Genomic DNA, 230,686 nt, shown 5'->3' with positions numbered 1-230,686 from the left:
CGAGGACTGTGGACACGTTGCTCAAGCCGCGATCGACGGCAGCAGCGGCCACTACGTCGAGCATCTGCTGAGACAAATCGTAAGCCACCACTTCCTTGGCCAGCGCGGCCACGTGAAAACTCACGTGACCGGCGCCGCAACCGAGGTCGAGCACCCGGGCATCGCCCTGCCCCGCCAGTTCAGCCTGTAGCAACGCGAATTCAGTGCCTTGAGCGTGAACGGCGCTGCTCAGGTAGGCAGAGGCCTGTTCACCGAATTGCTTTTGTACGACTTGGCTGTGCTGGGCGGTGCTGGTCATAGTCATTTCCTTTGATTTTGTGGAGCCAGTTCCGGCCTCATCGCGGGCAAGCCCGGCTCCCACAGGTTTTGTGTACACCGCAGGACCCAGTGGGAGCGGGCTTGCCCGCGAAGAGGCCGGTCCTATCCTTTCAAATCCCGGATCAATCAAGCGTCGCGAAACAACCAAGGCTGGCTCGCACGGTGTTTGGCTTCAAACGCTGCAATCGCTTCATGGTCCTGCAACGTCAGGCCGATATCGTCCAGACCGTTCAACAGGCAATGTTTGCGGAACGCATCGATCTCAAAGTTATGCACCTTGCCATCCGGACGGGTCACGGTCTGCGCGTGCAGGTCAACCTGCAACTGGTAGCCCGGATTCGCTTCAACCTGCTGGAACAGTTCATCCACTTCAGCGTCACTCAAGATGATCGGCAGCAAGCCGTTCTTGAAGCTGTTGTTGAAGAAGATGTCGGCGTAGCTCGGCGCGATGATGCTGCGGAAACCGTATTCTTCCAGCGCCCATGGCGCGTGCTCACGGCTGGAGCCGCAACCGAAGTTTTCACGCGCCAGCAACACGCTGGCGCCTTGATAACGTTCGGCGTTGAGGACGAAGTCCTTGTTCAGCGGACGCTTGGAGTTGTCCTGATACGGCTGCCCCACATCCAGGTACCGCCATTCATCGAACAGATTCGGACCAAAACCGGTGCGCTTGATCGACTTCAAGAACTGCTTCGGGATGATCTGATCGGTGTCGACGTTGGCACGATCCAAAGGCGCGACAAGACCAGTGTGCTGGGTAAAAGCTTTCATGCTGCGCTCCTTTAGATCAATTCACGGACGTCGACGAAACGACCGTTTACAGCAGCGGCGGCAGCCATTGCCGGGCTAACCAGATGAGTACGACCACCGGCGCCTTGACGGCCTTCGAAGTTGCGGTTGGAGGTCGACGCGCAATGCTCGCCCGATTCCAAACGGTCCGGGTTCATCGCCAGGCACATCGAGCAACCCGGTTCGCGCCACTCAAAACCGGCTTCGAGGAAGATCTTGTCCAGACCTTCAGCCTCGGCCTGCGCCTTCACCAGACCCGAGCCCGGCACGACGATGGCTTGCTTGATGGTTGAGGCCACTTTGCGGCCCTTGGCGATCACGGCAGCGGCGCGCAAGTCTTCGATCCGCGAGTTGGTGCAGGAGCCGATGAACACGCGATCCAGCTGAATGTCGGTGATCGCCTGATTGGCGGTCAAACCCATGTACTTCAGGGCTCGCACGATCGAATCGCGCTTGACCAAGTCCATTTCCTTCGCCGGGTCCGGCACGTTCTGATCCACGGCCAGGACCATTTCAGGCGAGGTGCCCCAGCTGACTTGCGGCTTGATCTGGGTTGCATCGAGCTCAACGATGGTGTCGAACCTGGCATCCGCGTCAGACACCAGGTCTTTCCACGCTTCGACGGCCAAGTCCCATTCCGCGCCTTTCGGAGCGAATGGACGGCCCTTCACGTAAGCCACGGTTTTTTCGTCAGCGGCCACCAGACCTACGCGTGCGCCGGCCTCGATGGACATGTTGCAAATGGTCATGCGGCCTTCAACGGACAAGTCACGAATCGCGCTACCGGCGAACTCGATGGCGTGGCCGTTGCCGCCTGCGGTGCCGATTTTGCCGATCACGGCGAGGACGATGTCCTTGGCGGTCACGCCGAACGGCAATGTGCCTTCGACCGATACCAGCATGTTCTTCATCTTTTTGGCGACCAGGCACTGGGTGGCGAGCACGTGCTCCACCTCGGAAGTGCCGATACCGTGAGCCAAGGCGCCGAACGCACCGTGGGTCGAGGTGTGGGAGTCGCCGCAGACCACGGTCATGCCTGGCAAGGTCGCGCCCTGCTCTGGGCCGATGACGTGGACGATGCCTTGGCGAATGTCGTTCATCTTGAATTCGACGATGCCGTATTCATCGCAGTTGTCGTCGAGGGTCTGAACCTGCAAACGCGAGACTTGGTCGACAATCGCTTCGATGCCGCCCTTGCGCTCCGGGGTGGTCGGTACGTTGTGGTCCGGGGTCGCGATGTTGGCGTCGATCCGCCAAGGCTTGCGCCCGGCCAGGCGCAGGCCTTCGAAGGCTTGCGGCGAGGTCACTTCGTGGATGATGTGACGATCGATGTAAATCAGCGCAGAGCCATCGTCGCGCTGTTTGACCAAATGCGAATCCCAGAGCTTGTCGTAGAGCGTTTTGCCGGCCATCAGACGGTTTCCTCATCAGCTTGTTTCTATGCCCCGGGCTGTTTGTATAACCCTTTGGCTTGTGAGGTCGATCCTAGGGGGTTACATTAAATAACTCAAATTCATATTTTTTATGCTTTGGATAACCAACTGGAATACAGCAATGGATTTGGCCAACCTCAATGCTTTCATCGCCATTGCCGAGACCGGGAGTTTCTCCGGCGCGGGAGAACGGTTGCACCTGACGCAACCGGCCATCAGCAAGCGCATCGCCGGGCTGGAGCAGCAATTGAAGGTGCGCCTGTTTGATCGCCTCGGCCGTGAAGTCGGCCTGACCGAGGCTGGCCGCGCCCTGCTGCCACGGGCCTATCAGATTCTCAATGTGCTGGACGACACCCGGCGCGCCTTGACCAACCTGACCGGCGAAGTGTCCGGCCGCCTGACCCTGGCCACCAGTCACCACATCGGCCTGCACCGTTTGCCGCCCTTATTAAGAGAGTTCACCCGGCGTTACCCACAAGTGGCGCTGGATATTCAGTTCCTCGATTCGGAAGTGGCCTACGAAGAAATCCTCCATGGCCGCGCAGAACTGGCGGTCATTACCTTGGCGCCGGAGCCACATTCGCTGGTCAAGGCGACGCCCGTGTGGGACGACCCGCTGGATTTCGTGGTTGCCCCGGAGCATTCATTGATCAGCAACGGTGCGGTCACCCTGGCCGACATCGCCCTGCACCCGGCGGTTTTTCCCGGCGGCAACACCTTTACTCATCACATCGTGCAGCGTCTATTTGAAGCGCAGGGCCTGACGCCGAACATCGCCATGAGCACGAATTATCTGGAAACGATCAAGATGATGGTCTCGATCGGACTGGCGTGGAGCGTGTTGCCGCGTACGATGCTCGACGATCAGGTTGCGCGAATACCTTTGCCGGGCATACAACTGACTCGCCAGCTAGGCTATATCCTGCACACCGAAAGGACGCTATCGAATGCGGCAAGGGCTTTTATGGCTTTGCTGGATGCACAGATCGATTTGCCAGGGATTCAAGGCTAACGTGTGCTACGCCTATAGAACTGCGAACTCCTGCGCCTAACGCCCATTTCTGCCCAAGGCCTGCTGCCAATGCCGAAATCTGTTGACCGTGTACCGCCGATGCCGCGTATCCAGGCGCTTGACCCAAAACGGTCCGAGCTGAGTTGGGAAAGCGCGCCGCAATTACTGGCAGCCCTCAACGGCGCACGGCTGGGGGCCTGGTATTGGGACATCGAACGTGGGCAGATCAGCTGGTCACGGGGAACTCAGGCGCTATTTGGGTTCGATCCACATACGCCGTTGCCCGAGGACCTGGAATACCTTGATCTGCTGCCGCCAGAGGACCGGGCGAAAACCGTCCGCGCATTCAATGCGGTGATTGCTGGCGCGCCGCTTGAGCAAGCGATGCATCATCGCATCCGCTGGCCCGACGGCAGCCTGCACTGGCTGGAAATCAGCGGCAGCCTGCAGCCGGATAAATACGGGCGGCCACGCATGATCGGAGTGATCCGCGAAATTACCCACCAGCGCCAGCGCGAACAAGCCCTGAGCAGCTCGGAAAAGCGCTTCGCCACGTTGTTTCACCTGTGCCCGAACATGGTGTTGCTGACCCGACAGGAAGACGGCCTGATTACCGAAGCCAACCAGTATTTCGAAAGCCTGTTCGGCTGGCCGGTGCAGAACGCGATAGGCCGCACCACCCTGGAACTGGGTCTGTGGGTGCACCCTGAGCAACGGGCCAAACTGGTCGCCGCCACGAAGGCCAAAGGCGAGCTGTTCAGCATGGAGGTGCAATTTCGCGCCAGCAACGGGCAGGTCCTCGATGGCATCCTCAGCGCGCAAAAAGTCGAACTCGAGGGTCAGCCGTATCTGCTGAGCACCTTCCTCGACACCACTGAACGCAAAGTCGCTGAACAAGCCCTCAAGGACAGCCAGGAACGCCTCGATCTCGCCCTCGACTCGGCGCAACTCGGCACCTGGGACTGGCACATCCCCAGCGGCATGCTTTACGGCTCGGCGCGGGCCGCCCAGTTGCACGGGCTCGAAGCCAAGCCCTTTCATGAATCCTTCGATGAGTTTTTCGAAGGCGTACCCGGTGAAGAACGCGACACCATGCGCGACGCTTACCGCAGCCTGCGCGAAGGCCCGGCCGGCAATTATCAGCTGACTTACCGCGTGCAACTGCCGGACGGCAGCTCACGCTACCTGGAAAGCCGCGCCCGCCTCTACCGCGATGAAAACGGTTTCCCCTTGCGCATGGCCGGCACCTTGCTGGACATCACCGATCAGGTGGAGCGCGAACAACGACTGGTGGCATCAGAAGAGAAATTCGCCACGCTGTTTCAGGTCAGCCCGGACCCGATTTGCGTAACCCGCCAAGACACTGGCCGGTTTATCGAGATCAACTCCAGCTTCACTCAGACCTTCGGCTGGAGCGTCGCCGAAGTGATTGGCCGCAGCGCCGACGAGATTGGCCTGTGGGACGCCTCGACCAAAAGCCTGCAACGGATCGAACAGGTCATCCGCGAACAGGGGCTGAACAATGTCGCCATCGTCGCTCAGCACAAGAACGGGCAATCGCTGACCTGTGTGATATCCAGCCGCAAGATCAACGTGGATAACCAACCCTGCATTGTTACCACTTTGCGCGACATCACCCAGCAACAACGCTCCGAAGCGGCGCTCAAGGCCAGCGAAGAGAAGTTCGCCAAGGCATTCCACTCCAGTCCCGACGCCATCACCATTACCGAGCGCGACACCGGACGCTACCTGGAGGTCAACGACGGCTTCTGCCGCCTGACCGGCTATCGTGCGCAGGAAGTGATCGGTCGTACGGTGTATCAAGTGGGCATCTGGGCTGAAGAGAAACAACGTGCGGCGTTGCTGGCCGAGCTACAGCTCAAGGGTCGCGTGCATCACCAGGAAATGCTCGGGCGCAATAAGCGTGGGGAGTTACTGACCGTCGAAGTCTCGGTCGAGCCGATCACCCTCAACGAAACCCCCTGTTTGCTGTTGACCGCCCGTGACGTCAGCCTGCTGAAAAACGCCGAAGCGCAAATCCGTCATCTGGCCTACCACGACCCCTTGACCAACCTGCCCAACCGCGCCTTGCTGATGGATCGTCTGAGCCAGCAGATCGCCCTGCTCAAGCGCCATAACCTGCGCGGTGCGCTGCTGTTCCTCGACCTCGATCACTTCAAGCACATCAACGACTCTCTCGGTCACCCGGTTGGCGATACCGTGCTGAAAATCATCACCGCGCGGCTAGAAGCCAGCGTGCGCATGGAAGACACCGTGGCGCGACTGGGTGGCGACGAATTTGTGGTGTTGCTTAGCGGGCTGGAAGGTTCGCGCAATGAAGTCAGCGCCCAGGTCCGGGAACTGGCTGATACGCTGCGAGAACTCTTGTCAGAACCGATGTTCCTCGACGGCCAGCGCCTGCAAGTGACGCCGAGCATTGGCATCGCGCTGATTCCCGACCACGGCTCGACCCCGACCGACCTGCTCAAACGCGCCGACATCGCGCTGTACCGCGCCAAGGACTCGGGGCGCAACACCACGCAGATGTATCACAACACCATGCAAAAGGCCGCTAGCGAACGCTTGCGCATGGAAACCGACCTGCGCCTGGCGCTTTCTCGCGGTGAATTCAATGTGCACTACCAACCGCAGATCGACGCCCGAGGCAATCGCATTGTCGGTGCCGAAGCGCTGGTGCGCTGGAACCATCCGGAACTCGGCGCACAATCACCGGCCGAGTTCATCAAGGTGCTGGAAGACAGCGGACTGATTCTCGAAGTTGGCACCTGGATTCTTGACGAGGCTTGCGGGGCTTTCAAACAACTGGTCGCCAAAGGTCTGGTAAATCCGCTGAGCTTCAGCCTGTGCGTGAACATCAGCCCGAGGCAATTTCGTCAAACCGACTTCGTCGAACGCATCGAACACAGCCTCACCAGCCATGGCCTGCCCTGCTCGCTGCTGAAACTGGAAATCACCGAAGGCATCGTCATCCAGAACCTGGAAGACACCATCAACAAAATGCGCCGCCTGAAAAAACTCGGCGTGAGCTTCGCGATGGACGACTTCGGCACGGGCTACTCCTCGTTGACCTACCTCAAGCGCTTGCCGGTCGACACCCTGAAAATCGATCAGTCGTTCATCCGTGATGCCACCACTGATCCAAACGATGCCGAGATCATCCGCGCGATTGTCGCCATGGCGCGCAGCCTGGAGTTGAAGGTGATTGCCGAAGGGGTGGAGACGGCTGAACAACTGGAGTTTTTGCAGGGCCTGGGCTGCCATTTTTATCAGGGGTATTTGCACAGCCGGCCGTTGCCGGTGGAAGCGTTTCAAAAACTCCTCAAATAACCCGACCCGTGTAGCAGCCTCGCGGTGCTCGTCAGTTGCTACAGGATATGTGTGATGTCTGGCCACAAAAAAGGGCGCCGCGAGGGCGCCCTTTTCATTGCTCTGGCTTAGTGCTGCAGAGCCGGTTTTTGCGTCCCGTTGATCGGGATGCGTTTGGCTTTCGCCTCTTCTGGAACGATGCGCACCAAGTCGATACTCAATAGACCGTTACGCAGGTCAGCGGCCTTGATCTCGATGTGGTCTGCCAGGCGGAACGACAGCTTGAACGCACGCTGGGCAATGCCTTGGTGCAGGAAGGTCACGCTCTCGTTCGCTTCACGTTTGCCACCACTGATAGTCAGCACACCTTTCTCCACTTGCAGGTCGAGGTCTTCTTCCTGGAAACCGGCCGCGGCGACGACGATGCGGTATTGATCATCACCGTGTTTTTCCACGTTGTAAGGTGGGTAAGTGCTGCCTGGCTCGTTGCGCAGGGCGGTTTCGAACAGGTCGTTGAAACGGTCGAAGCCTACCGAGGAACGGAACAGTGGGGCCAGGGAAAATGCAGTAGTCATGGTTCAAATCTCCTGAAAACAATCAGCAAGTTTTTTTGTCTCCGCGACCCGGATTCGGCATCGCGTAACCCTTAGATAGGGACCGCTGATTGCATTTCAAGAGATTATTTCGAGATTTTTTTCAGGCCGCTTTACTGACTTGCAGACCGAGCAAACGTGAGACGTGATCCAGTTCGGTCTCGCGACGCAGGACGGTGAAAAGTTCGACCGCTTCCGGGTAATTGCGGGTCAGCATCGCCAACCATTGCTTGAGGCGGCCGGGGGATTGGCGGGCCGTCATCTGCGCCTTGGCCTGCAGCCAAAAGTCCTGGATCAGCGGCAGCAGCTCGGCCCAGGTCATCTCGACCACTTCCTCACCGGCTCGCGCTGCCGCGATTTGCCGCGCCAGGTCCGGGCGTGAGACCAGACCGCGGCCGAGCATGATGTCTTCGACGCCGCTGATTTCACGGCAACGACGCCAGTCCTCGACGCTCCAGATGTCGCCGTTGGCAAACACCGGCACCTTGACCACCTCCTGCACGCGAGGGATCCACTCCCAATGCGCCGGGGGTTTGTAGCCATCGGTCTTGGTCCGCGCATGCACCACGATGTGTGCTGCGCCGCCTTCAGCCAAAGCCGTGGCACAGACCAGCGAACCGTCCGGACTGTCGAAGCCGAGGCGCATTTTGGCGGTCACCGGAATGTGCGCAGGCACCGCACGACGCACGTGTTCGACGATTTCGTTGAGCAGTTCGGGCTCTTTGAGCAACACCGCGCCACCGCGAGACTTGTTGACGGTCTTGGCCGGGCAACCGAAGTTCAGGTCGATGACCTCCGAACCCAGTTCACACGCCAACGCGGCGTTTTCCGCCAGGCACACCGGATCGGAGCCGAGCAGTTGCACGCGCAACGGCACGCCGGACGCGGTGCGGGCACCGGTCAGCAGTTCCGGGCCGAATTTGTGGTAGTAGGCAGGCGTAAGCAGCTGGTCGTTGATCCGGATGAACTCGGTCACGCACCAATCGATCCCGCCCACACGGGTCAGCACGTCCCGCAGGATGTTGTCGACCAACCCCTCCATGGGCGCCAAAGCAATTTGCATGAAAAACACACTCGACGAAAAACGTGCGGCAGTTTACTGGATTGCGCAGGGAATCTGCAGAACATCGCAGATTCCCTTGTGAGAGCGAGCCTGCTCGCCCCCACATTAGGTGTTGGTCGTATCCAGCATCTGCAGCGCCGGGCCGTAGCCTTCAATGAACTCGGTCGGCATGCGTTTTGGCTTGCCGGTCGACAATTCGATGCAGACGAACGTGGTTTGCGCGCGCAGCAACGTAGTGTTGTCGCGAAGGCGCTTCAACTGGAAGTGTCGGGTCATTTTCAGGCGCTGATCCCAATCCACAATCCAAGTCGCCAACTGCAATTCATCATCTTCGTAGGCGGCAGCCAGATAATCGATCTCGTGCCGCACCACCGCCATCGCCCGGTCCAGCCGCCGATACTCGACCAGATCAAGACCCAGACGCTGCGAGTGGCGCCAGGCACATCGTTCGAGCCACGTCACGTAGACCGCATTATTGGCGTGACCCAGCCCGTCGATGTCCTCGGCGCCCACTTGCAGATCTATGATAAATGGCGTTGCCCGATCCCAGCCCATGCCCCACTCCCGATCAGATAATGTCGACCGGGGCAGTGTAACGGATGCTTACGCCGATTGGCGCGATTGCAGTCTGCGACCGGCCAGCAGTGATAACACACCATCAATGACCCGGGGATCGGCCAGTACTTTCTGATGGCCGCCTTCCTCGAGACGCAACAAGCGGCTGTCAAACCAGGCTTCGTGAATCAGTTGCGATTCCTTGACCGACACATAGCGATCATCTTCGGCATGGACGATCAGGCCCGGCATGTCGAGCTGATAGTGCGCCACGTCCAGCGCCGCAGCGCGCATGCCAACGTCTTTCTCGACCTGACGGATGAAGGCCGAACGCGCCTTGGGCGGCAGTCGCACGTACCTGGCAAAGCCGCGCAACACGCCGAGAATCCGCGCCGGAGCGGCGATGGTCACCAGGGTTTCGGTGCGCAGGCCCAACTGGACAGCGAGCATGGCACTGGCGCCGCCCATCGAATGACCAATGACCGCTTGAAGCGGCGGCAACTCGGCGGCAGCTTCGAGCAGGGCCCGGGCGAACAGCACGACGTTCGCCTCTTCACCTGGAGAGCGACCATGCGCGGGACCGTCGAGGGCGACCACGCTGTAACCCGCATCGACGAGTGCAGTGATAATACTGGCGAACTGCGTCGGCCGCCCTTCCCACCCGTGCATCAGCAACACGGCAGGGCCTTGGCCCCAGCGCAGCGCGGAGAGCCCAAAGCGCAGCGTGATACGTTCGGACTTCGCCAGCAGCGGCAGCTCCCAATCACGCGGAGGCAGTTCTCGCGGGGTCATGAATGCCAGTCGCATTTTGCTTGCGACCAGTTGTGGTGCGAACCAGCCCAAGGTGCCATTAACGCCACGAACCCACTTCAACGTGCTCATCGCTCTCACTCCTCAGGCCAATGCCTTCAGGTCACAGCACCGCCGATTTGGCGGCGCGCAGCAATCGATCGGACAACTCTCCTGGCCCCAGCGCGCGGGCCAGCGCCAAACCACCCACCATCAAGGCCATGTCAGCCAGGGCTTTGTCGGTGTCTTCCGGACTGGCCGCCAACTGCGCGACCATCATTTCCACATGCTCATTCAGTGCGACACGAAACGCGTCCGGCAGCCGCCCCAACTCGCCGACCGAAGCCGGAATCGGGCACGCCGACTCGGAGGAATCACGGTGTTTACGTGACAGGTAAAACGCCGCCACCAAGGCGCGACGTTCTTCGCCGGTCAACTCGGCATCCATGTCGGCAATCATGCCTCGACGGTGACCGAGCAACTGCTGGAACGCTTCCAGCATCATTGCGTCCTTGCTTTCGAAGTGCGCATAAAAGCCGCCAACCGTCAGGCCGGCTGCGCCCATCACTTCGCCAACGCTCGGCTCTGCCGGACCGCGCTGAATCAGCGCTGCGCTAGCAGCCTTGAGGATGCGTTCGCGGGTTTGAGCTTTTTTATCGTTCATCGTTGCCTCCGAATATTACGACTAGAATATTATTCTCATAATAATTTTTCGCAAGTCGTGAATGCGACCGCTGGTCTGAAGAACAGTTTGAAAGAAATGGGGGATTTGGCCAAACGCCAGACAAACAAAAGGGCCATTCAATAATTGAATGACCCTTATAAAATCCCGCAGAGCGGGTAATCGTGGCGTCCCCTAGGGGACTCGAACCCCTGTTACCGCCGTGAAAGGGCGGTGTCCTAGGCCACTAGACGAAGGGGACGCAAAACCTTCTATACAACTGATCAGTGCTGAGAGCTGATCGATTCAAGGCCGGTGTGGCCAGACCTTGAACTGTAAAATTGGTGGAGCTAAACGGGATCGAACCGTTGACCTCTTGCATGCCATGCAAGCGCTCTCCCAGCTGAGCTATAGCCCCGGATTTTTCGCCTCGCGGCGGAGCGACATCTTGCAACATCGCTTCTGTAAAACTGGCGTCCCCTAGGGGACTCGAACCCCTGTTACCGCCGTGAAAGGGCGGTGTCCTAGGCCACTAGACGAAGGGGACGCAAACCCTTCTATACAACAGATCAACGCTGAGTGTTGATCGCTTCAAGGCCGGTGTGGCCAGACCTTGAAGTGTAAATTGGTGGAGCTAGACGGGATCGAACCGTCGACCTCTTGCATGCCATGCAAGCGCTCTCCCAGCTGAGCTATAGCCCCTCATCGCTGAGGACGGGGCGAATCTTAATGGCGGATCGGAAAGCTGTCAAACTTATTTTTAAAATATTTCAAAGTTTTTTGCCGACATAACAATCACTTACCGCCCTCCCCCCGAAAAATCGGGGGGAGCGCCGAAGATTGCGATCAAATGACCGAAGCCTCCGGGAGTTGCTGCAGGGTCAAACGTCCTCAGGCGATGTTGCCCAAGAGTTTTTCCCATTCCTTGTTTTCTTTCTTCGACACGCCGCCCAGCAGGTCAATCGCCTGACGCAGACGGAAACGAGTCAGGTCCGGACCGAGGATTTCCATTGCATCCAGCACCGATACCGAGCTGGCTTGACCAGTGATCGCAGCAAACATCAGCGGCATGGCGTCTCGCAGCTTCAGCTCCAACGATTCAACCACCGCCTGAATCGTCGCGGTGATGCTGTCCTTTTCCCACTGACGCAGGCTTTCCAGCTTCCACAGGATCAACTGCATCAACTGCCGAACCTGATCGCCCGAAAGCTTCTTGGATTCGAACAATTTGGCATCCGGATTCACGCCACCGGCAAAGAAGAACCCGGCCAGCGGAGCCACCTGGCTGAAGGTTTCAACGCGACCTTGTACGTGCGGCGCGATTTTCATCATGTATTCAGGGTTCAGCGCCCAGGTCTGCAGGCGCGAAGCGAACTCTTCCACCGGCAAATCACGCAGCCACTGGCCGTTGAGCCAGGACAGCTTCTCGATGTCAAAGATCGGACCGCCCAGCGAGACACGACTCAGGTCGAAGTGATCGACCATTTCCTGCAACGAGAATTTCTCGCGCTCGTCCGGCATCGACCAGCCCATCCGCCCCAGGTAGTTGAGCATCGCTTCCGGCATGAAACCCATGCGCTCGTAGAACGTCACCGAGGTCGGGTTCTTGCGCTTGGACAGCTTGCTCTTGTCCGGGTTACGCAGCAGCGGCATGTAGCACAGCTCCGGTTGCTCCCAGCCGAAGTACTCATAAAGCAGGATCAGTTTCGGCGCCGACGGCAGCCATTCTTCACCGCGCAATACATGGGTGATGCCCATCAGATGGTCGTCGACCACGTTGGCCAGGAAGTACGTCGGCAGGCCGTCGGTCTTCATCAGCACTTGCATGTCCATGCGATCCCACGGGATCTCGACATCGCCACGCAGCATGTCTGGCACCACGCACACGCCTTCGCTCGGCACTTTCATGCGGATCACATGCGGTTCGCCAGCGGCCAGGCGGCGCGCGACTTCCTCTTTGGACAGCAACAGCGCACGGCCGTCGTAACGCGGGGTTTCGCCGCGAGCCATTTGCTCGGCGCGCATTTGGTCCAGTTCTTCAGCAGTGCAAAAGCACGGGAAAGCATGGCCCATTTCAACCAATTGCTGGCAATACTTCTGATAGATATCGCCGCGCTCGCTCTGACGGTATGGACCGTGCGGGCCGCCGACGTCCGGGCCTTCGCTCCAGTCGATACCCAACCAGCGCAGGGCGTCGAAAATTTGCTGTTCGGACTCACGGGTCGACCGCAATTGGTCAGTGTCTTCGATCCGCAGAATGAACTCACCGCCATGCTGCTTGGCAAAGCAGTAGTTGAACAAAGCGATGTAAGCGGTACCTACGTGGGGGTCCCCGGTAGGCGATGGCGCGATGCGCGTGCGGACGGTGGTCATGGCAAGTCTCGAAATGAAGATAAAACAAAGGGCGAATGGTAACAGGCGATACCCGCCCGGCTCCAGTGAGCAGGGCATTTAAGCCAAGTTTGCGCCTACAACGCGTGTATGCCTTGGCGAATGGCCGAATATCAGCCGATGGCATTTACCGCTTGTCGGCTGTATGACAGATTCACCTGCTGATAACTTTCCTTACAATTTCTCGACTACAGTCTGCCCCATGCCTGCCCAACTCAAGCGTCGCCTGTTTATTTTCCTGCTGATCGTCCTGCTGATTGCCGGGGGCTTTTTTGCCCAATGGTTCTTCAAGGGACGGTTTTATGAAAGCACCGACAACGCCTATGTCCAGGGCGAGATCACCCGTGTCTCGAGTCAGTTGAGCGCGCGCATCGACCAAGTGCTGGTGCATGACAACGAGCACGTCGAGAAAGGCCAGTTGCTGATCAAGCTCGAAGGCGCCGATTTCGACCTTGCCGTCGACCGCGCCAACGCGACCCTTGCCACCCGCCGGGCCGAACGCCTGCAAGCACAAAGCAAACTGACCCAGCAGTCCAGCCTGATCGCGGCCAGCGAAGCGCAGGTCGCGTCCAGCCAGGCCAGCCTCGGCCGCTCGCTTATCGATTTGACTCGCGCCGAGACCTTGCGCAAACCCGGCTACATCTCGGAAGAGCGGGTAACCACCCTGTCCGCCGACAATCACATCGCCCGCTCGCAAGTGGCCAAGGCCCAGGCCGACGCTCAGGGCCAACGCCAGCAGGTCAACGCCCTGAATGCCGAGATCAAACGCCTCGACGCGCAGATCGCCAACGCCAAGGCCGATCTGGCGCAAGCCGAACTGAACCTGACCCGCAGCGAAATTCACGCGCCGATCAGCGGCCTGATCGGCCAGCGCGCCGCCCGCGAGGGGCAAGTGGTGCAAGCCGGCGCGTATTTGCTGTCGATCGTCCCGGACCAGGACATCTGGATTCAGGCCAACTTCAAGGAAACCCAGATTGGCCACATGCAGCCCGGCCAGAGTGCCGAGCTGACCTTCGACGCCTACAGCGACACACCAATCAAGGCGCGCGTCGACAGCCTGTTCGCCGCCTCGGGCGCGCAATTCAGCCTCTTGCCACCGGACAATGCCACGGGCAACTTCACCAAAGTCGTACAACGGATTCCGGTCAAACTGACTTTCGCGGCGGACAACCCGCTGCAAGGCAAGATCCGCCCGGGCATGTCAGTCACCGCCAAAGTGAACATCAAAGACGCCCCTGACGATGGCCGGTGATCAACTGATCCGCCCGGTCGGCGAACCGACCCGGCGGGACTGGATTGCGGTCATGAGCGTGATGCTCGGCGCCTTCATGGCCGTGCTGGATATCCAGATCACCAACTCGTCGCTCAAGGACATTCAGGGCGCCCTGTCGGCCACCCTGGAAGAAGGCTCGTGGATTTCCACCTCGTACCTGGTGGCGGAAATCATCATGATCCCGCTAACCGCCTGGCTGGTGCAGTTGTTGTCGGCGCGCCGACTGGCCGTGTGGGTTTCACTGGGCTTTCTCTTCGCCTCGCTCCTGTGCTCGATGGCGTGGAGCCTGGAAAGCATGATCGTCTTCCGCGCCCTGCAGGGTTTCACCGGCGGCGCGCTGATCCCGCTGGCGTTCACCCTGACGTTGATCAAACTCCCGGAACACCACCGCGCCAAGGGCATGGCCATGTTCGCCATGACCGCCACCTTCGCGCCCTCCATCGGCCCGACACTGGGTGGATGGCTGACCGAGAATTGGGGCTGGGAATACATCTTCTACATCAACGTGCCACCGGGCCTGATCATGATCGCCGGTCTGATGTACGGCCTGGAGAAGAAAGAAGCCCACTGGGAATTGCTGAAAAGCACCGATTACATGGGCATCCTCACCCTCGGCGTCGGCCTCGGTTGTTTGCAGGTATTTCTGGAAGAAGGCCACCGCAAGGACTGGCTGGAATCGAACCTGATCGTGACCCTGGGCAGCATCGCGCTGATCAGCCTGATCACCTTCGTAATCGTGCAGGTTTCCAAACCCAACCCGCTGATCAACCTGGGCATTCTGCGCAACCGCAACTTCGGTCTGTCGAGCATTTCCAGCCTGGGGATGGGAGTCGGATTATACGGGTCGATTTATCTGCTGCCGCTGTACCTGGCGCAGATTCAGAATTACAACGCCTTGCAGATCGGCGAAGTGATCATGTGGATGGGCGTGCCGCAACTGTTTCTGATTCCGCTGGTGCCCAAGCTGATGAAGTACATTTCGCCGAAGTGGCTGTGTACCCTGGGATTCGGTTTGTTCGGGCTGGCGAGTTTTTCATCGGGGGTACTGAACCCGGACTTCGCGGGACCGCAGTTCAATCAGATCCAGATTATCCGCGCACTTGGCCAGCCATTGATCATGGTCACCATTTCGCTGATCGCCACCGCGTACATCCTGCCGCAGGACGCGGGCTCGGCGTCGAGCCTGTTCAACATCCTGCGCAACCTCGGTGGCGCTATTGGCATCGCCCTCCTCGCCACTCTGCTGGATGCGCGAACCAAGACATACTTTGATTACTTGCGTGAAGCGATCGTACCGAGCAATCCACAGGTGGCGGAGCGGCTGGCGTCGATGGCGGATCGACTGGGTATTGAGACCGCGGCACTGGGGAAAATCAGTGAGATTGCGCATCAGCAGGCGTCGATCATGGCCTACAACGATGCGTTTCACTTTGTCGGGATTGCGTTGGGGGTGAGCATGCTGGCGATCTTGCTGACCAAGAAGTTGCCGGAAGGGATTAAGGCTGGGGAGGCGCACTAGCTGGAAAGTGCAGTGTGCTGTCGACCGAGCAAGCCCGCTCCACGCATTAGCCTGAAGTTCGCCTGAACTACGCGGACACGTGTGGGAGCAGGCTCGCTCGCAAAGGAGCCCTCTCAGACCCAGCCGATCAAACCGTGATCAACCGCTCCCGCAACTTGCCGATCTCATCACGCATCTGCGCCGCCGCTTCAAACTCCAGATCTCGCGCCAGCGCGTACATCTTCTCTTCCAGGGCTTTGATACGCTTGGCGATCTCACCCGGCGAACGCAATTCTGCTTCGTATTTGGCGCTCTCTTCGGCAGCCTTCGCCATGCCTTTGCGCTTCTTGCTGCGCGAACCCGGCACGGTGGCGCCTTCCATGATGTCGGCGACGTCCTTGAAAACGCCCTTCGGCGTGATGCCGTTGGCCAGGTTGAAGGCGATCTGTTTGTCGCGACGGCGCTCGGTTTCGCCGATTGCCCGCTCCATGGAGCCGGTAATGCGATCGGCGTACAGAATCGCCCGACCATTGAGGTTACGCGCCGCCCGACCGATGGTCTGAATCAGCGAGCGCTCGGAACGCAGGAAGCCTTCCTTGTCCGCATCGAGGATCGCCACCAGCGACACCTCCGGCATGTCCAGGCCTTCACGCAGCAGGTTGATCCCCACCAGCACATCGAACGTACCCAGACGCAAATCGCGGATAATTTCGACCCGCTCCACGGTGTCGATGTCGGAGTGCAGATAACGCACGCGAACGCCGTGATCGGCCAAATAATCGGTCAAGTCTTCCGACATGCGCTTGGTCAGTGTCGTGACCAGAACGCGCTCTTCCAGCGCGACACGCTTGCCGATTTCCGAAAGCAGATCGTCGACCTGAGTCAGCGCCGGGCGGATTTCGATTTGCGGATCGACCAGCCCCGTCGGACGCACCAACTGTTCAACGACTCGACCTGCGTGTTCTGCTTCGTAATTGCCGGGTGTCGCCGAGACAAATATCGTCTGCGGGCTAATGCTTTCGAACTCATCAAAACGCATTGGCCGGTTATCCAGCGCCGACGGCAGGCGGAAACCGTATTCCACCAGCGTCTCTTTTCGCGACCGGTCGCCCTTATACATGGCGCCGACCTGCGGCACGCTGACGTGGGATTCGTCGATCACCAGCAAGGCATCGGCCGGCAAGTAGTCAAACAATGTCGGTGGCGCCTGGCCGGATTCGCGACCGGACAGGTAGCGCGAGTAGTTTTCGATCCCGTTGCAATACCCTAGCTCAAGGATCATTTCCAGGTCGAAGCGCGTGCGCTGCTCCAGACGCTGGGCTTCAACAAGCTTGTTGTTGGTGCGCAGGTAATCCAGACGCTCCTGCAACTCGACCTTGATCCCTTCGACGGCACCGAGCAGGGTTTCTCTCGGGGTCACGTAGTGGCTTTTCGGGTAAAAGGTGAAGCGCGGCAGCTTGCGGATCACTTCGCCAGTCAGCGGATCGAAGGCGGACAGGCTTTCGACCTCGTCATCGAACAGCTCGATGCGAATTGCTTCAAAATCGGATTCCGCCGGGTGGATATCGATCACATCGCCACGCACCCGGAAGGTCGCACGGGCGAAATCCATGTCGTTGCGGGTGTATTGCAGGTCCGCCAGGCGACGCAGCAAGGCGCGCTGATCGAGCTTGTCACCGCGATCCACGTGCAACACCATCTTCAAATAGGTTTCCGGGCTGCCCAGACCGTAGATGCACGACACGGTGGTGACGATGATCGCGTCTTTGCGCTCCAGCAACGCCTTGGTCGCGGACAGACGCATCTGCTCGATGTGGTCGTTGATCGACGCGTCCTTTTCGATAAAGGTGTCGGACGACGGGACATAGGCTTCGGGCTGGTAGTAGTCGTAGTAGGAAACGAAGTATTCGACGGCGTTGTTCGGGAAGAACGCCTTGAACTCGCCGTACAACTGCGCGGCCAGGGTCTTGTTCGGCGCCAGCACCAGGGTCGGTCGCTGCACTTGCGCGATCACGTTGGCGATGCTGAAGGTCTTGCCGGACCCGGTCACACCGAGCAACGTCTGGTGCGCCAGCCCGGCTTCGATGCCCTCGACCATCAGGCGGATGGCTTCCGGCTGATCGCCGGCAGGCTCAAAGCGGGTGACTAGCTGAAATTCAGACATTCAATACCCCTGGGGTCGCGCCTGACCGGTCAAACCGGACAGCGACGAGAAAGACCGCAAACGACCGACGTCGCCCGAGGAAAAAACTGGATTGTGCTCAATGTGGAGTCGATTGCCTGCTCTTTCAAGGCAAACGTCCTACATCCCTTGATTCCTTTGACGACGACAATCGACTAACGGTCGAAAAATAATCGGAAAAACTTAGCTGAAAAGCCGAAACGTCTGTCGCCATCCGCCGCTGATGGCCTCTATACTAGCTCCCCGTTTGTGCACCGCTCTAGTGCATTCGGCTGGAGCGCCACACGTCCCTCCACTCTCCATTCAGAGCCGCCGCAAAAATGAGCCTGTTCTCCGCTGTCGAAATGGCACCACGCGATCCAATCCTGGGCCTCAACGAAGCATTCAACGCCGATACCCGTACAAACAAGGTCAACCTGGGAGTCGGTGTTTACTGCAACGAGGAGGGGAAAATTCCACTCCTGCGCGCCGTTGTCGAAGCCGAGACGATTCGCGTCGCTCAACACGCTTCCCGTGGCTACTTGCCAATCGACGGTATCGCCGCCTACGACCAGGCTGTGCAGAAACTGCTGTTCGGCAATGACTCGCCATTGATCGCTGCTGGCCGCGTCATCACCACCCAGGCCGTGGGCGGTACCGGTGCACTGAAAATCGGCGCCGACTTCCTCAAGCAACTGCTGCCGAACGCCGTCGTGGCCATCAGCGACCCGAGCTGGGAGAACCACCGCGCCCTGTTCGAAACTGCTGGTTTCCCGGTGCAGAACTACCGCTACTACGACGCCGCGACCCACGACGTAAACCGTGTCGGCCTGCTGGAAGACCTGAACGCCCTGCCCTCTGGCTCGATCGTTGTGCTGCACGCCTGCTGCCATAACCCGACCGGCGTGGACCTGAGCCCGGCCGACTGGAAGAACGTACTTGAAGTGGTTAAAGCCAAAGGCCACGTACCGTTTCTCGACATGGCTTACCAGGGCTTTGGCGACGGCATCGACGAAGACGCTGCCGCTGTGCGCCTGTTCGCCGAGTCGGACCTGACCTTTTTCGTATCGAGTTCGTTCTCCAAGTCGTTCTCGCTGTACGGCGAGCGCGTTGGCGCTCTGTCGATCGTCAGTGAATCGAAAGAAGAAAGCGCGCGCGTGCTGTCGCAAGTCAAACGCGTGATCCGTACCAACTACTCCAACCCGCCAACCCACGGTGCAAGCATCGTTGCCGCGGTGCTGAACAGTCCGGTCCTGCGCGCCCAGTGGGAAGAGGAACTGGCTGAAATGCGCCTGCGGATTCGCGGCATGCGTATCCAGATGGTCGACACCCTGGCGAAAAACGCCCCGCAACGCGATTTCAGCTTCGTCGGTCGTCAGCGCGGCATGTTCTCCTACTCCGGCCTGACTGTTGAGCAAGTCACCCGCCTGCGCACCGAATTCGGCATCTACGCCCTGGACACCGGCCGCATCTGCGTGGCTGCGCTGAACCAGAGCAATATCGACGCAGTGACCAAGGCCATCGTTGCGGTGATCTGAGTCGTTCGGTGATGTGAAAAACGGGAAGCCGATTGGCTTCCCGTTTTTTATTTGTCACAGATAATTCCCGTTAACGGGAGCGAGCCCTCTAGACTCCCCACTATTCAAACTGTAGGAGTGAGCCTGCTCGCGATACCGGACTGTCAGGCGACAATAGATGTTGAATGTGAAGGCCTCATCGCGAGCAGGCTCACTCCAGCAGGTTTTGTGTACACCCAGGAATTTTACGAGAACCCACATGAAAAATGATGACCTACGCGCCGACCGAGATGAGCTGGACCACTTCGTCCCTCGCACCCCGGCCAAACGCGGGAATAACCTGGTACTTCAAGTCGCTGCGGGCGTATTTCTCGGCGGCCTGGCCCTGTGGCTGGTTCAACTGGGTGCCACGATGCTCTACGCAAAGATGATGCTCGGCACCTTCACGTTTGGCGGTTAAGCCAGTTCGGTAGCGCGCTGGCTGGCGGCGTCGTCATAGGCGACATAGAGCGACTCGGCAATCTGACTCTTGATCGCCTTGGCACTTTCTAGGCCCAGAACAAAACCCTCGGCCTTGCCACCCGCACGGTTCAGATCCTCAACCGTACTGGCCTGCGTGATTGCGTCGAGCAGTTTTTCGGCGTGAGGGCCGACACCTTTGGGCAAGCTGATCTGAGCGATGCTCATGCGAACACCCCGTTGGTGTGAGGTGCAAGGATTGAATGATTCATGGCGCATACCTGTTTCGGCGAATGGCCGGTAGCGCGTGTGACCACTTCCGGGCAGCCATGGTAGACCTCTGGGACGATTCTGGTAACCGCTTGTGGCCGATAAACCACCGTCTGTCCCGACGAAACGCTCAAGTTGCTATCAGGCGCTTGACTTCTCTTTTTGAATCAGTAACATAGGCGCCATTCCGCGATAGCTCAGTTGGTAGAGCAAGTGACTGTTAATCACTGGGTCCCTGGTTCGAGTCCAGGTCGTGGAGCCAGACTGCAATATCGAAAAGCCCCTGAATCGAAAGGTTCAGGGGCTTTTTTGTGGGTGTTGGAAAAGCAGAAGGCCGATCTGTCTTTTCAACAGATCGGCCTGCTTAGCAGGTGCTGCCGTCAGACATGCTCACCGCTTTTCGCATGCGCGGCACGCGGCTCGCCATGTCCATGGTCCGCCTCCACCACCGGGATTTCTTTCCCGTCGCAGTCATGCAGCTTGCCTTCGCTGAAGTAATCCCCTTCGCGCAACGCTGCCAGATCCTGATAACGCAGTACGCGCTCCGTACCGGCCGCGAACACCGACTGCTGATCCGAGTTACCGGCCGTGAGGTGGTTGAAGGTCAGGTTCAGCACGATGGCCATGATCGCCGACGAGCTGATGCCCGAGTGGAAAATGGTCGCGAACCAGCTTGGGAAGTGATCGTAGAAATTCGGTGCAGCAATCGGAATCATGCCGAAACCGATGGAAGTGGCGACGATGATCAGGTTGACGTTGTTACGGTAATCAACCTTGGACAGCGTACGAATACCACTGGCCGCCACGGTGCCGAACAGCACGATACCGGCGCCACCGAGAACCGACGTCGGCACAGCGGCGATGACCCGGCCCATGAAGGGCAGCAAGCCGAGGATCACCAGGAACAAACCGCCCGTGGCGACCACGAAGCGGCTCTTGATCCCGGTCACCGCCACCAGCCCGACGTTCTGGGCGAAGGCGCTTTGGGTGAACGAACCGAAGATCGGCGCGATCATGCTGGAGAGCATGTCGGCGCGCAGGCCGTTACCCAGGCGCTTGGAGTCGACTTTGGTGCCGATGATTTCACCGACGGCGAGGATATCCGCCGAGGTTTCCACCAGCGTCACCATGACTACGATGCACATCGACAGGATGGCGGCGAAGTGGAAGGTCGGCATGCCGAAATGGAACGGCGTCGGGAAGCCAAACATCGGGCCCTGAGTGACAGACGAGAAGTCTGCCATACCGAGGAACACCGCGATGATCGTGCCGATGACCATCGCCAGCAGGATCGACAATCGAGAGATGGTCGCGCTGCCGATCTTGCTCAGCAGCAGGACCAGCACCAGCGTCACCGCCGCCAGACCGATGTTCGCCATGCTGCCGAAGTCCGGCGCGTGGCTGTTGCCGCCCATAGCCCAGCGTGCCGCCACCGGCATCAGCGTCAGGCCGATGGTGGTAATCACAATGCCAGTGACCAGGGGCGGGAAGAACTTGGTGATGCGTGAGAACACCGGCGTGATCAGCAAACCGATCAGCGACGCGGCAATCACCGCCCCGAGAATTGACTGAAACCCGCCCTCCCCGCCACTGCTGACAATCGCCACCATGGTCGCGACGCCCGAAAACGATACGCCCTGTACCAGCGGCAACTGACAACCGAAAAACGGCAAACCAAGGGTCTGGAGTAACGTCGCCAGCCCCCCTGCAAACAATGAAGCAGCAATCAACAAACCGATGTCCGCCGGCGAAAGCCCGGCCGCCTGACCAATGATCAAAGGCACCGCGACGATGCCGCCGTACATGGTCAGAACATGTTGCAGGCCGTAAGCCATATTCGCGCCGATCCCAAGGTTTTCATCCTCGGGCCGTTGGTGTGAAACATGGGGCGTTTTCATGTTAAGGGGGTTCCCTGGTTTTTGTTATGCGCACACTGTATGCAAGACTCAGGACAAATGTCTATAGAGTTGTATACAACTAGCCAGTCAGATTATGGACAGGTATCCATTTCGGCCTTATCGGTGGGGCTTGCTGGCACCTTAAAATTTTTGAAATACCCTTTCGACAGGGTGAATTGAGGCCATGAAGATGAAAGGTGAATACGACTTCAGTAATGCCAAGCGTGGTGCCATAGCCCCCAGCAAAGGCAAAACCCGAATCACCCTCATGCTGGACGATGCCGTCATAGAGGCGGCTCGCTCTCTTGCCGAGAGCGAGGGCTTTGGCTATCAGACGGTGATCAATAACACCTTGCGTCAGGCATTGCTCAATCACCGGGAAACACCGGCTGAGCTCGATCAGCGCACGGCTGTAGCGAATGCCAGGCATTTCAAAGAGGGGATAACCCCTGGCGAGCTGACAAACCTCGAGAAAAAACTAACCGAAGCGCTCAGTGAAATTCATCGGGTAATGGCGCCTTAAATACACCGCGCCGAGGCCAAAAAAGACACTGGCTCAGCTTGGGCGAACCAATTGCTCAAGCCGCCGTTTCAACGGTGCATTTTCCGGCACCCGAATCCCGAACTCGTCCTGCAGCACCCCGATCAACTCGTCCACATCCGCCACCTGGCGCCGTTCACTTTCGCGACCGAGCCGGTGTATCGCAAAGCTGCCGTTGTTCAGCGTACGGCGCCAGCCGTCTCCGGTCCGGGCGACCATCAGTTGCCGCGCAAACGATGACTCGGGATGGGTGGAGACGTACCAATTGCCAACGGTGTAGTCGATGTCTTCCTGACGCTGGAGATCGAAGATGTACATCGGCCGCCATTCGCCGCCGACGTTGGCCCGCAAGGTGTAGCCATCTTCATGGCGTTCAATGCGATAGGGTTCATGGGGAGTGAGTTGTTCAGCGTCGGTATCGAGTATCAGGGGTGCGGTGGGGACCATGCCGCCGAAGCCGACGTCAGTGATGTAGCGCACGCCGTCCAGCGTGACCAGGCTCAAGCGGTGCGTGCGCGCAGTCCATGCGCCTTCGGGTTGGCCCATCACGACACGGCCGGTAATACCGCGAGCATCGAAGCCCAGTTCCTGGAGCAAGGCCAGGAACAGGTTGTTGAGTTCATAGCAGTAACCACCGCGACCGTCGAACAGGACTTTCTGCTCGATGGACGGCAGGTCAATCAACACGGGCTCGCCCGACAACGTGGTGAGGTTTTCAAACGCGAAGGCACCGGTGTGGCGCAGTTGCAGCTGACGCAGGGTTTCCAGGGTAGGTAACGGAGGTGCGTCGAAGCCTAGACGCTGGAGGTACAACGCAAGGTGGGTCAGGCGTGGCTCGCTCATTGCTCAGTCCTTATGCATGGGCCGCGGATCTTTCCGCCGATGGCCGACATGTATAAGGGATAAGCCTGCTCAACTGACAATTGATTTCGCCAATCACGGCGTCCATCAATATCAACGTTGCTTGCGCGAACTCACACGAATCCACGTCGGCGCATGATCACTGGCATGCGGTTCATTGCGCACCCAGGCATCGACACCCGCCTCCTGAAGATAGGGACTCAGCGCCGGGTTCAGCAACAGGTGATCGATGCGCAGCCCGGAATTGCTCTGCCAGTGCTGGCGGAAATAATCCCAGAAGGTGTAAAGCCGTTCATCCGGATACAAATGACGCAAAGAATCAGTCCAGCCCTGATCCAGCAATCGTTGATAACACTCGCGGCTTTGCGGCTGCAGCAGCGCGTCCTTGAGCCAGGAGCGCGTGTTGTAAATATCCAGATCGGTAGGCACCACGTTGTAGTCACCCGCCAGCACCACCGGGTGTTCGCTGTTCTGCAGATCCTTGGCATAGGCGATCAGCCGCTCGAACCACGCCAGTTTGTAATCGAATTTAGGCCCCGGCTGCGGGTTGCCATTGGGCAAGTACAGACACCCCACCAGCACGCCGTGCACTGCCGCTTCCAGATACCGACTGTGGGTGTCCGTGTCGTCACCCGGCAAACCGCGTCGACTTTCCAGCGGTTGCGCATCCCGCGCCAGAATCGCCACCCCGTTCCACGACGCCTGCCCCTGCCAGAGGGCACCATAGCCGGCCGCTTCAAGCTCGGCAACCGGAAACGCCGAGTCGACCGACTTGAGCTCCTGCAGACACGCGATGTCCGGTTTTTCCCGCTCCAGCCACGCCAACAAGTTGGGCAGGCGTGCTCGCAGTCCGTTGACATTGAAGGTGGCGATTTTCAGGTTTTTCATGGTCCAGGGCTCGCGGCGGATTGGCAGTATCCGGTTGTGACCCGATTGAGTGGCGACAGTTGCCATGACCAGCGCAGCAAGCGATTAAAGGTGTCAGTAGCTCACTTGCCAATCGATGACGGCTCTCTTTTACCCGAGGCTGCGCCATGCATTCGAGGTGCTGGACTGTGCGCGTGTGCAATTCGCCTCCGACGAAAACAACCAGGGTACGGCTTCGAGAAGAAACTGGCGGAATACGTCGCTCGAAAACACCTCACTCCCACACTGATTCACTCCCAATCAGAGGGTTAAGCACTGACCACTCGTCATCCAACCGGCACCAACCACCCCGCCCTTCGCACCAACATCAGGTAACGACTCATCTTTTGGAGACGAACCATGATGACCAAAAAATTCACGTCGCTGTTACTCGCGGGCTTATTAGGCGTCGCCTCGGCAGCCACGTTTGCAGCGTCCAACGACGGCACCAGCTCGACCGGCTCCCAGTCCGGAACCAACAGCGGTTCGAACACGTCAACCGACCACACTCCCGGCACGCCGCCGGCCGGAAGTAACACGGACTCGGGCGGCGGCACCGGCACCGGGACTAATGGCGGCGCCAGTGGTTCGGGCTCCGGAGCAGGCGGCGGAACCGGGGCGGCGGGTGGCGGAACCGGAGGTGCCGGGGGTGGAACGGGCAGTTGAATGAATAAAAGCAGGCCATGAAGCGATTCATGGCCCGCTTTCATTACCCGTCCATTACATGCGCTTGACTGCGGGAGGGTTCCACTTGCCGTTCAACGCTTTGGGTTTCGGGCCGTACAAGCGCATGGTCAAGTTGAACGCGCCTTTGGGAGCGGGCAGCCAATTGGATCGAAATGCAGCACGTACTTGTTGGCCCCGTCGAGCGGCTTGCCCTGGTCATCGCCCAGGTTCAGCGGATAAATCGCGTCCCCGGGCAAGTTCGCCCCCAACCCGACCTGTGCCACGATCGCGCGCTTAAGGTAGTAGTTGCCATAGACGCCCATGGTGTCGGTGTTCATCGACCCGCCATTGACCACCCGAGCAAGGGTTGCCACGTTCCACTTCATCAGCGTCTGCGCTTCATCAGGCACCGTCTGCAGCGCGGCTTTCACGGCCGGGTCCAGCACCCAATGGCGTGCGTTTCTTCGGGAGTGACTTTCGGTTGAGCCTGGCTGGCCTAATGGGAAAACGGCAGCAGCCGCGAGGGGTGGCGCAACGGCTGTCAATGCTTGAGTAATCAACATTTGGCCGATTGCCCGTACGCTGGGGGAGCGTTGCCCGGCTCGGCAGGGCTGATGGAAATCTAGACGTTCGATTCAGCCAGAAATTGACAGGCGGACCGCCGGTTGTCGGGGATGTCGCAACACTGAAACAACGAGGCGATCGACTCAACGATCCGAGCGCGCCAGCGCCTCCATCCCCCCTTCCATCGACAACACGCAGGACCGGTTACGCCCCGAATGCTTGGCCTGATACAACGCGGCATCAGCGCGTTCGATGAACACCTCAATGCTGTCGCGCCCGGTCGGTATAAATGCGTAACAGCCCAGACTGACCGTCACATAGCCCGTAGGCGAACCACTGTGGGTGATGTTCTTGTCCATGACGCTGCGGCGGATTTGCTCGGCAATCGCCAACGCGCCATGAATGTCAGTGTTGGGCAGCAACACGGCGAACTCTTCTCCACCATAACGCACCGCCAGATCGGCCTTGCGATGACAGCAACTCTTCAACGCTCGCGCCACCTCGGCCAGGCAATGGTCGCCGGCGACATGGCCGTAGGTGTCGTTGTAGCGTTTGAAGAAATCAATATCGAGCATGACCAGGCCCAATGAACTCAACTGCCGGGCCCCGCGCGCGAATTCGATGTCCAGTGCCCTTTCAAACAACCGACGATTGGCCAGGCCGGTCAGACTATCGTGAGTGGCAATCAGCTCCAGCGCTTCTTGCGCCTTGCGTAAATCAGCCTCGATCCTCTCACCGTCGCGCACCTGATGGATGAACACCCAGCCGAACAGCCCAACCCCCAGGATCACCAGCGCCACGATGACGCTGGATTGAAACGCCGTGTCATACCAGTCCTTGAGCACCGCGTCCCGTGAGGACGCTGCGGAAACCACCAGCGGATAACCTTCAAGCTGACGATAGCCGTACAGACGGACGATGCCGTCCACGACCGAACTGATCATCGCGCTGCCGGCCGGTGCGTTCGGCAGCAGCGTCTGAAAGATGTCGCCCTTGGCCAATGACGTGTTGATCAGCGACTCCACAAACGGCCGTCGCGCCAACAGTGTTCCGTCGGTCAGGGCCAAAAACATCGAACCCTTGTCATCGATGCTGAAGCTTTTGAAGAATTGATCGAAGTACGCCATCTTGATGCCGGCCAGCACTACGCCCTGAAATTTGCCGCTCTTGTCATTGACGCGCTTGGACACTGGAATGATCCACTCGCCATTCTGCCGACTGCGGATGGCCGGTCCGATGTGCACGACCGACGACACGTTTTGCTGGTGAAACTTGAAGTATTCACGATCAGCCACCCCGGCCCCTCGAGGCATATCCTCGAACGAGGTCACTACCCACTGCCCTTGCTTGTCGAACAGGAAAATCCCGTGCAACTGGTCCAGCGTCAGCACCCGGCGGGCAAAGGCTTTCTGCAAGCGCGGCCGTTGTGCAGCGCCATAACCGTCGGCTTGAATCCAGTCCACCAGGCTGGTCAGCACCAAGTCGGCTTTCATGAAGGTGTCTTCAGCCTGCTGCGCCATCGCCCGGGTCAGGTTTGACGAGGCCACTTGCGCTTCGTCCAGATCGTGGCGGCGCGACTGCTCCAGTTGCAGGTACAACAAAACACAGAGGCACAGGCACACCGTCGCAATGAAAAGCACCGATGCTGTCAGCAGCGGCAACCGTTTCAACGCGCCGCCGGGGGGGTGGTGCGGGTCGTGAAGAGGGATAGGCAAAAGCTCGTCCTGAAAGGGTAAGGCGTGGGCGAAGGCCCAAAACCCTTATTTTTTGTGAGCTTAGTCTACGCCGTGGTGAGGGGCAATTGTGCTTTGGACTGACGCCGCATCGAATGTGCGCGAGCACTCTCGGCTGACCCGGTTGCAGCGCGGACTGGTGGATTTTTTTGCGGAGAGTTGACGGTCCTGCCAGTCTGAAAAGAATTGTCACGTTTGTATGGCAGGCATGACCCAAGGCAAGACCCGGATGACGTTGGAGGCGCTACGCTTACCCTTACATCACAACAAGGAGTCGAAATGAGTAAGACAGACGAGCTCGTCGCGAAGTTGAAACACACCGGGTCCACCTGCGCCGATCAGGCGATCGACGGCTGGCCGAGCCAGGTTTACGAACTGTATCGTCAGATCGAGATTTGGTTGCATCCGCTGACCGAAGTGGGTTTGGTTCTGCGGCGTAATCCCACTCATGTCATCGAGAACAGTCAGGACGGGGAAACGTTCGACTATGCCATCGACCAACTGGTGATCGAAGGTAATCGCCACACCCTGACGTTCGACCCGGTCGCCCGCTTCACCACGGATGGCGAGGGGCGCATCGAGATTCATTCCAAAAGTAAAGAACTCGCCCTGTTGCGCACTGTGGATGAGCACGGCGAGACGCATTGGTGGCTGCAGACGATTGAGCAGTCCGGTGAACAAGCCGATGCGGTGGCGTTAACAGAACACATCTTGCTGACGGCAGTGCAAGACGGCCTGGAACTCTAGACCAGCGCGACATAAGGGGTCCAAGCCTAACGTCCCCCTCCTTATTGCACACCCGGCCCCGACGCCACCACCGACCCTGCCGCCGCACGTAAATCCAGCGCCGGCAGGGGCGCCGGACGGTTCAGCGCCTGCAACACCGGCGCGTCATAACCATACACATCAGGTTTGAACGCCACTCGCCCGTCACTCTCCAGGTCCACCGTCCAATACGCCAACAACACTGGCACTTTCACCGGAAGCCGGATGTTCTCGGTCTTGCCATTGGCCAATTGTTTTTGAATGCCGGCGCTGTTCCATTTCACCGGGTCGTTGAACAACAGTTCCACCAGTTGCAGCGGGTTCTCTACCCGAATGCAGCCCGAACTGGTCGCGCGGACAGTCTTGGCAAACAACTCGCGATGCGGCGTGTCGTGGAGATAAATCGCATAGTCGTTGGGGAAGCGGATCACGACCTGGCCCAGCGAGCTCTCAGGCCCGGCATCCTGCCGCAGGGTGAGCCCGCGTGCATTGTTCCAATCGACGGCGGACGGGTCGAGCACGTTGCCTTCTCGATCCAGCACGCGTATCCGGTTGCTGGCCAGGTAGCCTGGGTTGGCCTGGACTTTGGGAATCACGTCTTCCTTGAGGATCGTCGGCGGTACCGTCCAGGTCGGGTTGAAGGTGATGTAGGTAATCTGCGCCTGAAAAATCGGGGTATTGCGCGCCGTTTTGCCCACCTGCACCCGGGAGCGCCAGATCGGTTGACCATCGCGGTACATCGCCACCTTATAGCCAGCGATATCGACGATAACGAACGTGCCTTGCAGTTTATAAAGCAGCCAACGCGCCCGCTCCATGTTCACCCGCACCTGGTCGATGCGCGACTCAACCGGCACATTCAATGCCGCCAGGGTCGTCGCGCCCGCCATACCATCTGCACCAAGGTACTGCTCGGTCTGGTACTTTTTCACCGCTGCAGTGACGGCGCCGTCGTACTTCGTACCGTGGTTCAAGCGCGGATCGAGAAAACCTGCCGCGACCATCCTCGCGCGCAACTGCGCAACAGCGGGCTCGTCCATGCCGGGCTTGAGAGAATGGTCCACCACCACTTTCGGCCAGCCGCCCCTGTCCCGAATGCCTCGAAGTTGCGCCAACGCCTGACGCAAACTGACGTACACCGCTTCTTGCGGCGGCGCCAGGGCAAAGGCGCTTGCCACGTCGTGATTGTCGAGCGCAGCGAAGAAGGCGTTGATGTCGTTACGGGGATCGACGCCACTGGAGTCAAAATTCCAGTGATTGTCGAGCCGCGAAGGGTCGACCTTGCCGCGCCGTAATTGCAGCAACGCGGTAATAAAGGTGTGGGTGGTGGCAATATCAAACGCTGCCCGCTGCTCAGTCGTGGCGGTCAACGCCTGTACCGACGGCTGAGTGCGGACAATTTCATCGATATGGAAATCCGCCGGGTTCAGACCCTCGGCCTGGAGGTTGCTCAAACTTTTGATCAGCTGTGCGACATCGCTGTCGTTGGACCAGGCTGCGCGATAGGCGCGATGGGTATAAAAATCCATGACCAGCCGACTGACATCCACCCGCCGATAGCGCTTTGAAGTGAGCAAGGGCGGGAAGGCGGTTTTCAATGGCGCAAGTGATGCCTGAATCGTTTGAGCGACGTTGTCATCCGCAGCGGCATCCATCGCGGTGCTCGGCGCAGTTACCGGCTCAATCGGCGAAGTTTCGGCGACTGCTGCACCGCTGATCAGAAAGCCCATAAAAAATACGCGGCTTATGACGAATAACCTTGTTAATTGCACCATGGATAATCCTTAATCTCCCGCATTCACTCGCTAGCTTCCCACGCACTGCTAGACTCGAACTTAACATGATGAGACATCTATATGGCGCTACTACGTTTTGGCCTTCCATTGGCGGCCCTGTTACTGACTGCAATGTCCGTACCGTCAGCCTACGCCGATTCGCTGGCCGCCGCCCTCGTCAAAGCAGCGCCGGGAGCCGACGCCAAAGTCATTAACCTGGCCGTCCGCGCTTCACAATGCAGCATCGCTCAAGGCGCAGCCCCTGTCCAAAGGCTTGCGATCATCGACTATTCCCTGCCCTCCACCGAACAACGGTTGTGGGTATTCGACCTTAAAAAGCGCAAGTTGCTGTTCCATGAACTGGTGGCCCACGGTCGAAACAGCGGCGAGAACATGGCCGTCAACTTTTCCAATCAAAACGAAAGCTTCGCCACCAGCCTCGGCTTGTACCGGACACAGTCAAGTTATGTCGGCCAGAACGGCTACTCGCTGCGCATGGAAGGACTGGAACCGGGTTTCAACGACAACGCCTTTGACCGGGCAATCGTGATTCACGGCGCGCCCTATGTGAATCCAATGCTGGCCCGGGTCAATGGCCGGATTGGCCGAAGCCTCGGCTGCCCGGCCGTCAGGCCGGCGATTGCGCATCGGCTGATTGATTCGATGAAAGATGGGCAGCTGTTGTTTTCCTACTATCCGGATCAGCGTTGGTTGAAGACCTCTTCGTATATCAACTGCGGCAGTGGCACGGTTGCATCGGCGTCCAAATCGACCATCCGCAAGTAAACATCACTGCCCCCTCCTCAGTCTTCTGAAAGACAGCCCTCTCAGTCTCGCCGTCAACTCAATGTTGACGGACCGGGAACAGCGACACGCGTCCCCTGGATGGTATTTAGTGTTTATTATCCGTTCGGGGACGGCTCTGCGTTAACGCCGGGCTGATGAAATTCCATCAAAAAAGTCCGAGAACAATGAAGAACATAAAAAGCACAATGATGCTCGGTGGTTTGTTCGCTCTATCGTTTGGCGTTCAGGCAGAACCCTCGCATCTGGACAGCGTCATTCAGCAACGCCAACTTCGCGTGTGCACCACAGGTGACTACAAACCCTATACCTCCAAAGCCGAGGACGGTGAATATTCAGGCATCGACATCGCCATGGCCCGATCACTGGCGGACAGCCTCGGTGCCAAAGTTGAATGGGTGCCAACCACCTGGAAAACCCTGATGCCGGACATGCTGGCGGGCAAGTGCGACATCGGCATGGGCGGAATCTCGGTGACGCTGGAACGGCAGAAAAAAGCCTTCTTCAGCACCATGCTGGACGTCGACGGCAAAGTCCCGTTAGTGCGCTGTGAAGAGCAGGCGCAGTATCAAACCATCGAGCAAATCAACCAGCCATCAGTGCGCCTGGTTGAACCGGCCGGTGGCACGAACGAAGCGTTTGTTCACGCCTTCCTGCCCAAGGCGCAACTAAGCCTTCACGACAACGTGACCATCTTCCACGAACTGCTGGACAAGAAGGCTGACGTGATGATTACCGATGCGTCGGAAGCGCTGTACCAGCAGAAACTAAAACCCGGTTTGTGCGCAGTGAACCCGAGCCAGTTCATGCAGTATGGGGAAAAGGCTTACCTGCTGCCGCGCGACGACATCACCTGGAAGCTGTATGTCGATCAGTGGCTGCACCTGGCCAAGGTGACGGGCACCTACCAGAAGGTTCTTAGCCAGTGGATAGCGACGCCCGAGACTAAATAACCCGCTAGCCCCCACACGCCATCTCAGGCAAATCACAAAACGGCGGAAACACTTCCGCCGTTAGCTAATCGTCGTGCAACAACCCCGAACTGTACTCGCCGAAACTGTTGCCGAGCGCACTACCATGTACATTCAACTTGCCGGGATTGTTGGTCGGCCCCGGGCCAAAACCGGCAGAAGGCAGGCTGGCTTCAGAATACTCGCTATGGGTACTTGCACCCGAACAGGCGCTCAACAGCACTGCACCCCCGATTAGCACGACTTTGAAGAGATTCGAGATCATTTTTCAGTTCCCTGTGGGGTGGAGGGCGCGGTGATACGAGGTTTAGTTGTCATCCTAGGCTGCAATTTCGCGGGGGATTATGAAACTTTGCGGGGCGACAGCGTTGGTTCAGGAATCGCAGTGTTGGGTCGGTTCAATGGTCGCAGAACGTTACAAAGCCAACCGCCTAACGGGTGACCCCATCCAGCCAAATGGCATCAGACGTTGCTAGCGGTGCTTTGCTCGCGAGCAACGAGCAACGTAGATGGGCTGACTGTCGCCCTTACTCTTTTCCGAGACACGATGAATGAAGCAATCGCGAACATGGATACCTGTAGTGTTGTTGCTGATCTTGACGGGCTGCACTACGTCACCGCCAAAAGACCAGAACAATCTCTGCAACATTTATCTTGAATACCCCGATTGGTATGAAGACTCGCTGAAAATGCAGGAGAAGTGGGGCACGCCTCAACATGTAGCGATGGCCATCATGAAGCAAGAAAGCAGTTTTATTGCCGATGCCTTGCCACCTCGCGACTACCTGCTGTGGGTTATCCCTTGGGGTCGAGTCAGTTCCGCCTACGGCTATGCGCAAGCGCAGGATCCGGTGTGGGGTGAGTACAAAAGCGGCACCGGCAATGGCGGTTCGCGTGACAACTTTGATGACGCGATCATGTTCATTGGCTGGTACACAACCGGCACCCAGCGCCAACTCGGGATCTCCAAATGGGATACTTACAACCAATACCTCGCTTACCACGAGGGCCGTGGGGGTTATCGTAATGGCACGTATCTCGCCAAGCCTTGGCTGATGCAAGTAGCGCGCAAAGTAGAACAACAATCACAGAGTTATAATTCGCAGCTCAAGCTTTGCCGCCAGGCATTGGAAAATGATCGGAGTTGGTTTTTTTGAGTTGGGCCCTTGACGAGAGTGCTCGAGAAAAGGGGCAGAGCTGTCTAACGCGTAGCCTCCTTTTCAGTTCAAAAATCAGAAAGCCTCTACAGGCGCCTCAACTTTGAACAGGTCGGCCTGACCTCTTGTAATCTGACCAATACGCTCCTCATACAGCCTTGTAATTTTTAGCCAGATGCCATCGGTCCGTCTGATGACTGTCTCGCTCAATACCGTTCCCTGCGTCCGGAGGCTTATCCCGCAGGACTCGCCTCAACCCAACCAACCCATTCCTGATAAACTCCGGTCTTTCGCCCCACCGATTCCAGATCCCAAATGCCCCCAATCACTGCCGCCCCCGCCCCGCTCTCCCGCCGTTTCTCCGTCGCCCCGATGATGGATTGGACTGATAGACACTGCCGTTTTTTCCTACGCCTATTGTCGAAACACGCCCTCCTCTACACCGAAATGGTCACGACCGGTGCGCTGCTCAATGGCGATCACGATCGCTTCCTCCGTCACAACGAAGCCGAGCACCCGCTCGCCCTGCAACTCGGTGGCAGCGTCCCGCTGGACCTCGCCGCCTGCGCCCGCATGGCTCAGGAACACGGCTACGACGAGGTGAATCTCAACGTCGGCTGCCCGAGTGATCGGGTGCAGAACAACATGATTGGCGCGTGCCTGATGGGGCATCCGCAGTTGGTGGCGGATTGTGTGAAGGCGATGCGCGATGCGGTGTCGATTCCAGTGACGGTGAAGCACCGTATCGGGATCAATGGCCGGGACAGTTACGAGGAGTTGTGTGATTTCGTTGGCACGGTTCGGGATGCCGGGTGCACGAGTTTTACGGTGCATGCGCGGATTGCGATTCTTGAGGGGTTGTCGCCGAAGGAAAACCGCGACATTCCGCCCCTGCGTTATGACGTGGCGGCGCAGTTGAAAACGGATTTTCCGGAGTTGGAGATTATTCTTAACGGCGGGATCAAGACGCTGGAGGCCTGTCACGAGCATTTGCAGACGTTCGACGGCGTGATGTTGGGTCGCGAGGCGTACCACAATCCTTATGTGATGGCTGAAGTGGATCAGCAACTGTTCGGCAGTACAGCACCGGTGATCAGCCGCGCCGAGGCGTTGGCGCAGTTGCGGCCTTACATTGCCGCACACCTCGATGCGGGTGGCTCGATGCACCATATCACCCGGCATGTGCTGGGGCTGGGCACCGGGTTTCCGGGGGCGCGCAAGTTTCGGCAGTTGTTGTCGGTGGATATTCACAAGGCTAAAGAGCCTTTGGCGTTGCTGGATCAGGCGGCAGAGTTACTTGAGGGGCGCTAACGGTTAGCGATTGGCGAGTGAATAAACCAGGCTTGGGTTCCCGCAGCCTGGTGTTTGTCAGAGCGCTGCCGCCTCAGTCCAGTTAGCCCAGCCGAATGCCAAGGTTGCCAGGATCAACAAACCGAATGCGATCCGGTACCAGGCAAATGCGGCGTAACTATGGCTGGCGATGAACTTGAGCAAGCCGCGCACAGCAATCATGGCGAAAAAGAACGCGGTGACAAAACCCAAGACAAACACTGACAGGTCGCCCGCCTGGAACAGGTCCCGATACTTGTAACCTGAGTAAACGGCGGCGCCAACCATGGTTGGCATGGCCAGAAAGAACGAAAACTCGGTGGCAGCCTTGCGCGACAGGCCAAACAGCAAGCCGCCGATAATGGTCGATCCAGAGCGTGAGGTGCCCGGTATCATTGCCAGGCACTGTGCAAAGCCGACCTTCAGGGCGTCGGACCAGCGCATGTCGTCAACATGCTCGACATACACCACATGTTCACGCCGCTCTGCCCATATACTACCGGACAGGCCACACGCCTCACCAAGTTCATTACCGACGTCAAGCAACTGAACATACCGCTAACCTGTCTTTACGAATGAAAAAACAGCGACTCAGGCAGCAACGATCGAGAGCGAAGTGTTGGATTAAAGTCTTCTGATGGCAACTCAGAACCAGCGGAAGCGGCCGTCAAGACGCTATTAAAGGCACAATGAATAAAGGCCTCCATGGTTAATGGAGGCTCTTGTTCTTACAATCGGAATAACTCGTCGCGTCGAGCGCCAGTGAGGCTTCCACCATCACTTCCAACAAGACGACGTGCGCTTCAATGCGCAGGTATTGCTGACGTTGTTGCGCGTCATTCATTTGCTCCATCATTACGCGCGTTACTTGAGAAGGCACGCCGTGTTTCACTCGCTTCAGCCAACCGGAAATATTTTTTGCAGCTTCAACCCTTCCCATTTCAACCACACCCTTCAAATTATCCGGGTGGTTATCTTTTGAAACCGCCATCAACTCTTCAAATACTTCGGTGAGTTTCTTCAGGACATAACCCAGGATAAGGTCATCGAAGGCCTCCACATTTCCAGACACCTGCTTCCCCTGTGAAGTCATTTCCCCGTCCGATAGATCCATTTATCAGCAGCACGTTACACGGCATCCGGGCCTCACTATTTGACATATTATAACGAACGGCCCCGACCCTTTTTAACATCGATATCCCCTCTAGATAAGGCGTCAACGGTCAGTTACTTTGAACCTGCGCCCGGTTTTGGCATCGTATTAACCGATACCGTGCCCCGCCATTCAAACAGCCGTTTTCAGGTTGTTGCCGCTGGGGCCATTGATACGTACATGCGCCCTTGAGTGGCTGTCAGCGCTCGGGTAATGTCATTAGACCCACAGGACAGAGCACGCCCATGACTTCCAAGCTGGAACAACTGAAACAAATGACCACCGTGGTTGCCGATACCGGCGACTTCGAAGCGATCGCTCGCGTTAAACCGGTGGACGCCACCACCAACCCTTCCCTGCTACTCAAAGCCGCGGCGATTCCTGCCTATGCAGAATTGCTGAACGCCTGCGTTCACGATTGCAAAGGCGATGTGGGCCTGGCCAGCGACCGTTTTGGCGTCGCAGTCGGCCAAGAAATTCTGAAAGTTGTCCCGGGCCGCATTTCCACCGAAGTGGATGCGCGCCTCTCGTTCGACACTGACGCGGTATTGAAGCGTGCGCACCGTCTGATCGAGCTGTACGACAAGGCCGGCATTGGCCGTGACCGCGTACTGATCAAGATTGCCTCCACCTGGGAAGGCATTCGCGCAGCGGAGACACTGGAAAAAGAAGGCATTCAGACCAACCTGACGCTGTTGTTCTCGTTTGCTCAGGCGGCGGCTTGTGCCGATGCGGGTGTGTTCCTGATTTCGCCGTTCGTGGGCCGGATTTACGACTGGTACAAGAAAGCCAACGGCAACGATTACACCGGCGCGGATGATCCGGGCGTGCAGTCGGTGACGCGCATCTACAACTACTACAAAGCCAATGATTACAAGACGGTGGTGATGGGCGCGAGCTTCCGTAACCTGAGCCAGATTGAGCAATTGGCCGGTTGCGATCGCCTGACCATCAGCCCGGACCTGCTTGAGAAGCTGGCGGCGGACACGGGCAAGCTTGAGCGCAAGCTGGCACCCGGGCATGCCGGTGAAGCGCGCTTGAGCTTGAATGAAGCGCAGTTCCGTTGGTTATCCAACGAAGATGCGATGGCGACCGAGAAACTGGCCGAGGGCATTCGTCAGTTTGCTCGCGACCAGGAAAAGCTTGAGGCTCTGCTGCAAGCCAAGCTGTGATTTGAGATAGCGCAATGCAAAAAGGGCGAACCTTGGTGGGTTCGCCCTTTTTTGTGCCCGTTATTTCAAGTGATCAGTGACGCTCCAGCGCATTCACCAGATCATGGAACGCTTCGCGGTTGTGGTCATTGAGCCCCATGAGGATTTTGTGGGCTTCAAGCACCTTGATCCTCACCACTTCTTCGGACTGATCCTGGTCTGGCAAGTCGTCCAGGCATTCCGGGCACGGCACAGGCTGGTCAACAATGTTGAACACTTGCTCGAAGCCCATGGACTCCAACAGACGGGTGATGTCTTCGTGGGTGGTGACGACAGTCGGCAGCAGGCCGACCTTCTGCCGCGACAGGATCGACAATTTAGCCAGCAGGCCAAGGGTGGTGCTGTCGATGCTGCGGGTTTCGGTCAGGTCGATCACGATCGCGTTGAAGTTCAACGCGGTGAAGATCCGATCAATAGTCGCATCCAACGCCGAACACAGGGTCAGGCGAACTTCACCGACGAATTTCAGGACGAAGGTGCCATCCTGCTCGGCGAACTGGATTCTACCGGTACTCATTAAAGATTCCTGCTCAACACCAATAGGGCGATATCATCCGGCATCTCCCCAAGCGTGGCCAATCCAAAAACCTGCCGCAGCCCATCCAGGGTGCCGCCCGCAGCCTTGACCCGTTGGGGCAACGCCGCTTCTTTTTCTTTGAGTGTGGGTTCTGGCAAAAGGTCCAGGATGCCATCAGACATCAGCGTCAGGCTGAACGTCGGCGGCAGCTCCAGCACGTGGTCTTCGTAGGTGGCTTCATTAAAGAGGCCCACCGGCAGACCGCGCCCTTCCAGATAACGAACACTGTCTGGCGTGTACAACACAGGCAACGGCAAATGACCACCGATGCTATAGGTCAACAAACCTGTCTCCTCGTCGATGACTCCACCGACCATTGTGACGTGTTTACCCAGCTTACAACTGATCAGGCCTCGGTTGATATGACCAAGGACCTCCGAAGGCTTGAATTCCGGCAATGTGCCGCTGCGCTTGGATTCGAACAACAAGCGCGTCGTCATGAACTTCAGCAGTACGGTGACGAACGCTGAAGAAGCGCCATGCCCGGAAACGTCTGCCAGGTAGAAAGCTACCCTACGCTCATCGACCCGAAAGTAGTCAACGAAATCACCCGACAGGTACAACGACGGGATGATCTGGTGCGCAAACTGGAACTCGTTGATGGTCCAGGGGCTGACCGGCAGCATGTTCATCTGCACCTGGCGACCGGCATTCTGGTCTTCCTGGAGCAGGTTCAGGCTGGCGGCGAGCTCACGGTTGGCCTTTTCCAGCTTCTCGCGGTAGCGCTGGTTTTCCAGCAGCAGACGCGCACGGTCCAGGGCCCGGCGCACAGAGTGCTCGAGCACGGCCAGATCTTCGAGAGGTTTGATCAGGTAGTCCGCCGCGCCAAGGCGCAATGCCTCTACCGCGTCGTTCATCACGCCGGCACCCGAAACCACAATCACCGGCGTTTGCGGGGACCGTTCGGTAACCTGGCGAATGAGTTCGAGTCCGCCCATCTGCGGCATGCGCAGATCGCAGATGACCAGGTCGGGCTTGTCTTGCTCGAATACCTGAAGACCCTGTTGGCCATTGCTGGCCTGCAGGACACTGAAACCACTGTCTTCCAAATAGGCCGCGAGACTCGCGCGCACTACTTCGTCATCATCGATTATCAGCAGCGTGGCACTGGTTTTTGGCATGTGGGCAAACGGCGCCAGAATTAGGTTGGCGTAGCAGGCACGGGGATCAAGCCCGGCTCACACTACTGGATTCGCTTTCTAGCCTCTCTATTGCACCGTTTTCGAGCATTTGCCCTACTCACCTGTACACCAGAGGTGCCCTTCTAAGGCGCAGACGGTACTCCCATCCGAGAGGCGTTTCAAGCTCACGCGGATGCTCGCTTGGCGTCTTTACTTGTCAAATCACCGGGAGTTATAAGAACAGACAAATCCGTAACCCAATGGAAGGATCGAGCCCATGAGTCAAACCGGTCGGGACTATAGCGAAAAGCGCGATTTCATCCGGATGCGAGTCGATGCCGAGGTGTCGTTGATTCATGAAGGTGATGAGATTCCAGCCGTCTGCATCGACCTTTCCAGCGGTGGCATGCAGGTTGAAGCGAAGCGTGAGTTCAAGGTGGGTGACCGGCTCAACGTGCGCATCGATTCCGATCACGTCGCATTAAAAGGCCTTGAGGCTGATACCGAAGTGGTGTGGGTGAAGCCTTTGGACGGCGAAGGTCAGAAACTCGGGCTTACAATCTTGAAGATGAAATAAGCCGGATCCAAACGAAAGAAGGCGGCCCATGGGCCGCCTTCTTCGTTTATCGGTCGAGATTAAAAATCGTCTTCAACCTGGCCGTCTTTCACTTTGAACTCGCGGTTCTGCAAGTAAGCATTACGGATGAAGGTGTACTTGTCGCCGGTGATCAGCTTCTCGCTCGACAGCAAGCTGGCGCGCGTGTCGACGATGTTCAGGCCGAAGACCGAGTTACGCACCGGCACGTCGTTGATGTACGGATACGGACCTGTGTAGCTGTCGACGAACTTGGACGGCGCATCACGCAAGGTGCTTGGACCCAACAGCGGCAGCATCACGTAAGGACCGCTGCCCATTCCCCAGTAGCCGAGGGTTTGACCGAAGTCTTCGTCGTTGCGATTCAGGCCCATCTTGGTGCCCACATCGAAAAATCCCAGCAAGCCGAACGTGGTATTGAAGATGATACGTGCGGTATCGACGCCTGCGGCGGCCGGTTTGGCCTGCAGAATGTTGTTCACCAGGTTGGTGACGTCACCGACGTTGCGGAACATGTTATGGATGCCGTCTTCCAAAAACTGCGGCGTGATGAACTCATAGCCCTGAGCCACAGGCTTGAGCGCATAGGTGTCGATCACATCGTTGAACTTGTAGATCGGACGGTTAACGCTTTCCCAAGGGTCGTCTTCCGACGCAGCCTGAGCCGCAAACGGAACCAGCAAAACGCTGGCACACACAAAAAGCTGAGCGAGATGATTGCTCCAGCGCATAGAAAAACTCCTTGGATTTTTTTACTGGCGCGAGCGCTTGGCCCGGGCGTTAAGCTGATCAGTATAAGACGGAAAAGCCGGTTTAGGCAGTAACGCGCGCATTCACCTAGAGATGAATCGTCCGGATTGAGAGCGCTTCACATAATGTCACTCAACTGTCACTGACGCCGCATAGCCTTGTCACTATTTCAGGGACGCTCCTATGCCGCACGCCGAAGCCTTGCCCATTGCAGCACCCAGTTTGACTGCCGTCCTGTTCGGCCTCAGTGGTTGCCTGGTGGATTTCGGCGCCCGAACGCGCGCGAACGGGGCTTATTCTGCCGAGCACGCCGAAGCCACTCCCGGCGCGCTGGACAGCCTGCTCAGTTTGCAGCGCCAGCAAATTCCCTGCGCATGGCTTGATGAATTACCCCCCGCCCTCAGCCATTCCCTGGCCGTCACCCTGCCCTCCTGGATCTCCTCGTCGAAACATCCCGCAACAATCAATCCATGGCCGGCGCCAAACGCTTGCTGGCAAGCCCTGATGGCGTTGAATGTCGAACGCCTGGATGGCTGCGTGCTGGTCAGTGGCGAGCCACGGTTGCTGCAATCGGGCTTGAATGCCGGGTTGTGGACGATTGGCCTGGCGTCCTGCGGATCGCTCTGCGGCCTCGGACCGGGTGAATGGCACGCATTGACCCTAAAGGAACGCGAGCACTTGCGCGGCAAGGCGACGATGCAGCTATTCGGTTTAGGTGTGCATTCGGTGATCGATCATCTCGGCGATCTCGATACCTGCCTGGCCGATATCAGCTCGCGCCGGCTCAAAGGCGAAAAGCCCTGACCGAGATCATGCAGGTTGCGCGCAAGTGGATTAATCTAAAGGCCAGCCATAGACCTTTGGCGCGAGGCTGCGGTCTATGCCAGTGCCTATCGATAAAAGGAAGAACGCCATGCCTGCCCGCGAACTGCAAGAACAGCTCAATACTCTGCGCGAGCAATTGGAACAGAATCCACCGCTGTCCGAAGCCGAGCGCGACGACCTGCACGCGCTGATGCAACAGATCGAACTGGAACTTGAACTGGAAACCAAAACCAAGGATTCGAGCCTGGCTGACGGCGTCAACCTGGCCGTTGAACGCTTTGAACTCGAACACCCTGTTATTGCTGGCACGTTGCGCAACATCGCGCAAACCCTGGGCAACATCGGGATCTGAACCCGCCGGATACAAAAAAGCCCCGCTAGCGATAGCGGGGCTTTTCAATATCCGGGATTTGCAAAGCACTCGCGCATTAGATCTTCACTGTCGGACCAGCCGGTGGTTCGGCAGTTGAGCGGTTTCAGTGCTGCGATAGGGGTTGATATCCAGCCCGCCACGGCGCACATACCGCGCATACACCGTCAACTTCTCCGGCTTCAGCAACCGCTGCAAGTCGAGGAAAATCCGCTCCACACACTGCTCATGAAAGTCCGAGTGCTGACGGAAGCTCACGATGTATTCCAGCAAACTCGCGTGATCCAGTGCAGCGCCACGGTATTCCACCGCCACGCTGCCCCAATCCGGCTGGCTGGTGACCGGGCAGTTGGATTTGAGCAAATGGCTGTGCACGCTCTCCTCCACGATGCGCGATTCATCGCAACGCAGCAGCTCCGGACGCGGATGCTCGTAGTTGCTGACGCTGATGTCCAGGTCATCAATACACACACCCGGCAACGCAACCACGCCTTCGGACTCAACGTCCTTAAGGCTGCGAATGCGCACGCCAACCGGTTTGCCGGCAGCAGCCGACAGGTCTTTGGCCAGCGTCGCTTCGAGGCTCGCCGTATCGGCGAACGGCGTCTGGTTCAGCGAATTCAGGTACAGCTTGAACGACTTCGATTCGATGATATTCGGCGAATCCGCCGGGATGCTGAACTCACCAATCGCCACGACTGGCTTGCCGGAAGGCAACAGCCACGACAGCTCGAAGCAGTTCCAGAAGTCCACACCCTTGTAAGGCAGGGTTTCAGCCGTCAGGCCCAGCTCGGCCCATTTCGCGGTACGCGGAATCGGGAACAGCAAGGACGGCGTGTAAGTGGCGATGTATTCGCTGGATTTGCCCAGCGGCGAGTGTTCGGCTGCGGGATGCATGGCGGAAACCTGACTGAAGAATCAGCGGATTCTACCAGCCTTTGCGCCCGCCATTGAGTGCTTACTGACTGACAGTCAACTTGCCGACCATGCCCGCCTGATAATGGCCGGGGATGTTGCAGGCAAATTCCAGGCTGGTGGCCTTGGTGAAGGTCCAGGTCAGCTCGGCGGTTTTACCCGGCTCGACGAGGACGCTGTTCGGGTCGTCGTGCTTCATCATTCCATGATCCATGCCCGCCATCGAGCCGTGGTCCATCTCCTTCATGCCGGTAGGCGTCAGCATGCCGCTCTGCTGCATCTGCAACATTTCCTGCTGGTGTTTGGCATGCATCGCCGCGTCCCCCAGGTTGAATTCGTGCAGCAACTGGCCTTTATTCACCAGCACAAAACGAATGGTCTCACCGGCCTTGATATCGATGGCCTTGGGCGTAAACGACATATCGCCCATCACCACTTCAACACTGCGAGTCGCCTCGGCCGCCGCAGCGGGCTGGCCGAAGTTGTAGGACTGCGCCGGGCCAGCCCACACCGGCGAACTCAACGCCAACAGACACGCCACCCGCAGCAAAGATTTGCGCAAAAACATCGTCGTACTCCAACAAAATAAGGTTCAGCCTGTGGAAAACTCTAAACTGCCGTCACTGCCCGCAACCTGACAGCCAGATTACAACTTTGTCAGGTTGACCTGTATTAATGCTGCCCACGGTATAAAGCGTTCGTTCCATTTGCCCAGAGTCGCTCATGAAATTGCTGATCGTCGAAGACCAACCGAAAACCGGCCACTATTTGCGTCAGGGCCTGACCGAGGCCGGTTTCAACGCCGAACTGGTGGCCGACGGAAGCACCGGGCAACAACTGGCGCTGAGCGGCGACTACGCTTTGTTGATTCTCGACGTGATGTTGCCCGGTCGCGATGGCTGGCAGATTCTGCAAGCGGTGCGCAGTGCCGGCCTCGATACGCCCGTGCTTTTTCTGACGGCGCGTGACGCGGTGGAGGACCGGGTCCACGGACTCGAATTGGGCGCCGACGACTATCTGGTCAAACCGTTCGCCTTTTCGGAATTGCTGGCCCGGGTCCGCAGCCTGTTGCGGCGCGGCAGCGCCTCGCCACAGGAAACCAGCCTGCAACTGGCCGATTTGCGCCTGGACCTGATCCGCCGTCGCGTCGAACGCAGCGGCCAGCGCATCGACCTCACGGCCAAAGAGTTCGCCTTGCTGGAAATGCTCCTGCGCCGTCAGGGTGAAGTCCTGCCCAAATCGCTGATTGCCTCTCAGGTCTGGGACATGAATTTCGACAGCGACACCAATGTCATCGAAGTCGCGATCCGTCGTTTGCGCCTGAAGATCGACGACGAATTCCCCAACAAACTGATCCACACGGTGCGCGGCATGGGTTACGTCCTGGAAGAGCGTGTGGCCTGATGCGGAGCCTTTCGTTAAGCAGTCGACTGGCCCTGCTGTTTGCGGCTTGTACGGCAGTGGTTTCGCTGTTCGCCGGGGTGTTATTCAGTCGCGCCAGCGAGGCGCACTTCGTCGAACTTGATCAGCAGTTGCTGGATGGACAACTGATCGGATTGCGCCGGGCGCTTCACGGCATTCAATCCAGCGAGAGCGGAATCAGACTCACGGATGAATTGAGCCGCCAGGCCGATCTGTCGCTGCGTATCACCGGCAGCGATGGCCAACGCTGGTATGAGAGTTCGACGCGGCTGCCGGACAAGCTGCCGCAAACTCCCGGCTTGTCGACGCTGAACGACGGCGGCACCGACTACCGCGTGTTGAATGCTCCGCTGTTTGTCGACAACCCTGACTCCCCACAACTGACGTTGTTGCTGGACATCACCCATCACCAGCACTTTCTGCAACGCATGCAGCATCTGATCTGGCTGACCGTGGGGTTGTCAGCACTGGCCACCGCCCTGCTCGGTGCCTGGGCGGCGCGCAGCGGGTTGCGCCCGTTAAGGCGCATGAGTGCGGTCGCCCGAGGTGTGTCGGCGCAATCACTGAATGCGCGCCTGCCTGAAGAGAACATGCCGCCAGAACTCGCGGAATTGGCCAACAGCTTCAACGCCATGCTCGGACGCCTTGACGACTCTTTTCAACGACTCTCGGCGTTCTCCGCCGACATCGCCCACGAACTGCGCACACCACTGTCGAATCTGCTGACCCATACGCAGGTCACCCTTACCCGCCCCCGGCCCATCGAGGATTACCGCGAGGCGTTGCACAGCAACCTCGAAGAACTGCAATGGATGGCGCAACTGGTCAATGACATGCTGTACCTGGCCAAGGCGGATCACGGATTGCTGACGCCCAAGCGCGAACCGCTAGAACTGGCGCAGGAAGCGGATCTGTTGCTGGAGTTTTTTGCGCCGCTGGCGGAAGACGCCCGGATTACGCTAAGTCGTGAAGGTAGTGCGCGGATTGAAGGTGACCGCAACATGTTGCGGCGGGCACTTTCCAATTTACTGAATAACGCATTGCGATTTACGCCGGCCGAAGGCGAAGTTCGGGTGCGGATTGTCGAGCAGGCCAAAGGGTTGACCCTGACGGTGGAGAACAGTGGCGAAGGCATTGACGGGGCGTTGCTGCCACGATTGTTTGACCGGTTTTATCGGGCAGATCCGGCACGTCAGGAAGGCAGCAACGAACATGCAGGGTTGGGGCTGGCGATTACGCAGTCGATCGTGCGTGCCCATGGCGGGCAAATTCGTTGCGAATCGGGGAATGGATGGACCCGGTTTGTGATTGACTTGCCCCGCACCTGATCATTCCCACCATTACGTGGGAATGATCACGGGCGGCTTACGAATACCGCAACGCGTGAGCCGGCTCGATCTTCGCCGCGCGCCAAGCCGGATAGACCGTCGCCAGGAAGCTCAAGATAAACCCCGCCGAGCAAATCAACAGCACATCCCCGCCCTGCAACTCCGAAGGCAGATTACTGACGAAGTACACATCAGAACTGAAGATGTGCTGACCGCTTACCCGCTCGATCCAGCCCACCAACTCACTGACGTTCAACGCCGCAATCACGCCCAGGACGCCGCCGATCAAGGTCCCTACGATGCCGATCACCGTGCCCTGGACCATGAAGATCGCCATGATCTGCCCCGGCGTGGCGCCAATGGTGCGAAGGATCGCGATGTCCGCGCCCTTGTCGTTCACTACCATGATGAGTGTCGCGATGATGTTGAACGCCGCCACCGCGACGATCATCAGCAACAGCAGGCCAATCATGGTTTTTTCCATCTTCATCGCGCTGAACAGACTGCCCTGAGTGTGGGTCCAGTCATCAGCCTTGAAGGCAGCCCCCAAACCGCTGGCGATGTCACTCGACACTTGCGGTGCCGCGTACAGGTCCTTCACCGCCAAGCGTACGCTCTGCACCTGGTTCGGCTCCCAATGCTGCATCTGCGCTGCATCGGCAACGTGGATCAACGCCATCGAACCGTCCAGTTCAGCCCCGACCTTGAACACACCAACCACGTTCAGGCGCTGCATGCGCGGGGTAATACCGCCAGGGGCAGTACTGACTTCCGGCACGATCAAAGTGATTTTGTCGCCGACGTTCAAACGGAAACGCCGCGCCGTGATCTCGCCAATCACCACGCCAAACTCACCCGGTTTCAAGGCATCCAGACGCCCCTGAACAATGTGCCGGGCAACAATTGACACCTTGCCTTCCAGCGCCGGATCGACGCCGCTGACCTGGATCGGCTGCATCGTGCCCTTGTAGGACAGCATGCCTTCCATCTCGGTGAACGGTACGGCGGCCGTCACTTGCGGGTTCTTCATCGCGGCCGCTGCGACCGGCTGCCAATCGTCAATCGGGTTCACGCCGACGATGGTCGCGTGTGGCACCATGCCGAGGATTCGCGAGCTCATTTCGCGCTGGAAGCCGTTCATCACCGACAACACCACGATCATCGCCAGCACGCCCAGGGCGAGGCCGATCATCGAGGTCATCGAGATAAAGGAAACAAAGCGATTGCGGCGCTTGGCGCGGGTATAGCGCGCGCCGATGAAGATCGATAACGGTCTGAACATTCGCTGGGCACCGTATAAAAATAAAAGACCCGACGTCTTTCAAGACGCCGGGTTTTGGTCTGTCAGATGGGCGTCAGGCGACCTTCCTGCAGATGCAGGACGCGATCCATCTGGCGAGCCAGGTTCATGTCATGGGTAACCACCAGGAACGCAGTGCGCATCGAGGTGCTGAGTTCCAGCATCAAATCCTGAATGCCCTGGGCGGTGTGGGAGTCGAGGTTGCCGGTCGGCTCGTCGAGCATCACCAGGCCTGGCTTGTTCACCAGGGCGCGGGCGATGGCGACGCGCTGACGTTCCCCGCCGGACAACTCGGACGGTTTGTGCTCCAGGCGATGGCCGAGCCCTACCCGCTCCAGCAATGCCGTGGCGCGCTGACGTGCTTGCGGGATCGCCGTCTTGCCGATCAGCAACGGCATGCAGACATTTTCCAGCGCGGTGAACTCCGGCAGCAAGTGGTGGAATTGGTACACGAAACCGAGGGAACGGTTACGCAGCAGGCCGCGATTCTTCTCGCTCAGCGCCGACAGTTCCTCACCGTCGAGCCAGACGCTGCCCTTGGTCGGCGTATCCAGACCGCCCAACAGATTGAGCAAGGTACTTTTGCCCGAACCCGACGTGCCGACAATCGCCACACGCTCGCCCGGGTGCAACTCCAGTTGCAGACCGGCCAGCACTTCCACCGACTCCGGGCCTTCCTCGTAGGACTTGCCCAGGTTACGGCAGCTCAAGATTGCTTTATCACTCATGCCCGACTCACTCATAACGTAGCGCCTCCGCAGGCTGGGTGCGCGCGGCACGCCAGGCTGGATACAGGGTGGCGAGGAAACTCAGGACCAACGCCGCGCCGCAGACCATCAAGACATCTTCGCTCTGCACTTGCGACGGCAGGTAATCGATGAAGTACACGTCGGCGTTGAGGAATTTGTGGCCGATCACGCCTTCGAGCGCCGAGATCGCGGCGCTGACGTTCAGCGCGGCGAAGATCCCGACCACGGCGCCAATCAGCGTACCGACCACACCGATGACGGTGCCCTGCACCATAAAGATCGCCATGATCGTGCGCGGCGTGGCGCCCAGGGTGCGCAGAATCGCGATATCGCCCTTCTTGTCGTTCACCACCATCACCAATGTGGAAATGATATTGAACGCGGCAACGGCGACGATCAGCAGCAACAGCAGGCCGATCATGGCTTTTTCCATGCGGATCGCCTGATACAGGTTGCCGTGGGTGCGAGTCCAGTCGCGGGCGTAATAACGATCTTCGCCCAGTTGTTGAGCGATGCTCCACGCGGTGCGCGGCGCCTGGAACAGGTCGTCGAACTTCAGGCGGATGCCCTGCACCTGATCCGGCTTCCAGCGGTGCAGCCTGGCCAGATCCTGCAAATTGGTGATGCCCAGGTAACCGTCCAGCTCACCGGCGCCGACATGGAAGATGCCGACCACGGTAAAGCGTTTCATGCGCGGAAACATGCCAGCCGGGGTCACAGTGACTTCCGGCGCGACAAACGTCAGCTTGTCGCCGAGGGCCGCGCCGAGCTTGGCCGCGGCCTTGTCGCCGATGACGATGCCGAATTCACCCGGCACGAGATCGTCGAGTCTGCCCTGCTGCATGAAGTTATCAATGATCGAGACGTTGCGCTCCAGCGCAGGATCGATGGCATTGAGCAGGACTTTGGAAACTTTGCCGTTATTGGTCAGCAAACCCTGCATCTGGGTAAACGGCGCCACGGCCGTCACCTGCGGGTTCTGCTTGACCTTGGTGGCCAGGCTCTGCCAGTCACTGATCGGCTCGCCGGACTCGATCGTCGCGTGGGGCACCATGCCCAGCACGCGGGTGCGCATCTCATGATCGAAGCCGTTCATGACCGACAGCACCACAATCATCACCACCACGCCGAGGGCGAGACCGATCATTGAAGTCAGGGAAATGAACGACACAAAATGATTGCGACGCTTTGCACGGGTATAACGCGTGCCAATAAATACGAAGAGAGGTCTGAACATGTCGGGGCTTGTTCGGAGGGAAAAGGAACGTCCTTGTGGCGGGGGTCGATAACCAGCTTTACACTCAGACCACCGCCGCTACCATGGGTTCGCCATGTCGACATTAGATGAAGAAGATCGCCGCGAATACTACCGTATCGAGGACACGATCGCACTGGAAATTCGGACCCTGTCCGCTCCCGAGGCCGCAGGCCTGGAAGTGTTGCAGGATGCTTCCCCACTGTTCAACTTGCTCAGCGAACTGCACCTGAGCGAATTCGAGTCGCAACACCTGCTACGCCAGATCAGTGAACGTGACCGCAACCTGGCGGCGTTCCTGAAATCCCAGAACAAACGCATTGATTTACTCAGCCAAGTGATCGCGATCACGGTGCTCGGGCAGATTGGCGAGCCGCAGCCGGTGATTATTTCCGAAGGCGGCATCGACTTTCAGTCTCCGACGCCAATCGCCGTGGGCGCGCACCTGTCGGTCAAACTGGTGTTGATGCCGCAAGCCCTCGGCCTGTTGCTGCGAGCCCGCGTCACCCACTGCGACCGCAAGGCGGGTGCCTTTGACGTCGGCACCGAATTCGAACGCCCGACCGATGCTCAACGGCAGTTGCTGGCCCGTTACATTTTGCAGAAACAGGCCCAGGAACGACGACTGGCCCGCGAAAACGAATCAGGCATTTAATTTAAGGAAGAACCGTGACCCTCATCTACGGCCATCGCGGCGCCAAGGGCGAAGCACCGGAAAACACCCTGAGCAGCTTTCAGGAATGCCTCAAACACGGCGTGCGCCGTTGCGAACTGGATCTGCACCTGTCCATGGACAACGAGTTGATGGTCATCCACGACCCGACACTCAAGCGCACCACAGACCGTCGCGGCAAAGTCGTCGAACATACGGCGGCCGAGCTGGTGACTTACGACGCGCGCAAGGGTGGCCCGGGCTGGATAAAGCCATGCCCGATTCCGACGCTGGAAGAATTGTTCGAAAAGTGCGACTTCGAGCACTGGCAGCTGGAAGTCAAAAGCGCCTCACGCACCCGCGCCGCGACAACGGTGCTGGCGATTCGTGAAATGGCTCAGCGTTTCGGCCTGCTCGACAAGGTCACGATCACCTCGAGTTCGCGCGAAGTGCTCAAGGCTGCGCTGGACCTGGTGCCGGATGTGTCTCGCGGATTAGTCGCCGAATATGCCTGGCTCGACCCATTGAAGGTCGCACAAAGCTATGGCTGTGACATTCTGGCGTTGAACTGGACGCTGTGTACGCCGGAACGCCTGCAGAAGGCGCAGCGTCAGGGGCTGCATGTGTCGGTGTGGACAGTCAACGAGCCCGCGCTGATGCGCAGACTCGCCGACTTCGGCGTTGACAGCCTGATTACAGACTTTCCCGGTTTGGCCAGCGCCACGCTCGAGAATTGCTGAAATCGGTCTCCCCGGCCGGCTCAGGCCACCGGCCGGAGCCGCTCAAAAAAGCCGGTTGAGGCCATCGTACGCCGCTACCCGATAGGCTTCAGCCATGGTCGGGTAGTTGAACGTCGTGTTGACGAAATACTTCAGCGTGTTCAACTCACCCGGCTGGCTCATGATCGCCTGACCGATGTGAACGATCTCCGACGCCTGATAACCAAAGCAGTGAACGCCCAGCACTTCCAGGGTTTCGCGGTGGAACAGGATCTTCAGCATGCCCTGCGGCTCGCCGGCGATCTGTGCACGCGCCATGCTCTTGAAGAACGCCTTGCCCACTTCGTACGGCACCTTGGCCTGGGTCAGCTCCTGCTCGTTCTTGCCGATCGAGCTGATCTCCGGAATGGTGTAGATGCCGGTCGGCACATCATTCACGAAGCGCCAGCTGTTGTTATCGACGATGCTGCCAGCGGCCGAACGGCCCTGGTCGTGGGCGGCACTGGCCAGGCTCGGCCAGCCGATCACGTCGCCGGCACCGTAAATGTTCGGAACGCAGGTGCGGTAGGCCTCGTCGACTTCTATCTGGCCACGGCTGTTGACCTTCACGCCAATGTTTTCCAGACCCAACTGATCGGTGTTGCCGGTACGGCCGTTGCACCAGAGCAAGGCGTCGGCCTTGATCTTCTTGCCGGACTTGAGGTGCAGGATCACACCGTTGTCCACGCCTTCGACGCGGTCGTAGTCTTCGTTATGGCGAACCGTGATGTTGTTGTTGCTGAAGTGATAGCTCAACGCCTGGGAAATTTCCGAGTCGAGGAAGCTCAACAACTGACCGCGGTTATCCACCAGCTCAACCAGTACACCCAGACCGCTGAAGATCGAGGCGTACTCGCAACCGATCACGCCTGCGCCGTAAACGATGAGTTTGCGCGGGGTGTGGCCGAGGCTGAGGATGGTGTCGCTATCGTAGATGCGCGGGTGATGGAAATCGATGTCCGCCGGGCGATATGGACGCGAGCCGGTGGCGATGATGATGTGCTTGGCCACCAGTTTTTCGACTACACCGTTGGCGCAGACCACTTCGATGGTTTGCTCGTCGGCGAAGCTGCCGGTGCCGAAGAATACGTCGACGCGGTTACGGGCGTAGTAGCCGGTGCGCGAAGCGACTTGTTTGGAAATGACTTTCTCGGCGCTTTTCAGCACGTCCGGAAACGAGAACCAGCGCGGCTCACCAATGGCCCTGAACATCGGGTTGGTGTTGAACTGCATGATCTGCCGCACCGAGTGACGCAGTGCCTTGGACGGGATGGTACCCAGGTGGGTGCAGTTGCCGCCGACCTGGCGACGGCTGTCGACCATCGCGACCTTGCGCCCTGCTTTGGCGGCGTTCATTGCCGCGCCTTCTCCCGCCGGGCCGGAACCCAACACCACCACGTCGTAGTTGTAGACAGCCATGCGTACTCCTCAGAACAGGCCGCGGCGCCATCGGCGCCCTGCGGCTAAATCACGCCGATCTGCGGCGTGAAGGAACAATTTGGGGCCAGTGCAGAACCCGGACACAGTCTATAGAAGCGTCAACGCCGCGCACATTAACCCTTGGTCGCGTCGTAGGCTAGTTTTGCCTGCACTACAACGCCAGTCTTCACTGCTTGAATCATTGCCATCACTCGACTTTGCCGCCACTGAGGCGTTCAAAAGCCTGATTGGTTCGTGTGACGAAAGCTGTATCGGCACGAATCACAAAAAATGCACCAATGTCATGGGCCTGGGCATAGTCCCAACCCCGTTCAGGGCCGAGAATCAGCAACAGCGTCGATAGTCCATCGGCCATCAACGCCGAAGGATGAATCACCGTGACTGACGCCAGGGTGTGCAGGATCGGTGCACCGGTGCGCGCATCGAAGGTGTGGGAATAACGCCGACCGTCCTGCACGAAATAGTTTCGGTAGTCACCCGACGTGGAAACGCCATAACCGTCGACGGCAATGACGCGCTCCGCCACGTGCCGGTCATCACGAGGCTCTTCGAGGGCAATGCGCCAGGGTGAGCCGTCGAGCTTCTTGCCGGCGGCCTTGAGTTCGCCGGTGGCTTCGGCGAGGTAGTTGTGGATGCCCATTGCGTCAAGTTTTTCGGCAATTCTATCGACCGCGTAGCCGGCGGCAATGCTGTTGAAGTCGACCTCGACCGCCGCGTCCTTGCACAGCTGATCATTATCAATACGCAGGTGCTGGTAACCGACTCGCTGCCGCACTTCGGCCAGCGCTTGGGCGCTGGGGATTTTTTCTTCCCGGGCCTGCGGGCCGAAGCCCCAGAGGTTAAGCAACGGTTCCACCGTCAGGTCGAAGGAGCCTTCGCTTTGTTCCGACAGACGCTCACCGACACGCACCAGCTTGAGAATCGGTGCGGGCATTTTCTGACAGCGATTAGCGGGCAGATCGTTGAAACGTTCGATGTCGGAGTCGCTGCGGTAGGTCGACATTTGTTGATCGACTTCAGCGAGGATCTTTTCAACCTGAACACGAACGTCCGTCGGGGCGGGGAGCCCGGGATGGCGAAGGTACTTGATTGAATACGTGCTGCCCATGGTCGGCCCGCCGAAGCTTTCCAGGCTGTCACCGTTGCCACAACCGCACAAAACGCCGGCCAGCACCACAAGTCCACCCAACCGTCCAGTTAACAAATCTTCATCTCCCCTCAAAACCGCGCCCGCCATTATGGGCATCAGAGCGCATGAGAGCGAGGCTACTTGCGTCCGCCAGTCAAACGTAAAACCTGTGGGAGCAAGCCTGTTCGCGATAGCGGTGACCGGACTTACGACCGCCGCACACAGGTGCAGCGTTTTCAAACAAGATCCAGCGTGAGTACCTTGAGATGTCTTCCAATACGAGCAAAGGCAAAGCCATTTTTCGCGTCGTCAGCGGAAACTTCCTGGAGATGTTCGACTTTATGGTCTACGGCTTTTACGCCACGGCCATCGCTAAAACCTTCTTCCCTGCCGACAGCGCCTTCGCTTCCCTGATGTTGTCACTGGCCACGTTCGGGGCAGGCTTTTTGATGCGTCCGCTGGGGGCCATTTTCCTCGGCGCCTACATCGACCGTCATGGTCGTCGCAAAGGCTTGATCATCACACTGGCCATGATGGCCGCTGGCACGGTGCTGATTGCCTGCGTGCCGGGTTATGCAACGCTGGGCGTCGCGGCGCCACTGATCGTTTTGTTCGGTCGACTGCTGCAAGGCTTCTCGGCCGGCGTGGAATTGGGCGGTGTGTCGGTGTATCTCGCCGAGATTTCGACACCGGGTCGCAAGGGGTTTTTCGTCAGCTGGCAATCCGCAAGCCAACAAGCCGCGGTGGTATTCGCCGGCCTGCTGGGCGTCGGTTTGAACCACTGGCTCAGCCCGGAACAAATGGGTGATTGGGGCTGGCGCGTGCCGTTCCTGATCGGCTGCATGATCGTGCCGGTGATCTTCGTGATTCGCCGTTCGCTGGAGGAGACGCCGGAGTTCCAAGCGCGCAAACACCGCCCTACCCTGCGTGAAATCGTCCGCTCGATCGGTCAGAACTTCGGCATCGTCATCGCTGGCATGGCACTGGTAGTGATGACCACGGTATCGTTCTATCTGATTACGGCCTATACCCCGACGTTTGGCAAAGCGGAACTGCATCTGTCGGACATGGATGCGCTGCTGGTGACGGTGTGTATCGGCCTGTCTAACTTCTTCTGGCTGCCAGTGATGGGCTCGTTGTCCGACAAGATCGGACGCAAACCCCTGCTGTTGGCGGCGACGATTCTGGCAATCCTCACCGCTTACCCGGCTCTGTCGTGGCTAGTGGCGAACCCGAGCTTCAGCCATTTGCTGATTGTCGAGTTGTGGCTGTCGTTCCTGTATGGCTCGTACAACGGCGCCATGGTGGTGGCACTGACCGAGATAATGCCGGTTGAGGTTCGTACGACTGGTTTCTCGTTGGCGTACAGTTTGGCGACTGCAACGTTTGGCGGGTTCACCCCGGCGGCGTGCACGTATCTGATTCATGTGCTGGACAACAAGGCTGCGCCGGGGATCTGGCTCAGTGGCGCGGCGGTGCTAGGGCTGATCGCGACGCTGGTGTTGTTCCGGGGGAATAAGCATGAGCTGCGCACGGCGAAAGCGGCAGCCGTCGGCGACGCCTGATCTGCTCTATCCCGCAAGAAAAGCGGACGCGCGCGTCCATTGAGGCATTCCCACGCAGAGCGTCGCACAAACAAAAACGCCCCGACCTGGGTCGGGGCGTTTTCATGTGTAGCTAACGCTTAGCGCGGGAACGCTGGCGGGTTTACACCGGCCATGTCTTCCATCACGCGAACCACCTGGCAGCTGTAACCGAATTCGTTGTCGTACCAAACGTACAGAACAACGCGGTTGTCTTGGGTGATGGTTGCTTCAGCATCCACAACGCCTGCGTGGCGCGAGCCAACGAAGTCGGTGGACACCACTTCCTGCGAGTTGACGTAATCGATTTGCTTATGCAGATCGGAGTGCATGGCCATTTGGCGCAGGTACTCGTTGATCTCTTCGCGGGTGGTGGCTTTCTCAAGGTTCAGGTTGAGGATGGCCATCGACACGTTTGGCGTTGGAACGCGGATCGCGTTACCGGTCAGCTTGCCGGCCAGCTCAGGCAGTGCCTTGGCAGCGGCAGTGGCAGCACCAGTCTCGGTGATGACCATGTTCAGCGCGGCGCTACGGCCACGGCGATCGCCCTTGTGGAAGTTGTCGATCAGGTTCTGGTCGTTGGTGTACGAGTGAACGGTTTCAACGTGACCATTCACGATGCCGAACTTGTCGTTTACAGCTTTCAGCACCGGCACGATGGCGTTGGTGGTGCAGGAGGCGGCGGAAACGATCTTGTCATCAGCGGTGATGTCACCGTGGTTGATGCCGTGAACGATGTTCTTCAGCTTGCCTTTGCCAGGTGCGGTCAGAACGACACGGTCGATACCCGGGCACGCCAGGTGTTGACCCAGGCCCTCGGCGTCACGCCATACACCGGTGTTGTCCACCAGCAGCGCGTCTTTGATGCCGTACTGGGTGTAATCCACTTCAGTCGGGTTCTTCGCGTAGATAACCTGGATCAGGTTGCCGTTGGCGGTGATGGTGTTATTGGCTTCATCGATGGTGATGGTGCCGTCGAACGGACCATGCACCGAGTCGCGACGCAGCAGGCTTGCACGCTTGACCAGATCATTCTCGGCGCCCTTGCGGACAACGATGGCGCGCAGACGCAGACCGTCGCCACCACCGGTTTTCTCGATCAGGATGCGCGCCAGCAGACGGCCGATACGACCGAAGCCGTACAGGACAACGTCGGTGCCTTTGCGCGCGGAAACGTTCTGCTGACCAACCACGTCAGCCAGTTCTTCACGGACGAACTGCTCGGCAGTGCGACCTTTGCCTTCGGCCTTGAACTTGACCGCAAGCTTGCCCAGGTCTACCGAAGCGGCGCCGAGCTTGAGCTCGCTCATCGCTTTGAGCAGCGGGAATGTTTCGTGGACGGACAATTCGCTGTCATCGGACTGACGATGACGGGCAAAGCGGTGAGCTTTGAGAATCGCAATGACTGAACGGTTGATCAGGCTGCGGCCATAGATCGAGCTCACCACGTTGTTATTGCGGTAGAGCTGACCGATAAGCGGAATCATCGCTTCTGCGAGTGCTTCACGGTCGATCCATTCACCAAGACACTGGTCGGGCTTCTGAGTCACGGGAACCTTCCACATGTAGGGGCAGAAAAAAGGGGCTACATTATGCCGCCGACTCCCTCCCGTAGCAATGCGCGCTTGTCGTGCGATCCGTAACATTTCCCTGTTCAAAAAAATCACGCCGCGCTAAAGCCCAATAAAAACGGGGCTTGCAGCGCAGTCAATTTTTTGGAGACAACGCCACCTTGTCCGTAACCCTCCGTAACACTGGTTGGTTTTGCCACTACATAATCAGCAAATATCAGTAAAAAAGCGGCGGATTTTGTCTTTACCACTACATTTCGCCAAACCTGCGTAATAGACACAGTCTGCAACTGACAGGCGGCACCCGGGGCCGCTACAATTACCGACTTTGTCGCAACGCTTGGAGCTCAACCTTCCGTGCCCGTTCTGCGTCTACCGCTTCTCCCTGCCGCGGCAGGTAAACAGCACTGGGGCAACCTGCCCGGTGCCGCCCTCAGCCTGGCCATCGCCGAGGCTGCCAGCGCTGCCAAGCGCTTTACCCTGCTGCTGACCGCCGACAGCCAAAGTGCCGAACGGCTGGAGCAGGAGCTGAGTTTCTTCGCCCCGGATTTGCCCGTACTGCATTTCCCGGACTGGGAAACCCTGCCCTACGATCTGTTTTCGCCGCACCAGGACATTATTTCCCAGCGCATCTCCGCTCTTTATAGACTGCCGGAGCTCAGCCATGGCGTTCTGGTGGTACCGATCACCACCGCCCTGCATCGTCTGGCGCCGACCAAGTTCCTGCTGGGCAGTAGCCTGGTGCTGGACATCGGCCAGAAACTCGACGTTGAGCAAATGCGCACCCGGCTTGAAGCCAGCGGTTATCGCTACGTCGACACGGTGTACGAGCATGGTGAGTTCACGGTGCGCGGCTCGCTGATCGACCTGTTTCCGATGGGCAGCAAACTGCCGTTCCGCATCGACCTGTTCGACGACGAAATCGAGACGCTGCGCACGTTCGATCCGGAAAACCAGCGCTCCATCGATAAAGTCGACACTGTCCGCCTGTTGCCTGCGCGTGAATTTCCGCTGCAAAAAGATGCGGTCACCCGCTTCAAGGCACGCTTCCGTGAGCGCTTCGACGTGGACTTCCGCCGCTGCCCGATCTTTCAGGATCTAAGCAGCGGGATTACACCGGCCGGTATCGAGTACTACTTGCCGTTGTTCTTCGATGAAACCTCCACGCTGTTCGATTACCTGCCGCAGGACACGCAAGTGTTTTCCCTGCCGGGTATCGAGCAGGCGGCGGAGAATTTCTGGAACGACGTGCGCAATCGCTATGAAGAACGCCGCGTCGACCCTTCCCGTCCTTTATTACCGCCGGCCGAGCTGTTCCTGCCGGTGGAGGACTGTTTTGCCCGCCTGAAAAACTGGCCCCGCGTGGTGGCCAGTCAACAGGACGTGGAAACCGGTGTCGGCCGCGAGCGTTTCCCGGCGCGCGAACTGCCGAACCTGGCCATCGAAGCCAAGGCCACTCAGCCATTGGCGGCGCTGGCGGGCTTTCTTGACGAATTCCCCGGGCGCGTGCTGTTCACCGCCGAATCGGCGGGCCGTCGTGAAGTGCTGCTGGAACTGCTTGAGCGCTTGAAGCTACGACCAAAAACCGTCGATAGCTGGCCGGACTTCGTCGCGAGCAAAGAACGTTTGGTAATCACCATCGCCCCGCTCGACGAAGGCCTGGTGCTCGACAATCCGGCCCTGGCGCTGGTGGCCGAAAGTCCACTGTTCGGTCAGCGGGTGATGCAGCGTCGCCGTCGCGAAAAACGCGCCGACGCCAACAACGATGCGGTCATCAAAAACCTCACCGAACTGCGCGAGGGCGCACCGGTGGTGCACATCGATCATGGCGTCGGTCGCTACCTCGGCCTGGCAACGCTGGAAATCGACGATCAGGCCGCGGAATTCCTCACGTTGCAATATGCCGAAGGCGCCAAGTTGTACGTGCCGGTGGCCAACCTGCACCTGATCGCGCGTTACACCGGCAGCGATGATGCCTTGGCTCCGCTGCACCGTCTCGGTTCCGAGACCTGGCAAAAAGCCAAACGCAAAGCCGCCGAACAGGTGCGCGATGTTGCCGCCGAATTGCTCGACATTTATGCCCGTCGCGCCGCTCGTGAAGGTTATGCCTTCGAAGATCCGAAAGCCGACTATGCGACGTTCAGCGCAGGCTTCCCGTTCGAGGAAACTCCCGACCAGCAAACCACCATCGAAGCGGTGCGTGCCGACATGCTCGCGCCGAAACCGATGGACCGGCTGGTCTGCGGCGACGTGGGTTTCGGCAAGACTGAAGTGGCCATGCGCGCAGCCTTCATTGCCGTGCACGGTGGTCGCCAGGTAGCGATTCTGGTGCCAACCACTCTACTCGCCCAACAGCACTACAACAGCTTCCGCGACCGCTTCGCCGATTGGCCGGTAACCGTGGAAGTGATGAGCCGTTTCAAGTCGACCAAGGACGTGAACGCTGCGGTCGCGGACCTCGCCGAAGGCAAGATCGACATCGTGATCGGCACGCACAAGTTGCTGCAGGATGACGTGAAGATCAAAAACCTCGGGCTGGTCATCATCGATGAAGAACACCGCTTTGGCGTGCGTCAGAAGGAGCAGCTCAAGGCTCTGCGCAGCGAAGTCGACATTCTGACCCTGACCGCCACGCCGATTCCGCGCACGCTGAACATGGCGGTGTCGGGCATGCGCGACCTGTCGATCATTGCCACCCCGCCGGCCCGACGCCTGTCGGTACGGACGTTCGTCATGGAGCAGAACAAGAGCACGGTCAAAGAGGCCCTGCTCCGTGAATTGCTGCGCGGCGGTCAGGTCTACTACCTGCACAATGACGTGAAGACCATCGAGAAATGCGCTGCCGATCTCGCCGAACTGGTACCGGAAGCACGGATCGGTATCGGCCACGGGCAGATGCGCGAACGCGAACTCGAACAGGTGATGAGCGACTTCTATCACAAGCGCTTCAATGTATTGATCGCCTCGACCATCATCGAGACCGGCATCGACGTGCCGAGTGCCAACACCATCATCATCGAGCGTGCCGACAAGTTCGGCCTGGCGCAGCTGCACCAATTGCGCGGCCGCGTCGGGCGCAGTCACCACCAGGCTTACGCTTACCTGCTGACGCCGCCGCGCCAACAGATCACCCCGGACGCGGAAAAGCGCCTGGAAGCGATCGCCAATACTCAGGACCTCGGCGCGGGCTTCGTGCTCGCCACCAACGACCTGGAAATCCGTGGCGCTGGCGAGTTGCTGGGGGATGGTCAGAGCGGGCAGATCCAGGCGGTTGGCTTTACGCTGTACATGGAGATGCTCGAACGCGCGGTGAAGTCGATCCGCAAGGGCGAGCAGCCGAACCTCGATCAACCGCTGGGCGGTGGTCCGGAAGTCAATCTGCGCGTACCGGCATTGATCCCCGAAGACTATCTGCCGGACGTTCACGCCCGATTGATTCTCTATAAACGTATCGCTTCGGCCACCGACGAAGAAGGCCTCAAGGACCTGCAAGTTGAAATGATCGACCGTTTTGGCCTGTTGCCGGAACCGACCAAGAACCTGATGCGCATCACCGCGCTGAAGTTGCAGGCCGAATTGTTGGGCATCAAGAAAGTCGACGGCGGCCCGCAAGGTGGCCGAATCGAGTTCGCGGCTCAGACGCCGGTCGACCCGCTGACGCTGATCAAACTGATTCAGGGCCAGCCCAAACGCTACAAATTCGAAGGGGCCACGATGTTTAAATTCATGGTGCCGATGGAGCGCCCGGAAGAACGCTTTAATACTGTAGAGGCGCTGCTTGAGCTCCTTATCCCGAAAACTGCTTGAAGGACGCCGCATGCGCCTGTTTCGCTCACTGACCCTGCTTTTGACGCTGGTCGCACCCACGGCGTTTGCCGATGATCTTTATCAGATTGAAATGATTCTGGTCCGGCAAAACGCTGTACCCGCTATCGTCAGCCGCGCCGCACCGGAAGACTGGGCCGCCGGCGCGCAGATCATCAGCAAGGACAGCCTGCGTACGCCAAGCCTGAATGGCGAAGTGGAAAAACTCACGGCCAGCGCGGACTACACCGTGTTGCTGCACAAAGCCTGGCAACAAACCCTCGGCGAACATGCCAGCAAAGTGGCGATCAGCGATGGCAAGGAACAATATAGTCAGTACCCGATCGAGGGCACGCTGAACCTGAAACTGGGGCGTTTCACCGACGTCGACGCCGACTTCTGGGTCAACCAGATCGACGGCAATGGCATGGTCACCGCCAGCGAACGCCTCAAGCAAGAAAGCCATACCAAGAACGGCCAGCTGAACTTCCTCGACAACGGTCACCTCGGCTTGTTGATCAAGATCACCTCGCTCACAGCCCCTGCGCCTCGGCCAGTCCCCGATGAAATACCGGACTGATTGAAGTCCCTATGCCCTCGACCCTGAGCAAACCTCTCGCACCTTCCTGGGTCAGCCGATTCAAGGAGCAGAGTCTGGAACGTGGCCGTCGCTACGCACTGGAGAATCGCGTCAGGATTGTCGAGGTCGGTGACGCCACGATCACGGCTGCGTGCGAAGGCTCTGGCGGTAATGTGTACCGTCAGACCATTCGCCTGCGCGAGTCAGCCAAAGCCACCTTGCTGATGGTCGATGCCACCTGCACGTGCCCGGTTCACAGCAACTGCAAACATTGCGCGGCTGTGTTGCTCAAAGTCCAGGAAACACTGGCCTACCCCGCCGCCGCACAAGATGCCGACCTGCTGGAAAAACTGCAGGCCGTTCTGGAAAACCGCGGGCCGAAAGCGCCTCCGCAAGTTCTCGTGGATAACGTGCAACCGGTGCCTCGCCTGTGGCTGGCGAGTGTAGAGTTCAGTGCTTTCGAACCACGCAATGGCAAAATGCAGCGTTACATTCAGCATCGCGCCGCACTGTCGTTCAGCTATCTGGATGAATACGTTGCCGGGCAAAAGAACGCCGACATCCTGATCCGCCAGGAAACTCAGACGCTGAGGGTAAAACGTCACCCGGATGTGGAACAAACCTACAGGGAACAGCTGCGGATCCTCGGCTTTAGAATCGCCACCCGGCAAAGCAAGGCCTTGCCGGAGAGCGCCGGCGAACTTTACGAGATGGTCAACGACAGCGCCTGGCTGACGTTCACCCTGAATGAGCTGCCGAAGTTGCGCACCCAAGGCTGGGAGTTGCAGATAGACGAAGATTTCGGTTTCGACCTGACTGCCGTGGATGACTGGTACGCCACCGTCGAGCAAGCACCGGAACGCGATTGGTTTGATCTGGAGTTGGGGATCATTGTTAACGGTGAGCGGCTGAGTTTGCTGCCGATCCTGTTGAACCTGATGCGCTCGCACACTGAAATCCTCAACCCGGAACGCCTTGCACGACGTCGCGACGATGAACTGATTCTGGTGAACATCCCTAATCGGCCGAATTCCGAGCACGGCCCACTGCAAGTCGCCCTGCCCTTCGGCCGCTTGAAGCCGGTACTGGCGACGCTCGGCGAGTTCTATCTGCAAGGACCCGGCGAAACCACCCTGCGTTTAAGCAAGGCTGACGCCACGCGCTTGAATCCGCTGGAAGACCTGCCACTGCTTTGGGAAGGCGGCGAGCAGATCCGAACGTTTGCCCAGCGCTTGCGCGACATCAAGGACTACACGGCGACGGCCCCCGACGCCTTGAACGCGACATTGCGTCCTTATCAGCTGGAAGGCCTGAGCTGGATGCAGTCTTTGCGGCAATTGGAAGTCGGCGGGATTCTCGCGGACGATATGGGGCTGGGCAAAACCCTACAGACTCTGGCGCACATTCTCACTGAGAAAACGGCTGGGCGCCTCGATCGGCCGTGCATGGTGGTGATGCCCACCAGCCTGATCCCGAACTGGCTCGACGAGGCTGCGCACTTCACGCCGCAACTCAAGGTGCTGGCACTGTACGGCGCCAGTCGCAAAAAGCATTTCGATCAGTTGGCCGACTACGACCTGATCCTGACCACGTATGCGCTGCTGCCCAAGGACGTCGAACGCCTGGCCGCGCAGCCATTGCACGTGCTGGTGCTGGATGAAGCGCAGTACATCAAGAATCCCAACAGCAAGGCGGCCCAGGCGGCCCGCGAGCTGAACGCGCGGCAGCGTCTGTGCCTGAGTGGTACGCCGCTGGAAAACCACTTGGGTGAACTGTGGTCGCTGTTCCATTTCCTGCTGCCCGGCTGGCTGGGCGATGTGAAAAGCTTCAACCGCGATTACCGGGTACCGATTGAAAAACGCGCCAGTGAAGTCAGGCTTCAGCACCTCAATGGCCGGATAAAACCGTTCCTGTTGCGCAGGACCAAGGAACAGGTCGCGACGGAATTGCCACCGAAGACAGAGATTATTCACTGGGTTGAGCTTAATGAAGCGCAGCGCGACGTGTATGAAACCATGCGCCTGGCGATGGACAAAAAAGTCCGCGACGAGATCACCCGCAAAGGCGTGGCGCGCAGTCAGATTATCATTCTTGAGGCGCTGCTGAAGCTGCGACAGGTGTGCTGTGATTTGCGCCTGGTCAACGACGCCGTCCTGCCGACGCGCGGCAGCACATCAGGCAAGCTTGATAGCCTGATGGAAATGCTTGAGGAATTGTTTGAAGAAGGTCGACGGATTCTGTTGTTCTCGCAGTTCACGTCAATGCTGGCGCTGATCGAGGTCGAACTGAAGAAGCGTGGCGTCGAATACGCGCTACTGACGGGACAGACCCGCGACCGACGTGCGCCGGTGAAGGACTTCCAGAGCGGCAAGCGTCAGATTTTTCTGATCAGTTTGAAGGCAGGCGGTGTTGGTTTGAACCTGACCGAAGCGGATACGGTGATTCACTACGATCCGTGGTGGAACCCGGCGACGGAAAACCAGGCGACTGACCGGGCGTATCGTATCGGTCAGGAGAAGCCGGTATTCGTCTACAAGATGATTGCCCGGGGTACGGTGGAAGAAAAAATTCAGCATCTTCAGAAAGAAAAATCCGAGCTGGCCGCTGGTGTGCTGGATGGACGCAAGACCGGGGACTGGAAGTTGCAGAGTGATGATATTGAGGCGTTGTTTGCGCCGTTGCCGGATAAGCCCGAAAAGCGCTGAGGGTCGCGTTGCCAGTTACATTGCCTTCGCTAGCAGGCTCGCCCCCACATTTGGATCTGTGTTGACCCACCAGACTGGGGACACCACAAATCTACTGTGGGGGCGAGCCTGCTCGCGAAAGAGTCAACTCGGTGTCAAGGCTGACTTAACCCTTCAACACCCGCGCCAACGTCGACTTCACCTTCCCCATCCCGTCATGCAACGCCTGCTCGATCTCGGCCATGGTGATCACCGCCGTCGACTTGCCCGCCGCAGGGTTTACCACCAGGGCCAGACAGGCGTAATCCAGTTCCAGTTCACGAGCCAGCGCCGCTTCCGGCATTCCGGTCATGCCGACGATATCGCAGCCGTCACGTTCCAGCCTCGCGATTTCAGCGACGGTTTCCAGACGTGGTCCCTGGGTGCAGGCATACACGCCATGACTGCTGTAACCGACGCCTTCAGCCGCCAGCGCCGCGATCAACTGCTGACGCAACGGTTCGCTGTAGGGATAGCTGAAGTCGATGTGGGTAACCTGTTCCAGATCATCGGCGAAATAAGTGTGTTCACGGCCGCTGGTGTAATCGATCAACTGATGCGGCACGCAGAAATGCCCGGTGCCCATCGCCGCATGAATGCCGCCCACGGCATTGACCGCGAGGATCGCTTCGGCGCCCGCCTGCTTCAACGCCCAAAGGTTGGCGCGGTAGTTCACCTGATGCGGCGGCAAACGGTGCGGATGACCGTGACGCGCGAGGAACAGCACTTCCTTGCCGGCGTATTCGCCGATATGAACCTCGGCCGAAGGCGGACCGTAAGGCGTGTCCACCGCCAGTGACTGACGAATACTCAGGCCTTCGAGTTGAGTCAGGCCGGTGCCACCGATAATCGCGTAAACCGTCATAACGTAAAGTCCTTATTCAATCAGTTGAGCGTCTTTGAGCGCACCGACAGCCGCCAGCCAGCGTGGGTTCTGACGGTAGTCGGTATTGGCGTAGGACTGGCCGCGCATCCGCGCAATTCGCTCGGACGGCTTGACCTTCAGGCGCTGAGCAGCGCTTAGCGCCAATTCCGCAGCGGCGCGGTCGTTGCACACCAGCCCCATGTCGCAGCCAGCGGTCAACGCGGCCTCGATACGGCTGGCGGCATCGCCCACCACATGGGCGCCGGCCATCGACAGGTCGTCGCTGAAGATCACGCCGTCGAATTGCAATTCGCCGCGCAGGATGTCCTGCAACCAGCGCCGGGAGAAGCCGGCTGGCTGGGAGTCGACTTGAGGGTAAATGACGTGGGCCGGCATGACCGCAGCCAGTTGTTTGCTCAGTTTGGCGAACGGCACCAGATCGTTGGCGCGGATCTCGTCAAGGCTGCGCTCGTCATTCGGGATGGCAACGTGGGAATCAGCTTCGGCCCAGCCATGGCCAGGAAAATGCTTGCCAGTGGCCGCCATGCCGGCGCTGTTCATGCCGCGGATGAATGCACCGGCCAGCAGCGCGACGCGCTCGGGATCACCTTCAAATGAGCGGGTACCGACGACGGCGCTGCGCTGGTAATCCAGGTCCAGCACCGGGGCAAAACTCAAGTCGAGGCCGACGGCCAGCACTTCGGTGGCCATGATCCAGCCACATTGCTCGGCCAGGTACTCGGCGTTCGAGTTGTCGGCGATGGCGCGCATGGCCGGCAGGCGCACGAAGCCTTGGCGCAAACGCTGAACGCGGCCGCCCTCCTGGTCCACCGCCAGAAGCAGATCGGGACGAATGGCGCGAATCGCGGCGCTCAGCTCGCGCACCTGACGCGGGGTTTCGATGTTGCGGGCAAAAATGATCAGGCCGCCCACTTCGGGCTGGCGCAACAATTGGCGATCTTCGGCCGTCAGCCAGGTACCGGCGACGTCCACCATCAACGAGCCTTGCAGGCCAGCAGTCATAGATATTCCTTGATAACGAGAAACACGGCCCGTACGTATTCGCCGCCTTGGGCGAAGCCCGGCAGGTCGGCGATACACATGGGGGACGGGTTTAGAACGAGAGTCGGCATGGGCGGCTAGCTTAGCGGATGTCAGCTGCCGCGCCCACCCGTGAGCGGTTAAACCTTGGCGGCAGCCGGGGCCGACTTGCTGCGTGGACGCAGCTGTGCGGTGGCCATGGCCGTGTCGGTAACACCTGTTTCGGCGCGCATGCCTGCGGCCAGGAACGGTACCATCAGGCGCATCACTTGCTCGATGGAAGTGTTGACGCCGAAATCAGTCTCGGCAATCGCGCGCAGGGCCTTGATACCCGACATGCTAAATGCCGCGGCGCCGAGCATGAAATGCACGCGCCAGAACAGTTCGATCGGTGGAATGCGCGGTGCGGCTTCATTGACCAGCATCATGTAGCGGCGGAAGACCTTGCCGTACATGTCTTCCAGGTAACGACGCAAGTGGCCCTGGCTCTGACTGAAAGCCAGACCCAACAATCGCATAAAGATAGAGAGGTCGTTGCCGCTGCGTGGCTGCACTACCAAGGCTTGCTCGACGAGGATTTCCAGCAGCTCTTCGAGGGTCGGCTTGTTTTCAGGCTTAGCCTGGCGCCGCTCCAGCTCTTTATCAAGGCTCAGGCAGAACGGTCCGAGGAATCGCGAAAAGACTGCCTGGATCAGGGCTTTCTTGGAGCCAAAGTGATAGTTCACCGCCGCCAGATTGACACCGGCCTTGCTGGTAATCAGACGCAATGAGGTTTCAGCGAAACCTTTTTCCGCGAACAACTGCTCGGCAGCATCAAGAATGCGTTCAACGGTTTCCGACTGGGCCATGGGTACTCCGCCTGACAAACACTTGTTTGAAACATACGTTTCAGCCTGTGTATTGTCAAGCTTGGCTGTTCGTTTTGGGAATGGTCGGTCAGCTATTTAACCATACAACGACGAAGCTTCAATCAGCGGGCCTATCGACCGTCCGGCAGTCGATAAAAAAAGGGGCATTGCCAAGACGCTTCCACTGTATATAATCCCAGTCACTGTATAAAAAGACAGAGCGACCAAAATGCTAAAGCTGACGCCACGCCAAGCAGAGATTCTGGCCTTCATCAAACGCTGCCTCGAAGACAACGGCTACCCGCCGACCCGCGCGGAGATCGCTCAGGAACTGGGTTTCAAGTCACCCAACGCAGCGGAAGAACACCTTAAGGCGCTGGCCCGCAAAGGCGCCATCGAGATGACCCCGGGCGCTTCACGCGGCATTCGCATTCCAGGTTTCGAAGCCAAGACTGACGAGTCCACCCTGCCCATCATTGGTCGAGTGGCTGCCGGCGCTCCCATTCTGGCCCAGCAGCACATCGAAGAGTCCTGCAACATCAACCCTGCTTTCTTCCATCCGCGCGCCGACTATTTGCTGCGCGTTCATGGCATGAGCATGAAGGACGTCGGCATTTTCGACGGCGACCTGCTCGCTGTACACACCACGCGCGAAGCCCGTAACGGCCAGATAGTGGTCGCGCGAATCGGCGACGAAGTGACGGTCAAGCGCTTCAAGCGCGATGGCAGCAAGGTCTGGTTGATTGCCGAAAACCCTGAATTTGCCCCTATCGAAGTGAACCTGAAAGATCAGGAACTGGTGATTGAAGGCTTGAGTGTCGGCGTGATTCGCCGCTAAAGGAGGCTTTATGCAGTTCCCACACACTTCACAGCAAGCCCAACTGCCACTGTTCGAGGCATTCATGGCGCAACCAATGGCGCCAATCCTGAAAGACGTGGTCGAATCGCCCTGGAGCGCCGAGCCCGAAGTTTTCAGTGAGCTGTCGCTACGTGGTGCCGCCGGGAACTGCCTGAACCTTCTGGCGCCGATTCTCAGGGAACTGAGTCAGGACCAGGACGCACGTTGGCTGACACTGATTTCGCCGCCAGCGAGCCTGACCCAGGCCTGGCTGCGGCACGCCGGGCTCAATCGCGAACGCATCCTGTTGCTGCAACCTCGCGGTGCCCAAAGCGCCCAGCAGTTGACCTGCGAAGCCTTGCGCCTGGGCCGCAGCCACACGGTGGTCAGCTGGCTCAACCCGTTGAACACGACTTCACGACAACAGTTGATCAGCGCCGCCCGGACTGGGGATGCACAGAGCTTGAATATTCGATTGGGTTAACAGAGAAACAACGTGCGCTGAGAACTGCGCAGGGCTTCTCCAAGGACAGAGAAGCCGGCCTGTAGCGATACCCGGAAACCGACAGGCGGGATCAATGAAGGACGCGAGATCCCTGATCCTTGTCAAATTCGCCTTCAACCAAGCGTCCCGCCATCTGAACGCCGACGCTCAACATCGCTTTGGCGACCTCCACGTACTGGCCTTGCAGGAACGCTTTGGCATCCTCGGAGAAATCCAAAGTAACCAGAGAACCCTCGTCCTCTGCCCTGCGCAGCTCGATACGACCGTCTGGTAACTCGACAATTTCTAGAAAGGACGTTGGCATAAAGGTCTGTTCTCCACGAAAGGCGGGGATTATATAGGCATCGGCCAGGCTTCGCTCAGCAAGTTGACCAGATGTCATGGCAATGAAATATCTTTTTGCACTCATCCCTGAGCGGACACCCTGTCGGGGCATCCGTCTTTGCACTCAATCCTTCAGCACTCGTTCAATCCTTCGCGAAACCGAATCGCCAGACCTTTCAGGTTCTGACGCCAGCTTTCCAGCTCTTCCCGGCTCAACTCTTCAGGCGCCTCTTCTGCATCGAGGTTAACGGCCATGATCAATGGCTGAGTCACGTCGCCTTTAGGCTTGTGCGGCGCACGTGGCGGTTGAAACAACGCCGAATGGGCCGCCAACAACTTGGCCAACCAGGTTTCAGGATTTTGCGCTAGCTCAACCATCTCCGCCATTTCTGGAATCGCGATAGTTTCGAGGACTTCGCGAGTCAGCAACAACTCAGCCCGAGGCGCATTGGCCTGTGGCAAGCGATAGAAGCCGGCGATTTCATGGCATAGCCCTAACAAGGCTCCGTAAAGGTGAAACAACGCCGATTCGCGCCCCGCCTGGATCAGCGCCAGCGAGTTCATTGCCCGCCCCTCTTCGGCCTTGGCGAGCGCTTCCAGCGACAGGCCGGCGAAATAAATCTTCTGATTGGTACGGGTATAAAGTTCGTGGGCCATGACGGCAGCCTCCACAACGAAATAATTGCTTCACGCAGGTCAGACAGTGTCGTGGATCACCCTCGGCGACCGCAAGCACAAAACAAAAAGGCCGCATGAAAACCCGAGGGTTGTCATACGGCCTTTTGTGTACAGCTCTATTTAAGCCTTGGCTGCCGGACGCTTGTCTTCAACCGTCCACTTGCCGCCATCGTAGTATGCCTTCCAGCCAGTCGGCTTACCGTCGACCTCTGTCTGCACATATTGCTCTTTGGTCTTGCGGCTGTAACGGATCACGGAAGGGAGACCGTCCGGATCTTTCTTCGGCGCTTCGCAAAGGAAGTGATACTTGGGATCGATCTCATCCTTGTGCGGCACAATTTCCATGACCAGCGGAGCACGGGTCTCGCGGTTTTTCGGGAATTGACTGGCCGCCAGGAACAGGCCGGAAGCACCGTCGCGCAGGATATAAGTGTCGTTGACCTTTTCGCATTTCAGCTCAGGCATCTTCACCGGATCCATTTTCGGCGGCGCCGCGTCACCGCTTTTCAGCAGCTTGCGGGTGTTCTTGCACGTCGGGTTGGTGCAACCGAAGAACTTGCCGAAACGGCCGGTCTTGAGCTGCATCTCGCTACCGCACTTGTCACATTCCAGGCTCGGACCTTCATAGCCTTTGATGCGATAGGTGCCCTCTTCGATTTCGTAACCCGAGCAATCCGGGTTGTTACCGCAGATGTGCAGCTTGCGCTTCTCGTCGAGCAGGTAAGCGTCCATCGCCGTGCTGCAGATCGGGCAACGATGCTTGCCACGCAGCACCAGGGATTCCGACTCGCCCTCATCATCCGCGGCGATTTCATCCCCCGGCACCAGGTTGACGGTGGCCTTGCAGCGCTCTTTCGGCGGCAGGCTGTAGCCCGAGCAACCGAGGAACACACCGGTCGAGGCTGTACGAATCTGCATTGGACGGCCACAGGTCAGGCACGGGATGTCGGTCATGACCGGCTGGTTGGCGCGCATGCCGTTTTCGGCGCTTTCGGCTACTTCGAGTTTTTTCTTGAAGTCGCCGTAGAACTCGTCCAGCACGTTTTTCCAGTCGCGCTCGCCTTGGGCCACATCATCGAGGTTCTCTTCCATGCCGGCAGTAAAGCCGTAGTCCATGAGGTTGGAGAAGCTCTCGGACAGACGCTCGGTGACGATGTCACCCATCTTTTCCGAATAGAAACGACGGTTGTGCAGCGCGACGTAGCCGCGGTCCTGAATGGTCGAAATGATCGCCGCGTAGGTCGAAGGACGACCGATGCCGCGTTTTTCCATTTCTTTGACCAGGCTCGCTTCCGAATAACGTGCCGGCGGCTTGGTGAAGTGCTGGCTCGGATCAAGCTTGATCAGCTTCATCGCGTCGCCCTGTGCCATGTCTGGCAGCACATCGTCATCGCCCGGCTTGGCAATTTGCGGCATCACGCGGGTGTAACCGTCGAACTTGAGGATGCGGCCCTTGGCACGCAGCTCGAAGTCACCAGCACTCACGGTGACGGTGGTCGACAGGTATTGCGCCGGCAGCATCTGGCAGGCGAGGAACTGGCGCCAGATCAGCTCGTAGAGCCGCTCTGCATCACGCTCCATGCCCGACAGCTTGCTTGGCTCGGTGTTGGCGTCGGACGGACGAATCGCTTCGTGAGCCTCTTGTGCGCCTTCTTTGCTGCTGTAGACGTTCGGGGTTTCCGGCAGGTACTTCTTGCCGAACTCGCCTTCAATATACGTACGCGCCATCGTCACGGCATCGGCCGAGAGGTTGGTGGAGTCGGTACGCATGTAAGTGATGTAGCCGGCTTCGTACAGACGCTGGGCCATCATCATGGTTTTCTTCACGCCGAAGCCCAGGCGGTTGCTCGCAGCCTGTTGCAATGTGGACGTGATGAACGGTGCCGACGGCTTGCTGCTGGTCGGCTTGTCTTCGCGCTTGGCGATGCTGTAGCTGGAAGCCTTGAGCTTTTCCAGCGCAGCCATGGCCTGGGCCTCATTAAGCGGCTTGAAGGCCTCGCCTTTCTCGCGAGCCACGTCGAAGCGCACAGTCGCGCCCTTGGCGGTGCCGAGATCAGCGTGGACTTCCCAGTATTCTTCCGGGTTGAACGCACGGATTTCGCGTTCGCGCTCAACCACCAGTTTTACGGCAACCGACTGCACGCGACCGGCGGAAAGGCCACGGGCGATCTTGGCCCACAGCAGCGGCGAAACCATGTAACCCACCACACGGTCGAGGAAACGACGCGCCTGCTGGGCATTTACACGGTCGATGTCCAGTTCGCCCGGCTTGGAGAAGGCTTCTTGAATCGCCTTCTTGGTAATTTCGTTGAACACCACGCGCTTGTAGCGGCTGTCGTCACCACCGATGGCTTCGCGCAGGTGCCAGGCAATGGCTTCCCCCTCGCGATCCAAGTCGGTTGCGAGATAGATGGTGTCAGCATCTTTGGCGAGCCGGCGCAGCTCTTCGATGACTTTTTCCTTGCCCGGGAGGATCTCGTACTTGGCTTTCCAGCCATGATCGGGATCGACGCCCATGCGCGAGACCAACTGCTTGCGCGCTTTCTCTTTCGGCGTGAGCACCGGACCTTCGCCCGCGGCAGCCTTGCCGCGCTTGGCGGCCGGCTCTTTGCTGGCGCTAGCCGAACCGCTGGTGGGCAGGTCTCGGATATGGCCGATACTCGACTTCACCACGTATTGGTTACCCAGATACTTGTTGATGGTCTTGGCCTTAGCCGGGGATTCCACAATGACCAGCGATTTGCCCATGGATCAGAAAATTCCTGAATTCTAGAAGTGAAAGGCGGTTGGCGCCTGACGCGGCACCGCTATATATAGTGGCTACAAGGTGAGGTCAAGCGCAGGGTTTTGCACGCGCTCAGCTTATGGCTTCGAAAACAGGCTCGGTTCGGCTTGCACCAAAGCAAAGCGCGGCACCTGTTCGCCGTCAACGTCGACCGACTCCAGGAACATGCTCGAGGGACGCACCCAAAAGCCGTAATCGCCATACAGGGCTTGGTAGAAGACCACTTCCTCTTCGGTTTCCGAATGCCGCGCAACACTGAATACGCGGTACTGCGGACCTTTGTAATGTTGGTAGAGCCCAGGTTGTATCGGCATGGTTTGGCCCTCACTCAAATCTTTTCAAAATAAAAACAAAAATAAAATTCAGAAAAACAAAAACCGGGGCACTTGGCCCCGGCTTCCGTCAACGGATCGCTTAAACGCGTTCGAAGACGGTGGAGATGCCTTGGCCGAGACCAATGCACATGGTAGCCACCCCGAAGGTGCCGCCATTTTGCTTCATCACGTTCAACAGCGTGCCGGAGATACGTGCACCGGAGCAACCGAACGGGTGACCCAAGGCGATTGCGCCGCCGTGCAGGTTAACCTTCTCGTTCATCTTGTCGAGAACTTTCAGATCTTTCAGCACTGGCAGGGCCTGTGCGGCGAAAGCTTCATTGAGCTCGAAGAAGTCGATATCGTTAATGCCAAGGCCCGCGCGCTTCAGTGCTTTTTGTGTAGCCGGTACTGGACCATAGCCCATGATTGCCGGGTCCACACCTGCCACTGCCATCGAACGAATCACGGCCATAGGCTGGATGCCCAGGTCCTGAGCACGCTGCGCCGACATCACGATCATGCACGAAGCACCGTCAGTGATTTGCGACGAAGTACCTGCTGTCACGGTGCCGCCCTTTGGATTAAACGCTGGCTTCAGAGCCGCCAGGCTTTCCAGGGTGGTTTCCGGACGAATGGTTTCGTCGTAATCGAACAGTTTCAGGAAACCGTTCTCGTCGTAGCCTTGCATCGGGATGATTTCGTCTTTGAACTTGCCTTCCAGGGTTGCCTTATGGGCGAGCTGGTGGGAGCGCACGCCGAAAGCGTCCTGTTGTTCGCGAGTGATGCCGTGCATTTTGCCCAGCATTTCAGCGGTCAGGCCCATCATGCCCGAGGCTTTCGCCGCGTACAGGGACATGTGCGGGTTCGGATCGACACCGTGCATCATGCTCACGTGGCCCATATGCTCGACGCCGCCGACGACGAACACGTCACCATTGCCAGTCATGATCGCTTGCGCGGCAGTGTGCAGTGCGCTCATCGACGAGCCACACAGACGGCTGACGGTCTGACCGGCAGCAGTGTGCGGGATCTGAGTCATCAGGGACGCCATGCGCGCGATGTTCCAGCCCTGCTCCAGGGTCTGGTTTACGCAGCCCCAGATCACGTCTTCGACTTCGCTCGGGTCAACCTTGACGTTGCGTTCCAGCAATTTGCTGATCAGGTGCGCCGACATGTCTTCGGCGCGGGTGTTGCGGTGCATGCCGCCCTTGGAGCGGCCCATCGGAGTACGACCGAAGTCGACAATCACGACGTCTCTTGGATTCAAGCTCATAAAATTTCACTCTCGCTCAAGTGTTGGGACGCTTAACCGAAGAACCGTTGGCCGGTTTTGGCCATTTCACGCAGTTTTGCGGTCGGGTGGTACAGCGCGCCCAAATCAGCGTACTGGTCAGCCAGGGCAACGAACTCGGCAACACCGATCGAATCGATGTAGCGCAGTGCACCGCCACGGAATGGAGGGAAACCAATACCGTAGACCAGACCCATGTCGGCTTCGGCAGCGGTTTCGACGATGCCGTCTTCCAGGCAACGCACGGTTTCCAGGCACAGCGGGATCATCATCCAGTTGATGATGTCTTCGTCAGTGACTTCGCGCTGCTCGTAAACGATTGGCTTGAGCACTTCCAGTACCGATGGATCGGCGACTTTCTTCTGCTTGCCGCGTTTGTCGGTCTCGTAGGCGTAGAAGCCCTTGCCGTTCTTCTGGCCCAGGCGCTTGGCTTCGTAAAGCACGTCGATCGCGGTACGGCGATCATCTTTCATGCGGTCCGGGAAGCCTTCAGCCATCACGTCGCGACCGTGGTGACCGGTGTCGATGCCGACCACGTCCATCAGGTAGGCCGGGCCCATTGGCCAGCCGAATTTTTCCATGACCTTGTCGATACGGACGAAGTCCACACCGGCGCTGACCAGTTTGGCGAAACCGCCGAAGTACGGGAACAGCACGCGGTTGACCAGGAAGCCCGGGCAGTCGTTGACGACGATCGGGTTCTTGCCCATTTTCTTGGCGTAGGCAACGGTGGTGGCAACCGCCAGTTCGCTGGACTTCTCGCCACGAATCACTTCAACCAGCGGCATCATGTGCACAGGGTTGAAGAAGTGCATGCCGACGAAGTTTTCCGGACGCTTGAGCGCTTTGGCCAGCAAGGTGATGGAAATGGTCGAGGTGTTGGACGCGAGGATGGTGTCCTCTTTGACCTTGTCTTCGACTTCAGCCAATACGGCTTGCTTGACCTTAGGGTTCTCGACGACCGCTTCGACCACGAGGTCCACGTGACCGAAATCACCGTAGGACAGGGTCGGACGAATGCCGTTGAGCACTTCAGCCATTTTCGCGGCGGTCATGCGACCTTTATCAACGCGACCGACCAGCAGCTTGGCGGCTTCAGCCAGGCCTTGCTCGATGCCGTGCTCGTTGATGTCCTTCATCAGGATCGGCGTACCTTTGGAGGCCGACTGATAAGCGATACCGCCACCCATGATGCCAGCGCCCAATACAGCAGCCTGCTTCACGTCTTTGGCGATTTCGTCGTAGGCCTTGGCCTTCTTCTTCAGTTCCTGATCGTTCAGGAACAGACCGATCAAGCTCTGCGCGGCAGAGGTCTTGGCCAGTTTGACGAAACCGGCGGCTTCGACTTCCAGCGCTTTGTCGCGACCGAAGTTCGCGGCTTTCTGAATGGTCTTGATCGCCTCAACCGGCGCCGGGTAGTTCGGGCCAGCCTGACCAGCGACGAAACCTTTGGCGGTTTCGAAAGCCATCATTTGTTCGATTGCGTTCAGCTTCAGCTTTTCCAGCTTCGGTTGACGCTTGGCCTTGTAGTCAAACTCGCCGGAGATGGCGCGCTTGATCAGCTCAAGGGCCGCTTCCTGCAGTTTCTCAGGCGCAACCACTGCATCCACAGCGCCGACTTTCAGCGCGTCTTCAGGACGGTTTTCCTTACCAGCGGCAATCCACTCGATGGCGTTGTCGGCACCGATCAGGCGCGGCAGACGCACGGTACCGCCGAAGCCCGGGTAGATGCCCAGCTTGACTTCCGGCAGGCCGATCTTGGCCTTGGTGGACATGACGCGGTAGTCCGCCGCCAGGCACATCTCCAGACCGCCACCCAGGGCGATGCCGTTGATCGCGGCGACAGTCGGGACGTTAAGGTCTTCGAAATCGCTGAAAATCTTGTTGGCTTCCAGATTGCCAGCAACGAGCTCGGCATCAGGCAGCTTGAAATTTTCGACAAATTCGGTGATGTCGGCGCCGACGATGAACACGTCCTTGCCACTGCTGACGATCACGCCCTTGATCGAAGCATCTGCCTTGATGGTGTCCACAGCCTGACGCAGTTCGTTCAGGGTTAGACGGTTGAACTTGTTGACGGACTCACCCTTGAGGTCGAATTTCAATTCGACGATGCCACTTTCAAGAGCCTTAACCGTGATGGCTTTACCTTCGTAAATCATCAACTGATCTCCACGATATGGAAGCTGAACAGTACACGTCGGACGCAGGCGAATGGCTCGGCAAGACGTTAAACGTCAATGCTACGCCAATCCACCCGGCACACCCTCCAACGCGATAGTCGGGATTCTGTAGGAGCGATCTGAAATACAAACGCTCAATTCATACGCCCGTTTGATTTGGGTACGCCACCTTCACGGAATTTCCGACAATTGTCAATCGCCCAAAATTCGGGTTGAAACGCGACTTTGCGGTCACTTCCGTACTGCGAAGATCTTCAACACGCAGATGCATGCGAACTCATTCATAGAATCAATAGTTAGAAAAGTCGCCCTAATTCGCTGCAGCCCGCGTTTAACAAGCTAAGCTGGCCTGAACCTGAGGAAAAAAGATGAACGCGCCTAATGAATATCCGGCGCACGATCAGCGCTACAGCGAATTACCGGCCTGCCTGGCCAACCCCAGCCCGATGATGATGTCGGGCTTTTTATTGCTTGTCTGTCGGACCAATCGCGCCATTGCAGCGCGAAATTTCGTCACGTCACGCCAGCGCTTTCAGCACCGCGTCAATGTCCTGCAAAACGGTCGCCTCACCCTTCTCGCCCCAATACAAGGTGATCATCTGCTTGTCCGCCTCGACCTTGTAGACATTGGCCGGCAATTTTTCGAAATGGTTGAGCAGCGCTCGATCCTCGCAAACCTCCTGCCACTGATTCACCCACACGCCCGGCGACTTTTGCCAATAACTCCAGCACACCGGCTGATTGCCACGGCGCGGCCGATGATACTGCGCGCACGGGCTCGGCGGCTCCTGGCTCAACCAGTGCGGCCACTCCTGAGGCGCCAGCTGCATGGCCAGGCCGATACGTCGAGCCTCCATACGCAGGGCCATGCGCCCGCTCTGACCACGCGACGGCCGCAACCATGCTAATGGACTCAGTACCACCAGCAGGATTGACACCACTATCCAGACCGTCATATCTGTACTCCCGATTCTTGATGAGCGCATACAGTCACTTTGGAACCATTGCGCTTGAAACCAGCCATACTTACCAATATTGCAGTCCTCAGGAGGAGCACCTCATGCCCTACAACCATATTCTGGTCGCTGTAGATCTAACCGAAGAGTGCGACCCTGTAATCCACCGCGCCAGCGAGCTGTCTGCGAGCAACGGGGCGAAGCTGTCCCTGGTACACATTGTCGAGCCAATGGCGATGGCCTTTGGCGGCGACGTCCCCATGGACCTGTCACAACTGCAACAACAGCAGTTCGATCAGGCCAAGGAGCGCCTGGAGCGCTTGAAGCTCAAATACGCTGAGCTTGAGGGCGCCAACTGCCACCTGACCTACGGCCAGCCACGCCAGGAAATCCACCACTTTGCCAAGGAACAGACTTGCGACCTGATCGTGGTAGGCAGCCATGGTCGACACGGCCTGGCCTTGCTGTTGGGCTCGACCGCCAATGACGTGCTGCACGGCGCGCCATGCGATGTGCTCGCGGTGCACCTGATTAAACGCTGAAACGCAGAACTTGCAGGAGATCTACAGCGACCAGTAGATCGCACTTCATACGAAAAGCCCGGCGTTCATCGCTGAACGCCGGGCTTTTTTGTTACTGGATCAATCAGGCATCCAGCTCGGCCCAGCGCTCGACCATTACATCCAGCTCAGCCTGCAACTGCTCCAACTGCGAGATCACCGCGGCCGTCTCGGCAGCAGGACGCTGATAGAACCCGGCATCAGCCATTTGCGCTTCAACCGCCGCAATTTGCTGTTCCATGGCTTCGATCTGAGCCGGCAACATTTCCAGCTCACGCTGCAGCTTGTAGCTGAGTTTCTTCTTCGCCACCGGCGCTTCAACCGTAGCAACGACAGGCGCAGCCTCAGCCGTCACAACAGCGGAGGTCAGGTCAGCCTTGCCGGACTTGCTCTCGGTCACGCCCAGCAGGCGCGGCGAGCCGCCCTGACGCAGCCAGTCCTGATAACCACCGACGTACTCACGAACCTTGCCTTCACCTTCAAAAACCAGGGTGCTGGTCACCACGTTATCGAGGAATGCCCGGTCGTGACTGACCATCAGCACCGTGCCGTTGAAAGTCAGCAGCACCTCTTCCAACAGTTCGAGGGTTTCAACGTCGAGGTCGTTGGTCGGTTCGTCGAGGACCAGCAGGTTTGCCGGCTTACTGAACAGTTTGGCAAGCAACAGACGGGCACGCTCACCACCGGACAGCGCCTTGACCGGCGTGCGGGCACGCTGCGGGCTGAACAGGAAGTCACCGAGGTAGCTCAGCACGTGACGGCTCTGACCATCGATATCGATAAAGTCGCGACCTTCGGCGACGTTGTCGATCACAGTCTTTTCCAGGTCCAGTTGATGGCGCAACTGGTCGAAGTAGGCCACGTCAATGCGCGTCCCCTCTTCCACCGTGCCACTGGTTGGCTGCAGACCGCTGAGCATCAGCTTCAACAGCGTGGTCTTGCCGGTACCGTTGGCGCCGAGCAGACCGATACGGTCGCCGCGCGTCAGGACCATCGAGAAGTCCTTGATCAGGAACGGGCCGCCCGGGTGAGCAAAACTCACGTTCTCGAGGACCATCACCTGCTTGCCGGACTTGTCAGCGGTGTCCAGCTGAATGTTGGCCTTGCCGGTGCGCTCGCGACGTTCGCTACGCTCGACGCGCAAGGCTTTCAATGCCCGGACGCGGCCTTCGTTGCGGGTGCGACGGGCCTTGATGCCTTGGCGGATCCAGACTTCTTCCTGGGCCAGCTTTTTGTCGAACAGCGCGTTGGCGGTTTCTTCAGCGGCCAGCGAGGCTTCTTTGTGCACGAGGAAACTGGCGTAGTCGCCGTTCCAGTCGATCAGCCCACCGCGATCCAGTTCGAGAATGCGGGTCGCGAGGTTTTGCAGGAATGAACGGTCGTGCGTGATGAACAGCACGGCGCCCTGGAAATCCTTCAGCGCTTCTTCGAGCCAGGCGATGGCACCGATGTCCAGGTGGTTGGTGGGTTCGTCGAGCAGCAGCAGGTCCGGCTCGGAAACCAGGGCCTGAGCCAGCAGGACGCGACGGCGCCAGCCGCCGGACAATTCGGCGAGGGTCTTGTCGGCCGGCAACTGCAGACGGCTCAAGGTGCTGTCCACCAGTTGCTGCAAACGCCAGCCATCACGGGCTTCGAGGTCGTGCTGGACGTGCATCAGCTTGTCCAGGTCGGCGTCGGTGACGATGTTCTGGCTCAGGTGGTGATACTGCGCAAGCAACTCGCCCACACCGTCCAGGCCTTCGGCAACCACGTCGAACACGGTCCGCTCGTCGGCTACCGGTAATTCTTGCGGCAATTCGCCAATCTTGAGGCCTGGCGCGCGCCAAACAGAACCCTCGTCGGGCTTCTGGTCGCCCTTGACGAGCTTCATCATGCTGGACTTGCCAGTGCCATTGCGGCCGATGATGCACACCCGCTCACCACGGGCGATCTGCCAGGACACCTTGTCCAACAACGGCATAGCGCCGAAAGCAAGGGACACATCGCTGAATTTGAGCAGGGTCATGAGCTTCTCCAAAAACCGGGCGCGCATTCTACCTGACTTGAGGCATCAGAAGGCCGGCAATTTCATTCTCGAAGCACTCTGCCTCACAAATGTTACGAACTTTGGCTGACAGGTCCGCAAAGCTTTCGCCCGTTGCTGGCAAAAGGCTAAGCTACAGATTATCCAGTGCGAGCTGTGCCCGCACTTGTCATGATTTCTCTGCCCGGACGTCTCATGCGCAGTCGCCTTTTCAGTCTTTTATCTTGCCTGCTACTTTCTGCCACTGCCGTCCAATCTGCGCAGGCAGTGGACTTGTCCATCCAGCGCCAATATTACGATGAAGCCAAACGCGCCCTGGCCAAGGGCGATACCGGTCCCTACTTTCGCTACAGCCAGGCCCTGAGTGATTATCCACTGGAGCCCTACCTGGCCTATGACGAGTTGACCGCTCGCCTGAAAACCGCCAGCAATGCCGAAATCGAGAAATTCCTCGCCGACCACGGAGACCTGCCGCAAGCCAACTGGATGAAATTGCGCTGGTTACGCTGGCTGGCCGACCGTGGCGACTGGGCGACCTTCGTCAAGTATTACGATCCCAAGCTCAATTTCACCGAACTGGACTGCCTGAATGCGCAGTATCAGATTGGCCACAATCAGAAAGCCGAAGGCTATGCCAATGCCAACAAACTCTGGCTGACCGGCAAATCCCAACCTGCGGCCTGCGACGCGCTGTTCGGGCAATGGGCTGCAGAAGGCCAACTGACCGAGCAAAAACGTTGGGAGCGCACCAAACTCGCTGCCCAGGCGCGCAACTATCCACTGGCCAACAGCCTGTCGAGTGGCCTGACCACCCTCGCCCCTCGCGGTCGGCTGCTGATCGATGTGGCGCAAAAGCCCGAGCTGCTTAACCAGCCGTCACGCTTCACCCCGGCTGACGAACCGATGTCCGATGTGGTCAGCCTCGGCCTGCGCCGACTGGCCAAGCAGGACCCGGACAAAGCCATGGACCTGCTCGACGGTTATGCCAGCAGCATGCATTTCTCCCGGGATGAAAAAGTGGCGATCGCCCGGGAAATCGGCCTGACGCTAGCGCGACGTTATGACCCGCGCGCGCTCGATGTCATGACCAAGTACGACCCGGAACTGCGCGACAACACCGTGTCCGAATGGCGCCTGCGCCTGCTGCTTCGCCTGGCGCGCTGGGACGATGCCTATCAGTTGTCTCGCCGCCTGCCACAGGATCTGGCGACCACCAACCGCTGGCGCTACTGGCAGGCTCGCTCCCTTGAGCTGGCGCAGCCACAAAATCCGGAAGCGCAGACGCTGTACAAGAATCTAGCCCGCGAACGTGATTTCTATGGCTTCCTTGCCGCCGACCGTTCGCAGCAACCCTATTCGCTGCTCAACAAACCGCTGGTACTCAGCCAGGCCACCATCAACAAGGTGCGCAATACGCCTGGTATACGTCGAGCACTGGAGTTCCACGCCCGCGGGCAAGTCGTCGATGGTCGCCGCGAGTGGTATTACGTCAGTCGACACTTCAACCGCGACGAGATGGTTGCCCAGGCGAAGCTGGCCTATGACCTGAAATGGTATTTCCCGGCGATCCGCACCATCAGCCAGGCGCAGTACTGGGACGATCTGGACATTCGCTTCCCGATGGCCCACCGCGAAACCCTGGTCCGTGAAGCCAAGGTACGTGGCCTGCATTCCAGTTGGGTGTTCGCCATCACGCGCCAGGAAAGTGCTTTCATGGACGACGCCCGCTCTGGCGTCGGCGCCAGCGGCCTGATGCAACTGATGCCCGGCACCGCCAAGGAAACCGCGCGCAAGTTCAGCATTCCGCTGGCCTCGCCGCAGCAAGTGCTCGACCCGGACAAAAACATCCAGCTCGGCGCCGCGTACCTGAGCCAGGTCCATGCCCAGTTCAACGGCAACCGGGTCCTGGCCTCTGCTGCCTACAACGCCGGCCCCGGCCGTGTGCGCCAGTGGCTGCGCGGCGCAGACCACCTGAGCTTCGACGTCTGGGTGGAAAGCATCCCGTTCGACGAAACCCGTCAGTATGTGCAGAACGTACTGTCGTACTCGGTAATCTACGGCCAGAAGCTCAACTCACCGCAGCCGTTGGTGGATTGGCATGAGCGGTATTTTGATGATCAGTGATCCTCCGCCGACGCACTAAAAAAAACGCCCGCATTGAGAAATGCGGGCGTTTTTTTAGGGTGTTTTACTTAGTCGGTTACCGGGTCGGTCACCGTGTTGTGCCCATCACTAAACTGCAACGCTGCCAACCGCGCATACAGCGCATTGCTCGCAATCAACGCCTGATGCGTGCCCACCGCCACTAACTTCCCTTGGTCCATCACCGCGATCCGGTCGGCATTTTTCACCGTGGCCAAACGGTGGGCGATCACCAGCGTGGTGCGGTTTTTCATCAGGCTGGGCAGGGCTTGCTGGATCAGGTGTTCGCTCTGGGCATCGAGGGCGCTGGTGGCTTCGTCGAGCAACAGGATCGGCGCGTCTACCAGCAATGCCCGGGCAATGGCCAGGCGTTGGCGCTGACCACCAGACAAACCGAGACCGCCGTCGCCCAGATGCGTCTGGTAACCGTGGGGCATTTGCTCGATGAAGTCGTGGGCGTACGCGATCTTTGCCGCTTTCTGAACCTGGGCCAGGGTTGCGCCCGGATTCCCGTAGCGGATGTTCTCTTCGATGCTGCCGTAGAACAGCGCCGGATTTTGCGAAACCAGCGCGAAGCAACGACGCAGGTCGAGTGGATCGAGTTGAGTCAACGGCACGCCATCCAGCAAAATCTGTCCTGCAGCCGGATCGTAAAAGCGCAGCAACAAGTCATACACCGTGGATTTACCAGCCCCGGATGGCCCCACCAGCGCGAGGGTTTCGCCCGCGTTAATGGTCAGATTCAAGCCATCGACTGCGTAGCTTTCAGGCCGCGAGGGGTAGGAAAAATGTACGTCTTGCATTACCAGATCGCCCTTCACCCGCTCCGGCAAGGTCACCAGACCGGTCGTCGGCGGCTGAATGATGTTTTCCGAGCGCAACAATTCGGCAATCCGCTCGGCAGCACCTGCTGCTCGCTGCAACTCGCCGATCACTTCGCTCAATGTGCCGAAGGCGCTGCCGACGATCAGGCTGTAGAAAACAAACGCCGCCAGTTCACCGGCCGAGATCCGACCGGCGATCACGTCCATCCCGCCGACCCATAGCATGACGCCGACGGCGCCGAGCACCAGCACGATGACCAGTGTGATCAACCAGGCGCGCTGGAAGATGCGTTTACGCGCGGTGTCGAACGCCTGTTCCACGGTCACGGCGAAGCGCTGCTCGTCCTGGATCTGATGGTTGTACGCCTGCACGGTTTTGATCTGGCCGAGGGTTTCGGAGACATAGCTGCCAATATCGGCAATCCGGTCCTGGCTCAGGCGTGACAGATTGCGCACTCGCCGGCCGAAAACCAGGATTGGGGCAATCACCAGCGGCAATGCAATCACCACGATGCTGGTCAGTTTGGGGTTGGTGACAAACAGCAGCACAATCCCGCCGATGACCATCAGCACATTGCGCAGGAACAGCGACAACGAAGAGCCGATCACCGATTGCAGCAACGTGGTGTCGGCGGTCAGCCGCGACTGGATTTCGGAACTGCGATTGTTTTCGTAGAACCCCGGATGCAGATAAACCAGGTGATTGAAGACCTGCCGGCGGATGTCCGCGACCACACGCTCACCGATCCACGACACCAGGTAAAAACGCGCGAAGGTGCCGATCGCCAGGCCCACCACCAGCATCATGAACAAGCCGATGGATTGATTGAGCAGGTGCGGTGACTGGGTCATGAACCCCTGATCCACCAGCAGGCGAATGCCCTGACCCATCGACAAGGTAATGCCGGCAGTGAGAATCAATGCGAGCAAGGCGCCAAAGGCTTGCCAGCGATAAGGCGCGAGAAAACGAAGGGTAAGGCGGATCGCGCGGCGGTGACGGGCAGAGAGCATCGGGGTAATCCAGTACGCCATTAATATCGACAGCCTACACGGTCAGAGGGTGAACGCTGTAAATCACAATGAGTCAGGTTAATTATGACCGCCACGACTAGCCCCTAGACGCTATTGGTCTAAAGTCCGGGTGGCAACGTTTTTAAATTTCTGGTGGACTGACATTGCCGTTCGGGAAAGATCGCAGGGAGTTGTCATAGCCCGGTCACCTGAAGGTTCTAAAGTAAGCACACACCTGAAGAGGAGACAGGCCATGTCCTTGCAAAACAGCAGCGAAGACAAGATTCAAGTGATCCGCACACAGCCACACCAGTCTCTGGGGTGCTCGATTATCGATGCCGATGGGCGTGAAGTACCGATCACTGAAGAGATGATCCAGAAAGCGTGCAGCGAACTGGAAAAGCGATTGGTCAAGCCTGCCGAACAAAAGTGATATAGCCACTGTCTTCTTGACCCGGTCCTGGTTGGCCGGGTTTTTTATGGGCGCTTTCTGGTGTTTGCGGTGCGGCCCTCGTGAGCAAGCTCGCCCCCACAGGTTTTGAGTCATCCACCCATTTAGCGAACGACCCAAGACGTGTGGGAGCGTGGCTTGCCCGCGATGGGGTCAGCCTGATATTCAGATGAGCGAAGCACCCAAAGCCACCACAATCTTGTGCAACTCAGCCGAATCCCCCTCAATCCGCACCTGCAACCCATCAATCTCCCGACGCGACGGGTAATATTTACGCAGCGCATCAAACGCCGCACGCTGCTCGCTCACACTGCCCACAAGGCTGCGGCGGAAATCCGCATCGTCACGGCGCGGGTCGTATACGCCACGGCACAGCATGGCCAGCGCCCACGCCGGATCAGCCTGCGCATGCAGGGTCACTTGCGACAACCACGGTGCCGGCAGCAGATCACTCAGGCTGACCTGAGCCGACTGTCCGAGAAACTCGCAATACGCCTGATAAATCTGCGCCGTACCGCGCTGTTTGCCATCAAGGCTGTAACCGGCAATGTGCGGCGTCGCCAGCACGCACAACTCCGCCAGCGCGACGTCGACCTCAGGTTCACCTTCCCAAACGTCGAGCACCGCTTGCAGGTCTTCGCGCTCAAGCAGCACCTGACGCAGCGCCGCGTTGTCGACTACCGGGCCACGACTCGCGTTGATCAGCCAGGTGCCGGGCTTGAGCCGGCCCAAGCGTTTTTTATCGAACAAATGCCAGGTCGACTGCGCGCCGTGCTTCTTTAACGGCGTGTGAAGGCTGATGACGTCGCACTGCTCGATGATCTGTTCAAGGCTGACGAAATCACCGCCTTCAGCCGCCTGCCGGGGCGGATCGCACACCAGCACGTTCCAGCCCAGACCTCGCAGGACCTTGACGAGACGACCGCCGACTTCGCCGGCACCGACCACGCCATACGTGCGCCGAGTCAGGTCAGCGCCTTCGATTTCAGCCAGGGTCAGTAGACTGCCGAGCACATAGTCGACCACGCCCCGCGCATTACAGCCGGGAGCGCTGGACCAAGTGATACCGGTTTGCTGAAAGTAGTCCAGATCCAGGTGATCGGTGCCGATGGTGCACGTACCGACAAAACGCACATTGCTGCCTTCAAGCAAGGCGCGATTGACGTTGGTCACCGAGCGGACCAGCAGCACATCGGCTTGCTCGACGGTGGCGCGGTCGATGGAACGTCCCGGTACCCGGCGGATTTCACCGAACCCTGAGAAGAAGGCATCGAGCAGCGGGATATTTTCGTCGGCAACAATCAGCATGGCAGGCTCCTTTGGCGGATCGGCAGTGTAGGCGGAGATGACCTTTGTGAGCCAGCAAGCATTGCGCAGGGAATCTCGCAACGTGGCGAATACGATTACAAATCCCTAACACAGGACTTTTCCTGACCACTGCGTCAGGGCGTAGAATGCATCGCCTTGCGCATCAACACCTTTGGACGTTTCGCCTTTGAATTCCGTGACTGACCGTCTTGCCGCTGCCACCCTCACCCGCCCGGCCCGGGTTCGCCTGGAGCTGAAAAACCTGCTCACCCTGGCGCTGCCGATCATGATCGCGCAACTGGCCACTACCGCCATGGGGTTCGTCGATGCGGTGATGGCGGGTCGGGTCGGGCCTCGGGATCTGGCGGCGGTGGCACTGGGCAACTCCATCTGGGTGCCGGTGTTTCTGCTGATGACCGGCACCTTGCTGGCCACCACGCCAAAAGTCGCCCAGCGCTTTGGCGCCGGCACCCACAGCGAAATCGGGCCGATTGTGCGTCAGGCACTGTGGCTCGCCCTGGTGGTGGGCTTGATGGCGACCGGCATGCTGTTCAGCGCCGAGCCGATCCTGCACATGATGAAGGTCGATCCCGAATTGATCGGTCCGTGCATGCAATACCTGCACGGCATCGCCAGTGGCTTGCCCGCCGTCGCCTTCTACCATGTGTTGCGCTGCTTCAGTGATGGCCTGGGCCGTACGCGTCCGGCGATGGTGCTGGGCCTGTGCGGGCTGGCGTTGAACATTCCACTCAATTACATCTTCATCTATGGTCACTTCGGTATGCCGGCCATGGGCGGGGTCGGCTGCGGTTGGGCCACGGCGATCGTGATGTGGGTGATGGCGCTGGGTATGGCCGGCTGGGAACGCTGGGCGCCGGCGTATCAGTCGAGCCAGTTGTTCGGCCGATTCGACTGGCCGCAATGGTCGGTGATCAAGCGTTTGCTGGGCATTGGCCTGCCGATCGGTATCGCGGTGTTCGCCGAGTCGAGCATCTTTGCAGTGATTGCGCTGCTGATCGGCAGCCTCGGCGCCACTGTGGTCGCCGGGCACCAGATCGCCCTGAACTTCAGCTCGCTCGTGTTCATGATCCCCTACTCCCTCGGCATGGCCGTGACGGTGCGGGTCGGCCAGTCCCTCGGTCGACAGGAACCACGCGAGGCGCGTTTTGCCGCAGGTGTCGGCATGGGCACGGCGCTGGCGTATGCCTGCCTGTCCGCGAGCTTGATGCTGTTGCTGCGCGAGCACATTGCAGCGATCTACACCGCTGACCCGACGGTGATTCGAGTGGCCGCGATGCTCATCGTGTACTCGGCGCTGTTCCAGTTTTCCGATGCGATCCAGGTGACGGCAGCCGGCGCGTTGCGCGGTTATCAGGACACGCGGGTGACGATGATCCTGACCCTGTTCGCCTACTGGGGGATTGGTTTGCCGGTGGGTTACGCGCTGGGCCTGACCGATTGGCTAGGTGCGCCAAGTGGCCCGAGCGGGCTGTGGCAAGGTTTGATCGTGGGCTTGAGCTGCGCGGCGCTGATGCTGTCAATCCGCCTGGCGCGCAGCGCACGCAAGCGGATTCGTATCAGTCATTCGGCGGGTTAAGCGAGTTTCTTGCGGATCCAGTACAGGTAGGTGCCTGCCTCTTCGTGCTGCGCCACCAGTTCATGGTCAAGAAACACGCAGAACTTTGGAATGTCGCGACGGGTCGACGGGTCGGTCGCGATCACCTTGAGCAGGCCGCCGGGCACCAGGTCACGGATGTGCTGGTGCAGCATCATCACGGGCTCCGGGCAGTTGAGCCCGGTGGCGTCGAGGGTGCCGTCTACCGGCGTATCAAGCATTTCACTCATGATTAACTCCTGAAACTGGCCGGCATTGTCGCGCATTGCCGGGTGCTAGGTCATCTGTGTCATTACACCGCACTTGTGAATGCAGGCTTTTGTGGGAGCCGGGCTTGCCCGCGATGCAGGCGACTCGGTCTGACGTCGAACCGGGTTGATGCCATCGCAGGCAAGCCAGCCCCCACAACAGTTCTTTCCCACAGGGTGTTGCGTGGATCAGCGCGACTTGGGTTTCTTCAGGTCGATCCGACGCAGGTGGCACGTCACTTCTTCTCGGTCGTGATACAGCTGCTTGCAGCCAATCTCAACCCGAATGCCCCGCTCCTTGAACCCATCAGCAATACGTTCCAGCAAGCGCTTCACTTCGGCATAACGCTGTTTCATCGGCAGTTTGAGGTTGACCACCGCTTCGCGGCAATGCCCCTCGCCAATCCACTCTTCGAGCATCGCGGCGTTGCGTGCTGGCTTCTCGACGATGTCGCAGACCATCCAGTCCACCGGCTGCCGGGGCTTGAAGGTGAAACCGTCAGCCATCAAGTGTTGCACCAGACCAGTCTCCATCAGGCTTTCGGCCATCGGGCCGTTGTCGATGGCCGTCACCAGCATCCCGCGGTTGACCAATTGCCAGGTCCAGCCGCCAGGTGCGGCGCCGAGGTCAACGCCGGTCATGTCACTGTGCAGACGCTCGTCCCACTGATCGCGCGGAATGAAGTGGTGCCAGGCCTCTTCCAGTTTCAACGTCGAGCGGCTGGGGGCTTCACGCGGGAACTTCAGGCGCGGAATGCCCATTGGCCACATCGCCGAATTGTTCGACTCGGCCAGGCCCATGAACACTTCACGGCCACTCTTGAACGTCAGCAGCAGGCGCGGTTTGTGCGCATCTTCCACCAATTTCCCAGCGGCCATCAGCGCCTTGCGCAGGTGCCCTTCAAACTTCTTGCAGAAGTTCGACAGTTCTTTGCCATCGTTGGTATCGACCATTTCCAGCCACAGGCTGCCGCACAGCGGAAAGTCCGCCATGTGCGCGAGAATCACGCTGATGCGGTCGGTTTCCGGCAGATCAATAAAGATTCCGCGCGCCCATTGGCGCGGGAAGATCAGCTCGGCGAAACGCTGACCACGCATCAGGCGCTCGGCGCCGTCTTCTTCGGTGCAGATGAACTCGGCGCAGGCGCTGGCGGCTTTGGCCTTGGCATAACCGGCCACGTTAAGGCGGGCAGCGTGTTCGGCAATCTCGGAACAGACTTCGCCTTCGAAGCCCGGCCGGCAATGCATAAAGAGGGTGTTCATTGAATCTCCTGGGCAATCGGCAATGAATCGATGCGCAAACTTGCCCTGTAGCAAAGCCTGTCACGAAAACCGGCGCATGATAGCCGAGTTCGGAACCTTGGACTTAACCATAGAGTCCAGTTATTAGCCTTAACGTCCAAACAAGGCTAGGTTAAGAGCTCTGTCCGTCCCGCCAGTCCGTCGCCGTGCGGACCAAAAGGAGTCATTTCAATGCCGTCCCTCGATAGCCTGAAAACCCTTAAAATCTTACAAGTTGACGACAAGACCTATCACTATTTCAGCTTGCCGGATGCCGCCAAGAGCTTGGGCGACCTCGACAAGCTGCCCATGTCGTTGAAAGTGCTGCTGGAAAACCTGCTGCGCTGGGAAGACGAAAAAACCGTCACCGGCGCCGACCTAAAGGCGATTGCCGCGTGGCTCAAAGAGCGTCGCTCCGACCGCGAAATCCAGTACCGCCCTGCCCGTGTATTGATGCAGGACTTTACCGGCGTTCCCGCCGTGGTCGACCTGGCCGCCATGCGCGCCGCCATGGCCAAGGCTGGCGGCGACCCGCAGCGCATCAACCCGCTGTCGCCGGTTGACCTGGTGATCGACCACTCGGTGATGGTCGACAAGTTCGCCAGTGCCAGCGCCTTCGAGCAGAACGTCGACATCGAGATGCAGCGTAATGGTGAGCGATACGCGTTCTTGCGTTGGGGCCAAAGTGCCTTCGACAACTTCAGCGTGGTGCCACCGGGCACCGGGATCTGCCACCAGGTCAACCTCGAATACCTCGGCCGCACCGTCTGGACCAAGGATGAAGACGGTCGTACCTTTGCCTTCCCCGACACGCTGGTCGGCACCGACTCCCACACCACCATGATCAACGGCCTCGGCGTGCTCGGCTGGGGCGTCGGCGGGATAGAAGCGGAAGCGGCGATGCTCGGCCAACCGGTGTCGATGCTGATTCCGGAAGTGATCGGCTTCAAACTCACCGGCAAGCTCAGGGAGGGGATCACCGCCACCGACCTGGTGCTGACCGTCACCCAGATGTTGCGCAAGAAAGGCGTGGTCGGCAAATTCGTCGAGTTTTACGGCGACGGTCTCGCCGACCTGCCATTGGCCGACCGCGCGACCATCGCCAACATGGCCCCTGAATACGGTGCCACTTGCGGCTTCTTCCCGGTGGACGACGTGACACTCGAGTATTTGCGTCTGTCCGGTCGACCGCCCGAAGTGGTCAAACTGGTAGAGGCTTATACCAAAGCCCAAGGCTTGTGGCGCTTGCCGGGCCAGGAACCGGTGTTCACCGACAGCCTGGCGCTGGACATGACCAGCGTCGAAGCCAGCCTCGCCGGCCCGAAACGCCCACAAGACCGTGTTTCCCTGCCCAATGTCGCGCAGGCGTTCACGGACTTCATCGACCTGCAATTCAAACCCACCAGCAAGGAAGTAGGACGTCTGGAAAGTGAGGGCGGCGGCGGTGTCGCGGTGGGCAACGCGGATCTGGCCGGTGAAGCCGATTACGAACACGGCGGTCAGACCTACCGATTGAAAAACGGTGCGGTGGTGATTGCCGCCATCACCTCCTGCACCAACACCTCCAACCCGAGCGTGATGATGGCGGCGGGCCTGGTGGCGAAAAAGGCTGTGGAAAAAGGCCTCAAGCGCAAACCGTGGGTCAAGAGTTCGCTCGCCCCAGGCTCCAAAGTGGTCACCGACTACTACAAGGCTGCCGGCCTGACCCAATACCTCGACGAACTGGGTTTTGCGCTGGTCGGCTACGGTTGCACCACCTGCATCGGCAACTCCGGTCCATTGGCGGAGCCGATTGAAAAAGCCATTCAGGCCGCCGACCTGACCGTTGCCTCGGTGTTGTCGGGCAACCGCAACTTTGAGGGGCGCGTGCATCCACTGGTGAAAACCAACTGGCTGGCCTCCCCGCCACTGGTCGTCGCCTATGCGCTGGCCGGTACCGTGCGCATCGACATCAGCAGTGAGCCGTTGGGCGACGACAAGGACGGCAATCCGGTGTACTTGCGAGACATCTGGCCGAGCAGCAAGGAAATTGCCGACTCCGTAAGTCAGGTCAACACGGCGATGTTCCACAAGGAATACGCCGAAGTGTTTGCCGGCGACGAGCAATGGCAAGCCATCCAGGTGCCGCAAGCGGCGACCTATGTGTGGCAGGACGATTCGACCTACATCCAGCATCCGCCGTTCTTCGACGACATCGGCGGCCCGCCGCCGGTGGTCAAGGACGTCGTCGGGGCCAGGGTGCTGGCGTTGCTGGGCGATTCGGTGACCACCGACCACATCTCCCCCGCCGGCAACATCAAGGCTGACAGCCCGGCCGGTCAGTACTTGCGCGACAAGGGTGTAGAACCGCGCGACTTCAACTCCTACGGTTCCCGTCGCGGCAACCATGAAGTGATGATGCGCGGCACCTTTGCCAACATTCGTATCCGCAACGAAATGCTCGGCGGTGAGGAAGGCGGCAACACCTTCTATATTCCCACGATGGAGAGAATGCCAATCTACGACGCAGCCATGCGTTATCAAACGTCGGGCACGCCGCTGGTGGTGATTGCCGGTCAAGAATACGGCACCGGCTCAAGCCGCGACTGGGCGGCCAAGGGCACCAACTTGCTGGGGGTGAAAGCCGTCATTGCCGAAAGCTTCGAACGGATTCACCGCTCCAACCTGGTCGGCATGGGCGTGTTGCCGTTGCAGTTCAAACTGGATCAAAACCGCAAGAGCCTGAACCTGACCGGCAAGGAAACCCTGGATATCCTTGGGTTGACCGGCGTTGAACTGACGCCGCGGATGAACCTGGCGCTGGTGATCACCCGTGAAGATGGCAGCAAGGAAAAGATCGACGTGCTGTGCCGGATCGATACGCTCAACGAGGTCGAGTACTTCAAGTCCGGAGGGATTTTGCATTACGTGTTACGTCAGTTGATAACATCGTAACCCCGTGCTGACAGAGACACCGCCTTCGGGCGGTGTTTTTGTTTGTGTCGCGAGCGTCCCTATAATCACCGCGCTTTGGCATGCCCAAGACAAAACCTTGTGGGAGCCGGCCGCAGCATTTCGCCCGATAAGGATGTTCAATGATCGCCCTGCCATGGACCTACCTGGCCCTTCTCTCCCTTGGCTTCGGCCTCGCTCTGACCTACGGCCAACTCAGCTGGCTGGCCTTGATCACCATCGTCCTGCTGATAGTGGCCGGCGCAGCCGTTCGCCAACAAAAACTCCCGATCGCCCGCTACCTCGGTCACGGTCTGTTCATCATCCTGGCCATGGCGCTGGCGATGCACTGGCTCCCGGGCTTCTTCAACGGCCGCGCGATCGCCCCCCATCGCCTCACCCATGATGCCGTGACGTTTGCCATGTACCTGAATCAGGACAAACCGCTGATCGGTTTCTGGCTGCTGTTGGTTTGCCCATGGATTGTCGGCCGGCGCTCCTGGCGCCTTGGCGTTTACGCCACTGCCCTCGCCCTGACGCTAAGTGCCGCATTGGCCTTCGGTGGAGCGCTGTGGCTGGGCATGATCAGTTGGGCGCCGAAATGGCCGGATCAGGCCTGGCTATGGATATTGAACAATCTGTTGCTGGTCACGCTGGTCGAGGAAGCGCTATTTCGCGGTTACATCCAGGGGGGTCTGAGTCGTGCCTTCAAGCAACTGTCTTGCGGTGAAAACCTCGCCCTGCTGCTGGCCTCGTTACTGTTTGGGCTGGTGCACGCGGGTGCTGGCTGGGAATGGGTGTTGCTGACGGGCCTCGCCGGTATCGGTTACGGCCTGGCCTATCGTTACGGCGGCTTGGGCGCAGCCATCGCCACCCACTTCAGTCTGAACCTGCTGCACTTCGCGCTGTTCACCTATCCGATGCTCGCGGGCTGAGGCAATGCGCGTTTTGCGACGCAGTGCTGATTATTTAAAAATAATTTCAACTAATTCCTGACACCGCCGACAACCTTTCAAAGCCTTGCGGATTGAAACAGCCATGCGTAACAACCAGCCCACTACCCAACGCGAACGGACCTTCCCGGCACAGCAGCGGTTGATTTCGACCACCGATGCCAAGGGGATGATCACCTACTGCAACGACGCGTTCGTCGAGATCAGCGGGTTTTCTCGTGAGGAACTGATCCGTGCGCCGCACAACCTGGTCCGTCACCCCGACGTACCGGCCGAGGTGTTCGCGCACATGTGGGGCACTCTGAAACAAGGCTTGCCATGGATGGGCATCGTCAAGAATCGCTGCAAGAACGGTGATCACTATTGGGTCAACGCCTACGTGACACCGGTGTTCGAAGGCAACCAGGTGATCGGCTACGAGTCGGTGCGGATCAAACCCACCACCGAACAGATCCAGCGTGCCGAAGCGCTCTACCAACGCATCAACCAAGGCAAGTCCGCCATTCCATCGACTGATAAATGGCTGCCGGTGCTTCAGGACTGGCTGCCGTTCGTTCTGGTCAGCCAATTGAGCTTCGTGATCGGCGCCACGCTGACGTCGCAGTGGGGCTTTGCCTTGGCGGCAGGCCTGTCGGTGCCATTGGGCCTGATGGGTTTGAGCTGGCAACAGCGCGGACTCAAGCGCCTGTTACGCCTGGCCGAACAGACCACGTCCGACCCGCTCATCGCGCAGATGTACACCGACAGCCGCGGCGCTCAGGCGCGCCTGGAAATGTCGATCCTCAGTCAGGAAGCTCGCCTGAAAACTTGCCTGACCCGTCTGCAGGACACCGCTGAGCACCTGACCGAACAAGCAAAACAGTCTGATACCCTGGCGCACAAAAGCTCCAGCGGCCTGGAACGTCAACGCGTCGAAACCGAACAAGTGGCCACTGCCGTCAACCAGATGGCCGCTACCACCCAGGAAGTCGCCAGCCACGTACAGCGCACCGCCGACGCCACCCAGGAAGCCAATCGCCTGACCGGTCGCGGCCGCGACATCGCCGGGGAAACACGCGAAGCCATCCAGCGCCTGTCGGTAGTGGTCGGTGAAACCGGCCTGACCGTGACTCAACTGGCCAAGGACAGCGATGAAATTGGCGGCGTGGTCGATGTGATCAAAGGCATCGCCGACCAGACCAACCTGCTGGCCTTGAACGCCGCCATCGAAGCGGCCCGCGCCGGTGAGATGGGCCGTGGTTTTGCGGTAGTGGCAGACGAAGTTCGCCAACTGGCGCAACGCACCAGCGAATCCACCGGGCAGATTCACGCCCTGATCGCCAAGTTGCAGCAGACCGCCAGCACCGCCGTTCAAACCATGGAAGCCGGGCATCGTCAGGCCGAAGAAGGCGTGGCGCGGGTACTGGAGGCGGATCAGGCACTGGTGGGGATCAGCGAAGCGGTGGCCAACATCACCGACATGACCACCCAGATTGCGGCGGCGACTGAAGAGCAGAGTGCGGTGGCTGAGGAGATCAGCCGCAACATCAGCAATATTTCGCAACTGGCTGACCAGACCTCGGAACAAGCGCAGAACTCGGCGTTGTTGAGTGAAGAGCTGACGAAAACCGCGAATACCCAATATTCGTTGGTGGAGCGGTTTAACCGCTGATTGTTGCTGGAATGAAAAAACCCGGACAGTGGAAGCTTCCGGGTTTTTTGTTGTCTGTCAGATCGCGATGAGGCAATGTGCCGCGCCACAAAAATCACCGAAGGAATGAGGCTACCTTCTGCGCCGCAACCGCCAAATGCTGCTCATGCGTAAACCCGGAAACCTTCAGCGGCTTCAAATCATGATCCCCCGCTCCCAGCCAAAACACCTCAATACTCGGCGATAGGTCGTAAGCCTCGACCGCCTCACGATTACCCAGCGCATCCCGCTCGCCCTGCACAATCAACGTCCGCGTCTTCAGCCCGGCCAGATGCTCAACCCGAGGTTTCTGCGGTTTGCCAACCGCATAAAACGGATAACCCAGACACACCAACGCATCCGCACTCAGCTCATCCGCGAGCAAACTCGCCATCCGCCCGCCCATGGACTTACCGCCAATGGCCAGGCGCCCAGTGACATGGCGTCGCACCAGAGCATGCACCACACGCCAACACTCCAGCAGTTTCGGTGCGGGATTGGGCGGACGCTTGCCCCCATCCACACGCCGCTGCGCCATGTACGGAAACTCGAAGCGCAGCACGTTGACGCCTTGATCGGCGAGGCGTGCGGCCATGTCGTTCATCCAGGCACTGTCCATCGGCGCACCGGCACCGTGAGCGAGGATCAGCGTCGGCGACCCCGCTGTCGAAGCGGCATTCCACAGCCATCCATGTTCCCGCACGCACTGCGCCCATTGATCCCCGTCAATACCGGCCTTGTGCTGATTGTCCATGCTTGCCTCGCTTTTAGTCTGCCTATAACTCCGGCCGAAGGAAGCGTCATTGCCTTGCGCAGATGACTTCACTTCAGCTGAACCGTGGATGGGGAACCATGAACACTTCTATCAGTACCGCCTACAACTACAAGGTGGTCCGCCAATTCGCCATTATGACGGTGGTGTGGGGCATCGTCGGCATGGGCCTCGGGGTTTTTCTCGCGGCCCAGTTGGTCTGGCCCGAACTCAACTTCAATTTGCCGTGGACCAGTTTCGGGCGGTTGCGCCCACTGCACACCAACGCGGTGATCTTCGCGTTCGGCGGTTGCGCGCTGTTCGCCAGTTCGTTCTATTCGGTGCAACGCACCTGCCAGACCCAATTGTTCGCGCCGAAGATTGCCGCGTTCTGCTTCTGGGGCTGGCAACTGGTGATCCTGTTGGCGGCCATCAGCCTGCCGCTGGGCTACACCAGTTCCAAGGAATACGCCGAGCTGGAATGGCCAATCGACATTTTGATCACCATCGTCTGGGTCGCCTACGCCATCGTGTTCTTCGGCACGCTGGCCAAGCGCAAGACCAAACACATCTACGTCGGCAACTGGTTCTTCGGTGCGTTCATCATCACCGTGGCGATTTTGCATATCGTCAATAACCTTGAGTTGCCGGTGAGTTTCACTAAGTCCTACTCGGTGTATTCCGGTGCGACGGACGCCATGGTCCAGTGGTGGTACGGCCATAACGCCGTAGGCTTTTTCCTCACCGCCGGTTTCCTCGGGATGATGTACTACTTCGTGCCGAAACAGGCCGAGCGTCCGGTGTATTCCTATCGCCTGTCGATCGTGCACTTCTGGGCGCTGATCACCCTGTACATCTGGGCCGGCCCGCACCACTTGCACTACACCGCGCTGCCGGACTGGGCACAGTCGCTGGGCATGGTGATGTCCTTGATCCTGCTGGCGCCAAGCTGGGGCGGGATGATCAACGGCATGATGACGCTCTCGGGCGCCTGGCATAAGTTGCGCAGCGACCCGATCCTGCGCTTCCTCGTGGTGTCGCTGGCGTTCTACGGCATGTCGACCTTCGAAGGGCCGATGATGGCGATCAAGACCGTGAACGCCCTCTCCCACTACACCGACTGGACCATCGGCCACGTTCACGCCGGGGCACTCGGCTGGGTGGCGATGATTTCCATCGGCGCGCTGTACCACATGATCCCGAAAATCTTTGGCCGTGAGCAGATGCACAGCATCGGCCTGATCAACGCGCACTTCTGGCTCGCCACCATCGGCACCGTGCTCTATATCGCCTCGATGTGGGTCAACGGCATCGCCCAGGGCTTGATGTGGCGTGCGATCAACGAAGACGGCACGCTGACCTACTCCTTCGTCGAAACCCTGGTGGCCAGCCACCCAGGCTTCATCGTGCGACTGGTGGGCGGGGCGATCTTCCTCAGCGGCATGTTCCTGATGGCTTACAACACTTGGCGCACCGTACGGGCCTCGCAGCCTGCCGACGTCGCCGCTGCCGCGCAGATGGCTTGAGGAGTCCGCCATGAAACACGAAACAATCGAGAAAAACGTCGGCCTGTTGCTGTTGTTGATGGTGCTGGCCGTGAGCATCGGCGGCCTGACCCAGATCGTCCCGTTGTTCTTTCAGGACGTGACCAACAAACCGGTGGAAGGCATGAAGCCCTACACCGCCTTGCAACTGGAAGGTCGCGACATTTACATCCGCGAAGGGTGCGTCGGTTGCCACTCGCAGATGATCCGCCCGTTCCGGGCCGAGACCGAACGCTATGGCCACTATTCGGTCGCCGGGGAAAGCGTCTGGGATCACCCGTTCCTCTGGGGCTCGAAACGCACCGGCCCTGACCTGGCCCGGGTCGGCGGTCGCTACTCGGAAGACTGGCATCGCGCGCACTTGTACAACCCGCGCAACGTGGTGCCGGAATCGAAAATGCCCGCCTACCCATGGCTGGTGGCCAATCAACTCGACAGCAGCCACACCGAAACCAAGATCCGCGCCATGCGCACCTTGGGCGTGCCGTACACCGACGATGACATTGCCGGGGCCACCGCTTCGATCAAGGGCAAGACCGAAATGGACGCTTTGGTCGCTTACCTGCAAGTGCTCGGCACTGCCATCAAGAGCAAGAGGTGAGCGATGGTCATTGAATTGAGCAGTGGAATGATTCGCGGCCTGGGCACGGTCGTGGTGTTTGTGGCCTTCGTCGGCCTGACGCTGTGGGTGTTCAACAGCAAGCGCAACCCGGAATTTGCCGAAGCGCGCCTGCTGCCGTTCGCCGACGAGCCCAAACCTGACGACGCCACCCAAGAACCTGAAACAAGGAGTACCCGGCCATGACCACCTTTTGGAGTACGTGGATCTGCGTGCTGACCCTCGGCAGCCTGATCGGCCTGACCTGGCTGCTGATCGGCACCCGCAAGGGCGAAACCAAGGGCAGCGTCGACCAGACCATGGGCCATAGCTTCGACGGCATCGAGGAGTACGACAACCCGTTGCCGCAGTGGTGGTTCATGCTGTTCGCCGGCACGCTGGTGTTTGCCGTGGGTTATCTGATTCTTTACCCGGGCCTGGGTAATTGGAAAGGCATCCTGCCGGGCTATGAAAATGGCTGGACTGGCGTGCACGAATGGGAAAAGGAGATGGACAAGGCCGACGCGAAGTTCGGGCCGATCTTCGCCAAATTTGCTGCGATGCCCGTGGAAGAGGTGGCCAAGGATCCGCAAGCACTGAAAATGGGCGGGCGCCTGTTTGCGTCCAACTGCTCGGTGTGCCACGGCTCGGACGCCAAGGGTGCATTTGGTTTCCCGAACCTGGCGGACAGCAATTGGCGCTGGGGCGGTACGGCCGACACGATCAAAACCACGATCATGGGCGGGCGCATGGCCGCGATGCCGGCCTGGGGTGAAATTCTCGGCGAGACCGGCGTGAAGAATGTCGCCGCGTATGTGCGACATGACCTGGCCGGCCTGCCGTTGCCTGCCGACAGCGGCGCCGACCTGCAAGCGGGACAGCAACTGTTCAGCACCACCTGCGTAGCCTGTCATGGGGCAAACGGCCAGGGCACTGAAGCCATGGGCGCGCCGAACCTGACGCACCCGGCCGGTTTTATTTACGGTACAAGCCTGGCGCAACTGCAACAGACCATTCGCCATGGCCGCCAGGGCCATATGCCGGCGCAGAACGAATTGCTCGGCAACGATAAGGTGCAATTGCTGGCCGCTTACGTGTACAGCTTGTCGCACGGTGCCGGCACCGAGCGTTTGCAGGCTGAAGGCAAGCAGGAATAATTCTCGACCGCTCTGCTGCCGCATTCTCCCGGATGCGGCAGTTCCCTGCCTCTTTGCGACCCATTGTCGCACCCTCCCCTTGCTCTTTCTTTCGGTTCACCAGATTCGGGTCTAAGCTTGCTCGGTGCGGACTGGCATGAGCCGGTTCCAGGTCCTTTTTAGCCGATGTGTTCGACGATTCTGTTCGATGACAAGCCGCAAAGGCTGGTAGATACCGGCTGTCGCGCCCATTGCCGTCGGTCACTCGATCGTCGCGTTTGAACACACCCAGTTACAACTGACCGGACCCCCTCCTCATTTTCGTCCGCTGCGACATTTTGCCCTTGGGTGATTTTGTCCTTACGCGGCGCATGGAAAGGCCGCAGAATCAGCTTTTGAAAGCATTGACCCAGGTCATGGCGCGTTGCAATGACCCCCTGCTTTCTCCATACTTGCGGCCGATTTTTACTCCTAATAAAACACCCAAACCGTGGAACCTTAGAATGAGCACAGCAATCAGTCCGACTGCTTATAACTATAAGGTAGTCCGCCAGTTCGCCATCATGACGGTGGTCTGGGGGATCCTTGGCATGGGGCTCGGTGTCTTCATCGCCTCACAGCTCGTATGGCCGGAATTGAACTTCGGTCTGCCGTGGACGACTTTTGGACGCTTACGCCCGTTGCACACCAACCTGGTGATTTTTGCCTTCGGTGGTTGTGCACTGTTTGCCACTTCTTATTACGTCGTGCAGCGAACCTGCCAAACGCGACTGATTTCCGACAGCCTCGCGGCCTTCCACTTCTGGGGATGGCAAGCGGTGATCATCGGCGCAATCGTTACCTTGCCGTTGGGTTACACCACCACCAAGGAATACGCGGAACTGGAATGGCCCCTGGCTATTCTGCTGGCCATCGTCTGGGTCGTTTACGGTCTGGTGTTCTTCGGCACCATCGTCAAGCGCAAGACCAAGCACATCTATGTGGGTAACTGGTTCTACGGCGCGTTCATCGTCGTCACCGCGATGCTGCACATCGTCAACCACATGTCGCTGCCGGTCAGCCTGTTCAAGTCCTACTCGGCCTACTCGGGTGCGACTGACGCGATGATCCAGTGGTGGTACGGCCACAACGCCGTAGGTTTCTTCCTGACCACCGGCTTCCTGGGGATGATGTACTACTTCGTTCCGAAGCAGGCCGAGCGTCCGATCTACTCCTATCGCCTGTCGATCGTGCACTTCTGGGCGCTGATTACCCTGTACATCTGGGCCGGTCCGCACCACTTGCACTACACCGCGCTGCCGGACTGGGCTCAATCCCTGGGCATGGCAATGTCGATCATCCTGCTGGCTCCGAGCTGGGGCGGCATGATCAACGGCATGATGACCCTCTCGGGCGCCTGGCATAAGCTGCGCACCGACCCGATCCTGCGCTTCCTGGTCGTGTCGCTGGCGTTCTACGGCATGTCGACCTTCGAAGGCCCGATGATGGCCATCAAGACCGTCAACTCGCTGTCTCACTACACCGACTGGACCATCGGCCACGTACACGCTGGTGCCTTGGGCTGGGTAGCGATGATCTCGATCGGCGCGATCTACCACATGATCCCGAAACTGTTCGGTCGTGCGCAGATGCACAGCGTTGGCCTGATCAATACGCACTTCTGGCTCGCGACCATCGGTACTGTTCTGTACATCGCTTCGATGTGGGTCAACGGCATTACCCAAGGCCTGATGTGGCGTGCAATCAACGATGACGGGACCCTCACCTACTCGTTCGTCGAAGCGCTGCAAGCCAGCCACCCTGGCTACATTGTCCGTGCCCTGGGCGGTGCGTTCTTTGCCAGCGGCATGCTGTTCATGGCCTACAACGTATGGCGTACCGTACGTGCCTCGAACCCGGCTGAAGCCGAAGCCGCCGCTCAGATTGCTGTAGTTGGAGCTCACTGATGAAGCATGAAGCAGTCGAGAAGAATATTGGCCTGCTGGCCTTCTTCATGGTTATCGCCGTCAGCATCGGCGGCCTGACCCAGATCGTTCCGCTGTTTTTCCAGGACGTCACGAACAAGCCGGTCGAAGGCATGAAGCCTCGCCCTGCGCTTGAAGTCGAAGGACGCGACGTCTTCATCGCCAACGGTTGTGTCGGCTGCCACTCGCAGATGATCCGCCCGTTCCGTGCTGAAACCGAACGCTACGGCCACTACTCGGTCGCCGGTGAAAGCGTCTGGGACCACCCGTTCCTGTGGGGTTCCAAGCGTACCGGTCCGGACCTGGCCCGCGTCGGCGGTCGTTACTCCGATGACTGGCAGCGTGCGCATTTGTACAACCCGCGCAACGTAGTGCCTGAGTCGAAAATGCCGGCCTATCCATTCCTCGTGGAAAACAAGCTCGACGGCAAAGACACCGCCAAGAAACTGGAAGTCTTGCGCACGCTCGGCGTCCCTTACACCGACGAAGACATCGCCGGCGCCAAGGATGCTGTGAAGGGCAAAACCGAAATGGACGCGCTGGTGGCCTATCTGCAAGGCCTGGGCACCATCATCAAAAGCAAACGGTGATTTAGATGGATATCGGGATGATTCGTGGCCTGGGCACCGTTGTCGTGATGGTGGCCTTCATCGGTCTGGCGTTGTGGGTGTTCAGCCCCAAGCGCAAGTCGGAGTTTGAAGACGCGACCTTGCTGCCTTTCGCGGATGATCCCGAAGCCATCAAGCACGTCGAGCAAGCTTCTAGGAGTAACAAAGAATGACTACGTTCTGGAGTCTGTACGTCACAGTCCTCAGTCTCGGCACCATCTTCGCCTTGACCTGGCTGCTGCTGTCCACCCGTAAGGGTCAGCGCGCCGAGCAGACGGAAGAAACGGTTGGCCACTCCTTCGACGGGATCGAGGAGTACGACAACCCACTGCCAAAATGGTGGTTCATGCTGTTCGTGGGCACCATCATTTTCGCGCTGGGCTACCTGGTCCTGTACCCGGGCCTGGGCAACTGGAAAGGCCTGCTGCCGGGCTACAACTACCTCGACACAGAGAAGCAGACCGCGTTCGCCAACGGCCAGACCGGCTGGACCGGCGTTCACGAGTGGGAAAAGGAAATGGCCAAGTCCGACGCCAAATTCGGCCCGATCTTCGCCAAATTCGCCTCCATGCCTATCGAAGAAGTCGCCAAAGACCCTCAGGCCCTGAAGATGGGCGGCCGCCTGTTCGCCTCCAACTGCTCGGTCTGCCACGGCTCCGACGCCAAGGGCGCTTATGGCTTCCCGAACCTGACCGACGCCGACTGGCGCTGGGGCGGCGAGCCGGAAACCATCAAGACCACCATCATGGGTGGCCGCCACGCGGTCATGCCGGCGTGGGCTGACGTGATCGGCGAGCAAGGCGTTTCCGATGTCGCTGCCTTTGTCCTGACCAACCTCGATGGCCGCAAACTGCCGGAAGGCACCAAGGCTGACCCGGTTGCCGGCCAGAAGCTGTTCGCTGCCAACTGCGTGGCTTGCCACGGTCCTGAAGGCAAAGGTACGCCAGCGATGGGTGCCCCTAACCTGACCCACCCGGCCGCGTTCATCTACGGTTCGAGCTTCGCTCAACTGCAGCAGACCATCCGTTATGGCCGTCAGGGTCAGATGCCGGCGCAAGAACAGCTGCAAGGCAACGACAAGGTTCACTTGCTGGCCGCTTACGTCTACAGCCTGTCTCACGGTGAGAAGGCTCCGGCGGCAGACGCCCAGTAAGACAAACGCCTGAAGCAACAAAAAACGGCCCCGCCAATGAGAATTGGCGGGGCCGTTTTGCTTGAGCAGCATTATTCATGGGCTTTAACCTGGCGACGTATTAAACATTCTTGGTCATTTCATGAAACAGGATTGACGGCTCGGCCAGGAAAAGTCGTCCATAATTCACAAGTCAATTGATTCAAGTCATTACACCGTCCGTTGATTTTCACCAACGTGACCAAAGGTCGCACCCCTGTGCTAGAGCTTCAGGCGTATCATTGCGCCACTGCAACACCCCTTTTGACCGCGGTTGGCATGCACTGACCGGGGCATTTTTCCACTGCCGTGGGATGCAATGATGAGCAACCAGATTCCGGTACACGACGTCACGCCGCCTGCCAAAGACGCGAAACAAACCGTCGACCTCTACGCCTCTAGAGAAAAGATCTATACCCGCGCCTTCACTGGCCTGTTCCGCAATCTGCGGATGATGGGCGGCGCGTTTTTGTTTCTGCTGTATTTCGGCACGGTGTGGCTGAACTGGGGCGGCCATCAAGCTGTCTGGTGGAACTTGCCGGAGCGTAAGTTCTTTATTTTTGGCGCGACCTTCTGGCCCCAGGATTTCATCCTGCTGTCGGGGATTCTGATCATCAGTGCCTTCGGCCTGTTCTTCATTACCGTCTACGCCGGTCGCGTGTGGTGCGGCTACACCTGCCCGCAGAGTGTCTGGACGTGGATTTTCATGTGGTGTGAAAAGGTCACCGAAGGCGATCGCAACCAGCGCATCAAGCTCGACAAAGCGCCGATGAGCGCCAACAAATTCCTGCGCAAGCTCAGCAAACATTCAATGTGGCTGCTGATCGGTTTTGTCACCGGCCTGACCTTCGTCGGTTACTTCTCACCGATCCGCGAACTGGTGTTCGACTTCTTCACCGGCGAAGCGGATGGCTGGTCGTATTTCTGGGTCGGGTTCTTCACCCTCGCCACCTACGGCAATGCCGGCTGGTTGCGCGAGCAGGTGTGCATTTACATGTGCCCGTACGCGCGTTTCCAGAGTGTGATGTTCGACAAGGACACCCTGATCGTTTCCTACGATCCGCGCCGCGGCGAGTCCCGTGGCCCGCGCAAGAAAGGCATCGACTACAAGGCTCAAGGCCTGGGCGACTGCATCGACTGCACGATGTGCGTCCAGGTTTGCCCGACCGGCATCGACATCCGCGACGGCCTGCAAATCGAGTGCATCGGTTGCGCCGCCTGTATCGACGCCTGCGACGCCATCATGGACAAGATGGACTACCCGCGCGGCCTGATCAGCTACACCACCGAGCACAACCTGTCCGGGCAAAAAACCCATAAACTGCGTCCCCGCCTGATTGGCTATGCCGTGGTGCTGCTGGCGATGATCTCGTTGCTGATCACCGCGTTCTTCATGCGCTCGCTGGTCGGTTTCGACGTCAGCAAAGACCGTGTGCTGTACCGCGAGAACGCCGAGGGCCGGATCGAAAACGTCTACAGCCTGAAGATCATGAACAAGGATCAGCGCGACCACACCTACGTGCTGGAAGCCACCGGCCTGCCGGACCTCAAGCTGCAAGGCAAGCGCGAGATCAAAGTCGCCGCCGGGGAAATTTTCAGCCAGCCGGTGGAACTGTCCAGTGCACCGGAACAATTGCCGTCGAGCACCAACGAGGTGAAATTCATCCTCAAGGATGCCGATGACAACAGCATTCATGTTGAAGCCAAGAGCCGATTCATCGGCCCACAAATTCGTTGAGAGAAGTGATCATGCCCGCAGCAACTGCCGCAAGTCCCTGGTACAAGCACCTTTGGCCGTGGATCATCATCGGGATTCTGGCCTGCTCGGTGACCCTGACCCTGTCCATGGTGACCATCGCGGTGAACAACCCGGACAACCTGGTGAATGACAACTATTACGAGGCGGGAAAAGGCATCAACCGCTCGCTCGACCGCGAATTGCTGGCCCAGACCCTGCTGCTCCGCGCCAGCGTGCATCTGGATGGTGTGACCGGTGAAGTCGACCTGCACTTGAGCGGCAACAGCCAACCGAAAACCCTCGAACTGAATCTGATTTCGCCAACGCAACCGGAGAAGGATCGCAAGATCACCCTCGCCCACAGCGACACGGAACAGGGCCGCTACATTGGTCAACTGAGCGACAAGGTCGAAGGCCGTCGCTTTGTGGAACTGCTGGGCGTCGAGGGCGACAAGACCTGGCGCCTGTTCGAAGAAGAACAGGTCAGCCATGACAAGGATCTGCTGCTGGGCGATGAGCCGCTGCAAGGCGCGGAAGACCTGAAAAAGTAGGCCTACCCTGATCGTTCCCACGCTCTGCGTGGGAAACGCAGCCGGGGACGCTCTGCGTCCCAGCCGAAGCGGACGCGGAGCGTCCGGGGAGGCATTCCCACGCAGAGCGTGGGAACGATCATCGGACAACACCCTGTGAAAACCCCATGACCACTCCAACCCCCTGCTACCACTGCGCCCTGCCCGTCCCGGCCGGCAGCCGCTTCACCGCGGCGGTCCTGGGTGACACCCGCGAGTTCTGCTGCCCGGGTTGTCAGGCCGTGGCCGAGGCGATTGTGGCGGGCGGATTGGAAAGCTATTACCAGCATCGCAGCGAGTCATCGGCCAACCCCGAAGCCTTGCCGGTGCAGTTGGTGGACGAACTGGCGTTATACGACCGCGCCGACGTACAGGCCCCCTTCGTTCGCCACGACGGCGACCTCGCCGAAACCACCCTGTTGATGGAAGGCATCAGTTGCGCCGCGTGCGGCTGGTTGATCGAGAAACACCTGCGCGGTTTGCCGGCGGTGGCCGAAGCACGCCTGAACCTGTCCAACCATCGCTTGCACGTACGCTGGGCCGACGCGCAATTGCCGTTGAGCCAGGTCCTCAGTGAGCTGCGCCAAATCGGTTACGCCGCCCACCCTTATCAAGCCGACCGCGCCAGCGAACAACTGGCCAGCGAAAACCGTCTGGCCCTGCGCCAACTCGGTGTGGCCGGGCTGCTGTGGTTCCAGGCGATGATGGCGACGATGGCCACCTGGCCGGAATTCAACATCGACCTCAGCCCCGAACTGCACACCATTCTGCGTTGGGTTGCGCTGTTCCTGACCACGCCTATCGTGTTCTACAGCTGCGCACCGTTCTTCAAAGGGGCCATGCGCGACGTGCGCACCCGCCATCTGACCATGGACGTGTCAGTGTCGCTGGCGATTGGCAGCGCCTACCTCGCCGGAATCTGGACCTCGATCAGCGGCGTCGGTGAGCTGTATTTCGACGCGGTCGGGATGTTTGCACTGTTCCTGCTCGCCGGTCGCTATCTGGAACGCCGCGCCCGAGAGCGTACTGCCGCCGCAACCGCACAGCTTGTCAATCTATTGCCCGCTTCATGCCTGCGCCTGAGCGCGGATGGCCAGAGCGAACGGATCCTGCTCAGCGAATTGCGCGTCGGCGATCAGGTGCTGGTACACCCTGGCGCGATTCTGCCGGCGGACGGCAAGATCCTCGACGGCCAGTCGAGCATCGATGAATCGCTGCTGACCGGTGAATACCTGCCGCAGCCGAGAATGCCAGGCGACGCAGTGACCGCAGGCACACTGAACGTTGAAGGCGCGTTGACCGTGCAGGTGTTGGCGCTGGGCCAGGACACCCGACTGTCCGCCATCGTCCGCCTGCTGGATCGCGCACAAGCCGAAAAGCCGCGCCTGGCGGAAATCGCCGACCGCGCCGCGCAGTGGTTTTTGCTGCTGTCGCTGATTGCCGCTGCCGCCATTGGCCTGTTGTGGTGGGAACTCGATTCTTCGCGCGCCTTCTGGATCGTCCTGGCGATGCTCGTCGCGACCTGCCCGTGCGCGTTGTCCCTCGCCACACCAACCGCGCTCACCGCCGCCACTGGCACGCTGCACAAGCTTGGCCTGTTGCTGACGCGCGGCCATGTGCTGGAAGGCTTGAACCAGATCGACACGGTGATCTTCGACAAGACCGGCACCCTGACTGAAGGGCGCCTCGCTCTACGTTCAATCCGCCCGCTGGCCGCACTCGACAGTGACCAATGCCTGAGCCTGGCGGCCGCGCTGGAAAACCGCTCCGAACATCCGATCGCCCGCGCCTTTGGCCGCGCGCCACTGGCCGCCGAAGAAGTCCACAGCACACCGGGCCTGGGGCTTGAAGGCCTGGTTGGCGTGCACCGCCTGCGCATTGGCCAGCCGGGGTTTGCCTGCGAACTCAGTGGTGCAGCGGTGCCTTCGATGCCCGATGAAGCGGGCCAATGGCTGCTGCTCGGCGACACTCAGGGGCCTCTGGCGTGGTTTGTCCTCGACGACCGTTTGCGCACCGATGCACCGGCGCTGCTGCAAGCCTGCAAGGCGCGTGGCTGGCGAACCTTGCTGCTGTCCGGCGACAGCTCGCCGATGGTCGCCAGCGTCGCCGCGGAACTGGGTATCGACGAGGCACGTGGCGGTTTACGTCCAGACGATAAATTGCGAGTCCTGCAACAATTGCACAAGGAAGGCCGCAAGGTGTTGATGCTCGGTGACGGGGTCAACGACGTACCGGTATTGGCCGCTGCCGACATCAGTGTGGCGATGGGCTCGGCCACCGACCTGGCGAAAACCAGCGCCGATGCCGTGTTACTGTCCAACCGTCTCGACGCGCTGGTGCAAGCCTTCAGCCTGGCTCGGCGCACCCGCCGGGTAATCATCGAGAACCTGCTGTGGGCCGGGTTGTACAATGGCCTCATGTTGCCGTTCGCCGCCCTCGGCTGGATCACTCCGGTGTGGGCCGCCGTCGGCATGTCGATCAGTTCGTTGACCGTGGTGCTCAATGCCCTGCGCCTGACTCGCTTGCCGAGCATGCCAGCCGCCAGCGCCACGCCAGAAACCCGCCCGCTGCCGGCCTGAGCCGCGCGGGCATGGAGTCCACCCATGCCAGCTCTTTACGTGATGATCCCGGCCGCGCTGCTGATCGTGGCCATCGCTGTCTACATCTTCTTCTGGGCGGTCGACAGCGGTCAGTACGATGACCTCGACGGCCCGGCCCACAGCATTCTGTTCGACGACCAGGACCCGGCCCACAAGGCTGCGGTCGACGAAGCCAGCGGCCATCCGGCCAAACCCGACGACAAGGCGCCACCTCATGCTTGAATTGGCGCCACTGCTGGTGTCTGCGGTGATACTCGGCTTGCTCGGTGGCGGCCATTGCCTGGGCATGTGCGGCGGCTTGATGGGCGCGTTGACCCTGGCGATTCCCAAGGAACAACGCAGCCGACGCTTTCGCTTGCTGCTGGCCTACAACCTGGGACGCATCCTCAGCTATGCCACCGCCGGCCTGCTGATCGGCCTGGCCGGCTGGGCCGTGGCGAATAGCCCGGCAGCGATGTTTATGCGGGTCATCGCCGGTCTGCTGCTGATCGCCATGGGCTTGTACCTCGCCGGCTGGTGGAGCGGCCTGACCCGCATCGAAAGCCTGGGTCGCGGCCTGTGGCGGCATATCCAGCCGATTGCCAACACACTGCTGCCGGTGTCGAGCCTGCCCCGCGCCTTGCTGCTGGGCGCGCTCTGGGGCTGGCTGCCGTGCGGGTTGGTTTACAGCACATTGCTGTGGTCGGCGAGTCAGGGCAATGCACTGGACAGCGCTTTGTTGATGCTCGCATTCGGCCTGGGCACCTGGCCGGTATTGCTCGCCACGGGCCTGGCGGCTGAACGGGTAACGGCGTTGCTGCGCAAACGCAGCGTGCGCATGGCCGGCGGGTTGCTGGTGATCCTGTTCGGCCTCTGGACCTTGCCGGGGCCGCATCAGCATTGGTTGATGGGTCACTGACCTTGTGGCGAGAGGGCAAGCCCCTCGCCACAAAAACCGCCTAAACCACCAAACACTCTTGATACAAATCAAGATGCCCCAACGCCTCCCCCCCTAGACTCGCTAACACTGCAAGCCTATCCGGGGGAACGCCCGCATGATGCTCGACGCCATTCGTTGGGACACTGATCTGATCCGCCGTTATAACGTGGCGGGACCGCGTTACACCTCTTACCCGACCGCGGTGCAATTCCACAGTCAGGTCGGCTCGTTCGACCTGTTCCATGCGCTGCGCGACAGCCGCAAGGCCCTGCGCCCGTTGTCGCTGTACGTGCATGTGCCGTTCTGCGCGAACATTTGCTACTACTGCGCCTGCAACAAAGTCATCACCAAGGATCGCGGCCGCGCCCTGCCCTACTTGCAGCGTCTTGAGCAGGAAATCCAGCTGATCGCCTGTCACCTCGACCCGGCGCAGAAGGTCGAGCAATTACACTTCGGCGGCGGCACCCCGACGTTTCTCAGCCACGATGAACTGCGCCAGTTAATGGCTCATTTACGCAAAAGCTTTAACTTGCTGGACGATGATTCCGGCGACTACGGCATCGAGATCGACCCTCGCGAAGCCGACTGGTCAACCATGGGCCTGCTGCGCGAACTGGGTTTCAATCGTGTCAGCATTGGCCTGCAAGACCTCGACCCGGCCGTGCAACGGGCGGTCAATCGCCTGCAAAGCCTGGAAGAAACCCGCGCGGTGATCGATGCGGCCCGGACCCTGCAATTTCGATCGATCAACATCGACCTGATCTACGGCTTGCCCCGGCAGACGCCCGAAAACTTCGCCCGCACGGTGGACGAAGTGATCAACCTGCAACCGGACCGACTCTCGGTGTTCAACTACGCGCACCTGCCCGAACGCTTCATGCCACAGCGACGCATCAACAGCGACGAACTGCCGACACCGGCGCAGAAGCTGGAAATGCTCCAGCGCACCATCGAGCAACTGACCACGGCCGGTTATCGCTACATCGGCATGGACCACTTCGCCCTGCCGGACGATGAACTGGCGATTGCTCAGGAAGAAGCGACCCTGCAGCGTAACTTTCAGGGTTACACCACTCATGGCCATTGCGATTTGATCGGTCTGGGGGTGTCCGCCATCAGCCAGATCGGTGATCTGTACTGCCAGAACACCAGCGACCTGGCTCAATACCAGAACACCCTGGCTACGGGTCAACTGGCCACCAGTCGCGGCCTGGTGTGCAACGCTGATGATCGCCTGCGGCGGGCGGTGATACAGCAGCTGATCTGCACGTTCAGCCTGGAATTCGTCGATATCGAGCAGGCATTCAACATCGACTTTCGTGGGTACTTCGGCCAATTGTGGCCGCAGTTGCTGACCATGGCCGATGACGGCTTGATCAGCCTGGACAATGAACGAATCAATGTGCTGCCGGCCGGTCGCTTGCTGGTACGTTCGGTATGCATGGTGTTCGATGCTTATTTGCAGCAACTCAACCACCAACGATTTTCCCGGGTGATCTAGTGCTTCATCGCCAGGGAGACGGATGTCAGCATTTACGCGAGACCACCAAACATCACGCTGTATCGTGGCGTGACAATATCTGCACAAACTGGCCCGAACGCCATCCAGTGGGTTACCCTTACGTCTTATGTGTGTTTTCCCACAAGGATTGAAGAAATGTCCGAGCCAGTCAAACTGCGTGCTCATAACCAGGCCCATTGCAAGGATTGCAGCCTCGCGCCCCTGTGTTTACCGCTGTCTCTGAACCTGGAGGACATGGACGCGCTGGACGACATCGTCAAGCGTGGCCGTCCGCTGAAAAAAGGTGAGTTCCTGTTTCGCCAGGGCGACACCTTCGATTGCGTCTATGCAGTGCGCTCCGGTGCCCTCAAGACGTTCAGCCTGAGCGACAGCGGTGAAGAGCAGCTCACCGGTTTCCACCTGCCGAGTGAACTGGTAGGCCTGTCGGGCATGGACACTGAAATGCACCCCGTTTCCGCGCAAGCCCTGGAAACCACCTCAGTGTGCGAAATCCCTTTCGATCGCCTCGACGAACTGTCCGTGCAACTGCCACAACTGCGTCGCCAGTTGATGCGCGTCATGAGTCGCGAGATTCGCGACGATCAACAAATGATGTTGCTGCTGTCGAAAAAAACCGCCGACGAACGCATCGCCACCTTTCTGGTCAACCTCTCGGCACGTTTCCGTGCCCGCGGTTTCTCGGCCAACCAGTTCCGCCTGAGCATGTCGCGCAACGAAATCGGCAATTACCTGGGTCTGGCGGTCGAAACCGTGTCCCGCGTGTTCACCCGCTTCCAGCAGAACGAATTGATTGCCGCCGAAGGCAAGGAAATTCACATCCTCGATCCGATCCAGCTCTGTGCGTTGGCCGGCGGCTCTCTCGAAGGCTGATTTGTAACCAATGGGGCTGAGCGAATCGGTTCAGCCGCCGTTATACTGCGACGTTTGCAGCCTGCCAGGACACCTCGACGATGGTCTTCGACTCCTTCGACATCAAATCCCTGATCCGCCCCGTGATCGACTTCCCCAAGCCGGGCGTGATCTTTCGTGACATCACGCCGTTGTTCCAGTCACCCACGGCGCTGCGCCTGGTGATGGACAGCTTTGCCCATCGCTACGTCGAGGCCGACTTCACCCACATCGGGGCGATGGACGCGCGTGGCTTCCTGATCGGTTCGGTGCTGGCGTATCAGTTGAACAAGCCGCTGGTGCTGTTTCGCAAGCAAGGCAAATTGCCGGCCGACGTGTTGGCCGAGGGTTACGCGACCGAATACGGCGAAGCGTTCCTCGAAGTCCACGCCGACAGCCTGTGCGAAGGCGATTCGGTGGTGATGTTCGATGACCTGATCGCCACGGGCGGCACGCTGATTGCGGCGGCGAACCTGATTCGGCGCATGGGCGCACGTGTTCATGAGGCGGCGGCGATTATTGATCTGCCGGAGCTGGGTGGGTCGCAGCGGTTGGAAGACATGGGCATTCCTACGTTCTGCCTGACGCAGTTTGCGTTGACTGACAAGTAAGCGGCGCACTCACTGACGCCTTCGCGAGCAAGCCCGCTCCTACGTTTGATCTTTGTCATGCACAAAATTTGTGTGCGCCGCAGATCCCCTGTGGGAGCGAGCTTGCTCGCGATAACGTCAGCCGCCACCCCGGCTGATTAAAGCCCCATCTGCTTACTGATAATCTCGTTCATCACTTCCCGCGTCCCGCCACCAATCGACAGAATCCGGTTATCCCGGTATAGCCGCTCGACCAGGCTGTCGCGCATGTAACCCATACCACCCAAAATCTGCACCGCGTCGTTGACGATCCGGTCCGCGGTGTCGGTGGCAAAATTCTTGGCCATCGAAATCTCCTTGATCACACTCTGCCCCGCCGCCATCTTCGCCGCCTGGCGATAGGTAAACTCCCGAGACACTTCCAGCGCTGTCGCCATCTCGGCGAGGCGGTGCTTGAGGACCTGGAACTTGCCGATGGGTTTACCGAAAGCTTCGCGTTGACGCGCCCATTTCAGGCTCTCCTCCAGCGCCAGTTGCGCGGTCATGTTGGCCATCAATGCCAACGCCAGCCGCTCACTCTGGAAGTTACCCATGATGCAGGCGAACCCCATGTTTTCCGCGCCGATCAGATTGCCCACCGGCACCCGGCAATCGTCGAAGAATAACTCGGCCGTATCCGACGCCCACCAGCCCATTTTCTTCAACTGACGGCCAACGGTGAAACCGGGTGTGCCCTTCTCGATCAACAACAGGCTGATGCCGCCAAAACCCGGCTCGCCGGTGCGCACCGCGACGGTGTAGAAATCGGCACGAACGCCGCTGGTGATGAAGGTTTTGCTGCCGCTGACACGATAGAAGTCGCCGTCACGCACGGCGCGGGTTTGCAGGTTGGCAACGTCGGAACCGCCGCTGGGCTCGGTGATCGCCAGGGCGCTGATCTTCTCTCCGGACAGCACTTGCGGCACAACGCGATCACGCACTTCGAGCCGGGCCCACTTGAGGATCGGTGGCAAGCCGATGTCCAGCGAACCCAAACCGGCCACCAGTCCACCCGAGCCACAGCGCATCAGCTCTTCGCTGGCAGCGACCTTGGCGAACAGATCACCTTCATGGCTGCCACCCAGCGCTTCGGGGTAGCCAATGCCCAGAATCCCGGCAGCACCGGCCTTTAGGTAGAGCTCACGGGGAAAGCTTTCCGCTTCCTCCCACTGATCAATGTCCGGAAGAATCTCGCGCTCGACGAAACGTCTGACGCTGTCACGGACCAATTGGTGGCTGGGATCGAAGTATTCCTGGAAGGCAGGCATCGGCGAACTCCACTGAAGGTTCAGCGAAGTTAACCGAGCGCTTGCTTGGTTTTCAACAGGATTGTGTGAATCAGGCGGATCGAGTTGTGCCCTTCGCGAGCAGGCGCGCTCCCACAGGGGTTTTGTGAACACCGCAAACCCAATGTGGGAGCGAGCTTGCTCGCGATGGCGTCAGTCCAGACACTACAAGGCTATCGGCTTACGCCCGGCAAATGAATGCGCCAACGTCCCGCCATCCACCAATTCCAGCTCACCACCCAACGGCACGCCATGGGCAATTCGCGAAGCAATCAACCCTTTATTGCTGAGCAACTGCGCAATGTAATGCGCCGTCGCCTCACCTTCGACCGTCGGGTTGGTCGCGAGAATAACTTCGGTAAAGGTCCCGGCCTCTTCGATCCGCGCGATCAGTTGTGGGATACCAATCGCCTCAGGGCCGAGGCCATCAAGCGGCGACAAATGCCCCTTGAGCACAAAGTAGCGACCACGAAACCCGGTCTGCTCCACCGCATAGACATCCATCGGCCCTTCCACCACACACAACAAGGTGTCATCGCGGCGGGTATCCGCGCACTGCGGGCACAGGTCGTCTTCGGTCAGCGTGCGGCACAACCGGCAATGGCCCACCCCTTCCATGGCCTGGCTCAAGGCCGACGCCAGGCGCGAACCACCGCTGCGATCACGTTCAAGCAGTTGCAGCGCCATGCGCTGGGCGGTTTTCTGACCCACGCCCGGCAAAATTCGCAGGGCATCGATCAGTTGGCGAATCAAAGGGCTGAAGCTCATGGGGAAACGTCCGACAAAACAACGAGACGCGGTTTATACCCGCGCCTCTCTTTAGCGTCAAATACTCAGTCTTGCGCGACCCGCACCACCAGTTTGCCGAAGTTGCGCCCTTCCAGCAGACCGATGAACGCTTCGGGCGCCTGCTCGAGGCCATCGACCACGTCTTCGCGGAATTTCACCTTGCCGTCGCGCACCCACGGCGCCATGGCACTGACGAATTCCGGCTGACGATCACCGTAGTCGTCGAACACGATGAAACCCTGAATTCGCACGCGCTTGGTCAATATTGCCCGCTGCAATTGCGGGAGGCGGTCCGGGCCGGTCGGGGCTTCGTGGGCGTTGTAGGACGCGATCAGGCCGCACAGCGGAATTCGCGCCTTGGCATTGAGCAGCGGCAATACCGCGTCGAACACCTTGCCACCGACGTTCTCGTAATAAATGTCGATACCGTTGGGGCACGCCTTCGCCAGCTCCTCGGCGAAGTTAGGACTCTTGTGATCAACGCAGGCATCGAAGCCCAATTCGTCGACAACATAACGGCATTTTTCTGCGCCACCGGCCACGCCGACCGCGCGCAAGCCCTTGATCTTCGCCACCTGGCCGACCACCGAACCCACCGCACCGGACGCCGCCGCAACCACCAGGGTCTCGCCCGCCTTTGGCTGACCGATGTCCATCAGGCCCATGTAGGCCGTCATGCCCGGCATACCCAACACACCCAAGGCCATCGACGGGCTCGGCAACCCGGACGGTACCGGGATGATGTTGCGACCGTCGCTGATGCTGTGGCTTTGCCAACCTGTGGAGCCGACGACCACATCACCTTCCTGGAATTTTGGATTCAACGAGCGCTCAACCCGACTGACAGCACCGCCGGTCATGACTTCGCCGATTTCGACCGGGGCGGCGTAGGACGGTGCGTCACTCATGCGACCGCGCATGTACGGGTCCAATGACAGGTAAAGGGTCTTGAGCAGGACCTGGCCGTCAACGAGGTCCGGCATTGCTTCCCGCTCCAGACGGAAATTCTCCGGCGTCGGCGCGCCTACCGGGCGGGACGCCAGGACGATACGTTGGTTGAGGGTCAATGCGGGTGGCATGTGAGCGTCTCCTTTGATCGAGAATCGAGTGGTATAGGGGAGCAGACCGTTACGGTGGTGTGGCGTTCGAAGTTTCTGAACCCGATCATTCCCACGCTCTGCGGGGGAACGATCAACGCTACACCCATCCGGCAGAAACAAAAATGCCAGGCGCGATGCCTGGCATTTTTTTGTAGCTCATCCGACGCGCTTCAGCGAATCAGAATGGCAGTTTCATGCCCGGCGGCAGTTGCATGCCAGCGGTCATGCCGGACATCTTGTCCTGGCTGTTCGCTTCGATCTTGCGCACGGCATCGTTGACGGCGGCGGCGACGACGGCTTCCAGCATTTCTTTGTCGTCTTCGCTCAGGCCTTCGACCAGGCTTGGGTCGATGGTCACGCTCTTGACGTCGTGACGACCAGTCATCACCACGGTGACCATATCGCCACCCGCTTTACCGATGACTTCGGCGTTGGCCAGCTCTTCCTGCATCTTGGCCATTTTTTCCTGCATCTGCTGTGCCTGCTTCATCAGGCCGGCCATGCCACCTTTCATCATGGGAATCACCTCAAAAGTACTTGGATTAAATGGCGTCCGGCCCTGTTGACCGAACGCCTTCAGTTATTAGCCCTGACTGACCAGGGCGTCGACAGGTTCAATAGTATCGTTACGGATCACCGCACCGAACTGCTGCATCATTTGCTGGATGAACGGATCGCCGTGAATCGATTCCTCGGCCTCGCGCTGACGGTTGGCACGGCGCCGGGACGCCGCCTGGGCCGGGGTTTCCTGTTCAGGCTTGATCAGCTCCATGCTCAGGGTCAGTGTGCGCCCGTGAAACTGGTTCAGCGCATCGTTGAGACGCCGTTGCTGAGTCGCGTTGAACAAGGCGCTGTGGGCCGGGTCCAGGTGCATCAGCCAATGATCGCCTTCGACGGAAATCAGCGTGCAGTTGGCGGCAATACTGCCTGTCATGCCGGAAATCGGCAGTTTGGGAAACATTTCCAGCCATTGCAACGCCAGACCGGTGGCCGGCATCGCAGCGGGTTCCGGCTCAGGTTCCGGCGCGGGTTCGGCGGTATGTTCGCTGGCCAGCTCATCAAGGTAACTGTAGGCCGAATCCATGTCCGGCTCGATGTAATCCTCGTCCAGCGGCGGTTCGTCGTCCTGGTCCATGCCCGGCGTGGCGGCATCGACGTCGGCAACGGAAGGCTCCGGGATCGGCGCAGCGGCCCATTCCGGCGCGTCCGGCACCACGCTGTCCGGCGTTGGCAACGGCATTGGCGGCAACTCGGGCTGCTCGCTGGCGGTTTCCAGCACCGGTTCGACAGCGGGTTGCTGCACGACTTCGGGCACGACCGGGTCGTTCCACGGCAGGTCGATAACAGCTTCGACCGCTGCCGGCTCGATCACAGGTTCCGGCACGACAACCGGCGCAACCGGCGCAGGTTCCGGCGCGGTCACTGGAACGGCGACAACGGGAGCCGGTGCAACTGCCGCAGCGACTACCGGCGCAACAACCGGCGCGGCAGCCACTGAATTTGCGGAATCAACTGTGGCCTGGCTGATCCCCACTGGCTTTAGCGGTTGCCTCGGGGCGTCCACCGTGTCTGCCGGCCGGAAGGCGAGCATCCGCAGCAGGACCATTTCAAAGCCACCACGCGGGTCCGGTGCCAGCGGCAAATCACGCCGGCCGATCAGGCCCATCTGGTAATAAAACTGTACGTCTTCGGCCGGTAATGCCCGGGCCAGCGCCAATACGCGGTCACGGTCGCCATGACCATTGTCGACGCCTTCGGGTAAGGCCTGGGCGATGGCGACACGGTGCAGCACGTTGAGAATTTCCGAGAGCACGCCGTTCCAGTCCGGACCTTGTTCGGCCAGATGGCGAACGCCTTCGAGCAACGCCTTGGCATCACCTTCGATCAACGCATGCAAAACGTCGTAGACCTGGCCGTGATCCAGCGTACCGAGCATCGCCCGTACGTCGGCAGCCATCACCTTGCCCTCACCGAAGGCGATGGCCTGGTCGGTGAGGCTCATGGCGTCGCGCATCGAGCCATCGGCAGCACGACCCAGCAGCCACAATGCGTCATCTTCGAACGGTACATTCTCGACCCCCAGCACATGGGTCAAATGCTCGACCACACGCTCCGGCGTCATGTTTTTCAGGGAGAACTGCAGGCACCGCGACAGAATGGTTGCAGGCAGTTTCTGCGGATCGGTCGTCGCCAGGATGAACTTGACGTAGGGTGGCGGCTCTTCAAGGGTTTTCAACAGCGCATTGAAGGAATGGCTGGAGAGCATGTGCACTTCGTCGATCAGGTAGACCTTGAAGCGCCCACGGCTTGGGGCGTACTGCACGTTGTCGAGCAGCTCGCGAGTGTCTTCGACCTTGGTCCGGCTCGCGGCGTCGATCTCGATCAGGTCGACAAAGCGCCCTTCATCGATTTCCCGGCACACCGAGCACTCGCCGCACGGCGTTGAAGTGATACCTGTTTCACAGTTCAGGCATTTGGCGATGATCCGCGCAATGGTGGTCTTGCCAACTCCGCGCGTGCCGGTAAACAGGTAGGCGTGGTGCAGCCGCTGGCTGTCCAAGGCATTGATCAGAGCCTTGAGCACATGGGTCTGGCCGACCATTTCGCGGAACGAGCGCGGACGCCATTTACGTGCAAGAACCTGATAACTCATCGAAAACCGTCGCAACGAAGGAACAGAAGCGGCTAATGCTAGCGGAGCAAGGCCGAAATTGCATCCGGTGTGCTCGTCTAATCTGGCTAAGCTGAACTTTGGGGGCTTTTATCGGCTCGGGTTTCAGCTGTGCCGGAGCGTTTATGCGTCGTGCCTTGGGGGCATTGCTGTGGATAAGTATGAGCGCCGCCGCTGCTGAAGCGCCGTTGCGATTTGTCGTGCCCGACAGTTGGGCGATGCCGATGGTGCAACTGGATCACGGCCGCCTGACGCAAGGCATTTTGTATGACGTGATGCTCAGCCTTGCCACTCAGGTTGGCGTGCCGGCGGAATTTCACGTACTGCCCCGGGCGCGGGTGCAAAATGCCATGGAACACGGCGAGGTTGACGTGCGTTGCTATGCCGCGCAGTCATGGCTACCGAATCAGTCCGGCGACTACCTCTGGAGCATTCCGCTGTGGATTCAAGATGACGTTTTGATCGGCCTGCCCGATTCGCCAGACTCGGCCACCCCCGCCCATTTGCCTCGGCAACCCGTCGGCACAGTGCTGGGCTACAGCTACCCGACACTGCAACCGCTGTTCGATGCCGACCAACTGCGGCGCGAAGACGCGCGCAATCAGGAACAAGTATTGGAAAAACTCAGCGCCAGGCGCTATCGCTATGCCGTGAGCAATCAATGGACACTGGATTGGTTCAATCAGCGCCTGCTGCCCGACCGGCAACTGAAAGCGGTGGCGGTGTTGCAGGAACAGAATGTCGGTTGCTACGTGCGCAACGACCCCAAGGTGCCGGTGCAACGCATTCTGCGCACGTTGTTGCGGATGAAAATGTCCGGGGAAATCGACGACATCATCCGGCTCTACATCGGCTCGGAGCCGGGTATCCCCTGAGCAATTCATCTAGTCAACACGGCCCCCGTAGCTGGCTCGCCCCTGCAGAGGATCAAACCTGATCCGGCGTCTGCCATTGCGGTGGCACCAAAAACCCCGCCACCCAGCCAGGCACCTCTTCTGGCGGCATTGGCCGGGCGATGAAATAGCCTTGGGCGACCTCGCATCCCAGTTCCAGCAACAACTCACCGTGCTCGACGCTCTCCAGCCCCTCGGCAATCACCTGCCGACCGAACGCCTGGGCCAGACCGATCACAGCGGTGGTCAGCGCCAGGTCATCGCGATCCTCCAGCATGTCGCGCACGAACGTCTTGTCAATCTTGATGGTCTGCGTGCGCAGACGCTTGAGGTAGCTGAGGGACGAATAACCGGTGCCAAAGTCCCCCAGCGAAAACTGCACTCCCAGCGCCTGACAGGCCTGCAAACAGGCGCTGACGTGATGAATATTCTCGATGGCCACCGACTCGACGATTTCCAGATCAAGCATCTGCGCTGGAACCTCGGTGTGCCGAGCGAGTACCTGCTTGAGCCGGTCAACAAAATCCGCGCGCTGAAAATGACGGGCCGCAATGTTCAGGCTGATCGGCCAGCAGTGCCCCGCCTGCTGCCAGCAGTGCAATTGCGCCAGGACCTGATCCATCACCCACTCACCGATGTCGATGATCAGGTCCGTCTCCTCCACCGCCGGCAGGAAATCCCTGGCCCGTATCAAGCCGTTTTGCGGATGCGCCCAGCGCAACAGCGCCTCGAAACCGACGACGCTACCCAAGCGCATGTTGACCTTGGGCTGAAAATGCAGACGCAATTCACCGGCTGCCAGCGCCTGACGCACGCGCCGGACGGTCTGGTGCGTCGCCTTGACTTCTTGATCCCGGGTCACGTCGAACAGGTGAAAACGGTTGCGTCCGCGCTGCTTGGCCACGTACATGGCTTGATCGGCGTGACGCAACAGGGTTTCGGCATCGTGATTATCGAGGGGAAACAGCGTGACCCCAATGCTGGCGAACACATGCACGTCCTTGCCATGCAGTACGTACGGCGCCGAAATCGCACCCAGCACCCGGTTCAGCGCCGCACGCAATTCGGGCAGATCCCGCACGTGACGCAACACCAGCACAAACTCGTCACCCGCCAGCCGCGCCACCACATCCTCGGCGCGCACAATGCCACGCAAACGCCTGGCCACCTCCACCAGCAACACATCACCGCTGGCATGGCCGTAGCCGTCGTTGACCGCTTTAAACCCGTCGAGATCGAGCATGCACACGGCCAGCGGGATGTCTTCCAGCCGGGAGAACTCCAGCGCCTGATCCAGCAGGTCCGAGAGGTACGCACGATTGGGCAGCCCGGTCAGCACGTCATGCCCGACCCGCCATTGCAAGGTGTGAAGCAATTCGCGTTTTTCACTGATGTCGAACCGGATCGACAGGTATCGATCGACGCGCCCGGTTTCGTCGTCGAGCAACGGCACCATGGTGCTGTCGACCCAGTACAGGCTGCCGTCCTTGGCGCGATTGCAGATCTCGCCTTTCCACACACTGCCCAGCGCAATGGTGCGCCACATCGCCGAAAAGAATTCGGAGGAATGCAGGCCGGAATTGAGCAGACGGTGATTCTGGCCGATCAGCTCTTCCCGGCTATAGCCGGACACGGCGCAGAAATGGTCATTGACGTAGGTGATCCGGCCGCTCAGGTCGGTCTCGGAAAAAATCGCGGCGGCATCCACAGCCCTGCGGTACTTCTCATCCATGAATCAGGCTCGCTGTCGCTAGCGGAAGAATGGCGTGTCATCCCGGACGCGCATTTGATGGCCCATGCAAGACTGCAGATCAATCTGACTTAACACCTCGCGCCAGTCTGACGAGGGTGCGCAATGCTCGCAGCTTGACCAGGCCTTGTCCAAGCCTTCGTGCAGCAGTGAATATCGGCGCATAAGTGAAATGTTCGTTCTGAAAAACCACAGACGACGAAAAACCACCCTGGAGATGATCCATGGCAGAACGATAACAATATTTTCAGATAGATAACGCGATAGAGGAATCGCGGTGCGTTATGGAGGCAACCCCACCAGCCACACCCCGGCACACAATGTTCCCGCTGTGGCTGCTTCCTTCCGGATCTGACCAGGTTCACGGGTAATCGTTGCGGGGGGACCGATGGGGTCACCATAACGACGCTCACCTGACGGCGAGCCGCGCCATTGTACCTATCTGAGACGAAGTTACAACCGTTGAAGCGGATTAAAAAATATGAGCAGCTTCAAGGACATGCAATGCCCTTGATTCCCCGCGCTACAGGCGGACGTCGGTTTGGCGATCATTAGAGGTCCTGCAGCACTTCATCCGCCCTGCCGCCTTCTTGCTGAATCACCAGGTGGATAAAGTGCAGCTTGGCGATCACGGCAGGCGGCAAGACGAACGGGTAGAAATCCGGTTGACCCATGCTGCGTGACAGTTCATTGAGCATGCCCGCCAACTCGATCCACGCATTGACGAACGACAGAAACGCCGCGCCTCCGGGGTGCTCTGGGTCGTAGAGTGTGCTAGACGGAAATGGCTGGTAATCGAAATCCATTTCCCGCGCACTCATGCCGAAACCCAATGCGGTGTCCACGGCATCCATCATGTGCAGGTAATGCGCCCAGGTTTCCGCCCAGTCTTCCCACGGGTGCATGGTCGCGTAGGCGCTGACGCATTGGTGTTGCCAGTCGAGTGGCGCGCCCTGCTGGTAATGCCGCTCCAGCGCCTCGGCGTAACTGGCTCGCTCGTCGCCGAACAGCCCGCGAAACGGTTCCAGCCAATGGCTGCTGGCGACCAACCGGTCCCAGTAATAGTGCCCGACCTCATGCCGAAAATGCCCGAGCAACGTGCGATAGGGCTCGCGCATCTGCACCCGGAGCTGCTCGCGGTGGGCGTCATCGGCTTCCTTGATGTCGAGGGTGATCAGGCCATTGGCATGACCGGTGGTCGGTGATTTGCCCTCCAGGTCGACACCGATGAAGTCAAACGCCAGGCCGGTTTCTTCGTCGACGGTTTTGGGAGTCACCTGCAAACCGAGGCTGACTAACTGCGCGACCAGCCGCCGCTTGGCTGTTTCGACTTTGCGCCAGCGTTCGTGGTTGTCGGGAATCGACAGGTCAGGGATGGTGTGATTCAGGCTACAGGCAATGCAGAGCGCATCGTGGTCATTGGCCGGGAGCAGCCAGTTGCACGCGGCCGGGGAATCGAGATTGGCGCAGCGACGGAACACACCGGCCTGCGGGTCGGCATCGAGCCGCCAGGTATCGGCCTGCTCACCCGGTTGCAGCGAGGACAAGCGACTCTGTTCAGGCTGGTAACCCAGTGCCGCCGAACAGGCCAGGCACTGGCTGTTGCGAAAGAACAGCGACTGCCCGCAGCGACACTGCCAGACCTTGCTGTTGCGCGAACTGTCGCCCATGAAGGGCGCGGCGATGCGCGAGCTGAGCTGTTCGAAGAAGCGGTACATGGCGATCTCTCCCTGGGGCTTGCCAAGACTAGATCATTCTCTGGACAAGATCGTTCCCAGGTTGTGGCGAGGGGGCTTGCCCCCGTTGGGCTGCGCAGCGGCCCTAGATCCAACGAACGAGTTGTCACAGACAGAAGAATTGCGCCGGCTTCGCCGCCGAACGGGGGCAAGCCCCCTCGCCACAAAAAAGCTACCTAGTGACATTTTTCGTGTCAGACAGGGATACCGTATTGCTTCAGGAACTCGACGAACGCCTCTTCATCAAGCACCTTCAGCCCCAGCTCATTGGCCTTGGCCAACTTGGAACCCGCTCCCGGCCCCGCCACCACGCAATGGGTCTTGGCCGACACCGAGCCCGCCACCTTGGCCCCCAGGCTTTCAAGCTTGTCCTTGGCAACGTCGCGACTCATCAACTCCAGTGAACCGGTCAGCACCCAGGTCTGCCCCGACAGCGGCAGCCCTTCGACAACTTTTTTCTCGCTCTGCCAGTGCATGCCGAAGTCACGCAACTGCTTCTCGGCAGCCTCAGCGAGCTGGCGATTTTCCTCGACCGCAAAGAACTCGCGAACTGAATTCGCCTGCTTCTCCGGCAGCGCCTGACGCATGTCCAGCCAGTCGGCGCTCATCACCCCTTCCAGTGATCCAAACCGATCCGCCAGCTTCTGCGCCCCGCCCGGCCCGACCGAAGGAATGTGCAGCTTGTCGAGAAACCCGCCCAGCGTGGTGCTGGCCGCGAACTCGGCCCCCAGCTCGCCCTGATCCTGAATCTGCAGGCCGTGTTTGAGCAGCTCCTCGATCACTTGCTGGTTATGCGCATCTTCAAAGAAGCTGTGAATCTCGTGAGCCACTTCCAGGCCGACGTCCGGCAAGTACGTGAGCACGTGCGGCAATGCCTGCTGAACCCGCTCCAGCGAGCCCAGAGAACGCGCCAGCACCTTGGCCGTCTCTTCGCCGACATCGGGAATCCCCAGGGCGTAGATAAACCGCGCCAGGCTCGGCTTTTTGCTGTCCTCGATGGCGCTCAGCAACTTGTTGCTCGAAACCTCGGCAAACCCTTCCAGATCGACAATGTCGTCGAATTTCAGGGCATACAAATCGGCAGGCGAGCTCACCAGGCCTTCGTCGACCAGTTGCTCGACGCTCTTGTCCCCCAGGCCTTCGATGTCCATCGCACGGCGGGAAACGAAGTGAATGATCGCTTGCTTGAGCTGCGCACCGCAGGCCAGGCGACCAACGCAGCGGTACACCGCGCCCTCGCTGACGGTCTCGCGGCCTTTGCTGCGCTTGACCAGTTGTGTGCGCTCGACCTGCGAGCCGCAGACGGGGCACTGCTCGGGAATGTGTACTGGCCGGGCATCGTCCGGACGACGCTCGAGCACCACTTGCACCACTTGCGGAATCACGTCACCCGCGCGGCGGATGATGACGGTGTCGCCAATCATCAGGCCCAGTCGCGCGACCTCATCCATGTTGTGCAACGTCGCGTTGGCCACGGTGACACCCGCGACCTTGACCGGTTTTAAACGCGCCACCGGCGTGACGGCACCGGTACGACCGACCTGGAACTCGACGTCGAGCAGCTCGGTGAGCTCTTCCATCGCCGGAAATTTGTGCGCAATCGCCCAACGCGGCTCGCGAGCGCGGAAACCCAGCTCGCGTTGAGAGGCGATGCTGTTGACCTTGAACACCACGCCGTCGATTTCATACGCCAGCCCGTTGCGGCGTTCGCCGATGTCGCGGTAGTAATCCAGGCATTCGTCGATGCCGTGCGCCAGCTTCAGCTCATGACTGATCGGCAAGCCCCATGCCTGAAGCTGCTTGAGATTACCAATGTGCGTGTCGGCAATATCGGCCGAAATCTGGCCGATGCCATAGCAGCAGAATTCCAGTGGGCGGTTGGCAGTGATTTTCGAATCCAACTGTCGCAGGCTACCGGCTGCCGCGTTACGCGGGTTGGCGAACGTTTTGCCGCCGACCTCCAGCTGGCTGGCGTTGAGTCGCTCGAAACCGGCCTTGGACATGAACACTTCGCCGCGCACTTCAAGGGTCGCCGGCCAGCCAGTGCCGTGCAGCTTGAGCGGGATGTTGCGCACGGTGCGCACGTTGACGCTGATGTCTTCGCCGGTGGTGCCGTCGCCACGCGTCGCGCCGCGTACCAACACACCGTCCTGGTACAGCAAGCTGACCGCCAGGCCATCAAGCTTGGGTTCGCAGCTGTATTCCACCGCCGCACCGCCGCCGAACAGGTCACCGACCGGCAAGTCCAGGCCTTCCGTCACCCGGCGATCGAACTCGCGCATATCGGTTTCTTCGAAGGCATTGCCGAGGCTGAGCATCGGCACTTCGTGACGCACCTGAGTGAACGCCGACAACGCCGCACTGCCGACGCGCTGGGTCGGCGAATCGCTAGTGATCAGTTCAGGGTTAGCCGCTTCAAGCGCCTTGAGCTCGTGGAACAACCGATCATATTCGGCATCCGGAATACTCGGTTCGTCCAGCACGTGGTAACGATAGTTGTGCTGATCCAGCTCAGCGCGCAGCTCTAGAATGCGGTGTTTGGCGGCGGTCATGGGTGTTCTCTCATAAAGCAAAAGAGCAGCCGAGGCTGCTCAATCTTCTAATCACGATAGCCTAAAGGCTTGCGCTATGTGGCGAGGGGGCTTGCCCCCCTCGCCACAACAGCCCTTTTGAATCAACGCTTCTGGGTCAGCGCGCGGCGTTCGAACTCAACGATGCGCTGACGGTAATGCTCAATCGTCTGGGCGGTCAACACGCTGCGCTGGTCGTCTTTCAGTTCGCCGTTCAGCTCCTGGGACAGTTTGCGCGCCGCAGCCACCATCACGTCAAAAGCCTGCTTCGGATGACGTGGGCCTGGCAGACCCAGGAAGAAGCTTACGGCCGGAGTGCTGAAGTGGTCGATGTCGTCCAGATCAAAGATGCCCGGCTTGACCGCATTGGCCATGGAGAACAGAACTTCGCCATTACCGGCCATGCTTTCGTGACGGTGGAAGATATCCATCTCGCCGAAACGCAATCCGCTTTCCAGAATGTTCTGCAACAGCGCAGGGCCTTTGAAACCGGCAGCGTCGCGGCAGATCACGCTGATCACCAGCACTTCTTCAGCTTGCGGCTGATCTTTTTCAGTGACCGCTGGCGAAACCTTGGTGTCATCCGGGAAATCGTCGTCCCGACTGCTGAAGCTCGGGCCGCCATCCAGATCCAAACTGAGGTTCATGTCACCTTGCGACGGTTCCCCATGGCCACGCTTGCCGCGCTTGGAACCCGAATCACGCGGTTCACGAGCAGGCATGCTCACCGACGGCAGATCGTGTTCATCCAGTTGCGGTTCTTTGTGCGTGTCCAACACACGGGGCGGGCCCAACAGCTCGGCACTGGTGTCCTCGTCCGGCAGATTGGACAAACTTCGGTCAAGACGGAATTTCAGTTTTCCCTTGCCGCCGCGCATACGGCGCCAGCCATCAAAAAGAATACCGGCAATGACAATAATGCCGATGACGATCAGCCACTCGCGCAGACCGATTTCCATGTAATCCCGTGCCTCTATAAAAAATGCTGAAAAATAAGAGGTTTACAACCTGTAAACCGCTTTAAAACGTGGCGCCAACTCTATGTTCTGACAGGCGTTTTGCCCACGTATACGAAAAATTGATATTAAACTAGCACGACCAAAGGCAACTTTACACCGTCTGTCGAAATCGCTGCGCAAATTGTGTCGATTTGCCATCTTGCTGCAACAGGTAAAGCAGTCGTAAGTTTTGCGCAGCTATAGCTGCAAGCCTCAACTCATCCCCCTGCAGTTTACGGCTTGCAGCCTGTGACTACAGCGCTAGGCATCCACCATCGCCATCGCCTCTTCGACATCCACCGCCACCAGACGCGAGCAACCCGGCTCGTGCATCGTCACACCCATCAGTTGATCGGCCATTTCCATGGCGATCTTGTTGTGGGTGATGTAGATGAACTGCACCGTCTGCGACATTTCCTTGACCAGTCGTGCGTAGCGTCCAACGTTAGCGTCATCCAGTGGTGCGTCAACTTCATCGAGCATGCAGAACGGCGCCGGGTTCAATTTGAAGATCGCAAAAACCAGCGCCAATGCGGTGAGGGCTTTTTCGCCACCGGAGAGCAAATGGATGGTGCTGTTCTTCTTCCCTGGCGGCTGCGCCATGATCGTTACCCCTGTATCGAGTAGATCTTCGCCCGTCAGTTCCAAATACGCGCGCCCTCCACCGAAAACTTTTGGGAAAAGCGCCTGTAAACCGCCATTGATCTGATCAAAGGTATCTTTGAAGCGGTTACGGGTTTCCTTGTCGATCTTGCGAATCACGTTCTCAAGCGTGTCCAGCGCTTCCACCAGATCATCGTTCTGCGCATCCAGATAACGTTTACGCTCGGATTGTTGCTGGTATTCGTCGATGGCCGCGAGGTTGATCGCACCGAGACGCTGAATACGCGCGGCAATGCGTTCGAGTTCTTCCTCGGCGTCCTTCTCGTTGGCTTCGGCCGTCAGCGTGGCAAGCACGCCGTGCAGGTCGTAGCCATCTTCCAGCAACTGATCTTCGAGGGTCTTGCGGCGCACGGTCAGGGCTTGCCATTCCATGCGCTGGGTTTCCATCTGGCCACGAATGAGCTGCGACTGCTGTTCGGCCTGGTTACGGCGTTTTTCCGCATCACGCAGTTCACGGTCAGCATCCTCCAAGGCGATCTGCGCGGTTTTGAGCTCTTCGTCGACGGTCATGCGCTTGTCGAGCAGTTCTTCCAGTTTCAGTCGCAGTTCTTCCAGCGGCGCCTCACCCTCTTCCAGATTGAGACTGAGCTGTTCGCGTTTTTCGGTCAGGCGCTCGGACTGCATTTCCAGTCGCTCCAGCGCCTGACGCGTCGAGTCGTGTTGCGCCTTGAGCGAACCGAGACGCACCGCCAATTGATGTGCGTGATCCTTATGCTGCCGAGCTTCCTGACGCACCCGATCCAGCCGCTCGCGCAAGCTGTCGCGCTGGGCCAGCAGCAATTCACGCTGCTCGGTGTCCAGCGCCATGGCGTCGAGGGCTTCCTGCAACTGCAGGCGCGCTTCGCCAATGTTTTCGTGTTCCAGCGCACGCTGTTCGCCCAGTTCCGCGAGTTCTTCGTCGAGGCGCGTACGGCGCAGCGTCAGCTGCTCTGCCTTGGCTTTGCCGGCGGACAGTTGGGCCTTCAACTCCCCTTGCTGACGCGCTTCGTCCTGCAGCAGACGACGCAGATGTTCGCGACCGTTTTCCTGCTGACGCTGTTGCGCCCGAAGATTCTGCAGTTGGGTTTCCAGGGTCTCGACCGTGGCTTCGCGCTCTTCACGCTCCTCGGTCAACCGCTGGATTTCCTGACCGCGCGCCAGCACACCGCTTTCGGCTTCGCTGGCCCGTCGCACCCGTAAAAAGTGCCGACCGACCCAGTAACCATCACGGCTGATCAGACTCTGCCCCGCGGTCAATTGACTGCGCAATGCCAGCGCCTGTTCGAGGCCGTCGACCGGTTTGACCTGCCCCAGCCATGGCGACAGATCGATCTGCGCCTCGACCTTGTCGAGCAAGCTGCCCGGCACGCGCACGCCATCAGTGGCCGGGCTGAGCAAACGCAAATCGCCCTGAGCAAAACCGGCCAGGTCGAAATCGCCGAAGTCGTCCACCAGCACCGCTTGCAGGTCGGCGCCGAGCACGGTTTCCACCGCCAGCTCCCAACCTGCTTCTACCTTCAGGCCTTCGGCCAGACGCGGGCGATCCGCCAGATGCTGCTCACGCAACCATTCGGCAGTGCCGGTGCCCGGATCGAGCGCAGCCTGCTGCAAGGCTTCAAGCGAGGCGAGACGACCGTTCAGGCGCTGCAAATCGCCCTGCGCCTGCTGCTGATTGTGCAATGCGAGCTGCAATTCCTGACGCAGTTGTTCAAGGCGTTCGACCTGGGCTTCTTCGCTGGCCTGTAAATCTTCAAGCGTGGCTTCACTGGCGGCCAACTGCTCGCTGAGTTCCATGATCGCCGCGTCTTCCGGGTCCGCCGAGAGCAACGCACGCTCTTCGCCAAGGCGCTTCTGCCGGTCGGCGATACGCTCAATGCTGGTTTCCAGTTGCTGAATCCGCGACTGCTGCACTTCGGACTGACGACGCGGTTCGGCGGCAGTCAGGTTGAACGTGTCCCACTGCTCCTGCCAGCCGTGCATGGTGGTTTCGGATTCTTCCAGCGCGGCGGCGGCCTCTTCGGCGGCGGCGCTGGTGACTTCCTGCTCCGGCGTAAGCATGTCGAGCTCTTCGCCGAGGGTCAGCAACAGCGTGCGGTCGTGGCCCAAGTGCGATTCGGTTTCCAGGCGTGCACGCTCGGCTTCTTTCAGATCGTCCTGTAACTGACGCAAACGCTGCTGACCGTGCTGGATGCTCTGCTCGACCCGGGCGATGTCGCCGCCGACCGAATAGAAGCGTCCTTGCACCAGATTGAAGCGCTCGGACAGGTCATGGTGCCCGTCGCGGAAGCGCTCAATCGCGGCATCGGCGTTGCGTTGCTCGGCGACCAGCGCTTCGAAAGTGACTTCCTGGTTGCCGATCACCGCCTCGCGCTGACCGACCTGCTCGTTCAATGCCTGCCAGCGCAAGGCTGACAATTGAGCCTTGAGCTGGCGCTCTTCGCCTTTGTATTCCTGATATTTCTTCGCGGCTTCGGCCTGACGGTGCAGACGCTCAAGCTGACGCTCAAGTTCTTCACGCAAGTCGGTCAGACGCGCCAGGTTTTCGTGGGTGCGGCGGATGCGGTTTTCGGTCTCGCGCCGACGCTCCTTGTACTTGGAGATGCCCGCCGCTTCTTCAATGAAGTTGCGCAGGTCTTCGGGTTTGGACTCGATCAGTTTGGAGATCATTCCCTGTTCGATGATCGAGTAGCTGCGCGGGCCGAGGCCGGTGCCGAGGAAAATGTCAGTGATGTCGCGACGCCGGCATTTGGTGCCGTTGAGGTAATAAGTGGTCTGGCTGTCGCGGGTCACTTTGCGGCGAATGGAGATTTCCGCATAGGCAGCGTATTCGCCGAGCAGCGTGCCGTCGGAGTTATCGAACACCAGCTCGATGCTGGCCTGACTCACCGGTTTGCGGCTGGTCGAACCGTTGAAGATGACGTCGGTCATCGACTCGCCGCGCAAATTCTTGGCCGAGCTCTCGCCCATCACCCAGCGCACGGCGTCGATGATGTTCGACTTGCCGCAACCATTGGGCCCGACCACTGCCGCCATGTTGCTGGGGAAGTTCACCGTGGTCGGATCGACGAAGGACTTGAACCCCGCCAGCTTGATGCACTTGAGCCGCACGCTTAAGCGTCCGTCAGGGCAGAAATCACCAGATCGCAACTGCGCTGGGCATACGCCGTCAGCACTTCGCGGATCTGCGCAAAGTCACGGGCCAGCACGGCGGCGAGCAGGCGCTCGAACAGTTCGAGGAATTCGCTCATCGACGCCTTGCGCTGGTCGAGGGCGAGGAAATACGCGCGGCTCATGGCCGGCTGCAGATTCTCGACGGTTTCCTGCAAGTACGGGTTGTTGGCGAACGGGTACGCGGCGCGCATCACGTTGAAGCTGTCGTCGACGAAGGTGCGGATGTCCTGACGCTCGTAGCTGGCGGCCAGGCGTTGCTGGATCTGCACGAACGGCGCCATGTCGGCCTGGACTTTCCAGCCATTGGCCACGGCATTGCCAAGCAGGATGTACAGCTCGCTCATCAGCGTGCAAAGGCTCTGGACCTTGTGCGCCGTGAGTTCGGTGACATGGGCGCCCCGTCGCGGCAGGATCGCGATCAGGTGGCGACGCTCGAGGATCAGCAACGCTTCACGGACCGAGCCGCGGCTGACATTGAGGGCCAGCGTGACCTTCTGTTCCTGAATGCGCTCCCCGGGCTTCATTTCGCCGCGAATGATGCGTTCGGCGAGGTGGTGAGCGATTTGCTCGGCGAGGCTGTCCGGCGCCTTGAACGTCATGGTTGTCCTTCAAACTCTTCGATCTGCACAAGCGGCGCAGTGTAACCCACTTGATAGGTCATGGCGCAGGGCCCACTCGGCGGTTTTGGCACGATTCAAGCAAAAAAGCAGGCGTGCGCGTGAGGGTCAATACTGAAGCAATGAAGTGTTTGCTGACAAAATGCTATTTCCTGACCTTTAAGTCAGAAAATCATTGACCGAAAAGTCAGACCTGCTAAATTCGGTTCAAGTCGGTTAACAACAATAATGAGTCTGCGAGGCCTTCCGTGATCCAGTTTTTACTTAACCAGGAACTCCGTAGCGAGCACGCCCTGGACCCAAACCTGACCGTGCTCAATTATCTGCGCGACCATGTGGGCAAACCCGGCACCAAAGAAGGCTGCGCCAGCGGTGACTGCGGCGCCTGCACCGTGGTGGTTGGCGAGCTGCAAACGGATGACGACGGCCGCGAACACATTCGCTATCGCAGCCTCAACTCGTGCCTGACGTTCGTGTCGTCACTGCACGGCAAACAACTGATCAGTGTTGAAGACCTCAAGCACCAGGGCGAACTGCACAGCGTGCAGAAAGCCATGGTCGAGTGCCACGGTTCGCAATGCGGCTTCTGCACCCCGGGCTTCGTCATGTCGCTGTTCGCCCTGCAAAAGAACAGCGATGCACCGGATTCTCACAAGGCTCACGAAGCGCTGGCCGGCAATCTGTGCCGTTGCACCGGCTACCGGCCAATCCTGCAAGCCGCCGAACAGTCCTGCTGCGGCAAGCAACCGGACCAGTTCGATGCGCGGGAAGCCGACACCATCGCGCGCTTGAAGGCTATTGCCCCGACGTCCATCGGCGAACTCAACAGTGGCGACAAGCGCTGCCTGGTGCCGCTGACCGTCGCTGACCTGGCCGACCTCTACGACGCTTATCCACAGGCGCGCCTGCTGGCCGGCGGCACGGACCTGGCGCTGGAAGTCACGCAATTCCACCGCACCTTGCCGGTGATGATCTACGTCGGCAACGTAGCCGAAATGAAGCGCATCGAAAGCTTCGACGATCGCCTGGAAATCGGCGCCGCCACCGCCCTCTCCGATTGCTACGAAGCGCTGAAAGCCGAGTACCCGGACTTCGGTGAATTGCTGCAACGCTTTGCCTCGCTGCAGATCCGCAACCAGGGCACCCTCGGCGGCAACATCGGCAACGCCTCGCCCATCGGTGACTCGCCGCCCCTGCTGATCGCTCTGGGCGCACAAATCGTCCTGTGCAAAGGCGAAACCCGCCGCACCCTGGCTCTGGAAGATTACTTCATCGATTACCGGGTCACCGCGCGCCAGGAAAGCGAGTTCATCGAGAAGATCATCGTGCCGCGTGCCAGCGCCGAACAATTGTTCCGCGCCTACAAGGTTTCCAAGCGTCTGGACGACGATATTTCTGCTGTGTGCGCGGCGTTCCAGATCCGTCTGGAAAACGGTGTGATCGCCGATGCCCGCGTCGCCTTCGGTGGCATGGCGGCCATCCCGAAACGCGCCAGCGCCTGCGAAAAAACATTGCTCGGTGCGCCGTTCAACAGCGCCACCGTTGAACGCGCCTGCGCCGCACTGGCCGAAGATTTCACCCCGCTGTCGGACTTCCGCGCCAGCAAGGAATACCGCCTGCTCAGTGCGCAAAATCTGCTGCGTAAATACTTCATCGAACTGCAAACACCGCACATCGAGACTCGGGTGACCGCTTATGTCTAATCATCACGCTGTAGAGAAGACCCAAGCCGAACTGGCTGAACTGTTCGCCAAGGACCTGACCACCGGTGTCGGCCGCAGCGTCAAGCACGACAGCGCCGCCAAGCATGTGTCCGGTGAAGCGCAGTACATCGACGACCGCCTGGAATTTCCGAACCAGCTGCACGTTTACGCACGCCTGTCGGACCGCGCCCACGCGAAAATCATCAGCATCGACACCAAGCCCTGCTACGCCTTCGAAGGTGTACGCATCGCCATCACCCATAAAGACGTGCCGGGCCTGAAAGACATCGGCCCACTGTTGCCAGGCGACCCACTACTGGCCATCGACGATGTGCAGTTCGTCGGCCAGCCGGTGCTCGCCGTTGCAGCGAGAGACCTGGAAACCGCACGCAAGGCCGCCATGGCCGCGATCATCGAATACGAAGATCTGGAGCCGGTGCTGGACGTGGTCGAAGCCCTGCGCAAACGCCACTTCGTGCTCGATAGCCACACCCATCAGCGCGGCGATTCGGCCGGCGCGTTGGCCACAGCCGAGCATCGCATCCAGGGCACGCTGCACATCGGCGGGCAGGAACACTTCTACCTCGAAACCCAGATTTCGTCGGTGATGCCGACGGAAGATGGCGGCATGATCGTCTACTGCTCGACGCAGAACCCGACCGAAGTGCAGAAGCTGGTCGCCGAAGTGCTCGACGTATCGATGAACAAAATCGTCGTCGACATGCGCCGCATGGGCGGCGGTTTTGGTGGCAAGGAAACTCAGGCGGCAAGTCCTGCGTGCCTGTGCGCAGTGATTGCGCACCTCACCGGCCAGCCGACCAAAATGCGCCTGCCGCGTGTCGAAGACATGTTGATGACCGGCAAGCGTCACCCGTTCTACGTCGAGTACGACGTCGGCTTCGACAGCACCGGCCGCCTGCACGGCATCGCCCTGGAACTGGCCGGCAACTGCGGTTGCTCGCCGGATTTGTCAGCGTCGATTGTCGACCGTGCGATGTTCCACGCCGACAACTCGTACTACCTGGGTGATGCGACCATCAACGGTCACCGCTGCAAGACCAACACCGCGTCGAACACCGCTTACCGGGGGTTCGGCGGCCCGCAAGGGATGGTCGCCATCGAAGAAGTGATGGACGCGATTGCCCGTCATCTGGCCCTCGATCCGCTAGCGGTGCGCAAGGCGAACTACTACGGCAAGACCGAGCGCAACGTCACGCACTACTACCAGACCGTCGAGCACAACATGCTCGAAGAAATGACCGCCGAACTGGAAGAAAGCAGCCAGTACGCCGAGCGTCGCGAAGCGATTCGTCGCTACAACGCCAACAGCCCGATCCTGAAAAAAGGCCTGGCGCTGACCCCGGTGAAGTTCGGTATTTCCTTCACCGCGAGCTTCCTCAACCAGGCCGGTGCGCTGATCCACGTTTACACCGACGGCAGCATCCACCTGAACCACGGCGGCACCGAAATGGGCCAGGGCTTGAACACCAAAGTTGCGCAGGTCGTAGCCGAAGTGTTCCAGGTGGAAATGGACCGCGTGCAGATCACCGCGACCAACACCGACAAGGTGCCAAACACCTCACCCACGGCCGCTTCCAGCGGTGCTGACCTGAACGGTAAAGCCGCGCAGAACGCCGCAGAAATCATCAAGCAACGTTTGGTTGAATTCGCGGCCCGCCAATACAAGGTCAGTGAAGAAGACGTCGAATTCCATAACGGCCACGTGCGGGTTCGTGATCACATCCTGACGTTTGAAGCGCTGATCCAGCAGGCGTATTTCGCCCAGGTGTCGCTGTCGAGCACCGGCTTCTACAAGACGCCGAAAATCTTCTACGACCGCAGCCAGGCCCGTGGTCGTCCGTTCTACTACTACGCCTTTGGTGCAGCGTGCTGTGAAGTGATCGTCGACACCCTGACTGGCGAGTACAAGATGCTGCGCACCGACATCCTCCACGACGTCGGCGCCTCGCTGAACCCGGCCATCGACATCGGCCAGGTCGAGGGCGGTTTCATCCAGGGCATGGGGTGGCTGACCATGGAAGAACTGGTGTGGAACAACAAAGGTAAATTGATGACCAACGGCCCGGCCAGCTACAAGATCCCGGCCGTGGCGGACATGCCGCTGGACCTGCGGGTGAAGCTGGTGGAAAACCGCAAGAACCCGGAAGACACGGTGTTCCATTCCAAAGCTGTGGGTGAGCCGCCGTTCATGCTGGGCATTGCGTCGTGGTGTGCGATCAAGGACGCCGTGGCGAGCCTCGGTGACTACAAACATCAACCGAACATCGATGCACCGGCGACCCCGGAGCGGGTGTTGTGGGGATGTGAGCAGATGCGGCAGTTGAAGGCGGTGAAAGCCGTGGAAGCTGAAACCGAACTGGCTTCGCTCTAAGACCGCGTCGCGGCCATCGCAGGCAAGCCAGCTCCCACAGGTACGATGCAATCCTTGTGGGAACGGGCTTGCCTGCGAAGAGGCCGGTACAAACAACAACGATGTCGAGGTGGACTATGTACAACTGGATCGACGCCCTCGCCGACCTGCAATCCCGGGGTGAGCCCTGCGTGTTGGTGACCATCATCGAAGAGCTCGGCTCGACGCCGCGCAATGCCGGTTCGAAGATGGTCATCAGCGCCAGCCAGACCTTCGACACCGTTGGTGGCGGGCACCTGGAATACAAGGCCATGCAGATCGCCCGCGACATGCTCGCCAGCGGCAAACAGGACACGCACCTGGAACGCTTCAGCCTCGGCGCCAGCCTCGGCCAATGCTGCGGTGGTGCGACCGTTTTGTTGTTCGAACCGATGGGCCAGGTCCAGGCGCAGATCGCCGTGTTCGGCGCCGGTCATGTCGGCCGGGCATTGGTGCCGCTGCTCGCCAGCCTGCCCTGCCGCGTGCGCTGGATTGATTCGCGGGAAGAAGAATTCCCTGAACAGATCCCCCACGGCGTGCGCAAGATTGTCAGCGAAGAACCGGTGGACGAAATCGCCGACCTGCCCGCCGGCAGCTACTGCATCGTCATGACCCACAATCACCAGCTCGACCTCGAACTCACCGCCTCGATCCTCAAGCGCAACGACTTCGCCTACTTCGGCCTGATCGGCTCGAAGACCAAACGCGTCAAGTTCGAACACCGCCTGCGCGACCGCGGATTCGACAACAGCGTCGTGCAACGCATGCGCTGCCCGATGGGCATCGGCGAAGTCAAAGGCAAGTTGCCTGTGGAAATCGCCATCTCCATCGCTGGCGAAATCATCGCCACCTATAACGCGAATTTCGGCCAGCAGACCGCCAGCGCCGGATCATCGATTGCCAAACTGCTGCCTGCTTCACGCCGCAGCCAAGCCTCTAATTGATAAGCCTTAGAAACCGAGAGCTCCCATGCCTTTGACTCGCAAAGCCTACCGCGCCGCCATTCTGCACAGCATCGCCGACCCCGCCGACGTCGGCATCGAAGCCTCGTACGAGTATTTCGAAGACGGCTTGCTGGTGGTCGACAACGGCCAGATCAGCGCACTCGGCCACGCCAGCGACTTGCTGCCGACCCTGCCAGCCGACTTCGAGATCACCCATTATCAGGACGCGCTGATTACCCCCGGCTTCATCGACACCCACATTCACTTGCCGCAAACCGGCATGGTCGGCGCCTACGGCGAGCAACTACTGGACTGGCTGAACACCTATACCTTCCCGTGCGAAAGCCAGTTCGCCGACAAGGCTCACGCCGACGAAGTCGCCGACATCTTCATCAAGGAACTGCTGCGCAACGGCACCACCACGGCGCTGGTGTTTGGCAGCGTGCACCCGCAATCGGTGAACTCGTTCTTTGAGGCCGCCGAACAGCTCGACCTGCGCATGATCGCCGGCAAGGTAATGATGGACCGCAACGCGCCGGACTACCTGACCGACACGGCCGAATCCAGCTACGTCGAAAGCAAGGCGCTGATCGAGCGCTGGCACGGCAAGGGCCGCTTGCACTACGCGGTCACTCCGCGTTTCGCCCCGACCAGCACTCCGGAACAACTCACCCTCGCCGGCCAGTTGCTCAGCGAATTCCCTGACCTGTACATGCAGACGCACATCAGTGAAAACCTGAAGGAAATCGAATGGGTCAAGGAACTGTTCCCGGAGCGTAAAGGCTACCTGGACGTCTACGATCACTACCAGTTGCTCGGCGAGCGCTCAGTGTTTGCCCACGGCGTGCACCTGTGCGACGACGAGTGCGCGCGACTGGCGGAAACCGGCTCGGCCATCGCCTTTTGCCCGACCTCGAACTTCTTCCTTGGCAGCGGTTTGTTCAACCTGCCGATGGCCGAGAAGCACAAGCTGAATGTCGGTGTGGGCACGGACATTGGTGGTGGCACCAGCTTCTCGATTCTGCAAACGTTGAACGAAGCGTACAAAGTCATGCAGTTGCAAGGTGCTCGGTTGAGCCCGTTCAAGTCGCTGTACCTGGCGACGCTCGGTGGCGCTCGCGCGTTGCGTCTGGAGGACAAGATCGGCACCTTGAAACCGGGCACCGACGCCGACTTCCTGGTGCTGGATTACAACGCCACGCCGTTGCTGAGCTATCGCTTGAAGCAGGCCAATAACATTGCCGAGACGTTGTTTGTGTTGATGACACTGGGGGATGACCGGACTGTTCTGCAGACCTATGCGGCGGGGAATCAGGTGCATCAGCGCTAGTTTTCTGCGGGCATAAAAAAAATCCCCCGCACTGTTCAGTCCGGGGGATTTTTATTGCCGTTGAGGCCGCGAAGGGCGCGCCTCGGTCTGTCAGAGCTTGGCTGCCGACCGCCCAGGCTTCTTGGTCTGCAACAAATGCGAGAACACCGCATGCAAATCATCCGACGCGCTTTCTTCGTCGAGGTTGAGTTTGCTGTCGATGTGATCCATGTGATGCATCATCAAATTCACCGCCAGCTCACCGTTGCGCGCTTCGATGGCGTCGATCAGCTGGGTGTGTTCGTCGTAGGAACAGTGCGAACGGTTGCCACTTTCGTACTGCGCAATAATCAACGACGTCTGCGACACCAGGCTGCGCTGGAAGCTGATCAGCGGCGCATTCTTCGCCGCTTCGGCGAGTTTCAGGTGGAATTCGCCCGACAGACGGATGCCGGCACCGCGATCACCGCGCGAGAAGCTGTCGCGCTCGTCGTTGACCATCTGGCGCAATTCGGCGATTTGCTCGGCAGTCGCGTGTTGAACGGCCAATTCAGTGATCGCTCGTTCCACCAGACGGCGCGCGAGGAACACCTGGCGGGCCTCTTCGACGCTCGGACTGGCAACGACCGCGCCACGGTTCGGACGCAGCAGCACGACGCCTTCGTGGGCCAGGCGTGAGAGCGCGCGGCGGATGATGGTGCGACTGACCCCGAAAATTTCCCCCAGCGCTTCTTCGCTCAACTTGGTGCCGGGCGCCAGGCGCTGTTCGAGGATGGCCTCGAAGATATGCGCATAGACAATATCGTCCTGGGTCCCGCTGCGGCCGGCTTTGCCTGCTCGCGGTTGTTTTTTGAGGGGCTGCAACTGTTCGTTCATGGGCACTCGAGTCGGGGAGAACTGCGGCGAATTGACGGTGACTGTAATACGGCACAGTGGGTCGCTGGCAAGTATCGCGTAAAAAACACCGCGATTGTACACAATGAAGGGTGGCAACACGACTGTACGGCTGTTTGTCGCTTCCGCTGTATTGCAACGATCCCTTACGTTTGAGTTTAGGCTTGAACGCAGAATCCGCAGCTCGAATGCAATCCCTGTGGGAGCCGAGCTTGCTCGCGATGGCGTCTCGCCAGTCAACACATGTGTCGATTAACCCACCGCCATCGCGAGCAAGCTCGGCTCCTACAGGGTTCAGCGGCGTTTCGGACATTTTTCTCAGAAGGAACACCACCGTCATGAACGACGCCACGCACACGCAGCTCCGACCACTGGCTGACACCTCGCCGTCGGCCATCGTCGCCGGCTTCATCGCGATGATGACCGGTTACACCAGTTCCCTGGTCCTGATGTTCCAGGCCGGGCAAGCGGCGGGCCTGACCAGCGGGCAGATTTCGTCGTGGATCTGGGCCATCTCGATTGGCATGGCGGTGTGCTCGATCGGCCTGTCGCTGCGTTATCGCACGCCCATCACCATTGCCTGGTCGACCCCGGGCGCGGCGTTGCTGATCACCAGCCTCGGCGGTGTCAGTTATGGCGAAGCCATCGGCGCCTATATCACCTGCGCAGTGCTGGTGACGATCTGCGGCCTGACCGGTAGTTTCGAACGGCTGGTGAAAAAGATTCCGGCGTCCCTGGCCGCTGCGTTGCTGGCAGGGATTCTGTTCAAGATCGGCAGCGAGATTTTCGTCGCCGCCCAACATCGCACCGGCCTGGTGCTGGGCATGTTTTTCACCTATCTGGTGATCAAGCGCTTGTCGCCGCGTTACGCCGTGCTGGCCGCGTTATTGATCGGCACTGCATTGTCCGGGCTCATGGGGCTGCTGGATTTCAGTGGTTTTCATCTGGAAGTGGCAACGCCGGTCTGGACCACGCCGCACTTCTCGCTAGCCGCAACCATCAGCATCGGCATTCCGTTGTTCGTGGTGGCCATGACCTCGCAGAATATGCCGGGCATCGCCGTCCTGCGTGCCGACGGTTACACCGTGCCGGCCTCCCCACTGATCACCACCACCGGCATCGCCTCGTTGCTGCTGGCACCGTTCGGCTCCCACGGCATCAACCTGGCAGCCATCAGCGCTGCGATCTGCACCGGGCCGCATGCCCATGAAGATCGCAACAAGCGCTACACGGCGGCGGTCTGGTGCGGGATTTTCTACGGGATTGCAGGTGTGTTCGGCGCGACGCTGGCGGCGCTGTTTGCCGCATTGCCCAAAGAGCTGGTGCTGTCGATTGCGGCGCTGGCGTTGTTTGGCTCGATCATCAATGGCTTGAGCATTGCCATGACCGAGGTGAAAGAACGGGAAGCGGCGCTGATCACCTTTATGGTCACGGCATCGGGGCTGACGTTGTTTTCAATCGGTTCGGCGTTCTGGGGGATTGTGGCAGGGGTGTTGACGCTGGTGATTTTGAATTGGCGTAAAAGCTGAAAAAATCCGCGCATAAAAAAACGGCGACCCTTGGGTCGCCGTTTCTTATTACATCAAGCTACCGGATTGATCGGCTTTTCCGGGTACCAGACGTCGATCAGCGGGCTGACGGTCGCTTCGGTCAGTTCGCTGCGGCCTTTGAGCCAGGCTTCAACAGCAGCGCGCTGCTCTTCGGACACCGAGCCACGCTTCTGCAGGCAAACCAGACCGAAGTCGTCGCCGCCAACATAACCCAGACCGTTGGCTTCCATGGCTTCTTTCAGGAACGCGTCGAGGAAAGCATCAATGGCTTCATCAGCCAAATCTTCTTTGAAATCCAGGTTCAGTTCGAAACCCAGCTCTTGAAATTCATCGACGCACAGTTTTTTGCGCAGACGCTGGGAACGGTTAGTCGCCATTGGAACAATCCTCATAAGTAATAACGGGCGGCACTTTAGCAGTTTAAGCCGCTAATTGCCCGACTCTCTGGGGTGCATCGCTGACCGCCGGTAAAAAAATAGCAGATTAGAGGGTGATGGCACGGCACACGCTTTCAAGCCTTGGGGCATAATGCCGACACTTTCATGACCACTGAGGGATTTTATCGCCATGCCCTCGTCTTTTTTCCCCTCGGCTGTAGGGTTTTATTACAGATGATCAAATCTTTGCGTCCATTGTTGCTGGCCAGCTTTATCCTTCCGCTGGCCCTCTCCGTTTCCGCCGCTCCGATCAACACTGCGCTTACACCCAACGTCGAAAAGGCCCTCAAGGCCAGCAAGTTGCAGGACAGCGCCCTGTCGCTGGTGATGATCCCGCTCACCGGCCCGGGCACCCCGACCATTTTCAACGCTGACGTTTCGGTCAATCCGGCCTCGACCATGAAGCTGGTGACCACGTACGCCGCGCTGGAAATGCTCGGCCCGAACCACCAGTGGAAAACCGAGTTCTACACCGACGGCACCCTCAGCGGCGGCATCCTCAATGGCAACCTCTACCTCAAGGGGGGTGGCGATCCCAAGCTGAACATGGAAAAACTCTGGCTGCTGATGCGGGACCTGCGTGCCAACGGCGTGACGCAAATCACCGGCGACCTGGTGCTGGACCGCAGTTTCTTCGTACAACCGCAGTTGCCCGAGTTCAATGACGACGGCAATGACGAGAACAAGCCGTTCCTGGTCAAGCCCGACTCGCTGATGGTCAACCTCAAGGCCCTGCGGTTTGTCGCGCGTAACGACGGCGGCAGGGTCTTGGTATCGGTGGAACCACCGATTGCCAGCATCCGTATCGAAAACCAGGTCAAGGCCGTCAACTCCAAGCAATGCACCGGCGGCGTGCGCTACAACCCCGTGACCCAGCCCGATGGCAGCATGACCGTGACGGTCGGTGGACAGTTGGGCGATGGCTGCAGTTCGCAAACGTACCTGTCGCTGCTCGACCACGCGACCTACACCGCCGGCGCCGTGCGGGCCATCTGGAAAGAGCTGGGCGGCAGCATTCAGGGCAAGGATGTGCTGGCCCCGACCCCAGGCAATGCAAAATTGCTGGCCCGGGCTTATTCGCCGGACCTGGCGGAAATCATCCGCGACATCAACAAATACAGTAACAACACCATGGCTCAGCAGCTGTTCCTGAGCCTGGGTCAGAAATACCGCACCGACGCCGACGGCGACGACGCCAAAGCCGCGCAGCGCGTAGTGCGTCAGTGGCTGGCGAAGAAAGGCATCACCGCACCGCACCTGGTGATGGAGAACGGTTCCGGCCTGTCCCGCGCCGAACGCGTCAGCGCCCGTGAAATGGCAGCGATGCTGCAAGCCGCGTGGCACAGCCCGTATGCCGCCGAGTTCATCAGCTCGATGCCGATTGCCGGCACCGACGGCACCATGCGCAAGCGCCTGAAGACCACCGCGATGCGCGGCGAAGCCCACGTCAAGACCGGCACCCTGAACACCGTACGCGCCATTTCCGGCTTCAGCCGCGACGTCAATGGCAACACGTGGGCAGTGGTGGCGATCCTCAACGACAAGGCACCGTTTGGCGCGTCTTCGGTACTGGATCAAGTGCTGTTGGACCTGTATCGCCAGCCGAAACTGCCAGACACGGCTTCGGTGCTCTAACCCGATCTACGGCTCACCAAAGATCCAATGTGGCTGCGGGCTTGCCCGCGAATGCGCTGTATCAGTCACTGAAAGGCTGAATGACACACCGCTTTCGCGAGCAAGCCCGCACACAAGGAGTCTGCGTCAGGCCCTAGATTTTCTGCGCCTCAACCCGATCACGTCCTGCCTGCTTCGCCGCATACACCCCCGAATCCGCCCGCAGCAACAGCGCATCCGCGCCCTCTCCGACGCGCCAACTGGCGATCCCGAAACTCGCGGTAACGAACCCCACGCTGTCGATCGGTGAACTGCGCAGCCCTTGCCACAATTGCATGGCCAGCACATGCGCCTGCTCGCGGTCGGTGTCCGGGCAAAGCACCATGAATTCTTCACCCCCGAGGCGACAGAACACGTCCGTGCGCCGCAGTCGATGACCGATGCGCTCGCAAACAGCCTGCAACACCCGATCCCCCACGGCATGGCCATGCTGGTCATTGATGCGTTTGAAGTGGTCGATGTCGAGCATGATCACCGACAACTCGCCCACGCCACGCTGGACCCTCGCCATTTCGGTGGTCAGGCGCTCCTGGAAATAACGTCGGTTGTGGATCCCGGTCAACGAGTCGGTGATCGACAGCGCCCGCAGTTCCTCTTCCACCCGCTTCAAGTCAGAGATGTCGGAAATGTAGCCATGCCAGAGCACGCCGCCACCGGGCAACTCTTCGGGGGTTGCCTCACCGCGAACCCAGCGCAGGCCGCGCATGGGCAGCTGCACGCGGTATTCCTCGCGCCAAGGGCTGAGGGTGTCCGCCGACGCGCGGATCGAGGCACGGACCCGGGTCGTATCCTGTGGGTGGATGCGCGTGAAGATCGCTTCGGCATTCAACAGCAGCACGTCCGGTTCGAGCTCGTAGATCTCGCGAATACCGTCGCTGGCATAGATCACACTGAAGCGGCCGTCGAATTCCATCTTGAATTGGTAGATGCCACCGGGCACATGGGCGCTGAGTTTTTTCAACAACAGGTCCCGTGCCGCCAGCGCCTCATGCACGCGCTTGCGTTCGGTAATGTCGATGCAGATTGCCAGGTGACCGACCCACAACCCCTGCTCGTCGAGCACCGGGGTGGCGAGCATGTTCACCGCCAGATGGCTGCCATCGCGGCGCACCAGGGTCCACTCCCGCGCCTCGCTACCGCCCTCTTCGCCCCCTTCGACCAACATCGCCTGACAGGTCGGAATCGGCTTGCCAAACCGCGCACTCAACTCCGCCGCCCGTGCCGCCAGCTCCCGGGAGAGGTGCAGGTTTTCCAGGGTCATGTGACCCACGACTTCAGCGCTGGCGTAACCCAACATTTGCTCGGCGCCGGCGTTGAACGTGCTGATAACCCCGCGCAAGTCGGTAGCGATGATGGCCACCTGAGTCGCCGCATTCAGCACACCGCGCAATTGGCCGTGGGTACCGCTCAGTTCCTGCTCACGGGCACGCAGTTCCTCGGTCCGTTGCTCCACCATTTTCAGTGCGCGCTGGCGCTGGCTGACGAGCACATACAGCAACGCGCTGAGCAGCAAACTGAGCAAGCCGCCCAGCACCATCAGGGTCGTCACCGAGGAATGATTGGCTTGTATAAAGGCTTGGCTCGGCGTGATGTCGACTTGATAATCGTGATCGGCCAATCGCAACAGCCGACTCGCGGACAAATCACTGGCCGCCGGTGGGTTCAAGGATTCGTAGAGCACTTCGTGCTGATCGTCGATCGACAAGTCGAGAATGCGCACCGAAAGATAGTCGTAGTTGGCGTCCGGCAATCCATCGGCCAGCAACTGGCGCATGCTGATCACCGCCATGACATAACCGAAGGGTTTTACCCCCGCTGCGCTGAGTGGGGTGCGTGAAAACACCGGGGCCACCAGCAATACGCCGCGTGCATAGGCTGGCTCGATGCTGACCAGATGCATCGGCTGCGACACCGCCATGGTGCCGAGCCTGTCCGCCCGTTCAAGGGTTGCGCGGCGCATCGGCTGGGCCAGCAAGTCATAACCCAGCGGCGAGCCCAGGCGACTTTGCGTCTGGCTGTAAAGGACCGCCACGTATTCATCGCGCTCGGCGGCCAATTGCAGTTGACCGTTGCCGTCGAGTTCACGAAGGGTAAAGTTGCTGATGCCCTCGTCTCGCACCTTTTGTTCGAATTCCGCGCGCTCGGCACGGGTCACCCGGGCCGCGAAGGAATAGGCCTGGGTTCGGTGCAACAGGGGCTTGGTGTAACCGTCGAACTCCTCGCGGGAGACCGAGTCGGAATTGGCGAAAAATCGTCGCAGACCGTCGAGGCGCTGCTCCTGGTCTTCGAAACGTTCTTCGATGCGGCTGTAACGCTCACTGGCCAGCAGTTGGAAGCGTTGCTTGAGTTGATGGTGAAACACATTGACCGTCGACCAGGCCAGTAACCCGGTGAGCACGCCGCCCATGAGCAGTACCAGCAGCGCGACCAGCCAGGCCGACGCATCTTCGCTGATAAAACCCAGGATTTTGGGGCGTACGGCCTGAAACGACATAAAGGCAACTCAAAATGCCAGGCGCCGGAAAAGCCCATTGGCCAAGAGTAAGTTATAGCCATTAGCCACTAATTTGACCAGCACAGAAAGGAGCCAAGAGCCTTTAAAAATCAAGGCTCTGTGGATCCAATCAGTTCAAGTGTCAACGCGCGGTGATTTTCCAGGCGCGGTGGATCTTGCCATTACGGGCGAAATCCGGATCGATGGTCTGGGCGGTGATTTCTTCAACGGCGTAACGCTCAGCGAGGTTTTCCTCAAGGGTGAACTTGCGGAAGTTGTTGGAGAAGTACAACACGCCACCGGGTGCCAGACGCGCCATGGCCAGGTCGATCAACTGCACCTGATCGCGTTGAACGTCGAAAATCCCTTCCATGCGCTTGGAGTTAGAGAACGTCGGCGGGTCGATGAAGATCAAGTCGTATTCGTCACGGCAGGCCTCGAGCCAGGCCATCACGTCGCCCTGCTCCAGACGGTTCTTGTCAGAGAATCCGTTCAGCGACAGGTTACGCCGCGCCCAGTCGAGGTAGGTTTTTGACAGGTCGACGCTGGTGGTGGTGCGTGCGCCACCCTTGGCCGCGTGAACACTGGCCGTTGCGGTGTAGCAATAGAGGTTGAGGAAGCGCTTGCCGGCCGCCTCTTTCTGAATGCGCATGCGCATTGGGCGGTGGTCGAGGAACAGCCCGGTGTCGAGGTAATCGGTGAGGTTGACCAGCAACTGCACGCCACCTTCGTTGACCTCGACGAACTTGCCCTGCGCGGCCTGACGCTCGTACTGCTTGGTACCGCTCTGACGCTCGCGTCGCTTGACCACCACACGGCTCTTGTCGATGTTCAAGGCCTGCGGAATCGCGGCCAGGGCATCGAACATGCGGGCCGAGGCTTTTTCCGGATCGATGGATTTCGGCGCGGCGTATTCCTGGACGTGGACCCAATCCTGATACAGGTCGATGGCCATGGAATACTCCGGCATGTCGGCGTCATACACGCGATAGCAGTCGATGCCTTCACGCTTGACCCACTTACCCAGCGCCTTGAGGTTTTTCTGCAGGCGGTTGGCAAACATCTGCCCGCCTTCGCTCAAGCGCGGTTGCTCGATCACCACCGGGGCCGGTTTGATCGGGTTGCCGTTCTTGTTGTATTTCTCGTACTTGCCAGGCACAACGTCGTTGTCGGCGACTTCGACTTCAGCCTGCTCGCGCTCGACCTGACGCTGTTCCGGAGTGCGACGTTCGCCGGTGACGAACTGGTCCGGAGTGACTTTGATCAGCAGCAACTTGCACGGCAACGCGCCGTTCCAGAACGAATACTGTTTGTGGCTGCGAATGCCCATGCGCTTGCCCAGGTCCGGGGCGCCGGTGAACACCGCGGCTTCCCAGTTCAGGCAGGCCTGACGCAGACGCTCGCCGAGGTTCTGATAGAGGTAGAGCAAGCTCGCCTCGTCGCCCAGACGCTCGCCGTAGGGAGGGTTGCAGATCACCAGGCCTTTCTGGTTCTGGTCCGGACGCGGCTCGAACGTACCGACTTCGCCCTGGTAAATCTTGATCCACTCGCTCAGGCCCGCACGCTCGACGTTGTTGCGGCCCGGTTGAATCAGGCGCGGGTCGGCTTCGTAACCGCGAATCCACAGCGGTGGCTTGGCCAGGCCGGCCGCGCAACGCTCGGTGGCTTCTTCGTGAAGTTTTTTCCACAGCGCCGGAACGTGACCGAGCCAGGCGGTAAAGCCCCACTGCTCGCGACGCAGGTTCGGCGCCATGTCGGCGGCGATCATCGCGGCTTCGACAAGGAACGTACCGACACCGCACATCGGGTCAGCCAGCGCGCCGCCTTCGGCCGCAATGCGTGGCCAGCCGGAACGGATCAGGATCGCGGCCGCGAGGTTTTCCTTCAGCGGTGCCGCGCCTTGCTGCAAGCGATAACCGCGCTGGTGTAGGCTGTGGCCGGACAGGTCGAGGGAAAGAATGGCTTCGCCACGGTCCAGGCGCAGGTGAATGCGCAGGTCCGGATTGAGTTTGTCGATGGACGGACGGTCGCCCTGTGGGGTGCGCAGCTTGTCGACGATGGCGTCTTTGACTTTCAAGGCGCCGAAGTGGGTGTTGTCGATACCCGAGCCGTGACCGCTGAACTCAACGGCCAGGGTGCCGTCGTTGAGCATGTGGTCTTGCCACTCGATATCCAGCACGCCGTGGTACAGGTCTTCGGCGTCCTTCATCGGGAAACGCTTGAGCACCAGCAGCACCCGGTTCGCCAGCCGCGACCACAGGCACAGTCGATAAGCGGTTTCCATGGTCGCCATGCCGCGCACGGCAGAGGTGTGCTCACGTGCTTCTTCAAGGCCAAGCCCGACGGCTTCCTCGATCAGCAGGCCTTCAAGGCCTTTGGGGCAAGTGAGGAAGATTTCGAATTGATCGGACATTGGAATTTCAGAGCCTTTAGCTAAGTGAACCGACAACGCATTGCCGGTCCGGTTTTCAATCAGGCGCTTTTCTAAAAGAGCGCCCGCGTGGCACGAAGGTGTGCCGTCCCACCTGTGCTGCTCAGGTTAAAAGAGCTTAGATGCACAGGCAGATAAAAAAGTTGAGGCAACAAAATGTAATAAGTCGACCCTTCGTCGAATAATGCGTTCGAAAACAGAATTCATTCTCACTGAAGGATTAACCCCGTCATCCTGCGGGGGGCCGATCATACAGGGGTTTTACCCATAAACACGGGCCAGACATCATGTTACTTATGGCCATAGCATCTTTATGGTTACGTTCTTATGACAAAACGATCATTCCCTCGATGTGATGCATTGGTTAGAACTCAACACAGGTTGACGCCGCAACGACGTCAACACCTTGGCTCGCGACGCCGGCAGCGGGCCCCAACGGCAGAAGTTTTTTCTGCCAGACCTCGATTGAGGTCTACGCGATAAATACAGTCAACAAGTGAGGGCAACACCCTATGAGAAGACTTAAGCGTGATCCGTTGGAAAGAGCATTTTTGCGCGGATATCAATATGGCGTTGGTGGCAAATCCCGTGAGCTTTGCCCATTTACTCTACCGTCAGTACGCCAAGCCTGGATTAACGGCTGGCGCGAGGGACGCGGCGACAACTGGGACGGTATGACCGGCACTGCGGGAATCCACAGACTCAACGAACTTCACGCCGTCGGCTAATTTACAGGGCCTAACACTCCGACACGACAATCTGATGACTGAATGAATTAACCACGCACGTCCCATCCGGGCGGCGGGCTCCGGCCCAGGGGCTCCTTTAAGGAGCCCTTTTTTATGCCTGCCCAAAACTCAATCTCTGGCTACACACAAACCAACTGTCGAAGCGGGCTTGCTCGCGAAAGCGGTGTATCAGTCAACCTCATCGTTCAATCTTAAATCGCATTCGCGAGCAAGCCCGCACCCACAGGGATCAGCGTAATGCGGCGATGGCGTCTACCGACTCACGAATCAACGCCGGGCCTTTGTAGATAAAGCCGGAATAGATCTGCACCAGGCTCGCACCCGCGGCGATTTTCTCAGCAGCATGTTTGCCTTCGGTGATCCCGCCCACGGCGATGATCGGCAAACGACCGGCCAGCTCTGAGGCCAGCACCTTCACGGTGTGAGTACTCTTGTCGCGAACCGGCGCGCCGGACAGACCGCCCGCCTCGTCGCCGTGTTCCATGCCTTCGACCCCGACGCGACTCAGGGTGGTGTTGGTGGCGATCACCGCGTCCATCCCGGTTTCGATCAGCGCTTGTGCGACCTGCGAAGTTTCTTCGTCGGTCATGTCCGGTGCGATCTTGATGGCCAGCGGAACGTGTTTACCGTGACGCAACGCCAACTCGGCGCGGCGCATGGCCAGGTCAGCGAGCAACTGCTTGAGCGAATCACCGAACTGCAGGCTGCGCAGGCCCGGAGTGTTCGGCGAGCTGACGTTGACCGTGACGTAGCTGGCATGGGCGTAGACCTTATCCAGGCAGATCAGGTAATCGTCGACCGCGCGTTCGACCGGGGTGTCGAAGTTCTTGCCGATGTTGATGCCCAACACGCCCTTGTACTTGGCGGCGGCGACACGGGCCAGCAGGTGATCGACGCCAAGGTTGTTGAACCCCATGCGGTTGATGATCGCCTCGGCTTCCGGCAGGCGGAAAATCCGTGGTTTCGGGTTACCCGGCTGTGGGCGTGGGGTGATGGTGCCGATTTCGACAAAACCAAAACCCAGCTGAGCGAAACCGTCGATGGCCGCGCCGTTCTTGTCCAGACCAGCCGCCAGACCCACCGGGTTCGGGAACTCCAGGCCCATGACCGACACCGGCATTTTCGCCGGAGCCTTGCACAGCAAGCCGTTGAGGCCCAAACGTCCGCCCGCGCCGATCAGGTCCAGGGACAGATCGTGGGAGGTTTCCGGGGAAAGTTTGAACAACAGCTGACGGGCCAGGGTGTACATGGGCGGGTTTGACTCTGGGCTACGAAAAGTGGCGGCAATTATAGCCGCGCATCGGGGCCGCAGGCGAGGCGCGCGACAAAATCAGCACACGATGGCATATGCCTTGCAGCTTCACCGCTATCAGCACTCATGCCTACGGCGGGATGGGTCGAAAGACAATGGCGTCGTCACTGGCCCTTGCTCTGGCAAGGCGCCCGGTACGGCGTTTTTTTATGCAAGGTGCTTAACCATGATCGAAGTTCCAGCCAACTCTTTGGCGTGGGTCAATGGCAGCGATGCCCCGGAAAAGACCGACATCAACCTCGGCTTCATGGCCCTGAGCGATTGCGCATCGGTGGTGGTCGCCGCCACTCAGGGGTTCGCCCAGCCTTACGGCTTGACCCTGAACCTCAAGCGCCAGTCGTCCTGGGCCAACCTGCGCGACAAACTGGTCAGCGGCGAACTCGACGCCGCCCACAGCCTGTACGGCCTGATGTATGCCGTTCACCTGGGCATCGGCGGCGTGGCCTCCACCGACATGGCCGTGCTGATGGGCCTGAACCAGAATGGCCAGAGCATCAATCTCTCCCACGGTTTGCAGGCGCTAGGCGTGACCAGTCCTGATGCACTCGACCGCCACGTGCACCAAACTCGCCCGAAACTTACCTTCGCCCAGACATTTCCCACCGGCACCCACGCCATGTGGCTGTATTACTGGCTGGCGAGTCAGGGCATTCATCCGTTACAGGATGTCGACAGCGTCGTGGTCCCGCCACCGCAAATGGTCGCGCACCTGCAAGCCGGGCGCATCGACGGTTTTTGTGTCGGGGAACCTTGGTCCGCCAGCGCAGTTCAACAGAACCTCGGCTTTACCTTGGCGACGACCCAGACCATCTGGCCCGATCACCCGGAAAAAGTCCTCGGCTGCACCCATGCGTTTGTCGAGCAATACCCCAACACCGCACGGGCCTTGGTGATGGCGATTCTGGAAGCCAGCCGGTTTATCGAGCAAAGCACGGAAAATCGCCGCAGCACCGCACAACTATTGAGCGCGCCCGACTACCTCGACGCCCCCCTCGACTGCATCGAACCGCGCCTGTTGGGCGACTACGCCGACGGTCTGGGCCATCGCTGGCAGGACCCGCACGCTTTGCGCTTCCATGCGGACGGCGAAGTCAACGTGCCGTACCTGTCCGACGGCATGTGGTTCATGACCCAGTTCCGGCGCTGGGGTTTGTTGCGCGACGACCCGGATTACCTCGGCGTGGCCCGCCAAATCCAGCAACTGGCGTTGTACCGCGAGGCTGCCAGCGCTGTCGGAGTCGCCGCCCAGAATCAAGACATGCGCAGCAGCCAGTTGATCGACGGCAAAGTCTGGGATGGATCCGACCCGGCCGGCTATGCCCGCAGCTTCAAGTTGCACGCCCTGAGCGACAGCTCGCACCGATTCGCCCAGCGCTGACAGGAGACTGCGAACATGCTGCGTATCCTGCTGATCAACGACACCGCGAAGAAAGTCGGTCGATTGAAAGCCGCCCTGACCGAAGCCGGGTTCGAGGTGATCGACGAATCGGGCCTGACCATTGACCTTCCCGAGCGCGTCGAAACAGTGCGTCCGGACGTGATCCTGATCGATACCGAGTCACCGAGCCGCGATGTGCTGGAACAAGTGGTGCTGGTGACCCGCGACCAGCCACGACCGATCGTCATGTTTACCGACGAGCACGACCCCGGCGTGATGCGCCAGGCGATCAAGTCCGGGGTCAGTGCCTACATCGTCGAAGGCATTCACGCACAGCGCTTGCAGCCGATTCTCGACGTGGCCATGGCGCGGTTTGAAAGTGACCAGGCGCTGCGCGCCCAACTGCATGCCCGCGACCAGCAACTGGCTGAACGCAAGCGCATCGAGCTGGCCAAGGGGCTGTTGATGAAGATGAAGAGCTGCAATGAGGAAGAGGCTTACACCCTGATGCGCCGACAGGCGATGAGCCGGCAGCAGAAGTTGATCCAGGTTGCCGAGCAGATCATTGCCATGAGTGAGTTGCTCGGCTGAGGTTTTGTGGTGCCTTTGAAGGGGCCGCAACTCGGTTCTGAACTGTTGGCACAAATCTGGCTAAGTAATTACCACAGGTAACCAACGGCGGTTGCCCCACCTACGACAAAGACGTCGCTCACCTCATTTGCCCTTGGCGAATCAGGTGGCGGCGTTTTTTCGTTTTGGCCCCACAGCCCGGGGCCGGTGGTGCGGCCCACAGGCGCCCCACCTGCTAGCTCATGACTCCTTCTCGAGACTCTTCACAGCTGAGGTGCGCGATGAATTCAAGCTTCTGGAAATCCGGCCATACGCCGACACTGTTTGCGGCCTTCCTCTATTTCGACCTGAGCTTCATGGTCTGGTACCTGCTCGGCCCGTTGGCGGTGCAGATCGCCGCCGACCTGCACCTGACCACCCAACAGCGCGGGCTGGTTGTGGCGACGCCGATCCTGGCCGGGGCCGTGCTGCGCTTTATCATGGGCATGCTGGCGGATCGTCTGTCGCCAAAAACCGCCGGGCTGATCGGCCAGGTGATCGTCATCTGTGCGCTGTTCGGCGCCTGGAAACTCGGGATTCACAGCTACGAGCAAGCGCTGGTGCTGGGCCTGTTCCTCGGCATGGCCGGTGCGTCTTTCGCCGTCGCTCTGCCGCTGGCCTCGCAATGGTATCCGCCACAGCATCAAGGCAAAGCCATGGGCATCGCCGGTGCCGGTAACTCCGGCACTGTGCTCGCCGCACTGATCGCTCCGGTGCTGGCCGCCGCATTCGGCTGGAGCAACGTGTTCGGCTTCGCCCTGATCCCGCTGATCCTGACCCTGATCGTCTTCGCCTGGCTGGCGAAAAACGCGCCGCAACGACCGAAAGCCAAGTCGATGGCCGACTACTTCAAGGCCCTCGGCGATCGCGACAGCTGGTGGTTCATGTTTTTCTACAGCGTGACCTTCGGCGGTTTCATCGGTCTTGCCAGCGCCCTGCCCGGCTATTTCAACGACCAGTACGGCCTGAGCCCGGTGACTGCCGGTTACTACACGGCGGCCTGTGTGTTCGGCGGCAGCTTGATGCGGCCGTTGGGCGGTGCGCTGGCAGACCGTTTCGGCGGGATTCGCACGTTGTTGGCGATGTACACGGTGGCGGCGCTCTGCATTGCGGCGGTGGGTTTCAATCTGCCGAGTTCCTACGCGGCGCTGGCGCTTTTCGTCTGCACCATGCTCGGTTTGGGCGCAGGCAACGGCGCGGTGTTCCAGTTGGTGCCGCAGCGTTTTCGTCGCGAGATCGGTGTGATGACCGGTTTGATCGGCATGGCCGGCGGTATCGGTGGCTTTGCCCTGGCGGCAGGCATGGGCGCGATCAAGCAGAGCACCGGCAGTTATCAGTTGGCCCTGTGGTTGTTCGCCAGCCTCGGCGTTCTTGCCTGGTTCGGTCTGCACGGCGTGAAACGTCGCTGGAGAACCACTTGGGGTTCGGCCGCAGTGACGGCGGCGCGGGTCTGAGACCTCAATGAGCCTGCAACTGAGCTTTGCCGAAGCCAGCGCCATTGGCCCGCGCGAGGAAAACCAGGACGCCCTGCGCCTGGTGACGCCGGCCCCGGCATTGGCGGCGAGCAAGGGTTACCTGTTTGCCATCGCCGATGGGGTCAGCCAATGCGCCGATGGCGGTCTCGCCGCCCGTTCGACCTTGCAGGCGCTGGCGCTGGACTATTACGCCACCCCGGAAACCTGGGGTGTCGCTCAAGCGCTGGACCGCCTGCTGCTGGCGCAAAATCGCTGGCTGCAGGCCAATGGTGGCGGGCAACCGCTGCTGACCACGGTCAGTGCGCTGGTCATGCGCGGTCGGCGTTTTACGCTGGCCCATGTCGGCGATTGCCGGGTGTATCGCTGGCACGCGGATCAGTTGCAGCGCATCAGCGAGGACCATGTCTGGGACCAGCCGGGCATGCAGCATGTGCTGAAACGGGCACTAGGCCTGGATCAGCATCTGGTGCTGGATTTTCTCGATGGCGAATTGCGCCTGAATGAGTGTTTCGTGCTGCTCAGCGATGGCATCTGGGCCGTGCTGGGCGACACTGCGATTGCCGCCATTCTGCGAGATCAGCCCGATCTGGACAGTGCGGCAGACACTCTGGTGCAGGCCGCCCATCTGGCCGGTAGTCAGGACAATGCCAGCGCGCTGCTGGTACGGGTCGATGCATTGGGTGCAACGAGCATTGGCGATGCGCTGATTCATTTGCAGCAATGGCCATTGCCAACGGCGCTGAAACCCGGTCAATCCTTCGAAGGCTGGCTCGTAGAAGGGATACTCAGTCAGAGCCAGCAATCGCTGCTCTATCGGGTTCGCGACGGGCAACAGCAACCCTGGCTGTTGAAAACATTGCCCGCCGCGCTGAACGACGATCACTTGGCCGGGCAGGCGTTGCTGTCGGAGGAATGGTTTCTCAAGCGCGTGGCCGGACGGCATTTTCCTGAAGTCCATGCCGCCAGCCAGCGTCAGCATTTGTACTATGTGATGCGCGAATATTCCGGAACGACGCTGGCAGACCTGCACACCCGTGTCGGACCTTTGCCGCTGGCGCAATGGCAAGATCTGGCCGAGCGCTTGCTTCGGGCAGTTGGCCTGTTGCATCGGCGGCAAATTCTTCACCGAGACATCAAACCGGAAAACCTGCTGCTGGGTGACGACGGCGAATTGCGCCTGCTGGATTTCGGCCTCGCGTATTGCCCCGGACTGTCCGAGGATCAAGCCTCTACCCTGCCTGGAACGCCCAGTTACATCGCGCCGGAAGCCTTTCGCGGGGATATCCCGACGCCGCAACAAGATCTGTACGCGGTGGGCGTGACCCTGTATTTCCTGCTGACCGGGCATTACCCCTACGGTGAAATCGAAGCGTTCCAGCGACCACGGTTTGGTGTACCGGTCAGCGCCAGTCGTTATCGGCCGGATCTGCCGGAATGGATTGCGCAATGTCTGCAACGTGCCGTTGTGGCGGATCCGGATCAGCGGTTTGAAACAGCTGAGGAGTGGCTGTTGTTATTGGAACAGGGTGAACGGCATAGCTTGAGCGTTCGACCCAGACCGTTGCTGGAGCGTGAACCGTTGAGGGTCTGGCGAACATTGGCCTTGGTGTCGTTGCTGTTGAATCTGGTGCTGCTGGTGTTGGTTTTTCACGACTGACGCAACTACGTGTAAAAGCCGCGCCAATTGCGGGCGTCGCGCATTGTTTCGGTGCGAAAACGCTCTTCTCACACTCGTAATCTTCGACAGCACCCAATAAACCCGGCCACATGAAGCACTTGGCACAACCACTGCATTACCCTTTCCACCACACATAAAGCACAGCCTTCAACGATGAAGGCTGCGCTTCCCGAGAGAACGGGACCAGGACAAAGGCGTCCTCGCTAGGCAACTAGCGGGACGCCTTTTTTTGTTTGCGCAAAATTTGTCGAGCCAGACCTGAAGCCCTGATGAGGCGGGTCACCGCTCCCCGGAGAACCTGATGAAAAAACTAAAACTGGTGATGATCGGCAACGGCATGGCCGGGGTTCGTACCCTGGAAGAACTGCTCAAGCTGAGCAACGAGCTGTACGACATCACGGTCTTCGGTGCCGAACCCCATACCAATTACAATCGCATCCTGTTGTCGCCGGTACTGGCCGGTGAGCAAACATTCGAAGAGATCGTGCTCAACGACCTCGACTGGTACCTGGACAACAACATCAAGCTGCTGCTCAACCGCAAAGTGGTGGAGATCGATCGGGTCAAACGCCGCGTCATCTCCGAAGACGGCACCGAAGCCGAATACGATCGCCTGCTGATCGCCACCGGCTCGACCCCGTTCATTCTGCCGATTCCGGGCAACACCTTGCAGGGCGTGATCGGCTACCGCGACATCGCTGACACCCAGGCGATGATCAACACCGCCAAAACCCATAAACACGCCGTCGTCATCGGTGGTGGCTTGCTCGGTCTGGAGGCCGCGAACGGCCTGATGCTGCGCGGCATGCACGTGACCGTGGTGCACCTCGGCGAATGGCTGCTGGAGCGCCAGCTCGACAAGACCAGCGGCCAGTTGCTGCAAACCGCCCTTGAAGCGCGTGGCCTGCACTTTCGCCTGTGTGAGCAAACCCAGGCCCTGCACGATGCCGGCAATGGCCGGGTGGGCTCGGTTGAGTTCAAGAACGGCGACATCATTCCCGCCGATCTGGTGGTGATGGCCGCGGGCATTCGCCCCAACACCGAACTCGCGGAAAAATCCGGCATTCCCTGCAATCGCGGGATTCTGGTCAACGACACGATGCAAACCTACGACCCACGGGTCTACGCCATCGGTGAATGCGCCAGCCATCGTGGCATCGCCTACGGCCTGGTCGCGCCGCTGTTCGAACAAGCCAAGGTCTGCGCCAATCACCTCGCCCAATTGGGCTTCGCCCGTTATCAAGGCTCGGTGACGTCGACCAAACTGAAAGTCACCGGGATTGACCTGTTCTCCGCCGGCGACTTCATGGGCGGCGAAGGCACGGAAACCATCACCCTCTCCGACCCGATCGGCGGCGTCTACAAAAAACTGGTGATCAAGGATGACGTGCTGGTCGGCGCCTGTCTGTACGGCGATACGGCGGATGGCGGTTGGTATTTTCGGCAGATTCGTGAGAATCACGCCATTGGCGAGATCCGCGATCACCTGATGTTTGGGGAAAATGCTTTGGGCGACGTAGGACATCAGGGCCAGGACAAAGCCATGAGCATGGCCGACACCGCCGAAGTCTGCGGCTGCAACGGCGTGTGCAAAGGCACCATCGTCAAGGCGATCCAGGAACACGGGCTGTTCAGTGTCGACGAAGTGAAAAAACACACCAAGGCGGCCAGCTCTTGCGGCTCCTGCGCCGGCCTCGTCGAGCAGATCCTGATCAACACCGTGGGCGGCGCGGCAGACGTGAAGCCGAAAAGCGAAAAAGCCATCTGTGGTTGCAGCGACCTCAACCACGGGCAAATCCGCCAGGCCATTCGCGAACAGCATCTGCTCACCATCGCCGGCACCCAGAGCTACCTGAACTGGCGTACCCCGAACGGCTGCGCCACCTGCCGCCCGGCGCTCAACTACTACCTGATTTCCACCTGGCCGGGCGAAGCCAAGGATGACCCGCAATCGCGCCTGATCAACGAACGCGCCCACGCCAACATCCAGAAAGACGGCACCTACTCGGTGGTCCCGCGGATGTGGGGTGGCGTGACCAACCCTTCGGAATTGCGCCGCATCGCCGACGTCGCCGACAAGTACAACGTGCCGATGGTCAAGGTCACCGGCGGTCAGCGCATCGACTTGCTGGGGATCAAGAAACAGGACCTGCCGGGCGTCTGGAAAGACCTCGACATGCCGTCCGGCCACGCCTACGGCAAATCCATCCGCACCGTGAAGACTTGCGTCGGCAGTGAGTTTTGCCGTTTCGGCACGCAGAATTCCACGCAGCTGGGCATCGAGCTGGAGCATGACCTGTTCAACATGTGGTCGCCGCACAAAGTGAAACTGGCCGTCTCCGGTTGCCCGCGCAACTGTTCGGAAGCAGGCATCAAGGACGTCGGCATCATCGGCGTGGATTCCGGCTGGGAGATGTACATCGGCGGCAACGGCGGGATCAAAACCGAAGTCGCCGAGTTCTTCGTGAAACTGAAAACCGCTGAAGAAGTGCGCGAATACAACGGCGCGTTCTTGCAGCTCTATCGCGAAGAGGCTTTCTACCTCGAGCGCACCGTGCATTACCTGCAACGGGTCGGCATGGACCACATCAAGAAAGCTGTGCTGGAAGACCCGGAACGGCGCAAGGCGCTCAATGACCGGCTGCAATTCTCGCTGTCGTTCGAACAGGACCCGTGGAAAGAACGCCTGACCCAGCCATTGCTGAAGAAAGAATTCGACGTCATTCCCGTGAAGAACCTGGAGGTGCTGGCATGAACTGGCTGGATATCTGCGCACTGGAAGAAATCAACGCCTTGGGCTCGCGGATCATTGCCGGCCCAAAAGGTGACATCGCGATTTTTCGTACCAGCGACGATGAAGTGTTCGCCCTCGATGACCGCTGCCCGCACAAGGGCGGACCGTTGTCCCAAGGCTTGATCTACGGCAAGCGTGTGGCCTGTCCGCTGCACAATTGGCAAATCGACCTGGAAAGCGGCGAAGCCCTGGCCCCGGACATCGGCTGCGCCCATCACCACCCGGCGCGGGTCGAAAATGGCCGAGTGATGCTAGCCCTGCGGGATGCAGGCTGATGGACCGCCAGATCACCGCGACCACCTGCTGCTATTGCGGGGTTGGCTGCGGCGTGCTGATCGAACACGACGGCGAGCGCATCCTCGGTGTCAGCGGCGATCCGGCACACCCGGCGAACTTCGGCAAGTTGTGCAGCAAGGGATCAACCCTGCATCTGACCGGCGACTTGACGGCACGAGCGCTGTACCCGGAACTGCGCCTGGGCAAAGGCCTGGCGCGCAACCGCACTGACTGGGACACCGCGCTCGATCACGCGGCCAACGTTTTCGCCCAAACCATTGCCGAACATGGCCCGGACAGTGTGGCGTTCTACATTTCCGGACAGTTGTTGACCGAGGACTACTACGCCTTCAACAAACTGGCGCGGGGGCTGGTGGGCACCAATAACATCGACAGCAATTCCCGTCTGTGCATGTCGTCGGCGGTGGTCGGTTACAAACGCAGCCTGGGCGCCGACGCACCGCCATGCAGCTATGAAGACCTGGAATTGAGCGACTGCGTGATGATCGTCGGCAGCAACATGGCCTACGCCCACCCGGTACTGTTTCGTCGCCTCGAAGAAGCCAAATCCCGCCGACCGCAGATGAAAGTCATCGTCATCGACCCACGACGTACCGACACCTGCGATTTGGCTGACCTGCACCTGGCGATTCTTCCGGGGACCGATGTCGCCTTGTTTCATGGGATTTTGCACCTGCTGCTGTGGGAGGACTGGATCGACCGCGACTACATCAAGGCCCACACCGAAGGCTTGCCCGAGCTGAAGAACCTGGTGCGCGATTACACCCCGCAGATGGTGTCGCAACTGTGCGGAATCAGCGTTGAGCAATTGCAGCAATGCGCTGAATGGGTCGGGAATTCACCGAGTTTCCTGTCGTTATGGTGCATGGGGTTGAACCAGTCCACCGCTGGCAGCGCAAAGAACAGCGCATTGATCAATTTGCACCTGGCGACCGGTCAAATCGGCCGTCCCGGCGCAGGACCTTTCTCGTTGACTGGTCAGCCAAATGCCATGGGCGGCCGGGAAACTGGCAGTCTGTCCAACCTGTTGCCGGGCCATCGCGATGCGGCCAATGCCGAGCACCGCGCTGAAGTGGCGGCTTATTGGGGGGTCAATCAACTACCGGAAAACCCAGGGCTGACCGCCATCGAGTTGTTCGAGCAGATGGGCAGCGGAAAGATCAAAGCCTTGTGGATCGCTTGCACCAACCCCGCGCAGTCACTTCCCGACCAGACTGCCGTGCGCGCGGCGCTGGCAGCGTGCCCGTTCGTGGTGTTACAGGAGGCCTTTCGTACCACTGAAACCGCGAGGTTTGCTGACCTGTTGTTGCCCGCCGCCAGTTGGGGCGAGAAGGACGGTACGGTCACCAACTCCGAGCGGCGCATTTCCCACGTTCGCCGAGCGATCGTCGCACCGGGTGAAGCGCGCCCAGACTGGGCGATCACCGTGGATTTCGCACAGCGGCTGGAAAAGCGTCTGCGCCCGGATGCGACCAGCCTGTTTGCCTTTGACACTCCGGCACAGGTATTCGACGAATACAAACAACTGACGCGTGGTCGGGATCTGGATTTGTCCGGAGTCAGCCACGCATTGATCGACAAGATCGGCCCGCAACAATGGCCCTTTCCTGCGGGCGCCAGTGCAGGCACTGCACGTCTTTATCTCGACGGTATTTTCCCGACCGTCAGCGGCCGAGCGCAGTTCGTGGCTGATCCGTATCGCGCCGCCAAGGAACAGCGCGATGCACGTTTCCCGCTGACGCTGATCACCGGACGACTGCGCGATCAATGGCACGGCATGAGCCGCACCGGCACAGCCGCGCAACTGTTCGGTCATGTCAGCGAAGCCGTGTTGAGCCTGCACCCCGATGAACTGCGCCGGCATCGCCTGCAATCCGGCGATTTGATCAGCCTGAAAAGCCGCCGCGGCGCGGTGATCGTGCCGGTCGCCAGTGACGACAGCGTGCGCCCGGGCCAAGCCTTTTTGCCGATGCATTTTGGTGACCGTTTTCTCAAGGGGGGCGTGAACAGCCTCACCCTGCCCGCTTTTGACCCGTTGTCGAAACAACCTGAGCTCAAACACAGCGGCGTGCGCCTCGAACCGGTGCAATTACCCTGGCACCTTTTCGCGCTGGTAGAGGGCGATGTCCAACAACATTTTGAGACGCTACGACCCCATTGCGACGCGTTTTCCTACGTGAGCCTCAGCCTGACAGGCCGTGAGCGCCCTGCGCTGCTGATACGCGCTGCCAGCACCGCAGCGCCCGATCCACAACTGCTGCGCGATATCGATCAATGCCTGGGGCTCAACGACGGCCCGGTCCTGGCCTACGACGATCCACGACGCTCCATCGGCAAGCGTGTGCGGATCGAGAACGGACGGATCACCGCAATCCGCTTGGCGGGTGAAACCCTTGCCCGGCACTGGCTGCAAAACCTCTGGCTCGAAGGTCGCGCCGATGAACAACTGCGACGCTGGCTGCTCGCCCCGCTGAGTGCACCGCCGGGCCAGGTCGACGCCGAAGCCATCGGCAACAAAACCCTGTGCAACTGCAATAACGTCAGCCAAAACGCGGTCTGCGCCGGCATTCGCCGCGGCCTGGACTTGCAGGGCTTGAAACAGGAATTGGGTTGCGGCACGCAATGCGGCTCTTGCGTCCCGGAAATCAAGCGTTTGCTGGCCGCCACCGCGCAGCCGGTCGCCGTCATCTCGTGAGGAAAAGACAATGAATGCAAAAGTCTGGCTGGTGGGCGCAGGCCCCGGTGACCCTGAATTGCTGACCCTCAAAGCGGTTCGGGCGCTGAGAGAAGCGGACGTGGTGCTGATCGACGACCTGGTCAACGACGCGGTGCTTGAGCACTGCCTCGGCGCACGGATTATTCCTGTAGGTAAACGTGGTGGCTGCCGCTCTACGCCACAGGAGTTCATTCATCGTTTGATGCTGCGTTATGCCCGTCAAGGCAAATGCGTGGTGCGGCTCAAAGGGGGTGACCCGTGCATCTTCGGGCGTGGCGGTGAAGAAGCGCAGTGGTTGCGTGAACGCGGGGTCGAGACCGAACTGGTCAATGGCATCACCGCCGGCCTGGCTGGCGCGACTCAATGCGATATTCCGTTAACTCTGCGCGGTGTGGCGCGAGGCGTGACGCTGGTGACCGCCCACACTCAGGATGGCAGCAACCTGAACTGGCGAGCACTGGCTCAAGGTGGCACGACGCTGGTGATCTACATGGGTGTAGCGAAGCTCAGCGAGATACGTGAGCAACTGCTAGCGGGCTCTATGGCAAGAGATACGCCGGTGGCGATGATTGAAAACGCGTCATTGCCGCATCAACGGGAATGTCGGAGCAGCCTGATGGCGATGGAGGACGATGCCTGCGCCTTCGAGTTGAAAAGCCCGGCCATCCTGGTGATTGGTGCGGTCGCCGCCAACGGTGCTCGCGAAGAGGCCCTGTCCGCCGAAATTAACGTCGGATATCAACACGCCTGACACGGGACTTCACCAAATCGCAGACAAAGAAAAGCCCGGCCTAAGCCGGGCTTTTCTCAAAGCGGCGGGTAATTACTTACCTTGGGCTTCAACCTGCGCTTCTACACGACGGTTTACAGCGCGGCCAGCTTCAGTTTTGTTGTCAGCAACTGGGCGAGTTTCGCCGTAGCCGATCGACTGAACGCGGGACGATTCAACACCGTACTGGTTGGTCAGAACTTGTTTAACGGCGTTTGCACGACGCTCAGACAGTTTCTGGTTGTAAGCGTCAGGACCGACGTTGTCAGTGTGACCTTCAACAGTAGTGGTGGTGGATGGGTACTGCTTCATGAAATCAGCCAGGTTCTTGATGTCGCCGTAGCTGTTTGGCTTGACTACCGACTTGTCGAAGTCGAATTTCACGTCCAGCTCAACACGAACAACTTCAGCAACTGCCGGGCAGCCATCAGCGTCAACAGTTACGTTGGCTGGGGTGTCTGGGCACTTGTCAACGTTGTCGCACACGCCATCGTTGTCGCTGTCGGAGCAGACTTCTGGAGCTGGAGCAGCAGCGACTGGCTTGTTGCCGCCACCGAAGTTTACGCCCAGACCGATCGATGGGATGTAGTCCCAACGGCCGTTGTCCAGTTTGTAGTCAGCTTCTACGCCAGCACGAGCGTAGACGTTTTCCAGGAAGTAGTACTTCAGGCCAGCGCCAGCAGTCAGGAAAGTCGACTGATCGCGACCAGTGTGGCCGTCAGCGGCTACGTTGGTCAGGCTGCCGTGCTTAACGCCACCTTGAACGTAAGGACGCAGAGCGTCGCCAGCGTTGTTGAAGTGGTATTGAGCGTTCAGACCGAACTGGTCGCCTTCAATTTTCTGAGAACCAGTGCCGTTGTTCGAACGGGTGTAGTCGTCAGCATTGTAGGTGAAGTTCAACGAAACGTCGTCGGTCAAGAAGTAACCGATGGAGGCGCCAGGAGTGTAGCCGTCTTCAACGTTGTTAACGCTGTCGTTGTACTTCTTCCCGTAGTTGAGCTCGCCTTCAACTGCGCCTTGGCCTTGTGCCAGAACGCCGAACGAAGTAGCGGCAATAAGAGTACCAATGGCCAAGCCCAAGGTGTTTTTCAGTTTCATCCGTTAAATCCCCATCTGGTGATTGTAAAGCAGTCCCTCAAACCGGGGGACAACTCGGCGGCTAGTCTATCAGAACTAGCCTACACGTAAGAGATATTTGCGCTGAACTAAGTTTCAGCAATGCCTGCAAATTTCTCACGCAATTTATCAAGAGCACGTTTGTACCGCATTTTTGTCGCACTCAAACCCATATGCATGATATCCGCGATCTCTTGAAATTCCAGCTCTGCGACAAAACGTAGCACCAGAATTTCACGGTCAATCGGGTTTACATACACCAGCCAGCGATCGAGTCCACCCTTATCCTCGGGTTTCGGCGCCTTTTCTTCAGACGCTTCCTCGAGGGGGTCCAGACTCAAAGCGTCCATCAAGCGACGCTTTCGCCGTTCCTTCCGATACTGTGTGATGCATTCGTTGTACGTGATGCTATATAGCCATGTCTTGAACTTCGATTTCCCCTCGAAGTTCTTCAAGCCGTACAGCACCTTCAACATCACTTCCTGACAGACATCGTCTGCGTCGCGATCGTTCCCAAGGTATCGGGCACAGACGTTAAATAATGTTCGCTGGTAACGCCGCATCAGTTCTTCATAGGCGCGTGTTACGTGAAACAGCTCGGTATGCGAGCGCGCGACCAACTCCTCATCAGAGAGCTCGCGGGGGTCGTAGCGCGTGGAGAGCGATTGAGCTTTATTCAAAACAAGTCGGGCCGACAGTCAGGTCAATGTCCGCCGCTGCCCTTTCGGGACAATTTGCGGCGGCATACATTAGCAGGGTTTGCCGGGTTAGCGGCTACTCACATGCTGCTCCAGGAGAATCCGATTGGAGAGAGAGACTAGCTCACCCTCATCGGTCAGCAATGTGGTTTTAACCGTGCCAATCTCTTCGATCTGGCCTTCGACCTCGCCAACACGCACTTGTTGCCCAACCTGATAAAGCTCACGCACATAGATTCCCGCAAGAATCTGACCGGCAATTTCCCGGCTTCCCAACCCCATGGCCAGCGCAACCGCCAGACCAACGGTGATCAATACGATGACAATCACGTGGTTGAGCAGGTCAGTCTTGACCTCCAACTGGCTGATCGCTACCGAGAGACTGATAATAATCACCAGGCCCTGAGCAATCCGTCCCAACCCCGAAGCATAGTCCAGTCCCACGCCTTCTGCCGCGCCACGCACCAGCCCATTGGCCAATTGCGCCAACAACACACCCACCAGCAAGACCAGCGCCGCGCCGAAAACCTTTGGCAAATACAGAGCAAGCATATCCAACGTAGCTGAAACTCGCTCAAGCCCAAGGGATTCTGCTGCAGATACCAGAAAAATCAGCAGGACGAACCAATAGACAATTTTACCGATCAAGGTCGAGATCGGTACTTGAAGACCGGCCCGAGACAGCAATTTAGTCAGACCGGTGCCGCCCATCAGGCGATCGAGACCCAGCTTGGCGAGCAGCTTGGACAACAAAGTATCCAAAAGTTTCGCCACGACGAAACCCAACAGCAGCACGACCAGTGCGCCGAACAGGTTCGGAATGAAGTTCGCAACCTTTGTCCATAACGCAGTCATCGCAGTGACGAGGCTCTGAGTCCAGAGATCAAGTTCCATATTCAATCAGCCTTATCAGCAGTGCGAACGGTAGGTTTACGGTGGCGGGATACCGGCGCGACGTGGGGCGAGCCGTTGTTGAGGGCAATCATCAGCGCGGGCAACCAGCGGCCCAGCAGGCTGAACAGATCGCCAGCGCCGACCTGGCGGTTGGCGGTTTTCAGAACACGCCCAAGGCATGCATCGTCGTCCCGGGTGGACGGTGATGAATTGAGCATGTCGCGCAAAGACTGTTCAAACGGATCGTGCATACGCACCTCTCGTGATATCTGTGAAAGACGCGGTCAAAATTGCCCGGGTCACATGACGCATGCTCAGACCCATCGCAAACGCCTGAATAACCACCACTGCCCGAGCGCCACCGAGACCATCATCAGGCACGCAATCAGGAAGCCATATGGGCTCGCCGAAAACGGAATACCACCGACGTTGATCCCCAAAAGACCGGTCAGGAAACTCATCGGCAAAAAGATCCCTGTGATGATCCCGAAGCGGTACATCGTGCGGTTCATGCGCACGCTCAAGCGCCTGTCTTCAGCCTCGAGGACCAGCCCCACCCGCTCCCGGGTCAATTCCAGCTCCTCGAGGTAGCGGGTCAGGCTGTTGTTCAATTCGTTCCAGTAATCGCCATCGTCTTCGACAAACCAAGGCAGCTTTATACGCGTCAGCTGGCCGAAAATATCCCGCTGAGGCGCAAGAAAACGTTTCAGCGCTGCCGCCCTGCGACGGATCTGCAATATGGCGCCATGTTCGGGCGTATACCGTTCGTCGGCATCCAGTTTTTCTTCTTCCTCATCGACCACTTCCGAGAGGCAACTGACCAGATCCTGCACTTTGTTGGTGAGGTACTGCGCCATGTACAGGACAAGTTCAGACGCAGTTTTCGGCCCTTTGCCGTCGGCGAGTTGTACCAACAACTCGTCAGTGGCGCGCAACGGACGCAGACGCAAAGAAATAACCCGCTTGGCCGAGGCGAAAATCCGCACCGAGACCATGTCTTCCGGTTCTGCGCCGGGATTCAAATTGACCCCACGCAAAAACAGCAACAATTCGCTGTCCGAAAGCTGTAGAAGACGCGGCCGGGTGTTTTCTTCGAGCAAGAGATCACAGCTGAATTCACTCAGACCGCTGGTTTTACGCAGCCAGGTCTGGGTTTGCGGGTGACTGCGATCCCAGTGCAGCCACAGGCTCTCATGGGCCTGAAGCTGCAAGTCATCGAGTTCAGTCCGGGCTATCGAACGCGCACTGCCTTTACCGTCCAGCACCAGGGCATGCACCAGGCCCCACTGCGCGTTTTCTTCCTCGAACATCCGCATCCCTTTGTTGGGTTCTGTTTATTCAGGCATTTTCAGCGGGCTTGGCGAGATGATCACGCCGTTGTTGTCCGCATAAATGTAATGGCCTGGATGGAACGTCACGCCGGCAAAGGTCACCGCTACGTTGAGATCGCCGATGCCGCGCTTGTCGGTTTTCATCGGGTGGCTGGCCAGTGCCTGAACACCGAGGTCGGTTTGTGCAATGACGTCGACGTCACGGATGCAACCGTAGATCACCAGCCCTTCCCAACCGTTTTTCGCAGCTTTCTCAGCGATCATGTCGCCCAGCAGTGCACGACGCAACGAACCACCACCGTCGACCACCAGCACCTTGCCATTGCCCTTGAGCTCGGCTTGTTCCTTGACCAGCGAGTTGTCTTCGAAGCATTTGATGGTCACGATTTCGCCGCCGAACGAATCACGGCCACCGAAATTGCTGAACATCGGTTCCAGCACCTGCACCAGCTCCGGATAGGCGTCGCACAGGTCAGGCGTTAGGTAATGATTCATCGAGAAACTCCTGTAAAGAGGAAGACAATCGAGGGTGTCGAAACGTGACCGAAACTGCTCAATGCGTCATATCTTAGCCGCAAGCCGATCAGAGCGAAATGCCCTTGTTAGAGCATCAGGCTCAAACTGCCGTCGCCAGATCCGGCTTATCACCCATCAAGGGCGTCCGTTGATCAGCCAACCAACGCGCTACCAACGGCCAGACTTCGGTTTGAGCCGCTTTACTGACCAGCATTTCAACGTGACCAAAATTGTCGCCAAAGCCCTGCTCCGGACCCAGGTTGATGAATTGCTTGTGCTCGGAACCGATCTGCTCGAACAGTTTTCGACAGGCCCACGCCGGGTCTTGATGATCGCCGACTGCGCTCACCGCCAAAACTGGCATCGCCACATTGGCCAATCCGGCCCACCAGTCTTTATCGGCATCGCCAAAACGCCCGAACAGGCCGTACCAGCGCATGCTTTCCAGAGCCAGGCCAATCGGCTCGTCCTCAGGGCCGCGCTTGAGCCGTGAACCCGACAGTTGCGCAAAACGCTTGAGAATAAAGCGCCCGCTCCACTCTACCGGGGGAATCTTCAACGGCCAGTAGGTGCGACTGACTTGCGTACCAAAAAACGCCGCAGACGCCACCACCGGCTCGCCGATGTACTCACCGCCCAATGCCGCTGCCAGCGTAATCCCGCCCAGCGAATGACCGATCCAATGCGGGACCTGGCCACTTTGCTCACGCACAAACGCGCCAATGGCGGGCAGATCGTAACGCGCGTAGTCGGCGACACGGTTTTTGCGGTAATTCTGGTTACGCTGGGACAGGCCATGGCCGCGCATTTCGGGAATCCACACATCGAATCCCAGACGCGTCAGATAGGCGCCCAACCCCAACCCTTTCGGGGAAAACCAGAAGCGACGATTGGAGAAGCTGCCGTGCAACAGGATCACCGGCACGCCACGTACCGCCGGCTCATCAGCCATGCCCAACCGGGTAACCGCCAGCTCGACGCTGACGTCGGGGCTGTTGGCCGGCTTCAAACGGTAAACATCTTCGCTCAGATCACCGCGCCGTTCGGCGCTGATCAGGGCGACAGGAAATAGGTTGCTGCTGCTTTGCATAATGCTCTTGCACAAAAAAGGGCGGCATCCAGAGGAGCCCGCCCTACTCAATTCTTAAAGCCCCGGCCACTTGACCGGGGCTTCATTCACATCACGCCGAAGCCTGACCTTCAGCCAGGAAGAACCAGGTTTCCAGAACGGAGTCCGGGTTCAGCGAAACGCTTTCAATGCCCTGCTCCATCAGCCACTTGGCCAGATCCGGGTGGTCCGAAGGACCCTGACCGCAAATGCCGATGTACTTGCCTGCCTTGTTACACGCGGCAATGGCGTTCGCCAGCAGCTTCTTGACCGCCGGATTACGCTCGTCGAACAGGTGCGCGATGATCCCGGAGTCACGGTCCAGGCCCAGCGTCAGCTGAGTCAGGTCGTTGGAGCCGATCGAGAAGCCGTCGAAGAATTCGAGGAACTCTTCAGCGAGGATCGCGTTGGATGGCAGTTCACACATCATGATGATGCGCAGACCGTTTTCGCCGCGAGCCAGACCGTTTTCGGCCAGCAGATCGATCACCTGGCTGGCTTCGCCCAAAGTACGGACGAACGGCACCATGATTTCGACGTTGGTCAGGCCCATCTCGTTGCGCACGCGCTTGAGGGCACGGCACTCGAGTTCGAAGCAGTCGCGGAACGATTCGCTGATGTAACGCGAAGCGCCACGGAAGCCCAGCATCGGGTTTTCTTCTTCAGGCTCGTAGAGCTTGCCGCCGATCAGGTTCGCGTATTCGTTGGACTTGAAGTCCGACAGACGCACGATGACCTTTTTCGGCGTGAACGCGGCAGCCAGGGTGCTGATGCCTTCGACCAGTTTATCGACGTAGAAGTCGACCGGGTCGTTGTAACCGGCAATGCGCTTGTCGACGCTGTCCTTGATGTCCTGGGGCAGACCGTCGTAGTTCAACAGCGCTTTGGGGTGAACACCGATCATGCGGTTGATGATGAATTCCAGACGGGCCAGGCCCACACCGGCGTTCGGCAGTTGCGCGAAGTCGAAGGCGCGGTCCGGGTTGCCGACGTTCATCATGATCTTGAACGGCAGGTCCGGCATGGCGTCAACGGAGTTTTTCTTGATGTCGAAACCCAGTTCGCCTTCGAAGATGTATCCGGTGTCGCCTTCAGCGCAGGAAACAGTCACGCCCTGGCCGTCTTTCAACAACTGGGTGGCGTTGCCGCAACCGACCACGGCCGGGATGCCCAGCTCGCGAGCGATGATCGCCGCGTGGCAGGTACGACCGCCACGGTTGGTGACGATGGCGCTGGCACGCTTCATGACCGGTTCCCAGTCCGGGTCGGTCATGTCGGAGACCAGCACGTCGCCCGGCTGGACTTTGTCCATCTCGGACACGTCCTTGATGATGCGGACCTTGCCGGCGCCGATGCGCTGGCCGATAGCACGGCCTTCAACCAGCACGGTGCCGGTTTCTTTCAACAGGTAACGTTCCATGACGTTGGCCTGGGTGCGGCTCTTCACGGTTTCAGGACGGGCCTGAACGATATAGAGTTTGCCGTCGTCGCCGTCTTTGGCCCACTCGATGTCCATCGGGCACTCGTAGTGCTTCTCGATGATCATCGCTTGCTTGGCCAGCTCGCTGACTTCAGCATCGGTCAGGCAGAAACGTGCGCGATCAGCCTTGTCGACGTCAATGGTCTTGACCGATTTACCGGCCGTGGCGACTTCGCCGTAGATCATCTTGATGGCTTTGCTGCCCAGGTTGCGGCGCAGGATGGCTGGGCGACCAGCGGCCAGCGTGCCTTTGTGCACGTAGAACTCATCCGGGTTCACCGCGCCTTGAACGACGGTTTCACCCAGGCCGTAGGCGCCGGTGATGAACACCACGTCACGGAAACCCGATTCGGTATCGAGGGTGAACATCACGCCGGCGGTGCCGGTTTCGGAGCGAACCATGCGCTGGACGCCAGCCGACAATGCCACCAGCTTGTGGTCGAAGCCCTGGTGCACGCGGTAGGAAATCGCACGGTCGTTGAACAGAGAAGCGAACACCTCTTTGGCGGCGCGAATGACGTTTTCGACACCACGGATGTTCAGGAAAGTTTCCTGCTGACCGGCAAACGAAGCGTCCGGCAAGTCTTCGGCGGTAGCGGAAGAGCGCACGGCCACGGCCATGTCAGGGTTGCCGGCCGACAGCGTGGCGAACGCGGTGCGGATCTCGGTGTTGAGTTTCTCCGGGAACTCGGCTTCCATGATCCATTGACGGATCTGGGCGCCGGTACGGGCCAGGGCGTTGACATCGTCGACATCCAGGGCGTCGAGGGCGGCGTGGATCTGATCATTGAGGCCGCTCAGTTCCAGAAAATCACGATAAGCCTGAGCTGTCGTGGCGAAGCCACCGGGCACCGATACACCGGCACCTGCAAGGTTACTGATCATCTCGCCCAGGGATGCGTTCTTGCCCCCTACGTGCTCAACGTCGTGTTTGCCGAGCTTATCGAGGGAAACTACGTACTCTACCAAGGTGATCTCTCCACTAACTGTGTTGGAAAAGCTCAGAAGCCGGCTGCTCGGGGGAGCGTTTGCCAGCTGTATGGCCTGGACCTGGAAAATAAGTGAGAATGCGGGCCACTGGCGGCCGACAAACCGCGCCTATCATATCCAAGATTCGTCATTAGCTTAAGGCCCAAGGTGCAAATGAAACGATCTGCTTTCTTTATTTCCGACGGTACCGGCATCACGGCCGAAACCCTGGGTCAAAGCCTCCTGGCGCAGTTCGAAAACATTACCTTCAGCAAATTCACGCGACCGTACATCGACAACGTGGATAAAGCGCGGGCCATGGTACAACAAATCAACAAAGCCGCCGAAACCGACGGCTTCCGGCCGATTATTTTCGACACCATCGTCAATCAGGACATTCGTGAGATCCTCGCGACCTCCAATGGTTTCATGATCGACATTTTCTCGACCTTCCTGGCACCGCTTGAGCAGGAGCTGACCGAGCATTCGTCCTACACCGTCGGCAAATCCCACTCCATCGGCGCCAACACCAATTACATGGAACGTATCGAAGCGGTGAACTTCGCCCTCGACAACGACGATGGCGCCCGCACGCACTACTACGACAAGGCCGATCTGATCCTGGTCGGCGTGTCGCGTTGCGGCAAGACCCCGACCTGCCTGTACATGGCCATGCAATTCGGTATTCGCGCGGCCAACTACCCGCTGACTGAAGACGACATGGAGCGCCTGACATTGCCAAGCGCCCTGCGCGCCCATCAGCACAAACTCTTTGGCCTGACCATCGACCCGGACCGGCTCACCGCGATCCGCAACGAGCGCAAGCCCAACAGCCGCTATTCGAGCTATGCCCAGTGCGAATTTGAAGTGCGCGAGGTGGAGAATCTGTTCCGCCGCGAGAACATTCCGCACATCAACTCCACGCATTTTTCGGTGGAAGAGATTTCGGCGAAGATTCTTGTTGAGAAGGGTGTGGAGCGGCGGTTCAAGTAGGTTTTGTGGCGCCTGTAACGGCCTTCGCCAGCAAGCCAGCCCCCACTTTCGACCGCATTCTCATGCAGGATCTCGATTGAATGTGGGAGCGCGCTTGCGCGCGAAGAACGATTACACGGTCTGGGCGAGTGCCCCCACCAACGCTTCAAACCCTCGCAGCAACAACCGGTCATCCCCCGCCGAATTGCACACACTCGCCCGGATGAATTGCGGCACCGTCCCATGCCCCACCGCGAACGCCTCGGCAGTGGCCACCAGAAAGTTATTCTCCTTGAGCTCCGCCGCAATCTGCGAAGCTCGCCAGGGCTCGGGCACTTCGATCCAGAAGTGCGGGCTGTGGGAATGAGTCTTGTAAACCACCCCATCCAGCGACGCCGCGACCAATGATTTACGTCGACTGATCTCGGCAACCTGCTGTTCCAACAACTGCTCGGCAACGCCGTTTTCGACCCACTGACTCGCCACTTCCAGCGTTAGCGGGCTGGCCATCCAGCACGTGCCGCGCACCGCCGCGCTCAAGCGTCCGACCAACGGTTGCGGCGCATGCAGATAACCGACGCGCAAACCGGCCGAAACAGCCTTGCTCAAGCTGCCCATCAACACCGAACGCTCCGGGGCAAAATGACTCAGGGGCAGCGGTCGCTGCTGTGCCAAAACGGCGTGGGCTTCATCCTCAAAAATCAGCAGATTATGCTGTCGGCAAACCGCCGCGATGGCCTCACGCCGAGGGACGGACATCACCGCCGCCGTAGGATTCTGAATCGTCGGTGTGCAATACAACGCCGACACACGATGACTGCGACAAACGTCCTCCAGCGCGTCCGGCATCAGTCCTTCATCATCCATCGCGACACCGATCAACTTGATCCCAAGCATGCGCGCAACGCTGATCAAACCCGGATACGTCAGGTGCTCCGTGACCACGGTATCGCCCGCTTTCAGCAACGCCATCAAGGCACACAACAGACCGTGCTGACCGCCGTTGACGCAGACGATCTGCTCGGCATTCGGCACAAATACCTGGTGCCGCAACCAGTGCGCACCCGCTGCACGATGACGCGGTAATCCAGCGTCGGCGGTGTAGCCGCTGAGGTGCTGCAACGCTTGTGGATCAAGGGCCAGCGCTTGCAGGCTCTGACTCAGAAACAGCGCCTCCTGCCCTGGAATCGGCTGGTTGCGGCTCATGTCAAAAAAGCCCTGCGGCTCTTCGCTGACATTGCGAAAACCACCGTCACGCGGACGCTCCATTCCGCGCTGACGCACATAGGTGCCATCGCCTACACGAGCGACGACCAGGCCCACGCGTTCAAGCTCGCCATAGGCGCGACTGATGGTGCCAATGGTCACGCTCAGGCTGTCCGCCAACAGTCGATGAGGCGGCAACTTGCTGCCGGGTTCGATCACCCCTTCTGTCATGGCCTTTTCCACAGCATCCGCCAGACGCTTGTACTTCACGCCCACCCCGTTGACGAGGCCGTCGCGCAGGATTGACACCATGGCAATACTTGCTTTGACAGTCATTGAATCCCCGAATAGCGTGCTGGAAAAAGGTGCAATCAGGGATAGACCTTTTGCGGTTGCAGGTCAATTCCGACGATAAGGGAGCCGACTCATGTCCATCGCCATCAGTGCCACTTCAAGCGTTCCAAAAGCCTGGCTGACTGCTTTGGTCACCAGCGTGCTGTTCCTGATCGTGTGCCTGAGCTGGGGCACGACATGGCTGGGAATAAAGATTGCCGTCGAAACCGTGCCACCGTTGACGGCTGCCGGCTTGCGCTTCCTGATCGCGTTTCCGTTGTTCCTCGGCTTTGCCCTGATCCGCCGTGAACCACTGCTGTTTCCCAAGGAAAGCCGCTGGTTTTTTGTGTTCGTCACGCTGTCGTATTTCAGCCTGCCGTATTACTTGCTCAACTACGGCGAGATGCACGTGTCGTCCGGGCTGACAGCACTGCTGTTCAGCTGCATGCCGGTGTTCATCCTGTTGTTTTCGGCGTTGTTTCTGCGCGAGAAAATCTACCCGTCGCAAGTGCTCGGCATTGCCATCGGTTTCGGCAGTCTGTTCATGATTATCCGCAGCCAGGGCTTGCATCTGGACCATGCGGAATTGTTCGGTGTATTGGCAATTCTCTGCGCGGCGGTGATGCATGCGTTGTGTTACGTGGTGACGAAAAAACACGGCACCGCGATCAGCGTGATCACCTACAACACCCTGCCCATCGGCATCGCCGGGGCGATGTTGTTTATAGCTGGCCTGCAGGTTGAAACGCCCGTGTTTACCGCCATCAGCGCGCGGTCGTGGAGTGCCCTGCTCTACCTGGGGCTGGTCGCGTCGGTGGGCGGATTCATCGTCTATTTCCTGCTGCTCAAACGCCTGAGCCCGATCATTTTGTCCTTTGTGTTCATCATTTTTCCGGTATTCGCCGTGATCATCGGCGCCTGGTACGAGGGGCAACCCTTGTCCCAGGAACTGATGATGTATTCGGCGATTTTGCTGACCGGTTTTGCGATCACCAAATTGCCGATGGAAAAATGGCTCAGAGCACGAACAGGTCCACGAAGCGATTGACCGGCGTGGCCTCCAGAGCCACCTGATCCGTGCACAACGCAACAATCTGCGCACTGCGCCGGGCGGTAAAACGCGCGGCCAGGTTGGCCTTGAATTTGTCTTCCAGCAGCGGGATACCGTCGGCGCGACGACGGCGATGGCCGATCGGGTATTCGACCACCACGTTCTCGGTGCTGGAGCCGTCCTTGAAGAACACTTGCACCGCATTGGCGATGGAGCGCTTGTCGGCTTCGAGGTATTCGCGGGTGAAGCGCGGGTCTTCGACAATGACCATTTTCTCCCTCAGCACATCGATGACCGGATGCGCTGCGTGGAAGTCATCTTCGTAGTGCTCGGCCACCAGATTGCCGAACGCCAGCGGCACGGCGGTCATGTACTGGATGCAATGATCGCGGTCCGCTGCATTGGCCAATGGACCGACTTTAGAAATGATGCGGATCGCCGACTCGTGGGTGGTGATGACGATGCGGTCGATTTCATGCAGCCGATTACGAACATGCGGGTGCAATGTCACGGCCGCTTCGCACGCGGTTTGCGCATGAAACTCCGCCGGAAAACTGATTTTGAACAGCACGTTTTCCATGACGTAACTGCCATACGGCCGCGAGAAACTGAAAGCCCGTTTTTCTTCAGGCTTGAGCGCCAGATCGTTGTTGGTGTGACTGAACAAGACGTCGTAAAACCCCCACTGTTTGGCCGTCAGGACACCGGGAATGCCCATCTCTCCACGCATCGCAATGTCTGCCAAGCGTACGCCACGACTGGTCGCATCCCCGGCCGCCCAGGATTTACGCGAACCGGCATTGGGCGCGTGCCGATAGGTGCGCAGCGCCTGGCCGTCAGCGAACGCATGGGACAACGCCGACAACAGTTGCTCGCGACTGGCGCCCATGAGTTTGGCGGTGACTGCCGTTGAGGCGACTTTCACCAGCATGACGTGATCCAGGCCGACGCGATTGAAGGCGTTTTCCAGGGCGATCACGCCTTGAATTTCGTGGGCCATGATCATCGCTTCGAGTACCGCGCGAACGGTCAGCGGCGCCTCGCCATTGGCCAGGCGTTTTTGCGACAGGTGATCGGCCACCGCGAGAATGGCGCCGAGGTTGTCCGACGGATGCCCCCACTCGGCGGCGAGCCAGGTGTCGTTGTAATCGAGCCAGCGCACGATGCAGCCGATGTCCCACGCGGCTTTGACCGGATCAAGGCGATAGCTGGTGCCGGGCACGCGAGCGCCGAACGGCACGACGGTGCCTTCGACGATAGGGCCCAGGTGTTTGGTGCATTCGGGAAAGCGCAGCGCCAGCAGACCGCAGCCCAACGTGTCCATCAGGCAGTTGCGGGCGGTGTCGAGGGCTTCTTGGGATTGGATGTTGAAGGTGAGAACGTAGTCGGCAATGTCCTGCAGGACACGGTCGTACTCGGGGCGGATGTTTTGGTCGACGTTGGCACTCATGTTCGATTCACTCGTGAAGTGGTTCGTTGATGGGACCTCGGTTCAGGTTCTTTATCTCGGTGGCCTACTACTTTCTTATTCTGGAAATGGAGATCAAATGTGGGAGCGGGCTTGCTCGCGAAAGCGGTCTATTAGTCGACATTGATGCTGAATGTCAGTCCGTCTTCGCGAGCAAGCCCGCTCCCACATGGATTCGTTGTCGGGTTAGAAAGAATCACCCGGCACGCGAACATAACCTTCCATCAACACCCGCGCACTGCGGCTCATGATGGCTTTGTTCACGGTCCACTCGCCGTTGACCAGGCTGGCTTCCGCCCCCACGCGCAATGTGCCGGACGGATGGCCGAAACGGACTGCGTTGCGTTCGACACCGCCCGCCGCGAGGTTGACCAACGTGCCGGTAATCGCTGCTGCCGTGCCGATCGCCACCGCCGCCGTGCCCATCATCGCGTGGTGCAATTTGCCCATCGACAACGCACGTACCAGCAAGTCGACATCCCCTGCCGCAATGGCCTTGCCGCTGGACGACACGTAATCCGCCGGCTTGGCCACAAAGGCCACCTTAGGCGTGTGCTGACGCTTGGCCGCTTCGTCGATGTTCGAAATCAGGCCCATGCGCAATGCGCCGTAAGCCCGGATGGTTTCGAACATCAGCAACGCTTTCGGGTCGCTGTTGATCGCGCCCTGCAACTCGGTGCCGGTGTAACCGATGTCTTCGGCATTGACGAAAATCGTCGGGATGCCGGCATTGATCATGGTCGCCTTGAAGGTTCCGACACCGGGTACTTCGAGGTCGTCCACCAGGTTACCGGTAGGGAACATCGAGCCACCGCCACCCTCTTCTTCTGCCGCCGGGTCCATGAACTCGACCTGCACTTCGGCGGCCGGGAAGGTCACGCCATCGAGTTCGAAGTCACCGGTTTCCTGCACTTCACCGTTAGTGATCGGCACATGGGCGATGATGGTCTTGCCGATATTGGCCTGCCATACCCGAACCACTGCCACGCCGTTGTGCGGAATGCGGCTGGCGTCGACCAGACCGTTGCTGATCGCGAAGGAACCGACCGCTGCCGACAGGTTGCCGCAGTTGCCGCTCCAGTCCACAAATGGCTTGTCGATGGACACCTGACCGAACAGGTAATCGACGTCGTGATCGGCCTTGATGCTTTTTGACAGGATCACGGTTTTGCTGGTGCTGGACGTTGCACCGCCCATGCCGTCGATCTGCTTGTCGTACGGGTCGGGGCTGCCGATCACGCGCAGCAACAAAGCGTCGCGGGCATGGCCTGGAATTTGTGCCGCTTCAGGCAAGTCTTTCAGGCTGAAAAAGACGCCTTTGCTGGTGCCGCCACGCATGTAGGTGGCAGGGATTTTGATCTGAGCTGCGTGAGCCATGTGCTCGTTACTCCTTACCTTGAAAACAGGCACGGGACTTGAAGTCCCGTGCCCGTACGGTGCGTGTCAGACGGCGACTGCCGACTCTTCCAGGAAGTCCTGGGCAAAGCGTTGCAACACGCCGCCGGCTTCGTAGATCGACACTTCTTCGGCGGTGTCGAGGCGGCACATCACCGGCACCTCGACGCGTTCGCCGTTCTTGCGATGAATCACCAGCGTGAGCTCGGCGCGCGGTGTGCGCTCACCGATCACGTCGTAGGTTTCGCTGCCGTCGATGGCCAGGGTGTGACGGTTGGTGCCGGCCTTGAACTCCAGCGGCAACACGCCCATGCCCACCAGGTTGGTGCGGTGAATGCGCTCGAAACCTTCGGCGGCAATCGCTTCCACACCGGCCAGACGCACGCCCTTCGCCGCCCAGTCGCGGGACGAACCCTGACCGTAGTCGGCGCCGGCAATGATGATCAGCGGCTGCTTGCGCTCCATGTAGGTTTCGATGGCTTCCCACATGCGCATGACCTGGCCTTCCGGCTCGACACGCGCCAGCGAACCCTGCTTGACCTTGCCGTTTTCCAGAACCATTTCGTTGAACAGTTTCGGGTTGGCGAAGGTGGCGCGTTGCGCAGTCAGGTGGTCACCACGGTGAGTCGCGTAAGAGTTGAAGTCCTCTTCCGGCAGGCCCATTTTCGCCAGGTATTCACCGGCGGCGCTGTCCAGCATGATCGCGTTCGACGGCGACAGGTGATCGGTGGTGATGTTGTCCGGCAGCACCGCCAATGGGCGCATGCCCTTGAGCGGACGTGCGCCGGCCAACGCGCCTTCCCAGTACGGCGGACGGCGGATGTAGGTGCTCATTTCGCGCCAGTCGTACAGCGGCGTCACTTTCGGGCCGGTGTCTTCGTGGATGGCGAACATCGGGATGTAGACCTGACGGAACTGCTCAGGCTTCACCGAGGCCTTGACCACGGCGTCGATTTCTTCGTCGCTCGGCCAGATGTCTTTCAGGCGGATTTCCTTGCCATCGACCACAGCCAGCACATCTTTTTCGATGTCGAAACGGATGGTCCCGGCGATGGCATAAGCAACCACCAGTGGTGGCGAGGCGAGGAACGCTTGCTTGGCGTACGGATGGATCCGGCCGTCAAAGTTGCGGTTGCCGGACAGCACGGCCGTGGCGTACAGGTCGCGGTCGATGATCTCTTGCTGGATCACCGGGTCCAGTGCGCCGGACATGCCGTTGCAGGTGGTGCAGGCGAAGGCGACGACGCCAAAACCGAGCTGCTCCAGTTCGTCGGTCAGACCGGCTTCATCCAGGTACAGCGCGACGGTTTTCGAACCCGGTGCCAGGGACGATTTGACCCAAGGCTTGCGGGTCAGGCCGAGCTTGTTCGCGTTACGCGCCAGCAGGCCGGCAGCGATGACGTTGCGCGGGTTGCTGGTGTTGGTGCAGCTGGTGATCGCGGCGATGATCACAGCGCCGTCGGGCATTTGGCCAGGAACGTCGTCCCATTGGCCGGAGATGCCTTTGGCGGCCAGGTCCGAGGTTGCGACACGGGCGTGCGGGTTGCTCGGGCCGGCCATGTTGCGCACGACCGAGGACAGGTCGAAGGTCAAGCCGCGCTCGTATTGCGCGCCCTTCAGGCTGTCGGCCCACAGGCCGGTGGTCTTGGCGTAGTGCTCGACCAGTTGCACCTGATCGTCTTCACGGCCGGTGAGCTTGAGGTAGTCGATGGTTTGCTGGTCGATGTAGAACATCGCCGCGGTGGCGCCGTATTCCGGGGCCATGTTGGAAATGGTTGCGCGGTCGCCGAGGGTCAGCGCGGCGGCGCCTTCACCGAAGAACTCAAGCCATGCGCCCACGACTTTCTGCTTGCGCAGGAACTCGGTCAGCGCCAGCACCATGTCGGTGGCGGTAATGCCCGGTTGCAGCTTGCCGGTCAGTTCGACGCCGACGCTTTCTGGCAGACGCATCCAGGACGCGCGACCGAGCATCACGCTCTCGGCTTCGAGACCACCAACGCCGATGGCGATCACGCCCAACGCATCAACGTGCGGGGTGTGGCTGTCGGTGCCGACGCAGGTGTCGGGGAACGCCACGCCGTCACGCACCTGGATCACCGGAGACATTTTCTCCAGGTTGATCTGGTGCATGATGCCGTTGCCTGGCGGGATCACGTCGACGTTCTTGAACGCCTTCTTGGTCCAGTTGATGAAGTGGAAACGGTCTTCGTTGCGGCGGTCTTCGATGGCGCGGTTCTTCTCGAACGCCTCCGGATCGAAACCACCGCGCTCGACGGCCAGGGAGTGGTCGACGATCAACTGAGTCGGCACCACCGGGTTCACTTGTGCCGGGTCCCCACCTTGCAGGGCGATGGCGTCACGCAGACCGGCGAGGTCGACGAGCGCGGTCTGGCCGAGAATGTCGTGGCACACCACACGGGCAGGAAACCACGGGAAGTCGAGGTCGCGTTTGCGTTCGATGAATTGCTTCAGGGATTCGGTGAGCGTGGCCGGGTCGCAGCGACGCACAAGGTTTTCCGCCAGCACGCGGGACGTGTACGGCAGGGTGTCGTAGGCGCCGGGTTGAATGGCTTCGACAGCCGCGCGGACGTCGAAGTAATCCAGATGGCTGCCGGGCAGCTGTTTGCGAAATTCTGTGTTCATCGTCAGGACTCGGGTCACGGTAAATACAAAGGGTGGGGCCTGGCACCGGGCTTGAACTGAAACCGGATCAAATGTGGGAGCGGGCTTGCTCGCGAAAGCGGTGTATCAGTCGACATCAATGTTGAATGTCAGTCCGTCTTCGCGAGCAAGCCCGCTCCCACACTAGTTTCCGGTTCGTTCAGCGAACAGTGTGGGAGCCCCCACCATTCAGCGTTGTTCGATTGGCACGAACTTGCGCTGTTCAACGCCGACGTACTCGGCGCTCGGACGGATGATGCGGTTGTTAGCGCGTTGTTCGAACACGTGAGCGGCCCAGCCGGTCAGGCGCGAGCAGACGAAAATCGGCGTGAACAACTTGGTCGGGATGCCCATGAAGTGGTACGCCGAGGCATGGTAGAAGTCTGCGTTCGGGAACAGTTTCTTTTGCTCCCACATGGTCTTGTCGATGGCTTCGGAAACCGGGAACAACACCTTGTCGCCCACTTCGTCGGCGAGTTTTTTCGACCAGCCCTTGATCACTTCATTGCGTGGATCGTTGTCTTTGTAGATCGCGTGACCGAAGCCCATGATCTTGTCTTTGCGCTCGAGCATGCCGAGGGTGCCTTCGATCGCCGCTTGGGGCGAACTGAAGCGCTCGATCATTTCCATCGCCGCTTCGTTGGCGCCGCCGTGCAGTGGACCGCGCAGCGAACCGATGGCAGCCGTGATGCAGGAGAAGAGATCCGACAGTGTGGATGCGCAAACTCGTGCGGTGAAGGTCGATGCGTTGAACTCGTGCTCCGCGTAGAGGATCAGCGACACGTTCATCACCTTGACGTGCAACTCGCTCGGTTTCTCGCCGTGCAGCAGGTGCAGGAAATGACCGCCGATGGTCGGCTCCTCAGTCACGCAGTCGATGCGCTTGCCGTCGTGGCTGAAGCGATACCAGTAGGTCATGATCGCCGGGAATGCGGCCAGCAGACGGTCGGTCTTGTCGTGTTGCTCGGAGAAGTTCGCTTCCGGCTCCAGGTTGCCCAGGAACGAGCAGCCGGTACGCATCACGTCCATCGGGTGGGCGTCGGCGGGGATGCGTTCCAGTACCTCTTTCAACGCTTGTGGAAGGTCACGCAGCTTGCTCAGCTTACTGACATAGGCAGCCAGTTGCGCTTTGCTCGGCAGTTCGCCGTACAGCAGCAGGTAGGCAACTTCTTCGAACTGCGCGTCAGCCGCCAGTTCACGAACGTCGTAGCCACGATAGGTCAGGCCGGCGCCCGACTGGCCCACGGTGGACAGTGCGGTTTGCCCGGCAACCTGACCACGGAGCCCGGCGCCACTGAGTACTTTTGCTTCGGCCATTGCTGTCTCCAGTTTCTTGAATTTGTTAAGGAGTAAATCGACTTACTTCTTCGCAGCGAACAACGCATCGAGCTTCTGCTCGAAGGTGTGATAGTCGATGCGATCGTAAAGCTCCATGCGGGTCTGCATGGTGTCGATGACGTTCTGTTGCGTGCCGTCGCGACGGATGGCGGTGTAGACGTTTTCCGCGGCTTTGTTCATCGCACGGAAAGCCGACAGCGGGTACAGCACCAGCGATACATCGGCACCGGCGAGTTGCTCGGTGGTGTACAGCGGCGTTGCGCCGAATTCGGTGATGTTGGCCAGGATTGGCGCTTTCACGCGGCTGGCGAACAGCTTGTACATGTCCAGTTCGGTGATGGCTTCCGGGAAGATCATGTCGGCGCCAGCCTCAATGCACGCAGCCGCGCGCTCCAGGGCAGATTCCAGACCTTCGACTGCCAGGGCGTCGGTGCGCGCCATGATCACAAAGCTGTCATCGGTACGCGCATCCACCGCAGCTTTAATGCGGTCGACCATTTCCTGCAGCGAAACGATTTCCTTGTTTGGACGGTGGCCGCAACGCTTGGCGCCGACCTGGTCTTCAATGTGAATCGCCGCTGCGCCGAACTTGATCATCGACTTTACGGTACGGGCGACATTGAACGCCGAGGAACCGAAACCGGTGTCCACGTCCACCAGCAGCGGCAAGTCGCAGACGTCGGTGATGCGACGCACGTCGGTCAGCACATCATCCAGGCCAGTAATGCCCAGGTCCGGCACGCCAAGGGAGCCCGCAGCCACACCGCCACCGGACAGGTAAATCGCCTTGAAACCGGCGCGCTTGGCCAGCAATGCGTGGTTGGCGTTGATCGCGCCGACCACTTGCAATGGATGCTCGCTGGCGACCGCATCGCGGAAACGCTGGCCTGGAGTGCTCTTGTTCAAACTCATGACTCACCTCGTTTGGCTGTCGGGTTGGCGCCGTCCTGGTAATGACGGGCGATATTGCGTTTGGAGGCGCCGATGTGGCGGCGCATCAACAACTCGGCCAGTTCACCGTCACGGTCGGCGATGGCATCGAGAATTCGGTGGTGCTCGGCAAACGCCTGGTGTGGGCGATTTGGCGTGGTGGAGAACTGGATGCGGTACATGCGCACCAATTGATACAGCTCGCCGCAGAGCATTTGCGTCAGGGTGCGGTTGCCGCTGCCCTGAATAATCCGGTAATGGAAGTCAAAGTCGCCTTCTTGCTGGTAGTAACCTCGTCCGGCCTGAAACGCTTCGTCACGCTCGTGGGTTTCGAGGACGCGGCGCAGTTCGTCGATTTCTTCGAGGGTCATGCGCTCGGCAGCCAGACGGCAAGCCATGCCTTCAAGGGATTCACGGATTTCGTAAAGTTCGAGCAACTCGGCATGGTTCAACGAAACCACTCGAGCCCCGACATGCGGAATGCGCACCAGCAGGCGCTGGCCTTCCAGGCGGTGGATCGCCTCACGCAGCGGCCCGCGGCTGATGCCATAGGTGCGCGCCAGCTCTGGCTCGGAGATCTTGCTGCCCGGGGCGATCTCGCCCTTGACGATGGCCGCCTGAATACGCCGGAAGACGTTTTCGGAAAGTGTCTCCGAATCGTCTTGGGCAGTGAGCGGAGGATCCAGTTGACCCAGCATATTGTCGACACCTTGAAAGCTGATGCGGCAAAAACTAGCGAAAACAGGCCGCACAGTCAAAGGTTAATTCGATATTGTCGACAATCGTCTAATAACCCGTTGCACCATAACAAAGCAGCGCAATGGTTTATAGCCACCGGCCAGCGCTGGCGCCCGCAAACCACCGTGCTAGAATGCCGCCCGCATTTGTTTGTGACATCTGCACTGTTTGTCACAAATAGCTGATAGGCATACGAGGGAGCTTGCGCAGCAATGCCAGGGCCTTGAATCGACGTACGGACCGCTGCGCGCCAGGATTTATGAGACTCAAGCCCTTCCCGACATTCCTTTATCTACTGTGTCTGCCCGGTTTTGCCGCGGCGGGGGAAAAGACGGTGTACGGCCTCAACGAGTACGCCTCCCTGGATGGCATCGACCTTGAAGTCGCGGCCAAGCTCGACACCGGGGCGAAGACCGCCTCACTGAGTGCCCGCGACATCAAACGCTTCAAACGCAACGGCGAATCCTGGGTGCGCTTTTACCTGGCCATCGATGCCGCCCATTCGCACCCGATCGAACGGCCACTGGCCCGCGTCAGCAAGATCAAGCGCCGGGCCGGTGACTACGACCCGGAAGAAGGCAAGAAGTACACGGCCCGCCCGGTGATCGAGCTGGACATCTGCATGGGGTCGGCATTACGCAGCATCGAAGTGAACCTGACCGACCGCAGCGCCTTCCAATACCCGTTGTTGATCGGCTCCGAAGCGCTCAAGCGCTTCGACGCGCTGGTCGACCCCAGTCTTAAATACGCTGCTGGCAAACCCGCCTGCGCCACCAACGTACATACCGCAGAGTAATTCCAATGCGCTCTCTTACCCTCCATCTGAAACTGCTGATCGCCATCCTGGTGGTGCTGGGCATTTCAGTCACGGCCTATCAGATCTTCGTGCTCGGGATTCCCGTGACCGAAGACGCCACCGACGACTTGTGGAACATCGACGCCAAGGTCGAGTTCGTCGCCAGTGCCAAGGACCCGGTCAAGATCCAGATGTTCGTGCCGCCGCTGAGCCGCGACTTCGTCAGCCTCAACGAGAGCTTCATCTCCAATAACTACGGCGTGGCGGTGAACCGGGTCGACGGCAACCGCAAGGTCACCTGGTCGGCGCGTCGGGCCAAGGGCAATCAAACCCTTTATTACCGCCTGGTCCTGACCAAGCGTTACTCCGGTGAAAAATCCAAGGTCAAGGGGCCTACTTTCCGCGACAGCATCGCCGTCGAAGGCGCGGAAAAAGTCGCGGCCGAAGCCCTGCTCGCGCCGATCCGCCAACACTCGGCCGACGTTGAAACCTTTGTCGGCGAAGCGATCAAGCGGGTCAACAACGTCAGCGACGACAATGTGAAACTGCTGCTGGGCGGCGATCCGTCCACTGCCAACAAAGCCAAGATCGTCGAACTGGTCCTGTCCATCGCCCACGTGCCGGTAGAAAAGGTCCACACCATTCGCCTGGTGGCCGACCAGCCACAACTGCCTGAACTGTGGCTGCGCAGCTTCAACGGCACCGACTGGCTGTACTTCAACCCGGAAACCGGCGAGCAAGGTCTGCCGACCGACCGTTTACTGTGGTGGACCGGCGACGAAAACCTGATCACCGTCGATGGGGGCAAAAAAGCCAACGTGACCTTCAGCCTGAACAACAGCGAAATGAACGCCATTCGCCTGGCCAAGCTGACCGACGAAAACACCGACGCCAACTTCCTCGAATACTCGCTGTACGGTTTGCCGCTGCAAACCCAGCAGACGTTCATGATCATGGTGATGATCCCGATTGGCGTGCTGGTGATCCTGATCCTGCGCAACCTGATCGGCATCCAGACCCTCGGCACCTTCACCCCGGTGCTGATCGCCCTGGCCTTCCGCGAAACCGGGCTCGGCTTCGGCATCGTGCTGTTCACAATCATCACCGCGCTGGGTCTGTCACTGCGTTCCTACCTTGAACACCTGAAGCTGCAAATGCTGCCAAGGCTGTCGGTGGTGCTGACTTTCGTAGTGGTGCTGATCGCGGCGATCAGCCTGTTCAGCCATAAACTTGGCCTCGAACGCGGGCTGTCGGTGGCGCTGTTCCCGATGGTGATCCTGACCATGACCATCGAGCGCCTGTCGATCACCTGGGAAGAGCGCGGCTCGGGCCACGCCATGAAAGTGGCGATCGGCACCTTGTTCGCCGCGTCCCTCGCGCACTTGATCATGACTGTGCCGGAGCTGGTGTACTTCGTGTTCACGTTCCCGGCGGTTCTGCTGATCCTGGTGGGCTTCATGCTGGCAATGGGTCGCTATCGCGGCTACCGCCTGACCGAACTGGTGCGATTCAAGGCGTTCCTGAAGGCTGACGCCTGATGTTCGGTTTCTGGAAGACCTGGAAGGCCCTGGAAGCGCGGGGAATCATGGGCATCAACCGGCGTAACGCCGACTACGTGCTCAAGTACAACAAGCGCAGCCTGTACCCGATTGTCGATGACAAGATCATCACCAAGGAGCGCGCCATTGCCGCCGGCATTCATGTGCCGGAACTGTATGGCGTGATTTCCACCGAGAAGGAAATCGACAACCTGGACTCCATCGTCGGCGGGCGCACCGATTTCGTGATCAAACCGGCCCAAGGCGCGGGCGGCGACGGCATCATTGTGGTTGCCGACCGTTTCGAGGGTCGCTATCGCACGGTGTCCGGCAAGATCATCAGCCATGAGGAAATCGAGCACCACGTCTCCAGTATTCTCACCGGCCTGTATTCTCTGGGCGGTCACCGCGACCGCGCGCTGATCGAATACCGGGTGATCCCGGACCAGATCTTCAAGAGCATCAGCTACGAAGGGGTGCCGGACATTCGCATCATCGTACTGATGGGCTACCCGGTGATGGCCATGTTGCGCCTGCCGACCCGGCAATCCGGCGGGAAGGCCAACCTGCACCAGGGCGCCATCGGCGTTGGTGTTGACCTCGCAACCGGGGAAACATTGCGCGGCACCTGGCTGAACAACATCATCACCAAACACCCGGACACCACCAATGCCGTCGATGGCGTGCAACTGCCCTACTGGGACGGTTTCATGAAGCTCGCGGCCGGCTGTTACGAGCTGTGCGGGTTGGGCTACATCGGCGTTGATATGGTCCTGGACCAGGAAAAAGGCCCGTTGATCCTTGAGCTCAATGCCCGGCCGGGGTTGAACATCCAGATCGCCAACGATTGCGGGCTGACCTTGCGTACGCATGCGGTTGAAGCGCGACTGGAAGAATTGAACGCTCGCGGGGTTACCGAGACGGTGAAGGAACGAGTGGAGTTTGTTCAGGAGATGTTTGGGCATATTCCGGCGATTGAGGGCTGACTTGTGGCGAGGGGGCTTGCCCTTGTTGGGTCGCGCAGCGCCCCCAAAACATTCACCTCAGTACTGTCAGGCAGATCACATCAGCTGGTTTTACGACTGCTGAACAGTCGAACGGGGGCAAGCCCCCTCGCCACAGAATGCAATCACCCGTTATCGATCTATCTCATCCCGACATCCCCTCTAGGAGCAAATCCTGCAGAGGACTACAATCGCCACCCCGCCTCGATGGCTGATCCGCCCCGCCCATGTTGACCTGTTCCGTACACCCGCTTCCTTATCGCGCCAACCCCGCCGACTACTTCGCGGCGATTCGTCAGGCGCCCGGCGCCGTGCTGCTCGACAGTGGCCGCCCTACCGCCGAGCGTGGGCGTTTTGATTTGCTCAGCGCCTGGCCGCTGGAGCAATTGGCCGTTCTGCCTGACGAAAGCGGCAGCGATTTCCTGCAACGCCTGCGCGATAACCTGACACGACTCGGTAAAGCGCAAGTGCCTGACGAACTGCCCTTCGCCGGCGGCCTGATCGGTTACCTGAGCTACGACTTCGGTCGGCGCCTGGAAAACCTGCCGAGCCAGGCACTGGACGATCTGCAACTCCCCGACGCGCGTTTCGGGTTGTACGGCTGGGCCTTGATCAGCGATCACCACGTGAAAACCAGTCAGCTGGTGTTTCATCCGTCGTTGAACGACAGCGAACGCCAGCGTCTGATCACACTGTTCAGTCAGCCCACCGCAAACGCCATTGAACCTTTTACCCTGAAAGCGCCAATGCGTGCCGACCTGAGCGCCGAACAGTATTGCCAGGCACTGCAACGCATTCAGAACTACATCCAGGCCGGCGATTGTTATCAGGTGAACTTCGCCCAGCGATTCCGGGCCGAATGCCAAGGCGATCCCTGGGCAGCGTATGTCGCGTTGCGCGCCGCGTGCCCGACGCCATTTTCCGGTTTCCAGAGTTTGCCCGAGGGTGGCGCAGTACTGAGCCTGTCCCCCGAGCGCTTCGTCAAAGTCAGCGCGCGGCAGGTGGAAACCCGTCCGATCAAAGGCACCCGCCCTCGCGGCCGGACCGCTGCCGAAGACGCGGCGAACGCCGCCGAACTGATGGCCAGCCCCAAGGATCGCGCGGAAAACCTGATGATTGTCGACCTGCTGCGCAACGACCTCGGCCGCACCTGCCGTATCGGCTCGGTGCGGGTGCCGGAGTTGTTCAGCCTGGAAAGTTATCCGAACGTGCATCACCTGGTGAGCAGCGTGACCGGTGAACTGGCGGATGACCGCGATGCGCTGGACCTGATCGCTGGCAGCTTCCCCGGCGGCTCGATCACGGGTGCGCCGAAGATTCGGGCGATGCAGATTATTGATGAGCTGGAGCCGACCCGGCGCGGATTGTACTGCGGGTCATTGTTGTATCTGGATGTGCGCGGCGAGATGGACAGCTCCATCGCGATCCGCAGCTTGCTGGTCAAGGATGGGCAAGTGTGTTGCTGGGGCGGCGGCGGGATCGTCGCCGATTCCGAGTGGCAGTCCGAGTATCAGGAATCGATAACCAAGGTCAAAGTCCTGCTCGATACCCTGCAAAACCTCTAGCTTTATTGAGACGAGGGGGCTTGCCCCCTCACCACAAGAATGGTTTTACAGGCTTAAAGCCCGATTCGAAGCCTTGATGAACTCCTGCTTCAACGCCTCAAACGTATGCACCGCCGGAAACTGCGGGAACTCACGAATCACGTTGTCCGGCGCGTGGAACAGAATCCCCGCATCCGCCTCACCCAGCATCGTTGTGTCGTTGTAGGAGTCTCCCGCCGCGATCACCCTATAGTAGAGGCTCTTGAAGGACAGAACCGACTGACGCTTGGGATCTTTCTGACGCAACTGATAACTTGTCACCCGACCCGAATCGTCCGTAATCAGTCGATGGCAGAGTAAGGTGGGGAAGCCCAGTTGACGCATCAGCGGCTGGGAAAACTCGTAGAAGGTGTCCGACAGGATCACCACCTGGAAGCGCTCGCGCAACCAGTTGACGAACTCAATGGCGCCATCGAGTGGCTTGAGCGTGGCGATCACTTCCTGGATGTCGGCGAGCTTCAGGCCGTGTTCATCGAGGATTCGCAGGCGTTGCTTCATCAGCACGTCGTAGTCGGGAATGTCCCGGGTGGTAGCCCGCAGGGATTCGATCCCGGTTTTATCGGCAAACGCGATCCAGATTTCCGGGACCAGTACACCTTCAAGATCCAGACAGGCAATTTCCACAAGACACTCCCATTTGTATTGATTATTGAGTCGAGCGAGCAAAAAGACTGCCGAACTCTAGCGATTCGAGCTGACCGGCGCAACGCAGAGGGCGCGCCAGCGGCTGCAGGATTTTGTTACCATCGCAGCCACATAGAGCGCCCAGCGCCACCGACCTGTAGGAAGCCGCCCTGATGAGCCCAACGTTTGACGTCGTGGAACTCGCCACGACCTATGCCAATAAATCCGCCCAGGACATCCTGAAACTCGCGTTCGCCGAGTTTGGTGATGACCTGTGGATATCTTTCAGCGGCGCCGAAGACGTGGTGCTGGTAGACATGGCCTGGAAGCTGAACAAGAACGTCAAAGTGTTCAGCCTCGACACCGGCCGCCTGCACCCGGAAACCTACCGCTTCATCGATCAGGTGCGCGAGCACTACAAGATCGACATCGAACTGGTGTCGCCGGACTACACGAAACTTGAACCGTTCGTGAAGGAAAAAGGCCTGTTCAGCTTCTACAAGGACGGCCATGGCGAATGCTGCGGCATCCGCAAAATCGAGCCGCTGCGCCGCAAATTGTCCGGCGTCACCGCTTGGGCCACCGGCCAGCGCCGCGACCAGAGCCCCGGCACCCGTAGCGCCGTCGCCGTGCTGGAAATCGACACCGCGTTCTCGACGCCCGAGCGCACCCTGTACAAATTCAATCCGCTGGCGCAAATGACCAGCGAAGAGATCTGGGGCTACATCCGCATGCTGGAGCTGCCCTACAACAGCCTGCATGAGCGCGGGTTCATCAGCATTGGCTGCGAGCCGTGCACCCGTCCGGTACTGCCGAACCAGCATGAGCGCGAAGGTCGCTGGTGGTGGGAAGAGGCAACGCAGAAAGAATGCGGGTTGCATGCCGGGAATATCATCAGTAAATCGAAGGCATAACCGTCAGCCTTGTGGTGATCCCTTGGGGAGTGAGCCTGCTCGCGAGACTGAGTGACATCCAGTGAAGATGTCGACTGATACACCGCTTTCCCGAGCCGACCCGTTTCCACAGTCGATGTTCACCTAAATAAATGTGTACACACCAATGTCACCGCAGGTGCCATTTTGTGTGCACTTTTCTTTTTGACGCCCCCGAAAGTTACAACCTCCTCTCCAGACTTCCTCAGTCGATCATCTCCAGAATCCCGCAGAAAAATACAAACGGTTCTAGCGGTCATCTTTTATCGTTTTTATTTCAGATAGTTACCGTCAACCGGTAACAAATGAAACCAGCCACGATGTTCATAAATTCCCGGCTGGCATGGATCTGGCTATATTGCATACATCTTTTGCATACAAACACCGTGAAACACACACTTTCGATCCGCAAGCCTGAAACGCCCTATCCCGTAAAGACTGCGGATGGCACGTAACCAACGATGCTGATTGCCCACGAGGAAGCTTTGCCGAGCCCACGCTCATGGACAATCGTCACGCGGCAAAGCTCGAACTGTTGTACGGCGGTCGACTACTGGTTGGTGCGAAAAGGCCAGGTCAACGTGCCTCTACCTGATCATCGCCAAACGGCAGCCCCACTACGCCGACATCAGCCATCAATCCCTTGGCAGCCCGGTAATGTAGGGACGCAGTACGGCTCCGCTATAAGGACTTCTCATGCGAATTCTCGTGGTCAACGTCAACACCACCGAATCCATCACCCAGGCCATCGCGCGCTCGGCTCAATCGGTGGCCGCACCCGGCACGGAAATCATCGGCCTGACACCGCACTTCGGTGCTGACTCCATCGAAGGCAATTTCGAAAGTTACCTCGCCGCCATTGCCGTGATGGACCGGGTGATGTCCTACGACCAGCCTTTCGACGCAGTGATTCAGGCCGGGTATGGCGAACACGGCCGCGAAGGCTTGCAGGAACTGCTCAACGTCCCGGTGGTAGACGTTACTGACGCGGCGGCCAGTACTGCAATGTTCCTCGGCCATGCCTATTCGGTGGTGACCACACTGGACCGCACCGTGCCGCTGATCGAAGATCGCCTGAAACTGTCCGGCCTCTGGGATCGTTGCGCATCGGTTCGAGCCAGCGGTCTGGCGGTGCTGGAGCTGGAATCCGATCCGCGGCGGACATTGGAAGCGATTGTCCGTCAGGCGGAACTGGCAGTGCAGGAAGACAAGGCCGAGGTGATTTGTCTGGGTTGCGGCGGGATGGCCGGGCTGGATGAACAGATTCGTCAGCGCACTGGCGTGCCGGTGGTGGATGGCGTGACGGCGGCGGTGACCATTGCCGAATCGCTGGTGCGGTTGGGGTTGTCGACATCGAAAGTACGCACGTATGCCACGCCGCGTCCAAAGCACATCGTTGGTTGGCCGGGGCGGTTTCGCAGATAGGCTGCGATGGCGGCACCTCGGTTCCAGGCCGAAATCAAACCGCACTAAACCTGCGCCCCAACCCCTGCTCCGCAAACTGCTCGATAATGAAATCCACAAACGCCCGAGTCTTGCCCGGCAACAATTTGTGTTCCGCGTAATAGATCGAAATGTTGCCATCGTCGACATACCAGTCTGGCAGCACCCGCTGGAGCTTCCCGTTCTCCAGGAACCCCGAGGCGAACGGCATGCTCACCAGCGCAATCCCCAGCCCCTGAGCCGCCGTCGCGCACGCGGCTTCCGAATCACTCATGGTCATTCGCGCCTTCAGCGTCAGCGGACTGTGTTGCTGCGTGCGACTGGTCAACTGCCAGGAGCGCACCCGACCGGTCTGCGGTGAACGAATCAAAATGCCGTCATGGTGCTTGAGGTCATCGGGCTCGGTTATCGCATCATGCGCCTCCACATAACCGGCTGACGCCACCAACACCCGATGCGCCGGTGTCAGTTTGCGCGCCACCACCCCCTGGGGCAGTTCGAAGCCGCCGCCAATGGCCGCATCGAACCCCTGCGCAATCAAATCGACCTGACGGTTATCGAAATGCCAATCCGGATTGATCGCCGGATAGCGCCGTAAAAACTCCCCCAGCAACGGCACGACATACAAACGCCCGAACACCGTGCCCATGCTGACCTTCAGCGTTCCCGCCGGTCGGCCTTCAGCGCTGGCCAGATTGGCCACGGCATTCTGGATCGTGTGCAGGCTGGAACTGACTTCTCCGAGGAACAGCTGACCAGCCTCGGTCAGCGTCAGACTGCGGGTGCTGCGCTGAAACAGCCGCACACCTAGCCGACCCTCGAGTTTTGCCACACTCTTGCCCACCGCCGCCGGGGTCAGGCTCAAGCGCCGCGCGGCCTCGGCAAAGCTGCCGACCTCGGCGCTGCGCACAAAGCATTCGATACTGCTGAAGGTTTCCATACGCGCCACTATAAACTTTTGGTTTACACAGACTAATGCAATTACCGTCTACTCAGCCTTCAGTGGTCATTAGAAAATAAAACGAAGTCATTAGTTTCTGTGACGGAATCCGAACCCAGCTGGCCAAATGAAGTAACCAATCGAATCCTGGCAGGATAAATCTCACAGTTCTGAGGGATCACTGTGAAAGAGACTGTATAACTTCGCATTGACTGATATCGCATGCACGTCTTCACTCCTGCCTACCCGTGACAGGAACAGAGGATGGATCCCAATGGCCGCATGCTTTCACTACCTCAAAGTTGAAAATTTCAGAGGCATTCATTCCTTGGAATGGCGCCCCAACGCTGGGGTCAACGTCATCCTAGGTGGAGGTAATGTAGGGAAGTCGACGTTACTGGAGGCGATTGCTCTTCTTCTCAGTCCAACCAACAGCTACACCTTGGCAGATGCTGATTACTGCAATCGAGAAGTAGCGGCTGAATTTCTCATCGAGGCAGTGATTTCGTTACCTGGAGAAGGCGCTATCAATCAACAAGGAGCGATGGCTTGGCCTTGGGAATGGGATGGCAGCAATGCCGTCCTACCTGAAGCTGTTGGAGATGAGCAAGCACCCCGCCCGGCTGTATACAAGTTAAGAGTCAGAGGTACCGCTGAGCTGGAGCTCGCGTTTGAAATAGCACAGCCGGATGGCACCTGTGTTTCGATGTCCGTGGCTCTTCGTCGATCCATCGGAGTCGTTAAACTCTCCGGAGATGATCACAGCGACCGCGATTTACGCCTGGTGTACGGCGCCGGTTTGGACAGACTGCTTGCTGACCGAGGGCTGCGCGCACGTCTTGGCAGAGAGATCGCGTCAGACCAAATTGAGCAACATCTGGATCAGCCGGCCAGGGACAAGTTAAACGCACTGGATGATTTGTTTGGGCTTAGATCGCTACCAACCGAGTTAGGCCTGGCATTTGTTGGCAATGCGGGAGTGTCAGTCAACGCACTGATCGGCTTGACCTCAAATAAAAACGGAATCGCTCTCCCCCTAATCAGTTGGGGATCCGGAACTCGGCGATTAGCCGCGTTGGCTATTGCTGACTCCCTGCAGGAAGGCCATCCTATCACCGTTGTAGATGAGTTAGAGCGCGGGTTGGAACCCTACCGACAGCGACAGCTGATGAAGACGCTTATCGAGAGCACTGGCCAAGCATTCGTCACGACCCACAGTTCGACAGTTGTCAGTGCCTCTGGGCCAGCTTCTCTTTGGTACATTGATTCGACCGGCAGCATTGGCGCCTTACCCCGGGACAAAGTCGAGCGGCATCAGTCAGCAGATCCTGAGGCATTCCTCTCTCGACTTACTATTGTTGCTGAGGGTTCAACAGAGGTGGGCTTCTTAGCGGCTTTGTTGGACAGATACGTGTCCGGGTGGCGCGACCAGGGCATTTACATCAGCGACGCGACGGGGAATGACAATGTTTTAAGTCTATTAGAGGCGCTGTCTTCAGGCGGTATTAAATTTGCGGGTTTTGCAGATTTTGAAGGGAGATTCGAGGGGCGCTGGCAAACGCTAAGGGAACGAATGGGCAATCTCCTCTTTCAGTGGCAACAGGGCTGCCTCGAGGAAAACATTATTCCCCTGATACCTTCTGCTCGTATATTTCAACTCATCGAAGACCCAGCTGCAGAAAAAACAGGCATGCGTCTGAGGACCTTAGCCGACCGGCTTGAGATCCAGGCAGCCGATTTCAATCTGATTGCTGATCGCCCCGATCAAGAATTAAAAAGCTTGATCGTTGCCGCTGCGACTGGTCAGATCCCTGAGCATTTGGCGAACGCCGAAAGAACCATCAAAAACCCTTATAAGGGGCATTCCTCCGTCTGGTTCAAGTCTGTAATTGGTGGCCGAGAACTGGCTGACAAGATTCACGCACTTGAGGCATGGCCGCACCTGCAGGCACGTATGGTGCCGTTCCTAAATGCTATTCGAACCAGTGTTGGGCTTGTTCCTCTCCCAGAGGTTGAACAATGAGCGATGCCTCCGTTGCAGCAGCTCTTCGTTCGGATGCCCGCTTAGTCGTCATAGAAGCCCCCGCAGGTTGCGGAAAAACCTATCAAGCAGCGGAGTATGCAAGAGAAGCGGCAAGCTCGGTCAGACAAGGCCAACGAATCTTGATACTGACTCATACTCACGCCGCTTGTAGCGTGTTTACCGCGAGAACCAGAGGAGTGGGTCCGCGTGTGCAGATTGGCACCATAGATTCGCTCATTGTCCAAATTGCGTCGGCCTACCATCGCGTGCTCAATCTGCCATCCGACGTTTCCGCTTGGGCTTTTGCTCAAGGTGCTTCGGGCTTTGATCAACTCGCCAGGAAAGTCTCTGCGTTACTGGACCGGTCATCTGCAATATGCGGGGCGCTGGCAAGCAGATATCCCATTGTTATCTGTGATGAGCACCAGACGCGAACGAGGGACAGCATGGCGTCATAATGACCATCGGAGTTGCCGGTTCTCGGCTGATCGTGTTTGCAGATCCAATGCAGGCAATCTACGGTTCTAACGCTGAGACTACCGCCAGGTGGGAGCGACTCGTGGAAGCCAGCAACGCCACAGAACTTTTGGACTATCCACATCGCTGGGATCAAGGCTCGCGCGCGTTGGGCGAGTGGACTCTGGAAGCACGTGAGATGCTACGACAAGGTAACGCAATAGATTTGCGAGGTCGGCTTCCACCAGGCCTTTCAATAATTGAGGCTGATAACCAAGCTCAGCGACATGGGCAGTATCAGGTTCCCAGAGAGGAAGCTCGGCAGATCAATCGCGTGACGCGAAGAGACGGAGGACTTCTCATCCTTTCTGCCCATAACACGACAATTCGCAGTCTGAATGCGATGTGGTGGCGGACCATTCCCATTTGGGAGGGATTCACCCGATCGGCATTATCACAACTCGTAATTAGTTGCCGTCGGCATATTGGAGACGCCCTGGCTCTGGCGAAATCCTTTTGCGAATTCGTTGGCGAAGTTGGTATTGGTTTTACGCCGTCTGCTTTTGGAAACCGTCTGAAGCAGGAAATCCAAACGGGATGTGCGGCTAGGTGCCGAGGGAAGCCGGCATTAATTCAGCGATTAGCGCGCTGTCTTCTCGAAGCCCCTGACCATAGAGGGGTTGGAGCAGCCTTGAACCTCTTACATGAATTCATCAAGGACGAAGAGGCTTTCAACGGTGTAAAAATAGATCTTCGACGCGAGTTTTATGAGGCGCTCAAGCTGGGAAGTTTCGATGATCCGGAACAGGGCTACACGCAGCTGAGCAGCCGTAGAACTCAAATGCCCCCGTCCATACCGCCCCGCGCTATAAGTACCATTCACAAGGCCAAAGGTCTTGAATGCGCCAACGCACTGTTGATTCCTTGTGATGCCCAACACTTCTCCGCGGCGGAGAAAAATCGCTGCCTTCTTTACGTCGGGTTGAGTCGGGCGAGTAGTTCATTGACGCTAGTTCTTTCACCAACGACGCCGAGCCCATGGATAATTATGTGAAGATAAAAAAGCGCAACACAGCAGTTCAACACGCCGGCTTAAATTTAGAGGGGGATGCGGACAAAAACTTGGACTGGTTATGCCGCGAAGCCCAGGCTTTCACGATACTCAATGGGGCTGAGCGCGCCGAGGGAAATCTTTATACGTTTTTCGTTGTACCAGCGAATGTATGAATCCAAGGCCTGAATGAACTGCTCGATGCTCGTTGACTGCCAGTTGCGAGGATAGAACAGCTCCGTTTTCAGTCGGCCGAAGAAACCTTCACAAGCCGCGTTGTCAGGTGAGCAGCCTTTGCGCGACATCGAACGAATCATCTTCGCATCAGCGATGCGCGATAACCAGCCGGGCCAGCGGTAGTGAGCGCCACGATCAGAGTGAACAACAGGCCGTTTATCGTTGTTGGCCACCGTTTCGACAGCGGCATCCAGCATCGTGTTCACAAGCTCGGCGTCGGGACGCGTGCCGATCGACCAACTGATTACCTTCCCATCGAAGCAATCGATCATGGGGGACAGGTACACCTTTCCGGCCGGGATCTGGAACTCCGAGATGTCGGTCAGCCATTTCTCATTCGGAGCTAGGGCCGTGAAGTCGCGGTTGAGGAGGTTTTCCGGCGCCGGACTGATCTCCCCGAGGTAGGAACCGTATCGACGCCGTTTCGGCTTGGCGACGACTAGGCAATCCTGCTTCATCAAGCGCTGCACCACCTTCTCTGAAAGGCGCACACGCTGCCTGCTCAACGAAGCTCGCATCCGACGGTAGCCATAGCAACGATGATTGCGCTCGAATATGTCAGCCATGGCACGACGCGCTTCGGTGTACTTTTCCGCGACCTGCATTCGGGCTCGATGATAGAAATAGGAGCCTCGGGCCAAGCCCAACGCGTCAAGCAGCTCTAGCAAGGAGTACCTCTGCCTTAGGGCATCAGCCAGCAATGTCTTCTCCCGATTGGTCAGGACTTGCCGGTTGATGCCCGTCTCTTTTTTTATGAGTTCATTCGCCCTCATCAACAGGTCATGTTCAAGCTGCAAACGGCGAACATCGAGCTGGAGAGATTCGAGTTGCCGCTGCAACTCCTCTCGTTCCGGTGACGATGAGGGTTCAAGCTGACACTTCATGGATGGGGATACCTATGGGCCGAGTAGCTGGTTTTTCCAGTTGTACAAGGTAGGCCTGCACACGCCCAGCTTTTGAGCCAGGGCTTTCGCACTTTCTTTTCGCGTGCACAGCGCGATGACCGCTGCCTGCTTCACCGCTGGCGGCCGGGCAAACCCGTCTGATCGACCGACAATACGCGTATGCAACTCGGGGTGCATTTCGTAAATCCAGGCACGCAACGAATCCCGCGCGGGGTAGCCCAACGCCTTGATGGTAGCGGCGATGTTGCGACCGTATTCGAGATAGTGCCCGACAGCCTTTTCCATTTGGGCCAGTGAGTACTTCGACTTCGAGTTCTCGTAGCCACGCGGCAGGTCGAGGCATCGCTCATACTCTGCGTGCCAGCTCTTCAAAGAGTTCTTCGTCGGGCAGCCCAACTGAAGAATAGTTGCCCCGGTTCGCTTGCCCAGTTTGATGTAGAGCTTGACCGCTCGGATACGGTCTTCGTATGAATACATGAACTACCTCCAGGTAGTCCAAGATTTACGCCGCATCCCCACTATGTCAATTTGGCGTCGGCGCCAACAGTACAGGCACAGGTTGCGCGAGTTCTCGATCATCCAGTCGGCGCGGGCCTTGCCGAAGTCCTGGGCGAGTTCGTCGCGACGCTCGTACAGCGGACGGTCAATAGGCGCTATTCAGCTCGGAAACGCGTCGTATTGCCGGTAGAGGCTGGGACGAGCTGCATGTGTAAAAAAAACGGAACCCCGGCAGGATCAACCTATCGGTTTTTTTCGTTCGTTGGCCAGAATTCATCGCCGCCGGTGGTTCTTGATCGATTCAGGAGCAGCGCCCAACCCTGACCAGGGAGGCCGCAGTGTATCGAGTCAGAATTTCATTTCCGCTGCGAGCAAGTTCACCAACACTGCAGCAGGCAGTTCACGGGCCAGTGGTGCTCCCTGGCCGGCCCACTGCACGGCAAAATCCGTGTTTGCTTTGGCGGTTGTTGCGGCGTTAAGCGCTTTGTTGGCGTCATAGGTGAGCGGATAGTCTGGCAGCGCTGTGCCACTCGCCTCGAGATAAGTGAAGTTGCGATTGACCATACCCCGAGCCGGACGGCCGGAAATGACGCTTGTGACTTTGGTTTGATGTGCACGCGGACCTTTCAAGGCCTCACGATAGGCGCAATTGGCAGAAGATTCAGGGCAGAGGATGAACGCTGTTCCCAACTGTGCGGCACTGGCCCCCAGTTGCATGACCGCCTTGATACCTGTGCCGTCCATAATACCGCCCGCCGCGATCACCGGCAGTCTGCAAGCACCGTTCAACACCCGCACAAGCGCAAACGTCCCCATCTCAGTGTCCTGCTGTGGATCGAATACCCCGCGGTGCCCCCCGGCTTCGAAACCTTGAGCCACCAAGGCGTGCAAACCTGCATGCTCCGCCATCTGCGCTTCGGCCAGGTTCGTCACGGAACATAACAAGATGATGCCTGCGGCCTTGAGTGCATCGATCGCAGGTTGAGGGGGCAATCCAAAATGGAAGCTGACCACCGCTGGCCTTTCTTCCAGCAGCATCTGAAGCATGTCCGGGTCTTCGACGAATGAGGTATAGATCTCACGAAGCGACGCTGGAGGAGCGGCCCCGAACTCAGCAAAAAGCGGCCTCAGAAAATTCAGCCACCGCGACTCTCGGAGACCGTCGTGGACAGCAGGTTGGTGGCAAAAAAGATTCACATTGAAGGGTTTTTCCGTCAGCGCAGCCGTCTCTCGGATTATGCTCCGCGCCTGCTCGACGTTGCTCGCCCCGATGCCAATGGCGCCCAGCCCGCCGGCACCCGACACCGCTGCCGCAAGTCTGGGGGTGGAAACGCCCACCATGGGTGATTGAAGGATCGGGAGTTCAATGCTCAAAAGGGACAGCAGTGTATTGGACATGGCATCACCTGAAAGGAATGTATGCGGGTGTCAGGAAGCGCTTGGACGCTGCATCCAAACTGGCAGCCTGGCCACGCTCTATTTGGGAGTAAAAGCTATTGCGCCTGTTCTCTTGGCGCTGTCTTTCCAGAACATTCAAACTCATTGGAGGCCATCCCTCCTTCCTCCAAAAGTTTTATAAACATCACCAGACTTTGGGAAGCCCTCCCCCGGCGCCACACCAGCCAGGTATTCAGCAAGCGAAATGGCTCGGATATCGGCCAAATACTCACCGCGCTGCCTCCAGGCATGCTCTCCAGCAAGCTGCGAGGCATCAGCGCCACACCAGCACCTGCGCTGACGCAGGCCAACATTGCGTGATAGGACTCCGTTACGTAAATTTTCCCCGGTACGGCCGCATCCTGTGCAAACCAGTTTTCAACGAGGTACCGAGATGAACAGTTGGCACGAAACGCATAAATGCTCTTGCTGTTGACGTCTTGCGCACGACCGATGGGTGGATGATTGAGCGGTGCGATAATCACCATCTCATCCTCGAACACCGGCATACCGTCCAGAGCCGGATGCAAGATCGGCCCATCGACGAACGCTGCTGCCAAACGTCCGGACAACACGCCGTCGATCATCGTCCCGGACAGCCCGGTGGACAGCTCTATCTCGACCTTACGGTATGTCTGGGCGTATTCGGCCAGCAACGCAGGAAGGTGAACGGCCGCAGTACTCTCCAGTGCTCCCAGCGAAAAAGGTCCCTGAGGCTCCTCACCCGCGACCGTCAGGCGGGCTTCCTCTACCAGGCTCAGGATCCGCTTTGCGTAGTCCAGGAAGTTCCAGCCAATGGGAGAAAGCCGTAACCGCTTGTTCTCGCGAATGAACAGGTCCACACCCAGATCCGCTTCCAGTTGCTGGACTCGCGTAGTCATGTTCGAAGGAACCCGGCGGATCCGCTGCGCCGCCGCACTGATACTCCCCAGCTCGGCGACGACCTTAAATATCTCAAGCTGAACCAGATCCATTTTTTTCTCCCGACAGGAATCGATCCACTCGGCTAAGGCTAGAGCTCCCCGGTCAAGAATTGCGCCCTTCCACGGCCGAAGGACCAGTCCGCATCGGCGTTCTCCACCAGCGAAACAATCAAGTCATCGGGCGACAGACCACAATCGACCCACAGCTTCTCAGCCAGCAAGCGGTAAAAAGCAGTCTTCTGCTCCTGTGACCGCGGTCGCGAAATCACCGTCAGCAAGACGGCATTGGCTGAGCGTGTGTAACCCAATCCGGTGTCTTGCAGCACCAACTCCCCTAGACGATGTTGCGTGATACATTGATAGCGATCACTGGATGGCACTTCAAAGGCCTGGACCATGGCCTGATGGGTCGCATCCAAAAGGGTCTTGAGCTGTGCGTCATCGCGGCCCAGGATAATGTCGAACTTGAGCAGTGGCATAACGGTGCACCTTAGCGGTAAAAAATTGGGAGCGTGGAGTTCGCCCCCCTGGGAAAAACGATGCATGCAATCCCGTGCCAACACGTCATCCACCCCAAACCTGTGGAGCAGAAAGCAGTGCTTACTTGGAGGTCGGCATGGCAAATTCCGCGCCCTTGGCGATGCTGTTCGGCCAACGCTGCATGATCGACTTTTGCTTGGTGTAGAAGCGCACGCCCTCTTCGCCGTAAGCGTGTGTGTCACCGAACAGCGAGCGCTTCCAGCCACCAAAACCGTGCCACGCCATCGGCACCGGAATCGGCACGTTGATGCCGACCATCCCCACCTGAATGCGGCTGGCGAATTCACGGGCGATGTGACCGTCGCGGGTATAGCAAGCGGTGCCATTCCCGAATTCGTGTGAATTGACCAGATCGACGGCCGCTGCAAAATCCTTCACGCGCATGCACGCCAACACCGGACCGAAGATTTCCTCTTTGTAGATCTTCATCTCGGGAGTGACATGGTCGAACACGGTGCCACCGAGCCAGAACCCTTCAGCACAATTCGCGCCGGCCTGCGTGCCGTCAAAGCCGCGCCCATCGACCAGCAACTCTGCGCCTTCCTCAATGCCCTGGTCGATGTAGCCAGTGATGCGTTGCAGCGCCACTTGCGACACGATCGGGCCCATCTCGGCCGCCAGGTTCATCCCCTCAAGCACCTTCAGTGTCTGGGTGCGCTCCACCAGTTTCGGCATCACCTTATCGGCAACATCACCGACAAAAACCGCCACAGAGATCGCCATGCAGCGCTCGCCAGCGGAACCGAAAGCCGCGCCGATCAGCGCGTCGACCACTTGGTCGATGTCGGCGTCGGGCATCACCACCATGTGATTCTTCGCGCCCCCCAGCGCCTGCACACGCTTGCCATGACCGGCCCCCGTCTCGTAGATGTAGTTGGCAATCGGCGTCGATCCGACAAAGCTTACCGCTTTGACGTCCGGGTGATCGATCAGCGCATCCACCGCTTCTTTATCGCCCTGTACAACGTTAAAGACACCGTCCGGCAGCCCAGCTTCCTTGAACAGTTCGGCAATCAGCAACGAGGGCGAAGGATCGATCGGGCTTGGCTTAAGCACGAAGGTGTTGCCGCAGGCGATGGCCACCGGGAACATCCACATCGGCACCATCACCGGGAAGTTGAACGGGGTGATGCCGGCCACCACGCCCAGCGGCTGGCGCATGGTCCAGTTGTCGATGTTGGTGGAGACCTGCTCGGTGTAGTCACCCTTGAGCAGTTGCGGAATACCGCAGGCGAACTCGACGACCTCAATGCCGCGCGTCACTTCGCCCTGGGCGTCGGTGAAGACTTTGCCGTGTTCGCTGGTGATCATTCGCGCCAGTGTGTCGCGGTGTTCGTTGAGCAACGCCAGAAACTTGAACATGATGCGTGCGCGACGCAGTGGCGGCATTGCCGACCAGGCTGGAAAAGCCTGCGCTGCCGATTTCACCGCCGCGTCAACTTCAGCGGCGTTGGCGAGGGCCACTTTGCCAATGACTGAACCGATGGCGGGGTTTGTGACGTTCTGCGTGCGGCCTGAAGTACCGTGCGTCACGCGGCCGTGAATGTAGTGTGCGATGTCTGCTGGCTGGGTGCTCATGGCGGGTGTCCCCTGATGGTGGATAAGAGCCATCTCTTGTTGTAGTCAGGAAGTGCCAGGCGGGTTTTCAAACACTCGGATCAACTGCGATCCTCGGGCCATCAGCGCGCCTGTCACGGCCAAAGTAGGCCAGCCTATAAATCGTGTAAAATGATGATTAGTGATCCTATGAATCACATTTTGTGAAGACGTTTTTGCAGCCACTTCGCTCGCTCACCCAGGCGTCGCTTCCAATCCTCGGCCAGGCCACGCACAGTAGTCAGCTCCAGGAGATCGTCGATCAAAGGCCTGTGCGACAACTGCACCTGCCAAAACTCATCGATGGAAAAGCGCTGCGTTTGCCTTTCCAGCAATTCGATCGTGTCCCCCGCTTCAATGAAGCCCGGCTGAATGACCCGGTAATACCAACCGGTGATTCGCTCTTTGGCGACATGCATCGACATTCGCTCAGCGTCAAAGCGATGATTGATTTTCCAACACGGGCTGCGAGGCTGAGAGATCTGCAAAACCGCACTCCCGATCTGGAACACGTCACCGATATGCACGTTTCGCTCGGAGAGTTCGAGCGCTGAAATGTTCTCCCCCAGGCTGCCTGGGATCAGCTCATGGGCGCAGTGCGCAAAGGCCAGCGCCAGACGCTGATAATTTTCTGCCGCATAGTGATGAACAGCCTTTTCCGGTCCGCCGTGAACCCTGGGGTCGCCGTGCTGGTCACCGACAATTCCATGGAACTCGACGCGAGCGGGGCCTGAGACTTTCTGTTTAAAGATGCCCGTAAGCTGCCCCTCGGGCTTCAAGGTCCCCATGCCTCCGGCAAAGATATGGTCAATTTTTGAAGTGAGTGTCATCGTCCAGTTACGCTCATCAGCCTGTTTTGTTGACTTTACTAACCGCCAACAAATCCAGTAAAATGATGACTTGTGATGCTATTCATCACTTTTTATGATAGGTAGCAATGATCATGGAAATGCGCCAACTGAAGATTTTCTGCGCGGTTGCCGAGCTTGGCAGCTTCACGGCAGCCGCCGTCAATGTGAATACGGTGCAGTCCAACGTCACCATGCGGGTGAAGGAGCTTGAAGCCGAACTCAATCGGGAGCTGTTCATCCGTAAAAAGTCTGGGGTAGTGCTGACGTCGGCGGGCGAGACCTTCCTCGGTTATGCGCGGCGCATCCTGCAGCTGACCGACGAAAGTCGCAGTGCCTTGACGGATACCGGTATCCCGACGGGATTACTTCGGCTGGGATCAATGGAAACCACGGCAGCCATCCGGTTGCCACAAGTCCTGACGAAGTACCGCGAAAAATACCCCGAGGTTCAGCTGTCGCTGCTAACCGGGACAACCGTTGAGCTGATCAAGGCGATTGAAGCGCATCGACTCGACGGCGCATTCGTGGGCGGATTTCACCAGAACTCAGCGTTGGCGCAGGAAGAGGTTTTTCAAGAAGAACTGGTGCTGGTCAGTAGCGGCCACTTTGACTCGCTGGCGGCGCTCATCGAGAAAATTCCCCAGCAAACGGTGCTCGTCTTCCGCACTGGATGCTTCTATCGCTCAACACTGGAAAACTGGTTCTATCAAGTCGGACTGGTGCCCAACCAGATCATGGAACTGGGAACGCTCGACGGCATCTTGTCGTGCGTCGCCGCCGGCATGGGCGTGACCTTGCTGCCCAAGACCATTGCAGAGACTTGCAGCGTGCGGCATGCGATTCGCTGCCACACGCTACCGTCCGAGTTCGCAAACGTTTCAACAGTCTTCATCCGCAGAAACGACACGATGATCACCTCGGCAATGAGCGCGTTCCTCAGGTTGGCGCAGGAACAGAGTGCCCGGCCAACGACTCTGTAAATCCGGTCCCGGCAACAGCTGCGCGAGAAGGAAAAACGGCTCGGCGAATAACACCGAGCCGCTGGCAGCAGACCTTGATTAGAGCGGCCGTTCACTGCCACCCAAGCGGCCGCGTTGTACTTCTCTGCTCAAGAAAGAGCCGACCATTCGTGGAAAAATCAACGTTGCCGCCCTCCTCTGCTTGAAGTCGATTTGCCGCAGCCGGTAGCCCTAGGGCGAGCTCAGCGACACGCTCTGCAGCTGGGACGACACTGTGGATCTTTCCAACGCCCTGGCCCGCGTACAGTGACAGTTTCCTGGCCATCCGTGGCTTGTCGATCGCGCGGGCGCCACCGCCGATAAAACGCAACAGGTTCCACTTGTCTCGATTGGGAATGACCCGATGAGGTGTCCCGTAGGTCCAGCCGAACGAATACCCCGTCCGGTACTCAGTGTCATCCGTCGTCGCCTCCACGATTTTTTGCTTGTACAACGGATGCGCATTCGACTCGTCGGTGGCAATAAAAGCCGTGCCCACCACCACCCCTGACGCGCCGAGCGACATCAGCGCCCGCACATCGTCGCCGTTGGTGATGCCGCCCGCCGCCAGTACCGGTCGCCCCTGCGAAACAGCAAGGATTGAAGTCAACAACGGCATGATGCCGATCGTGCCTCGGTTCAAATGACCACCACTTTCACTGCCTTGCGCCACGATAATGTCAGCACCTTGCGCGAGGGCAATGTTGGCCAACTCCACCGACCCCGCTTGCACCATGACGATCAACCCCGCGTCTTTCGCCCGGGGAATCATATTGGCGGAATAAGCCTCGGCATAAAACAGTGACAGCAGCCTGGGTTTTTCTTTGAGGATGACCTGAAACTGCGCTTCGAAGACATCCGGGCCACCGAACTGCGGAACCAGGTTCACGCCAAAGGGTTGGTCGGTCAGCGCCCGGGTTTCCTGTATCCATCGGCGCAAGGCCAACGGCGGGAGACGCAAACCGCCAATCACGCCCATGCCTCCGGCATTGGCGACTGCCCCAACGAGCTGAGGGCCGGAAATGGCCGCCATCCCACCGAGAAAGATGGGGTACTTCACACCACAGAGTTGAGTGATCGCATTACCAGGAAAATCAAATTTGGCTTCGTTCATGACTCACAGCTCCACATGTTTTCCAAGCATCCGCTTTAGCGTGTTGTTCTTTAGGAGAAAGTGATTCTTGACCGCCCCGAAAACATGCAGTGCCAGACCCGCCAGGAACGCCGACGCACCGACATCGAAGAGCACATCGACGACATGCTTCAGCGCTGTGTTAGGGGGCAAGAGCGCCGGAATTGAAAATCCTCCAGGCAGATCGACCGCCTCTCCGGCAGCAGACCTCGAAGCCCACACCGCTACCGGCAGCAGTACCATCGCCAGGGCGAGCGCCACGGCAACGGAACGGCTGATGATCACTTCGATGGGATTGGGTGTGCCCACGGGCAGAGGATGGTAAGAGGTGATCCTGCCCCAGAACCGGTAGATCGATACCAGAAACACGACCAGACCCAGCAGGTTTTGAAGGTGTGCGAACGGCATCCGCATGGCGTCGCTGGACGCTTGGCCGATCACCACCTGCAGGCAGATGATTGCAAGCAGCGACAGCACCACGACCCAATGCAGCACGACGGTGATAGGTGAGAACCTTAAGCCATTGTCTCGAAGTTGCATGGCTGACTCCTTTTGCAGAGTGTGCAAATCAGGATAGGAAAGTGACTGGCATTTCTTCGTCGGGATGACGGCGTCTTAATGACTGACAGCCTGTGAAGCTCCAAGGCCGGTCTGGGCGCGGATGAGCTGGTCATCGAAACGCTCGCGCTCAAGCACTGCCCCGGCGCTGCGATCGGTGACCGAGCCGAGCCAGGTGAAGAAGAACGCCAAGTTCATCGAAATGATTGCCGGGTAGTCGAAAGGGAAAATCGCCTCGGGATTCCCCAGCACTTTGACCCACACCGCCGGCGAGAGAACGACCAGGCTGACCGAGCTCACCAGCCCAGCGATACCGCCGATCAACGCGCCTCGTGTGGTCAATCCTTTCCAATACATCGAAAGCACCAGTATCGGAAAGTTGACCGAAGCCGCCACGCCGAACGTCAGCGCCACCAGGAACGCGATGTTCTGGTCCTTGAACAAAATACCCAGCACCACCGCAACAATGCCGATGCCGACCGAAGCGATCCGCGAAACACGTCGCTCGTCTGTTGAATTGGCGAGATTTTTCCGGAAGACCATGCCATACAGGTCATGTGAAATCGCCGAGGTACCCGCCATTGTCAGTCCGGAGACCACGGCCAGGATCGTGGCGAAAGCGACGGCGGAGATGAAGCCCAGTAACAGGTCACCGCCGACGGCTTTTGCCAGATGCATCACCGGCATGTTCCCACCGCCGATGAGTTTTCCACCCAAAATGCCCGACTCATAGAAGGCTGGGTCTTGCCCAACGATCACTATCGCCGCCAGACCCAATATCGCCACGATCAGGTAGAAGAAGCCGATGAAGCCTGTCGCGACGAATACCGATTTGCGCGCTTGCTTGGCGTCCGGCACAGTGAAAAAACGCATGAGGATGTGCGGCAATCCTGCCGTGCCAAAGACCAGGCCAAGTGACAGCGAAATGAGCGCAAGCGGGTCGGCCACCAGCTTGCTTGGCAGCAGGATCAGCTCGCCATCGTGATGAGCAGCAACCGCTTTCTCAAACAGCAGCTCGAAGGAAAACCCGAATTTACTCATAGCCAAAACGGCCAACAACGTTCCGCCCAACAGCAAAAGCCCTGCCTTGATGATCTGAACCCAGGTGGTTGCGACCATCCCGCCAAACGTGACGTAGACCGCCATCAAAAGGCCGACAGCGATCACCGCATAGTTGTAGGGAAGACCGAAAAGAAGCTGGATCAGCTGCCCCGCTCCCACCATCTGAACCACCAGATAAAAGCAGACCACGGTCAACGAACCAAAGGCTGTCATCGTTCGGATTCGATTTTGATCGAGTCGAAACGACGCAATATCCGAGATGGTGATCCGCCCCAGATTGCGGATGCGCTCAGCAAAAAGAAACAGCAGCAGTGGCCATGCGACGAAGAAACTGATCGAGTAGAGCACCCCATCGAAGCCGTTGAAGAAAATCATGCTGGTGACACCCAGTAACGCAGCCGCCGACATGTAGTCACCAGCCAGCGCCAAACCGTTCTGAAAACCGGTAATTCCCCCGCCGGCGGTGTAGAAATCGTCCATCGATTTGGTCTTGGAGGCAGCCCAATAGGTAATGCCTAATGTCGTCAGCACGAAGACCAGAAACATCGCAATCGCGGTGATGTTGAGGGGCTGCTTTTCGACCGCCTGCAAGACGTCGGCGGCCGAGGCGCAAGTCGTTACCGCGCCCAGGAGAGAAGGAACTATGAGGTAGCGAAGGATCGGTTTCATACGATTGCCCCCGCGCGGACTTCTGCGGTGAGATCATCGAACTCACCATTGGCACGCAGGATGTACAAGCCGGTAAACAACCAGGCCCCGACGATGAATGCGACGCCCAGCGGCCAACCTATATTGATGATGCTTGTCGCGGAGAGCTTCTGGGCAAGAAGGTGGGGCGCAAACGCGGCGATGAGGATGAACGTGAAGTACGGGACAAGGGTGGCGGCAGTAAGACAAGCGATGAATCTTCGCTGCCGTGATACCAAATCCCGATACCGGGGGTGGTTGCGAATTCTGGCTGATTCGGATGCATGATTCACGTTGACTCCGTATTGCAGTGGAAGAGTTATTGTTGTTCCACAGCCTCAAATTCGAAGACTCGATTTGCCACTGGCTGCGGTGCATGTGCACCCTCAACCTATGCCTGGCCCATGATCATGTAAAACGATCATTAATGATGCTTGCAATCTCTTTTGATGAAAACAGCAAAGCTTTAATTGTCTTTGACTTCCATGAAAACCAATCTCTCAAAAGCTACTTTATGTAATCAGTTATTGGTTTTTGAGATAGGTGAACAACGATGGGCGTAACGGATCTCAAGGTGCCGATGCTTGCGCGGCACGGCAGCATGAACAAGGCAGCCAGCGAATTGAACGCCGTGTAGTCGAACGTTTCCGCGAGGATTCGCTCGCTGGAAGACGAGCAATTCCGGGTGATTGACCGGGTCCACGACAAAAGCACTATCAAGCTTACTGTCGATGACGCCCTGGATCAGTCTGCAAGTGGTGCCTGTTGGCGCCGACGCCGAATTGATCTACGTGCCGACGCAAGACTGACCCAACTCCAATCGGCAGAATCAAGCACTGGAAATGGTTCGCGAGGAATCCGACTGGGTCAGTGGCATCTCGGTAACTGGGTCAATTCAGCGTCGGCGCCAACACGCACAGATCATAAATATTGCCGTCAGAGAACTTTCCCGCAAACTTGAAGGAAAGGATCTGCGATTGGAGGGCGTACTCCGCATTACCACGTGCGATACTTTGATGGCGTCCATTTTACCGCGGGTACTTGGGGAGTTCAGCGAACGCCACCCTAAGATATCACTTGAAGTCACCACCGGAAATTTCATCAGCGATCTGGCCCAACGGCATGCCGATGTAGCAATACGGACCGGTGACAGTCCTCCCGACACGTTGATAGGAAGGCGAATCGCCGATGTCAGGTTTGCCGTTTATGCCGCCCGGGGGTTTTCTGAGCGTCACAGGAACATTGATCCAGTCCACTTCAATCGGTGGCTCGCCCCGGACCTCGCACTAGGTCAGCTGGACATCGCAAAATGGCTACGTGCCAGCGTGCCGGTAACGTCCATTGTTTTCAAAGCCGACTCTTTGGTCACCCTGAGGCAAGCAGCTTTGGGCGGTTTGGGAATAGCCGCACTGCCCTGCTATTTGGGAGATTCAACCCCTGGCCTTGAGCGGGTCCCGTTCGAAGGACTCAACGCCTTCAAAACGGGACTTTGGGTTCTCACCCATCAGGACCTGAGACATACCGCTCGGGTGCAGATCTTCACCCGCTTTGTGAATGAAGCACTTCAACGTGCCTGGCCAGGACCGGCAACCACCTGACCATTAAGCAGAGTGACGTACATCAGATGAGACGTGACCTTATGTACCTTTCAATTTCGATTTTTCCGGACAGTTTCTTTCTTCATTCCTGAAGTTCTTGCCGGGGGAGCAATCCCTAGTTTTCACCAGTGCCGCGATCATTGCGCTGGTGACTTTGCTGCTCTTGCTTCTCACTCACAAATGGTGCTGGATCAGGTAAGTACTGCAACCTGATCTCAACCGACTCAAACCAGAAACTGTTCAACTAACCGAACCCAGTAACTGGCCCCCGTCCCCAGGCAGTCGTCGTTGAAGTCGTACCCAGGGTTATGCACCATGCACCCCCCCTCCCCATCCCCATTACCGATAAAGAGATAGCTGCCAGGACAATGCTCAAGCATCACTGCAAAATCTTCACTGGCAGCAATAGGTGCCATGTCTTGAATCACCCCCGATTCACCCAACCAATCAACAGCGACCTGACGGGCAAACTCAGTAAGCTGAGGATCATTGATCAAAGGTGGCAACGATTCTTCCCTATCAACCTCCACACTCACATTAGCGCCGAAGCTAAGCGCCTGAGCCTGGGCAACCTGGACAATCCGCTTGAGAAGGTCAGCTCGAACGTTAGGCTTCAAGGCGCGAACACAGAGTCGGAGCACTGCATGCCCCGGTATGACATTGGGCGCCTCCCCAGAGTGAAAGGAGCCCACAGTGATCACCGCAGTGTCCAGAGGATCCGTATTGCGCGACACAATACTCTGCAACGCCATGACAATTGCCCCCCCAGTAAGTATGGGGTCAATGGCTTTGTGGGGCATTCCACCATGCCCCCCCGTACCGTCAATTCGAATTTCCACAGTATCGGTGGAGGCCATGAAGGGCCCAGCCCTAAAACCCAACTTCCCTACTGGCAACCCAGGCATGTTGTGCATGCCGAACAACGCATTACAGGGAAATCGCTCCAGGAGACCATCATCCAGCATTTTCTGCGCGCCACCATCGCTTTCCTCGGCTGGCTGAAAGATGACCACCAGCGTACCGTTGAACCGCCGGCAGTTGGCTAGGTGCTGCGCAGCAGCCAACAGCATCGCAGTATGGCCGTCATGACCACAGGCATGCATGGCGCCTGGATGCTGGCTCGCATACGGCAATCCGGTCTGCTCCAGAATCGGCAACGCATCCATATCTGCCCGAATACCAATAACCTTGCTTCCACAACCTTGCTGCAAACGCCCTACGACTCCAGTCCCCCCAACGCCACGATGCACCTCAAATCCCCACGACTCGAGCTTGGCAGCAACCAAATCTGAGGTTTTGAACTCCTTAAGGCTGAGCTCCGGGTAAGCATGGAGGTGGCGGCGCAACTCAATCATTTCAGCTTCAATGGCACGGATACCAGGCAGCATGGGTCGAACGGTCATGGACTTCACCTGTTTCATGTAAGGGAGCCTCGCCTGTAAAGTGCGAGGCTATAAAAATCATCAACGTTAAGTGCTGCAAGCTCTGCTCAATCATAGGCAGGCATCGTTCCCTCCAATTGGTCTCGTTTCAGGTAAGGAGATACATCCGACGTGTGATGCGATTAAGTTTGCTCAATTGCCCTCAGTATCAATAAGTTAGGGTTCGCACTAAACAGGACAAATTAATAATCAGCAGCGTTCGATCTATTAAACTTAAGTACGGAAGCTATCCACCAGATACTTGAGTCGGTTGGCTTGTTGCTCGAGGTCATCACATGCAAGCAAGGTGACCTGGAGATTTTCCTTGCCTTCCTGGTTGAGGGATTTGATCTCGGTGATGTCCATATTCAGCGAGTCAATTACTGAAGTCTGCTCTTCCGTAGCAGTAGCGACCGACTGGTTTATGCCATCGATTTCGCCAATACGCTGAGTGACGCTACCCAGTCGCTCTCCAGCCTGGTTAGCAATAATCACACCATCGTTGCTATAGCGTTCGCTTTCGCTCATGGTGCAAACCGCTTCACGGGCGCCGACCTGAAGCTCCTCAATCATCGTATGGATTTCTTGGGCCGATGTCTGAGTGCGATAAGCAAGACTGCGTACCTCATCCGCTACCACAGCGAAACCGCGACCAGCCTCACCAGCCCTGGCAGCCTCTATAGCGGCATTGAGCGCCAGCAGATTGGTCTGTTCGGAAATACCTTTGATTACTTCAAGGATCCGGCCAATGTTCACCGTCTTACCATTCAGCGTCTCTATGTTGCTGCAGGACGTACGAATTTTCCCTGAAAGCTCGTTCATCGCGTTGATCGTCTGAACCACCACTTGCCGGCCACTCTCAGCTTGAAGCCTTGCATCAGATGCCTGGAGTGACGCATCACCAGCATTGCGCGCGATTTCCTGAGCGGCCGCACCCAATTCATTGATCGCAGCAGCAATGCTATTAGTCCGATTGGCCTGTTCGTCGGAGTTGGCCATGGATGAGTTGGAGGTAAGCACCACGCGCCTTGCCACTTCATTAACTTGTTCGGTTGCAGATGAGACTTCGCGTATTGAGTGCTGGATACGCTCCACGAAAAGGTTGAAGTCGCAGGCCAATGCTCCAAACTCATCTTGAGAATGTACGGCCAAACGTCGGGTCAGGTCCCCCTCCCCTTGGGCGATATCGCGCATGGCTTTGCCCATTAACCTCAGAGGTTGCATCAGTACGTGGATGAGCATGCCGAGTAAAAGCAGCGTGATTAACACGGCAATCAGAGTGGCGAAAATAGCTGAAGCGCGGAAATCGCCTAACGCCTCGTAGGCTTTTTTCTTGTCGATGGACAAGCCGATATACCAGTTCACCGAGGGCAGTCCCTTGACCGGGTAGAACGTTAGAATATAAGGAACACCCGCCTGTTCAGTCTCACTGAAATGGGTGCTGATAGCGGGCGTGTGTTGCGGATAGAGATCGCTAACATTTTTCATCACCAGGTCTTTATCCGGGTGGGCAAGTATCTTGCCGTCGGCACTGACCAAGAAGGCATAGCCGATACCGCTCAGATCGAGCGAACTGACAATTTTCGCGAGGGCTTCCAAGCTTAGATCGCCACCGACCACGCCGAGTGGTTGGCTTCCATGGTGAGCCGGAGTAGCGACAGTCATCATCAACTGGCCAGTGGATGCATCCAGGTACGGCTCAGTCAAAGTCGCACCACCAGCCGCTATCGCATCCTTGTACCAAGGTCGTGTACGCGGATCATAGTCGGCAGGCAATTCGTCTTTTGGTCGCATCGCAAAGCTACCGTCGCCGCCCCCAAGATAGGTGAAGGTAAACGTTGAGAGCAGAGCCTTCTGTTCAAGCAGGCGTACCACACTGTCCGGTTTATTGTCATTGGCAACGGTTTGAGCGATGGTGTCTATCAACAGAACACGTCCAGCCAGCCAGGACTGGACATTACTTGCAGTAATTTTGCTCATCTCCTCAAGGTGGCGCTCCAAATTGGTACGTATAGCGTTGCGCTGAAAATAATCGTTGTATAGTGTGAATAATGAGAATGCTGTAATGACTACGAGCGATGCAACGAGCAAAACTTTGTGGCTGAACTTTAAGTTGACATTCATTGGCAATTGACCCGAGATTAAAAATACTGTTTTTATTATTTAACGCCAACGTCACGCGCTCAGTCCTTCGCCGCCTCATCTCATGCATAGCTTGTATATTGCAATACTCTGAACCACTAGTCGTAGTGCGCAGATGAATGTTTAACTATAGCCAGCTCAGGATAGGCAACCAGTTTGTCGATATACAGCTCCTCATTCTCCAACCAAACCTCCGTAAGTGCACGATAGTGCTTCATATCCTGGCAGCGCATGCGTAGGCTATATTCGAACGGACCACCAATAAGCCGGCACTCCAGGACCTGAGGACAGTTATCCACACACTCTTCGAATGCTTTCTGCGCAGTGCGTCGGTTCTGGTTGGATATAGCGACGAATACCTGTAGGGACAACCCCGGTGAGACCTTTTGCACATCAATGAACGCACCATAACCGCGAATCACCCCTAGCCTTTCCAGCTTGCGAACTCGTTGCTGGCATGGGCTTGCGGTTAGGTGCACCAGCGTTGCTAGTTTCTGATACGTGATGCGCCCGTTATGGCGCAATACGTCAATGATTGCCTCATCAATACGCCCCAATGTTCGTGAAGAATCGGGATTTTTTCCTTCCTTTTCATTGTTAGTTCTATTCACTTCAGCCCATTAGACAGAAATTGTTGAAGGCGCTCGCTGCGCGGATTATCCAGAATCTCTGCCCCACCCTGCTCTTCGACGCGGCCTTGATGCAGAAACAGTAATTGGCTCGACACCTTGCGGGCGAAGCTCATTTCGTGGGTCACCATGATCATGGTCCGGCCTTCTTCGGCCAGCCCCTGAATCACCTTCAGCACTTCGCCCACCAATTCCGGGTCCAGCGCCGACGTCGGTTCGTCGAACAGCAGAACTTCCGGCTCCATCGCTAATGCACGTGCAATCGCCACTCGCTGTTGCTGGCCGCCAGAGAGGAATGCCGGAAACTGCTCCGCTACACGCGCGGGTAGCCCCACCTTGTCCAGATAACGTCGGGCACGATCTTCAGCATCTTTTTTGCTAACACCCAGCACCCGACGCGGGGCCATGGTGATGTTTTCCAGAACCGTCATGTGCCCCCACAGATTGAAGTGCTGGAAGACCATGGCCAGACGAGTGCGCAGTTTTTGTAGCTCAGCGGCATCGGCCACATGCATGCCATGATGGGTTTTGACCATGCGAATCTGCTTGCCGTCCAGGCTCATGGCTCCGTCGTTGGGTGTTTCGAGAAAGTTAATGCAGCGCAGGAAGGTACTTTTGCCTGACCCACTGGCGCCGATCAAACTGATCACATCACCGGTTTTGGCTTTCAGAGATACGCCCTTGAGTACTTCGTGGTTACCGTAACTCTTGTGTAGTTCTTCAACAGTCAATTTGTACATGTTCGCAATCATCCTCTAAGGGAAAATGGCTCGCCGCTGCACAGCCATCAAAGCCGGCGACAAAGCCCGTGGCCTAATCAGCGGCCAAATAAAGTACTAAGTTCTAGTGAGCCGGACCAAGGAAGGCCAGCCACCGACGCTCGGCGATGCGGAACACTCCAACCAGCGCAAAGGTAACGATCAAGTAGATCAGTGCGGTAATACCAAAAGATTGAAAAGTCAAAAAGGTCGCAGAGTTAGCGTCACGGGCGACTTTGAGAATATCCGGGACGGTTGCAGTGAAGGCCACGGTGGTCGAATGCAGCATCAGGATCACTTCGTTGCTGTAGTACGGTAACGAGCGGCGTAGTGCCGATGGCATGATCACATAGGCATAGAGCTTCCAACCCGTCAGGCCGTAGGCCTTCGCAGCTTCGACTTCGCCGTGGGCCATGTTGCGAATTGCTCCGGCGAAAATCTCCGTGGTGTAAGCGCAGGTGTTCAGCGCAAACGCAAGGATGGTGCAGTTCATCGCGTCGCGAAAGAATGCATCGAGCACAGGTTGGGCACGCACTGCAGCCAAGCTGTAAATCCCGGTGTAGCAGATCAGCAACTGGATGTAGAGCGGCGTCCCCCTAAACAGGTAGGTGTAGAACTGTACAGGCCAGCGCCAGTAACACTTGGAGGAAACCCGGGCAATCGACAGCGGAATCGACGCCAGAAAACCGATGAAGATTGAGGCACTGAGCAACCACAAGGTCATGGCCAGACCCGTGATGTGATGGCCGTCGCTATAGAGAAAAGGCTTCCAGTAATCCTGCAAGAGTTCGATCATCGTACTGCCTCCCGGGAGCCTGCCGCATAATGCCGTTCCAACCAACGCAGGACATAGTTCGAAGTGCTGGTAATTGCCAAATAAATCAGCGCTGCCAACAGCAGAAAATAGAACAATTGATAGGTGCTTTTACCGGCGTCCTGAGCTGCTTTTACTAAGTCAGCAAGGCCTATAATCGACACCAGTGCAGTGGCTTTGAGGATGACCATCCAGTTATTGCCGATGCCTGGTAAAGCAAAACGCATCATTTGTGGGAAGACCACAAAGCGAAAGCGCTGAGTACGACTTAAGCCATATGCGGTGGCCGCTTCCACCTGTCCACGGGGCACAGCAAGCATCGCCCCGCGAAAGGTCTCAGTGAAATAGGCCCCGTAGATAAACCCCAACGTGATGATCCCGGCAACAAATGGATTGATCTCTATGTATTCCCAATCCAGTGCCTCCGTGATGTTGGTCAACCACGTTTGCAGGCTGTAGAAAATCAAGAGCATCAGCACCAGATCCGGCACCCCGCGAATCAGTGTGGTATAGAGCTGTGCGGGGACTCGTAGAAATTTCACACTAGAGAGTTTGGCACTGGCCCCGATAAGGCCAAGCAGCACGCTCAACAGCAGCGAGAGTACTGATAACTTGACGGTCATCCAGGCGCCTTCCAGCAATAGAGGACCAAACCCTTTCATGCTGTAAGTGGAGAGCCCGAGAGTTTGTAACAGTATTTCGAACATAATTCAGGAACCTATCGCGATAAAAAAGCGCCCGCCCCGAGGACAGGCACCGGGGCCTTACTTTCCGCTGTAGAGATTCAAATCACCGAAGTGTTTTTTCTGGATTAAATCGTAGGTACCATTATCATGTAACGCTTGGATGCCTTTATCCAAAAGTGCCTTAAGGTCTTTGTTACCTTTAGAGATACCAATAGCTGTTTTGGCTGGCAGTAATTCGCTATCAACTGGCTTGCTGACTTCGTAACCCGCGCCTTGGGGTGAGTTCAAAAAGCCCAGTTCTGCTTGGAGCTTGTCCTGAATCGCCGCATCAAGACGACCGGAAACCAGGTCGTAATACACTTGATCCTGGTTCTGATAGGCCTGGGTTTTGACACCGACCTTATCCAGAACCGCTTTGGCATAGGCTTCCTGGATGCTTCCTTGCAAATAGCCTACGGTCTTACCCTTCAGAGAAGTGGAATCTTCGCTCAGGCCAGAATTTTTCTTGAACACATAAGAGGTTGCGCCGGAGAACAACTCATTCGAGAAGTCGATGACCTTCTCGCGGGCTGGGGTCACCGTCATTGAAGAGAGAATGCCATCAAACTTGTTGGCCTTCAGGCCAGGAATCGTGCCATCAAAATCGCTCTCAACCCATGTGCACTTAACCTCCAGGTTGGCACAGATCGCATTACCCAGATCGATATCAAATCCCGTAAGGCTACCGTCCGCTGCTTTAGACTCAAACGGTGCGTAAGAAGCATCAACTCCAAAGCGTAGTTCTTTGTACTCCTTAGCCAGTGCAATATTCGCGCAAAGTGGGAAAAGTGCTAACACGAAGAGCTTTCGAAGCGAAATCATATGGGAATCCCTAGATGTTGTAGTTTGATTTAAGGGCAGTTAACGAATTTACGGTTTTAACCATATTGCTTTTGGCAACTACTGTTCGGATTTAGAACCTCTCAATAGTCAAACTTTAATGCTGCTCGACTATTTAGGGACTACTGACAAGCACTTCCCAAACGCGCAGCAACAAAATTTAGATACACCTCCAATTTTTAAAAATTCAAGCGAAGCATTTTTTCACCCATTCACGACCAAGATCTCATGGCAATGCACTGGGTACTGAAATAGTACGCCGATGGTCCGCTCTGCCAAATATGGCAAACAGATCAATATTATGAGCAAAACGCTCGTAACAGAGGGCAATTTGCTTGACTGAAACCATTTCGAAAAACCGAAAGAAGAAATAAAAATACGAAATAAGCCAAGCGATGCGAAAACATCACTCCAGCCCATGCTGGTTAGCTTTATAACCGGCACAATTTACTCTCTCGCTATAGCTTCTCCCTTACGACAGCTGATCCCACTCTGAAAATGAAATGGAACCAGGCCAAGAAAAGTTTAAGCAGAAGCGAGCTTCATCATCACAAGCCCACTGATGATCAAAATGGCTGCGACCATACGCATAAGACTGGCCGGCTCGCCCAGGAGAATGATGCCTACTGCAAACGCTCCAACGGCGCCAATGCCAGTCCATATCGTGTAGGCAGTACCGAGAGGTAGGCTTTTCATAGAAAATGACAGAAGCGCAAAACTTGCCATTACCATGACCAAGGTAACAACAGTTGGTCCAAGCTTGGTCATACCGTCAGATTGCTTCATTGAAAAAGCCCAAACAACTTCAAGTATTCCTGCAAATATTAAACATATCCAAGCCATGATAAACCTCCAATCAAAGAACCGTCACAACCAAGACGAATACAACTTACATGTATTGGGGCCACGCCCCCTGAAAAAAAACACAATGGATCGGGCTCTTAAAAAAGCCCCCGCTGGTACGGGGGCAAAGGAGGGTTTCCGACCAGACCATATTTTGAGCAATGCCGTAAATACAACGCTAAAGGTGCCACCAATTTTTTGGCGTTCAGGTCATTTAAATGTCTCATCCAAGGCTAATGAAATATCTTTGATCAAATCGTCCGGATCTTCGAGCCCTACCGAAAACCGAAGATGACCATATGTGCGGAATTCTTCAGGGTATTTGTCAAAGCCGCCTCGGCCTTCCGCACCCACATGAACGATGAGGGACTCATCGTGCCCGAGGGATACTGCAGAAGTGATGATGCGCAGATTAGAAACGAATCGATTTTGAGTATCTGGATCGCCCTTCACTGCAAAAGCCATCATCGCCCCGTATCCCTTGCCTGCGAATTGGCGACGGGCTAGTTCATGCTGCGGGTGGGACGGAAGCCCCGGATAGTAGATATAGGCTATACGATCATCCGAGTTGAGAAACTCAGCCAATTTTTCAGCAGTATTTAGAAGTTGTTTCAGACGCAGAGGCAGAGTGACTGAACCGCGCATTATCATCCAGGCGTTAAATGGAGAGATGGTCGCGCCAAGGTCAACAAGAGCGTCATTCTTGATCTTGGTAATCATTTGAGTGGAACCGATAACCACCCCGCCCATGGCATCACCATGGCCATTGATATACTTCGTCAGAGAGTGGACGACCAGATCAACCCCGTGCTGACTGGCACGGAAAAACGGAGGTGGAGTGAAAGTAGCATCGACGGAAATCAGTGCGCCGTGTGCATGGGCAATTTCAGCCAGCGCAGCGATATCTGCAACCTTAGTGGTTGGATTAGCAATCGTCTCGGTATGGATCAGTTTGGTATTAGGGCGGATCGCTTGGCGAACAGCCTCTAGGTCACCTACGTCCACAAATGTGGCTTCAATGCCATAACGCTCAGGCAAAAGCTCCGCGAAGAGACGCCATACGGCCTGATACGTAATATCACTGACAATGACGTGGTCACCGGTTTTCAAGAAAGAGAAAAATACTGAATGCAAAGCGGCTACGCCGGTAGCAAATACAACCGCAGCCTCACAGCCTTCGAGTGCAGCAAGTTTCTTTTCAAGGCATACCTGGTTATGCCCCTGGTTCCGCGTGTAGACAAGGCCGTCCGGGCTGGACCAATCCATCGTGGCCGGATCTTCAGGTAAGAGATAAGAATTAGCCATCACCAGTGGCGTGCGAACAGCACCAGTAGTAGTGTCGGTTACGTTACCACCATGAACTGCCAGCGTAGCCGCCGAAAGTGTGGACAGATTTTTTTTGTCTGGACGCATGTCTATTTCCTCCAAAGTTACTTTTTTTTGGGTGTTATTGATTCTGAAGTTGCGTTAAAGCAGGATGACTGGCCTGATCTACTCGGACCAATTCTTGATCTTCATCAAAGACCAACTCGCCAGTTTCGATCGCACGAACACGGCCGCGAACCATATACCAACCAGCAACAAGAGCAGCGGCATAAAACGGAAGAGAAACAATAGAGTACGTACCTACGGGATAATCCAATGCGATAAGAACCAGAACCAAACCGAAGAACACTAAAGTGGCGTAACCACTGTAAGGTGCAAACGGCATTCGGAAGGCCGGACGCTCCAAATCACCTTGCTGGGAGAATTTGAAGAGCTTGATCTGACACAAGACAATTGTTGACCACGAACCGATCAACATAACGGCAGTGAGTGTCAGCGCGATTTCAAAGGCTTCACCCGGGACAATTGCGTTAAGTACGACCCCAATTAGTGAAGCAACAGTCGTCAGCATGATGCCAGCGAACGGGACACCTTGACGGTTCATCTTGGCCAAGAAGCTTGGTGCTGACCCGTTGATTGCCAGCGAGCGAAGCACCCGGCCGGTGGAGTAAATGCCAGCGTTCAAAGAAGACACGGCTGCGGTAATCAAGACCATGTTCATAATCGCATCTGCGCCCTTGATCCCCAGCGATCCGAAGAAAGTCACAAACGGGCTCACCCCCGCCGAGTACGCGGTGTGGGGTAGCAGCATTGCCAACAGCAATACAGAACCAACGTAAAAAACAATAATGCGGAAAACAACTGCCCGAATTGCTTTTGGCATGACCGTAGCGACGTCTTGAGCTTCTCCAGCCGCAGTACCCACCAACTCCACGCTGCCATACGCAAATATCACCCCCTGGATCATGATTACGGCGGGTAGAAGGCCTGATGGGAACCAACCGCCATTGTCAGAAATCAGTTTGAACCCGACCTCATGGCCTGGCAGCGGTGTGCCAAACAGCACCATGTAAATGCCGACCCCAAGGAATGTCGTTAATGCAGCCACCTTGATCAGGGCAAACCAGAATTCGAGCTCACCAAAAATCTTTACTGAGACAAGGTTGATCACCGTGACGAAACCCAATGCTCCCAGTGCCAGCGACCATTGAGGAATGTCGCCCATAAAAGGGACATAGGCTTTGAAGAAATTCAGGTAGAGCGCCGTAGCTGTCAGATCTGCAATGGCAACCATTACCCAGTCAGTCCAGTACATCCATCCCACGGCGTAAGCCCATTTCTCACCGTAAAACTCTCGAGCATAAGAGACAAACGAGCCTGAGGATGGGCGGTACATCACCAATTCGCCCATGGCCCGAATGATGAACCAGGCAAAAAAACCACAAATTGCGTAGACAAACACAAGGGAGGGCCCAGCTTCAGCAAGTCGTGCGCCTGCTCCCATAAACAGACCACTGCCGATTGCCCCCCCGATGGCAATCATCTGAACCTGGCGAGGTTTAAGCACCTTTTGATAGCCCGCATCTTCTGCGCTGAAGTCTCTTTTTCGAGTGCCTCCAGACGATAGCTCGCGTGTGGGATTAAGATCACTCATTTGGTTACCTTTTATTTTTGTATTGGGCAAGACTCTTCCAAGCAAAAGAGCCTTGCCAAGGATCAGATTTAATCCTAGGGATTCACATCAATCCTTTAATCAACTTCCGCCAACGCCGTTCAAGCAAATCACTTTGGGCTGCGTCATATCTTCATACGCGAAACGAACACCCTCACGACCCATGCTGCCGTATTTGAAACCACCGAATGGCATTGCATCAAAACGGTAGTCAGAAGAATCATTAATCATGACGCCTCCGGCTTCGAGTCGTTTAGCTGCCTTCATGGCAACATTTAAATTGTTGGTAAAAATACCAGCATGCAAGCTGTATTCTGGTTCATTCGCCAGTGTCAGCGCTTCATCGAGCGAGGCCACGCTTTGAAGAATGACAACCGGACTGAATACTTCCTCGCACCAAACCTTACAACTTTGGTTAACATTCTCCAAGACCGTCGGTGGATAAAGCGAGCCTTGACGCACATTACCAAATAACAGGTTAGCCCCTTTATCAATTGCCTCGGCGACCACTTCTTCGGTTCGTTTGGCAGCTGCTTCAGTAATCATTGGCCCGACATCCGTTCTTTCTTCAGCAGGATTCCCCACGACTAAAGCACTTGTCTTCTCAACGAATTCCTTTTTGAACTCCTCATATATTGACGCTTCAATAAGAATTCGTTGCGTACCAATACAGTTTTGCCCAGCGGCCCAAAAAGCACCTGACACACATGATTCAACGGTTTCATTCAGATCACAATCGCCCATGACGATAACTGGGGCATTGCCCCCCAAATCCATCGCCAGTTTCTTGAGACCTGCAATGCGAGAGATTTGTTCGCCGGTAACAAAACCGCCCGTAAAGGAAACCATGCGTACCGCCCGATGAGCGACCAGCGCTTTACCTAGTGCGGCCCCTCCAGTTGCAATGGACACGACCGCAGGAGGGAGGCCAGCGGCGTTGAGACAACCGACCAGTTTAATCGCAGATAACGGTGCTAGCTCAGAGGGTTTGAGAACAACAGCATTACCACCAGCGATTGCAGGCCCCAACTTATGAGCGACTAGGTTGAGTGGGTCGTTATATGGAGTAATCGCAACAATTACACCCAAAGGCTCCCGAGTAAACCATCCCTGACGGGACTCTGATCCGACATAGGAATCGAAGGGGATGACTTCACCTGCATTACGCTTGGCCTCCTCAGCGGACAGCTTCAACGTATTGACGCAGCGTAAAACCTCCTTCCTCGCCTGCTTAATCGTTTTTCCGGACTCGGCAACAATCAGACTGGCAAACGCCTCCTTATCGCTCTCGACCAAAGCAGCCGTTTTTTCCAGTATGCGAGCACGTTCGTGTCGTGGGAGCTCTCTGGCGATCAGCGCACCAAGCTTCGCCGTATCAATGATCGCAGTAGCAAATGAAGCAGGTATGTCCGTCACCTCTCCAACTGCAGTGCCATCGTACGGACTCAAAACTGTTATGGTTTTATAATCAACAGCGAGCGAAAGACTCAAGCTATTCATGATCATTTACCTATCTTAGTTTTGTTCTTATGAATGCTGACGATATCCGAGAGTAAGGCGAATGCTGTTTCAAACCGACCTGCACCCGCTCCGACAACCGTTACCGGACCAAGAATATTTGTATTAAAGGTAATTGCATTCGTTGCGCCACTGACACCGGCCAGTGCGTCACCCAGAGGCAACAATTGAGGACTAACAGAGGCAGCGATGGATCCATTGCTCAGTTTTTCCGCGCTGCCAATTAGCTTCCACCGAGCATTGGCCTTCGTTGCTTCGGTGATGTCTTTTGACGTGATCTCCGAGATGCCTTTGCAAAGGACATCGCTTGGAGTCAACTTCGCCCCCAGAAGCTCATTCGCCAAAATGACTACTTTAAGACGAACATCATGCCCTTCCACGTCTGCGGTGGGATCAGCTTCTGCGTAACCCAGTTCCTGAGCTTTGGCGACGGCATCAGAAAAGTCGAGACCCTCTTCCATGCTGGAAAGCACGAAATTGGACGTACCATTCATGATGCCCTTGAATCCGCTGATTTCCGAGCCGGCCAGCGACTCCTTGGCCAAACGAATAACTGGGGTGCCGCTCATCACTGAGCCCTCAAACTCGAATTGGGCACCGGTGCTTCTGGCCAATGCTTTCAGGCTTTCAGCGTGCAACGCTACAGGCCCTTTGTTGGTGGTGACCACACTAATGCCTTTTTCCAGAGCCCAGCGACAGAAAGTCGTGGCTGGCTCTCCGTCTACAGGGTTGGTGAACGTTGCCTCGGCGATAAGATCAGCCCCCGAAAAGCGGATAACCGTCTCGTTGGCCGGTTCAGCACTACCTGCTGGCAATGTTCTAAACCCACCTTTTACAGCAGGAACCGCAGCCAATTCGTGGGCATCCAGCCCGTCCTTGTTGATAATGGAGCCAAAGTAAAGATCACTGACACCAACAATTTTTAGTTTGAAGCCAAACGCATCAGCCCAGCTCTCGTTCTTATCTGCGATGAGCTGCGTCAAAGCACGGTTTACACCACCAAAACCAAGCAAAGCAATTTTATATTCAGTCACGACAAGGGCCTCATTGTTATGTTTTCAGTGCTGAAATACTAAACTGCTGCAGTGCTCATACGAATATGGCAAACAGATCATTGTTGCGAGCAAAATGCTCGTTAGAGGAAGCGTTTTGCTTTTTTAACGAACTACTTTGTGCAGGACAAAACAAAAGACGTAACCGTATTCAGAACGCCCGGCAACGCGGATATGTCGGTCCAGACTCGATGAATACAATCCGAGCTTGTCGCTTCAACTGTCACTACAATATCCAGGTCGCCACTCATCACATTGCAGGATACAATTTCGGGCATTGCTATAATTGAACGCACCACTTCAGCACCGCGCATCCGGTCTTTTCGATACACAAAGATCAGGGCATTGATTGTCCCCGCCTCAGAAGGTGGCCCTCCTTTGACGATGGTGTAACCTCTGATATACCCGTCCCGCTCCAACCGTTCAATCCTGAGTCTGACCGCATTCCTGGATAAATTAACCTTCATAGCAATGTCATTATGCGCAAGTCGGGCATTGCGAGTAAGCTCTTCCAGTATTCTTTCATCAGTCTTATCTAAAACGCGTTTCATCTCTAACCCCAAGATTATAGCGAGCAAGACTTCGTGTCTGGGATATGTCCTTAATGAGCTCCGAAAGGATGTCGACATCATTGGGTATTGAAATGCATTCGACGTTTGATAAGGGTTGAGTGCTCACGCTCTTAACTGGAAATGGAACATCTGCCTCAGCTAAAACTGAGGCAGAGGTTGCGGGATGCGTAGTTGCCAGGCAGATCATTGGGATCAGTAAGCTACGCCTGCTAACTCGTGCAGCTCGTAATCCAATCGCGGTATTAGGACTGATCAGGTAGCCACTTTGAACAAATACTTCATGAATACTAGAAAACGCTTCCGTATCCTCTACTGCCAACGAGTCAAACAGCTTTCGAGCCTCTAACCATTCATCCTGTTCTAATTGAATTTGGCCATACACCTCTAACAGCTCCATATTCCTGGCCACTTTGTCACCGCACCTATTGAGGATACTCCATTGCAGTCGCTCAAAATTTGAGGCTAACGACACATTCATGCAAGGCGTATTGGTAGTACGAATCTCAACCCGCCTATAGAAGTTAGACTGAAGAAAGTTATGCAAGCCCGCGTTGGCGTTCGTTGCTACAATCAACTGCCTGATAGGCAACCCCATTTCCCTAGCGATGTAGCCGGCATAAAGAGCACCAAAATTTCCGGTAGGCACACTGAACGCCACTTCTCTTTTTGGAGCACCTAGCTGAAGCGACGAATAGAAATAGAAAGACAGATGCGCAAGCACCCTCACCCAATTCACCGAATTAAAAGATATCAGTTGTTGACCTGTTTCGTTAATGCCTCTGTGAAGCTTTTCACACAGCCGATGACAATCGGCGTAATCACCTTCAACCGAAACATTTACAATGTTTTCTTCTGCCGCATTTAATAAGCGGCGTCGATGTTCATCCGTTATCCCTCTGGAAGGATGCAGAACAATCAATGTCACGCCTTCCATGCCATTGAAGGCTTTTATGGCTGCGGTGCCAGTGTCTCCACCAGTGCAACCAACAACAAACGCTTTCTTTCCAGATTTCAGTAAGGAGTATTCAACCAAACGAGACATCAATTGAAGGCCGAAGTCTTGATAGACGCCTGCCGGACCATGGAACAACTCTAATACCCACTCATTTGTCGCCGTCTGATAGAGCGGCGCAACGGCCTTGCTTTTAAAGCGGTCAAATGTTTCCTCAAGAATTCGAGGCAGCTCATCTTGAGGGATATAGTCCCCCAGGAATGGCTCGATTACATGACGTGCCAGTTCATGAAATGGTAGCCATTCAAGTTTCAGGAGATCCTCCCTTTTGAAGCGAGGAACCTTGCGAGGAACGAACAGCCCTCCATCCGGTGCATACGCACCCATGAGGACCTCGCTGAACTCGAATTCTTTACCAGGCGTCCGTGTGCTGACGTACTTCATGATTTGAGACACCCTCTCGCCATTTCTGAGCCTGCCACCTGTAAGGCGGTGCCCTGCTGAAATTCAGTGCTGCTGTGAGCCTTTTCTGCGCAATGCGAGGCCTTTTACTGAAGCGTTGAACCGGATCGACTTCACCAGCAAACGCAGAGTGGGTGAGGGTCGCACGTCGCTCGCTCCAGGCCAGCGCACCTTCACTCGGCAGCCGTGGCGATTTTCGTCGCCTGCCGTTCAAGCTAACGCCTATTGACTAAAAAAGTCAATATAGTGACTATTCCGTCTATCCAACTGTGCGTGGTTATACCCTGCGGAGAGGAGCCCGAGCCGCTCTCCCATCACACCACTTAGGGCAGTCAGAACTTTTAGAAATCCAGGAGAACGCCATGAGTACCACGCCCCTTCTTCATTTACTTTACAAATACAAGGCATGGTCCGAGGAGGAGCTGTTTAAGTATTTGAAGGCCCCTGCGGCAAAAAACTTTCCAATAGAGATGGAGAAAGCGCTTTACTGGCTCGCCCATATCAACATTGTTGACCAGCTGTTCATTGCCAGACTGCAAGGAAAACCGGACGATTTTGACTCCGTCTTGACCGAACAGAGGCAAGACCTGGGTCGACTTGAAGAGGATTTTTCTAAGGCGAATCGATGGTTTGTGAACTACACCCAATCGGTCACAGCAATGGAGCTGTCTGATCCGGTTGCGTTTATTTTCAAGGATGGAAAACCAGGCAACATGACGAAAGAGCAAATTCTTGCTCACGTGCTATCACACGGACTGCAACATCGAGGGAGTGTGGCGACTATCTTGCCTCACGAGATCCTGCAGGATCATAAGGACCATTTCACGACGTTTTTGAAACTCTAAGCATTGATCGGCCTTACCCGTGGATGGCGATGAGGCAGGCTTCACTGGACCGACTAAAAATAGCGGTTTAGCAGCCCCACCATCAGCGGTGCGTGCGAGGGCTGCAGCCATCACATATCGCGCAAGCGCACTGGCAGGAGATATCGAGGGACAATGCCAGTGCCGTCGTTCATTGCCCCCTCTCACGGGCAACTCGATTCGAAGCAAAAGCCCTGGAGCTGGGATCTACACAAACTCGACCCTCCCGCACCTGCCACGCTGCATCATTGTGATGATGCAGCTGCGGCGTCGCGGATGCATTCCCAGCGCTTGTTGCTCAGCTCAGTTCGAGCTCGTCGATCACCGTAGCAATTTGCTTACGCCCTACTCCACTTATGGTTCTGAGTGGCAACGGCAGGCTGGGAGAGTTGGTAAATCCACGAAGTTCGGCCGCAGTTGCAACAACGCGGAAGCTTCCCCCAAATTGCCTGAAGAGGGCCCATAGGGGCGTCAATCGTTCAGACAGACGGGTTGCTTCTTCGGCATTACCTGACAGCGCCGCGCGTGTGATTGCTAGTGCTGTCTTTGGGAACAAGCCCCCAATGACGGAGTACCAGACCTCACAGCCTGTGTTCAATCCAGTAGCAGCAAATACATCCCCGCTTACCCCGATTGTTACGTGTTCCGGAATCAGATCCCGAAGGCGATCGACTCGTGCCTTGGCCTGATCTGGTGCTTCGGGAACACCTGGGATCTTGATCGAGCGCACATTCGGCAGATGGGCAATGCGTCCGTGGAGCTCATCAGTAAATTCAAAATGGGTAGTGCCGGGGTTGTCATAGACGCATAGCGGGACGGAGATATTGGCCGTGACTGTTTCGTACAGCAAAAAAACATCTTCAGCCGATAGTTTCTGATAGGAAACAGGCGGAAGCAACAATGCTTTGACTCCCGCTTTCTGCGCATCCTCTGCCAGCAACAGCACATCACGTGTACGCAGCGATCCTATGCTTACCATGACGGGAACATTCCCGGCTGCCTCGACTGCCAACTGCGTAACCCGAGAGCGTTCAGTCCGAGAAAGGTACGCATAGCTTCCTGTAGATCCGAGCGCACCGATGGAATCCACTTTCGCAGCCACCAGTTGCTCCACAAGGCGAGCAAAGGCGCCTTCATCCACACCTTGCTCATTCATTGGTGTCAAAGGAAATGCGCTAAGACCGGTAAACATCGTTCATGACTCCTTTGTGTGATTCTGGAATTAGATCTCTACAGGACGGACTGACTCCGAAACACTCATCGCTTAATAATCGACTTCGCCGTGGAGATTTCTTCGATTCAGCAGCAGGCTTTACAGGGTGATGTGGTTTGGCATGATTGCCACCTATAAAAAAGGCTGCGTGCGAGGCGAGATTGGGCATAACCCCGTATGCATCCCCACAAGCAGCCTGTGCCGACTCGTTTACTTACTAATTGGCGCCAGGACCGATGAGTGCACTCTCAATCTGGGCACCTGGCATCATCAGTTGCAGACCTTCGATCAGCTTGTCACCGGCTTCAGTCAACGCTTCAAGCGGCATTGCCGGCAGACTCTCCAGAATGAACCACATGTGCTTTGCATCTGCACCCAACCGAGTTCTGACGCCTTGGCGCCAATTCCAACGACGGCAAGTCACCCCCTTATCGTCCCGCCAAACAACCTCACCAGAATCAGGATATTCGTGGGCTGGAGCGCCTTCTTTCATGGTGTCGAAAGGTTCCGACCCATCCGCAACAGCGAGTCGCGGCGAGCCCACATAAGCTTCAACGTTCTCACCGCCGACTGGGACTGCGTACTCAATGCTGATGGCGTTGTAGAGATCAACCACTGGATCGATACTCGCCAGGCTGCCGTCACGCAGAACCCGTTTGCGCAGAGCTTCAGCTGAGCAAGGAGTGCGCTGCGGTTTAGCACCGAACTTTCGGAAGAGATCCGCCCAAGCGGTCAGGTGAGCTTCTGCCCATATTGCACCACCCGCCGTGACTGATTGACAGGCTCGAGCCAAAGCGTCCTTGCCAATATCCGGATTGGCGATTGGTGCAGCTTCGACCACAATGCTGATCGCTCTGAACTCAGGTGCCAAATTGATTACATCTTGGTCGATTGACGGCAGTACGGACAGCATCAGAGAATCCCTTTAATCCTAAATTTCAATTCATACTAGCGATCAATGACCAAAATAGTCAATATACCGACCAATACTGGGGCCGACGTTCAGACCGTTAGCGAAGCCGTTTCCCGTAGGCTCAAACAGGAGCGAAAAAAGCGGAAAATCACTCTGGACGAACTATCTCGTCGCTCGGGCGTGAGCAAAGGGATGGTGGTGGAGATAGAGAAATGCACAGCTAACCCAAGTATTGCGATCCTGTGCAAAATCGCTGCGGCCTTGGGCCTTTCCGTAGCGGATGTCGTGAACGTGTCCGACGCCCCATCTGCTCACCTCATCGAGAGCAAGGATATTCCCACACTCTGGACGGGAAACATGGGAGGGACGGCTCGGCTCCTGGCTGGAACCAGTGGTCCGAACATGATTGAGCTTTGGCGGTGGGAAATGTTTCCCGGTGAAACTTTTGCCTCCTCAGGTCACCCTCACGGCACAACTGAGCTATTTCACGTGGAGAAAGGGACACTCCACTTCACAGTCGGTGATACCGAACTGAGCATTTCTGCGGGTTGCTCCGCCGTAGCAAAAACAGACGTACCTCATGCTTACTCGAATAGCGGTAAATCAAAACTGATATTCACTATGTCTGTAACGGAAATTCACCAATCCGGGCGTGAAATATAGCGGTCAGACAGCATCGAGCTGAAGCTTACAGAGGAGTCGGCGCGGGTCGGTTCTTGTGGTCGTCAATCATCGCCCCGTCATAGGGCTGCTAACATTAGAGCCGCTGACTGACCTAGAACTTCATTAAAGGGCTTTCAATGTCATTTGATTACCACCATCTTCTACTCGTGTTCACGGCCTATATTGTTGGGGCGGCAAGTCCTGGGCCGAGCAATATGCGGATTATGGGCGTCGCGATGCACCAAGGCAGGCAGCCTGCGCTCTTGCTAGCGGCGGGTGTCATCAGTGGTTCGATTTTCTGGGGATCGATGGCAGCCACGGGTGTCTCAGCCATCCTCACGCAGTATGCGCAGTTGCTGGGCGTCTTGAAAACGGTTGGCGGCGCTTACCTACTCTTCCTCGCCATCAAAGCAGGCCGCTCTGCTCTAACCTCCAATGAGCGGCTCGAGAAGGAACCAGCGGCCGCGCCAAAAATCTCAGGCTTACGTCTATATCAGCGTGGCTTGCTCATGCATCTCACAAACCCTAAGGCACTGCTCGGCTGGGTCGCGACTATGACCCTTGGTTTGGGCCCACAAGCTTCGCCAGAAACGGTCGGAATAATTCTCGCAGGTTGCGCCGTGCTCAGCGTCACCATCTTCTGTGGCTATGCGATCGTCTTCTCCACCGCGCCTATGATTCGGGGATACCGCCGAGCGCGTCGATGGATCGAAGGCACTCTTGCGCTGATGTTCGGAGCGGCTGGAGTAAAGCTGATGTTCTCCCCACCCCTAGCCTGTATCTAGGCAGGCTGTAACCCTTAGCCTCAGTAGCGTAACAACCTGCAACGAACACCCGCTATTACGGAAAACCAGCAGCGCTCGACCCAAGAGTTAATGTTTCCAGTAACTAGGACAACCATTACTGTGTATGGCATATGCAACGGATGCCTCACTAGCACTTGCCTGAGCGCGCCGGATCTTTAACGATCGTGCCACGATGCTGCGCTTGTGAATCAGCAATCGCTTCTTCAAACAGCAATGACCGGGTTGCACGGAACGTCGGCGGCTTGAAGCGTATCAAGCCGGTATTCACGGCCATGGCCATAAAAGCAAGCGATCATCAATAGCGGAGGTCACCGGCAACGTTCACGGTGCTTTGGAAAAGATCAGCGAGAACGAAGAGTTCATCAACACGTCGCTCACGTTGCTCAATACGTCAGAGTGAAAAGCCTCTATCTGGAAAGGCGAACAGCAGACCATTTAATAAGTGAAGCTATGTCCCAGCTCACTCTCCATCCACTCCAGAAAGCGTCTGACTCTAGGAAAGCTGGAATGCGCCTTTGGAAACACCAGATGGTGGGCTGCCACTGGGGCGCTAAGTGATTCTCTCGCCACTTCGACCAACGTGCCTGCCGCGAGATACTTTTGCGCTAGCAGCGTACTTTCCAAGGCGAAGCCCAGCCCGTGGCTGGCGGCTTCCAGGCTCATGTATGAACGGTCAAAGCTCAATGCATATGGATTTTCGGGGCGAGCCAAACCGTGTTGGGCAAACCACTGTGGCCATTTGAGCATCGTGGCTTCAGAGAGAATGAGATCGCAGTCCAGCAAATCGGCCGCGCTCCTGATCGGACGTTGCGAAAGTAATTTCGGAGAGGCCAAGACAGCGAAGGTTTCATTGCGCACGGTGCGAACTTCATAGCTCGGCCAGTTGGGTATCCCGTGACGAATATCGACGTCTATCTTGTCCCGGCTGAAATGCAACGATTCATACGAACAAGACAGGTTGATCTGGATATCTGGATGGCTCGAGCGAAACGCTTCCAACCGAGGCATCAACCACAACAATCCAAAACTTGGTGAAGAGTGCAGTCGAAGGCAGTCAAGGCTCACATCACTGGCTGCCCGCTCGGTGGCTATGGCCAGACTATGAAGTAACCCCGACACCTCTTTCAAATACTGCTCACCCACGGGCGTCAGCGTTACACCCCGTGCACCTCGTACGAACAGTTGCCGACCAATCATCCCCTCAAGTTTGGCTAGCTGATGGCTGACCGCAGATGGAGTCAGATCCAACACTTCAGCCGCCCGCGCAACATTCCCAAATCTAGCCGTTTGCTCGAAGGCCTGAATTGCTCTCAGCGGTGGGAGGTTGGCAGGGGCTACGTTATCAGGGCGCATGACGGAGAGCTCCATTGTAATTCTTCTGATCGTTGGTCTTTCCCATTCAATCATCTGTTCCCTGGCTTGACGAGCGCTGAATTTTTTTCAGCATCGAGTGACATTCACGTTATTGCTCCGGGTTCTCCTGAAGAACAAGCTGAGTCATCGGTTCATTGCGGATCGACCCAATAAAAACAATCAGAGGTACTCTTCCATGCTTCTTCAAGGCAAAGTCGCGATCATCACTGGTGCAGCCTCCGCTCGTGGCATTGGCCGCGCTACAGCGACCACCTTCGCGCAACAAGGCGCTCACGTCGTGATCCTCGATCTGGATGAATCTGCCGCGCGCGATGCCGCTGCATCGCTGGGTGAAGGTCATCTCGGTCTCGCGGCGAACGTCGCTGACGAATCGCAGGTTCAACAGGCGGTTGCCAAGATCATCGAGCATTTCGGCCGTATCGATATTCTGGTCAACAACGCTGGCATCACCCAACCTCTCAAGACCCTCGACATCCGCCCTTCCGACTACGACAAGGTACTGGATGTGAGCCTGCGCGGCACATTACTCATGTCGCAGGCAGTCATCCCAACCATGCGTAAGCAATCGTCGGGCAGCATCGTGTGCATGTCGTCAGTTTCCGCTCAACGCGGCGGCGGTATTTTCGGTGGCCCGCATTACAGCGCTGCTAAAGCAGGCGTGCTTGGTCTAGCCAAGGCTATGGCACGGGAACTGGGCCCGGACAAGGTGCGCGTTAATTCCATCGCTCCCGGTTTGATTCACACCGATATTACCGGTGGCCTGATGCAGGACGAGCGTCGCCACGCGATCATAGATGGCATCCCGTTGGGTCGCCTGGGCGAAGCGCAGGATGTGGCGAATGCAGCCTTGTTCCTCGCCAGTAATCTGTCCTCTTATCTGACCGGCATTACGCTGGATGTGAACGGCGGCATGCTGATTCATTGATAACACCTGGCGGGCCTTAGGCCCGTGCGGTTCTGGATCGACGACGCAGCTGGGCCCAAGGGCCTGGCGGTCAATAAAAACAAGAGATCAGACCATCATGACAACTCTGTCGCTCGAAGCGGTTTCGACCGTGCGCTCTAACGCCTACCGTAAAACGGCATGGCGTCTGATGCCTTTCCTCATGCTGTGCTACCTGTGCGCCTATCTTGATCGTGTCAACGTGGGCTTTGCCAAGCTGCAAATGATGAACGATCTGGCGCTCAGCGAAACCGTCTACGGACTGGGCGCGGGTATGTTCTTTATCGGCTATTTCCTCTGCGAAGTGCCCAGCAACATCATCCTGCACAAGGTCGGTGCGCGGGTCTGGATCGCGCGCATCATGATCACTTGGGGCATCGTTTCTGCCCTGTTCGCCTTCATTGAAACCGCGTGGCAATTCTATGCGCTGCGATTTTTGCTCGGCATCGCCGAAGCCGGCTTGGCGCCGGGTCTGCTGTTGTACCTGACCTACTGGTTCCCGTCTTACCGTCGTGCTCGCATGACCGTGTTGTGGTTTATCGCCATTCCGCTGTCAGGCATGGTGGGTGGCCCCCTCTCCGGCTGGATCATGACCCACTTCGCAGGTATGCATGGCTGGGCGGGATGGCAATGGATGTTCGTGCTGGAGGCTGTGCCCACAGTCGTGGTTGGACTATTGGTGTTGAGCTATCTCAAGGATGGCGTGCATCAAGCCAGCTGGCTCAACGATGACGAAAAAGCGCTGATCACTCGCGAACTGGCCGAGGATGACCAGCAAAAAGTCACCCACGCCTCGGTAGGTGAATTCATCCGCGACCGTCGTCTCTGGTTATTGGCCGCCATCTACTTCTGTGTCGTGATGGGACAGTACGCAATCACCTTCTGGCTACCGACCCTGGTACGTAACGCAGGGGTGTCCGATCCGATGAAAATTGGCTTGCTGACCAGCCTGCCCTACCTCTGTGCTATTGCGGCCATGCTGTATGCCGGACGCAGTGGCGATAAACATCGCGAGCGCCGCTGGCACCTCATCGTACCGATGATCGCGGGGGCTATAGGGCTGAGTCTGGCGGCTCTGATGGGCGGAAATGTGATCCTTTCCATTCTGAGTCTTTGCCTGGCCGCCTCTGGAATTCTCTCCGCTACATCGCTGTTCTGGATGCTGCCAACCACCCTGCTCGGTGGGGTGTCTGCCGCCGCAGGCATTGCGGCGGTTAACAGCTTCGCCAACCTCGCCGGCTTCTGCTCGCCTTACCTGATTGGCTGGATTACCACGCTGACTGGATCCAGCGCCATCGGCATGTATCTGATCACCGGCGTACTGGTGGGCGGTGCCCTATTGGTACTTCGCATTCCCGCCGCCCTGGTCAATCGTTGATTTAACGGAGTTTTTAGCATGACTACCAACCCTTCATCTGTTTCATCCAAGACCCTGGTGGAACGCGCCCACAACATTCGTCGGCACGCACTGCGCATGGGCCAAGTCCAGGGACAAGGTTATGTCGGTCAGGCCCTCGGTGCGGCCGACCTGCTTGCAGTTTCCTACTTCCATGCCCTTAGCTATCACCCCGAAAACCCTGAATGGGAAGGACGCGATCGTTTCTACCTTTCGATCGGACACTACGCGATTGCTTTGTATGCAGCCTTGATCGAGGCAGAAATCATCCCGCTCGATGAACTGGAAACCTACGGTTCGGATGACAGCCGCCTGCCAATGTCGGGCATGGCGACCTACACCCCAGGTATGGAAATCACCGGTGGCTCGCTGGGCCAAGGCCTCGGCATTGCCGTAGGCGCCTGCCTGGGTCTGAAACGCAAAGGCTCGACTTCATTCGTTTACAACCTGCTGTCCGACGGCGAGCTGAATGAAGGCTCGACTTGGGAAGCCGTGATGTCGGCCTCACACTGGAAGCTCGACAACCTGATTGCCATCGTTGACGTCAACAACCAGCAGGCTGACGGATATTCAAGTGAAATCCTGTCGTTCGAACCGATCGTCGACCGCTGGCAGGCTTTCGGCTGGTTCACTCAGCGTGTCGACGGCAATGACCTGGATGCACTGGTCACCGCTTTTGACGCCGCGCGTAACCACCCCGGCGCCGAACCACGCGTAATCATCTGCGATACCAAAATGGGTAAAGGCGTGCCATTCCTGGAATCCCGCGAGAAGGCACACTTCATCCGCGTGGAAGATCACGAATGGGATCTGGCACTGAACAACCTTGAAGAAGGAAAAAAACAATGAGCAACGCAGCTAATACTTCAACCTCTTCGAGTGAGCCAGCCAAAAAGCGCCTGACCACCTCGGCAATGATTGCTTCGATTGCCTCTGAAGGCCAAGCAACAAAATCCGCACCATTTGGACATGCTTTAGCCGCGCTGGCAGATCAGCGTCAGGATGTCGTCGGCCTGTCAGCCGACTTGTCCAAGTACACTGACCTGCACATCTTCGCCAAGGCGCATCCGGATCGTTTCTACCAGATGGGTATGGCCGAGCAACTTCTGATGAGCGCGGCAGCCGGGATGGCCCGCGAAGGTTTCGTACCGTTTGCCACCACCTACGCTGTGTTCGCGTCGCGCCGAGCCTATGACTTCATCTGCATGGCCATTGCCGAGGAAAACCTCAACGTCAAAATCGTTTGTGGACTACCCGGACTCACTACCGGTTACGGCCCAAGCCACCAGGCCACAGACGATCTGGCAATCTTCCGCGCTATGCCCAACCTGATGATCGTCGATCCTTGCGATGCACTGGAAATCGAACAGGCTGTGCCTGCCATCGCAGCGCATCAAGGGCCGGTATACATGCGTTTGCTGCGCGGCAACGTACCGTTGGTGCTCGACGAGTACGGCTACAAATTCGAGATTGGCAAAGCCAAGACCCTGCGTACTGGCAACGATGTATTGATCATCTCCACAGGACTGATGACGATGCGGGCCCTAGAAGCAGCCAAGCAGCTTCAGGCGGATGGCGTCGACGTCGCCGTGCTCCACGTACCGACAATCAAACCTTTGGACGAACAAACCATACTTGCTGAAGCCAGAAAGTCCGGTCGACTGGTCGTTACTGCAGAAAACAGTTCGATAATCGGTGGTTTGGGCGAAGCGGTTGCCGGCGTTCTTTTGCGCAATGGCGTGACACCAACGTTCCGGCAGATAGCATTACCAGATGCGTTCCTTGATGCGGGCGCACTGCCGACGCTCCATGATCGCTACGGTATTTCCACTCAAGCCGTTTGCGCGCAAATCAAAGCCTGGTTGTAACTGACGGTGTGGGCGCCTTAAGTAGGCGCCCTATTGTACGGTTGTGAAGGGGTCGAAACGTTGAAACCACATGAATTGCTTGATCCGGATTTTCACAGTTTTCTAACTCCTGGCGAAGAAGACTGGTCACTGAGCACGCTAGCAGGGATCAGGGAGCGCGTCAGTTCCACTTACAAATCCGCGCAAGCTGCCCGATGTGAGCAGCGATGGACGACTGCAGACTCAACTGGCCAGCGCATCCGCCTTTGCCTTTATTGGCCCAAGCTGTCGGCCAAAGGTGCAACCCTTCCAGCGGTGCTATACATCCACGGCGGCGGCTTCGTACTCGGCCGTCCTGAAATGGCCGACGACTATTTGGCAGATCTAGCCCAAGAGTTGCAAACTTTGATCGTAGCAGTGGATTACCGATTGGCCCCCGAACACCCTTTCCCCTTTCCCCTCGAAGATTGCTATGCGGCACTGGATTGGATGGTTTGCAATCAACGCATTTTGGGCATCGATACTCAGAGAATAGCGATCATGGGACACAGCGCCGGTGGCGGCTTGGCTGCTGCATTGGCAATCTTGGCTCGTGATCGAAGGGAATACGCCATTGCAGGACAGGTTCTTGTCTATCCGATGCTCGATCACCGTACCGGCTCCGAAGGCGTGCCTTCTAAAAATGAAAGTATCGGAACAATTGGCTGGCTGCCCACTCCCAATCAATTTTGCTGGAAGTGCATGCAGGGAAGCTACAATCTCGACGATGACCGCGCAGGTTTGTTTTCTCCATCAATGCAGCTCGAACTTGCTGGACTGCCCCCCACTTTCATATCGGTAGGTGCACTCGATTTGTTTCTCGAAGAAGACATCGCCTATTCTTTGAGCTTGTCTCGTGCGGGAGTAGCCGTAGAGGTTCACGTCTATCCTGGAGCCCCGCACATGTTCGACCAGAACCCAGGACGCATTACCGATCAGTCTTCTCTCGATGTTATGCGCGTGTTAAAGAAATTCTTACAATAGAAATGAGCTATATGGCATCCGTTAATCACTCATAATAATCCGAACGCCAAATCAGATGTCCTGTTAACAGTGGTATAGACATAACCTCGTCACAATTACGCATAGCATCCTTGATCTCATCGGGTTGGCAATGCGTCTTATAAAATCATTAAAAACGTCATATCTGCCGCGCTCAGAATTTTAACTTCAAATGACTCCTGATATCATTTTTTTACAAACTAATGCTTTTTTTCTTCACCCTTTAATGACCTTCGGGCCTCAACCCATTGATCTGAAACACCGCAATTTTATTTTCTGATGACCACCGAAGTCAGCGCCCTATCATCAATTGATACTAGGCTCCATCAACCGAGGCATCTCGCCTCGGGACTTTGGAGATCGTTATGACTACTCAGAACCTCAGCGGCAAAGTGGCTTTGATTCAAGGCGGGTCCCGCGGTATCGGTGCAGCCATCGTCAAACGCCTGGCCGCTGAAGGCGCGACCGTTGCCTTCACCTACGTCAGCTCCACGGCCAAAGCCGAAGAATTGCAAAACAGCATCACCACCAGCGGCGGCAAAGCCCTGGCCATCAAGGCGGACAGTGCCGACGCTGAAGCCATCCGCAACGCCGTGAGCGCCACGGTCAACGCCTTCGGCCGCCTGGACATCCTGGTCAACAACGCCGGCGTATTGGCCGTTGCACCGCTGGAAGATTTCAAACTCGAAGACTTCGACCAAACCTTGGCCATCAACGTGCGTAGCGTGTTCATTGCCACTCAGGCCGCCGCCAAACACATGACCGAGGGCGGTCGCGTCATCAATATCGGCAGCACCAACGCCGACCGCATGCCATTCGCCGGTGGTGGCCCTTACGCCATGAGCAAGGCTGCGCTGGTCGGCCTGACCAAAGGCTTGGCCCGCGACCTCGGCCCACGCGGCATCACCATCAATAATGTGCAACCCGGCCCTGTCGACACCGACATGAACCCCGCCGACGGTGACTTTGCCGAAAGCCTGATCCCGTTGATGGCAGTGGGTCGCTACGGCAAAGCCGAAGAGATCGCCAGCTTCGTTGCCTACCTTGTCGGTCCGGAAGCCGGTTACATCACCGGGGCCAGCCTGACCATCGATGGCGGTTTTGGCGCCTGATCCACGGCTTGATCGAAACAAAAATGCCGCCAACCTGTTAAAGGTTGCCGGCGTTTTTGTTTGTTTATCACTTCAAGCCCATTCGAGGGCCGGTAAGCCACAGGCACTCGGCGTGAACGCCTTCAGCGTACGAAGAATGCCATCGGCATGCGCATATTTTTCATCCCCCATGGCCGCATCCGGAATGGCTATCGCGGTCATCCCCGCCGCTTTCGCCGCGGTGACGCCAAACGGCGAATCCTCAAACACCAGACAGTCCTCAGGTGCAACGCCCAGGCGCCGCGCGGCCGTGAGGAAAATATCCGGCGCCGGTTTGGCTGCGCCAACTTCCGGGTCATCGGCCGTCACGATGAAGTCGAAGAGCGCAAACCAGTCACGGTGCAACGTGGTTTTCTGCCCGAACGACTGACGCGAAGAACTGGTGCCCACGGCAATCGGAATATTGTTGGCTTTCAAGTGCCGCACCAGTTCCTCTGCGCCCGGCATTGCCAGTGCGGCAGGGAAACGTTCGCGCATCAGCGGCTCTCGAATCACCAGAAACTCTTCGGCGGTGATCGGCAGATCAAGCGCCTCGACCACGTAGCGCGCCAGATCACCGGCCCCACGGCCAATGATGTTTTGCTTGATGCTCCAGTCAAAAACCCGACCGTAACGCGCGGCAATCAGCGACGTGACCTCGGTGTAAATGCCCTCGGTGTCCAGCAACAAGCCGTCCATATCGAAAATCACAGCCTTGATCGGGCCGAACTGATTGAGCGCTGCATTCATCGCATCGGATCCGTTTTCAAATGACATCCCGGAGGCCGCTCTGGTGTGGCCGTGTCCGTGATCGATTAAAGGATTCAGCAGCATAGCGAGCGCGGCTGACATTGAGCAACGGGCAATGCCCGACCGTTACAAAAAGTGCTGGTCGTCATTTAGCGACTTTCCCTACATAAAACGCCTCTTTTCCCGACTTCTTTACCCGCTGATCCCAAGCAAAGTCTCGCGCTCACATTTGATCTGCGCGAGGGACTGCGAATGTTCGCACCTGAAAAGGTTCTGGCCTTGAACAACACCATCGGACTGCTGGTGGTCGCTGCCATGGATCCTGAGCAGCCGAATGTCGAAGGGTTGCTGGCTGACTTTCGAC

General features: G+C 58.3%; 194 protein-coding genes, 5 tRNA genes, 1 other RNA gene and 5 pseudogenes (2 of these 205 only partly in view). 90 read left to right on the top strand and 115 right to left on the bottom strand.

The window, feature by feature from the left end; all coding sequences use genetic code 11:
- The 3 genes from NL116_RS10565 to leuC form a co-directional block, all read right to left on the bottom strand.
- Positions 1 to 298, bottom strand: partial view of a class I SAM-dependent methyltransferase gene (locus NL116_RS10565; RefSeq protein WP_494377101.1) — the beginning only. The gene continues 470 nt to the left of window position 1, outside the view; the window shows 298 of its 768 coding nt (coding positions 1–298); its start codon is at positions 296 to 298; its stop codon lies beyond the left edge, outside the window.
- Positions 299 to 444: 146 nt separating this feature from the next.
- Positions 445 to 1,089 (bottom strand): 3-isopropylmalate dehydratase small subunit, encoded by a 645-nt coding sequence (leuD, locus tag NL116_RS10560; RefSeq protein WP_494377100.1) that lies wholly within the window; start codon positions 1,087 to 1,089, stop codon positions 445 to 447.
- 11 nt (positions 1,090 to 1,100) lie between these two features.
- A complete protein-coding gene (gene leuC / locus NL116_RS10555; protein ID WP_494377099.1) occupies positions 1,101 to 2,519 on the bottom strand; it encodes a 3-isopropylmalate dehydratase large subunit in 1,419 nt (472 codons plus the stop codon).
- Between the two features lie 142 nt (positions 2,520 to 2,661).
- Here leuC and NL116_RS10550 point away from each other — a divergent pair, with 142 nt between their 5' ends.
- Both NL116_RS10550 and NL116_RS10545 read left to right on the top strand, forming a co-directional pair.
- The gene (locus tag NL116_RS10550) at positions 2,662 to 3,552 is read left to right on the top strand and encodes a LysR family transcriptional regulator (RefSeq protein ID WP_494377098.1); all 891 of its coding nucleotides are present in this window, start codon (positions 2,662 to 2,664) and stop codon (positions 3,550 to 3,552) included.
- A 69-nt stretch (positions 3,553 to 3,621) separates the two neighbouring features.
- Positions 3,622 to 6,900, top strand: coding sequence for a PAS domain S-box protein (locus tag NL116_RS10545; RefSeq protein ID WP_494377097.1), 3,279 nt, complete (start codon positions 3,622 to 3,624; stop codon positions 6,898 to 6,900).
- Between the two features lie 107 nt (positions 6,901 to 7,007).
- Here the strand turns inward: NL116_RS10545 and NL116_RS10540 are convergent, their stop codons facing one another.
- From NL116_RS10540 to gltX, 10 genes are all read right to left on the bottom strand, one after another.
- Positions 7,008 to 7,454 (bottom strand): Hsp20 family protein, encoded by a 447-nt coding sequence (locus tag NL116_RS10540; RefSeq protein WP_007943514.1) that lies wholly within the window; start codon positions 7,452 to 7,454, stop codon positions 7,008 to 7,010.
- A gap of 121 nt (positions 7,455 to 7,575) precedes the next feature.
- On the bottom strand, positions 7,576 to 8,535 hold the full coding sequence (locus NL116_RS10535) for a tRNA dihydrouridine synthase (RefSeq protein WP_494377096.1): 960 nt from the start codon (positions 8,533 to 8,535) through the stop codon (positions 7,576 to 7,578).
- A gap of 105 nt (positions 8,536 to 8,640) precedes the next feature.
- A complete protein-coding gene (locus NL116_RS10530) occupies positions 8,641 to 9,090 on the bottom strand; it encodes an acyl-CoA thioesterase (RefSeq protein WP_494377095.1) in 450 nt (149 codons plus the stop codon).
- Positions 9,091 to 9,138: 48 nt separating this feature from the next.
- Positions 9,139 to 9,972 (bottom strand): alpha/beta fold hydrolase, encoded by an 834-nt coding sequence (locus tag NL116_RS10525; protein WP_494377094.1) that lies wholly within the window; start codon positions 9,970 to 9,972, stop codon positions 9,139 to 9,141.
- Between the two features lie 31 nt (positions 9,973 to 10,003).
- Complete coding sequence (locus NL116_RS10520; RefSeq protein ID WP_027921598.1) at positions 10,004 to 10,543, bottom strand: TetR/AcrR family transcriptional regulator; 540 nt, start codon at positions 10,541 to 10,543, stop codon at positions 10,004 to 10,006.
- A gap of 183 nt (positions 10,544 to 10,726) precedes the next feature.
- Positions 10,727 to 10,802, bottom strand: a tRNA-Glu gene (locus NL116_RS10515).
- An 80-nt stretch (positions 10,803 to 10,882) separates the two neighbouring features.
- A tRNA-Ala gene (locus NL116_RS10510) sits at positions 10,883 to 10,958 on the bottom strand.
- Between the two features lie 53 nt (positions 10,959 to 11,011).
- Positions 11,012 to 11,087, bottom strand: a tRNA-Glu gene (locus NL116_RS10505).
- Positions 11,088 to 11,166: 79 nt separating this feature from the next.
- Positions 11,167 to 11,242: transfer RNA gene (locus tag NL116_RS10500), tRNA-Ala, on the bottom strand.
- Between the two features lie 189 nt (positions 11,243 to 11,431).
- Entirely contained in the window at positions 11,432 to 12,913 is a 1,482-nt protein-coding gene (gltX, locus tag NL116_RS10495) for a glutamate--tRNA ligase (protein WP_109633228.1), read from the bottom strand.
- 220 nt (positions 12,914 to 13,133) lie between these two features.
- Between gltX and NL116_RS10490 the strand changes: the two genes are divergently transcribed.
- Together NL116_RS10490 and NL116_RS10485 are read left to right on the top strand one after the other, a co-directional pair.
- Positions 13,134 to 14,183 carry an HlyD family secretion protein gene (locus NL116_RS10490; RefSeq protein ID WP_494377093.1) on the top strand — a complete coding sequence of 350 codons (1,050 nt, stop codon included), beginning with the start codon at positions 13,134 to 13,136 and terminating at the stop codon, positions 14,181 to 14,183.
- Complete coding sequence (locus NL116_RS10485; RefSeq protein WP_494377092.1) at positions 14,173 to 15,723, top strand: MDR family MFS transporter; 1,551 nt, start codon at positions 14,173 to 14,175, stop codon at positions 15,721 to 15,723. Before NL116_RS10490 ends, NL116_RS10485 begins: the two co-directional genes overlap by 11 nt.
- Positions 15,724 to 15,850: 127 nt before the next feature.
- Here NL116_RS10485 and uvrB read toward each other — a convergent pair whose 3' ends face one another.
- Positions 15,851 to 17,866, bottom strand: coding sequence for an excinuclease ABC subunit UvrB (gene uvrB, locus NL116_RS10480; RefSeq protein WP_483840163.1), 2,016 nt, complete (start codon positions 17,864 to 17,866; stop codon positions 15,851 to 15,853).
- A 338-nt stretch (positions 17,867 to 18,204) separates the two neighbouring features.
- Here uvrB and NL116_RS10475 point away from each other — a divergent pair, with 338 nt between their 5' ends.
- On the top strand, positions 18,205 to 19,401 hold the full coding sequence (locus NL116_RS10475) for an amino acid aminotransferase (protein WP_494377091.1): 1,197 nt from the start codon (positions 18,205 to 18,207) through the stop codon (positions 19,399 to 19,401).
- Positions 19,402 to 19,639: 238 nt separating this feature from the next.
- The gene (locus NL116_RS10470) at positions 19,640 to 19,840 is read left to right on the top strand and encodes a hypothetical protein (RefSeq protein ID WP_494377090.1); all 201 of its coding nucleotides are present in this window, start codon (positions 19,640 to 19,642) and stop codon (positions 19,838 to 19,840) included.
- Here NL116_RS10470 and NL116_RS10465 read toward each other — a convergent pair.
- The gene (locus NL116_RS10465) at positions 19,837 to 20,067 is read right to left on the bottom strand and encodes a hypothetical protein (RefSeq protein WP_494377089.1); all 231 of its coding nucleotides are present in this window, start codon (positions 20,065 to 20,067) and stop codon (positions 19,837 to 19,839) included. The two genes, NL116_RS10470 and NL116_RS10465, sit on opposite strands and share 4 nt — an antisense overlap.
- Before the next feature lie 228 nt (positions 20,068 to 20,295).
- Here NL116_RS10465 and NL116_RS10460 point away from each other — a divergent pair.
- Positions 20,296 to 20,371 (top strand) — tRNA-Asn (locus NL116_RS10460).
- A gap of 118 nt (positions 20,372 to 20,489) precedes the next feature.
- Here NL116_RS10460 and NL116_RS10455 read toward each other — a convergent pair.
- A complete protein-coding gene (locus tag NL116_RS10455; RefSeq protein WP_494377088.1) occupies positions 20,490 to 22,007 on the bottom strand; it encodes a nucleobase:cation symporter-2 family protein in 1,518 nt (505 codons plus the stop codon).
- Between the two features lie 190 nt (positions 22,008 to 22,197).
- Here NL116_RS10455 and NL116_RS10450 point away from each other — a divergent pair, with 190 nt between their 5' ends.
- Positions 22,198 to 22,530, top strand: a complete 333-nt coding sequence (locus NL116_RS10450) for a BrnA antitoxin family protein (protein WP_494378034.1) — start codon at positions 22,198 to 22,200, stop codon at positions 22,528 to 22,530.
- A 33-nt stretch (positions 22,531 to 22,563) separates the two neighbouring features.
- Here the strand turns inward: NL116_RS10450 and NL116_RS10445 are convergent, their stop codons facing one another.
- Both NL116_RS10445 and xth read right to left on the bottom strand, forming a co-directional pair.
- Positions 22,564 to 23,391, bottom strand: a complete 828-nt coding sequence (locus NL116_RS10445; RefSeq protein WP_494377087.1) for an arylamine N-acetyltransferase family protein — start codon at positions 23,389 to 23,391, stop codon at positions 22,564 to 22,566.
- Between the two features lie 111 nt (positions 23,392 to 23,502).
- The gene (gene xth, locus NL116_RS10440; RefSeq protein WP_494377086.1) at positions 23,503 to 24,297 is read right to left on the bottom strand and encodes an exodeoxyribonuclease III; all 795 of its coding nucleotides are present in this window, start codon (positions 24,295 to 24,297) and stop codon (positions 23,503 to 23,505) included.
- Between the two features lie 378 nt (positions 24,298 to 24,675).
- Here xth and NL116_RS10435 point away from each other — a divergent pair, with 378 nt between their 5' ends.
- On the top strand, positions 24,676 to 24,981 hold the full coding sequence (locus NL116_RS10435) for a hypothetical protein (protein ID WP_494377085.1): 306 nt from the start codon (positions 24,676 to 24,678) through the stop codon (positions 24,979 to 24,981).
- 54 nt (positions 24,982 to 25,035) lie between these two features.
- Here NL116_RS10435 and NL116_RS10430 read toward each other — a convergent pair.
- Together NL116_RS10430 and NL116_RS10425 are read right to left on the bottom strand one after the other, a co-directional pair.
- Positions 25,036 to 25,424, bottom strand: a pseudogene (locus NL116_RS10430) (DUF1214 domain-containing protein); the annotation flags it as partial.
- Positions 25,425 to 25,688: 264 nt separating this feature from the next.
- A complete protein-coding gene (locus tag NL116_RS10425; RefSeq protein WP_494377084.1) occupies positions 25,689 to 27,260 on the bottom strand; it encodes a sensor domain-containing diguanylate cyclase in 1,572 nt (523 codons plus the stop codon).
- Positions 27,261 to 27,557: 297 nt separating this feature from the next.
- On the opposite strand from NL116_RS10425, the gene NL116_RS10420 reads away from it, so the two are divergent.
- On the top strand, positions 27,558 to 28,025 hold the full coding sequence (locus tag NL116_RS10420) for a hypothetical protein (RefSeq protein ID WP_494377083.1): 468 nt from the start codon (positions 27,558 to 27,560) through the stop codon (positions 28,023 to 28,025).
- Between the two features lie 41 nt (positions 28,026 to 28,066).
- Here the strand turns inward: NL116_RS10420 and NL116_RS10415 are convergent, their stop codons facing one another.
- The gene (locus NL116_RS10415; RefSeq protein WP_494377082.1) at positions 28,067 to 29,818 is read right to left on the bottom strand and encodes a L,D-transpeptidase family protein; all 1,752 of its coding nucleotides are present in this window, start codon (positions 29,816 to 29,818) and stop codon (positions 28,067 to 28,069) included.
- Between the two features lie 81 nt (positions 29,819 to 29,899).
- Here NL116_RS10415 and NL116_RS10410 point away from each other — a divergent pair, with 81 nt between their 5' ends.
- Together NL116_RS10410 and NL116_RS10405 are read left to right on the top strand one after the other, a co-directional pair.
- Positions 29,900 to 30,604 carry a murein L,D-transpeptidase catalytic domain family protein gene (locus tag NL116_RS10410; RefSeq protein WP_123434361.1) on the top strand — a complete coding sequence of 235 codons (705 nt, stop codon included), beginning with the start codon at positions 29,900 to 29,902 and terminating at the stop codon, positions 30,602 to 30,604.
- Between the two features lie 185 nt (positions 30,605 to 30,789).
- The gene (locus NL116_RS10405) at positions 30,790 to 31,575 is read left to right on the top strand and encodes a transporter substrate-binding domain-containing protein (protein WP_494377081.1); all 786 of its coding nucleotides are present in this window, start codon (positions 30,790 to 30,792) and stop codon (positions 31,573 to 31,575) included.
- 64 nt (positions 31,576 to 31,639) lie between these two features.
- Here NL116_RS10405 and NL116_RS10400 read toward each other — a convergent pair whose 3' ends face one another.
- On the bottom strand, positions 31,640 to 31,858 hold the full coding sequence (locus tag NL116_RS10400; RefSeq protein WP_494377080.1) for a hypothetical protein: 219 nt from the start codon (positions 31,856 to 31,858) through the stop codon (positions 31,640 to 31,642).
- 286 nt (positions 31,859 to 32,144) lie between these two features.
- Between NL116_RS10400 and NL116_RS10395 the strand changes: the two genes are divergently transcribed.
- Both NL116_RS10395 and dusA read left to right on the top strand, forming a co-directional pair.
- A complete protein-coding gene (locus tag NL116_RS10395) occupies positions 32,145 to 32,750 on the top strand; it encodes a transglycosylase SLT domain-containing protein (RefSeq protein WP_494377079.1) in 606 nt (201 codons plus the stop codon).
- Between the two features lie 315 nt (positions 32,751 to 33,065).
- On the top strand, positions 33,066 to 34,061 hold the full coding sequence (dusA, locus tag NL116_RS10390; protein ID WP_494377078.1) for a tRNA dihydrouridine(20/20a) synthase DusA: 996 nt from the start codon (positions 33,066 to 33,068) through the stop codon (positions 34,059 to 34,061).
- Positions 34,062 to 34,118: 57 nt separating this feature from the next.
- On the opposite strand, the pseudogene NL116_RS10385 reads toward dusA, so the two are convergent.
- A pseudogene (locus tag NL116_RS10385) lies at positions 34,119 to 34,574 on the bottom strand (undecaprenyl-diphosphate phosphatase); the annotation flags it as partial.
- A 214-nt stretch (positions 34,575 to 34,788) separates the two neighbouring features.
- On the bottom strand, positions 34,789 to 35,193 hold the full coding sequence (locus NL116_RS10380) for a hypothetical protein (RefSeq protein WP_494377077.1): 405 nt from the start codon (positions 35,191 to 35,193) through the stop codon (positions 34,789 to 34,791).
- Positions 35,194 to 35,477: 284 nt separating this feature from the next.
- Here NL116_RS10380 and tal point away from each other — a divergent pair, with 284 nt between their 5' ends.
- A complete protein-coding gene (gene tal / locus NL116_RS10375; RefSeq protein WP_123434332.1) occupies positions 35,478 to 36,404 on the top strand; it encodes a transaldolase in 927 nt (308 codons plus the stop codon).
- A gap of 73 nt (positions 36,405 to 36,477) precedes the next feature.
- On the opposite strand, the gene rssC is transcribed toward tal, so the two are convergent.
- Entirely contained in the window at positions 36,478 to 36,960 is a 483-nt protein-coding gene (gene rssC, locus NL116_RS10370) for an anti-sigma factor antagonist RssC (protein WP_007943680.1), read from the bottom strand.
- On the bottom strand, positions 36,960 to 38,141 hold the full coding sequence (rssB, locus tag NL116_RS10365; protein WP_140667240.1) for a two-component system response regulator RssB: 1,182 nt from the start codon (positions 38,139 to 38,141) through the stop codon (positions 36,960 to 36,962). The genes rssC and rssB overlap by 1 nt, the downstream gene beginning before the upstream one ends.
- Positions 38,142 to 38,418: 277 nt before the next feature.
- Between rssB and NL116_RS10360 the strand changes: the two genes are divergently transcribed.
- Positions 38,419 to 38,718 carry a PilZ domain-containing protein gene (locus NL116_RS10360; RefSeq protein WP_494377076.1) on the top strand — a complete coding sequence of 100 codons (300 nt, stop codon included), beginning with the start codon at positions 38,419 to 38,421 and terminating at the stop codon, positions 38,716 to 38,718.
- Positions 38,719 to 38,777: 59 nt separating this feature from the next.
- On the opposite strand, the gene NL116_RS10355 is transcribed toward NL116_RS10360, so the two are convergent.
- On the bottom strand, positions 38,778 to 39,467 hold the full coding sequence (locus NL116_RS10355; protein ID WP_494377075.1) for an MlaA family lipoprotein: 690 nt from the start codon (positions 39,465 to 39,467) through the stop codon (positions 38,778 to 38,780).
- Between the two features lie 202 nt (positions 39,468 to 39,669).
- On the opposite strand from NL116_RS10355, the gene pcrP reads away from it, so the two are divergent.
- On the top strand, positions 39,670 to 40,290 hold the full coding sequence (gene pcrP / locus NL116_RS10350; protein ID WP_494377074.1) for an HAD superfamily inactivated hydrolase PcrP: 621 nt from the start codon (positions 39,670 to 39,672) through the stop codon (positions 40,288 to 40,290).
- Between the two features lie 109 nt (positions 40,291 to 40,399).
- Positions 40,400 to 40,663, top strand: coding sequence for a DUF4404 family protein (locus NL116_RS10345; RefSeq protein ID WP_494377073.1), 264 nt, complete (start codon positions 40,400 to 40,402; stop codon positions 40,661 to 40,663).
- 84 nt (positions 40,664 to 40,747) lie between these two features.
- On the opposite strand, the gene queF is transcribed toward NL116_RS10345, so the two are convergent.
- Together queF and copI are read right to left on the bottom strand one after the other, a co-directional pair.
- On the bottom strand, positions 40,748 to 41,578 hold the full coding sequence (gene queF / locus NL116_RS10340; RefSeq protein ID WP_494377072.1) for an NADPH-dependent 7-cyano-7-deazaguanine reductase QueF: 831 nt from the start codon (positions 41,576 to 41,578) through the stop codon (positions 40,748 to 40,750).
- A 61-nt stretch (positions 41,579 to 41,639) separates the two neighbouring features.
- A complete protein-coding gene (gene copI / locus NL116_RS10335) occupies positions 41,640 to 42,164 on the bottom strand; it encodes a copper-resistant cuproprotein CopI (RefSeq protein ID WP_494377071.1) in 525 nt (174 codons plus the stop codon).
- A 155-nt stretch (positions 42,165 to 42,319) separates the two neighbouring features.
- On the opposite strand from copI, the gene NL116_RS10330 reads away from it, so the two are divergent.
- Entirely contained in the window at positions 42,320 to 43,000 is a 681-nt protein-coding gene (locus NL116_RS10330) for a heavy metal response regulator transcription factor (protein WP_123434326.1), read from the top strand.
- Positions 43,000 to 44,346, top strand: coding sequence for a heavy metal sensor histidine kinase (locus NL116_RS10325; protein ID WP_494377070.1), 1,347 nt, complete (start codon positions 43,000 to 43,002; stop codon positions 44,344 to 44,346). Before NL116_RS10330 ends, NL116_RS10325 begins: the two co-directional genes overlap by 1 nt.
- A gap of 37 nt (positions 44,347 to 44,383) precedes the next feature.
- Here the strand turns inward: NL116_RS10325 and NL116_RS10320 are convergent, their stop codons facing one another.
- The 3 genes from NL116_RS10320 to NL116_RS10310 all read right to left on the bottom strand — a co-directional run bounded on the left by NL116_RS10320 (position 44,384) and on the right by NL116_RS10310 (position 47,632).
- The gene (locus NL116_RS10320) at positions 44,384 to 45,628 is read right to left on the bottom strand and encodes a lipoprotein-releasing ABC transporter permease subunit (protein ID WP_494377069.1); all 1,245 of its coding nucleotides are present in this window, start codon (positions 45,626 to 45,628) and stop codon (positions 44,384 to 44,386) included.
- 62 nt (positions 45,629 to 45,690) lie between these two features.
- Complete coding sequence (lolD, locus tag NL116_RS10315) at positions 45,691 to 46,374, bottom strand: lipoprotein-releasing ABC transporter ATP-binding protein LolD (protein WP_494377068.1); 684 nt, start codon at positions 46,372 to 46,374, stop codon at positions 45,691 to 45,693.
- Between the two features lie 7 nt (positions 46,375 to 46,381).
- Positions 46,382 to 47,632 carry a lipoprotein-releasing ABC transporter permease subunit gene (locus NL116_RS10310; protein ID WP_494377067.1) on the bottom strand — a complete coding sequence of 417 codons (1,251 nt, stop codon included), beginning with the start codon at positions 47,630 to 47,632 and terminating at the stop codon, positions 46,382 to 46,384.
- 94 nt (positions 47,633 to 47,726) lie between these two features.
- Between NL116_RS10310 and NL116_RS10305 the strand changes: the two genes are divergently transcribed.
- Together NL116_RS10305 and NL116_RS10300 are read left to right on the top strand one after the other, a co-directional pair.
- Entirely contained in the window at positions 47,727 to 48,305 is a 579-nt protein-coding gene (locus tag NL116_RS10305) for a PilZ domain-containing protein (RefSeq protein ID WP_494377066.1), read from the top strand.
- A gap of 14 nt (positions 48,306 to 48,319) precedes the next feature.
- Positions 48,320 to 49,042 carry a glycerophosphodiester phosphodiesterase gene (locus tag NL116_RS10300; protein WP_494377065.1) on the top strand — a complete coding sequence of 241 codons (723 nt, stop codon included), beginning with the start codon at positions 48,320 to 48,322 and terminating at the stop codon, positions 49,040 to 49,042.
- Positions 49,043 to 49,084: 42 nt separating this feature from the next.
- Here the strand turns inward: NL116_RS10300 and sthA are convergent, their stop codons facing one another.
- Positions 49,085 to 50,479, bottom strand: coding sequence for a Si-specific NAD(P)(+) transhydrogenase (gene sthA / locus NL116_RS10295; protein ID WP_007907752.1), 1,395 nt, complete (start codon positions 50,477 to 50,479; stop codon positions 49,085 to 49,087).
- 208 nt (positions 50,480 to 50,687) lie between these two features.
- Positions 50,688 to 51,737 carry an FAD:protein FMN transferase gene (locus NL116_RS10290; protein ID WP_494378033.1) on the bottom strand — a complete coding sequence of 350 codons (1,050 nt, stop codon included), beginning with the start codon at positions 51,735 to 51,737 and terminating at the stop codon, positions 50,688 to 50,690.
- 158 nt (positions 51,738 to 51,895) lie between these two features.
- On the opposite strand from NL116_RS10290, the gene NL116_RS10285 reads away from it, so the two are divergent.
- A complete protein-coding gene (locus tag NL116_RS10285) occupies positions 51,896 to 53,194 on the top strand; it encodes an MFS transporter (protein WP_494377064.1) in 1,299 nt (432 codons plus the stop codon).
- 119 nt (positions 53,195 to 53,313) lie between these two features.
- Here the strand turns inward: NL116_RS10285 and NL116_RS10280 are convergent, their stop codons facing one another.
- The gene (locus tag NL116_RS10280; protein WP_027921678.1) at positions 53,314 to 54,777 is read right to left on the bottom strand and encodes a glyceraldehyde-3-phosphate dehydrogenase; all 1,464 of its coding nucleotides are present in this window, start codon (positions 54,775 to 54,777) and stop codon (positions 53,314 to 53,316) included.
- A gap of 363 nt (positions 54,778 to 55,140) precedes the next feature.
- Between NL116_RS10280 and mfd the strand changes: the two genes are divergently transcribed.
- The 3 genes from mfd to NL116_RS10265 are packed head-to-tail and all read left to right on the top strand — an operon-like array spanning position 55,141 to position 61,872.
- The gene (gene mfd, locus NL116_RS10275) at positions 55,141 to 58,590 is read left to right on the top strand and encodes a transcription-repair coupling factor (protein ID WP_494377063.1); all 3,450 of its coding nucleotides are present in this window, start codon (positions 55,141 to 55,143) and stop codon (positions 58,588 to 58,590) included.
- A gap of 10 nt (positions 58,591 to 58,600) precedes the next feature.
- Complete coding sequence (locus NL116_RS10270; protein WP_494377062.1) at positions 58,601 to 59,167, top strand: CsiV family protein; 567 nt, start codon at positions 58,601 to 58,603, stop codon at positions 59,165 to 59,167.
- A gap of 11 nt (positions 59,168 to 59,178) precedes the next feature.
- Positions 59,179 to 61,872, top strand: coding sequence for an SNF2-related protein (locus tag NL116_RS10265; RefSeq protein ID WP_494377061.1), 2,694 nt, complete (start codon positions 59,179 to 59,181; stop codon positions 61,870 to 61,872).
- A 145-nt stretch (positions 61,873 to 62,017) separates the two neighbouring features.
- Here NL116_RS10265 and NL116_RS10260 read toward each other — a convergent pair whose 3' ends face one another.
- The 3 genes from NL116_RS10260 to NL116_RS10250 form a co-directional block, all read right to left on the bottom strand.
- The gene (locus NL116_RS10260; RefSeq protein ID WP_494377060.1) at positions 62,018 to 62,755 is read right to left on the bottom strand and encodes an S-methyl-5'-thioinosine phosphorylase; all 738 of its coding nucleotides are present in this window, start codon (positions 62,753 to 62,755) and stop codon (positions 62,018 to 62,020) included.
- A 12-nt stretch (positions 62,756 to 62,767) separates the two neighbouring features.
- Entirely contained in the window at positions 62,768 to 63,778 is a 1,011-nt protein-coding gene (gene nagZ, locus NL116_RS10255) for a beta-N-acetylhexosaminidase (RefSeq protein ID WP_494377059.1), read from the bottom strand.
- A gap of 158 nt (positions 63,779 to 63,936) precedes the next feature.
- A complete protein-coding gene (locus tag NL116_RS10250) occupies positions 63,937 to 64,644 on the bottom strand; it encodes a TetR/AcrR family transcriptional regulator (RefSeq protein WP_123434312.1) in 708 nt (235 codons plus the stop codon).
- Between the two features lie 229 nt (positions 64,645 to 64,873).
- Between NL116_RS10250 and lexA the strand changes: the two genes are divergently transcribed.
- Positions 64,874 to 65,482 (top strand): transcriptional repressor LexA, encoded by a 609-nt coding sequence (lexA, locus tag NL116_RS10245; protein WP_123434311.1) that lies wholly within the window; start codon positions 64,874 to 64,876, stop codon positions 65,480 to 65,482.
- Between the two features lie 10 nt (positions 65,483 to 65,492).
- A complete protein-coding gene (gene sulA, locus NL116_RS10240; RefSeq protein ID WP_494377058.1) occupies positions 65,493 to 65,966 on the top strand; it encodes an SOS-induced cell division inhibitor SulA in 474 nt (157 codons plus the stop codon).
- Positions 65,967 to 66,057: 91 nt separating this feature from the next.
- Here the strand turns inward: sulA and NL116_RS10235 are convergent, their stop codons facing one another.
- The 7 genes from NL116_RS10235 to NL116_RS10205 all read right to left on the bottom strand — a co-directional run bounded on the left by NL116_RS10235 (position 66,058) and on the right by NL116_RS10205 (position 74,521).
- Complete coding sequence (locus tag NL116_RS10235; protein ID WP_007944145.1) at positions 66,058 to 66,291, bottom strand: hypothetical protein; 234 nt, start codon at positions 66,289 to 66,291, stop codon at positions 66,058 to 66,060.
- Between the two features lie 152 nt (positions 66,292 to 66,443).
- On the bottom strand, positions 66,444 to 66,968 hold the full coding sequence (locus tag NL116_RS10230) for a DUF6586 family protein (RefSeq protein WP_494377057.1): 525 nt from the start codon (positions 66,966 to 66,968) through the stop codon (positions 66,444 to 66,446).
- A gap of 141 nt (positions 66,969 to 67,109) precedes the next feature.
- Entirely contained in the window at positions 67,110 to 69,737 is a 2,628-nt protein-coding gene (gene topA / locus NL116_RS10225; RefSeq protein ID WP_494377056.1) for a type I DNA topoisomerase, read from the bottom strand.
- Between the two features lie 114 nt (positions 69,738 to 69,851).
- A complete protein-coding gene (locus NL116_RS10220; RefSeq protein WP_494377055.1) occupies positions 69,852 to 70,088 on the bottom strand; it encodes a DUF1653 domain-containing protein in 237 nt (78 codons plus the stop codon).
- Between the two features lie 100 nt (positions 70,089 to 70,188).
- The gene (fadA, locus tag NL116_RS10215; protein WP_008007076.1) at positions 70,189 to 71,364 is read right to left on the bottom strand and encodes an acetyl-CoA C-acyltransferase FadA; all 1,176 of its coding nucleotides are present in this window, start codon (positions 71,362 to 71,364) and stop codon (positions 70,189 to 70,191) included.
- 32 nt (positions 71,365 to 71,396) lie between these two features.
- Positions 71,397 to 73,544 carry a fatty acid oxidation complex subunit alpha FadB gene (gene fadB, locus NL116_RS10210; protein WP_027921690.1) on the bottom strand — a complete coding sequence of 716 codons (2,148 nt, stop codon included), beginning with the start codon at positions 73,542 to 73,544 and terminating at the stop codon, positions 71,397 to 71,399.
- A 539-nt stretch (positions 73,545 to 74,083) separates the two neighbouring features.
- A complete protein-coding gene (locus NL116_RS10205; protein WP_494377054.1) occupies positions 74,084 to 74,521 on the bottom strand; it encodes a hypothetical protein in 438 nt (145 codons plus the stop codon).
- A 104-nt stretch (positions 74,522 to 74,625) separates the two neighbouring features.
- Here NL116_RS10205 and NL116_RS10200 point away from each other — a divergent pair, with 104 nt between their 5' ends.
- Positions 74,626 to 75,063 (top strand): universal stress protein, encoded by a 438-nt coding sequence (locus NL116_RS10200; RefSeq protein ID WP_494377053.1) that lies wholly within the window; start codon positions 74,626 to 74,628, stop codon positions 75,061 to 75,063.
- A 103-nt stretch (positions 75,064 to 75,166) separates the two neighbouring features.
- Here NL116_RS10200 and NL116_RS10195 read toward each other — a convergent pair whose 3' ends face one another.
- Positions 75,167 to 77,086: an ATP-binding cassette domain-containing protein gene (locus NL116_RS10195; protein ID WP_494377052.1), complete on the bottom strand. Its 1,920-nt coding sequence runs from the start codon at positions 77,084 to 77,086 to the stop codon at positions 75,167 to 75,169.
- A 213-nt stretch (positions 77,087 to 77,299) separates the two neighbouring features.
- On the opposite strand from NL116_RS10195, the gene NL116_RS10190 reads away from it, so the two are divergent.
- Entirely contained in the window at positions 77,300 to 79,228 is a 1,929-nt protein-coding gene (locus NL116_RS10190) for a transglycosylase SLT domain-containing protein (protein WP_494377051.1), read from the top strand.
- Positions 79,229 to 79,296: 68 nt separating this feature from the next.
- On the opposite strand, the gene NL116_RS10185 is transcribed toward NL116_RS10190, so the two are convergent.
- The gene (locus NL116_RS10185; protein WP_494377050.1) at positions 79,297 to 81,081 is read right to left on the bottom strand and encodes an ABC transporter transmembrane domain-containing protein; all 1,785 of its coding nucleotides are present in this window, start codon (positions 81,079 to 81,081) and stop codon (positions 79,297 to 79,299) included.
- Positions 81,082 to 81,334: 253 nt separating this feature from the next.
- On the opposite strand from NL116_RS10185, the gene NL116_RS10180 reads away from it, so the two are divergent.
- The gene (locus NL116_RS10180) at positions 81,335 to 81,514 is read left to right on the top strand and encodes a PA1571 family protein (RefSeq protein ID WP_494377049.1); all 180 of its coding nucleotides are present in this window, start codon (positions 81,335 to 81,337) and stop codon (positions 81,512 to 81,514) included.
- Between the two features lie 183 nt (positions 81,515 to 81,697).
- Here the strand turns inward: NL116_RS10180 and pdxB are convergent, their stop codons facing one another.
- Complete coding sequence (gene pdxB, locus NL116_RS10175) at positions 81,698 to 82,840, bottom strand: 4-phosphoerythronate dehydrogenase PdxB (protein WP_494377048.1); 1,143 nt, start codon at positions 82,838 to 82,840, stop codon at positions 81,698 to 81,700.
- 187 nt (positions 82,841 to 83,027) lie between these two features.
- Between pdxB and NL116_RS10170 the strand changes: the two genes are divergently transcribed.
- Complete coding sequence (locus NL116_RS10170) at positions 83,028 to 84,437, top strand: MATE family efflux transporter (RefSeq protein WP_494377047.1); 1,410 nt, start codon at positions 83,028 to 83,030, stop codon at positions 84,435 to 84,437.
- On the opposite strand, the gene tusA is transcribed toward NL116_RS10170, so the two are convergent.
- Both tusA and rlmM read right to left on the bottom strand, forming a co-directional pair.
- On the bottom strand, positions 84,434 to 84,685 hold the full coding sequence (tusA, locus tag NL116_RS10165) for a sulfurtransferase TusA (RefSeq protein WP_007945068.1): 252 nt from the start codon (positions 84,683 to 84,685) through the stop codon (positions 84,434 to 84,436). The genes NL116_RS10170 and tusA overlap by 4 nt on opposite strands.
- Before the next feature lie 207 nt (positions 84,686 to 84,892).
- Positions 84,893 to 85,966 carry a 23S rRNA (cytidine(2498)-2'-O)-methyltransferase RlmM gene (rlmM, locus tag NL116_RS10160; RefSeq protein WP_494377046.1) on the bottom strand — a complete coding sequence of 358 codons (1,074 nt, stop codon included), beginning with the start codon at positions 85,964 to 85,966 and terminating at the stop codon, positions 84,893 to 84,895.
- 210 nt (positions 85,967 to 86,176) lie between these two features.
- Here rlmM and acnA point away from each other — a divergent pair, with 210 nt between their 5' ends.
- From acnA to NL116_RS10145, 3 genes are all read left to right on the top strand, one after another.
- Positions 86,177 to 88,918, top strand: a complete 2,742-nt coding sequence (gene acnA / locus NL116_RS10155) for an aconitate hydratase AcnA (protein WP_494377045.1) — start codon at positions 86,177 to 86,179, stop codon at positions 88,916 to 88,918.
- A 140-nt stretch (positions 88,919 to 89,058) separates the two neighbouring features.
- Positions 89,059 to 89,850, top strand: coding sequence for a CPBP family intramembrane glutamic endopeptidase (locus NL116_RS10150; RefSeq protein WP_494377044.1), 792 nt, complete (start codon positions 89,059 to 89,061; stop codon positions 89,848 to 89,850).
- Positions 89,851 to 89,953: 103 nt separating this feature from the next.
- A complete protein-coding gene (locus NL116_RS10145; RefSeq protein WP_494377043.1) occupies positions 89,954 to 91,519 on the top strand; it encodes a methyl-accepting chemotaxis protein in 1,566 nt (521 codons plus the stop codon).
- A 94-nt stretch (positions 91,520 to 91,613) separates the two neighbouring features.
- Here NL116_RS10145 and NL116_RS10140 read toward each other — a convergent pair whose 3' ends face one another.
- Positions 91,614 to 92,291, bottom strand: coding sequence for an alpha/beta family hydrolase (locus tag NL116_RS10140; protein ID WP_494377042.1), 678 nt, complete (start codon positions 92,289 to 92,291; stop codon positions 91,614 to 91,616).
- A 98-nt stretch (positions 92,292 to 92,389) separates the two neighbouring features.
- On the opposite strand from NL116_RS10140, the gene ccoN (NL116_RS10135) reads away from it, so the two are divergent.
- The 16 genes from ccoN (NL116_RS10135) (at position 92,390) to NL116_RS10060 (ending at position 108,156) form a co-directional block, all read left to right on the top strand.
- Positions 92,390 to 93,814 (top strand): cytochrome-c oxidase, cbb3-type subunit I, encoded by a 1,425-nt coding sequence (gene ccoN, locus NL116_RS10135; protein WP_140667107.1) that lies wholly within the window; start codon positions 92,390 to 92,392, stop codon positions 93,812 to 93,814.
- Between the two features lie 10 nt (positions 93,815 to 93,824).
- A complete protein-coding gene (gene ccoO, locus NL116_RS10130) occupies positions 93,825 to 94,433 on the top strand; it encodes a cytochrome-c oxidase, cbb3-type subunit II (protein ID WP_494377041.1) in 609 nt (202 codons plus the stop codon).
- A 3-nt stretch (positions 94,434 to 94,436) separates the two neighbouring features.
- Positions 94,437 to 94,637, top strand: coding sequence for a cbb3-type cytochrome oxidase subunit 3 (locus NL116_RS10125; RefSeq protein ID WP_494377040.1), 201 nt, complete (start codon positions 94,437 to 94,439; stop codon positions 94,635 to 94,637).
- Positions 94,634 to 95,587, top strand: coding sequence for a cytochrome-c oxidase, cbb3-type subunit III (gene ccoP, locus NL116_RS10120; RefSeq protein ID WP_494377039.1), 954 nt, complete (start codon positions 94,634 to 94,636; stop codon positions 95,585 to 95,587). Before NL116_RS10125 ends, ccoP (NL116_RS10120) begins: the two co-directional genes overlap by 4 nt.
- Positions 95,588 to 96,069: 482 nt before the next feature.
- The gene (ccoN, locus tag NL116_RS10115) at positions 96,070 to 97,512 is read left to right on the top strand and encodes a cytochrome-c oxidase, cbb3-type subunit I (protein WP_140667111.1); all 1,443 of its coding nucleotides are present in this window, start codon (positions 96,070 to 96,072) and stop codon (positions 97,510 to 97,512) included.
- Positions 97,512 to 98,120 carry a cytochrome-c oxidase, cbb3-type subunit II gene (ccoO, locus tag NL116_RS10110; RefSeq protein WP_054054085.1) on the top strand — a complete coding sequence of 203 codons (609 nt, stop codon included), beginning with the start codon at positions 97,512 to 97,514 and terminating at the stop codon, positions 98,118 to 98,120. Before ccoN (NL116_RS10115) ends, ccoO (NL116_RS10110) begins: the two co-directional genes overlap by 1 nt.
- Positions 98,121 to 98,125: 5 nt before the next feature.
- A complete protein-coding gene (locus tag NL116_RS10105; RefSeq protein WP_003175465.1) occupies positions 98,126 to 98,311 on the top strand; it encodes a CcoQ/FixQ family Cbb3-type cytochrome c oxidase assembly chaperone in 186 nt (61 codons plus the stop codon).
- The gene (gene ccoP, locus NL116_RS10100) at positions 98,308 to 99,291 is read left to right on the top strand and encodes a cytochrome-c oxidase, cbb3-type subunit III (RefSeq protein ID WP_494377038.1); all 984 of its coding nucleotides are present in this window, start codon (positions 98,308 to 98,310) and stop codon (positions 99,289 to 99,291) included. The genes NL116_RS10105 and ccoP (NL116_RS10100) overlap by 4 nt, the downstream gene beginning before the upstream one ends.
- 340 nt (positions 99,292 to 99,631) lie before the next feature.
- A complete protein-coding gene (gene ccoG / locus NL116_RS10095; RefSeq protein WP_494377037.1) occupies positions 99,632 to 101,047 on the top strand; it encodes a cytochrome c oxidase accessory protein CcoG in 1,416 nt (471 codons plus the stop codon).
- An 11-nt stretch (positions 101,048 to 101,058) separates the two neighbouring features.
- Positions 101,059 to 101,598 carry a FixH family protein gene (locus NL116_RS10090; RefSeq protein ID WP_027921713.1) on the top strand — a complete coding sequence of 180 codons (540 nt, stop codon included), beginning with the start codon at positions 101,059 to 101,061 and terminating at the stop codon, positions 101,596 to 101,598.
- Positions 101,599 to 101,744: 146 nt separating this feature from the next.
- Positions 101,745 to 104,195 (top strand): heavy metal translocating P-type ATPase, encoded by a 2,451-nt coding sequence (locus tag NL116_RS10085; RefSeq protein WP_494377036.1) that lies wholly within the window; start codon positions 101,745 to 101,747, stop codon positions 104,193 to 104,195.
- Between the two features lie 24 nt (positions 104,196 to 104,219).
- Positions 104,220 to 104,438 carry a cbb3-type cytochrome oxidase assembly protein CcoS gene (gene ccoS, locus NL116_RS10080; RefSeq protein ID WP_027921715.1) on the top strand — a complete coding sequence of 73 codons (219 nt, stop codon included), beginning with the start codon at positions 104,220 to 104,222 and terminating at the stop codon, positions 104,436 to 104,438.
- Positions 104,431 to 105,114, top strand: coding sequence for a sulfite exporter TauE/SafE family protein (locus tag NL116_RS10075; RefSeq protein WP_494377035.1), 684 nt, complete (start codon positions 104,431 to 104,433; stop codon positions 105,112 to 105,114). The genes ccoS and NL116_RS10075 overlap by 8 nt, the downstream gene beginning before the upstream one ends.
- Before the next feature lie 139 nt (positions 105,115 to 105,253).
- The gene (hemN, locus tag NL116_RS10070) at positions 105,254 to 106,636 is read left to right on the top strand and encodes an oxygen-independent coproporphyrinogen III oxidase (RefSeq protein WP_494378032.1); all 1,383 of its coding nucleotides are present in this window, start codon (positions 105,254 to 105,256) and stop codon (positions 106,634 to 106,636) included.
- Between the two features lie 156 nt (positions 106,637 to 106,792).
- Positions 106,793 to 107,527 carry a fumarate/nitrate reduction transcriptional regulator Fnr gene (gene fnr, locus NL116_RS10065; RefSeq protein WP_494377034.1) on the top strand — a complete coding sequence of 245 codons (735 nt, stop codon included), beginning with the start codon at positions 106,793 to 106,795 and terminating at the stop codon, positions 107,525 to 107,527.
- An 80-nt stretch (positions 107,528 to 107,607) separates the two neighbouring features.
- The gene (locus NL116_RS10060; protein ID WP_027921719.1) at positions 107,608 to 108,156 is read left to right on the top strand and encodes an adenine phosphoribosyltransferase; all 549 of its coding nucleotides are present in this window, start codon (positions 107,608 to 107,610) and stop codon (positions 108,154 to 108,156) included.
- 137 nt (positions 108,157 to 108,293) lie between these two features.
- On the opposite strand, the gene NL116_RS10055 is transcribed toward NL116_RS10060, so the two are convergent.
- The 5 genes from NL116_RS10055 to dnaX form a co-directional block, all read right to left on the bottom strand.
- On the bottom strand, positions 108,294 to 109,442 hold the full coding sequence (locus NL116_RS10055) for an acyl-CoA dehydrogenase family protein (protein ID WP_494377033.1): 1,149 nt from the start codon (positions 109,440 to 109,442) through the stop codon (positions 108,294 to 108,296).
- Between the two features lie 183 nt (positions 109,443 to 109,625).
- Positions 109,626 to 110,228 carry a recombination mediator RecR gene (recR, locus tag NL116_RS10050; RefSeq protein ID WP_494377032.1) on the bottom strand — a complete coding sequence of 201 codons (603 nt, stop codon included), beginning with the start codon at positions 110,226 to 110,228 and terminating at the stop codon, positions 109,626 to 109,628.
- A 65-nt stretch (positions 110,229 to 110,293) separates the two neighbouring features.
- Positions 110,294 to 111,328: an NADPH-dependent curcumin/dihydrocurcumin reductase gene (gene curA, locus NL116_RS10045; protein ID WP_494377031.1), complete on the bottom strand. Its 1,035-nt coding sequence runs from the start codon at positions 111,326 to 111,328 to the stop codon at positions 110,294 to 110,296.
- A 199-nt stretch (positions 111,329 to 111,527) separates the two neighbouring features.
- On the bottom strand, positions 111,528 to 111,866 hold the full coding sequence (locus NL116_RS10040; RefSeq protein WP_027921723.1) for a YbaB/EbfC family nucleoid-associated protein: 339 nt from the start codon (positions 111,864 to 111,866) through the stop codon (positions 111,528 to 111,530).
- 66 nt (positions 111,867 to 111,932) lie between these two features.
- A complete protein-coding gene (dnaX, locus tag NL116_RS10035) occupies positions 111,933 to 114,002 on the bottom strand; it encodes a DNA polymerase III subunit gamma/tau (RefSeq protein ID WP_494377030.1) in 2,070 nt (689 codons plus the stop codon).
- A 143-nt stretch (positions 114,003 to 114,145) separates the two neighbouring features.
- Between dnaX and NL116_RS10030 the strand changes: the two genes are divergently transcribed.
- On the top strand, positions 114,146 to 114,895 hold the full coding sequence (locus NL116_RS10030) for a substrate-binding periplasmic protein (RefSeq protein WP_494377029.1): 750 nt from the start codon (positions 114,146 to 114,148) through the stop codon (positions 114,893 to 114,895).
- A gap of 52 nt (positions 114,896 to 114,947) precedes the next feature.
- Here the strand turns inward: NL116_RS10030 and NL116_RS10025 are convergent, their stop codons facing one another.
- The 7 genes from NL116_RS10025 to NL116_RS09995 all read right to left on the bottom strand — a co-directional run bounded on the left by NL116_RS10025 (position 114,948) and on the right by NL116_RS09995 (position 126,379).
- The gene (locus NL116_RS10025; protein WP_494377028.1) at positions 114,948 to 116,645 is read right to left on the bottom strand and encodes a putative bifunctional diguanylate cyclase/phosphodiesterase; all 1,698 of its coding nucleotides are present in this window, start codon (positions 116,643 to 116,645) and stop codon (positions 114,948 to 114,950) included.
- A 312-nt stretch (positions 116,646 to 116,957) separates the two neighbouring features.
- An RNA gene (ffs, locus tag NL116_RS10020) (signal recognition particle sRNA small type) lies at positions 116,958 to 117,054 on the bottom strand.
- Positions 117,055 to 117,214: 160 nt separating this feature from the next.
- Positions 117,215 to 118,381 carry a zinc-binding metallopeptidase family protein gene (locus NL116_RS10015; protein WP_494377027.1) on the bottom strand — a complete coding sequence of 389 codons (1,167 nt, stop codon included), beginning with the start codon at positions 118,379 to 118,381 and terminating at the stop codon, positions 117,215 to 117,217.
- A 212-nt stretch (positions 118,382 to 118,593) separates the two neighbouring features.
- Positions 118,594 to 120,951 carry an NAD-dependent DNA ligase LigA gene (gene ligA, locus NL116_RS10010; protein ID WP_494377026.1) on the bottom strand — a complete coding sequence of 786 codons (2,358 nt, stop codon included), beginning with the start codon at positions 120,949 to 120,951 and terminating at the stop codon, positions 118,594 to 118,596.
- Between the two features lie 122 nt (positions 120,952 to 121,073).
- On the bottom strand, positions 121,074 to 121,928 hold the full coding sequence (gene zipA / locus NL116_RS10005; protein ID WP_494377025.1) for a cell division protein ZipA: 855 nt from the start codon (positions 121,926 to 121,928) through the stop codon (positions 121,074 to 121,076).
- A 300-nt stretch (positions 121,929 to 122,228) separates the two neighbouring features.
- Complete coding sequence (smc, locus tag NL116_RS10000; RefSeq protein WP_494377024.1) at positions 122,229 to 125,717, bottom strand: chromosome segregation protein SMC; 3,489 nt, start codon at positions 125,715 to 125,717, stop codon at positions 122,229 to 122,231.
- Positions 125,718 to 125,719: 2 nt separating this feature from the next.
- Positions 125,720 to 126,379 carry a GntR family transcriptional regulator gene (locus NL116_RS09995; protein ID WP_494377023.1) on the bottom strand — a complete coding sequence of 220 codons (660 nt, stop codon included), beginning with the start codon at positions 126,377 to 126,379 and terminating at the stop codon, positions 125,720 to 125,722.
- 266 nt (positions 126,380 to 126,645) lie between these two features.
- Here NL116_RS09995 and xdhA point away from each other — a divergent pair, with 266 nt between their 5' ends.
- The 4 genes from xdhA to guaD all read left to right on the top strand — a co-directional run bounded on the left by xdhA (position 126,646) and on the right by guaD (position 132,784).
- Positions 126,646 to 128,100, top strand: a complete 1,455-nt coding sequence (gene xdhA, locus NL116_RS09990) for a xanthine dehydrogenase small subunit (protein WP_494377022.1) — start codon at positions 126,646 to 126,648, stop codon at positions 128,098 to 128,100.
- Positions 128,093 to 130,492, top strand: a complete 2,400-nt coding sequence (gene xdhB, locus NL116_RS09985) for a xanthine dehydrogenase molybdopterin binding subunit (protein ID WP_494377021.1) — start codon at positions 128,093 to 128,095, stop codon at positions 130,490 to 130,492. The genes xdhA and xdhB overlap by 8 nt, the downstream gene beginning before the upstream one ends.
- A gap of 116 nt (positions 130,493 to 130,608) precedes the next feature.
- Positions 130,609 to 131,454: a xanthine dehydrogenase accessory protein XdhC gene (xdhC, locus tag NL116_RS09980; RefSeq protein ID WP_494377020.1), complete on the top strand. Its 846-nt coding sequence runs from the start codon at positions 130,609 to 130,611 to the stop codon at positions 131,452 to 131,454.
- A gap of 25 nt (positions 131,455 to 131,479) precedes the next feature.
- Positions 131,480 to 132,784: a guanine deaminase gene (gene guaD, locus NL116_RS09975; protein WP_494377019.1), complete on the top strand. Its 1,305-nt coding sequence runs from the start codon at positions 131,480 to 131,482 to the stop codon at positions 132,782 to 132,784.
- A gap of 90 nt (positions 132,785 to 132,874) precedes the next feature.
- On the opposite strand, the gene NL116_RS09970 is transcribed toward guaD, so the two are convergent.
- Positions 132,875 to 133,639 carry a GntR family transcriptional regulator gene (locus tag NL116_RS09970; protein WP_494377018.1) on the bottom strand — a complete coding sequence of 255 codons (765 nt, stop codon included), beginning with the start codon at positions 133,637 to 133,639 and terminating at the stop codon, positions 132,875 to 132,877.
- Positions 133,640 to 133,995: 356 nt separating this feature from the next.
- Between NL116_RS09970 and NL116_RS09965 the strand changes: the two genes are divergently transcribed.
- A complete protein-coding gene (locus tag NL116_RS09965; RefSeq protein WP_494377017.1) occupies positions 133,996 to 135,186 on the top strand; it encodes a benzoate/H(+) symporter BenE family transporter in 1,191 nt (396 codons plus the stop codon).
- A 53-nt stretch (positions 135,187 to 135,239) separates the two neighbouring features.
- Here NL116_RS09965 and NL116_RS09960 read toward each other — a convergent pair whose 3' ends face one another.
- Positions 135,240 to 135,584 carry a YggL family protein gene (locus tag NL116_RS09960; protein WP_007896965.1) on the bottom strand — a complete coding sequence of 115 codons (345 nt, stop codon included), beginning with the start codon at positions 135,582 to 135,584 and terminating at the stop codon, positions 135,240 to 135,242.
- A 234-nt stretch (positions 135,585 to 135,818) separates the two neighbouring features.
- Here NL116_RS09960 and dacB point away from each other — a divergent pair, with 234 nt between their 5' ends.
- Positions 135,819 to 137,279, top strand: coding sequence for a D-alanyl-D-alanine carboxypeptidase/D-alanyl-D-alanine endopeptidase (gene dacB / locus NL116_RS09955; protein ID WP_494377016.1), 1,461 nt, complete (start codon positions 135,819 to 135,821; stop codon positions 137,277 to 137,279).
- A gap of 133 nt (positions 137,280 to 137,412) precedes the next feature.
- Here dacB and NL116_RS09950 read toward each other — a convergent pair whose 3' ends face one another.
- Both NL116_RS09950 and rlmKL read right to left on the bottom strand, forming a co-directional pair.
- On the bottom strand, positions 137,413 to 139,812 hold the full coding sequence (locus NL116_RS09950) for a sensor domain-containing diguanylate cyclase (RefSeq protein ID WP_494377015.1): 2,400 nt from the start codon (positions 139,810 to 139,812) through the stop codon (positions 137,413 to 137,415).
- A gap of 142 nt (positions 139,813 to 139,954) precedes the next feature.
- Positions 139,955 to 142,225 carry a bifunctional 23S rRNA (guanine(2069)-N(7))-methyltransferase RlmK/23S rRNA (guanine(2445)-N(2))-methyltransferase RlmL gene (gene rlmKL / locus NL116_RS09945; RefSeq protein ID WP_494377014.1) on the bottom strand — a complete coding sequence of 757 codons (2,271 nt, stop codon included), beginning with the start codon at positions 142,223 to 142,225 and terminating at the stop codon, positions 139,955 to 139,957.
- 530 nt (positions 142,226 to 142,755) lie between these two features.
- On the opposite strand from rlmKL, the gene rmf reads away from it, so the two are divergent.
- Positions 142,756 to 142,971, top strand: a complete 216-nt coding sequence (gene rmf, locus NL116_RS09940) for a ribosome modulation factor (RefSeq protein WP_003223300.1) — start codon at positions 142,756 to 142,758, stop codon at positions 142,969 to 142,971.
- 250 nt (positions 142,972 to 143,221) lie between these two features.
- On the opposite strand, the gene NL116_RS09935 is transcribed toward rmf, so the two are convergent.
- Positions 143,222 to 144,241, bottom strand: coding sequence for a quinone-dependent dihydroorotate dehydrogenase (locus NL116_RS09935; protein ID WP_494377013.1), 1,020 nt, complete (start codon positions 144,239 to 144,241; stop codon positions 143,222 to 143,224).
- 229 nt (positions 144,242 to 144,470) lie between these two features.
- On the opposite strand from NL116_RS09935, the gene NL116_RS09930 reads away from it, so the two are divergent.
- The 8 genes from NL116_RS09930 (at position 144,471) to cobA (ending at position 156,002) form a co-directional block, all read left to right on the top strand.
- Entirely contained in the window at positions 144,471 to 145,682 is a 1,212-nt protein-coding gene (locus NL116_RS09930; RefSeq protein WP_494377012.1) for a CmpA/NrtA family ABC transporter substrate-binding protein, read from the top strand.
- 15 nt (positions 145,683 to 145,697) lie between these two features.
- A complete protein-coding gene (locus tag NL116_RS09925) occupies positions 145,698 to 146,273 on the top strand; it encodes an ANTAR domain-containing response regulator (protein ID WP_310260607.1) in 576 nt (191 codons plus the stop codon).
- Between the two features lie 260 nt (positions 146,274 to 146,533).
- On the top strand, positions 146,534 to 147,745 hold the full coding sequence (locus NL116_RS09920) for a nitrate/nitrite transporter (RefSeq protein WP_494377011.1): 1,212 nt from the start codon (positions 146,534 to 146,536) through the stop codon (positions 147,743 to 147,745).
- A gap of 7 nt (positions 147,746 to 147,752) precedes the next feature.
- Positions 147,753 to 149,423, top strand: coding sequence for a bifunctional protein-serine/threonine kinase/phosphatase (locus NL116_RS09915; RefSeq protein WP_494377010.1), 1,671 nt, complete (start codon positions 147,753 to 147,755; stop codon positions 149,421 to 149,423).
- Between the two features lie 322 nt (positions 149,424 to 149,745).
- A complete protein-coding gene (nirB, locus tag NL116_RS09910) occupies positions 149,746 to 152,199 on the top strand; it encodes a nitrite reductase large subunit NirB (protein ID WP_494377009.1) in 2,454 nt (817 codons plus the stop codon).
- Entirely contained in the window at positions 152,196 to 152,513 is a 318-nt protein-coding gene (nirD, locus tag NL116_RS09905; protein WP_477805331.1) for a nitrite reductase small subunit NirD, read from the top strand. The genes nirB and nirD overlap by 4 nt, the downstream gene beginning before the upstream one ends.
- Positions 152,513 to 155,230 carry a nitrate reductase gene (locus NL116_RS09900; RefSeq protein WP_494377008.1) on the top strand — a complete coding sequence of 906 codons (2,718 nt, stop codon included), beginning with the start codon at positions 152,513 to 152,515 and terminating at the stop codon, positions 155,228 to 155,230. The genes nirD and NL116_RS09900 overlap by 1 nt, the downstream gene beginning before the upstream one ends.
- Before the next feature lie 10 nt (positions 155,231 to 155,240).
- Positions 155,241 to 156,002, top strand: a complete 762-nt coding sequence (cobA, locus tag NL116_RS09895) for a uroporphyrinogen-III C-methyltransferase (protein WP_494377007.1) — start codon at positions 155,241 to 155,243, stop codon at positions 156,000 to 156,002.
- A 72-nt stretch (positions 156,003 to 156,074) separates the two neighbouring features.
- Here the strand turns inward: cobA and NL116_RS09890 are convergent, their stop codons facing one another.
- The 8 genes from NL116_RS09890 to ppsA form a co-directional block, all read right to left on the bottom strand.
- On the bottom strand, positions 156,075 to 157,118 hold the full coding sequence (locus NL116_RS09890; RefSeq protein ID WP_494377006.1) for an OmpA family protein: 1,044 nt from the start codon (positions 157,116 to 157,118) through the stop codon (positions 156,075 to 156,077).
- A 107-nt stretch (positions 157,119 to 157,225) separates the two neighbouring features.
- Positions 157,226 to 157,816 (bottom strand): RNA polymerase sigma factor SigX, encoded by a 591-nt coding sequence (gene sigX, locus NL116_RS09885; RefSeq protein ID WP_008146300.1) that lies wholly within the window; start codon positions 157,814 to 157,816, stop codon positions 157,226 to 157,228.
- 87 nt (positions 157,817 to 157,903) lie between these two features.
- A complete protein-coding gene (locus tag NL116_RS09880) occupies positions 157,904 to 158,728 on the bottom strand; it encodes a mechanosensitive ion channel family protein (protein ID WP_054054005.1) in 825 nt (274 codons plus the stop codon).
- A 2-nt stretch (positions 158,729 to 158,730) separates the two neighbouring features.
- On the bottom strand, positions 158,731 to 158,979 hold the full coding sequence (locus NL116_RS09875; protein ID WP_494377005.1) for a CrfX protein: 249 nt from the start codon (positions 158,977 to 158,979) through the stop codon (positions 158,731 to 158,733).
- A 63-nt stretch (positions 158,980 to 159,042) separates the two neighbouring features.
- The gene (locus NL116_RS09870; RefSeq protein WP_027922556.1) at positions 159,043 to 160,038 is read right to left on the bottom strand and encodes a zinc transporter ZntB; all 996 of its coding nucleotides are present in this window, start codon (positions 160,036 to 160,038) and stop codon (positions 159,043 to 159,045) included.
- A gap of 24 nt (positions 160,039 to 160,062) precedes the next feature.
- Positions 160,063 to 160,554, bottom strand: coding sequence for a ribonuclease E activity regulator RraA (gene rraA / locus NL116_RS09865; protein WP_027922555.1), 492 nt, complete (start codon positions 160,552 to 160,554; stop codon positions 160,063 to 160,065).
- A 121-nt stretch (positions 160,555 to 160,675) separates the two neighbouring features.
- On the bottom strand, positions 160,676 to 161,665 hold the full coding sequence (locus NL116_RS09860; RefSeq protein WP_494377004.1) for an alpha/beta fold hydrolase: 990 nt from the start codon (positions 161,663 to 161,665) through the stop codon (positions 160,676 to 160,678).
- Between the two features lie 91 nt (positions 161,666 to 161,756).
- Positions 161,757 to 164,132: a phosphoenolpyruvate synthase gene (gene ppsA / locus NL116_RS09855; protein WP_494377003.1), complete on the bottom strand. Its 2,376-nt coding sequence runs from the start codon at positions 164,130 to 164,132 to the stop codon at positions 161,757 to 161,759.
- Between the two features lie 174 nt (positions 164,133 to 164,306).
- Between ppsA and ppsR the strand changes: the two genes are divergently transcribed.
- On the top strand, positions 164,307 to 165,125 hold the full coding sequence (ppsR, locus tag NL116_RS09850) for a posphoenolpyruvate synthetase regulatory kinase/phosphorylase PpsR (protein WP_027922552.1): 819 nt from the start codon (positions 164,307 to 164,309) through the stop codon (positions 165,123 to 165,125).
- Between the two features lie 111 nt (positions 165,126 to 165,236).
- On the opposite strand, the gene NL116_RS09845 is transcribed toward ppsR, so the two are convergent.
- Positions 165,237 to 166,646: an aminotransferase-like domain-containing protein gene (locus NL116_RS09845; protein ID WP_494377002.1), complete on the bottom strand. Its 1,410-nt coding sequence runs from the start codon at positions 166,644 to 166,646 to the stop codon at positions 165,237 to 165,239.
- A 136-nt stretch (positions 166,647 to 166,782) separates the two neighbouring features.
- Between NL116_RS09845 and NL116_RS09840 the strand changes: the two genes are divergently transcribed.
- Positions 166,783 to 167,691 carry a DMT family transporter gene (locus NL116_RS09840; RefSeq protein WP_494378031.1) on the top strand — a complete coding sequence of 303 codons (909 nt, stop codon included), beginning with the start codon at positions 166,783 to 166,785 and terminating at the stop codon, positions 167,689 to 167,691.
- Here the strand turns inward: NL116_RS09840 and prpD are convergent.
- The 6 genes from prpD to NL116_RS09810 form a co-directional block, all read right to left on the bottom strand.
- A complete protein-coding gene (prpD, locus tag NL116_RS09835) occupies positions 167,660 to 169,144 on the bottom strand; it encodes a 2-methylcitrate dehydratase (RefSeq protein ID WP_494377001.1) in 1,485 nt (494 codons plus the stop codon). The two genes, NL116_RS09840 and prpD, sit on opposite strands and share 32 nt — an antisense overlap.
- Before the next feature lie 204 nt (positions 169,145 to 169,348).
- Positions 169,349 to 170,539, bottom strand: coding sequence for a 2-methylaconitate cis-trans isomerase PrpF (gene prpF, locus NL116_RS09830; RefSeq protein ID WP_494377000.1), 1,191 nt, complete (start codon positions 170,537 to 170,539; stop codon positions 169,349 to 169,351).
- Between the two features lie 66 nt (positions 170,540 to 170,605).
- Positions 170,606 to 173,200, bottom strand: a complete 2,595-nt coding sequence (gene acnD / locus NL116_RS09825; RefSeq protein WP_494376999.1) for a Fe/S-dependent 2-methylisocitrate dehydratase AcnD — start codon at positions 173,198 to 173,200, stop codon at positions 170,606 to 170,608.
- A gap of 207 nt (positions 173,201 to 173,407) precedes the next feature.
- Positions 173,408 to 174,535, bottom strand: a complete 1,128-nt coding sequence (gene prpC, locus NL116_RS09820; RefSeq protein ID WP_494376998.1) for a bifunctional 2-methylcitrate synthase/citrate synthase — start codon at positions 174,533 to 174,535, stop codon at positions 173,408 to 173,410.
- 42 nt (positions 174,536 to 174,577) lie between these two features.
- Positions 174,578 to 175,468 (bottom strand): methylisocitrate lyase, encoded by an 891-nt coding sequence (gene prpB / locus NL116_RS09815; RefSeq protein WP_494376997.1) that lies wholly within the window; start codon positions 175,466 to 175,468, stop codon positions 174,578 to 174,580.
- On the bottom strand, positions 175,465 to 176,181 hold the full coding sequence (locus NL116_RS09810) for a GntR family transcriptional regulator (protein ID WP_494378030.1): 717 nt from the start codon (positions 176,179 to 176,181) through the stop codon (positions 175,465 to 175,467). The genes prpB and NL116_RS09810 overlap by 4 nt, the downstream gene beginning before the upstream one ends.
- A 302-nt stretch (positions 176,182 to 176,483) precedes the next feature.
- Between NL116_RS09810 and rloA the strand changes: the two genes are divergently transcribed.
- The 4 genes from rloA (at position 176,484) to pabB (ending at position 181,127) form a co-directional block, all read left to right on the top strand.
- Positions 176,484 to 177,020 (top strand): retropepsin-like aspartic peptidase RloA, encoded by a 537-nt coding sequence (rloA, locus tag NL116_RS09805; protein ID WP_494376996.1) that lies wholly within the window; start codon positions 176,484 to 176,486, stop codon positions 177,018 to 177,020.
- A 5-nt stretch (positions 177,021 to 177,025) separates the two neighbouring features.
- Complete coding sequence (rloB, locus tag NL116_RS09800; protein WP_494376995.1) at positions 177,026 to 178,558, top strand: osmotic stress tolerance membrane protein RloB; 1,533 nt, start codon at positions 177,026 to 177,028, stop codon at positions 178,556 to 178,558.
- Positions 178,558 to 179,544 carry an alpha-L-glutamate ligase-like protein gene (locus NL116_RS09795; protein WP_494376994.1) on the top strand — a complete coding sequence of 329 codons (987 nt, stop codon included), beginning with the start codon at positions 178,558 to 178,560 and terminating at the stop codon, positions 179,542 to 179,544. Before rloB ends, NL116_RS09795 begins: the two co-directional genes overlap by 1 nt.
- 245 nt (positions 179,545 to 179,789) lie before the next feature.
- Positions 179,790 to 181,127 (top strand): aminodeoxychorismate synthase component I, encoded by a 1,338-nt coding sequence (gene pabB / locus NL116_RS09790; protein ID WP_494376993.1) that lies wholly within the window; start codon positions 179,790 to 179,792, stop codon positions 181,125 to 181,127.
- A 45-nt stretch (positions 181,128 to 181,172) separates the two neighbouring features.
- On the opposite strand, the gene thrH is transcribed toward pabB, so the two are convergent.
- Complete coding sequence (gene thrH / locus NL116_RS09785; protein ID WP_494376992.1) at positions 181,173 to 181,790, bottom strand: bifunctional phosphoserine phosphatase/homoserine phosphotransferase ThrH; 618 nt, start codon at positions 181,788 to 181,790, stop codon at positions 181,173 to 181,175.
- 173 nt (positions 181,791 to 181,963) lie between these two features.
- Between thrH and NL116_RS09780 the strand changes: the two genes are divergently transcribed.
- Positions 181,964 to 182,704 carry a phosphoadenylyl-sulfate reductase gene (locus NL116_RS09780; RefSeq protein WP_008027340.1) on the top strand — a complete coding sequence of 247 codons (741 nt, stop codon included), beginning with the start codon at positions 181,964 to 181,966 and terminating at the stop codon, positions 182,702 to 182,704.
- A gap of 714 nt (positions 182,705 to 183,418) precedes the next feature.
- Positions 183,419 to 184,147: an aspartate/glutamate racemase family protein gene (locus NL116_RS09775; protein ID WP_494376991.1), complete on the top strand. Its 729-nt coding sequence runs from the start codon at positions 183,419 to 183,421 to the stop codon at positions 184,145 to 184,147.
- A 34-nt stretch (positions 184,148 to 184,181) separates the two neighbouring features.
- Here the strand turns inward: NL116_RS09775 and NL116_RS09770 are convergent, their stop codons facing one another.
- Positions 184,182 to 185,105, bottom strand: coding sequence for a LysR family transcriptional regulator (locus tag NL116_RS09770; RefSeq protein WP_494376990.1), 924 nt, complete (start codon positions 185,103 to 185,105; stop codon positions 184,182 to 184,184).
- Positions 185,106 to 185,379: 274 nt separating this feature from the next.
- On the opposite strand from NL116_RS09770, the gene NL116_RS09765 reads away from it, so the two are divergent.
- Genes NL116_RS09765 through NL116_RS09755 form a run of 3 tightly spaced genes read left to right on the top strand, consistent with a single transcriptional unit; the run spans position 185,380 to position 188,638 of the window.
- Complete coding sequence (locus NL116_RS09765; protein WP_494376989.1) at positions 185,380 to 187,128, top strand: ATP-dependent nuclease; 1,749 nt, start codon at positions 185,380 to 185,382, stop codon at positions 187,126 to 187,128.
- Positions 187,125 to 187,586 carry an AAA family ATPase gene (locus tag NL116_RS09760; RefSeq protein ID WP_494376988.1) on the top strand — a complete coding sequence of 154 codons (462 nt, stop codon included), beginning with the start codon at positions 187,125 to 187,127 and terminating at the stop codon, positions 187,584 to 187,586. Before NL116_RS09765 ends, NL116_RS09760 begins: the two co-directional genes overlap by 4 nt.
- Positions 187,586 to 188,638, top strand: a complete 1,053-nt coding sequence (locus NL116_RS09755) for an ATP-binding domain-containing protein (RefSeq protein ID WP_494376987.1) — start codon at positions 187,586 to 187,588, stop codon at positions 188,636 to 188,638. Before NL116_RS09760 ends, NL116_RS09755 begins: the two co-directional genes overlap by 1 nt.
- A 77-nt stretch (positions 188,639 to 188,715) precedes the next feature.
- Here NL116_RS09755 and NL116_RS09750 read toward each other — a convergent pair.
- The 7 genes and pseudogenes from NL116_RS09750 to NL116_RS09720 all read right to left on the bottom strand — a co-directional run bounded on the left by NL116_RS09750 (position 188,716) and on the right by NL116_RS09720 (position 195,601).
- A pseudogene (locus NL116_RS09750) lies at positions 188,716 to 190,254 on the bottom strand (IS3 family transposase).
- A 69-nt stretch (positions 190,255 to 190,323) separates the two neighbouring features.
- A pseudogene (locus NL116_RS09745) lies at positions 190,324 to 190,428 on the bottom strand (hypothetical protein); the annotation flags it as partial.
- A gap of 195 nt (positions 190,429 to 190,623) precedes the next feature.
- Positions 190,624 to 191,673, bottom strand: coding sequence for an NAD(P)H-dependent flavin oxidoreductase (locus NL116_RS09740; RefSeq protein ID WP_494376986.1), 1,050 nt, complete (start codon positions 191,671 to 191,673; stop codon positions 190,624 to 190,626).
- A gap of 95 nt (positions 191,674 to 191,768) precedes the next feature.
- A complete protein-coding gene (gene ptrR / locus NL116_RS09735; protein ID WP_494376985.1) occupies positions 191,769 to 192,686 on the bottom strand; it encodes a putrescine utilization regulator PtrR in 918 nt (305 codons plus the stop codon).
- Positions 192,687 to 192,724: 38 nt separating this feature from the next.
- A complete protein-coding gene (locus NL116_RS09730; protein ID WP_494376984.1) occupies positions 192,725 to 193,114 on the bottom strand; it encodes a tautomerase family protein in 390 nt (129 codons plus the stop codon).
- Between the two features lie 121 nt (positions 193,115 to 193,235).
- Positions 193,236 to 194,753, bottom strand: coding sequence for a CoA-acylating methylmalonate-semialdehyde dehydrogenase (locus NL116_RS09725; protein ID WP_494376983.1), 1,518 nt, complete (start codon positions 194,751 to 194,753; stop codon positions 193,236 to 193,238).
- A 173-nt stretch (positions 194,754 to 194,926) separates the two neighbouring features.
- On the bottom strand, positions 194,927 to 195,601 hold the full coding sequence (locus tag NL116_RS09720) for an MOSC domain-containing protein (protein ID WP_494376982.1): 675 nt from the start codon (positions 195,599 to 195,601) through the stop codon (positions 194,927 to 194,929).
- Between the two features lie 119 nt (positions 195,602 to 195,720).
- Between NL116_RS09720 and NL116_RS09715 the strand changes: the two genes are divergently transcribed.
- On the top strand, positions 195,721 to 196,602 hold the full coding sequence (locus tag NL116_RS09715) for a LysR family transcriptional regulator (RefSeq protein WP_494376981.1): 882 nt from the start codon (positions 195,721 to 195,723) through the stop codon (positions 196,600 to 196,602).
- A 91-nt stretch (positions 196,603 to 196,693) separates the two neighbouring features.
- Here the strand turns inward: NL116_RS09715 and NL116_RS09710 are convergent, their stop codons facing one another.
- The 4 genes from NL116_RS09710 to NL116_RS09695 form a co-directional block, all read right to left on the bottom strand.
- A complete protein-coding gene (locus tag NL116_RS09710; protein WP_494376980.1) occupies positions 196,694 to 197,734 on the bottom strand; it encodes an NAD(P)H-dependent flavin oxidoreductase in 1,041 nt (346 codons plus the stop codon).
- A gap of 3 nt (positions 197,735 to 197,737) precedes the next feature.
- Complete coding sequence (locus NL116_RS09705; protein WP_494376979.1) at positions 197,738 to 198,292, bottom strand: cytochrome b; 555 nt, start codon at positions 198,290 to 198,292, stop codon at positions 197,738 to 197,740.
- 75 nt (positions 198,293 to 198,367) lie between these two features.
- Positions 198,368 to 200,041 carry a cation/acetate symporter ActP gene (gene actP / locus NL116_RS09700; RefSeq protein ID WP_494376978.1) on the bottom strand — a complete coding sequence of 558 codons (1,674 nt, stop codon included), beginning with the start codon at positions 200,039 to 200,041 and terminating at the stop codon, positions 198,368 to 198,370.
- The gene (locus NL116_RS09695; protein ID WP_494376977.1) at positions 200,038 to 200,352 is read right to left on the bottom strand and encodes a DUF485 domain-containing protein; all 315 of its coding nucleotides are present in this window, start codon (positions 200,350 to 200,352) and stop codon (positions 200,038 to 200,040) included. Before NL116_RS09695 ends, actP begins: the two co-directional genes overlap by 4 nt.
- A gap of 549 nt (positions 200,353 to 200,901) precedes the next feature.
- Here NL116_RS09695 and NL116_RS09690 point away from each other — a divergent pair.
- Entirely contained in the window at positions 200,902 to 201,657 is a 756-nt protein-coding gene (locus NL116_RS09690) for a LysR substrate-binding domain-containing protein (protein ID WP_494376976.1), read from the top strand.
- A gap of 224 nt (positions 201,658 to 201,881) precedes the next feature.
- Here NL116_RS09690 and NL116_RS09685 read toward each other — a convergent pair whose 3' ends face one another.
- The 15 genes and pseudogenes from NL116_RS09685 to thrC all read right to left on the bottom strand — a co-directional run bounded on the left by NL116_RS09685 (position 201,882) and on the right by thrC (position 217,365).
- A complete protein-coding gene (locus NL116_RS09685; protein WP_494378029.1) occupies positions 201,882 to 203,060 on the bottom strand; it encodes a M20 aminoacylase family protein in 1,179 nt (392 codons plus the stop codon).
- Positions 203,061 to 203,312: 252 nt separating this feature from the next.
- Positions 203,313 to 204,077, bottom strand: coding sequence for a methyl-accepting chemotaxis protein (locus NL116_RS09680; protein WP_494378028.1), 765 nt, complete (start codon positions 204,075 to 204,077; stop codon positions 203,313 to 203,315).
- 141 nt (positions 204,078 to 204,218) lie between these two features.
- Positions 204,219 to 205,058: pseudogene (locus NL116_RS09675) on the bottom strand (cache domain-containing protein); the annotation flags it as partial.
- Between the two features lie 260 nt (positions 205,059 to 205,318).
- Positions 205,319 to 205,831, bottom strand: coding sequence for an Lrp/AsnC family transcriptional regulator (locus NL116_RS09670; protein ID WP_494376975.1), 513 nt, complete (start codon positions 205,829 to 205,831; stop codon positions 205,319 to 205,321).
- Positions 205,828 to 206,589: an ABC transporter ATP-binding protein gene (locus NL116_RS09665; protein ID WP_494376974.1), complete on the bottom strand. Its 762-nt coding sequence runs from the start codon at positions 206,587 to 206,589 to the stop codon at positions 205,828 to 205,830. Before NL116_RS09665 ends, NL116_RS09670 begins: the two co-directional genes overlap by 4 nt.
- A gap of 103 nt (positions 206,590 to 206,692) precedes the next feature.
- Positions 206,693 to 207,403: an ABC transporter permease gene (locus tag NL116_RS09660; protein ID WP_494376973.1), complete on the bottom strand. Its 711-nt coding sequence runs from the start codon at positions 207,401 to 207,403 to the stop codon at positions 206,693 to 206,695.
- Complete coding sequence (locus tag NL116_RS09655; RefSeq protein ID WP_494376972.1) at positions 207,400 to 208,128, bottom strand: ABC transporter permease; 729 nt, start codon at positions 208,126 to 208,128, stop codon at positions 207,400 to 207,402. Before NL116_RS09655 ends, NL116_RS09660 begins: the two co-directional genes overlap by 4 nt.
- A 57-nt stretch (positions 208,129 to 208,185) precedes the next feature.
- A complete protein-coding gene (locus NL116_RS09650) occupies positions 208,186 to 208,968 on the bottom strand; it encodes a transporter substrate-binding domain-containing protein (protein ID WP_494376971.1) in 783 nt (260 codons plus the stop codon).
- A gap of 543 nt (positions 208,969 to 209,511) precedes the next feature.
- Positions 209,512 to 209,829: a DMT family transporter gene (locus tag NL116_RS09645; protein ID WP_494376970.1), complete on the bottom strand. Its 318-nt coding sequence runs from the start codon at positions 209,827 to 209,829 to the stop codon at positions 209,512 to 209,514.
- A gap of 210 nt (positions 209,830 to 210,039) precedes the next feature.
- On the bottom strand, positions 210,040 to 211,242 hold the full coding sequence (locus tag NL116_RS09640; RefSeq protein ID WP_494376969.1) for a trans-sulfuration enzyme family protein: 1,203 nt from the start codon (positions 211,240 to 211,242) through the stop codon (positions 210,040 to 210,042).
- Between the two features lie 34 nt (positions 211,243 to 211,276).
- Positions 211,277 to 212,809, bottom strand: a complete 1,533-nt coding sequence (locus NL116_RS09635; protein WP_494376968.1) for an amino acid permease — start codon at positions 212,807 to 212,809, stop codon at positions 211,277 to 211,279.
- Positions 212,810 to 212,908: 99 nt separating this feature from the next.
- On the bottom strand, positions 212,909 to 214,327 hold the full coding sequence (locus NL116_RS09630; RefSeq protein ID WP_494376967.1) for an aldehyde dehydrogenase family protein: 1,419 nt from the start codon (positions 214,325 to 214,327) through the stop codon (positions 212,909 to 212,911).
- A gap of 2 nt (positions 214,328 to 214,329) precedes the next feature.
- Positions 214,330 to 215,379, bottom strand: coding sequence for a homoserine dehydrogenase (locus NL116_RS09625; protein ID WP_494376966.1), 1,050 nt, complete (start codon positions 215,377 to 215,379; stop codon positions 214,330 to 214,332).
- Between the two features lie 131 nt (positions 215,380 to 215,510).
- Positions 215,511 to 215,948: an Lrp/AsnC family transcriptional regulator gene (locus NL116_RS09620; RefSeq protein WP_494376965.1), complete on the bottom strand. Its 438-nt coding sequence runs from the start codon at positions 215,946 to 215,948 to the stop codon at positions 215,511 to 215,513.
- Positions 215,929 to 217,365 carry a threonine synthase gene (gene thrC / locus NL116_RS09615; RefSeq protein ID WP_494376964.1) on the bottom strand — a complete coding sequence of 479 codons (1,437 nt, stop codon included), beginning with the start codon at positions 217,363 to 217,365 and terminating at the stop codon, positions 215,929 to 215,931. Before thrC ends, NL116_RS09620 begins: the two co-directional genes overlap by 20 nt.
- Before the next feature lie 380 nt (positions 217,366 to 217,745).
- Between thrC and NL116_RS09610 the strand changes: the two genes are divergently transcribed.
- Positions 217,746 to 218,228 (top strand): DinB family protein, encoded by a 483-nt coding sequence (locus NL116_RS09610; RefSeq protein WP_494376963.1) that lies wholly within the window; start codon positions 217,746 to 217,748, stop codon positions 218,226 to 218,228.
- Positions 218,229 to 218,544: 316 nt separating this feature from the next.
- Here NL116_RS09610 and NL116_RS09605 read toward each other — a convergent pair whose 3' ends face one another.
- The gene (locus tag NL116_RS09605; protein WP_494376962.1) at positions 218,545 to 219,438 is read right to left on the bottom strand and encodes a dihydrodipicolinate synthase family protein; all 894 of its coding nucleotides are present in this window, start codon (positions 219,436 to 219,438) and stop codon (positions 218,545 to 218,547) included.
- Positions 219,439 to 219,676: 238 nt separating this feature from the next.
- On the bottom strand, positions 219,677 to 220,372 hold the full coding sequence (locus tag NL116_RS09600; RefSeq protein ID WP_494376961.1) for a B3/B4 domain-containing protein: 696 nt from the start codon (positions 220,370 to 220,372) through the stop codon (positions 219,677 to 219,679).
- Positions 220,373 to 220,417: 45 nt separating this feature from the next.
- On the opposite strand from NL116_RS09600, the gene NL116_RS09595 reads away from it, so the two are divergent.
- Positions 220,418 to 221,035, top strand: coding sequence for a helix-turn-helix domain-containing protein (locus NL116_RS09595; RefSeq protein WP_494376960.1), 618 nt, complete (start codon positions 220,418 to 220,420; stop codon positions 221,033 to 221,035).
- Between the two features lie 137 nt (positions 221,036 to 221,172).
- Positions 221,173 to 221,820: a LysE family translocator gene (locus NL116_RS09590; protein WP_494376959.1), complete on the top strand. Its 648-nt coding sequence runs from the start codon at positions 221,173 to 221,175 to the stop codon at positions 221,818 to 221,820.
- Between the two features lie 456 nt (positions 221,821 to 222,276).
- On the opposite strand, the gene NL116_RS09585 is transcribed toward NL116_RS09590, so the two are convergent.
- A complete protein-coding gene (locus NL116_RS09585) occupies positions 222,277 to 223,194 on the bottom strand; it encodes a LysR substrate-binding domain-containing protein (protein ID WP_494376958.1) in 918 nt (305 codons plus the stop codon).
- Between the two features lie 196 nt (positions 223,195 to 223,390).
- On the opposite strand from NL116_RS09585, the gene NL116_RS09580 reads away from it, so the two are divergent.
- The 6 genes from NL116_RS09580 to NL116_RS09555 all read left to right on the top strand — a co-directional run bounded on the left by NL116_RS09580 (position 223,391) and on the right by NL116_RS09555 (position 229,554).
- Positions 223,391 to 224,140, top strand: a complete 750-nt coding sequence (locus tag NL116_RS09580) for an SDR family NAD(P)-dependent oxidoreductase (RefSeq protein ID WP_494376957.1) — start codon at positions 223,391 to 223,393, stop codon at positions 224,138 to 224,140.
- 97 nt (positions 224,141 to 224,237) lie between these two features.
- Positions 224,238 to 225,536, top strand: coding sequence for an MFS transporter (locus NL116_RS09575; protein ID WP_494376956.1), 1,299 nt, complete (start codon positions 224,238 to 224,240; stop codon positions 225,534 to 225,536).
- Between the two features lie 18 nt (positions 225,537 to 225,554).
- Positions 225,555 to 226,403 (top strand): transketolase, encoded by an 849-nt coding sequence (locus NL116_RS09570; RefSeq protein ID WP_494376955.1) that lies wholly within the window; start codon positions 225,555 to 225,557, stop codon positions 226,401 to 226,403.
- Entirely contained in the window at positions 226,400 to 227,422 is a 1,023-nt protein-coding gene (locus NL116_RS09565; RefSeq protein WP_494376954.1) for a transketolase family protein, read from the top strand. The genes NL116_RS09570 and NL116_RS09565 overlap by 4 nt, the downstream gene beginning before the upstream one ends.
- Positions 227,423 to 227,482: 60 nt before the next feature.
- On the top strand, positions 227,483 to 228,424 hold the full coding sequence (locus NL116_RS09560) for an alpha/beta hydrolase (protein ID WP_494376953.1): 942 nt from the start codon (positions 227,483 to 227,485) through the stop codon (positions 228,422 to 228,424).
- A gap of 383 nt (positions 228,425 to 228,807) precedes the next feature.
- The gene (locus NL116_RS09555; protein WP_494376952.1) at positions 228,808 to 229,554 is read left to right on the top strand and encodes a 3-oxoacyl-ACP reductase family protein; all 747 of its coding nucleotides are present in this window, start codon (positions 228,808 to 228,810) and stop codon (positions 229,552 to 229,554) included.
- Between the two features lie 72 nt (positions 229,555 to 229,626).
- On the opposite strand, the gene NL116_RS09550 is transcribed toward NL116_RS09555, so the two are convergent.
- Complete coding sequence (locus tag NL116_RS09550) at positions 229,627 to 230,322, bottom strand: HAD-IA family hydrolase (RefSeq protein WP_494376951.1); 696 nt, start codon at positions 230,320 to 230,322, stop codon at positions 229,627 to 229,629.
- Between the two features lie 252 nt (positions 230,323 to 230,574).
- Here NL116_RS09550 and NL116_RS09545 point away from each other — a divergent pair, with 252 nt between their 5' ends.
- Positions 230,575 to 230,686, top strand: the beginning of a protein-coding gene (locus tag NL116_RS09545; protein ID WP_494376950.1) for an RHS repeat-associated core domain-containing protein. 4,745 nt of this gene lie beyond the right edge of the window; 112 of the gene's 4,857 nt are visible here — the first part of the coding sequence; it begins with the start codon at positions 230,575 to 230,577; its stop codon lies beyond the right edge, outside the window.

This window comes from Pseudomonas sp. FBCC-B1667, from assembly GCF_059133255.1.
Note: the sequence above shows the minus strand (reverse complement) of the source record. Positions and strands in the feature narration are given on the sequence as shown.

Excerpts from the sequence above, each read along its gene's own strand:
- leuD (WP_494377100.1), bottom strand. The coding sequence starts at position 1,089 with ATGAAAGCTTTTACCCAGCACACTGGTCTTGTCGCGCCTTTGGATCGT.
- NL116_RS10290 (WP_494378033.1), bottom strand. The coding sequence starts at position 51,737 with ATGGCGGGCGCGGTTTTGAGGGGAGATGAAGATTTGTTAACTGGACGG.
- NL116_RS09950 (WP_494377015.1), bottom strand. The coding sequence starts at position 139,812 with ATGTCGTTTCAGGCCGTACGCCCCAAAATCCTGGGTTTTATCAGCGAA.
- NL116_RS10085 (WP_494377036.1), top strand. The coding sequence starts at position 101,745 with ATGACCACTCCAACCCCCTGCTACCACTGCGCCCTGCCCGTCCCGGCC.
- NL116_RS09665 (WP_494376974.1), bottom strand. The coding sequence starts at position 206,589 with ATGTACAAATTGACTGTTGAAGAACTACACAAGAGTTACGGTAACCAC.
- rraA (WP_027922555.1), bottom strand. The coding sequence starts at position 160,554 with ATGAATCATTACCTAACGCCTGACCTGTGCGACGCCTATCCGGAGCTG.
- NL116_RS09710 (WP_494376980.1), bottom strand. The coding sequence starts at position 197,734 with ATGAACGAAGCCAAATTTGATTTTCCTGGTAATGCGATCACTCAACTC.
- NL116_RS09570 (WP_494376955.1), top strand. The coding sequence starts at position 225,555 with ATGACTACCAACCCTTCATCTGTTTCATCCAAGACCCTGGTGGAACGC.
- NL116_RS09685 (WP_494378029.1), bottom strand. The coding sequence starts at position 203,060 with ATGACCGTTCGACCCATGCTGCCTGGTATCCGTGCCATTGAAGCTGAA.
- xth (WP_494377086.1), bottom strand. The coding sequence starts at position 24,297 with ATGAAAAACCTGAAAATCGCCACCTTCAATGTCAACGGACTGCGAGCA.
- rloB (WP_494376995.1), top strand. The coding sequence starts at position 177,026 with ATGCGCTCTCTTACCCTCCATCTGAAACTGCTGATCGCCATCCTGGTG.
- NL116_RS09740 (WP_494376986.1), bottom strand. The coding sequence starts at position 191,673 with ATGTCCAATACACTGCTGTCCCTTTTGAGCATTGAACTCCCGATCCTT.
- NL116_RS09870 (WP_027922556.1), bottom strand. The coding sequence starts at position 160,038 with ATGTTCGAGGAAGAAAACGCGCAGTGGGGCCTGGTGCATGCCCTGGTG.
- tal (WP_123434332.1), top strand. The coding sequence starts at position 35,478 with ATGACTTCCAAGCTGGAACAACTGAAACAAATGACCACCGTGGTTGCC.
- NL116_RS10055 (WP_494377033.1), bottom strand. The coding sequence starts at position 109,442 with ATGCCTGCCTTCCAGGAATACTTCGATCCCAGCCACCAATTGGTCCGT.
- NL116_RS10105 (WP_003175465.1), top strand. The coding sequence starts at position 98,126 with ATGGATATCGGGATGATTCGTGGCCTGGGCACCGTTGTCGTGATGGTG.
- NL116_RS09780 (WP_008027340.1), top strand. The coding sequence starts at position 181,964 with ATGAGCCCAACGTTTGACGTCGTGGAACTCGCCACGACCTATGCCAAT.
- NL116_RS10525 (WP_494377094.1), bottom strand. The coding sequence starts at position 9,972 with ATGAGCACGTTGAAGTGGGTTCGTGGCGTTAATGGCACCTTGGGCTGG.
- NL116_RS09655 (WP_494376972.1), bottom strand. The coding sequence starts at position 208,128 with ATGTTCGAAATACTGTTACAAACTCTCGGGCTCTCCACTTACAGCATG.
- dacB (WP_494377016.1), top strand. The coding sequence starts at position 135,819 with ATGATCAAATCTTTGCGTCCATTGTTGCTGGCCAGCTTTATCCTTCCG.
- NL116_RS09900 (WP_494377008.1), top strand. The coding sequence starts at position 152,513 with ATGGACCGCCAGATCACCGCGACCACCTGCTGCTATTGCGGGGTTGGC.
- ccoP (WP_494377039.1), top strand. The coding sequence starts at position 94,634 with ATGACCACCTTTTGGAGTACGTGGATCTGCGTGCTGACCCTCGGCAGC.
- NL116_RS10305 (WP_494377066.1), top strand. The coding sequence starts at position 47,727 with ATGTCGACATTAGATGAAGAAGATCGCCGCGAATACTACCGTATCGAG.
- ligA (WP_494377026.1), bottom strand. The coding sequence starts at position 120,951 with ATGACCGCCGCCAAACACCGCATTCTAGAGCTGCGCGCTGAGCTGGAT.
- NL116_RS09605 (WP_494376962.1), bottom strand. The coding sequence starts at position 219,438 with ATGTTTACCGGTCTTAGCGCATTTCCTTTGACACCAATGAATGAGCAA.
- NL116_RS10520 (WP_027921598.1), bottom strand. The coding sequence starts at position 10,543 with ATGAACGATAAAAAAGCTCAAACCCGCGAACGCATCCTCAAGGCTGCT.
- NL116_RS09755 (WP_494376987.1), top strand. The coding sequence starts at position 187,586 with ATGACCATCGGAGTTGCCGGTTCTCGGCTGATCGTGTTTGCAGATCCA.
- nagZ (WP_494377059.1), bottom strand. The coding sequence starts at position 63,778 with ATGACTGCTGGCCTGCAAGGCTCGTTGATGGTGGACGTCGCCGGTACC.
- NL116_RS09795 (WP_494376994.1), top strand. The coding sequence starts at position 178,558 with ATGTTCGGTTTCTGGAAGACCTGGAAGGCCCTGGAAGCGCGGGGAATC.
- NL116_RS09645 (WP_494376970.1), bottom strand. The coding sequence starts at position 209,829 with ATGGCTTGGATATGTTTAATATTTGCAGGAATACTTGAAGTTGTTTGG.
- NL116_RS09770 (WP_494376990.1), bottom strand. The coding sequence starts at position 185,105 with ATGGAAACCTTCAGCAGTATCGAATGCTTTGTGCGCAGCGCCGAGGTC.
- NL116_RS09965 (WP_494377017.1), top strand. The coding sequence starts at position 133,996 with ATGAACGACGCCACGCACACGCAGCTCCGACCACTGGCTGACACCTCG.
- NL116_RS09775 (WP_494376991.1), top strand. The coding sequence starts at position 183,419 with ATGCGAATTCTCGTGGTCAACGTCAACACCACCGAATCCATCACCCAG.
- NL116_RS09920 (WP_494377011.1), top strand. The coding sequence starts at position 146,534 with ATGAATTCAAGCTTCTGGAAATCCGGCCATACGCCGACACTGTTTGCG.
- NL116_RS10485 (WP_494377092.1), top strand. The coding sequence starts at position 14,173 with ATGGCCGGTGATCAACTGATCCGCCCGGTCGGCGAACCGACCCGGCGG.
- NL116_RS10140 (WP_494377042.1), bottom strand. The coding sequence starts at position 92,291 with ATGGACAATCAGCACAAGGCCGGTATTGACGGGGATCAATGGGCGCAG.
- rssB (WP_140667240.1), bottom strand. The coding sequence starts at position 38,141 with ATGCCAAAAACCAGTGCCACGCTGCTGATAATCGATGATGACGAAGTA.
- pcrP (WP_494377074.1), top strand. The coding sequence starts at position 39,670 with ATGCCGCACGCCGAAGCCTTGCCCATTGCAGCACCCAGTTTGACTGCC.
- NL116_RS10230 (WP_494377057.1), bottom strand. The coding sequence starts at position 66,968 with ATGGCCCACGAACTTTATACCCGTACCAATCAGAAGATTTATTTCGCC.
- NL116_RS10285 (WP_494377064.1), top strand. The coding sequence starts at position 51,896 with ATGTCTTCCAATACGAGCAAAGGCAAAGCCATTTTTCGCGTCGTCAGC.
- fnr (WP_494377034.1), top strand. The coding sequence starts at position 106,793 with ATGTCCGAGCCAGTCAAACTGCGTGCTCATAACCAGGCCCATTGCAAG.
- NL116_RS09935 (WP_494377013.1), bottom strand. The coding sequence starts at position 144,241 with ATGTACACCCTGGCCCGTCAGCTGTTGTTCAAACTTTCCCCGGAAACC.
- NL116_RS09630 (WP_494376967.1), bottom strand. The coding sequence starts at position 214,327 with ATGAATAGCTTGAGTCTTTCGCTCGCTGTTGATTATAAAACCATAACA.
- pdxB (WP_494377048.1), bottom strand. The coding sequence starts at position 82,840 with ATGCTGATTGTTGCCGACGAAAATATCCCGCTGCTCGATGCCTTCTTC.
- prpB (WP_494376997.1), bottom strand. The coding sequence starts at position 175,468 with ATGAGTTTGAACAAGAGCACTCCAGGCCAGCGTTTCCGCGATGCGGTC.
- NL116_RS09555 (WP_494376952.1), top strand. The coding sequence starts at position 228,808 with ATGACTACTCAGAACCTCAGCGGCAAAGTGGCTTTGATTCAAGGCGGG.
- NL116_RS10200 (WP_494377053.1), top strand. The coding sequence starts at position 74,626 with ATGCCCTACAACCATATTCTGGTCGCTGTAGATCTAACCGAAGAGTGC.
- NL116_RS09565 (WP_494376954.1), top strand. The coding sequence starts at position 226,400 with ATGAGCAACGCAGCTAATACTTCAACCTCTTCGAGTGAGCCAGCCAAA.
- uvrB (WP_483840163.1), bottom strand. The coding sequence starts at position 17,866 with ATGTCTGAATTTCAGCTAGTCACCCGCTTTGAGCCTGCCGGCGATCAG.
- NL116_RS10345 (WP_494377073.1), top strand. The coding sequence starts at position 40,400 with ATGCCTGCCCGCGAACTGCAAGAACAGCTCAATACTCTGCGCGAGCAA.
- NL116_RS09845 (WP_494377002.1), bottom strand. The coding sequence starts at position 166,646 with ATGACTGTCAAAGCAAGTATTGCCATGGTGTCAATCCTGCGCGACGGC.
- NL116_RS10220 (WP_494377055.1), bottom strand. The coding sequence starts at position 70,088 with ATGCCGATACAACCTGGGCTCTACCAACATTACAAAGGTCCGCAGTAC.
- NL116_RS10190 (WP_494377051.1), top strand. The coding sequence starts at position 77,300 with ATGCGCAGTCGCCTTTTCAGTCTTTTATCTTGCCTGCTACTTTCTGCC.
- NL116_RS09620 (WP_494376965.1), bottom strand. The coding sequence starts at position 215,948 with ATGAAACGCGTTTTAGATAAGACTGATGAAAGAATACTGGAAGAGCTT.
- NL116_RS09890 (WP_494377006.1), bottom strand. The coding sequence starts at position 157,118 with ATGAAACTGAAAAACACCTTGGGCTTGGCCATTGGTACTCTTATTGCC.
- NL116_RS09995 (WP_494377023.1), bottom strand. The coding sequence starts at position 126,379 with ATGACGTTCAAGGCGCCGGACAGCCTCGCCGAGCAAATCGCTCACCAC.
- NL116_RS10075 (WP_494377035.1), top strand. The coding sequence starts at position 104,431 with ATGCTTGAATTGGCGCCACTGCTGGTGTCTGCGGTGATACTCGGCTTG.
- ccoP (WP_494377038.1), top strand. The coding sequence starts at position 98,308 with ATGACTACGTTCTGGAGTCTGTACGTCACAGTCCTCAGTCTCGGCACC.
- hemN (WP_494378032.1), top strand. The coding sequence starts at position 105,254 with ATGCTCGACGCCATTCGTTGGGACACTGATCTGATCCGCCGTTATAAC.
- NL116_RS09650 (WP_494376971.1), bottom strand. The coding sequence starts at position 208,968 with ATGATTTCGCTTCGAAAGCTCTTCGTGTTAGCACTTTTCCCACTTTGC.
- NL116_RS10545 (WP_494377097.1), top strand. The coding sequence starts at position 3,622 with ATGCCGAAATCTGTTGACCGTGTACCGCCGATGCCGCGTATCCAGGCG.
- NL116_RS10550 (WP_494377098.1), top strand. The coding sequence starts at position 2,662 with ATGGATTTGGCCAACCTCAATGCTTTCATCGCCATTGCCGAGACCGGG.
- rlmM (WP_494377046.1), bottom strand. The coding sequence starts at position 85,966 with ATGAACACCCTCTTTATGCATTGCCGGCCGGGCTTCGAAGGCGAAGTC.
- xdhB (WP_494377021.1), top strand. The coding sequence starts at position 128,093 with ATGTCTAATCATCACGCTGTAGAGAAGACCCAAGCCGAACTGGCTGAA.
- fadA (WP_008007076.1), bottom strand. The coding sequence starts at position 71,364 with ATGAGCTTGAATCCAAGAGACGTCGTGATTGTCGACTTCGGTCGTACT.
- dusA (WP_494377078.1), top strand. The coding sequence starts at position 33,066 with ATGCCCCCAATCACTGCCGCCCCCGCCCCGCTCTCCCGCCGTTTCTCC.
- NL116_RS10400 (WP_494377080.1), bottom strand. The coding sequence starts at position 31,858 with ATGATCTCGAATCTCTTCAAAGTCGTGCTAATCGGGGGTGCAGTGCTG.
- NL116_RS10490 (WP_494377093.1), top strand. The coding sequence starts at position 13,134 with ATGCCTGCCCAACTCAAGCGTCGCCTGTTTATTTTCCTGCTGATCGTC.
- prpD (WP_494377001.1), bottom strand. The coding sequence starts at position 169,144 with ATGAGTGCCAACGTCGACCAAAACATCCGCCCCGAGTACGACCGTGTC.
- NL116_RS10420 (WP_494377083.1), top strand. The coding sequence starts at position 27,558 with ATGAGTAAGACAGACGAGCTCGTCGCGAAGTTGAAACACACCGGGTCC.
- curA (WP_494377031.1), bottom strand. The coding sequence starts at position 111,328 with ATGCCACCCGCATTGACCCTCAACCAACGTATCGTCCTGGCGTCCCGC.
- dnaX (WP_494377030.1), bottom strand. The coding sequence starts at position 114,002 with ATGAGTTATCAGGTTCTTGCACGTAAATGGCGTCCGCGCTCGTTCCGC.
- NL116_RS10195 (WP_494377052.1), bottom strand. The coding sequence starts at position 77,086 with ATGACCCTGCTCAAATTCAGCGATGTGTCCCTTGCTTTCGGCGCTATG.
- NL116_RS10330 (WP_123434326.1), top strand. The coding sequence starts at position 42,320 with ATGAAATTGCTGATCGTCGAAGACCAACCGAAAACCGGCCACTATTTG.
- NL116_RS10310 (WP_494377067.1), bottom strand. The coding sequence starts at position 47,632 with ATGTTCAGACCTCTCTTCGTATTTATTGGCACGCGTTATACCCGTGCA.
- NL116_RS10355 (WP_494377075.1), bottom strand. The coding sequence starts at position 39,467 with ATGCGCTGGAGCAATCATCTCGCTCAGCTTTTTGTGTGTGCCAGCGTT.
- NL116_RS10270 (WP_494377062.1), top strand. The coding sequence starts at position 58,601 with ATGCGCCTGTTTCGCTCACTGACCCTGCTTTTGACGCTGGTCGCACCC.
- NL116_RS10465 (WP_494377089.1), bottom strand. The coding sequence starts at position 20,067 with ATGAGCATCGCTCAGATCAGCTTGCCCAAAGGTGTCGGCCCTCACGCC.
- NL116_RS10360 (WP_494377076.1), top strand. The coding sequence starts at position 38,419 with ATGAGTCAAACCGGTCGGGACTATAGCGAAAAGCGCGATTTCATCCGG.
- NL116_RS10380 (WP_494377077.1), bottom strand. The coding sequence starts at position 35,193 with ATGGATCTATCGGACGGGGAAATGACTTCACAGGGGAAGCAGGTGTCT.
- NL116_RS10325 (WP_494377070.1), top strand. The coding sequence starts at position 43,000 with ATGCGGAGCCTTTCGTTAAGCAGTCGACTGGCCCTGCTGTTTGCGGCT.
- NL116_RS09970 (WP_494377018.1), bottom strand. The coding sequence starts at position 133,639 with ATGAACGAACAGTTGCAGCCCCTCAAAAAACAACCGCGAGCAGGCAAA.
- NL116_RS10475 (WP_494377091.1), top strand. The coding sequence starts at position 18,205 with ATGAGCCTGTTCTCCGCTGTCGAAATGGCACCACGCGATCCAATCCTG.
- nirB (WP_494377009.1), top strand. The coding sequence starts at position 149,746 with ATGAAAAAACTAAAACTGGTGATGATCGGCAACGGCATGGCCGGGGTT.
- NL116_RS09600 (WP_494376961.1), bottom strand. The coding sequence starts at position 220,372 with ATGCTGTCCGTACTGCCGTCAATCGACCAAGATGTAATCAATTTGGCA.
- NL116_RS10535 (WP_494377096.1), bottom strand. The coding sequence starts at position 8,535 with ATGCAAATTGCTTTGGCGCCCATGGAGGGGTTGGTCGACAACATCCTG.
- NL116_RS10040 (WP_027921723.1), bottom strand. The coding sequence starts at position 111,866 with ATGATGAAAGGTGGCATGGCCGGCCTGATGAAGCAGGCACAGCAGATG.
- NL116_RS10320 (WP_494377069.1), bottom strand. The coding sequence starts at position 45,628 with ATGTTCAGACCGTTATCGATCTTCATCGGCGCGCGCTATACCCGCGCC.
- cobA (WP_494377007.1), top strand. The coding sequence starts at position 155,241 with ATGAATGCAAAAGTCTGGCTGGTGGGCGCAGGCCCCGGTGACCCTGAA.
- NL116_RS09760 (WP_494376988.1), top strand. The coding sequence starts at position 187,125 with ATGAGCGATGCCTCCGTTGCAGCAGCTCTTCGTTCGGATGCCCGCTTA.
- copI (WP_494377071.1), bottom strand. The coding sequence starts at position 42,164 with ATGTTTTTGCGCAAATCTTTGCTGCGGGTGGCGTGTCTGTTGGCGTTG.
- xdhC (WP_494377020.1), top strand. The coding sequence starts at position 130,609 with ATGTACAACTGGATCGACGCCCTCGCCGACCTGCAATCCCGGGGTGAG.
- ptrR (WP_494376985.1), bottom strand. The coding sequence starts at position 192,686 with ATGGATCTGGTTCAGCTTGAGATATTTAAGGTCGTCGCCGAGCTGGGG.
- NL116_RS09765 (WP_494376989.1), top strand. The coding sequence starts at position 185,380 with ATGGCCGCATGCTTTCACTACCTCAAAGTTGAAAATTTCAGAGGCATT.
- NL116_RS09915 (WP_494377010.1), top strand. The coding sequence starts at position 147,753 with ATGAGCCTGCAACTGAGCTTTGCCGAAGCCAGCGCCATTGGCCCGCGC.
- NL116_RS10435 (WP_494377085.1), top strand. The coding sequence starts at position 24,676 with ATGATGACCAAAAAATTCACGTCGCTGTTACTCGCGGGCTTATTAGGC.
- NL116_RS09925 (WP_310260607.1), top strand. The coding sequence starts at position 145,698 with ATGCTGCGTATCCTGCTGATCAACGACACCGCGAAGAAAGTCGGTCGA.
- NL116_RS10150 (WP_494377044.1), top strand. The coding sequence starts at position 89,059 with ATGATCGCCCTGCCATGGACCTACCTGGCCCTTCTCTCCCTTGGCTTC.
- ppsR (WP_027922552.1), top strand. The coding sequence starts at position 164,307 with ATGAAACGATCTGCTTTCTTTATTTCCGACGGTACCGGCATCACGGCC.
- NL116_RS10260 (WP_494377060.1), bottom strand. The coding sequence starts at position 62,755 with ATGACGGTTTACGCGATTATCGGTGGCACCGGCCTGACTCAACTCGAA.
- NL116_RS10090 (WP_027921713.1), top strand. The coding sequence starts at position 101,059 with ATGCCCGCAGCAACTGCCGCAAGTCCCTGGTACAAGCACCTTTGGCCG.
- NL116_RS09585 (WP_494376958.1), bottom strand. The coding sequence starts at position 223,194 with ATGCGCCCTGATAACGTAGCCCCTGCCAACCTCCCACCGCTGAGAGCA.
- tusA (WP_007945068.1), bottom strand. The coding sequence starts at position 84,685 with ATGAGTGAAATGCTTGATACGCCGGTAGACGGCACCCTCGACGCCACC.
- NL116_RS10470 (WP_494377090.1), top strand. The coding sequence starts at position 19,640 with ATGAAAAATGATGACCTACGCGCCGACCGAGATGAGCTGGACCACTTC.
- ccoS (WP_027921715.1), top strand. The coding sequence starts at position 104,220 with ATGCCAGCTCTTTACGTGATGATCCCGGCCGCGCTGCTGATCGTGGCC.
- NL116_RS09690 (WP_494376976.1), top strand. The coding sequence starts at position 200,902 with ATGGTTCGCGAGGAATCCGACTGGGTCAGTGGCATCTCGGTAACTGGG.
- NL116_RS10405 (WP_494377081.1), top strand. The coding sequence starts at position 30,790 with ATGAAGAACATAAAAAGCACAATGATGCTCGGTGGTTTGTTCGCTCTA.
- pabB (WP_494376993.1), top strand. The coding sequence starts at position 179,790 with ATGTTGACCTGTTCCGTACACCCGCTTCCTTATCGCGCCAACCCCGCC.
- NL116_RS09960 (WP_007896965.1), bottom strand. The coding sequence starts at position 135,584 with ATGGCGACTAACCGTTCCCAGCGTCTGCGCAAAAAACTGTGCGTCGAT.
- NL116_RS10015 (WP_494377027.1), bottom strand. The coding sequence starts at position 118,381 with ATGTACCGCTTCTTCGAACAGCTCAGCTCGCGCATCGCCGCGCCCTTC.
- ccoN (WP_140667111.1), top strand. The coding sequence starts at position 96,070 with ATGAGCACAGCAATCAGTCCGACTGCTTATAACTATAAGGTAGTCCGC.
- NL116_RS09875 (WP_494377005.1), bottom strand. The coding sequence starts at position 158,979 with ATGCACGATCCGTTTGAACAGTCTTTGCGCGACATGCTCAATTCATCA.
- NL116_RS10025 (WP_494377028.1), bottom strand. The coding sequence starts at position 116,645 with ATGGATGAGAAGTACCGCAGGGCTGTGGATGCCGCCGCGATTTTTTCC.
- NL116_RS09930 (WP_494377012.1), top strand. The coding sequence starts at position 144,471 with ATGATCGAAGTTCCAGCCAACTCTTTGGCGTGGGTCAATGGCAGCGAT.
- fadB (WP_027921690.1), bottom strand. The coding sequence starts at position 73,544 with ATGATTTACGAAGGTAAAGCCATCACGGTTAAGGCTCTTGAAAGTGGC.
- NL116_RS09595 (WP_494376960.1), top strand. The coding sequence starts at position 220,418 with ATGACCAAAATAGTCAATATACCGACCAATACTGGGGCCGACGTTCAG.
- NL116_RS09730 (WP_494376984.1), bottom strand. The coding sequence starts at position 193,114 with ATGCCACTGCTCAAGTTCGACATTATCCTGGGCCGCGATGACGCACAG.
- NL116_RS10455 (WP_494377088.1), bottom strand. The coding sequence starts at position 22,007 with ATGAAAACGCCCCATGTTTCACACCAACGGCCCGAGGATGAAAACCTT.
- NL116_RS10450 (WP_494378034.1), top strand. The coding sequence starts at position 22,198 with ATGAAAGGTGAATACGACTTCAGTAATGCCAAGCGTGGTGCCATAGCC.
- rloA (WP_494376996.1), top strand. The coding sequence starts at position 176,484 with ATGAGACTCAAGCCCTTCCCGACATTCCTTTATCTACTGTGTCTGCCC.
- ccoN (WP_140667107.1), top strand. The coding sequence starts at position 92,390 with ATGAACACTTCTATCAGTACCGCCTACAACTACAAGGTGGTCCGCCAA.
- NL116_RS10280 (WP_027921678.1), bottom strand. The coding sequence starts at position 54,777 with ATGTGGAAGGTTCCCGTGACTCAGAAGCCCGACCAGTGTCTTGGTGAA.
- actP (WP_494376978.1), bottom strand. The coding sequence starts at position 200,041 with ATGAAACCGATCCTTCGCTACCTCATAGTTCCTTCTCTCCTGGGCGCG.
- nirD (WP_477805331.1), top strand. The coding sequence starts at position 152,196 with ATGAACTGGCTGGATATCTGCGCACTGGAAGAAATCAACGCCTTGGGC.
- sthA (WP_007907752.1), bottom strand. The coding sequence starts at position 50,479 with ATGGCTGTCTACAACTACGACGTGGTGGTGTTGGGTTCCGGCCCGGCG.
- prpC (WP_494376998.1), bottom strand. The coding sequence starts at position 174,535 with ATGGCCGAAGCAAAAGTACTCAGTGGCGCCGGGCTCCGTGGTCAGGTT.
- NL116_RS10180 (WP_494377049.1), top strand. The coding sequence starts at position 81,335 with ATGTCCTTGCAAAACAGCAGCGAAGACAAGATTCAAGTGATCCGCACA.
- NL116_RS10395 (WP_494377079.1), top strand. The coding sequence starts at position 32,145 with ATGAAGCAATCGCGAACATGGATACCTGTAGTGTTGTTGCTGATCTTG.
- NL116_RS09720 (WP_494376982.1), bottom strand. The coding sequence starts at position 195,601 with ATGACACTCACTTCAAAAATTGACCATATCTTTGCCGGAGGCATGGGG.
- NL116_RS09660 (WP_494376973.1), bottom strand. The coding sequence starts at position 207,403 with ATGATCGAACTCTTGCAGGATTACTGGAAGCCTTTTCTCTATAGCGAC.
- gltX (WP_109633228.1), bottom strand. The coding sequence starts at position 12,913 with ATGACCACCGTCCGCACGCGCATCGCGCCATCGCCTACCGGGGACCCC.
- NL116_RS09640 (WP_494376969.1), bottom strand. The coding sequence starts at position 211,242 with ATGCGTCCAGACAAAAAAAATCTGTCCACACTTTCGGCGGCTACGCTG.
- NL116_RS10445 (WP_494377087.1), bottom strand. The coding sequence starts at position 23,391 with ATGAGCGAGCCACGCCTGACCCACCTTGCGTTGTACCTCCAGCGTCTA.
- leuC (WP_494377099.1), bottom strand. The coding sequence starts at position 2,519 with ATGGCCGGCAAAACGCTCTACGACAAGCTCTGGGATTCGCATTTGGTC.
- ccoG (WP_494377037.1), top strand. The coding sequence starts at position 99,632 with ATGAGCAACCAGATTCCGGTACACGACGTCACGCCGCCTGCCAAAGAC.
- NL116_RS10030 (WP_494377029.1), top strand. The coding sequence starts at position 114,146 with ATGCGTCGTGCCTTGGGGGCATTGCTGTGGATAAGTATGAGCGCCGCC.
- NL116_RS09880 (WP_054054005.1), bottom strand. The coding sequence starts at position 158,728 with ATGGAACTTGATCTCTGGACTCAGAGCCTCGTCACTGCGATGACTGCG.
- NL116_RS09575 (WP_494376956.1), top strand. The coding sequence starts at position 224,238 with ATGACAACTCTGTCGCTCGAAGCGGTTTCGACCGTGCGCTCTAACGCC.
- acnD (WP_494376999.1), bottom strand. The coding sequence starts at position 173,200 with ATGAACACAGAATTTCGCAAACAGCTGCCCGGCAGCCATCTGGATTAC.
- NL116_RS09590 (WP_494376959.1), top strand. The coding sequence starts at position 221,173 with ATGTCATTTGATTACCACCATCTTCTACTCGTGTTCACGGCCTATATT.
- NL116_RS10530 (WP_494377095.1), bottom strand. The coding sequence starts at position 9,090 with ATGGGCTGGGATCGGGCAACGCCATTTATCATAGATCTGCAAGTGGGC.
- NL116_RS09860 (WP_494377004.1), bottom strand. The coding sequence starts at position 161,665 with ATGCAAAGCAGCAGCAACCTATTTCCTGTCGCCCTGATCAGCGCCGAA.
- NL116_RS09610 (WP_494376963.1), top strand. The coding sequence starts at position 217,746 with ATGAGTACCACGCCCCTTCTTCATTTACTTTACAAATACAAGGCATGG.
- lolD (WP_494377068.1), bottom strand. The coding sequence starts at position 46,374 with ATGAGTGATAAAGCAATCTTGAGCTGCCGTAACCTGGGCAAGTCCTAC.
- guaD (WP_494377019.1), top strand. The coding sequence starts at position 131,480 with ATGCCTTTGACTCGCAAAGCCTACCGCGCCGCCATTCTGCACAGCATC.
- thrC (WP_494376964.1), bottom strand. The coding sequence starts at position 217,365 with ATGAAGTACGTCAGCACACGGACGCCTGGTAAAGAATTCGAGTTCAGC.
- acnA (WP_494377045.1), top strand. The coding sequence starts at position 86,177 with ATGCCGTCCCTCGATAGCCTGAAAACCCTTAAAATCTTACAAGTTGAC.
- NL116_RS10145 (WP_494377043.1), top strand. The coding sequence starts at position 89,954 with ATGCGTAACAACCAGCCCACTACCCAACGCGAACGGACCTTCCCGGCA.
- recR (WP_494377032.1), bottom strand. The coding sequence starts at position 110,228 with ATGAGCTTCAGCCCTTTGATTCGCCAACTGATCGATGCCCTGCGAATT.
- NL116_RS10250 (WP_123434312.1), bottom strand. The coding sequence starts at position 64,644 with ATGGCCCAGTCGGAAACCGTTGAACGCATTCTTGATGCTGCCGAGCAG.
- NL116_RS09715 (WP_494376981.1), top strand. The coding sequence starts at position 195,721 with ATGCGCCAACTGAAGATTTTCTGCGCGGTTGCCGAGCTTGGCAGCTTC.
- NL116_RS10060 (WP_027921719.1), top strand. The coding sequence starts at position 107,608 with ATGGTCTTCGACTCCTTCGACATCAAATCCCTGATCCGCCCCGTGATC.
- NL116_RS10265 (WP_494377061.1), top strand. The coding sequence starts at position 59,179 with ATGCCCTCGACCCTGAGCAAACCTCTCGCACCTTCCTGGGTCAGCCGA.
- NL116_RS10125 (WP_494377040.1), top strand. The coding sequence starts at position 94,437 with ATGGTCATTGAATTGAGCAGTGGAATGATTCGCGGCCTGGGCACGGTC.
- lexA (WP_123434311.1), top strand. The coding sequence starts at position 64,874 with ATGCTAAAGCTGACGCCACGCCAAGCAGAGATTCTGGCCTTCATCAAA.
- NL116_RS10205 (WP_494377054.1), bottom strand. The coding sequence starts at position 74,521 with ATGACGGTCTGGATAGTGGTGTCAATCCTGCTGGTGGTACTGAGTCCA.
- prpF (WP_494377000.1), bottom strand. The coding sequence starts at position 170,539 with ATGGCTCACGCAGCTCAGATCAAAATCCCTGCCACCTACATGCGTGGC.
- ccoO (WP_494377041.1), top strand. The coding sequence starts at position 93,825 with ATGAAACACGAAACAATCGAGAAAAACGTCGGCCTGTTGCTGTTGTTG.
- NL116_RS10415 (WP_494377082.1), bottom strand. The coding sequence starts at position 29,818 with ATGGTGCAATTAACAAGGTTATTCGTCATAAGCCGCGTATTTTTTATG.
- NL116_RS09680 (WP_494378028.1), bottom strand. The coding sequence starts at position 204,077 with ATGGCCAACTCCGACGAACAGGCCAATCGGACTAATAGCATTGCTGCT.
- NL116_RS09580 (WP_494376957.1), top strand. The coding sequence starts at position 223,391 with ATGCTTCTTCAAGGCAAAGTCGCGATCATCACTGGTGCAGCCTCCGCT.
- ccoO (WP_054054085.1), top strand. The coding sequence starts at position 97,512 with ATGAAGCATGAAGCAGTCGAGAAGAATATTGGCCTGCTGGCCTTCTTC.
- NL116_RS09550 (WP_494376951.1), bottom strand. The coding sequence starts at position 230,322 with ATGAATGCAGCGCTCAATCAGTTCGGCCCGATCAAGGCTGTGATTTTC.
- zipA (WP_494377025.1), bottom strand. The coding sequence starts at position 121,928 with ATGGAAATCGGTCTGCGCGAGTGGCTGATCGTCATCGGCATTATTGTC.
- NL116_RS10410 (WP_123434361.1), top strand. The coding sequence starts at position 29,900 with ATGGCGCTACTACGTTTTGGCCTTCCATTGGCGGCCCTGTTACTGACT.
- topA (WP_494377056.1), bottom strand. The coding sequence starts at position 69,737 with ATGGGCAAATCGCTGGTCATTGTGGAATCCCCGGCTAAGGCCAAGACC.
- queF (WP_494377072.1), bottom strand. The coding sequence starts at position 41,578 with ATGCATCCCGCAGCCGAACACTCGCCGCTGGGCAAATCCAGCGAATAC.
- NL116_RS10235 (WP_007944145.1), bottom strand. The coding sequence starts at position 66,291 with ATGCCAACGTCCTTTCTAGAAATTGTCGAGTTACCAGACGGTCGTATC.
- NL116_RS09725 (WP_494376983.1), bottom strand. The coding sequence starts at position 194,753 with ATGAGCACCCAGCCAGCAGACATCGCACACTACATTCACGGCCGCGTG.
- rssC (WP_007943680.1), bottom strand. The coding sequence starts at position 36,960 with ATGAGTACCGGTAGAATCCAGTTCGCCGAGCAGGATGGCACCTTCGTC.
- rmf (WP_003223300.1), top strand. The coding sequence starts at position 142,756 with ATGAGAAGACTTAAGCGTGATCCGTTGGAAAGAGCATTTTTGCGCGGA.
- NL116_RS09635 (WP_494376968.1), bottom strand. The coding sequence starts at position 212,809 with ATGAGTGATCTTAATCCCACACGCGAGCTATCGTCTGGAGGCACTCGA.
- sulA (WP_494377058.1), top strand. The coding sequence starts at position 65,493 with ATGCAGTTCCCACACACTTCACAGCAAGCCCAACTGCCACTGTTCGAG.
- NL116_RS09705 (WP_494376979.1), bottom strand. The coding sequence starts at position 198,292 with ATGCAACTTCGAGACAATGGCTTAAGGTTCTCACCTATCACCGTCGTG.
- NL116_RS10185 (WP_494377050.1), bottom strand. The coding sequence starts at position 81,081 with ATGCTCTCTGCCCGTCACCGCCGCGCGATCCGCCTTACCCTTCGTTTT.
- rlmKL (WP_494377014.1), bottom strand. The coding sequence starts at position 142,225 with ATGTCCGATCAATTCGAAATCTTCCTCACTTGCCCCAAAGGCCTTGAA.
- NL116_RS10540 (WP_007943514.1), bottom strand. The coding sequence starts at position 7,454 with ATGACTACTGCATTTTCCCTGGCCCCACTGTTCCGTTCCTCGGTAGGC.